The sequence below is a fragment of the Aeoliella sp. genome, from assembly GCF_965227375.1.
GTDB lineage: Bacteria > Planctomycetota > Planctomycetia > Pirellulales > Lacipirellulaceae > Aeoliella.
In genome coordinates, this window is the sequence record NZ_CBDDFX010000002.1 from 1,033,503 (window position 1) to 1,264,188 (window position 230,686).

At 61.4% G+C, this 230,686-nt stretch carries 187 protein-coding genes and 1 tRNA gene (1 of these 188 running past the window's edge); 94 read left to right on the top strand and 94 right to left on the bottom strand.

The features are described 5' to 3' along the window. Positions 1-101, top strand: the end of a protein-coding gene (gene purB, locus ACQK2L_RS17270; RefSeq protein WP_425398278.1) for an adenylosuccinate lyase. The gene continues 1,324 nt to the left of window position 1, outside the view; 101 of the gene's 1,425 nt are visible here — the last part of the coding sequence; its start codon lies beyond the left edge, outside the window; the stop codon is at positions 99-101. A gap of 63 nt (positions 102-164) precedes the next feature. Here the strand turns inward: purB and ACQK2L_RS17275 are convergent, their stop codons facing one another. From ACQK2L_RS17275 to flhA, 5 genes are all read right to left on the bottom strand, one after another. Then, on the bottom strand, positions 165-959 hold the full coding sequence (locus tag ACQK2L_RS17275) for a FliA/WhiG family RNA polymerase sigma factor (RefSeq protein WP_425398279.1): 795 nt from the start codon (positions 957-959) through the stop codon (positions 165-167). A gap of 101 nt (positions 960-1,060) precedes the next feature. Beyond that, the gene (locus ACQK2L_RS17280) at positions 1,061-1,297 is read right to left on the bottom strand and encodes a hypothetical protein (RefSeq protein ID WP_425398280.1); all 237 of its coding nucleotides are present in this window, start codon (positions 1,295-1,297) and stop codon (positions 1,061-1,063) included. Positions 1,298-1,577: 280 nt separating this feature from the next. After that, a complete protein-coding gene (locus ACQK2L_RS17285) occupies positions 1,578-2,180 on the bottom strand; it encodes a hypothetical protein (protein ID WP_425398281.1) in 603 nt (200 codons plus the stop codon). Positions 2,181-2,217: 37 nt separating this feature from the next. Next, positions 2,218-3,366, bottom strand: coding sequence for a flagellar biosynthesis protein FlhF (gene flhF / locus ACQK2L_RS17290; protein ID WP_425398282.1), 1,149 nt, complete (start codon positions 3,364-3,366; stop codon positions 2,218-2,220). 31 nt (positions 3,367-3,397) lie between these two features. After that, positions 3,398-5,506: a flagellar biosynthesis protein FlhA gene (flhA, locus tag ACQK2L_RS17295; RefSeq protein ID WP_425398283.1), complete on the bottom strand. Its 2,109-nt coding sequence runs from the start codon at positions 5,504-5,506 to the stop codon at positions 3,398-3,400. 269 nt (positions 5,507-5,775) lie between these two features. On the opposite strand from flhA, the gene mdh reads away from it, so the two are divergent. The 28 genes from mdh to flhB all read left to right on the top strand — a co-directional run bounded on the left by mdh (position 5,776) and on the right by flhB (position 33,230). Further along, entirely contained in the window at positions 5,776-6,720 is a 945-nt protein-coding gene (gene mdh, locus ACQK2L_RS17300; protein ID WP_425398284.1) for a malate dehydrogenase, read from the top strand. Between the two features lie 386 nt (positions 6,721-7,106). Beyond that, positions 7,107-7,850 (top strand): alpha/beta hydrolase, encoded by a 744-nt coding sequence (locus tag ACQK2L_RS17305; protein ID WP_425398285.1) that lies wholly within the window; start codon positions 7,107-7,109, stop codon positions 7,848-7,850. A gap of 175 nt (positions 7,851-8,025) precedes the next feature. Next, on the top strand, positions 8,026-10,479 hold the full coding sequence (locus ACQK2L_RS17310; RefSeq protein ID WP_425398286.1) for a tetratricopeptide repeat protein: 2,454 nt from the start codon (positions 8,026-8,028) through the stop codon (positions 10,477-10,479). Between the two features lie 38 nt (positions 10,480-10,517). After that, positions 10,518-11,009, top strand: coding sequence for a hypothetical protein (locus tag ACQK2L_RS17315; protein WP_425398287.1), 492 nt, complete (start codon positions 10,518-10,520; stop codon positions 11,007-11,009). 16 nt (positions 11,010-11,025) lie between these two features. After that, positions 11,026-11,931, top strand: a complete 906-nt coding sequence (locus ACQK2L_RS17320) for a sensor histidine kinase (RefSeq protein WP_425398288.1) — start codon at positions 11,026-11,028, stop codon at positions 11,929-11,931. Then, a complete protein-coding gene (locus ACQK2L_RS17325; RefSeq protein WP_425398289.1) occupies positions 11,928-13,316 on the top strand; it encodes a sigma-54-dependent transcriptional regulator in 1,389 nt (462 codons plus the stop codon). The genes ACQK2L_RS17320 and ACQK2L_RS17325 overlap by 4 nt, the downstream gene beginning before the upstream one ends. A gap of 235 nt (positions 13,317-13,551) precedes the next feature. Continuing rightward, positions 13,552-13,983 carry a flagellar basal body rod protein FlgB gene (gene flgB, locus ACQK2L_RS17330; protein ID WP_425398290.1) on the top strand — a complete coding sequence of 144 codons (432 nt, stop codon included), beginning with the start codon at positions 13,552-13,554 and terminating at the stop codon, positions 13,981-13,983. Between the two features lie 41 nt (positions 13,984-14,024). Further along, the gene (gene flgC / locus ACQK2L_RS17335; RefSeq protein WP_425398291.1) at positions 14,025-14,435 is read left to right on the top strand and encodes a flagellar basal body rod protein FlgC; all 411 of its coding nucleotides are present in this window, start codon (positions 14,025-14,027) and stop codon (positions 14,433-14,435) included. Between the two features lie 39 nt (positions 14,436-14,474). Beyond that, a complete protein-coding gene (gene fliE, locus ACQK2L_RS17340; RefSeq protein WP_425398292.1) occupies positions 14,475-14,774 on the top strand; it encodes a flagellar hook-basal body complex protein FliE in 300 nt (99 codons plus the stop codon). 73 nt (positions 14,775-14,847) lie between these two features. Then, positions 14,848-16,467, top strand: a complete 1,620-nt coding sequence (locus ACQK2L_RS17345) for a hypothetical protein (RefSeq protein ID WP_425398293.1) — start codon at positions 14,848-14,850, stop codon at positions 16,465-16,467. A gap of 53 nt (positions 16,468-16,520) precedes the next feature. Then, a complete protein-coding gene (locus ACQK2L_RS17350) occupies positions 16,521-17,738 on the top strand; it encodes a FliG C-terminal domain-containing protein (RefSeq protein ID WP_425398294.1) in 1,218 nt (405 codons plus the stop codon). 53 nt (positions 17,739-17,791) lie between these two features. Next, complete coding sequence (locus tag ACQK2L_RS17355; protein ID WP_425398295.1) at positions 17,792-18,463, top strand: FliH/SctL family protein; 672 nt, start codon at positions 17,792-17,794, stop codon at positions 18,461-18,463. 44 nt (positions 18,464-18,507) lie between these two features. Beyond that, positions 18,508-19,860, top strand: a complete 1,353-nt coding sequence (locus tag ACQK2L_RS17360; RefSeq protein ID WP_425398296.1) for a FliI/YscN family ATPase — start codon at positions 18,508-18,510, stop codon at positions 19,858-19,860. 16 nt (positions 19,861-19,876) lie between these two features. Next, on the top strand, positions 19,877-20,332 hold the full coding sequence (locus tag ACQK2L_RS17365; protein WP_425398297.1) for a flagellar FliJ family protein: 456 nt from the start codon (positions 19,877-19,879) through the stop codon (positions 20,330-20,332). A gap of 27 nt (positions 20,333-20,359) precedes the next feature. After that, the gene (locus tag ACQK2L_RS17370; protein ID WP_425398298.1) at positions 20,360-21,040 is read left to right on the top strand and encodes a hypothetical protein; all 681 of its coding nucleotides are present in this window, start codon (positions 20,360-20,362) and stop codon (positions 21,038-21,040) included. Positions 21,041-21,070: 30 nt separating this feature from the next. Continuing rightward, positions 21,071-22,618, top strand: coding sequence for a flagellar hook-length control protein FliK (locus ACQK2L_RS17375; RefSeq protein ID WP_425398299.1), 1,548 nt, complete (start codon positions 21,071-21,073; stop codon positions 22,616-22,618). A gap of 38 nt (positions 22,619-22,656) precedes the next feature. Next, a complete protein-coding gene (locus ACQK2L_RS17380) occupies positions 22,657-23,415 on the top strand; it encodes a flagellar hook assembly protein FlgD (RefSeq protein WP_425398300.1) in 759 nt (252 codons plus the stop codon). A gap of 74 nt (positions 23,416-23,489) precedes the next feature. Next, positions 23,490-25,934: a flagellar hook-basal body complex protein gene (locus ACQK2L_RS17385; protein WP_425398301.1), complete on the top strand. Its 2,445-nt coding sequence runs from the start codon at positions 23,490-23,492 to the stop codon at positions 25,932-25,934. 155 nt (positions 25,935-26,089) lie between these two features. Then, positions 26,090-26,296, top strand: a complete 207-nt coding sequence (locus tag ACQK2L_RS17390) for a flagellar FlbD family protein (protein WP_425398302.1) — start codon at positions 26,090-26,092, stop codon at positions 26,294-26,296. 32 nt (positions 26,297-26,328) lie between these two features. Continuing rightward, positions 26,329-27,096 carry a motility protein A gene (locus ACQK2L_RS17395; protein WP_425398303.1) on the top strand — a complete coding sequence of 256 codons (768 nt, stop codon included), beginning with the start codon at positions 26,329-26,331 and terminating at the stop codon, positions 27,094-27,096. A 67-nt stretch (positions 27,097-27,163) separates the two neighbouring features. After that, positions 27,164-27,883, top strand: coding sequence for an OmpA/MotB family protein (locus ACQK2L_RS17400; protein ID WP_425398304.1), 720 nt, complete (start codon positions 27,164-27,166; stop codon positions 27,881-27,883). A gap of 151 nt (positions 27,884-28,034) precedes the next feature. Next, positions 28,035-28,604, top strand: a complete 570-nt coding sequence (locus ACQK2L_RS17405) for a flagellar basal body-associated FliL family protein (protein WP_425398305.1) — start codon at positions 28,035-28,037, stop codon at positions 28,602-28,604. A gap of 46 nt (positions 28,605-28,650) precedes the next feature. After that, complete coding sequence (fliN, locus tag ACQK2L_RS17410; protein ID WP_425398306.1) at positions 28,651-29,364, top strand: flagellar motor switch protein FliN; 714 nt, start codon at positions 28,651-28,653, stop codon at positions 29,362-29,364. Positions 29,365-29,530: 166 nt separating this feature from the next. Further along, the gene (locus ACQK2L_RS17415) at positions 29,531-30,175 is read left to right on the top strand and encodes a FliO/MopB family protein (protein WP_425398307.1); all 645 of its coding nucleotides are present in this window, start codon (positions 29,531-29,533) and stop codon (positions 30,173-30,175) included. A 64-nt stretch (positions 30,176-30,239) separates the two neighbouring features. Continuing rightward, entirely contained in the window at positions 30,240-31,010 is a 771-nt protein-coding gene (fliP, locus tag ACQK2L_RS17420) for a flagellar type III secretion system pore protein FliP (RefSeq protein ID WP_425401103.1), read from the top strand. A gap of 15 nt (positions 31,011-31,025) precedes the next feature. Further along, positions 31,026-31,292, top strand: a complete 267-nt coding sequence (gene fliQ, locus ACQK2L_RS17425) for a flagellar biosynthesis protein FliQ (RefSeq protein WP_425398308.1) — start codon at positions 31,026-31,028, stop codon at positions 31,290-31,292. Positions 31,293-31,325: 33 nt separating this feature from the next. Then, positions 31,326-32,123 carry a flagellar biosynthetic protein FliR gene (locus ACQK2L_RS17430; RefSeq protein ID WP_425398309.1) on the top strand — a complete coding sequence of 266 codons (798 nt, stop codon included), beginning with the start codon at positions 31,326-31,328 and terminating at the stop codon, positions 32,121-32,123. Between the two features lie 18 nt (positions 32,124-32,141). Then, complete coding sequence (flhB, locus tag ACQK2L_RS17435; protein ID WP_425398310.1) at positions 32,142-33,230, top strand: flagellar biosynthesis protein FlhB; 1,089 nt, start codon at positions 32,142-32,144, stop codon at positions 33,228-33,230. Between the two features lie 441 nt (positions 33,231-33,671). Here the strand turns inward: flhB and ACQK2L_RS17440 are convergent, their stop codons facing one another. From ACQK2L_RS17440 to ACQK2L_RS17495, 12 genes are all read right to left on the bottom strand, one after another. Further along, positions 33,672-35,327 carry an efflux transporter outer membrane subunit gene (locus tag ACQK2L_RS17440; protein WP_425398311.1) on the bottom strand — a complete coding sequence of 552 codons (1,656 nt, stop codon included), beginning with the start codon at positions 35,325-35,327 and terminating at the stop codon, positions 33,672-33,674. A gap of 125 nt (positions 35,328-35,452) precedes the next feature. Next, positions 35,453-35,896 carry an ion channel gene (locus tag ACQK2L_RS17445; RefSeq protein ID WP_425398312.1) on the bottom strand — a complete coding sequence of 148 codons (444 nt, stop codon included), beginning with the start codon at positions 35,894-35,896 and terminating at the stop codon, positions 35,453-35,455. 36 nt (positions 35,897-35,932) lie between these two features. Then, a complete protein-coding gene (locus tag ACQK2L_RS17450) occupies positions 35,933-37,075 on the bottom strand; it encodes an HlyD family secretion protein (RefSeq protein WP_425398313.1) in 1,143 nt (380 codons plus the stop codon). A gap of 31 nt (positions 37,076-37,106) precedes the next feature. Continuing rightward, positions 37,107-37,472: a DUF3302 domain-containing protein gene (locus ACQK2L_RS17455; protein ID WP_425398314.1), complete on the bottom strand. Its 366-nt coding sequence runs from the start codon at positions 37,470-37,472 to the stop codon at positions 37,107-37,109. Positions 37,473-38,155: 683 nt separating this feature from the next. After that, the gene (locus tag ACQK2L_RS17460) at positions 38,156-38,647 is read right to left on the bottom strand and encodes an ExbD/TolR family protein (RefSeq protein ID WP_425398315.1); all 492 of its coding nucleotides are present in this window, start codon (positions 38,645-38,647) and stop codon (positions 38,156-38,158) included. A gap of 51 nt (positions 38,648-38,698) precedes the next feature. After that, entirely contained in the window at positions 38,699-39,175 is a 477-nt protein-coding gene (locus tag ACQK2L_RS17465) for an ExbD/TolR family protein (protein WP_425398316.1), read from the bottom strand. A gap of 52 nt (positions 39,176-39,227) precedes the next feature. Next, positions 39,228-40,070: a MotA/TolQ/ExbB proton channel family protein gene (locus ACQK2L_RS17470; protein WP_425398317.1), complete on the bottom strand. Its 843-nt coding sequence runs from the start codon at positions 40,068-40,070 to the stop codon at positions 39,228-39,230. 140 nt (positions 40,071-40,210) lie between these two features. Next, on the bottom strand, positions 40,211-41,269 hold the full coding sequence (locus ACQK2L_RS17475; RefSeq protein WP_425398318.1) for a tetratricopeptide repeat protein: 1,059 nt from the start codon (positions 41,267-41,269) through the stop codon (positions 40,211-40,213). A 63-nt stretch (positions 41,270-41,332) separates the two neighbouring features. Next, on the bottom strand, positions 41,333-44,368 hold the full coding sequence (locus ACQK2L_RS17480; protein ID WP_425398319.1) for a tetratricopeptide repeat protein: 3,036 nt from the start codon (positions 44,366-44,368) through the stop codon (positions 41,333-41,335). 305 nt (positions 44,369-44,673) lie between these two features. Then, positions 44,674-44,916 carry a hypothetical protein gene (locus ACQK2L_RS17485; RefSeq protein ID WP_425398320.1) on the bottom strand — a complete coding sequence of 81 codons (243 nt, stop codon included), beginning with the start codon at positions 44,914-44,916 and terminating at the stop codon, positions 44,674-44,676. A gap of 37 nt (positions 44,917-44,953) precedes the next feature. Continuing rightward, complete coding sequence (locus ACQK2L_RS17490; protein ID WP_425398321.1) at positions 44,954-45,199, bottom strand: hypothetical protein; 246 nt, start codon at positions 45,197-45,199, stop codon at positions 44,954-44,956. Positions 45,200-45,480: 281 nt separating this feature from the next. Then, entirely contained in the window at positions 45,481-45,981 is a 501-nt protein-coding gene (locus ACQK2L_RS17495; protein WP_425398322.1) for an RNA polymerase sigma factor, read from the bottom strand. A gap of 338 nt (positions 45,982-46,319) precedes the next feature. On the opposite strand from ACQK2L_RS17495, the gene ACQK2L_RS17500 reads away from it, so the two are divergent. From ACQK2L_RS17500 to ACQK2L_RS17520, 5 genes are all read left to right on the top strand, one after another. Then, entirely contained in the window at positions 46,320-47,234 is a 915-nt protein-coding gene (locus ACQK2L_RS17500; RefSeq protein WP_425398323.1) for a hypothetical protein, read from the top strand. Beyond that, positions 47,231-48,649 (top strand): hypothetical protein, encoded by a 1,419-nt coding sequence (locus ACQK2L_RS17505; protein WP_425398324.1) that lies wholly within the window; start codon positions 47,231-47,233, stop codon positions 48,647-48,649. Before ACQK2L_RS17500 ends, ACQK2L_RS17505 begins: the two co-directional genes overlap by 4 nt. Positions 48,650-48,729: 80 nt before the next feature. Beyond that, positions 48,730-49,896, top strand: a complete 1,167-nt coding sequence (locus ACQK2L_RS17510; RefSeq protein ID WP_425398325.1) for a sulfotransferase family protein — start codon at positions 48,730-48,732, stop codon at positions 49,894-49,896. Between the two features lie 417 nt (positions 49,897-50,313). Further along, the gene (locus ACQK2L_RS17515; protein ID WP_425398326.1) at positions 50,314-50,493 is read left to right on the top strand and encodes a hypothetical protein; all 180 of its coding nucleotides are present in this window, start codon (positions 50,314-50,316) and stop codon (positions 50,491-50,493) included. 31 nt (positions 50,494-50,524) lie between these two features. Beyond that, positions 50,525-51,241, top strand: a complete 717-nt coding sequence (locus tag ACQK2L_RS17520) for a hypothetical protein (RefSeq protein WP_425398327.1) — start codon at positions 50,525-50,527, stop codon at positions 51,239-51,241. A 25-nt stretch (positions 51,242-51,266) separates the two neighbouring features. Here ACQK2L_RS17520 and ACQK2L_RS17525 read toward each other — a convergent pair whose 3' ends face one another. The 3 genes from ACQK2L_RS17525 to xerD all read right to left on the bottom strand — a co-directional run bounded on the left by ACQK2L_RS17525 (position 51,267) and on the right by xerD (position 53,004). Further along, a complete protein-coding gene (locus ACQK2L_RS17525) occupies positions 51,267-51,485 on the bottom strand; it encodes a hypothetical protein (RefSeq protein ID WP_425398328.1) in 219 nt (72 codons plus the stop codon). An 83-nt stretch (positions 51,486-51,568) separates the two neighbouring features. Continuing rightward, entirely contained in the window at positions 51,569-52,045 is a 477-nt protein-coding gene (locus tag ACQK2L_RS17530) for a hypothetical protein (protein WP_425398329.1), read from the bottom strand. Between the two features lie 23 nt (positions 52,046-52,068). Then, positions 52,069-53,004, bottom strand: coding sequence for a site-specific tyrosine recombinase XerD (xerD, locus tag ACQK2L_RS17535; RefSeq protein ID WP_425398330.1), 936 nt, complete (start codon positions 53,002-53,004; stop codon positions 52,069-52,071). Between the two features lie 252 nt (positions 53,005-53,256). Between xerD and galE the strand changes: the two genes are divergently transcribed. The 4 genes from galE (at position 53,257) to ACQK2L_RS17555 (ending at position 57,464) form a co-directional block, all read left to right on the top strand. Continuing rightward, the gene (gene galE, locus ACQK2L_RS17540; protein ID WP_425398331.1) at positions 53,257-54,240 is read left to right on the top strand and encodes a UDP-glucose 4-epimerase GalE; all 984 of its coding nucleotides are present in this window, start codon (positions 53,257-53,259) and stop codon (positions 54,238-54,240) included. A 35-nt stretch (positions 54,241-54,275) separates the two neighbouring features. Continuing rightward, positions 54,276-54,758 (top strand): hypothetical protein, encoded by a 483-nt coding sequence (locus tag ACQK2L_RS17545; RefSeq protein WP_425398332.1) that lies wholly within the window; start codon positions 54,276-54,278, stop codon positions 54,756-54,758. Positions 54,759-54,947: 189 nt separating this feature from the next. Continuing rightward, positions 54,948-56,240 carry a 1-acyl-sn-glycerol-3-phosphate acyltransferase gene (locus tag ACQK2L_RS17550; protein ID WP_425398333.1) on the top strand — a complete coding sequence of 431 codons (1,293 nt, stop codon included), beginning with the start codon at positions 54,948-54,950 and terminating at the stop codon, positions 56,238-56,240. A gap of 186 nt (positions 56,241-56,426) precedes the next feature. Further along, on the top strand, positions 56,427-57,464 hold the full coding sequence (locus tag ACQK2L_RS17555; protein WP_425398334.1) for a 3'-5' exoribonuclease YhaM family protein: 1,038 nt from the start codon (positions 56,427-56,429) through the stop codon (positions 57,462-57,464). Positions 57,465-57,643: 179 nt separating this feature from the next. Here ACQK2L_RS17555 and ACQK2L_RS17560 read toward each other — a convergent pair whose 3' ends face one another. The 11 genes from ACQK2L_RS17560 to ACQK2L_RS17610 all read right to left on the bottom strand — a co-directional run bounded on the left by ACQK2L_RS17560 (position 57,644) and on the right by ACQK2L_RS17610 (position 76,400). After that, positions 57,644-58,402 carry a DUF4261 domain-containing protein gene (locus tag ACQK2L_RS17560; RefSeq protein ID WP_425398335.1) on the bottom strand — a complete coding sequence of 253 codons (759 nt, stop codon included), beginning with the start codon at positions 58,400-58,402 and terminating at the stop codon, positions 57,644-57,646. Next, the gene (gene prmC, locus ACQK2L_RS17565) at positions 58,399-59,304 is read right to left on the bottom strand and encodes a peptide chain release factor N(5)-glutamine methyltransferase (protein WP_425398336.1); all 906 of its coding nucleotides are present in this window, start codon (positions 59,302-59,304) and stop codon (positions 58,399-58,401) included. Before prmC ends, ACQK2L_RS17560 begins: the two co-directional genes overlap by 4 nt. Before the next feature lie 73 nt (positions 59,305-59,377). After that, a complete protein-coding gene (gene prfA / locus ACQK2L_RS17570; RefSeq protein ID WP_425398337.1) occupies positions 59,378-60,451 on the bottom strand; it encodes a peptide chain release factor 1 in 1,074 nt (357 codons plus the stop codon). A 93-nt stretch (positions 60,452-60,544) separates the two neighbouring features. Further along, positions 60,545-60,778: a 50S ribosomal protein L31 gene (gene rpmE / locus ACQK2L_RS17575; protein WP_425398338.1), complete on the bottom strand. Its 234-nt coding sequence runs from the start codon at positions 60,776-60,778 to the stop codon at positions 60,545-60,547. 906 nt (positions 60,779-61,684) lie between these two features. Continuing rightward, a complete protein-coding gene (locus ACQK2L_RS17580; protein WP_425398339.1) occupies positions 61,685-66,004 on the bottom strand; it encodes a beta strand repeat-containing protein in 4,320 nt (1,439 codons plus the stop codon). A gap of 512 nt (positions 66,005-66,516) precedes the next feature. Continuing rightward, a complete protein-coding gene (locus tag ACQK2L_RS17585; RefSeq protein ID WP_425398340.1) occupies positions 66,517-66,870 on the bottom strand; it encodes a hypothetical protein in 354 nt (117 codons plus the stop codon). Positions 66,871-66,965: 95 nt separating this feature from the next. Next, positions 66,966-67,622, bottom strand: coding sequence for an FMN-dependent NADH-azoreductase (locus ACQK2L_RS17590; protein WP_425398341.1), 657 nt, complete (start codon positions 67,620-67,622; stop codon positions 66,966-66,968). A 278-nt stretch (positions 67,623-67,900) separates the two neighbouring features. Continuing rightward, positions 67,901-71,749: a hypothetical protein gene (locus ACQK2L_RS17595; protein ID WP_425398342.1), complete on the bottom strand. Its 3,849-nt coding sequence runs from the start codon at positions 71,747-71,749 to the stop codon at positions 67,901-67,903. A gap of 30 nt (positions 71,750-71,779) precedes the next feature. Next, the gene (locus ACQK2L_RS17600) at positions 71,780-72,187 is read right to left on the bottom strand and encodes an ExbD/TolR family protein (protein ID WP_425398343.1); all 408 of its coding nucleotides are present in this window, start codon (positions 72,185-72,187) and stop codon (positions 71,780-71,782) included. 70 nt (positions 72,188-72,257) lie between these two features. Continuing rightward, positions 72,258-73,136: a MotA/TolQ/ExbB proton channel family protein gene (locus ACQK2L_RS17605; protein ID WP_425398344.1), complete on the bottom strand. Its 879-nt coding sequence runs from the start codon at positions 73,134-73,136 to the stop codon at positions 72,258-72,260. A 147-nt stretch (positions 73,137-73,283) separates the two neighbouring features. Further along, entirely contained in the window at positions 73,284-76,400 is a 3,117-nt protein-coding gene (locus ACQK2L_RS17610) for a tetratricopeptide repeat protein (protein ID WP_425398345.1), read from the bottom strand. A gap of 367 nt (positions 76,401-76,767) precedes the next feature. Here ACQK2L_RS17610 and ACQK2L_RS17615 point away from each other — a divergent pair, with 367 nt between their 5' ends. The 9 genes from ACQK2L_RS17615 (at position 76,768) to ACQK2L_RS17655 (ending at position 89,013) form a co-directional block, all read left to right on the top strand. Continuing rightward, positions 76,768-78,744 carry a PulJ/GspJ family protein gene (locus tag ACQK2L_RS17615; RefSeq protein WP_425398346.1) on the top strand — a complete coding sequence of 659 codons (1,977 nt, stop codon included), beginning with the start codon at positions 76,768-76,770 and terminating at the stop codon, positions 78,742-78,744. A gap of 114 nt (positions 78,745-78,858) precedes the next feature. Beyond that, a complete protein-coding gene (locus tag ACQK2L_RS17620) occupies positions 78,859-79,299 on the top strand; it encodes a hypothetical protein (protein WP_425398347.1) in 441 nt (146 codons plus the stop codon). Positions 79,300-79,357: 58 nt separating this feature from the next. Further along, complete coding sequence (locus ACQK2L_RS17625) at positions 79,358-80,629, top strand: 3-keto-disaccharide hydrolase (protein WP_425398348.1); 1,272 nt, start codon at positions 79,358-79,360, stop codon at positions 80,627-80,629. A gap of 256 nt (positions 80,630-80,885) precedes the next feature. Continuing rightward, entirely contained in the window at positions 80,886-82,100 is a 1,215-nt protein-coding gene (locus tag ACQK2L_RS17630) for an argininosuccinate synthase (protein WP_425398349.1), read from the top strand. 247 nt (positions 82,101-82,347) lie between these two features. Beyond that, positions 82,348-83,982: an ABC transporter permease subunit gene (locus ACQK2L_RS17635; RefSeq protein WP_425398350.1), complete on the top strand. Its 1,635-nt coding sequence runs from the start codon at positions 82,348-82,350 to the stop codon at positions 83,980-83,982. A 159-nt stretch (positions 83,983-84,141) separates the two neighbouring features. Continuing rightward, the gene (locus tag ACQK2L_RS17640; protein WP_425398351.1) at positions 84,142-85,398 is read left to right on the top strand and encodes an aspartate/ornithine carbamoyltransferase family protein; all 1,257 of its coding nucleotides are present in this window, start codon (positions 84,142-84,144) and stop codon (positions 85,396-85,398) included. Positions 85,399-85,401: 3 nt separating this feature from the next. After that, entirely contained in the window at positions 85,402-86,874 is a 1,473-nt protein-coding gene (locus ACQK2L_RS17645) for a leucine-rich repeat domain-containing protein (RefSeq protein ID WP_425398352.1), read from the top strand. Positions 86,875-87,010: 136 nt separating this feature from the next. Next, a complete protein-coding gene (locus tag ACQK2L_RS17650) occupies positions 87,011-88,342 on the top strand; it encodes an MFS transporter (RefSeq protein WP_425398353.1) in 1,332 nt (443 codons plus the stop codon). A gap of 32 nt (positions 88,343-88,374) precedes the next feature. Beyond that, complete coding sequence (locus ACQK2L_RS17655) at positions 88,375-89,013, top strand: NYN domain-containing protein (protein WP_425398354.1); 639 nt, start codon at positions 88,375-88,377, stop codon at positions 89,011-89,013. An 81-nt stretch (positions 89,014-89,094) separates the two neighbouring features. Here ACQK2L_RS17655 and ACQK2L_RS17660 read toward each other — a convergent pair whose 3' ends face one another. Further along, on the bottom strand, positions 89,095-92,127 hold the full coding sequence (locus tag ACQK2L_RS17660) for a hypothetical protein (RefSeq protein ID WP_425398355.1): 3,033 nt from the start codon (positions 92,125-92,127) through the stop codon (positions 89,095-89,097). A 387-nt stretch (positions 92,128-92,514) separates the two neighbouring features. On the opposite strand from ACQK2L_RS17660, the gene ACQK2L_RS17665 reads away from it, so the two are divergent. From ACQK2L_RS17665 to ACQK2L_RS17675, 3 genes are all read left to right on the top strand, one after another. Beyond that, entirely contained in the window at positions 92,515-92,790 is a 276-nt protein-coding gene (locus tag ACQK2L_RS17665) for a hypothetical protein (protein ID WP_425398356.1), read from the top strand. A gap of 205 nt (positions 92,791-92,995) precedes the next feature. Next, positions 92,996-93,760 carry a PEP-CTERM sorting domain-containing protein gene (locus ACQK2L_RS17670; protein ID WP_425398357.1) on the top strand — a complete coding sequence of 255 codons (765 nt, stop codon included), beginning with the start codon at positions 92,996-92,998 and terminating at the stop codon, positions 93,758-93,760. A 67-nt stretch (positions 93,761-93,827) separates the two neighbouring features. After that, on the top strand, positions 93,828-94,670 hold the full coding sequence (locus tag ACQK2L_RS17675; RefSeq protein ID WP_425398358.1) for an ATP-grasp domain-containing protein: 843 nt from the start codon (positions 93,828-93,830) through the stop codon (positions 94,668-94,670). 652 nt (positions 94,671-95,322) lie between these two features. Here the strand turns inward: ACQK2L_RS17675 and ACQK2L_RS17680 are convergent. The 10 genes from ACQK2L_RS17680 to ACQK2L_RS17725 form a co-directional block, all read right to left on the bottom strand. Continuing rightward, positions 95,323-96,150, bottom strand: a complete 828-nt coding sequence (locus tag ACQK2L_RS17680; RefSeq protein ID WP_425398359.1) for a hypothetical protein — start codon at positions 96,148-96,150, stop codon at positions 95,323-95,325. Positions 96,151-96,478: 328 nt separating this feature from the next. Beyond that, the gene (locus ACQK2L_RS17685; protein WP_425398360.1) at positions 96,479-97,303 is read right to left on the bottom strand and encodes a hypothetical protein; all 825 of its coding nucleotides are present in this window, start codon (positions 97,301-97,303) and stop codon (positions 96,479-96,481) included. A 2-nt stretch (positions 97,304-97,305) separates the two neighbouring features. Next, positions 97,306-98,517 (bottom strand): sensor histidine kinase, encoded by a 1,212-nt coding sequence (locus tag ACQK2L_RS17690; RefSeq protein ID WP_425398361.1) that lies wholly within the window; start codon positions 98,515-98,517, stop codon positions 97,306-97,308. A 39-nt stretch (positions 98,518-98,556) separates the two neighbouring features. Next, positions 98,557-99,138: a response regulator gene (locus ACQK2L_RS17695; protein ID WP_425398362.1), complete on the bottom strand. Its 582-nt coding sequence runs from the start codon at positions 99,136-99,138 to the stop codon at positions 98,557-98,559. Positions 99,139-99,622: 484 nt separating this feature from the next. Beyond that, positions 99,623-101,434: a glycerophosphodiester phosphodiesterase family protein gene (locus ACQK2L_RS17700; RefSeq protein ID WP_425398363.1), complete on the bottom strand. Its 1,812-nt coding sequence runs from the start codon at positions 101,432-101,434 to the stop codon at positions 99,623-99,625. Between the two features lie 41 nt (positions 101,435-101,475). Next, positions 101,476-102,600, bottom strand: a complete 1,125-nt coding sequence (locus ACQK2L_RS17705; protein ID WP_425398364.1) for a sialidase family protein — start codon at positions 102,598-102,600, stop codon at positions 101,476-101,478. 90 nt (positions 102,601-102,690) lie between these two features. After that, positions 102,691-102,948, bottom strand: coding sequence for a hypothetical protein (locus ACQK2L_RS17710; protein WP_425398365.1), 258 nt, complete (start codon positions 102,946-102,948; stop codon positions 102,691-102,693). 121 nt (positions 102,949-103,069) lie between these two features. Further along, on the bottom strand, positions 103,070-103,351 hold the full coding sequence (locus ACQK2L_RS17715) for a hypothetical protein (RefSeq protein ID WP_425398366.1): 282 nt from the start codon (positions 103,349-103,351) through the stop codon (positions 103,070-103,072). Positions 103,352-103,364: 13 nt separating this feature from the next. Next, positions 103,365-103,601 carry a hypothetical protein gene (locus ACQK2L_RS17720; RefSeq protein ID WP_425398367.1) on the bottom strand — a complete coding sequence of 79 codons (237 nt, stop codon included), beginning with the start codon at positions 103,599-103,601 and terminating at the stop codon, positions 103,365-103,367. A 56-nt stretch (positions 103,602-103,657) separates the two neighbouring features. Next, positions 103,658-103,731, bottom strand: a tRNA-Arg gene (locus ACQK2L_RS17725). A gap of 234 nt (positions 103,732-103,965) precedes the next feature. Between ACQK2L_RS17725 and ACQK2L_RS17730 the strand changes: the two genes are divergently transcribed. Next, complete coding sequence (locus tag ACQK2L_RS17730; protein WP_425398368.1) at positions 103,966-104,466, top strand: DUF420 domain-containing protein; 501 nt, start codon at positions 103,966-103,968, stop codon at positions 104,464-104,466. A gap of 623 nt (positions 104,467-105,089) precedes the next feature. Here ACQK2L_RS17730 and ACQK2L_RS17735 read toward each other — a convergent pair. Next, entirely contained in the window at positions 105,090-105,794 is a 705-nt protein-coding gene (locus tag ACQK2L_RS17735) for a hypothetical protein (protein ID WP_425398369.1), read from the bottom strand. Positions 105,795-106,647: 853 nt separating this feature from the next. Here ACQK2L_RS17735 and ACQK2L_RS17740 point away from each other — a divergent pair. After that, positions 106,648-109,038, top strand: a complete 2,391-nt coding sequence (locus tag ACQK2L_RS17740) for an autotransporter-associated beta strand repeat-containing protein (protein ID WP_425398370.1) — start codon at positions 106,648-106,650, stop codon at positions 109,036-109,038. Between the two features lie 162 nt (positions 109,039-109,200). On the opposite strand, the gene ACQK2L_RS17745 is transcribed toward ACQK2L_RS17740, so the two are convergent. Further along, the gene (locus ACQK2L_RS17745; protein ID WP_425398371.1) at positions 109,201-110,748 is read right to left on the bottom strand and encodes a 2-isopropylmalate synthase; all 1,548 of its coding nucleotides are present in this window, start codon (positions 110,746-110,748) and stop codon (positions 109,201-109,203) included. Positions 110,749-111,052: 304 nt separating this feature from the next. Next, positions 111,053-111,652 carry a hypothetical protein gene (locus ACQK2L_RS17750; protein WP_425398372.1) on the bottom strand — a complete coding sequence of 200 codons (600 nt, stop codon included), beginning with the start codon at positions 111,650-111,652 and terminating at the stop codon, positions 111,053-111,055. 215 nt (positions 111,653-111,867) lie between these two features. Here ACQK2L_RS17750 and ACQK2L_RS17755 point away from each other — a divergent pair, with 215 nt between their 5' ends. The 11 genes from ACQK2L_RS17755 (at position 111,868) to ACQK2L_RS17805 (ending at position 129,642) form a co-directional block, all read left to right on the top strand. Further along, entirely contained in the window at positions 111,868-114,237 is a 2,370-nt protein-coding gene (locus tag ACQK2L_RS17755; RefSeq protein WP_425398373.1) for a PQQ-binding-like beta-propeller repeat protein, read from the top strand. A gap of 75 nt (positions 114,238-114,312) precedes the next feature. Next, positions 114,313-115,323 (top strand): AAA family ATPase, encoded by a 1,011-nt coding sequence (locus tag ACQK2L_RS17760; protein ID WP_425398374.1) that lies wholly within the window; start codon positions 114,313-114,315, stop codon positions 115,321-115,323. Between the two features lie 377 nt (positions 115,324-115,700). Then, positions 115,701-116,171, top strand: coding sequence for a DUF6714 family protein (locus tag ACQK2L_RS17765; protein ID WP_425398375.1), 471 nt, complete (start codon positions 115,701-115,703; stop codon positions 116,169-116,171). A gap of 42 nt (positions 116,172-116,213) precedes the next feature. Continuing rightward, positions 116,214-117,119, top strand: coding sequence for a DUF58 domain-containing protein (locus ACQK2L_RS17770; RefSeq protein ID WP_425398376.1), 906 nt, complete (start codon positions 116,214-116,216; stop codon positions 117,117-117,119). 227 nt (positions 117,120-117,346) lie between these two features. After that, positions 117,347-119,620: a BatA domain-containing protein gene (locus tag ACQK2L_RS17775; protein WP_425398377.1), complete on the top strand. Its 2,274-nt coding sequence runs from the start codon at positions 117,347-117,349 to the stop codon at positions 119,618-119,620. After that, positions 119,617-121,926, top strand: a complete 2,310-nt coding sequence (locus ACQK2L_RS17780) for a VWA domain-containing protein (RefSeq protein ID WP_425398378.1) — start codon at positions 119,617-119,619, stop codon at positions 121,924-121,926. Before ACQK2L_RS17775 ends, ACQK2L_RS17780 begins: the two co-directional genes overlap by 4 nt. Before the next feature lie 44 nt (positions 121,927-121,970). Further along, positions 121,971-125,474: a hypothetical protein gene (locus ACQK2L_RS17785; RefSeq protein ID WP_425398379.1), complete on the top strand. Its 3,504-nt coding sequence runs from the start codon at positions 121,971-121,973 to the stop codon at positions 125,472-125,474. Positions 125,475-125,513: 39 nt separating this feature from the next. Beyond that, positions 125,514-126,314, top strand: coding sequence for a hypothetical protein (locus ACQK2L_RS17790; RefSeq protein WP_425398380.1), 801 nt, complete (start codon positions 125,514-125,516; stop codon positions 126,312-126,314). A gap of 50 nt (positions 126,315-126,364) precedes the next feature. After that, entirely contained in the window at positions 126,365-127,393 is a 1,029-nt protein-coding gene (locus tag ACQK2L_RS17795) for a prenyltransferase/squalene oxidase repeat-containing protein (protein WP_425398381.1), read from the top strand. After that, a complete protein-coding gene (locus tag ACQK2L_RS17800) occupies positions 127,390-128,589 on the top strand; it encodes an NPCBM/NEW2 domain-containing protein (RefSeq protein ID WP_425398382.1) in 1,200 nt (399 codons plus the stop codon). The genes ACQK2L_RS17795 and ACQK2L_RS17800 overlap by 4 nt, the downstream gene beginning before the upstream one ends. A gap of 111 nt (positions 128,590-128,700) precedes the next feature. Next, a complete protein-coding gene (locus tag ACQK2L_RS17805; protein WP_425398383.1) occupies positions 128,701-129,642 on the top strand; it encodes a hypothetical protein in 942 nt (313 codons plus the stop codon). Between the two features lie 72 nt (positions 129,643-129,714). Here the strand turns inward: ACQK2L_RS17805 and ACQK2L_RS17810 are convergent, their stop codons facing one another. Beyond that, positions 129,715-130,920 carry a 2,3-bisphosphoglycerate-independent phosphoglycerate mutase gene (locus ACQK2L_RS17810; protein WP_425398384.1) on the bottom strand — a complete coding sequence of 402 codons (1,206 nt, stop codon included), beginning with the start codon at positions 130,918-130,920 and terminating at the stop codon, positions 129,715-129,717. Between the two features lie 186 nt (positions 130,921-131,106). On the opposite strand from ACQK2L_RS17810, the gene ACQK2L_RS17815 reads away from it, so the two are divergent. Then, entirely contained in the window at positions 131,107-132,486 is a 1,380-nt protein-coding gene (locus ACQK2L_RS17815; protein WP_425398385.1) for a glucose-6-phosphate isomerase, read from the top strand. A 13-nt stretch (positions 132,487-132,499) separates the two neighbouring features. Here ACQK2L_RS17815 and ACQK2L_RS17820 read toward each other — a convergent pair whose 3' ends face one another. Continuing rightward, complete coding sequence (locus ACQK2L_RS17820; RefSeq protein ID WP_425398386.1) at positions 132,500-133,324, bottom strand: alpha/beta hydrolase; 825 nt, start codon at positions 133,322-133,324, stop codon at positions 132,500-132,502. 122 nt (positions 133,325-133,446) lie between these two features. Continuing rightward, on the bottom strand, positions 133,447-135,093 hold the full coding sequence (locus tag ACQK2L_RS17825) for a DUF6666 family protein (protein ID WP_425398387.1): 1,647 nt from the start codon (positions 135,091-135,093) through the stop codon (positions 133,447-133,449). A 432-nt stretch (positions 135,094-135,525) separates the two neighbouring features. On the opposite strand from ACQK2L_RS17825, the gene ade reads away from it, so the two are divergent. Next, positions 135,526-137,160, top strand: coding sequence for an adenine deaminase (gene ade, locus ACQK2L_RS17830; RefSeq protein WP_425398388.1), 1,635 nt, complete (start codon positions 135,526-135,528; stop codon positions 137,158-137,160). A 79-nt stretch (positions 137,161-137,239) separates the two neighbouring features. Then, positions 137,240-138,295: a serine/threonine-protein kinase gene (locus ACQK2L_RS17835; RefSeq protein ID WP_425398389.1), complete on the top strand. Its 1,056-nt coding sequence runs from the start codon at positions 137,240-137,242 to the stop codon at positions 138,293-138,295. A 15-nt stretch (positions 138,296-138,310) separates the two neighbouring features. Here ACQK2L_RS17835 and ACQK2L_RS17840 read toward each other — a convergent pair whose 3' ends face one another. Continuing rightward, on the bottom strand, positions 138,311-138,730 hold the full coding sequence (locus ACQK2L_RS17840) for a hypothetical protein (RefSeq protein WP_425398390.1): 420 nt from the start codon (positions 138,728-138,730) through the stop codon (positions 138,311-138,313). Between the two features lie 119 nt (positions 138,731-138,849). On the opposite strand from ACQK2L_RS17840, the gene hemB reads away from it, so the two are divergent. After that, complete coding sequence (hemB, locus tag ACQK2L_RS17845; RefSeq protein WP_425398391.1) at positions 138,850-139,872, top strand: porphobilinogen synthase; 1,023 nt, start codon at positions 138,850-138,852, stop codon at positions 139,870-139,872. A gap of 65 nt (positions 139,873-139,937) precedes the next feature. After that, positions 139,938-140,591, top strand: a complete 654-nt coding sequence (locus ACQK2L_RS17850) for a transposase (protein WP_425398392.1) — start codon at positions 139,938-139,940, stop codon at positions 140,589-140,591. A gap of 47 nt (positions 140,592-140,638) precedes the next feature. On the opposite strand, the gene ACQK2L_RS17855 is transcribed toward ACQK2L_RS17850, so the two are convergent. From ACQK2L_RS17855 to ACQK2L_RS17865, 3 genes are all read right to left on the bottom strand, one after another. After that, positions 140,639-141,556, bottom strand: a complete 918-nt coding sequence (locus ACQK2L_RS17855; protein ID WP_425398393.1) for a thiamine-phosphate kinase — start codon at positions 141,554-141,556, stop codon at positions 140,639-140,641. Positions 141,557-141,639: 83 nt separating this feature from the next. Then, on the bottom strand, positions 141,640-143,025 hold the full coding sequence (locus ACQK2L_RS17860) for a trypsin-like peptidase domain-containing protein (protein WP_425398394.1): 1,386 nt from the start codon (positions 143,023-143,025) through the stop codon (positions 141,640-141,642). A 143-nt stretch (positions 143,026-143,168) separates the two neighbouring features. Next, a complete protein-coding gene (locus ACQK2L_RS17865; RefSeq protein ID WP_425398395.1) occupies positions 143,169-143,819 on the bottom strand; it encodes a hypothetical protein in 651 nt (216 codons plus the stop codon). Between the two features lie 181 nt (positions 143,820-144,000). On the opposite strand from ACQK2L_RS17865, the gene ACQK2L_RS17870 reads away from it, so the two are divergent. The 6 genes from ACQK2L_RS17870 to ACQK2L_RS17895 all read left to right on the top strand — a co-directional run bounded on the left by ACQK2L_RS17870 (position 144,001) and on the right by ACQK2L_RS17895 (position 152,817). Next, entirely contained in the window at positions 144,001-145,029 is a 1,029-nt protein-coding gene (locus tag ACQK2L_RS17870; RefSeq protein ID WP_425398396.1) for a S1C family serine protease, read from the top strand. A gap of 294 nt (positions 145,030-145,323) precedes the next feature. Continuing rightward, on the top strand, positions 145,324-146,112 hold the full coding sequence (locus ACQK2L_RS17875; RefSeq protein WP_425398397.1) for a response regulator transcription factor: 789 nt from the start codon (positions 145,324-145,326) through the stop codon (positions 146,110-146,112). A gap of 210 nt (positions 146,113-146,322) precedes the next feature. Beyond that, positions 146,323-149,676: an autotransporter-associated beta strand repeat-containing protein gene (locus ACQK2L_RS17880; RefSeq protein ID WP_425398398.1), complete on the top strand. Its 3,354-nt coding sequence runs from the start codon at positions 146,323-146,325 to the stop codon at positions 149,674-149,676. Positions 149,677-149,815: 139 nt separating this feature from the next. Further along, positions 149,816-151,021, top strand: coding sequence for a carbohydrate porin (locus ACQK2L_RS17885; protein ID WP_425398399.1), 1,206 nt, complete (start codon positions 149,816-149,818; stop codon positions 151,019-151,021). Positions 151,022-151,188: 167 nt separating this feature from the next. Continuing rightward, the gene (locus tag ACQK2L_RS17890; RefSeq protein WP_425398400.1) at positions 151,189-151,587 is read left to right on the top strand and encodes an ACT domain-containing protein; all 399 of its coding nucleotides are present in this window, start codon (positions 151,189-151,191) and stop codon (positions 151,585-151,587) included. Between the two features lie 600 nt (positions 151,588-152,187). Further along, positions 152,188-152,817 carry a hypothetical protein gene (locus ACQK2L_RS17895; RefSeq protein ID WP_425398401.1) on the top strand — a complete coding sequence of 210 codons (630 nt, stop codon included), beginning with the start codon at positions 152,188-152,190 and terminating at the stop codon, positions 152,815-152,817. A gap of 58 nt (positions 152,818-152,875) precedes the next feature. Here ACQK2L_RS17895 and polX read toward each other — a convergent pair whose 3' ends face one another. The 3 genes from polX to ACQK2L_RS17910 are packed head-to-tail and all read right to left on the bottom strand — an operon-like array spanning position 152,876 to position 155,846. After that, the gene (gene polX, locus ACQK2L_RS17900; protein WP_425398402.1) at positions 152,876-154,606 is read right to left on the bottom strand and encodes a DNA polymerase/3'-5' exonuclease PolX; all 1,731 of its coding nucleotides are present in this window, start codon (positions 154,604-154,606) and stop codon (positions 152,876-152,878) included. Between the two features lie 18 nt (positions 154,607-154,624). Next, the gene (locus ACQK2L_RS17905; RefSeq protein WP_425398403.1) at positions 154,625-155,305 is read right to left on the bottom strand and encodes an HAD family hydrolase; all 681 of its coding nucleotides are present in this window, start codon (positions 155,303-155,305) and stop codon (positions 154,625-154,627) included. Between the two features lie 43 nt (positions 155,306-155,348). After that, positions 155,349-155,846, bottom strand: coding sequence for a peptide chain release factor-like protein (locus tag ACQK2L_RS17910; protein ID WP_425398404.1), 498 nt, complete (start codon positions 155,844-155,846; stop codon positions 155,349-155,351). 110 nt (positions 155,847-155,956) lie between these two features. Here ACQK2L_RS17910 and ACQK2L_RS17915 point away from each other — a divergent pair, with 110 nt between their 5' ends. The 3 genes from ACQK2L_RS17915 to ACQK2L_RS17925 all read left to right on the top strand — a co-directional run bounded on the left by ACQK2L_RS17915 (position 155,957) and on the right by ACQK2L_RS17925 (position 157,722). Continuing rightward, positions 155,957-156,535, top strand: a complete 579-nt coding sequence (locus tag ACQK2L_RS17915) for a PH domain-containing protein (protein ID WP_425398405.1) — start codon at positions 155,957-155,959, stop codon at positions 156,533-156,535. Continuing rightward, positions 156,532-156,975, top strand: coding sequence for a tRNA (adenosine(37)-N6)-threonylcarbamoyltransferase complex ATPase subunit type 1 TsaE (tsaE, locus tag ACQK2L_RS17920; protein WP_425398406.1), 444 nt, complete (start codon positions 156,532-156,534; stop codon positions 156,973-156,975). Before ACQK2L_RS17915 ends, tsaE begins: the two co-directional genes overlap by 4 nt. Before the next feature lie 150 nt (positions 156,976-157,125). Beyond that, the gene (locus ACQK2L_RS17925) at positions 157,126-157,722 is read left to right on the top strand and encodes a hypothetical protein (RefSeq protein WP_425398407.1); all 597 of its coding nucleotides are present in this window, start codon (positions 157,126-157,128) and stop codon (positions 157,720-157,722) included. A 97-nt stretch (positions 157,723-157,819) separates the two neighbouring features. Here ACQK2L_RS17925 and hslU read toward each other — a convergent pair whose 3' ends face one another. Together hslU and hslV are read right to left on the bottom strand one after the other, a co-directional pair. Next, a complete protein-coding gene (hslU, locus tag ACQK2L_RS17930) occupies positions 157,820-159,163 on the bottom strand; it encodes an ATP-dependent protease ATPase subunit HslU (RefSeq protein WP_425398408.1) in 1,344 nt (447 codons plus the stop codon). After that, positions 159,151-159,693 carry an ATP-dependent protease subunit HslV gene (gene hslV / locus ACQK2L_RS17935; protein WP_425398409.1) on the bottom strand — a complete coding sequence of 181 codons (543 nt, stop codon included), beginning with the start codon at positions 159,691-159,693 and terminating at the stop codon, positions 159,151-159,153. Before hslV ends, hslU begins: the two co-directional genes overlap by 13 nt. A 349-nt stretch (positions 159,694-160,042) precedes the next feature. Between hslV and ACQK2L_RS17940 the strand changes: the two genes are divergently transcribed. From ACQK2L_RS17940 to ACQK2L_RS17950, 3 genes are all read left to right on the top strand, one after another. Next, entirely contained in the window at positions 160,043-160,657 is a 615-nt protein-coding gene (locus ACQK2L_RS17940) for an isochorismatase family protein (protein ID WP_425398410.1), read from the top strand. A gap of 213 nt (positions 160,658-160,870) precedes the next feature. Next, positions 160,871-161,095, top strand: a complete 225-nt coding sequence (locus ACQK2L_RS17945) for a carbon storage regulator (protein WP_425398411.1) — start codon at positions 160,871-160,873, stop codon at positions 161,093-161,095. A 164-nt stretch (positions 161,096-161,259) separates the two neighbouring features. After that, positions 161,260-162,642: a carbohydrate porin gene (locus ACQK2L_RS17950; RefSeq protein ID WP_425398412.1), complete on the top strand. Its 1,383-nt coding sequence runs from the start codon at positions 161,260-161,262 to the stop codon at positions 162,640-162,642. Between the two features lie 97 nt (positions 162,643-162,739). Here the strand turns inward: ACQK2L_RS17950 and ACQK2L_RS17955 are convergent, their stop codons facing one another. From ACQK2L_RS17955 to ACQK2L_RS17965, 3 genes are all read right to left on the bottom strand, one after another. Beyond that, a complete protein-coding gene (locus ACQK2L_RS17955; protein ID WP_425398413.1) occupies positions 162,740-163,660 on the bottom strand; it encodes a hypothetical protein in 921 nt (306 codons plus the stop codon). A 57-nt stretch (positions 163,661-163,717) separates the two neighbouring features. Then, a complete protein-coding gene (gene murB / locus ACQK2L_RS17960; RefSeq protein ID WP_425398414.1) occupies positions 163,718-164,596 on the bottom strand; it encodes a UDP-N-acetylmuramate dehydrogenase in 879 nt (292 codons plus the stop codon). A gap of 174 nt (positions 164,597-164,770) precedes the next feature. After that, the gene (locus ACQK2L_RS17965; RefSeq protein ID WP_425398415.1) at positions 164,771-165,271 is read right to left on the bottom strand and encodes a tRNA (cytidine(34)-2'-O)-methyltransferase; all 501 of its coding nucleotides are present in this window, start codon (positions 165,269-165,271) and stop codon (positions 164,771-164,773) included. A 234-nt stretch (positions 165,272-165,505) separates the two neighbouring features. Here ACQK2L_RS17965 and ACQK2L_RS17970 point away from each other — a divergent pair, with 234 nt between their 5' ends. The 4 genes from ACQK2L_RS17970 to ACQK2L_RS17985 all read left to right on the top strand — a co-directional run bounded on the left by ACQK2L_RS17970 (position 165,506) and on the right by ACQK2L_RS17985 (position 168,994). Then, the gene (locus tag ACQK2L_RS17970; RefSeq protein WP_425398416.1) at positions 165,506-166,582 is read left to right on the top strand and encodes a Gfo/Idh/MocA family protein; all 1,077 of its coding nucleotides are present in this window, start codon (positions 165,506-165,508) and stop codon (positions 166,580-166,582) included. 106 nt (positions 166,583-166,688) lie between these two features. Continuing rightward, positions 166,689-167,627: a lysophospholipid acyltransferase family protein gene (locus ACQK2L_RS17975; RefSeq protein WP_425398417.1), complete on the top strand. Its 939-nt coding sequence runs from the start codon at positions 166,689-166,691 to the stop codon at positions 167,625-167,627. A gap of 51 nt (positions 167,628-167,678) precedes the next feature. Then, complete coding sequence (locus ACQK2L_RS17980; protein WP_425398418.1) at positions 167,679-167,993, top strand: Rieske (2Fe-2S) protein; 315 nt, start codon at positions 167,679-167,681, stop codon at positions 167,991-167,993. Between the two features lie 44 nt (positions 167,994-168,037). Further along, positions 168,038-168,994, top strand: coding sequence for a GNAT family N-acetyltransferase (locus tag ACQK2L_RS17985; protein WP_425398419.1), 957 nt, complete (start codon positions 168,038-168,040; stop codon positions 168,992-168,994). A gap of 24 nt (positions 168,995-169,018) precedes the next feature. Here the strand turns inward: ACQK2L_RS17985 and ACQK2L_RS17990 are convergent, their stop codons facing one another. Next, on the bottom strand, positions 169,019-169,294 hold the full coding sequence (locus ACQK2L_RS17990; protein ID WP_425398420.1) for a DNA-directed RNA polymerase subunit alpha C-terminal domain-containing protein: 276 nt from the start codon (positions 169,292-169,294) through the stop codon (positions 169,019-169,021). Between the two features lie 281 nt (positions 169,295-169,575). On the opposite strand from ACQK2L_RS17990, the gene ACQK2L_RS17995 reads away from it, so the two are divergent. Both ACQK2L_RS17995 and ACQK2L_RS18000 read left to right on the top strand, forming a co-directional pair. Then, complete coding sequence (locus tag ACQK2L_RS17995) at positions 169,576-171,858, top strand: ATP-dependent helicase (protein ID WP_425398421.1); 2,283 nt, start codon at positions 169,576-169,578, stop codon at positions 171,856-171,858. A gap of 64 nt (positions 171,859-171,922) precedes the next feature. Further along, entirely contained in the window at positions 171,923-173,101 is a 1,179-nt protein-coding gene (locus ACQK2L_RS18000; RefSeq protein ID WP_425398422.1) for a TIGR03032 family protein, read from the top strand. A gap of 22 nt (positions 173,102-173,123) precedes the next feature. On the opposite strand, the gene ACQK2L_RS18005 is transcribed toward ACQK2L_RS18000, so the two are convergent. Further along, entirely contained in the window at positions 173,124-174,380 is a 1,257-nt protein-coding gene (locus tag ACQK2L_RS18005) for a PQQ-binding-like beta-propeller repeat protein (RefSeq protein WP_425398423.1), read from the bottom strand. 83 nt (positions 174,381-174,463) lie between these two features. After that, positions 174,464-175,393, bottom strand: coding sequence for a YdjY domain-containing protein (locus ACQK2L_RS18010; RefSeq protein ID WP_425398424.1), 930 nt, complete (start codon positions 175,391-175,393; stop codon positions 174,464-174,466). A 274-nt stretch (positions 175,394-175,667) separates the two neighbouring features. On the opposite strand from ACQK2L_RS18010, the gene ACQK2L_RS18015 reads away from it, so the two are divergent. The 3 genes from ACQK2L_RS18015 to ispG all read left to right on the top strand — a co-directional run bounded on the left by ACQK2L_RS18015 (position 175,668) and on the right by ispG (position 179,437). Next, entirely contained in the window at positions 175,668-177,506 is a 1,839-nt protein-coding gene (locus ACQK2L_RS18015; RefSeq protein WP_425398425.1) for a hypothetical protein, read from the top strand. A gap of 4 nt (positions 177,507-177,510) precedes the next feature. Next, positions 177,511-178,209, top strand: coding sequence for a YggS family pyridoxal phosphate-dependent enzyme (locus tag ACQK2L_RS18020; protein ID WP_425398426.1), 699 nt, complete (start codon positions 177,511-177,513; stop codon positions 178,207-178,209). A gap of 85 nt (positions 178,210-178,294) precedes the next feature. Then, positions 178,295-179,437 carry a (E)-4-hydroxy-3-methylbut-2-enyl-diphosphate synthase gene (ispG, locus tag ACQK2L_RS18025; RefSeq protein ID WP_425398427.1) on the top strand — a complete coding sequence of 381 codons (1,143 nt, stop codon included), beginning with the start codon at positions 178,295-178,297 and terminating at the stop codon, positions 179,435-179,437. 57 nt (positions 179,438-179,494) lie between these two features. On the opposite strand, the gene ACQK2L_RS18030 is transcribed toward ispG, so the two are convergent. From ACQK2L_RS18030 to ACQK2L_RS18060, 7 genes are all read right to left on the bottom strand, one after another. Beyond that, entirely contained in the window at positions 179,495-180,283 is a 789-nt protein-coding gene (locus ACQK2L_RS18030; RefSeq protein WP_425398428.1) for a hypothetical protein, read from the bottom strand. Positions 180,284-180,637: 354 nt separating this feature from the next. Beyond that, positions 180,638-181,300 carry a hypothetical protein gene (locus tag ACQK2L_RS18035; RefSeq protein WP_425398429.1) on the bottom strand — a complete coding sequence of 221 codons (663 nt, stop codon included), beginning with the start codon at positions 181,298-181,300 and terminating at the stop codon, positions 180,638-180,640. After that, positions 181,293-181,751 (bottom strand): hypothetical protein, encoded by a 459-nt coding sequence (locus ACQK2L_RS18040; protein WP_425398430.1) that lies wholly within the window; start codon positions 181,749-181,751, stop codon positions 181,293-181,295. The genes ACQK2L_RS18035 and ACQK2L_RS18040 overlap by 8 nt, the downstream gene beginning before the upstream one ends. Beyond that, positions 181,748-183,103, bottom strand: coding sequence for a DUF3592 domain-containing protein (locus ACQK2L_RS18045; protein WP_425398431.1), 1,356 nt, complete (start codon positions 183,101-183,103; stop codon positions 181,748-181,750). The genes ACQK2L_RS18040 and ACQK2L_RS18045 overlap by 4 nt, the downstream gene beginning before the upstream one ends. A gap of 24 nt (positions 183,104-183,127) precedes the next feature. After that, the gene (locus tag ACQK2L_RS18050; RefSeq protein ID WP_425398432.1) at positions 183,128-184,363 is read right to left on the bottom strand and encodes an SAM-dependent methyltransferase; all 1,236 of its coding nucleotides are present in this window, start codon (positions 184,361-184,363) and stop codon (positions 183,128-183,130) included. 79 nt (positions 184,364-184,442) lie between these two features. After that, positions 184,443-185,483, bottom strand: a complete 1,041-nt coding sequence (locus tag ACQK2L_RS18055) for a DUF6268 family outer membrane beta-barrel protein (RefSeq protein ID WP_425398433.1) — start codon at positions 185,481-185,483, stop codon at positions 184,443-184,445. Between the two features lie 51 nt (positions 185,484-185,534). Further along, a complete protein-coding gene (locus tag ACQK2L_RS18060; RefSeq protein ID WP_425398434.1) occupies positions 185,535-186,812 on the bottom strand; it encodes a hypothetical protein in 1,278 nt (425 codons plus the stop codon). A 365-nt stretch (positions 186,813-187,177) separates the two neighbouring features. Here ACQK2L_RS18060 and ACQK2L_RS18065 point away from each other — a divergent pair, with 365 nt between their 5' ends. Beyond that, positions 187,178-189,487: a serine hydrolase gene (locus ACQK2L_RS18065; protein WP_425398435.1), complete on the top strand. Its 2,310-nt coding sequence runs from the start codon at positions 187,178-187,180 to the stop codon at positions 189,485-189,487. A gap of 1 nt (position 189,488) precedes the next feature. Here the strand turns inward: ACQK2L_RS18065 and sucD are convergent, their stop codons facing one another. The 17 genes from sucD to ACQK2L_RS18150 form a co-directional block, all read right to left on the bottom strand. Next, on the bottom strand, positions 189,489-190,370 hold the full coding sequence (gene sucD / locus ACQK2L_RS18070; RefSeq protein WP_425398436.1) for a succinate--CoA ligase subunit alpha: 882 nt from the start codon (positions 190,368-190,370) through the stop codon (positions 189,489-189,491). Between the two features lie 145 nt (positions 190,371-190,515). After that, positions 190,516-191,706 (bottom strand): ADP-forming succinate--CoA ligase subunit beta, encoded by a 1,191-nt coding sequence (gene sucC / locus ACQK2L_RS18075; protein ID WP_425398437.1) that lies wholly within the window; start codon positions 191,704-191,706, stop codon positions 190,516-190,518. A gap of 571 nt (positions 191,707-192,277) precedes the next feature. Next, positions 192,278-192,961, bottom strand: coding sequence for a class I SAM-dependent methyltransferase (locus tag ACQK2L_RS18080; protein ID WP_425398438.1), 684 nt, complete (start codon positions 192,959-192,961; stop codon positions 192,278-192,280). A 12-nt stretch (positions 192,962-192,973) separates the two neighbouring features. Then, complete coding sequence (locus ACQK2L_RS18085) at positions 192,974-194,785, bottom strand: arylsulfatase (RefSeq protein ID WP_425398439.1); 1,812 nt, start codon at positions 194,783-194,785, stop codon at positions 192,974-192,976. Positions 194,786-194,946: 161 nt separating this feature from the next. Next, positions 194,947-196,050 (bottom strand): S1C family serine protease, encoded by a 1,104-nt coding sequence (locus tag ACQK2L_RS18090; RefSeq protein ID WP_425398440.1) that lies wholly within the window; start codon positions 196,048-196,050, stop codon positions 194,947-194,949. Between the two features lie 32 nt (positions 196,051-196,082). Beyond that, positions 196,083-197,114: a S1C family serine protease gene (locus ACQK2L_RS18095; protein ID WP_425398441.1), complete on the bottom strand. Its 1,032-nt coding sequence runs from the start codon at positions 197,112-197,114 to the stop codon at positions 196,083-196,085. Next, positions 197,107-198,942 carry a S1C family serine protease gene (locus ACQK2L_RS18100; RefSeq protein WP_425398442.1) on the bottom strand — a complete coding sequence of 612 codons (1,836 nt, stop codon included), beginning with the start codon at positions 198,940-198,942 and terminating at the stop codon, positions 197,107-197,109. Before ACQK2L_RS18100 ends, ACQK2L_RS18095 begins: the two co-directional genes overlap by 8 nt. Beyond that, positions 198,939-200,186 carry an NPCBM/NEW2 domain-containing protein gene (locus tag ACQK2L_RS18105; RefSeq protein ID WP_425398443.1) on the bottom strand — a complete coding sequence of 416 codons (1,248 nt, stop codon included), beginning with the start codon at positions 200,184-200,186 and terminating at the stop codon, positions 198,939-198,941. Before ACQK2L_RS18105 ends, ACQK2L_RS18100 begins: the two co-directional genes overlap by 4 nt. Positions 200,187-200,252: 66 nt before the next feature. Further along, on the bottom strand, positions 200,253-201,326 hold the full coding sequence (locus ACQK2L_RS18110; protein WP_425398444.1) for a hypothetical protein: 1,074 nt from the start codon (positions 201,324-201,326) through the stop codon (positions 200,253-200,255). Positions 201,327-201,439: 113 nt separating this feature from the next. Beyond that, positions 201,440-203,068, bottom strand: a complete 1,629-nt coding sequence (locus ACQK2L_RS18115) for a hypothetical protein (protein ID WP_425398445.1) — start codon at positions 203,066-203,068, stop codon at positions 201,440-201,442. A gap of 77 nt (positions 203,069-203,145) precedes the next feature. Further along, complete coding sequence (locus ACQK2L_RS18120) at positions 203,146-205,422, bottom strand: hypothetical protein (protein WP_425398446.1); 2,277 nt, start codon at positions 205,420-205,422, stop codon at positions 203,146-203,148. A 23-nt stretch (positions 205,423-205,445) separates the two neighbouring features. Further along, positions 205,446-207,932 (bottom strand): hypothetical protein, encoded by a 2,487-nt coding sequence (locus ACQK2L_RS18125; RefSeq protein ID WP_425398447.1) that lies wholly within the window; start codon positions 207,930-207,932, stop codon positions 205,446-205,448. Between the two features lie 24 nt (positions 207,933-207,956). After that, entirely contained in the window at positions 207,957-210,170 is a 2,214-nt protein-coding gene (locus tag ACQK2L_RS18130) for a BatA domain-containing protein (protein WP_425398448.1), read from the bottom strand. A gap of 34 nt (positions 210,171-210,204) precedes the next feature. Then, positions 210,205-211,116 (bottom strand): DUF58 domain-containing protein, encoded by a 912-nt coding sequence (locus ACQK2L_RS18135; RefSeq protein WP_425398449.1) that lies wholly within the window; start codon positions 211,114-211,116, stop codon positions 210,205-210,207. Next, entirely contained in the window at positions 211,079-212,119 is a 1,041-nt protein-coding gene (locus ACQK2L_RS18140) for an AAA family ATPase (RefSeq protein ID WP_425398450.1), read from the bottom strand. The genes ACQK2L_RS18135 and ACQK2L_RS18140 overlap by 38 nt, the downstream gene beginning before the upstream one ends. Positions 212,120-212,162: 43 nt before the next feature. Continuing rightward, the gene (locus ACQK2L_RS18145) at positions 212,163-213,203 is read right to left on the bottom strand and encodes a prenyltransferase/squalene oxidase repeat-containing protein (protein WP_425398451.1); all 1,041 of its coding nucleotides are present in this window, start codon (positions 213,201-213,203) and stop codon (positions 212,163-212,165) included. 78 nt (positions 213,204-213,281) lie between these two features. Further along, a complete protein-coding gene (locus ACQK2L_RS18150) occupies positions 213,282-217,928 on the bottom strand; it encodes a PQQ-binding-like beta-propeller repeat protein (protein WP_425398452.1) in 4,647 nt (1,548 codons plus the stop codon). Between the two features lie 667 nt (positions 217,929-218,595). On the opposite strand from ACQK2L_RS18150, the gene ACQK2L_RS18155 reads away from it, so the two are divergent. Further along, complete coding sequence (locus tag ACQK2L_RS18155) at positions 218,596-218,925, top strand: HU family DNA-binding protein (protein ID WP_425398453.1); 330 nt, start codon at positions 218,596-218,598, stop codon at positions 218,923-218,925. Positions 218,926-218,979: 54 nt separating this feature from the next. Here the strand turns inward: ACQK2L_RS18155 and ACQK2L_RS18160 are convergent, their stop codons facing one another. From ACQK2L_RS18160 to ACQK2L_RS18170, 3 genes are all read right to left on the bottom strand, one after another. Beyond that, the gene (locus ACQK2L_RS18160) at positions 218,980-220,020 is read right to left on the bottom strand and encodes a dockerin type I domain-containing protein (RefSeq protein ID WP_425398454.1); all 1,041 of its coding nucleotides are present in this window, start codon (positions 220,018-220,020) and stop codon (positions 218,980-218,982) included. Positions 220,021-220,113: 93 nt separating this feature from the next. After that, on the bottom strand, positions 220,114-220,881 hold the full coding sequence (locus tag ACQK2L_RS18165) for a hypothetical protein (protein WP_425398455.1): 768 nt from the start codon (positions 220,879-220,881) through the stop codon (positions 220,114-220,116). A gap of 128 nt (positions 220,882-221,009) precedes the next feature. After that, positions 221,010-221,351, bottom strand: a complete 342-nt coding sequence (locus tag ACQK2L_RS18170) for a hypothetical protein (protein WP_425398456.1) — start codon at positions 221,349-221,351, stop codon at positions 221,010-221,012. 905 nt (positions 221,352-222,256) lie between these two features. Here ACQK2L_RS18170 and ACQK2L_RS18175 point away from each other — a divergent pair. The 3 genes from ACQK2L_RS18175 (at position 222,257) to ACQK2L_RS18185 (ending at position 225,899) form a co-directional block, all read left to right on the top strand. Continuing rightward, on the top strand, positions 222,257-224,563 hold the full coding sequence (locus ACQK2L_RS18175) for a hypothetical protein (protein WP_425398457.1): 2,307 nt from the start codon (positions 222,257-222,259) through the stop codon (positions 224,561-224,563). 291 nt (positions 224,564-224,854) lie between these two features. Next, positions 224,855-225,403, top strand: coding sequence for a hypothetical protein (locus ACQK2L_RS18180; RefSeq protein ID WP_425398458.1), 549 nt, complete (start codon positions 224,855-224,857; stop codon positions 225,401-225,403). Positions 225,404-225,422: 19 nt separating this feature from the next. Continuing rightward, on the top strand, positions 225,423-225,899 hold the full coding sequence (locus ACQK2L_RS18185) for a hypothetical protein (protein ID WP_425398459.1): 477 nt from the start codon (positions 225,423-225,425) through the stop codon (positions 225,897-225,899). A 23-nt stretch (positions 225,900-225,922) separates the two neighbouring features. On the opposite strand, the gene ACQK2L_RS18190 is transcribed toward ACQK2L_RS18185, so the two are convergent. The 4 genes from ACQK2L_RS18190 to nqrF all read right to left on the bottom strand — a co-directional run bounded on the left by ACQK2L_RS18190 (position 225,923) and on the right by nqrF (position 230,658). Next, the gene (locus tag ACQK2L_RS18190) at positions 225,923-226,642 is read right to left on the bottom strand and encodes a 3-keto-disaccharide hydrolase (RefSeq protein ID WP_425398460.1); all 720 of its coding nucleotides are present in this window, start codon (positions 226,640-226,642) and stop codon (positions 225,923-225,925) included. A 43-nt stretch (positions 226,643-226,685) separates the two neighbouring features. Continuing rightward, positions 226,686-227,549: a GGDEF domain-containing protein gene (locus ACQK2L_RS18195; protein WP_425398461.1), complete on the bottom strand. Its 864-nt coding sequence runs from the start codon at positions 227,547-227,549 to the stop codon at positions 226,686-226,688. 496 nt (positions 227,550-228,045) lie between these two features. Then, positions 228,046-229,401 carry an FAD:protein FMN transferase gene (locus ACQK2L_RS18200; RefSeq protein ID WP_425398462.1) on the bottom strand — a complete coding sequence of 452 codons (1,356 nt, stop codon included), beginning with the start codon at positions 229,399-229,401 and terminating at the stop codon, positions 228,046-228,048. A gap of 30 nt (positions 229,402-229,431) precedes the next feature. Then, positions 229,432-230,658, bottom strand: a complete 1,227-nt coding sequence (nqrF, locus tag ACQK2L_RS18205; RefSeq protein ID WP_425398463.1) for an NADH:ubiquinone reductase (Na(+)-transporting) subunit F — start codon at positions 230,656-230,658, stop codon at positions 229,432-229,434. Positions 230,659-230,686 lie beyond the last annotated feature (28 nt).

The following is a 230,686-nucleotide window of genomic DNA, read 5'->3' on the forward strand; positions in this document are numbered from 1 at the left end:
GCCGCGCGCCGCAGCAGGTCGACGCATTCCTGGCCGACGTGGTCGAACCAATCCGCCAGAAGTACGGGGCTGGCGCCGGCGTGGAAGAGCTGCGGGTGTAAACACAAAGAATGCCGCCACGCGATTCGCGTGGCGGCATTTTCGGTTTTGCGTTGTCTGGTGCTTTACGCAGTGGCGCCGAATTCAGGGCGGCGGCGGCCGAGTTGGCCTTGCAGACGGTTGACGATGGCGCTGTGCATCTGGCTCACGCGACTCTCAGAGAGGTCGAGCGTGGCGCCGATTTCCTTCATCGTCAGCTCTTCGTAGTAGTAGAGGATGATGATCAGGCGCTCGTTGCGGTTGAGGCCTTTGGTCACCAGTCGCATTAGGTCGGACTTCTGGATCCGCTTGGTGGGATCCTCGCCCTTCTTGTCTTCAAGAATGTCGATCTCGCGGACGTCCTTGTAGCTGTCAGTCTCGTACCACTTCTTGTTCAGGCTTACCAGGTTCACCGCGTTGGCGTCGGTGATGAGCTTTTCGAGTTCCTTGACGCTGATGCCCATCTGCTCGGCGAGTTCATTCTCGTTGGGCGAACGACCGAGGCGTGCTTCGAGTTGCTTGACCGCTTCGTTCAGCTTGCTGGCCTTGCTACGAACCAAGCGAGGAACCCAGTCCATGGTGCGGAGTTCGTCGAGCATCGCACCGCGAATACGTGGCACGCAGTAGGTTTCGAACTTCACGCCGCGGCTCATGTCGAACGCGTTGATAGCGTCCATCAGTCCGAACACGCCAGCCGAGATCAGATCGTCCAGGTCCACTCCATCTGGAAGTCGCGACCAAATGCGTTCGCCGTTGTACTTCACCAGCGGCAGGTAATTCTCCACCAAGCGATTTCGCAGCATCTTGTTGTCTGGGTCGGCTTTGAACTGCGTCCAGACCTCGGCGATTTCTTCCTTCGATGCGGTGGTCGTCGTGGCCATTCGATCCTCCGTGATTCCACTAACGCGCCACCTCGTGTGGCGCGTGACGGTTTAGGATATGAGATTGGGAGTTGGATAGTATTGGATGACTCGGCGTGGCTTTAGCTTGCCGGTGTTGATGAGTCGGCTTGCACTTGCGATTCGAACTGTTGCCGAACCGCTTGATCGACCGTGGTTTGGGCAATCGTGCCCAGCACAAAGCCGATCACGGCGAAGATTGCCATCGCGGCGATGGCCGAAAGCATGGTGCCCTCGACTCCACCGCTGGCGATCACGCCGCGTGCAAGGGTTACTGCCGCGGCCAGGTAGCCAAGTACACCAGCGTAGGCTCGACCCATGAATCCACCCTGAGGTGCCGTTAAAGTCCGTCCAATTGCGCCATCTTGTTCCACGCAAGCGCGAGATGGCTATGTCGGTGTTTATCGGCATGGGAGGAGTCGGAGTTGAGCCAATCTGCGAAGATCGTTCGTTATGCTTGCGCAGGTCTGGCATCATGGAGTTCGCACATCGGTGCGGCAGAGGAGTATCGTGAGCAAATATCGCTCGGTGAAAAGGAGCCTCGCGGTGAGGCACGTCGCGGAGCACCTAGTGTGCAAAAGCGACAGGGGCTTATAGCCATTATTGCTGGTGCGCTGCAATAGGACTGTGAAGATCGCTGGATGCTATCGGCGCCATCATCAACAACCGCTCGACGAGAGTAGCGATAGCATCAGGATTGCTCTCCGCTGCGCCGCGGAGAATAGTCCGCCCGGCAATGCTGCACAGCAGGAATCGCTGGCATGTCTGTGCGAGTCGTTCTGCTGCTTGTTCAGTGCCCTCTGGCTCTGTGCTGAGGACGACCAATTCCATCGGGGGCAGCGGTGTGTGTTGATGGGCAATCTTCAGCCGCTTGTAGCATTCGACCACCGACTCGTCGTCGCCATGCACCGCGACAATCAGTGCCGAAGCGCGATTCCAGTGTTCGTGGTCGTCGACCTGATAGTCGCCGACAACCTGCACCAGTCGCCAGTCTACCGAGTCAGGCGAGGTGTCGACATCGCCACTGGTGGCCAGGCGGAGGCCGCGGATTGTGCACACCTCGACGATCGCCGAGTGCAACTGCATCGCGTCGGGCGACTCGCTTGGCGCGTAGACCATCAGCAGCGGCGGACCGGTGGCGACAGTGGCTGCGTGCCGGACCGTGCGAACCAACTGACGGAGTTTGGTGGCCTGATCGTCCATCTTGTGGACCTCTTAAGGATGCCCCCACTGTAGATTCTTAGCAAACGGCCGCGGCGCCGAGCATCATGTCGGCCAACGTGCCAGAGTCGGCTACCGAAATGTCGTCCGGCACATTCTGGCCGGTCGTGATGTAGCTGACCGGTAGTGTGCAATCTCGCAGCAGCGTGAGCAAATGTCCGAGGCTCATCGCTTCGTCCAGTTTGGTCAATAGCAGCGAAGTGGCCCCCACCTGGGCGAACTGCCGGGCGGTGTTCACCAGACTCTTGCCTGCGGTAGTTGTGGAAAGCACCAGGTGCACTTCGTCGGCGTTGGCTTCGCCGAGCATCGATTTGAGTTCTTGAATCTGCACTTCGTCCTTGGGGCTGCGACCTGCGGTGTCGAGCAGCACGAGATCGAGCTCGGTCATGCGGGCCACGGCCTCGCGCATCTCACGGGGTGTGGCGACCACTTCCATGGGCAAATCGATGATGTCTGCGTAAGTCCGAAGTTGCTCGACCGCTGCCACGCGATAGGTGTCGACGGTGATCAGGCCGACGCGTTGCTTCTCGCGCAAGCGGTAGTTGGCCGCCAGCTTGGCAATAGTGGTAGTCTTGCCGACGCCGGTGGGTCCCACCAGCGCCACCAGACGTCGTGTGCCGGGTGTCAGTTGAATTGGACCCGACGTGGCAATCTGCCGTTCGATCAAGTCGCGTACCAACCGCCCTTTGCCGGACGTGGCGTGGTCGCCGCCTTCGGCCGTGAGTTGATCGATTAGCTGACGAGCGGTCGCTTCGTCGACATCGGCTTCAATCAGATCGGTGAACGCCTCGAACAAGCCGGGCGGCATCTCGCCGGTGCGAGGCTCGGATTGAGACGAACAAAGCTGCTCGACCATCGAATGCAGGCTGCCAATCTGGCTGGCCAATTCGGAATCCAAGTTGGCCCGATATTGCGCGCGAAAGTCGAGGTCTTCGTGTACCGCGGGAATTGCTTGCTGGGTGCGGGCGGGGGCTTCAACGGCGATGGCGGCTGGCGCCGGCTCGCCGGGCGTGGCAACTACCTCGACTTGTCGCCCCGCCACCAGTCGGCTCAAGAGGCCGCGGTTCACTTCGCGAGTCTGCACCACCGAAGCATCGTTGCCAAACTCACGCCGCACCAGCTCTAGCGCCTGTTGCAGTGTCTTCGCGCGAAACGATTTGAGTTCCATGTTTATCCCGGCCAGTGGAGTGAGGGATTGTCTAAGTTTGTTGTTGTGCCACGTCGGTTACCAATCCATGCGTCACGACGCTAGTGTCGCGAGTGATCTCGTTGAAGCTCAGTACGACCAGTTGCGGCAGGTGGCTTTCGGTCAGTTGCTTCACGGCTGCGCGAATCTGGGGGCTGACCAGCACGACGGGGGTGTGGTTCTCGGTGAGCAGCTTTTCGAGTTCTTGCTTGATCCGCAAGCAGGTGGCTTCCACCGCTTGAGGCGACATGCGGATGAAGAGTCCCCGCTCGTTGTGTTCGGAGCCCGCGCGGATGCGATCTTCCACGGCTGGATCGAGCGCCACGACGTGCAGTTGGTTTTCACTGTCGCGATAGCGGGTGCAAATCTGCCGCGCCAGCCGATGTCGCACGTACTCGGTGAGCAGAATGGGATCCTTCGTTCGCGGCGCGTAGTCGCCGAGTGTTTCGAGGATCAACGCCAGCTGGCGAATCGCAACCTGCTCGCGGAGCAACATCTGCAGAATCGTTTGCACCTCGGCCAGCGACATGGTGCTGGGGATCAGTTCGTCGACTACCGTGGGCGAAACATTCTTGAGTTCGTCGATCAGGTGCTTCGTGGCGTCGCGGGTGAGGATCTCGTCGGCGTGGCGGCGGCACACTTCCGTGAGGTGCGTCGCCAGCACGGCGGCCGGCTCCACCACCGTGTAACCATACAGTTCCGCCTGATCTTGCAGCCCGGGTTGAATCCAACGGGCGTCGGTGCCGAACGCGGGATCCTTGGTGTCGATGCCGTCGATCTTGCCCGAGGTCATGCCCGAGTCGATCGCCAGCAGCAGCCCCGGCTCGATGCTCGCCTGCTCGATCGGCATGTCGGCGATTTTGATGCGATAGTCGTTCTGTTCGAGTCGCATGTTGTCGCGAATGCGGACTTTGGGCATCACCAGCCCAATTTCGGACGCCACGTTGTTGCGTACACGCCCCACGCGGTCCAGCAAGTCGCCGCCGCGGTTGGGATCGGCCAGGCGGATCAGGCCGACGCCGAGTTCGATCTCCATGGGGTCGACCGCCAGGAAGTCCTCGACGCGTTCTTCCTTTTTCTCGACGGCCTTGGCCTCGGCCGCCTCTGCTTGCTTGACTTGTTGGGCTTTCTCGCGTTTGAAGAGCATCTGCGACATACCAAGGCAGGCCGCGCCGAGTCCCAGAAGCGGAATGCGTGGCAAGCTGGTAAACACCAGCACCGCCAGGAACCCTCCCGCCACGGCCATCGCCTGCGGGCGGGAGAAGAGTTGGTCAAGGAACTGCTGCGGCATGTTCGACTTCTGCGTGCTTCGCGTCACGAGCAAACCGGCCGCCAGCGAAATGAGGAACGCGGGCACCTGGCTTACCAGGCCGTCGCCAATCGTGAGTCGAGTGAACAGGCTACCGGCTTCGGACAGCGACATGTGAAGTTCCACCATGCCAATCACCAGACCGCCCACGATGTTGATCACCGTGATCACGATGCCGGCTATGGCATCGCCGCGGACGAACTTACTGGCACCGTCCATGGCTCCATAGAAGTCGGCCTGTTGGGTGATTTCCTCGCGGCGCTGTTGGGCTTCCTTCTCGTCGATGATGCCGGCGTTCAGGTCGGCGTCGATAGCCATCTGCTTGCCGGGCATACCGTCGAGCGCAAAACGAGCCGCAACTTCACTAATACGTGTGGCGCCTTTGGTGATCACCACAAACTGAATCACCACAATGATGATGAAGATAATCAGGCCCACGACGATCTTGCCATCGCCCGCCCCGCCAGCGACGAAGTCGGCGAACGCATTGATCACCCCACCGGCGGCTTCGAGTTTGTCGCTACCTGCGCGGGTGAGGATGAGTCGTGTGGTGGCCACATTGAGCACCAATCGCGCGAGCGTGGTGGCCAAGAGCAGCGATGGAAAGATACTGAAGTCGAGCGGTGTGCGGACGTAGATCGTCGTCAGCAGCACGATCACCGCCACGGTGATGTTGCCGGCTAGCAGTACGTCCATCAGCGCCGGCGGCAGGGGCACCATGATCACCAGCACGCTGGCGATGAACGCCAGCGGCAGAATGAGTTCCTGGCCGCGTCGAAGCCAGTTCGAGATGGAGGGGGAAACGGAAGCCATGTACGAATGAGGATGCCTGCGTGCACGCCGCGAAGGCGCGAAAAGCCACCAGTAAGGGCGGCAGACGTTAGTGAATCAGCAAACGCTTGTCCAGATCGGCCTTGCCGCAAGCGGTGTGCGATGCTGCACACGCAGCGCGCCAGCAATGCAACCCCCACCTGGAGGCTACTTGCGGGGTAAGCCACCGGCGCAGATACTCAACATGTAGGTCGGCAAGCAACCATTGCTAGCCAGCGGTTCGAGTTTCAGAGAGTTGGAGGACAGGGCATATGCGTCGGGCTAAGATCACGATTGTCGGAGCGGGTAATGTAGGCGCCACTTGTGCACATTGGTGCGCTGCAGCCGAACTGGGCGATATCGTATTGCTCGATATTCCGGGCGATTTCGCCGACATGCCCAAGGGAAAAGCCCTGGACCTGATGCAGTCGTCCCCCATTTTCGGGTTCGACTCCACTGTGATTGGCACCAACGACTACGCCGACACCGCAGGTAGCGACGTGGTGGTGATTACCGCGGGTTTGCCTCGCAAGCCGGGCATGAGCCGCGACGATCTGCTAGCTACGAATGCCAAGATCATGACGGCCGTTTGCGAAGAGGTCAAAACCACGAGTCCCGACGCAGTGATCATTGTGGTCAGCAACCCGCTAGACGCCATGGTGCAACGAGCCCTGCAAGTTACGGATTTCCCGCCGCAGCGCGTGATCGGTCAGGCGGGGGTGTTGGACACTGCACGTTACCGAACGTTCCTCGCCATGGAACTTGGCGTCAGCGTGGAAGACATCAGCGCCCTCTTGATGGGTGGCCACGGCGACACCATGGTGCCACTGCCGAGCTGCACCACGGTGGGCGGTATTCCGGTTACTCAACTGATCGACCCGGCGCGATTGGAAGAAATCGTCGACCGCACCCGCAAAGGCGGTGCCGAGATTGTCGGTCTGTTGAAAACTGGCAGCGCCTATTACGCACCAGCCGGCGCAACCGCGCAGATGGTCGAGGCAATTGTTCGCGACAAGAAGCGACTGATCCCATGTGCCGCCTACTGCGACAAAGAGTACGGCGTTGGTGGGTACTATGTGGGAGTTCCCGTCGTGTTGGGAACCGCTGGCGTTGAACGAATTGTGGAATTGAAATTGACAGATTCGGAGTCGGCCGCGTTCCAAAACAGTGTCGCCGCGGTTAAAGAGTTAGTCAGCGCCATGGCAAAACTGGTCTGATGTTTTTACCGCCAAATGGTCGAATTTGGCTGCTAGCATCGCCGTGTTCGAGGCGGCGTTGACATTCTGTAGGCAGTTCGATTAGAGTCATGTTCGTCGCGCAAGACTAGCTTGTGTAATCCTGATTCTTGCTCGATAAAGTAACTCTAAAATTGGCAGGCGGTTGGACTGAAACACCAGTGTCGTGGAGGACTGGACGAGAGGAAACGAATCCACTAGCAGCTAACCCATCCCGAGTATCGCTCGCAACCGCTTCCCCCAGCTGAACAACGGGGGAAGCATCGCTCCCCAATCTGCCCCAGTGGGAGCGGTCGTTGTTGGTGAGCGATCCCCACCCGTTGAACGCGTGTTGCTCATCCCTCTTAGCACCGTCGAGAATCTCTATCATGCATCGCCTTGCCGGCCACGCTGCAAGCAATCATCCCTGGAATAAGATTATCCCCACACCGCCCGAAGGTGGTTTCGGCACTGCGCTGAAAAAGCCTCGAGCGCGATCGGCGTTCGATGCTCCGATCTCCACGTTCTTGCCGCTCAACTACGAGGCGGGGTACTCCTATCCCTTGGTGGTTTGGTTGCACGAGACGGGTGGCAACGAGCGCCATCTGCCGCAGATCATGCAACACTTGAGCATGCAGAACTTCGTGGCGGTCGCTCCCCGCGGTTCGCACGAGTGCCACCACAACGCTCGTGGCTACCGTTGGGTTCAGCAGCCCTCGGCCATTTGCTCCGCGGATAATGCAGTTAGCGAAGCGGTGCAGTTGGCCCACGCTCAGTTCAACATCAACACCGACCGAATCTTCCTGGTTGGCCATGCCGAGGGAGGCACCATGGCCATGCGTTTGGCCATGCAGTCGCCAGAGCAATTTGCTGGCGTCGCGTCAATCAATGGATGCCTGCCGCGTCGGCATAGTGTTCTCCGCAATGTGAATCGTCTCCGTACCCTGCCCTTCTTTCTCGCTTCGGCACGCGAATTCGAGGGCTATCCAGAGCCGACGGTTTGCCACGACCTGCGAATGCTGCACTCCGCTGGTTGCGGTGTCTCGCTGCGGCAGTACCCAGGCGACGACGACCTGACAACCAGCATGCTGGCAGACGTGAATCGCTGGATCATGGATCAAGTTTGCGGCTAGAGCAGATCTAGCCGAACTCTATTGCTGCCAGCAGTCTCTTCATTTGCAACGCTAGCGTCCAGAGTTTGGATTGACGCTAGTGGCCCTGTCTTGTAGAAGCCGCGTGGACGAACCTGCGCAGTCGCTCGGCCTATCAGCTCGCGACTGCAGTTCCACCTGAGCCAAGGATGGCAACGTGGCAGACGAAGACACCACACCGAGTAACGACGAGGCGCCCGCTGAGCGTCCATCGCTCATTGCTCGAATAAACGCCTTGCGCGATTGGGCGAGCGCTAATCGCCTGCGCGCTGTAGGTGTTTCTGTGGGACTGCTCGCGCTGGTGGTTGCCACCGTTGCAACCTGGCTGTATTTGGCGGCGCTGACCGTTTCTTCTGGCACGCCCACGCTTCAGCAGGCGCTGGATGCCTACGATGCCGGCGAGTTCGAGGAAGCCCGTTTGCGCGTCGTTCGGATGACCGAATCAGGCGACTTGATGCCGGACGAATATGGAGGACCGCTGTTTGTGCTGGGCGCCGTGAAGGCTGCCGAGGCGGAGCAGCAGTGGTCGGCTGTGCTGCGGCAGACCCAGTTCATGATTGCTTCGAAGTACTTGCAGGAAGCCAAAGCCGTTGGGTTTCCAGAGGACCGCAAGAACGAGGGGAACACGCTGCTGGGACGCGCGTTGATCGAGAGTGGCGACAACCGAGCGGGGCTCGATGTGCTGGAGGGGGCGTTGCAGGTCGAGGGCGCCGACCAATCGCAACTGCACCTTACGCTGGCCTCTGCCTACGTGCTGGCCGACCCACCCGAATACAACAGTGCTCTGAATCACCTCGACACTGCGCTGGATGATGTGGAGCTGACCGGCGAACCGCGCGTCACGGCGCTACTGGCCCGAGTGAACGCTTTGGCCAAGCTCGCCCGATTCAACGAAGCGCGAGCCACGCTGCAGGCGATTCCCGCGGGCGACATGACTCCCAGCCAACTTGCGATTGCCGCCGGCCAGATCGATATCGACGAGTTGCGGCGTCAGTTGGGAGCGAACATAAATCCCGACTTCAAGCCAACGAAGCTTCTTGACGCAGTGCAAGCGAGCATCGAGAAGCTCAAGCGAATCTCGCCAGCCGACCCATACGCCGAGGAGGCCATGTACCTGTCCGGTGTGGCCTATGGTCATATTGGCGATACGAACAACGCAATCCGTCAGTTCGAGCGGGTGCGCAAGCTGTTCTCCTCCTCCCCTATTGGCATCGCAGCTTCCGTGGTGGAAGGCGACTTGTATCGCGAGCAGAAGCGGGATAACGCCCAAGCTCTCACCGCATATCGCCGCAGCCTGTCGGTGCTGGACGCACCCAGCGCCTATCGTAATCAGTACCTTCCGCTTCCAGAGCTTCGACAGCGGATGCTTGCCGCGCACAGCGACTTCTTGGCTCACGACGACTTCCCCGCCGCGATGACGCTGGTCGAGCAACTCGATGCGTTGCTTGGCAAGACCAAGCAGGTGGAACTGCTGGCCGAAACCAATGCCGAGTGGGGGCGACATCTGCTGCAAAAGGCCATGGAGGCCGGTGTCGAACCCGTCAAGCTCCGCCGCGAGGGTCGAGTCCGACTGCGCGAAGCGGGCATTGGCTACGAACAACTTGCCGAGCGTCACTTTGCAACCGAAGAGTACACCAACGCGGTGTGGAAGAGCGCCGAGTGTCATCTCGGGGGACAGAGCTACACCAGTGCGGTGCGGATGTTGAACGAGTACCTGCGAAACGAGCCCGTGCAGCGGAACGCTCAAGCCCTGCTGCGGCTGGGGCAGGCCCACTTGGCGCTCGGCGAACCAGCGGATGGCATTTTCGCATTGGAAGAGTGCATCGAGTTGCACCCCCAGGACGCCGCGGTGTTCCGTTCGCGACTGGATTGTGCCAAAGCCTATCGCGACGAAGGTAAAGCGCGCGAGGCGGAGCAGTTGCTATTGGCAAACCTGCACAGCAGCGGCCTCACACCCCAGAGTGAAGAGTGGCGCGACTCGCTCTTTGAGCTGGGTCGTTTGTTGCACGACGATGGGAAGTACGAGGAGGCCATCGACCGACTGGCAGAAGCCGTTGAACGCGATATCGACACTCGCAAGGCGCGACTGGCCAACTACTTGATTGCCGAGTCGTATCGTCGCGCGGCCGAAGGCCCACTGGCCGAGTTGGAAAAGGCAAAGACGGCCAACGAGCGCGAAAGCAGTACTCGCGAGGTCCAGCGTTATCTGACCGAAGCACTGTATCACTATGAGCAAGTGCGGGTCGAAATCGCCAACAGCAATACGGTTTCGCTTCTCGATCGAGCCATGCTCCGTAACTGCTATATGTTTAAGGGGTCGGTTCTGTTCGATCTGGGGCGTGTGGAACGCTCGCCGGAGCGATTCAAGGCCGCTATCGACGAATACTCCAACGTTTCGACGCTGTACCAAAACGAACCGTTCGTGCTGGAAACGTTTGTGCAAATTGCCAACTGCCAGCGGCGTCTGCAGGAACCGGTGAAAGCCCGGCTGAACATCGATCAGGCGTTGCAGCTGCTTGCCCAGTTGCCTCCGGATGCCGACTTCCTGGCCACAACGAACTTCACTCGCAGTCAATGGGAACTGATGCTGACCGAAATGCGGAAGTGGTAAGCCACTCCGATTGGCCGCAACCCAATTAAATACCAACTATGTCTTCCCTTGCCACCGACAACCTGGCTCAACTCATTCGCAAGAAGCACCGCGTGCTGATGCAGCTTCGCGACATTGGCTTGCGCCAGCAGCAGGCTGTTGCGGACAAGGCAACGTCCAACTTGCTGCAGTTGCTCGGCGCCAAACAGCACTTGATCGCCGCCCTGCAGATGGTGGAGCGAAGCTTGCGTCCGTACCAGGCGGAAGACCCCGAGTCGCGCGTCTGGCGGAGTGCCGAAGAACGCGCTGCGTGTGCTCAACAGCAGGCCGAGTGCCAGCAGCTGCTCGCCGAAGTCATGCAGCTGGAACGCGACCAGGAAGCCAAGATGATCGAACGCCGCGACGATGTGGCGGCCCAACTTCGCCGAGCCAACTCGGCCCATCAGGCGGTGGATGCGTACGCCCAGCACCGCGCACCTCATCAGCACACTGCCATTCCCAGTCCCCACGAGAACCTCTCTCCCCATTTGGATCTGACCGCTGGTAGCTGAGACACGATTGCCCATCATGACCAAACCTACGGACAACTCGAACCAGGATGCGACTCCGTTGCTGCGGTTGTACACCGAGCAAGACGCTGGAGAGTTGGCTGTCGATGCCGATCTGGAGACACTGCTCGATGCGTGGAACCAGGCGACGCAGAGGCTCGAAAAGACGCACGCCATGCTGCACGCCGAAGTGGCGCGGCTGAGCGACGAACTGGAACGCAAGAACCGAGAACTGGCACGCAAGAACCGACTGGCCGATCTGGGCCAGATGGCTTCGCACGTGGCCCATGAAGTAAAGAACAACCTGGTGCCCGTTACGCTAAACCTGAGTTTGCTTCGCCGCCGCCTGAAAGGCGATAGCGGGGCGCTCGACACCCTTTCCCAAGTCGAGGCAGGGTTTCAATCCCTGGATGCTACCGTGAACGATCTATTAAGCTTCACCGCCCATCGTCAGCCCCAGCCCAGCGACTTTATCGTGGGAGCCCTGGTTGAGGAAGTGATCGAGTCGATTGCCCCGCAACTCGAGGCGCAAGCCGTGGACGTCGACATCGACGTGCCACCCAACTCGGTGCTGAGCGGCGACCGCGAGATGATTCGGCGGGCGGTACTGAACCTGGTGCTCAACGCTTTGGACGCCATGCCCGACGGTGGCCAGCTAGTGGTTACCTCCTACGAAGGCCGCGAAGCGCTGGAACTCGAAATCGCCGATTCCGGTCCTGGCGTGCCTGAGCAGCATCGTCGCAAGTTGTTCGAGCCGTTCTTCACCACCAAAGGCACCGGCACCGGGCTGGGGCTGGCAATCGTCGAACACATCGCCCAGGCGCACGGCGGAACGGTTACCGTGACCAACTGTCCCGAAGGCGGCGCCGCATTCACGCTTCGGTTCCCACGGTTGGGACGCGGCACGTTGGGAGTGGCTGCATGAGCTCTGGTGAAATCACTTCTCGCATTCTGGTTGTCGACGACCACCCGCGCTCGCGCGAGTCGGTTGCCGCGGCGTTGCGCTCTTCGGGCTACGATGTCCACGCAGCGGCAAGCGCTGTGGAAGGACTCGCCCACCTGCGAAGTGCCGCCTGCGACATTGTGATCACCGACTTGCAGATGCCGGGCATGGACGGATTAGAGTTCATTCAAGAGATCGCACGACTGGGCCTACCGACCGAAGTGCTAATGATCACGGCCCACGCCAGCATCGCCACGGCGGTGGAAGCCATGCGGTACGGTGCCTTCGACTACTTGGAGAAGCCATTCGACATCGAACGGCTCGAGCAGGCGGTGGCCAGGGCATCTGCCCACCGAAACGTGAAAGCCAACCGCGAGGAATCAACCGGCGAGAACGAACGCACGATTGTCGGCAGCAGTCCGGCCATCGAAGCGCTCCGCAAGCAAGTCACGCTCGTTGGTCGCACCGAGGAGACGGTGCTGATCTGCGGCGAAAGCGGCACCGGCAAGGAGCTGGTCGCCCGCGCGCTACATGCTGCCAGCAGTCGTGGTGACAAGCCGATGGTCAGCCTGAATTGCCCCGTGCTTTCGGAGCAGTTGACCGAAAGCGAGCTGTTTGGGCATCGCCGTGGCGCGTTTACCGGCGCTGAAGCCGACCGCGTCGGGCGGTTCGAACTGGCGCAAGGCAGTACGCTGCTGCTGGACGAGATCACAGAAATCAACCTGGGGCTACAAGCCAAGCTGCTTCGCGTGTTGCAGGAACGAACCTTCGAACCAGTGGGCGCCAGCACGAGCATCGAGGCCGACGTGCGTGTGCTTGCTTCGACGAACCGCGATCTGCGCGGCGAAGTCGAGCGGGGGCACTTTCGCGAAGACTTGTTCTATCGGCTGAACGTAGTGCCCATCGAAGTGCCTCCGCTGCGCCATCGCCGTGAAGACGTGCCACAACTGGTCGAGCACTTCCTCGGGCAAGCCAACGATCGGCTGGGCGGACCTTGTCGTACCGTCGCTGCGGACGCTCTAGACGTGCTCGTTGAATACGACTGGCCGGGCAATGTTCGCGAGTTGCAGAACGTCGTGACACGCGCTTGCGTGCTAGCCGAGCGAGACACGATTGCCGCCTCGCTAATTCGACCCTGGTTGGGAGCGCCGGCGGTGAGTGATGCGTCACCCACCGGGACCGCTGCCCAGCAAGATGTCACTTTGGCGGAGATGGAGCGGCAGGTCATTCTGGCGACGCTCAAGCGTCACGAAGGGCACCGGGCACGCACGGCCGAGGCGCTGGGCATTGGATTGAGAACACTCAGCGGCAAGCTGCGAAGTTATGGAGTGGCGCCCCGGGAGAAGCAACTGCAAGACGTCGCTTAAAACAAGCTAGCGGCAGAAACTGCCGATTGGTGTCGGCACGAATTGCCGATGAGCTGCGGAAGCCGGGCAGGCTGGCAAACCACCTAAACGTTTGGCAAGAGAGATAAGACGCGGGATTCACTGAGGTCAAAAGACGTTGGGCAGGTCGCTGGACGTGCCTAGCGAACAAATGGCACGGCGGTTGCAAAACCGTGCGGACGAGCGGCGCGCGCCGTACAAACCACAAGGAAGATCGATGTTACCTTCGATGTTGAATCACACAACGCTGCCATTGCTAGAACAGGCGGTGAACTTCACCGAAGCTCGGCATGGTGTATTGGCAGGCAACATTGCGAATATCGACACTCCCGGCTACAAGACTCGGGACTTATCTCCGGAACTATTCCAAGAGAGCCTGAAACGAGCGCTGGAAAAGCGGGACGAACGCCCAGCGACCGAAGTCTCGCCTGGCGTTCTCGCACCACGCGAACGTGCCCGGCAGATAGACGCCTTCGCGGAAGTGAAGGAGTCGACCAAACACCTGCTGTACCACGACGAGAGCGACGTGAGCTTGGAATCGCAAGTCACCGAACTGGCAAAGAACCAAAGCGTGCATAATATGGCGGTCAGTTTGCTGACCCAACAATTCCGTTTGCTCGAAGCGGCCGTCACCGAACGGGTGGCCTAGATAGTTTTCCATTCGACCATAACTTAGTGAGACGTTAGAAAATGTTCAGCAGTTTCGATATCAGCACGAGTGGCCTGGTGGCACAGCGGATGCGGCTGAATGCCATCTCGTCGAATCTGGCCAACATGTCGACCACGCGAAACGAACTGGGCGAAGCGGTGCCGTACTCGCCTCGGTACGTGACGTTTCAAACCGACACCGAGATCCATTCACCCGGCGGCGGCGCTGGCGTGAAGGTCGGCAGCGTCGAGATCTCGAACAAACCACCCCAGATGAAGTACCAGCCCGGGCACCCCGACGCCGACAGCCGTGGCTACGTCGCCTATCCCAACGTCGACATGACATCGGAGATGGTCGACGCCATGCAAGCCACGCGAGCGTACGAGGCCAACGTCGGTGTGATTGAGATCACCAAGGACATGGGTCGCCAATCGCTACGTATCATCGCCTAGTGCTGACGCCACACGCACTCCCCCCTCCCCCATATCGCCATGAACAACATCAGCTCGATAACCACTGCCCCGTCGATGCCCCGCATGCCGACCGTCAAACCGACGGGCGGTGGCGACTCGTCGTCGTTCAAGGACATGCTGGTCAACTCTATCAAGGAGGTGAACAGCATGCAGACCGAGGCGGATCAGGCGGTCGAAGCCCTGTTCACTGGCGAAGACGTCAATCCGGCCGAGGTGCTGACCGCGGTGCAAAAAGCCGATTTGGCGTTCCGCCTGACGATGCAGATGAGAAACAAAGCGATGGATGTGTACCGAGAGATTCGCGATATCCGCATCTAACCAGCGAGTGAACCATACCAACGGGCTGAAATGAGTTCAGCTCCTGCCAACGACTCCACGGACGGAACCTGTTGTGAATACGTTTGCTGCCCAAATCCGAGACCTCTTCGAATCGATGACACCCGGTGCTCGGATCACCGCGGGATTGCTATTGGTGGTGGCGGTAGTGAGCCTCGGGTTCCTGTTTCAGTCGTCCGCGTCGGGGCCGGATGCCTACCTCTTCGGTGGGGCGATCTTCTCGCAGGACGAAATCAACCGCATGGAAGCCGCCATGGCCGAGGCCGGCTTGTCGGGTTGGGATACCGAGGGCAACCGCATTCGCGTGCCCAGAGACAAGCAAACGGAGTGCATCGCAGCGATCGCGAGCGCCGGCGCTCTGCCCGAGAACTTTTCGTCGATCATGGACGAGGCCCTCGCGCAGTCGGGTTCGATGGAACCACGCCGTAAGTGGGACTTTCGCGCGAACAATGCCCGCGAAAAGCAGTTGTCGCTGATCGTCTCCAAGATGGACTGGGTGCAAAGCGCGTCGGTGATGATCGACATTCAAGAGCGGCGCGGATTCAATCGCCGCAGCGACGCTTCGGCCAGTGTGTCGGTCACTCCCAAACCGGGTGAGATGATCGATCAGGTTCGCGTTCGCAACCTCCAGAAGCTAATCGCCGGCACGTTCGCCGATATGTCGGCCGACAACGTGCAGATCATCAGTTCCACCGGCGAGGTCGGATCGGAAAGCGAACCATGGTTCGACGATCCCTACTTGCGTGCACGGGAAGAAATACAAAAGAGTTACCGCGGCCGGCTGCTAACGATGCTTAGTTTCATCCCGGATGTCCGCGTGCAGGTCAGCGCCGACCTGGACAACAGGGCATCGAGCACCCTCACCAAAACGACTCCAGGTGAGCCGAAGACGCGAAGGATTTCCAACGAAAGGGAGACAGAGCAGTTCACGCAGAACGATTCTGGCGGTCGGCCGGGCCTGCCGGCACAGGGTCCGCAGCGCCGGGGCACCGACGAAGGGCTCGATCGCACCAATTCAAAGATGGTGGAACGCGAGAACTCAGTCGAAGACAATGAACTCGGATTCACGCATGAGGTGGAAGAGTCTGTTGGCTTCAAACCCAAGGAACTGTACGCCTCGATCGCGATTCCGCGCGACTACGTGATTGGTGTATGGCAGCAAAACAATCCAGAGAGCAATCCTGCAGACCTGACCGACACCGACATGAAGGCCATGGAAGGCGAAGTCAAGTTGAACGTCGAAAAGGTGGTGCAGAACATCCTGCCGCGTCTGTCGCTGGGCGAAGACGAGTACAAGCAGGTGGAAGTGATCTTCATCGATTCGATCAAACGTTCTCCGCCCCCGGCGCCAACGGTGGCCGACACCGCCATGGCCTGGACCGGACAGTACTGGGGAACCATTTCCATGATCGGCCTGGCTGGTGCGAGCCTGCTGCTCTTGCGTTCAGCTGTCCGGCCGGCCGCCCCCAGCGAAGCAGCGCCTTCGAGCATCGAGGTCGATTTCAGCGAGCAACAGCAAGCGGCTGCGGACAACGAAGAAGCGGAAGAACGCAAACGACCCAAGCTCCGCATCAAGAAAGGCGAGTCACTCAAAGAGGACCTGAGTGACATGGTCCGCGAAGACCCCGACGCCGCCGCCAACATCATTCGAGCCTGGATTAACAACGCTGGCTAAGCCCACCTCGCTACCACCAACAACACAGCCACTCCGCCCGATAGCAGTCTCCCATGACAAGTTCCCTTTCCCCTTCGTTGCGAAAAGCGGCCATCCTGCTCCGCAGTCTGGATGCAGAGTCGGCGACCGTGCTGCTTGCGCAGCTCTCGGACGACGAAGCGCGTGCAGTGCGCGAAGCGATGAAGAATCTGGGAGAACTCGATCCGCTGGAGCAAGAAGAGCTGCGGCATGAGCTGCGGAGCCCTGCCGCCGAGGTTGAAGACCACGACCACGGCGGGGTGGAGCTGGATTTCTCCACCGCGGTGACTCAACAAGAAGACATGGCGATGTTGCACGCGCGGGTTGCACCCGAACTCGTGGATCCCACGCCGGCGGTTACGAGACCGTTTGGTTGGATTGAAGGTGGCGACCTGCCTTCGCTAGCAGCGATTCTCGAGCGGGAGCATCTGTCGACCGTGGCGGTGGTGCTATCGCACTTGCCGCCCGAGCTTGCCAGCCAGGTATTGGATGCCTTGCCGATGAGCCGCCGGGCGGCCGCTTTGGAGCGGCTGGCCGATTTGGGAGAGTCGGACCGCGACTGCCTGGAGGTCATCGAACGGGAACTTGCCGAGTGGATCGCTACGCAAAAGGCAGAGAAGCAGCGACGTGCCGACCGGCTGCAGTCGATCCAAGCCATCCTGAGCCACTCGCCTGGCGCAACTTGCGCTTCGGTGCTGCAAGAGATCGCTCGGCACGATCAATCGCTGGCCGATGAGATCGGCCCGGTGCGTTCGGCCACTCGAGCCCGGCAGGCGATGAAGATGGTGGAACGTTCGCTGGGCGAACAAGCCGTGGGGCTGCGGAAGAGTCCGCCCTCGCTACTAGCCGCAGCCACGCGTCCGGTCGAGCCGCGCCGCGTGGAGACTCAACCTGCGCCGAAGCCCGTCGCCATCGAAAAGACTCCGCCGCCAACTCCACCAGCGCCCAAGCCGACGCCCGCGCCCAAGATCGACTATCCGTTTGAGCGAATCACCGAGTTGAATCAGCAGCAGCTGGCCGAGTTGTTTCGTCACTGCGATTCTGAAACCGTGGTCCTGGCGTTGGCTGGAGCTTCGGAGCTGGTGACCTGTCACATCGAGAGAATGCTGCCGAAAAGCGTCGTCAAGGAACTCAACCGAAGGATGCACAACCTGTCGTCTATCCGACTATCGGACCTTGGCAAGGCCCAGTCGCAATTGGCCGAAACGGCCGGGCGGTTGTTTGCCGATGCCCTTTTCCTACACGCCCATTGAGGCGACTTCGCTGCACTTTACACATCCGGTAAATCCCTAGCACTTCATCAACCTTGGCCACCATCATCAAACGCGGTTCGCAAGCGGAGCACCCCAGCAGCCCTGGTGTGTATCCGATTGCATTTAGCTTCGAAACACTCGAAGGTCGTGCCGACGAGTATCTCGAAAGCGTGCGCCGAGAGGCGGCGAAGATTGTTCAGCAGGCGCACACCGACGCCGAGAAAGTGCGGCGCGACGCCGAGAAGGCTGGCCGGGTGGCCGCAGAGCGGGCGGCCGAGCGGTTGCTCGACGAGAAGGTAAACTCGCAGATGCGGACCCTCAAGCCGGCGCTCGAAAGTGTTGCCCATCAACTGGCGGACGCGCGTGGCAAGTGGCTCAGCGAATGGGAGTCAGCGGCTGTGCACCTCGCCGCACGCATGGCGGAGCGCATCCTCCGGCACGAACTCGACAAAGAACCAATGGCACCGCTCGGCCTGATCAAGGAGTCGCTGGAACTGGCCTCCGGATGCGCGAACATCACGATTCACCTCAGTCCGCAGGACTGCAAGCACCTGGCCGCCGCGTCCAGCGAGATCGTCGATAGCCTCAAGCAACTCGCGCCTGCCAAGATCATGGCCGACGCGTCGGTTTCGCCGGGCGGCTGCATTGTGAAGACCGAGTTTGGCGAAATCGATCAACGCATCGAGTCGCAACTCGCCCGCCTCGAAGAGGAACTCACCAGCTAGACCGCACGCCTATGTATTTTTACTTGAACACTTTGGACCGCGCCTTGCCGACTCGTCTGGTTGGTAGCGTGATGGAAACCTCCGGCGGCACCGCCGCGGTGGCCGACTTTCCTGCACCCGTTGGGTCGGTGGTGGACATCGAGCGCAGCAGCGGTGGGAGGGTGCGTGCCGAAGTGATCGGGTTTCGCGAAAATCGTACGATCGTGTTTCCTTACGAAAGTCTGGTCGGGATTCGCCGCGGCGCGCAGGTTCGACTCGTCGCCACGTTGCGGCATTTGCGTATTGGCGATGCACTGCTGGGACGCGTGATCAACGCGCACGGACAGTGCGTCGACGGTCGTCCACAGCCGATGCTGACTGAACGAACCCTGGTGGAGCAGGATCCCCCACCGCCGGCCGAACGCCCCCGCATCGACGAGACATTCGCCACCGGCATTCGTGGCGTCGACAGCATGCTGCGTGTGGGACTCGGACAGCGAATGGGCGTATTCGCCGGACCGGGTGTGGGAAAAAGTGTGCTGCTCGGGATGCTCACTCGTTACACCGAAGCCGACGTGAACGTGATCGCGCTGGTCGGCGAACGTGGCCGTGAACTCAACGACTTTATCCAACGCGACCTTGGCCCTGAAGGCTTGGCCCGGAGCGTGATTGTCTGCGCGACGAGCAACGAACCGGCCGTATCGCGCGTGCAAGCTGCTCATACTGCCACGGCCATTGCCGAGCACTACCGCGACAAAGGCAAGAATGTCTTGCTGCTGGTTGACTCCGTCACTCGCTTTGCCACGGCGCTGCGCGAAATCGGCCTGGCCGCCGGCGAGCCGCCTGCGACGCGTGGTTTTCCTCCGTCGGTGTTCGCCACGCTGCCCAAGTTGGTCGAGCGTGCAGGCCGCAACCGCCATGGCAGCATCACCGCATTTTACTCCGTGTTGGTGGAAGGCGACGACCGAGCCGATCCCGTGGCCGACACCATGCAGGGTCTGCTCGACGGCCACCTGTGGCTTTCGCGAGAGTTGGCTTCCAGTGGTCACTACCCGGCCATCGACGTGCTGCAAAGCATCAGCCGACTGATGAATGACATTTCGACGCCGGAAGTGGTTGCTGCCGCCACGTCGATCCGCAAGCTGATGGCCATCTACCGTGACAACGAAGACTTGATCTCGGTGGGCGCCTACCGTCGCGGGACGAACAAGGCGATTGACGCGGCCATCGAGATGCGAGACGCGATTGCCGCGGTTCTCCAGCAAACACCCGACGAGGAATGCAGTTTGGAGAAGTCGACAGAGTTGTTGCTCGCCCTGGCGGCTCGCGCCCAGACGTTCCTGGCCGGTGCGGCGCAAGCTGGCCGTCAGCAGCAGCAAGCACCAGCAGCCCAACCACAACCACAAACAGCCGCCTGAACGTTAGCAACGAAACATGGCCAAGTACCGTTCCAACCTGACAGCGCTGCATCGCGTTCGATCGTTTGCGCGCGACGCGCAGCAAGCGCGGGTGGCCGACGCGGTGCGGGCGGAGGCCGCGGTGGACAAACAGGCCGATGCGGTTGCCGGCGAGATTGCTGCGGCGAAGGACCACCAGCGTGCGGTGCGGGCCGACGGCATAGATGTGCGACGGTTGCTCGAGAGTGAGCGGTACGAACTGGTGCTCAAAGCCCAAGCCGCTGCACTGGCACAGCAAAAAGAGGCGGTGGGCGTCGAGCTAGAGAAGCGTCGCGCGGCGTTGGCCGCCGCCGAACAGCAAGTGCGCGTGGTGGAGAAGATCGACGAGCGTCGGGAAGAGCAGTTCAACCGCGCCGAACAATTGCGTGAACAAAAGCTTCTGGACGAGATCGCCACCCAGCAATTCCTCCGCCAACGGCGGACCACACGTTAAGCATTCACACAGGACCTTACTGCGACCATGCGAAACCTATTTGCCATCGTTGGCTACGTTTCGACGGCCACCATGATTGCCATGGCTGTAGGGCTGCTATACCTGTGGAACGTGCACATGCTCTCCAACGAGAAGATGTTCCGCATTCTCGCTTTGATGCACGACATCGACATCGAAGCAATTGCCGAAGAAGAACAAGTGAACGACCTGGAAGTGCCGCCCGAGGAGACATCGTTGGAGGATATTGCGATGATCCGCGAGGTGAAGCTGCGAGATTACGAAGTGAAGCTGAACGCACTGAAAATTGGCACGCAGGAGTTTGAACGTAGTTTTCGCGACATCAATGAAGGGCGTCAGCGGTACGACCAGATGGCCAATGAATTGCAGCAGCGTCTGCAGCAGCAGAAGCAGTTGGCGTCGCAGGAAAATCTGGCAGCGGTTGTCAGTCAGTTGCAGTCGATTCGTCCCGCGGAGGCGAAGAAGCTGCTGCTGCAGTTTTTGGAAGAGCCCGATGGCGAACGCGACGTGATCATCCTGATGAAAAAGATGCAGCCCGGTCGACTACAGAAGATTTTGGCGCAGTTCAAGACCGAGGACGAACTCGAGCAGTATCACAAACTGTTGCAGTTGATGCTGGACGGTTTTCCCGAAGGACCGGAAATCGACAACATGCTCGAGCGTGTGCGAGTTCCCGAGAACGAAGAGTAATAACACGTTCGCTCCGCCGGAGCCCCAACCATGGCTACTACCCAAGTCAACTCGATCACGATCGTCGCCGCGCCGCCTGCCGCGAGCGCCAAGACGCCCGCCGCGCAGAGCAGCTTCATCGACACACTGCAGGTGGCAGTGCAGCATAGCGACGCACCCACTGCGCGACGCACGGAGGATGCGCCGAATACAGAACGAGAGGAACAGTCCGAGGACGACTCGACCGCCGTCGACTCCCGTCAGCACTCGTCGGACGACGACAACAAGACGCACAGTGCGGAGGCCTCGACGGACCGAGATAACGAGCCCGAATCTGCCGAGACGGATAGTGCGGAGACGGACGACACCGAACAGACCGGCACAGAAGACACGTTGGTGGTCTCTGCTGCCGCCGCCGAGCAGGTGGTGGTGCAAGAGGCGGTAGCAGAAGTGCTGGACGTGGAAGCGGCCAAAGTCGAAGAAACCGCTTCCGTGCCTGCAACCGAGGAAAGCGGCGGGCAGTCGTCCAACCCCGAGTCGCAGCCAAGTGCCCCAGAGTCCGCGGTGGGCGTCGAGGTGACGGAAGAAGTTGCCCCGTTGGTGACGGACGAGCAAGCGGTAGGCGTCGAGGAGCAAGAAGTCGTCGATCCCGTTGCGGACAACGCGCCTGAGACCAGCGATCAAGAAACGTCCGAAGCAGAAGTCAAACCGCAATCGCCCGAAGCCGGTAAGGCGGCGGACGCCAAAGAGGCAGTCTCCAGCGAGCAGGTCGAATCGCCGCACGAAGAACCAGCCGCCCCGCAGTCGACTGCCGACACGGCGGCCAAGGTCGCCGCGCCAGTGGACGAGAAACAGACGGCTGCGACCGACAACCAATCGAAACGCCCGAGCGGCGGCGAGAAGCGTGAGAAACGCAGCGAAGTAAAGCCCGTTGATGCCTCGAGTCCTCCGCCGCAGCTGGAGTTGGAGCTTGACCTCGAGCAGGAGGCGGATCCGGCGGCCGAGGTGGAGGCCGAGGTGAACCAAACGGAGGTGCGCGAGAAGCCCTCGCAGAATACGTCGAATTTCAATTCCATTCTCGAACGGGCGACGGGACCGTCGACGCGGCGTGGTAACGAAGTCGAAACAACGCAGGCGGCTGGTCCGCGGGTCGATCCGCAACGTTTCGTGGCGAGAGTCTCCCGGGCGTTCCAGGCTGCTGAGCAGCGTGGCGGTACGGTTCAGTTGCGATTGGCTCCGCCGGAACTCGGCGCGCTGCGCATCGAGTTGAACATGCAGAACGGCACACTGAACGCCAAGCTGGAGACCGAGACCGCTGCGGCGAAGAACGTACTGATGGACAACCTGCCGGCGTTGCGGGATAGATTGGCGGCGCAGGAGATTCGCGTCGACAAGTTTGAAGTCGACGTACGCGATCAAAACCAAGGCCAGCCCGACTGGCAGGCCCAGCAGGAACAACGCGACGCCCAGCAACACCAAGGTGGCCGGGCGGTTCACTCCACCACCACAACGGGGACGACGACAAGTAGCGAAGAAGCAGCGCCCGCCGACGGCGGTCCCTCCACCAACCACGATGGTCAATTCAGCGCGGTGGCCTAACAGCCGCCCGCCGAAGAACGCTTACGCAAGGATTCGCGATGAGCCAAATATCCGCCACCTCCAACTCGCCCACGAACGACAATGCGTTCGGCACGGCCAATACGTTGAACGACCTGGACCTCGATGCGTTCCTGAATCTGATGATTGCGGAACTGCAGAACCAGGATCCGCTGAACCCGTTGGAGAACGACGAGCTCCTGGCGCAGATTAGCCAGATTCGCGAAGTGGGCGCTACCGATCGCTTGACGGAGACACTCGACTCGGTACTGCTCGGCCAGAACATCGCCAGCGCCACGAACCTGATTGGCGCCGATGTCGTGGCGCTCGACGAAAACGGCGAGCGGGTCACCGGCAATGTCCGCCGCGTTTCGATCGATGGCGGGCAGCCCAAACTCGATTTGGCTGTGGGACCAGTGGCTGTCGCCGGCGATGAGGAAGGCAGCGTGGAAGAAGGCCAGTACACCTACGAAGTGGTGTGGGATGGCCCGGACGGCGCCGAGTTCAGCTTCGACGTGGACGTCGACACCGAAACGCTGGCCGACTTCAACGGCTCGATCCGAGTGGCCAACCTGCCCGAGACGACTGGCCAGAAACGTATCTACCGTACCGACAGCACCGGCACCGGAGAGCGACGCCTGGTGGGCACCGTCCAGAGTGGCACCACGTCGACCTTCACCGACTCGATGGCTTCTGACGAGCGCGGCGGTGTGATGAGCGGCCAGCCACAGAAGCTAGGCGTTGCCCGCCGGGTAACCGTGACCTTGAACAACGTGGCCCAAATCGAGCCGCCCACCTAGTAACCCCACGCACCAGCATCACCTACCCGCACTCTCACCAGCAAACAACTACCATTTGATAAGGATAGACGACCATGGGTCTTCAATCAGCACTAACCACCGCCTTGACGGGTCTACAGGCCGCCGAAACCACAATTGACGTGGTGGGCAACAACGTGGCCAACAGTAGCACGGTGGGCTTCAAGGAATCCGAAGCGGTGTTCGCCACCCAGTTCCTGCAAACTGTGAGTATCGGTGGTGCGCCGACGTCCAACTCCGGCGGTACGAACCCCCGCCAGATCGGCCTGGGTGTGAAGGTGGCCGCGATCACACCGAACTTCTCGCAGGGCACGATCGAGATCAGCTCCAACCCGCTGGACCTTGCTATCCAAGGCGACGGCTTTCTGATGGTCCAAAGTGGCACCGGCCGACTGTACACGCGGAACGGCCAGTTGCAGCTGAACGCCAATAACGAAATTGTCACCACGACCGGCCAGCGTGTGCTGGGGTATGGTGTGGACGACGAGTTTAACTTGGTTGAGTCCGGCGCACAGCCCCTGACTATTCCGCTCGGACAGCAACGTGTTGCCCAGGCAACAGAGAACGCGTTCTTTACCGGCGTGCTGAATCCGGCCGTTCAGGAGGGCACGCAACCGGAAGTCGTGGAGTCCGTGGTGCTTGGCGACGGATCGTACATCGTGCCGGACGACACCAATTTCAGCTCGGCCGATATCGTCGAGTCGACTATTCCCGCCGGCGCCACGACCAACGTTACGGGGGCTGGTACGGGTCCTGGTAATGTCGCGACCGGTACCGTTCGTTACCGCTGGACGTTCCGCGACGGCAATTTGCAGGAGAGCACTCCCTCGGCCGAGATCACTGCGGCAGCGGATGGTTCCGTCATCGACATCGAAAACCTTCCAGACGCGACCGGTATCTGGCAGGACCGTATACTCTATCGGACAGAACCAGACGGAAACACATTCTACCAAGTAGGATCCATGGGCGCTTCGGGTGCGACGTACAGTGACATCTCGGTGGATGGTGCGAATACCGGCAACCTGGAATTGGACGACGATCTCTTGGACGCGGGTTCGTATAACTACTACGTGACCTTCTATGATTCCTCTCCTGGCTTGGAACTCGAGACACAGCCAACTGGGAGGATCGGTCCGGTTTCGGTGACCGAAGTTACAGGCGGTCGTCTCCGACTCGACCTGGGCGACATCCCAGCTCCCACCGATGCTCGGTTTGACACGATCCGCATTTATCGGACAACCGAAGCCGGTAGCACCTACCACCTCGCAGGCGAAATCGCTGCTCCGGTGGGCGACCCACATACTACCTCCTTCATCGACACGACCACCAACACCGACCTGGCGAGCCAGCCGGAGCTCGACATCAATGGTCCGGTGGTCGGGTCGGGCACGCTGCTGACGGATGTTGTGGTGCGTGAGGGCGACACCATTACGCAACCATTCGAACTTGGACGCCTTTCTTTCTCTGCCGAGAAAGACGGTGTAACGCTCGAACCCAAGTTCCTCGACATCGAGGCGGACACCACGGTCGGCGAGTTGATGTTATTTATGCAGGACGCGATGGGACTCGACCAGTCCTCGTCCGACATCACCAATCCCTTCCCCAATCCACAAGCGGGGGTGACATTGGTCAATGGGCAGTTGGTGGTCACCAGTAACTACGGTGAGGAAAACGCCATCAGCATCCCATTGTCGGGATTGAAGCTTATCCCGACCGGCGAAGTAACGAGTCAGTCGGTGACGTTGAACTTCGGCTCCACTCAATCAGCCGACGGACCAGGTACGTCGACGGAGTTCGTGGTCTACGACAGCCTGGGTCTACCCCTTAGCGTGCGAGTGACCACGGTTCTAGAAACCAAGGAAGCCAACAGTACGACGTATCGATGGTACGCCACGAGTGCCGACAACGAGCCGAGCGATGGCCAGACGACCGTCATCGGCGATGGCTTGCTGGTCTTCGATCAGAATGGCGACTTGGATGCGAACACCAACGCCCAAATCAGCGTGCTTCGAAACGATACGGCGTCGGAGTCCCCCTTGGAAATCACGCTCGACTACTCAGCGGTAAAGTCGCTGGGCGAAGTTGACGCACTCGGCAACAACATCAGCTCGCTGAACGTTTCGAGCCAGGATGGTTTCCCACCAGGCGTGATGACCGACTTTATTATCTCGGAAGATGGATTGATCCAGGGCCAGTTCTCTAACGGTACCCAGCGTACCGTGGGGCAGTTGCTCATGGCGCGGTTTACGAACAATGCCGGTTTGCGACAGGTCGGCGACAGTTTGTTCGGCATCGGCGTTAACTCGGGCGAACCGATTGTCGGCAGGCCCGGCGAGGACGGTATCGGCACGCTGACCGCTGGTGCGGTCGAGCTGTCGAATACCGACATCGGGCAGAACCTGATCGAGTTGATCCTGGCGTCCACCCAGTATCGTGGCGGCGCGCGGGTGATCAGTGCTTCGCAGGAGCTGCTCGACGAACTGCTGGCGCTGCGGAGGTAATAACATTGGCCGCGGCCGCCAAAATGGGGCTAAATAACCGGTAATGCCCCAGCTGGAGTCGGCGACGCGCCCATTCGTGAGCTACGGTAGTCCAGAGGTACCAGACCGGCGCGGGGCCGGTTGTCCGGATTGGTCCGGTAAGGCAGAACACGACGATGATACAACTCACGAAGCTGAGCGGAGAGCCGTTTGTGCTCAACGCGGAGCTGATAAAGTACGTCGAGGCGCTGCCCGACACGTTTGTGACGCTCACTTCGGGCGATCACATTGTGGTGAAGGAATCGCTGGAAGAAGTGGTTCACCGCACGGTCGAGTATCACCAACACAAGCAACTCATACCTGCGGGTGCACGAGCCGTGTGAGGCTCTGAACCTGCTGGATTGGCACTGCAAGCATGGACATTGCATCCGTAGTCGGAGTGATCGTCGCATTCGCGCTGATTCTCGGCTCGATCATAATCGGCGGTGGCTCGTTTGCCGCCTTCTTCGACGCCCCCAGCGTGATGGTGGTGTTCGGGGGCGCCATTGCCGCAGCGCTGATCTGCTTTCCGCTATCCAACTTCCTCGGGGTCTTCTCAGTCACGATGAAGGTCTTCTTCTGGAAGGTCGAATCGGTAAGCGACGTGATCAAGCAGATCGTCAGCCTGGCCGAAGTCGCCCGGCGGGACGGCCTTTTGGCGCTAGAAAGCAAGATGTCGGAGATCGACAACGCGTTCATCACTCTGGGCGTACAGATGGCCGTCGACGGAACTCGTCCCGAGGTGATGGAGGACATCATGCGGACCGAGCTCGACGCAGTGGCCACCCGACACCGAGACGGAAAAGCCGTGTTGGATTGCATGGGGCGTTTCGCCCCCGCATTCGGCATGATCGGCACGCTGATGGGCCTGGTGATCATGCTGGGCGACATGAGCGATCCCTCGAAGATTGGCGCCGGCATGGCCGTGGCATTGCTGACGACCATGTACGGAGCTATCGCGGCCAATGTCGTGTTTCTTCCGTTTGCCGAAAAACTTGGATTCACCAATCGCCAGGAACTGATGATGATGGAAATCGTCATCCGCGGCATCATGGCCATCCAGTCGGGTGAAAACCCCCGAATTATCGAGCAGAAACTCAATACTTTCGTACCGCCCAAGCAGCGAACCGAAGAAGCCGCCTAGGCAGCAGCGACCTATGTTGCGGTCTTAAACCCTTCGACCAACGCAACGGCTAACAACTCTTTACATCATGCCCATTGAAGAAGAACCACCGCCCGGCGTAGCCGAATGGGTCGTTACGTTCGGCGACATGATGTCGCTGTTGCTAACGTTCTTCATTATGCTGGTGTCGATGAGCGAGCTGAAGGAAGAAGAGCGGTTTCAAGCCATGCTCGAGTCGATGCGGCGGCAGTTCGGGCACGACTCGGCGATGAGTGCGGTGTTGCCGGGGCAATCGCACGCCAACAGCAATCTCGCCTACATCGCTCCCAGTCAGTCGCGCTCGATGCGTAAGAACCTGCAGGACGGGGGCAACGACGTGCCCGCAGTGACTGGCGATCACAAACGCGTACAAACGGTGCGCCACGGTCGTAACTCGACCACCGGCGGAGTGATCTACTTCGACGAACTGTCGTCGGAGTTGACCGAAGAAGCCAAAAAGGCACTGCGGACCATTGCCCAGCAAGTGGCTGGCAAACCCCAGAAGCTGGAGGTCCGCGGGCATGCCTCCCGCCGTCCGGTGAACCAGGGCGAGAACGTCCGCGACCATTGGGACCTGGCATACAATCGCTGCTACAACGTGATGAACTACCTGATCGAACTGGGGATCGATCCGGCCCGCATCCGCCTGGGGTCGGCCGGGTCCAACGAACCTTCGGATCTGGGACTCGATCCGGAGGACCGCAAACGCAATGCACGGGTTGAAGTGCTGATATGGGACGAGCGGGTTGTGGCGCCCGATAAGGAGTAGTGCGATCTTGCGAAACGGGCCACTTCGGGCCAATTGCGACGTATATTTCTCTGTAGCAGTGCTTCGGCCAATCGCGATTTGACGGTGGCGGAGCAGCAGGATTTGGGCGTGAACGCTGCGCCCCCGTTCTCCGCAGAATTGCGTGGCAAGCATGGCAACTGACAAAGCAAATGGCGAAAAGTCCGGCAAGAAGATTGGCCTGCTAGGGTTGATCAAGGCGCTGGCGTTCATTTCGGTCATCGTGGTCGTGGAAGTTGTCGCCGCATCGGTGCTCATTCCTTCGGCCCAGGATGCCGAGATGTCCGCTCGCAAACTGGTCGCCGCCCGGGAAGGGGAATTGGAAGACGAGAATGCAGCCGCTGCTGAGCGAGCCAAGCAGGCGTCGCCACTAGCAGACAAGGAGACCCTGGAGGTCGACTTGGGGCGTTTCAACGTCACCCGCTATAACCCCGAGAACGACACCACGCTAATTGTGGATTTCGAGCTGTTTGGCGTCGTGCTAGCAGACGATCAAGGAAGCTTCGCAACGCACTTCGAGCGAAACAAGGTTCGCCTGCGGGAGCAGGTGATCATGACGCTGGGCAGTGCCGACTCGACGGAACTGACCGACGCCGAGTTGGGGTTGCTGAAACGACGGATTTTAGAGAAAACCAACCGCGCTCTTGGCAAGCCGCTGGTGCAAGAGGTGCTGTTCAGCAAGTTCAACTTCGTAGAACGTTGAACATGAGCTAGCTAGCAGCCTCGGCGATACTCGGGAAAGGACTCCCATGGCTGACGAAAACATCGGACAGGACGAAATCGAACGACTGCTGGCCCAGGCTCAGGAAGCGAGTGGCCAAGCGTCGAGTGAACCGCCGCCAGCGGACGAAGCGCCTGCGCCAGAGGAAACAGCGGCCACTCCGCCGCCTCCGCCCCCTCCTGCTGCCGAAGATCCCACGCCTGCGGCGCCTCCGATGAGTGCTACGCTCGATCAGGCAGAGTTGGATGCAATGCTCTCCGGCGCGGCCGCTGCGCCAACTCCGCCGCCAGCTAGTGCGGCGCCAAGCGTTACCCCGGTGGCCCACACGCCGACGGGCGACGGCTCGAGCAACGTCTCGCAGAACGATATCGAGCTGCTGCTGAACCAGGCGGAGCAAGCCATCGCTTCGATCGACACGCCAGTGGAATTGCCGCCAGGAGTGCAAGCTTTCCATTTGGACGACCTGGGCGGAAGCCCTGCCTCCAGCGAAGCAGCCACGTTGGAGTTGGTGCGCGACGTGCAGCTCGACCTGAAAATCGAGCTTGGCCGCACTCACATGCACTTGGAAGACGTGCTGCGACTCCGCCAGGGCGCGGTGGTGCCACTCGACAAGCTGGCGGGCGATCCGGTGGATCTGTACGTCAATGGTCGCATCATTGCTCGCGGCGAAGTGCTGGTGCTGAATGACAATTTCTGTGTTCGCGTTACCGAACTGATCGTCGGCGACAGCGCCTGCGCTTAACGCTCGGAGCCCGGTCTGCGGTGATGCTAGCAATCCGCGCACCGCGTGGCGGATGGGCAATCGCCCTGGCCCGCTGGGCCGCAGCTTTCTATAAGACTCCCTGCACATTTTGCCTTTGTGGAGTCTTATTTCGATGCCGCCAAGTTCATCCCCCCTGCCCTGGCTGATGCTGAGCCTCGCTCTGGCTTGCGGTCGATTCGCCATTGCCGAAACGCCTGCAGGTGCCGATGCGGTTGGCCCATCGTCGCGTGCTGCCGATCGCGATCCCTCCGCCTATCAGCCGGCCGCTCCGATGACCGCGGCCAACGAAGGTCGTCGGTTGCAGCTTGGCTCGAGTGCGGACCGCGCATCGAAGTCGACGCGCGCGGCCGGCGAGCGAGGAAACAACATGCTTCGCGACTGGGCGCGCGGATCGGGCGCTACCGCGGCGGCCGCCTTGGCGTTTGTCGTAGGGCTATTCATGCTGCTGGCATGGTTCGTAAAACGCGGCATGCCTAAGAGTTCGCAAGTGGTGCCGAGCGAAGCGATTCGCCTGCTGGGTCGCGTTCCGCTGGGCTCCCGCCAGTTTGGCCAACTGCTGCACCTGGGCAACAAGCTGGTGTTGGTGCACGTGACACAAGCCGGTGTGGAGAAGCTCGCGGAGATCGACGATCCGCAAGAGGTCGTGCGATTGCTGGCCATTTGCTCCAAGAATTCTTCCCAGGGCAGTCAAAAAGAGTTCGAGGATATCTTCGGCCAGTTCGCCAAAGAGAAAACCGAACCCGGCTTCCTGGAAGGCGAAATGCAGAGTGGAGGACGCCGCTATGCGTAGCCTGCTCGGCAAACTGTTGCTGGTTGCTGCGGTGTTGAGCTTGTCGAGCACGGCGTCGGTGGCCATGGCGCAAGGGTCGGTGGTCGATTCGTCGCTGTTCGAAGAGGTCGGCGGCCCCAGCGACTGGACCAAGCCGGAGCGGCTGACGTCCACGCTGCAGGTAATGCTGATGCTCACCGTGGTGAGCCTGGCGCCGGCCATCCTGCTGATGACCACCAGCTTTGTTCGCATCGTGGTGGTGCTGGGGCTGTTGAGGCAAGCCTTGGGCACGCAGCAATTGCCCCCCAGCCAAGTGATCACCTCCATCGCGCTGTTCGTCACGCTGCTGCTGATGATGCCCGTTTGGCAGCAAAGCTACGAGCATGGCATCAAGCCATATACCGACGGCGAGATCGGCATCGACGAGGCGTTCACGCGTAGCGTGGCGCCGATGCGAAAGTTCATGGCCCAGCAGATTGAGCGGACCGACAACCACGGCGACGTCGAGCTGTTTCTCAGCTACATGCCGAGCGAAGTCGATCCCGACACCGGCGAATTGTACGACAACTACGCCTACTACGACGTTCGCCCGGACGAACGCCCTGTGCCGCTGCAGGCGCTGCTGCCCGCGTTCATGCTGAGCGAACTGAAGACGGCGTTTCTGATTGGTTTTCAGATTTACTTGCCGTTTGTGATCCTCGATATCATTGTCGCTAGCGTTACCATTTCGATGGGCATGCTGATGTTGCCGCCCGTGCTGATTTCGCTGCCGTTCAAGCTGCTGCTGTTCGTGTTGGTGGACGGCTGGCGGCTGGTGATCGAAATGTTGCTGCAGAGTTTTCAAGCCTTCGTCTAACGCCGCGCTACCGCTATGGACCCACAAGACGCTGTTGACCTGGCACGCGAGGCGATGATCATCGCCCTGTTGGTGGCTGCGCCGGTTCTGGTGGCGGGCATGGCCGTTGGTTTGTTGATCGGCTTGATCCAGGCGCTCACCCAGATTCAAGAACAAACCGTGGCGTTTGTGCCGAAGCTAGCCGCCATGGTGCTGGTCATGGCGTGGACCCTGCCATGGCTGCTCGAGCGATTGATCGACTACAGCCAGCAACTGCTCACCGATATCCCGCTATACTTGTAAGCCGCCGCCCGCGGCGATTAGAGGACGCCCGCCATGGAATGGCTGGAAGCGATGCTGCTGACCAAGGTGGCAGTGTTCGCCCTGGTGCTGTGCCGCATCGGTGCGTTGGTCGCTACTGCGCCGCTTTTCAAACTCGAGACAGTGCCCGTCACCGTGCGAGGCCTGTTGGCAGTTACGCTTTCGATGCTGGTGATGCCGCTCTACGCTCACCTGAGCTATACCAGCCCTTGGAACTTGCTGGCGTTTGGCAGCCTGATGTTGAACGAAGTGCTGATCGGCGCCTTGTTGGGACTCGGCATGCAGATGCTCTTCACCGGCGTGCAGATCACGGGGCAAATCATTTCCCACATGTCGGGTATGTCGCTGGCGGAGATCTCCAGCCCCGAGTTCGATGGCAGCGCGACCGTATTCACGCAAATATTTCACTACACCACCATGGCGGTATTCGTCGCCCTGGGTGGCCATCGGATGGTAATGGCCGCGCTGCTCGACACCTTCGAATGGGCCCCGCCGGGACATGGCACGTTTGGCGACAGCTTCGCCCAAGTGATGGTTAACATCCTGCAGCAAAGCTTCGTGCTGGGAATCCGCGCAGCGGCGCCGGTGATGGTTGCCTTGTTCCTTTCCACGCTGCTGTTGGGGCTCATCAGTCGCACGTTGCCGCAGATCAACGTATTGGCGGTGGGCTTTGGACTCAACTCGATGCTCACCATCGGTGCGATCCTCGTCACCCTGGGCGGAGCCGCGTGGTTGTTCCAGGAACCGATTGTCGCCACGCTCGAAGAACTGCAGTCGACGGTTGTCCCGATATCCGCCGAGGCTGGTGGCTAAGCCAGGCCCCAAGAGTTCATGCCCGAACAATCCGGCGAGAAGACGTTTGACGCAACCCCGCATCGCAGGCAGCAAGCCCGCGAGAAAGGGCAAGTTGCGTACAGCCAGGACCTCGGTTCGGCCGCGCTGTTGCTGGTGGCGGCTGGTTTGCTCCGTGCGCTTGGTCCCGGCATCATCAACGCGTCGTCGGAACTGCTGTATCGCAACCTGGGCGAGGTCGGCACGCTGACCGGAGACGGTGCGGTGCTGACCGGCGAGGTGCAGAAGGTGCTCTCCGGCATCGGCTTCGCGCTGTTGCCGCTGATGATGCTCTTGATGCTGGCCGCCGCGGCGTCGAGCGTGTTTCAGATCGGTTTCCTGTTCGTCCCCGAGCGACTCGCCCCCGACTTTAGCCGCATCAGCCCACTGGCTGGCGTGAAACGGATCGTGTCGCTACAGGGTGTGATGCGACTGGGATTCGGACTGCTGAAGGTGCTGCTAGTGGTCGGTGTGGCTGGCGTTGCCATCTGGTTGCAGAGCGATGAGATCATGCTGGCCAGCGCGCTCTCGATTCCGCAGATCGCCACGCTGCTGGTGAACGTGACCGTCACCACGCTGCTGTGGGTGGGCGGGGCGCTGTTCATCCTGGCGCTGTTCGACTTCGCCTTCCAGAAATGGAAGCACGAACAAGACCTCAAGATGACCCACCAGGAAGTCAAAGAGGAAATGAAGAACCTGCAGGGCGATCCGCATGTCGTCGCCCGGCGCAAGCAGGTGCAGCGGCAGATGGTCATGAATCGTATGTCGGGCTCGGTACCGCAGGCCGACGTGGTGGTCACTAACCCCACGGAACTCGCCGTGGCCATCAAATACGAACATGGCGAAATGGCCGCGCCGGTCGTAGTCGCCAAAGGCGCGGGAACGCTGGCGCAACGCATCCGCCGCTTAGCGCTGGAACACAACATTCCGATCGTCGAACGCAAACCGCTGGCGCAGTTGCTGTACAAGGAAGTCGAGATCAACCACCCCGTGCCGGATAGCAGCTACGCGGCCGTAGCCGAAGTGCTGGCGTACGTCTACCAACTCAAGGGCAAGAAGATCCCCGGTGCCGACCGCCGCGCGGCTTGAGCTAGCGGGACACTGGCGAGCGGCGGGTGGAGCTCCTCGAAGCCATCTCCAACCGAGGGCCCTCCACTTGCAGCGAACGCGTGTCGCTATCGAGCGCATAGTTCATCGAACTCGGTTGTTGAAGCGGAATCGCGGTAACGTTGCAGCCGCACGACGGGGTGGATAGCGACCGATGTCGGCACCAGTATGGAGTGTAGCCACGAGGTCCACAGGTCGTATGAGGGGGCAACGGGCCACACACGCAAGGCAGCGGCTTTCGGCAATAGTTCGGGCAACACCAGCGACAAATACAGTCCGGAACGTCGTTGTTGCATAGCTTGGAAAACAGCGACTCATCGGCACGAGCAACATTCGCCGTAAGTGCGATGGCGAACAGATAGAGTAGCTTCCTTGCCATCGGGAATTCCTTGCTTCTGAGGGGGTAAAGTAGTACGAGCACTATCAGGTGGCGTCGCCAGCGGGTGGAACGACTTCGGCTGGTGCCGGCTCAATGATCTCCATTGGAGCGGCAGCAACATTGCCGGCCCCAAAGCGAATCTGCCACCCACCTCCCAGCGCCCGATAGATGTTGATCAGGCCCAAAGCGATATCGCCCTGAGAGGTCGCGTAGTTTTGCTGTTGCTGGACGAGGATGTCTTGCACGGTGAAAACACGATTGTACCCGATGGCACCTTGCTTGTACTGAATGGCCAGTAACTCCGCCGAACGTTCCGCAGCCGCCACGCTATCCTTCAGATGGAGTGTGGCATTGTGACTGTTCAGGAACTCCGTCACACCATCCTCCGCCTCGCGGTTGGCCCGCAGTACGGTGTCTTGGTACGCCAAGGCGGCTTTCTGTGTTCGTGCCTGATGGACACGGACATTGTTTTTCAGGCGACCGTAATTCAGTACATCCCAATTGATCGAGGGGGCGATCACACCCACGTTGCTGGCCGGGACAAACAGGCGGTCCAACTGCGCCGATTCATAACCGATATTGCCGTTGATACTCAAACTGGGGAACAGGTCGGCAACCGCCACACCGATCAGGGCACTTTGAGCTGCAACCTCTCGCTCCGCCCGGCGAACGTCCGGCCTTCGGCGAAGCAGTTCCGCGGGGACCCCCAGCGCGATGTTGGCTGGTGCGGTTGGAATGGGAGACTCGCCCAGTTGCGGTAATAGATCCGTGGCGGGCATTCCCAGCAGCACACATAGCTGATTGTTCTGTTTGCGCAGTGCGGCGTTCAACTGCGGAATCAGCGCTTCGGTGCGCGAAAGTACGAGCTTGGCCTGCTCCACATCGACTTGGGTTACCGCACCATTGTCGTACCTCGACTCGGCAATCTGCAAACTTCCGCGTTGAAGGTCAACACTCTGTCGGGCGTATTGGAGCTGTTGTTGCAATGTCCGAATGTTGACGTAAGTGCTCGCAACCTCAGCGACCAAGCTCGCCAACACGTCATCGTAGTTCTCGACCGACGCGTCCAAGTCCGCTTCGGCTGCTTCGATCGACCGTCGGAATCGTCCCCAGAAGTCGAGCTCCCAGGAAAGGTTTCCGGCGAGTGACCAGTCGTTGATGTTTCTCGAGAAGTTAGGCACCACGCCAGATAGATCGTTGGCCAGGTTGCCACTGAGTTGCCTGCGGGAGTATTGGGCATCGAGACTTTGTGCTTGCGGAAAGAGATTGCCAACGGCAATCCCCCGCTGGGCGCGCACCTCAAGCACCCGCATACCAGCTTCGCGAAGCGTGATGTTCTGGCGGTAGGCCGATTGCACCAGCTCGTTGAGAACGGGATCGTTAAACTGATTCCACCAGTCGGCCACGGAGGGATAGCCGTCGGTGACGCGCTGGTCGTCCGCGTCGATCCATTGCGGTGCCACGGGCGCCGCTGGTTCGCAGTACTCGGGGCCGACTTTGCAGCCGTGCCGCCACCAATCGGAGATCGAAGCGCCCGGTATCCCCGTACAACCGGTACAGTTTAACAACAAGCCCACAGCTAGCCCTGCCATGAGCTGCCGCAAACCGGTGGATGTATGCCGGGGTAATGTCACAAGACTCTCCCACTGCACGGGCGAATTGCACAGCCGCGAACCCTTCGAAGTACGTACATGGAGCATGGTACAGGTGGTTCATTGGGGATTATCGTAACAATCCCTATGGCCCTATGCACTGCTTGTGCAGATTGGAAGCGTTTTGCCGACCAGTGGGCCAGAGCATCAGGAGCAACCGGCACAGCTTACCATCAGTCGTTGCGCGGCAGTTTACGTCCCCACAACTCCTGCATGGCCAGAAAGGCGAACGATGCCGTCCAGGCGATCAGCACCAAGCCCGTGATTGCTTCGATAGCTGCCAAGGTGCGGAGCGTGCCTTGAGGGGCGATATCACCAAAACCGAGAGAGGTGTAGGCGAGCGCAGAAAAGTAGAAGTAGTCGCTCAACGATCCCTGGACATCCCCTGTTAAACTACCAAATTGTCCACTCTCAGCCATACGCCGCAAGGCGAGAGCAAAGAGCCAGATTTCCAGCAGATGACCCGCAATCGCTGCCGACATCGAGGTGCCCATTGCCAAGATGGGAAATCGTTGCATGCTGCGAACCATATGGCTGAGGCCGCGCACCAGCACGAGATGAATGGCAACAGTGAGGATTACCAAACCACCGGAAATAAGAACGACAATCGCCAGCATGTTAGTCCTTCGCGAAGTTAACTCCGTCCATCCCAGCTAGAAGGGCAGCGGATAGAGGAAGTTGCCCCAAGTGTAGCTGCGAATCTCAATGCGTCGGAGAATCGAGAAACTCTTGCCCTGGTCGGTGTAGATGGCCACCGCACCTTGCACGCCCGCGGCCAGATTGGGATCGGGGTCGTTGATGCGGATCTTCACGGGAAAGCGTCCCTTGGGAAGGGGAAAGTCGAATCTTGGCAATGATCCCGAGGGACGCATCTGTCCTTGACCTGAGGCTTTCCAAACCGCTTCGACGGTTCCTTCCACGATCTCCCCAGGGCGCGTATCGAGGGCGATCTCCACCGGCTGGCCCTCCTTCACGTACTTCAGGTGCTCCTGAAAAAAGGTCGCCAACACGTAGGGTTCGTCCTCGCAGATGAAACTCGCGATGGCGCCCACGCGCCGGTCGCCGACCACCAGACCAGGCTGCGCCTGCAAGTTGGTGATGTAGCCATCGGCGGGCGCGACGAGCGTGGTTTGATCGAGGTAGAACTCCTGCTCTTTCAATGCCGCCTTGGCTTCGGCGACGGCAGTGTTGACACCATTGATGTTCGACTCGAACTCGAGCTTGGCCTTCTGTTGATTGGCCAGGGCGGCATCTACGTCCGCTTCGGCAATGGCCAACTGGTCCTGCCATTGTTGCAGATTCTCCACGCTGGCGGCGCCCTCTTTCGACATCGCCTCGTAGCGTTTCACCTGACTTTCGGAGTACTTCTTGTTTGCATTCGCCTGCGTCACTTGTTGCGATACCGCGTCGAGGTTGGCTTTCAGTACGAGTACATGTTGCTCGGCCGCGGCCAACTGCGCTTGGGCATGTTCGACGCGGTATTCATAAACGCGTTTGTCGAACTGGAATATCGGCGTGCCCTTCTTGATATGAACGTCGGGTTCGACAAGCACTTCCATCAGCAGCGTCGGTTCGGGCAGTCGCGGCACCAACTGGATATTGTGCCGAATGACCCGCATGTCGTTGGATGCAGGCTGAAAGAAGCGCGGGGCGATTACGAATAACAACAAGAGGTGCAACCCGAACCAGAACGATATCACCGCCCACAGTGGGCTGAATTTCAGCCACTTGAGCTTGAAGAACATCAGCCACAAAAAGAAGCAGTAGCCAAACGTAATTAGCAGTCCGATAACCATCTGCCGGTACTCCCGATTGAAATCCTAAGGCTCAGTCCTGTGTTTGCGAATCGCCCTGTTGCGAATCCGCTTGTTTCGCCTTTGGCTTCTTGGTGCTCTCGGCTTGGAACTTTTCGGCCTGTTTCTTCAACACCTCGCTTTCTTCGGGTGGAAAGCGTCGAATGTCGACCACATCCGTTTCCTTGATGGCCCAGATCAGCGCTTGGATCCAGGGAACCACGCCAAGAAAGCCGAGCCAACCCATCATATTCACGGCATCCGCATCGGGATGATTCCGTTGTTTGGCAATACGCCCAGGAAGGCCAAGGAAGAACAGGACGACACCCATGAATCCCACCAGAATGAAGATGAGGGCGGAGAAAGTGACGTAATCGTAAAAACCAAGTGCCAGGACCATCGAAAATTCCCCTCCAATCGCTTAGGAACACAACGCGTTGCACCGATCGGCGCAAATCGAAGCTCCCATTGTACAGATAGCTGGTAATCCCGTCAGTCACAGCCAATTAGTTTTTCCGGTTGAGTGCATTCGACGTGGCGCATGGTCGAAGCCATCCTTCGAACGGACTCAGCGGCCACGATTCGAGCGAATTGAGGTCACGGATTCGCAGGTTTCATCTCGCTTTAACTTTCTAGCGCGCGGTGGTAGTTTTCTTACACGCGGCGCGTTACTGTGAGTTTGTCGACAACTCGTACCGCAAGCACATGCACCGTTTGTGGCGGTGCGTCTCTAGAGGATCTCGCCCAAACACACGCTACGAATACTCGCAGCGTCTTCCAGGTGAAAGAAGCCTACCGCCTTACGGCGATGGGAGCTTTGCCGATGGATGTCGCTTGGTGACATTTGGCTGTGGGCCGTCCACGCTCTGGAAGCAAATCGCCACGATTGGGGTTTTGCCCCAATGGGAAACATGCGGGGAACAATGTGGAGGGTTTTGTCGCACCCCCCGAATGGTTTTTCCGAGAAAACAAGGGTCTCCGCCACATGGGTGGGACCAAAACGATTGGGGTTTTGGGCCCATGAATCGATGTAGGGGACAAAACCCTGGGCACTACACCGGAGGTGCGAGTGCCCCCTAAGTCTTATTCCTGAGTGGGGGCGAAGCGGATTTTCTTGATGAGTTCCACTTTCTTGCCGTTCTTGATATAGCCGGAGATGGCCGTGATGGCATCGATGTCGTACTGGTACTTCAGGTCGAAGTCGCTCTCGAGCTCGACTTCTCGTTCGCTGGCGGTGCCGGGGCCGCCTTCGTCGTTGACCAGGCTGATGATGTGGCTGCGGAGTTCGTCGAACGGAGTGACACCACTTGCCCCGGTGAAGGGGACGTCGCCCAATTTCATCGATGCCAGGTTGCCATTCGCGTCAGCGGTCATCTTCAGCACCAGCGTCGGCGTTTCCGGCTCTCGCTGCGAAACATCCGTGGCCGGCGGCGGCATGCGTACGTTGAAGTCGCCTTCGGGCGTGACGATTTTGAACGTCATGATGAAGAACACCAGCAGCTGAAACACGATGTCGATCATCGGTGTCATCTGCAGCTCGATCTTGTCGTCGTGCTTGGTGTTGCGAATCTTCATGATTGGAAATTTATTAAGTAATCACATGCGGGCCGGGTCGCCCGAGGAGGTTTACTCTTTCTTACCGAAGCTATTGCCTTGAGACTGCTTGCCGCGGAACGCGAAAGTCTCGAACCGAGCCTGCTGCGCGGCATCCACCATCTCAAGAACCTTGCCATGTCGGGCGTTTTGGTCGGCGCGGATGATGACGGTCACGTCCTTAAGCTTGATATCGTCGCCTTGCGCCTCGATCAGCCGTGCCTGACGCATCAGGGCGATGCGAAGGTCCTCGATCGTCAGCAGGTCCGCGCTGCCTGCATTGAGGATGATCTCTTCGTCACCCGTCATTTGCAGTGTGATCGGCTTGTCGTAAGCGACTTCAGGTGGCTTGGCCAATTCGCTTTGAGGAAGGGTAACGCGTTGATCCTGATCGACGTCGGAGAAGTTAATGAGCACCATGAAGAACGCAATCAACTGGAACACCATGTCGATCATCGGCGTCATGTCGCCTTCGGCAACTTCCCTTCGCTTACTGCGGACGACTTTCATGGAGTACTCGCGGTCGCAACGTAGGCCGGTTCAAACTTCGGCGGATCGATTACTAAGCCTGGGGCGCCGCCTGCTTCTTGCCAGCGTTCTGGAACCGGCTCATCAGGCCTTCGCTGATGATGCCCACTTCCAGCACCAGGCGATCGATGCGGTTGCGGAGAATGTTGTAGGCGGCGATCGCCGGAATGGCCACGGCCAAGCCGATGAGCGTGGTGAACAACGCCGTCGAAATACCTTCGGCCAACTCGGCAGGAGTTGGTTGGATGCCGGTGGAGTTGGCGATGGTCTGGAACGAGTCGATCATACCGTGCACGGTACCGAACAATCCGACCATCGGACTGATGGTGCCGATGAGGGCCATGTAGCTGAGTCGGTGCTCGAGCTTCATCGATTCGTCCTCGCCGACCTCCTGCATGGCTTCGATGGCCTGGTCGTAGCCTTTGGATACCTTGCCCAAGCCGGCCGAAAGCACTTTGCCCAGGAACGACTCGTCGGAGCTAGCCAGTTCGTATGCTTCCTGGAACTGCTTGGCGTTCAGGTGCGCTTCGAAGCCTTCCAGCAATTCGGTTGGCATGATCGTCTCGCGGCGCGCTTGCAGCAGGTTCATCACGAACAAGGCCACCAGCGTGAACGACAACGCCAGGAAGATCAAACTGTAGCCCAGGCCGAGCGACTCATAAGCCCAGGCCAGGTAGCTCTTTTCATTGTTCGCGGCGGTCGTGGCTGTGTTGCCGCCGCCATCGTCAGCGGCTGGAGCGGCCGCTGCGTCGCCGTCGTCTTGTGCCAGTGTGGGTGTGCTCGATGCAGTCCAAACCACGAGGGCGAGGAGCATCACCAGCAGGCCAACGAACCCAGTCCGAGGCGAGCCCGCCCGATCGAAAGCGACACTATGCATCAAACGATTCCTCCACCCCGACGATATTGCAAAAGTTCCGAAAGATTATCCGCCCGCATTCCGCCTTTGCTTCATCCACCGGGGGGACATAAGGTTCCCAGTGTAACTAGGCCCCAGGGCCGTGGCAAAGGTTCTCTGCGTTACTGTAGTTGTTTCGCCCAGCGGCTGGCCGGGTACTGGTTGAGCAGCGTCTCGCGTGCGCGGCGAGCCTCGCCATCCTGCCCTACTGACTCCCACAGGGGGATGAGCTTGGCCAGCGCCTCGGCGTGCTCTTCGGCCACCCGCCCGTACAGCAAATCCGTATGAAGATAGGCATAAAGAGCCAGTTTCGGCTGACCCGACTGTACGTAGCAAGCTCCCAGGGCGTTGTAGGCTTTGGCGAGCAGTTGGTCGTTTTCGGGATCGGAGTCGCGAATCACTTGCTCCACCGCTTTGAGTCCACCATCCACGTTGCCAGTCGCCGCGCTGGCCACGGCCTTGCCCAACTCGGCGGCCAACCGCTGCTGCTTGCCGCCCGGGCTGTCGTCGTTGATTTTCAAGGCCGCGTCGAACCGGCCAAGCGCCTCGGCGTACTTGTCCTGGGCCAGCATCGTCTGGCCGACCAGCACTGCCGATCGCATGCGATACTCGGGCCAGGGCGCTTTGGAGAGCTTGACGTACATCGTCTCGGCCGCGTCGTACCTGCCCATCGTGGCGAGCAAGTCGCCCAGCAGTTCGGTGGCCTCGAGGAAGTGGTAGTTCTGGTCGTTCTTGGAAACAAACGCATTGAGCTGCGTCCCAGCAGCGCGGATGTCCTTGGATCCCAGCATGGCCATCTTGGCATTGCAGTACGCGGTGTAGTACTCCACGTCCTGCTTGATGAAATCGCTAGTAAGCGTGTTCTTGTTGATCGCCGACAACCGGCTGAGTGCGCTCTCGTACCCCGCGTTCGTGGCGTTGAGCCGCGCTTGAGTCAGCTCCGAGGGCTCGTTGCGGAAGATGATGCTGCGAATTTCGTTAACGGGGATGTCTTTCGATTCGCCACCCTTTTGTATGGTCACCGTCACAGGCGACATGCGTATGATCTCACCCGACTCCGATCCGCCGCCTATCACGCGAATGCGGTCTGTCGACTGCGACTGCGCCGTATTGCACAAGAGCGCAAGGCACACAACAAGCAGCGGACACAACAAGGCGTGGCGGTTCAGTCGGATCATCATTCGTATCGTGGGTCGGTTAGGGTCAGCAGGCGGAGTGCTGCGGTTCATCGTGTTCGTGGAGACTTAGTTATCTTCTTCCAGCAATTCTTTCAGGCCGGTGGTGGGCTCACCTCTGGCGCGCTGGATCGACTTCATCAGGTCGTCGTACTGCCCGCGAATCGGCGTATTGAGCAGGCCTGGTTGCGTTCGCACCATGTCGGCCACTTGCTTGCGAGCTCGTTTGAGCAATGCGGCCTTGTCCTCGCCTTTTTCCGCACGCAAGTAGGAGATCTTCGCGATGTTCAGCCAGGCTTCGTAGAACAATTCCCTGTATTGCTGACTCAAATTAGGCCTGGTGCGAGCGACACTCGAGGCCACCTTGGACAGGTAGTTCCATCCCCACACCACGTGCTTGCCTTTTTCGTTCAAGGGACCGCTGCCCATCATGGCCTCGTTGAATTTCGAAGCATCAGAAGTTTCCCCCCACTCCTGCAGCGTGTAAGCAGCGGCCGTTTGTGCGGCGATGGTCATCTCCTTCTCGGAGAGGATCGCCTCGAATTGCTTCATCGCTTCTTCGTACTTGCCGGCGTGGCGGAGAGTTTGCGCGTAGAGCAGCTTGACACCCAGCAGGCGACCGCCGGCGAGGCCCGAGTTCTCATCCGCCAAGATCTGCTTGAACGAGTCGGCCGCGCTACTGTAGTACTGCGCGCGGACATCCTTGGCCGATGCGTCTCCTTCCAGGCCTTCGGCCAGTCGATAGTAAGTCTGGGCGATCCACAGCCGGACCGTCGGGTCGCTGGAGCCGCGCTCGTTCAGCTTGTCGAGAAACGCCACGAACGCCTCGCTCACCCGCTTCGCTTCCTCGGTCTTGCCGGCCGCTTGCAGATCCTTGATCTGCTGCTGCAACTGCACTCCAAGTTGGAGGTAGACCTTGGTGAGTTTTTCCGGGTTGCCGTTGCCAACGGCCTTTTCCAACTCGGCCATCGAGGCCACGGCCTTGTCGGTATCCGGCGGAATGACCGACACGTAGGCGCGCAGTGCAGCTTTGTAGGCTTCGGCCGCATAGGCAGCCCGCGATGCAACCGGGTTGTTGGTCTTCGACAGGGCGATCGGCCCCTTCTTGGGATCTTCCAACAGCTGGATGGCTTGTTGGTACTCTCCAGCTTCCAGCCGCGCGAGCGTCAGGTACAGCGCCGAGGTCGCCAGCACGTCTGCCGACGCAGGGTCGGCCGCCACGGCGTCGAAACTTTCGGTGATCAGTTTAATTGCCCGCTCTCGCAGCGCGGCTCGGTCGACCGAGGTATCGTTCTCGGATGCCGCGCGAAGCTGCGCGCCCCACATCGCATTGGCAATGCGGGCTTGGAACACGGCGCGTTGGTCTTCCGGCAGTTGATTTACCAACTCGAGCGCGACATCGAATTCCCTATCGCGAATCGAGAAGTCGAGCAGAATGATGAACGCCCTCTCGCCCAGGGCCGCCTCGCCCCAACGGCGGGTGATGAAGCTCGCCAAGTCCTTCAGCTTGGTGGCCTCCGCCTTGCCGGCGTCGCTGCCTTGTTTGATCGCTTCGTTGAACAGCGACTGGTACGAGGCCAACGCCACCTGCGCCGCACCGGAAGCTTGCGGGTCCTCGGGATACCTGCGGGCGATGAACTCGGCCAGCACCGCCGAACGATGGAACTCCTCGTCCTGCCAGTAGAGCCAGCAAGTAAGCCAGCGGCGCTCGTTCAGCTTGGCGACCTCGGTGTCGTCGTCCACCAACGTGCCTGCGACGTCCAGATAATGAATGGCGTCCTGCTTGCCGGTGGCCGCTCGCTCTTCCAGGGCCGCCACCCCATCGGGGTTGTTCCTTTTGGCAGCCGGCAAGGTCTGCTGGGCCGCGTTCATCGATTGGATGGCGTCCTTGGCGGCCTGCATCGCCTCGTCGAAGGTCTTCACCCGCCGGCGGTCGTCCGCTTCGACGCCCTCGAACTCCGTGGCCAGTATCTGGCGCGCATCATTTTGAAACTTGCCGGGCAGCTTGGCTACCGCGGTGTAGTGGTCGAATGCCTCGGTCTTCAGCTTGCGCTTCTCGGTGTCCTTGGTTTCGGGGTCCGCAGCCTTGGCGCGCTTGGCCTCGGCGACGTAGTACGATAATTCCAGCCAGTCGGGCTGTCGCAACTCAGGCGGGCGAATGGTCGTCAGCCATTGGCCTTGCTTCTCCAGCAAGGCGTTGTAATCCTTGTCGGCCAGCAAGATCTCCGCCTGCAGTGCGAGGGCTTCGGTCACCTGGCTACGGAACACATCGGCCTCGGCGCCACGGACGATCACGTCCTCGAAGCAACCAGAGGCTTTTTTCATCTCGCCCATGCGAAGGTAGCACTCACCTTGCTTGACGCGGGCGGTGAATCCCACACCGTAGCCGTCGTACTTGTCGTACAGCGCCTGAAACTCATCGGCCGCTTGGGTGTACAGCTTCTTGGCATCGGCCGATTTGGCGTCGTATGTCTCGCCTTGGAAGAACAGCACCTCGGAGACCAGCCGACGTACGTTCGCCAGCCGCTCGCGCATCGCCCGCCGATCGGCGATCTCTTTGGCCTGTGTCTTCGGGTCGAGTTGCTTATCGTACTTGCCCAACTGCTCGACCAGAGACTTCTCGACATCCTGCAACAGTTTGCGGGCTTCGACGAATTTGTTGCGTGCTTGCTTCTTGATCTCGGCAGCGTCCGACGGCGGAGAGGCTTTCGCTTCCAGCGCTGCCAGATCGCGAGCGGCAATTTGCGTAAGCAGCCCGGCCAACTGCTGCTGGGCGTCGGCCGCGCCGGGAGTGTTGGCATTCGCCGCGGCGTAGGCGTCCAGTTCGGCCTTGATCTGAGCGGTGAGGCGATCCCGCTCCGCAGCGCTCGGCGTCACTTGCCACATGGAGAGCAAAGTGACTCCCCGCTCGTAGGAAATCCGCTTCTTGAAATCCTCGGAGACCAGGCGGCTGTCTTGTGCGTCGGTCAGGAAGTCGAGCGCGAGTTCGTAGTGACCGCGGGCTCGCATCGCGTCGAGGAACTTTGCTGTGTCGTCGGCAGCCTGCACCGTAGGCGAAAGGCTTAGCACCAGAATGGCCAGCAGCAACAACTTTCGATTCAACATCCCTCTCCTTCAGAGGCGATGGATTTTTCGGTTTGCGGCAGGTTGGACTCTGCCGCTGGGAAGGGCCGCTAGGAAGGGGTCGCACCCGGTTCCGCGCAGGTGGACGTTGCAAGGCACCACAGGCCCCTCGCGCGCTAGCCCCTCATGTTACCCGAAGCGGCCACAGCGTGGCCACCCAGTGGCGGGAAGAAATAGGGCCCGGCAAGGAAGAAACCTTGGCGATTGAGCAGCCTGTATGGCTGCCTGCTGAATTATACGCCGATGGACCCTGCGAGTATTGCGAGGTACTGATCACAGATAGCAAACTACAGGTCCAGCAGACCCAGGGACGCTACGCTGGTATCGTCCACTTCGTGGGATGTGGATATTGCGATGCAGTGCCCTTGCTCGGCGTGGGCGGTAGCCTGCTCGGCAGTGTCGCACCAGTACACGTTGCACAGGCAGACGCCGCACTGCCGGACCTTGGGGTCGGCGGTCTCCGCCAATTGGTCCCAGCGCAGCGGGCACTGGACACGGAATTTCCATCCGCAATTATGGATTTCGTCCATGCCTACACCTGGGAAGCGCTAGACGCACCCGGGGCCGCTAAGCCTGAGTGCCGTCGGCCAGTTGATCGACCAAGCTGTGCAGACGCTGCTCGAGCGCCTCGGGCATGACCGGAGACGAGCGGAGCACGTCGTCCAGCATCGGATCGGCGGGCAGCCCGAAACGCAGGCCTTCCTGGCCTTCTCGTCGCCCCGCTCCTCCGCCCGCTGATAGCGGTGCGTAGAGCGAATCGACATCGAAGCGTAACTTGCTGAAGGGGGTTTGTGAATTCGGTTGAGTAAACATGGTTTGACCGCTACGCGACCGTTGAGACCGTCCATCCATCTCTTCGGCTCCTCTGGGGGGCAAGGCGAACCGGGGGTGCTGGCGCACCGTAATCCGCACTTGCCGTCATCGTGGTATGTTCCCGCAATGCGCGGGGCCCCTGACACATTTTGAACCCGTTGCTGGCCGCTTGGGTTCAATCAATGGAGTGGATTGCCAACACTCCAATTATCAACGACTCGCACTAAAGTCGCTGGTTGATACGTCTCAGTGTTACCTCTGCCAGCAGACAAGCACACGGCTTATCGTTTGGCCTCGGCAAGGTAGTACTGACGAAGTCGTCCGCGGGCACGACTTACACGCGAGAGTACCGTGCCGAGCGGTATTCCCAAAGTGTTAGCCGCTTCTTGGTGGGTCAGTTCGCCGACCACCACGAGTAGCAAGGACTCGCGCAGGTCGTGTGGCAAACTATCTAAGGCGTGTTGCATCTCGTCGGTTAACTCCGAGGCCAATGGATCCACGCCATCCACCGGTACCTCGATCCCATGCTCCCCCGCTGGGTACGGCGTGCGGGCCTTGCGGCGCCACCCGTCGATTACACGGCGGCGGAGAATCGAGGCAAGCCAAGCCCGTTGGCTTCGTCCGCAATCAAACCGATCGCGGCTTCTCCAGGCACTACGCAGCGTCTCTTGCACCACGTCCTCAGCGTCATGCGAGTCGCCTACCATGCGGTAAGCCAATCGGTATAAAGCCGGGGCGTGGTCGGAAACCATACCGTGAAATTCGGCGCGCGTTAATGCCACCTTTGCCTCTCCTCTCAGCCTGTTCCGTGCTGTGTGGAGTACTCTGATCCGTGTCGCAATATAACACGAACCATCTCTGTTCCGCCAATATTTTCGTCGGCTACTGCGTAGACTATTCCCGCTGGCGGAAATTTTTCTGCCAATTTATCGGCCACCAGGTTTTCTTGTCGCAAGTTGTTGTGTGGCTTAGAATTAGAGTGACTTCTACGCGAGTCGGATCGTCCTCGATCCCGGAAACTTTGCCAAATCGTCAGTCGTACAGACATTGGCGTCCGCCGATCCGCCGGGCTCGGGGACGAGCCGGCTCGCTCAAGCATTCAACCGTTACGAATCTCTCCATGCCGCTCCGCTTCAATCAACCCAGACGCTCCAGCTCGCCCCGCTCTCGGGTGGCCGGCGTTCCGTTGCGGCTGGTTTCGATGGTCCTGGCGCTGGCGTTGGTGGCGTTGGTGATGTCGTCGCTCGAGCAGTCCCGCACCCAGGAGAAGCTGGCCCTGTTGTTTGGCGACGCCCGGCCAGTGGCTGAACTGCCCGAAGAAGCAGAAGAAGCGGAACGTCCCGCCTATCTTGCCGCGATCGATCGCGAGCGGCTCGAAGTGATCGAGGACAACAGCCCCTTCGGCGATGAGGAACAGGATGCCTGGTTCCACGTGATCGAAGTGGCCAGCGATGCCACCGACGAAGAGCTGCGGGCCGCGTCGGTGGGCGAGGTGGTGTTCAACCAGTTGGTGGGTCAGCCACGCGTCTATCGAGGACGGGTGATTTCGCTTACCGGCAACGTCCGCCGCATCGAGTCGATCAAGCCCGCCGAGAACGACCTGGGCATCGAGCAACTGAATCTCGTCTACATCCAACCCAACCGCGACGTGATGCGACCCTTCGCCATCTACTGCCAGGACCTGCCGGAAGGTTGGTCGGTGGGGGAAGAGTTTCCCGGCGACGGCCGTATTGAGTGTGACGCGGTCTTCTTCAAGATCAAGGTGTACGATCACGCGCGCGGCGTGGACCTGATGCCAGTGTTTGTGTCGCGGTCGTTTACTCCCGTTGACCCGCCGCCGCGATTGGTGAGCAGCCAGCCCTCAATGCCCGCCTGGCAACTCGTTGCCTGTGCTGCCGGGGTGGCCGCGGTCCTGGTGGCGTGGATCGTATGGCGAGGTGTCGAACCCCCGCGTCCGCAGCTTGGTCCCGATGCCCAAACGGTGGCCGACGAGCTGCACGCACTCGAAACGCCCGAGATCGACAACCCGTCATGACCGCACGCCACCTGACTGTTTTCGCAGCGCTACTCTGTTGGGCGGCCGCGGCAAATTCCGAGGAGTCACCCGAAACACCGCTCGCCAAGTCGCTGGCGCTCGCCTACTGGGACGAAAGCCGTTTCGCCGCGTTCGAGGACCGCGCGCCGCTGTCGGTGGACGAGCGCCGCGAGACCGAGCGGCTCGTCGCCCAGTTGGCCAACTTCGACCGCCGGGTGTTCTACGCCTCGCCCGGCACGCCGGTCACGACGCGCGAGCTACTGGTCTCGCCGGAGAAGTACCGCGGCAAGCCGGTTCGCTGGCAAGGCACGGCCACCCAGGTGATCGAGCCCACGCGCGAGATGCGCGAGATCACCGACGTGCAGCCCGCGCTTACCTGCCTGGCCCACGACGAGGGCAGCGAGTGCATGATCCTCACCCACAGCCTGCCCGAGCGGTGGCAGACGTTCGCGCTCGACGCCGAACCGATCGCCGTCGACGCGGTGTTCGTCAAGTTGGTCGAGACCGAAGGGGGCGACATCGTGCCGCTGCTGGCATCGCCGCACGTGGAGTGGCTGCCCGACGCGTGGCGACCTCCCGAAGTGAACTACGGCATGAGTGCCCTGGGCATCCTGGGCTTCGACGTGTCGCTGCTCGACTCGGTAGTGCACCGCGCGCCGTTGGTCCCCAGCGAAACGGCCGCCTTCTACCATTTGATGTCGAACCTCGACGACACGCCCGCCAACGAACTGGTCCACTGGGCTCAGCGCCAGCTGCCACGCTATCGCGACGCATGGAAAGAGTCCGGCCAGCAGGGCGACGACAAGCACCGCCGACTCGTCCGAGAGGTGCTGCGCCGGGCCGACGAGGGGCAGTACTCCGTGGCGCCGTTCTTCAACGCTCCCAGCGATCAGGTGGGGGAACTGGTAGTGTTCGACGGGGTGGTTCGCCGCGCCCTGCGGATCGACACCACTCGCGACCTCGACGCCACCGCCGCCGGCATCGACCACTACTACGAGCTGGCCCTGTTCACGAGCGACTCGCAGAATAATCCCATCATGTTCTGCGTGCTCGACCTGCCCAAAGGCATGACCGAGGGCGACAACATTCGCCAGCCGGTGCGGATAGCCGGGTTCTTCTTCAAAAACTGGCGGTACAGCGGTCAGTCGACCGATGGTTCGGGAGACGAAAAGCTGCGGTTCGCCCCGCTGTTTATCGGTCGCGGACCCCTGCGGTTGGTCGATCCTCCCACGCAACCCATCTGGGGATGGATTGCCGGGCTGGGGTTTATCGCGGTGATCTTGATGCTGTGGCTGCTTGGCTGGCGGCGGTCGCGGGGCGACCGAGCCTTCGCGGCCAGCACGCTCGCCCGCGTGAAGGAGCCCGTCGAGCCGATCGACCTCGACGATGCCCAGCTGCCCGGCGAATCCGAGTAGCGGCATCCGAGCGGTCCGGTAAAATGGACTTCGCCCCACTATCACCCAACCGAATTGCAAGCGTTCCAGCCACTCCCTGCATGCCGCCCAAAGAACCAGACAAGCCCCGCTACTCGGCCGACCCGACGCACAACTACGGGATTCTGACGCCGCGGTTCTGGCATGGCATGGGGTTGGGCACGTGGTTGTCACTACTTGCCACGCGGCAATGCCGGCTAACCCCACAGTCGATGCTCACTGCGGCCAGCATCACACCCATCTCGGCGATCAACTCGCTGATGGGCATGTGGACGAACTTCCTGTACGGCCGCAAGGTCCATCGCCAGGTGCTCTCCGAGCCGCCGCTGTTCGTGCTGGGGCACTGGCGCTCTGGCACCACGCTGCTGCACGAACTGTTAATCACCGACCCCGAGCACACCTTTCCGAATACGTACGAGTGCATGTCGCCGCTGCACCACTTGTCGACGCAGCGCTACACGGCGCCGCTCACCAAGTGGCTGCTGCCATCGAAGCGGCCGATGGACAACATCGAGGCCGGTTGGGACAAGCCGCAGGAGGATGAGTTCGCGCTGTGCAATTTGGGATTGCCTTCGCCATACCTCTGCTGGGCGTTCCCCCACAACGGCCCGGTCCACTCCGAGTACCTGGATTTGCGGCAAGTGCCCAAACGGGCCCGCCGCCGCTGGCAGGCGCGGTTAAAGCTGTTCGTCAAGTCGATCGCCGTGGCCCGCGACAAACGCATCGTGCTCAAAAGCCCGCCACACACCGCCCGCGTCCGCTGGCTGCTCGAGGTGTTCCCCCAGGCGAAGTTCGTGCACATCTCGCGCGACCCGCTGAAGCTGTACCCCTCGACGGTGCGGCTGTGGAAGTCGCTGGCCGATGTGCAAGGCCTGCAACCCGACCTGCCCGAGTACCCATGGATGGAAGAAGAGGTGCTGAAGAACCTGGTGGTCATGTACCAGGCGTACCGCGAAGATCGTGAGTTGATCCCGGCGGGCAACCTGTGCGAGATCCGCTACGAGAGCCTGGTAGCCGACCCCAAGGCCGAAATCGCTCGCATGTACGAAGAACTCAACCTGGGCGACTACGCCCGCATCGAACCGGGCGTCAACCAATACATGGAACGCACCCGCGACTACAAAACGAACCGCTTCGAACTACCCGCCGACGTGAAAGAGCGCGTGCGGGATCGGTGGGGGATCTATTTTGATATGTTCGAGTATGGGGAAGTGGGGAGCGGGCGGTAGGCGGTCGCAAATGATAAGAAGCAACAATGCCAACTTCTATAGAAACCGAATATGCAAACACGGACTTCGATCTGAAGTCGCAAGCGGCTTTCGGCACACTGCACAGCGAGCTACAACAGTCCTGTTGTGTATTGAGCTACGTGATAGGTGCTGACGAAAAGTGGCACGCGATCGTCGAGTCGGCGAGTACCTCGAGTTCAGCCGCAACCAATATCATAGAGATCATCGAAGCGCTAAAGGGGCTTTCGTCAGCGGCCAAGGCTGAACTCAACGCATGCTGCCTACGAGAGTTCAATATTGGCTTCCATTGTGGAGATTCTTGGGCATATGCCCATGCACTACCCGCCGATGTTGTGAGGGCTGTAGCAGATGCTGCATGCTCGATAGCGGTTACGCTTTATCCAATGCGAAACGCTGATGGGACACCAAAGGAGTAGTGAAGGACAGCTACTATGCGTCAACCAGTACATGGAGCGCACCCGCGACTACAAAACGAACCGCTTTGAACAACCAGCCGAAGTCGACGCCCGCGTGCAGGATCGGTGGGGGATCAGTTTTGACATGTTTGAGTATGGGGAAGTGGGGAGCGAGCGGTAGCTAGTCGAGAGGCTGAATGAGGGGGCGCAGCATGAGTTACGAACTAACGTGCCAGTGTGGACACCTGCTACGAGTTCGGCTTGGTCAAGCGGGTTCCCAAGTTGCATGCACTAGCTGCAAGGCGATGGTTGCGGTGCCAAGTGTGTCGCAACTCAAACGCATGGCTGGCAATAAGGCACCTTACCTCGCAGCCGTTGAGCGATTGTCGAAGGCACTGGCAGAGCACGCGGAGCCGTTCACCGGCGAATGCCAGTTCTGCAATTCGCAACCGGCCAGTTTGCAGCGTTTGGTTTGTCTTCACTACCTGGTCGCGCGACATGTTTCTGAACGCGAAGGACTTCAGCCCTCGGCCACTGGTATGGCACTGGTCGTAGGTTCGGCGAACGAGCAGTGGCACATTGTGCAATTCCCGCTGCTCTTCTGCGGCGACTGCCACAAGCAGGTCCAACAAGAATGGCGCCGCGCCAATTTCGGGTCATTCGCAAAGACTCTGGGCGCAATGGTGTTCTATGTACCACTTGTCGTACTACTGATAGTGCTGTCCCTGTTCATCCCGTTCGTCTCGATAGGTGTAGTTGTGCTCGTTGTCGTGATGGCCGTCCGTCATCGCACTCGCAAGAAGGTCTCGCCATTCATCCGAGAGATGCTCTCGCGACTACCATTAGTGGGTGATGTGATGGTAGGGTTGGATGAATTTGAAGTCGAAGTCGCTCCCGCCGCGCCGGTCGGGGCGATGAGAAACAGGTAGTGCGGAAGCTAAACTGCCATCGAACTCATCCCCGCAGGAAGAACCTCAACCATCTCGCATAGCCGAGCCGCTGCCACATTCCTTTTCGCTCGTCGGAATCGGCCTCCAACTCTGCCGCTGCCATCACCGCGGCCTCCGGGGCGGTGTTCTGTGTACCACACGCAACGCAATACTGCATTCCTTCGAGTAGCTCATCGCCACAACGACAGCACTTCCGCACGGGAGCTTGTTCGGGAGTTGCCATGGAATTCCTCGTGATCAACTGTGGGGTCTAAGGCTGGCTGTATTGTCACGTCGCCGTCACGTGTAATGCAATAGCACGATCGCCTAATAAGTCCGATCCACCCAGGCGATCAGCCCGGCAATCACGCCTGCGATCGTCGTGGCAGTCAGCAAGTTCCGCACGTTGAACCTCCAAGGTATCCAAGGCAACACGGCCAGCAGCGCGCAGGTGACCACCGGTACCCAGTGAGCGAGGTACAGCCTCGCAAAGTGGGGCCAGAACGCCAGGTTGAAGTGGGGTATCCGATTTGCCGCGCCGTATTTGGTGTGCGACGTCAGTTCGTGAGCGTGCCATTTGCCCCAAGAGTCGATCGGCCGGTCGTCGAAATAGACAACTATCCGCGCGTCGCCAGAGGAAACTTGGATGTGCTCCGAGGGCGGAAGCCAAACCCAGATTGAGTCGCTGTAGCCATAGCTCCGCACCCAGAAGAGCAGCAGCACGATACACAGAGTGGCCCAGAACACCGTGAACGGAATGCGAAGCTTCCGGCAGATCGCGATGAGTTTGGCGCGGCGGTTCATGGGTGCATGATACCACACCGCGTTCACCCCCGCGGATGAAACGCCTCGTGCACCTTCTTGAGCCGCGTGTGGTCCACGTGCGTGTAGAGCTGCGTGGTGGCGATGCTGGCGTGGCCGAGCATTTCTTGCACGTGTCTTAGGTCGGCGCCGCCGGCCAACAGGTGCGTGGCGAAGCTGTGTCGCAGCGAGTGGGGGCTGAGCGACGAACTCACGCCGGCGATCGCGGCGCACTTTTTCACCAGCTCCCAGATCCGTTCGCGGCGCAGCGGGCGGCCGCGGGAGGAGAGGAACAGCTCGGCAGGCTCGCTCGCCGCGCGTTTCGCCAGTTTGGGGCGTTCCTTTTCCAGGTAGTCGGCAATCACCTGGCAGGCTGGCTCGCCGAGCGGCACCATGCGCTGCTTGTCGCCTTTGCCATGGCAGCGGCAGAATCGCTCGGCGAGGTGCAAGTCTGCCAGTTTCACGGTGGCCAGCTCCGAGACTCGGCAGCCGGTGGCGTAGAGCATTTCGAGAATCGCCCGATCGCGCCGCCACAGCGGTTCGCCCTTGGGCGGGGCGGCGAGCAGCGCTTCGACTTCTCTTGGCGAGAGCACCGTGGGGATCTTCTGCCACAGCTTCTGCGCGGCCAGCAGGTCGGCCTGGTTTTCGGTGAGCACCCCTTCGAGTTGCAGGTACTTGAAGAACACTTTGAGCGACACCACGTGCCGACTGACGCTGGTGGGGGCGAGGCCTTGCTCGCGAAGCCACGCGGGGTAGCCGGCCAGCTCCGCCACGGTGAGTCCCGCAAGCCGCCGCCCGGCGAGCCACTTGATGAGCCGCTCCAGATCGCGCCCATACGCCTTCACCGTGTTCTCGGCCAGATGGCACTCGCTCCGCAAATACCGCAAGAAGGCCTCGCGGTGCTCGCGGACCTCGTTGGCGGTGCGTTCACGCCGCGGTTTGATGAGTTTCTTCTGGGCCATGCGGAGCGCCAAAGTGCTGGGTGTTTGGATACTTGTTTCTTATCGACGGATGCTGCGCGATCTCCGCAACCCTGGGCAGATTGCAGGGTTATTGGGTATCTTGGTGGCAGACTTGCGCGATTAGAGGAACTCTGCAAGCATCGAATTGCCGCAGAACGGTCCCCTCTGGAGCCGACGAGCTACGCTTCGTCGGAAGAACGTCACATCCGCAAGCTATTCAGGTAGCACAACGTTTGTTTCAAGAGAGTTTAGATGAAAGTTCTTGTTGTTGGTGGAGCGGGATACATTGGCAGCCACGCCGTGAGAGCGTTGGAAGACGTGGGGCACGAAGCGTGGGTGTTTGACAACCTGTATCAGGGCCACCGCGCGGCGGTGCCGGCTGAGCGGCTGATCGAGGGCGATCTGCTCAATCCCGCCGACTTGGCTACCGCGCTCGACAAGACCGGCGCCGAAGCGGTAATGCACTTTGCGGCCCTGGCGCTGGTGGGCGAGTCGGTCACCGATCCGGCCAAGTACTACCTGAACAACGTGGTCGGCGCGATCAATCTGCTCGAAGCGATGCGCGAGCGGGGCATCTGGCGGTTCGTGTTCAGCAGCACCTGCGCCACGTACGGCGTGCCGGACAAGGTGCCAATCGACGAGTCGGAGAAGCAACTGCCGATCAACCCTTACGGCGACACCAAGCTGGCCATCGAGAAGGCCTTGGATGCTTACTCCCACGCGTATGGCTTGGGCGTCGCGGCGCTGCGTTACTTCAACGCGGCCGGCTCGCACCACAGCGGCGAGATCGGCGAAGACCACGACCCCGAGTCGCACCTGATTCCGATCGTGCTGCAGGTGGCGCTAGGCCAGCGCGAGCACGTGACCATCTTCGGCGACGACTATCCCACGGCCGACGGAACTTGCATCCGCGACTACATCCATGTCGAGGACCTGTGCAGCGCCCACGTCGCAGCGCTCGAGCGACTGAAGCAAGGCGAGATGATGAAGCTCAACCTCGGCACGGGCAACGGCTTCAGCGTCAAACAAGTGATCGACGCCTGCCGCAAAGTAACCGGCCACGAGATCCCCGCGGTGATCGGCGAGCGCCGCTCCGGCGACCCGGCCGAACTGGTGGCCAACGCCAGCAAGGCGCTGGAAGTGCTCGACTGGAAAGCGAAGTACACCACGGTCGACCAGGTCGTGGAGTCCGCCTGGAAGTGGCATAAGGACCATCCGAACGGGTACGATGCCTGATACCAATTCACTCAATCCGATACGTCGACTGTTCCATGAACCTGAAACTGAATGGTTTTAGCGTTGACCAGCGAATTGAAACCCTGATGCGTCGAAAGGACTGGCCGGGAAGGCGAACGGACTACGCGTGGCTTAATCGGTTCCCGCCGCATCCGAATCGTGGCAAGCTTCCATTCGTGGAGTTCTGCTCAATCGATCACGCAAAGTTCGAAAACAGTGCAATGCAACAGGGACGCTTGCTTGATCTGGTTAAAGGTGGCGGTGCCCAACAGGTACTGAATGGAAAGCCTGACGCAGACTTCCCGCCAGGAGATTTCGACCCATGGCATGGGTACTTGATTGGATTCACGGAATACTGTGATTCAGGCATCTTCGTCGACCTGCGTCCTCCGGAACCGCGGATAATCTACGACAATCTCAATCCAGATGGAGCGATTCATGCGACATCCTTTGATTCAATTGATGAGTTCGTAGTATTTTACGAACTCGTTCATGGCCGTTCTGGAGAAGGCGGCTGAGTTTTCCCTCCCCGCACGGAATTCGGGTGCAACGCTTCCACAAATGGGGATAATAGCCGCAGCGAGGCTCGGCGATTCCTGGGTTTCATCGGTGTTATTCGCTGGCTAAAATCCAGTTCTCGGAAGTAGCAGCGCCAGACGAACGAACCCTAAATTCGCCAGCCCCGCCGCGTCCTTGGCGGATCCCTCATGCAGAACATCATTTTCGAAGAGCGCTACGAGTTCGTCCCGCCGGTTGATTCCGATTGGTGGGTCTTCTTCTTGCGTTTTCTGCTCAAAGGTTTTCTGCGGAAGCGGTACAACATCCACACGTACGACCTGCGGCACGTGGAGCGGATCAAGAAGTCGATCGACGAGGGGCACGCGGTGCTGATTGCTCCGAATCACGCGCGGATCTCCGATCCGATCGTCATGGGGCTGCTGACCGGTGAGATTGACTGTAACGTGATGACGATGGCCAGTTGGCACCTGTTCAAGGAGGGCTGGTACCAAACGTTCATCCTTCGGCGGCTGGGAGCGTTCAGCGTTTATCGCGAGGGGACCGATCGCCAGAGCGTCAATTGCGCGATCGACACGTTGGTCGAAGGGCGGAGGGCGCTGGTCATCTTTCCCGAAGGCGCCGTCTCGCGGCATTGCGACGTGCTGATGGACCTGATGGACGGGCCCGGCTTCATCGCTCGCCAAGCGTCCAAACGCCGTGAGAAAGAAGGCAAGAAGCCGGTGGTGGTCCATCCCGTGGCGATTCGCTACTCGTTCGATGGCGATCCCTACGCCGAAGTGGCGCCCGACCTCGAGCGGCTGGAGCGCAGCTTCTCGTGGGAACCGCAAACGCACCTCACGACCGCCAAGCGGCTGAAAAAGCTGGGCGAAGCGATGCTCGCGATCAAAGAGGTCGAGTACCTGGGCGGCGTCCGCCAGGGCGATCCCTACGAGCGAGTGGAACGCCTGGCGCTGGACCTGATTCTTGAACTCGAAGACAAGTGGGGCATCAAAGACCGCACGCCCGGCTTGGTTTCGCGAGTGAAGAACATCCGCGCGGCAATTCTCCCCGCCATGATCGAAGGCAAGGTGAGCGAGGCGGAACGCGCCGAACGCTGGCGCGACCTGGGCAAGTGTTACTACGCCCAGCAGATGGCCCACTACCCGCGCGACTACATGGTCAACGGCCCTAACCTGCCCGAGCGCGTGTTGGAGACCGTGCAGCGTTTGGAGGAAGACTACACCGACGTCGCTCCCAACCACGGCCCGCTGCATGTGACGGTCGACGTCGGCGAGCCGATACTGGTCGAAAGCAAACGAGACCGCAGCGCCAAGCAAGACCCCGCCATGGTTCAGGTGGGCGAGCAACTGCAAACGATGATTGACGCGCTGGTCGCCGAGCGAACCCCAGTCGCCGAGAAGCCGCCCGAACAGCCGAAACCGCCAGTGCCGATGGATGAGGCAGCCACCGTCGACGCGCACGCCCAACCGGCACGTAGTTAATCTGCATCGCTGCCGAACTACAAACGAAGTAGAACAGGAGGCAGCTACTTCACTGCACCAAGCACGCAATGGTTGCCCCCCTCTGTTATCTCAGTTGCCTCCGGTTCAAACTACACTGGTTCTTAGCCTTGCCTTGGCGAGCCGAACGTCGCAGCTCCGAGTTTCCTACCCAGAATCGCTTCCCTTATGTCCGACGCTATCGAAATCACCACCCTGCATGAGATGACGCCCGGTGAGTTGGGCGACTTTTTCGCGCTGCTGAGCGACAAACAAGTGTTGGCCACCAAAGATGGCAAGCCGTACTACCGGGTGACGTTTTGCGACGCGGGACGCGAGGTGAGCTTTCCCATCTGGAGCGACGGGACCCATGCCGCCGCGTGCCGCGATCAGTGGCAGGTGGGCGAGTTCTACAAGCTTCGCGCGGAGCTGCGCGACTCGAACTACGGAATGCAGCTCGAAATCCACCGCATCCGACCCGTCGAAGAAAACGACAAGCAGGACGGTTTCGACCCGCTGATGTGCGCGCCGCGCTCGCGGTTCGATCCCGAGGCGATGTACAAGGAGATGATGGAGACGGCGGAGGAGGCCATTGAAAACGAGGCGCTTCGCGAACTGGTCGTCGGCATCTACGAGTCGCACCGCGAAGAACTGTTGGTGCTGCCCGCCGCGCAGTTTAACCATCATTCCTACTTGAGTGGCTACCTGGAACACGTGCTTAACGTCACGCGCCACACACGGTTGTTGGTCGAGCAGTATCGCAACCTGTACGACGACGCCGACCCGCCAATCGACGTCGGCGTGGCCGTGGCCGGCGCAATGCTGCACGATATCGGTAAGCTCCGCGAACTCGCCACTGGCCCGGCGGGCGCGACTTATACGGCCTCCGGCACGCTGATTGGCCACATCCTGCAGGGGCGCGACATCCTCCGCGAAGCGGCCGCCGACTCGGAGATCGACGAGGACACCTTGTTGCGGCTCGAGCATATCATTGTCTCCCACCAAAGGCTGCCTGAGTGGGGATCGCCCAAACCGCCCATGACGCCGGAAGCGTTGATCGTGCACCACGCGGACGACCTGGACGCCAAGATCCAAATGATGGTCGCGGCGATCGCCGAAGATCCTGGCGATGGGGAGTTTACCTCCAAACGCAACGCGCTGCGGCAGCCGATCTACCGCGGGAAGAAAGAGACAAGTGACGAGGAAGACGAGTTGGACGAGTCATAGTTCGTTAACGTCGTGTCATTTCGAAGGGAGTCCAGCGACCGAGAAATCTGTTTTGCCGAGTCCTACAGCTTCGCACTTTGAGAGTTTTGAGATCCAAGCTCCAGAATTGGCAACGCTCATTGGATCGGCCACGTAGATTCCTCAGTCGGTGAGCCTCCTTTCGGAATGACACAACCGACCTACTCGAACTCAAACGCCAGCACCGGTTCGTCGCCGTCGAGAAATGTGGTGGTGTCGCGGGCGGTGACCTGGATCTCGTCGGGCAGGCCGATCACTTCGCCGTCTTTGATCACCGCGTCTTTCTCCAGCAGGTAGTGGGCCAGGTTGTAGGCGTGGTTCATCAGTTCCTGCGGCGGTCCGGCGAAGTGCGGAAGCTCGACCTCCCGCTTGCCGAACGCGGTCATGCCGGTCGTGTAGAGTCGCAAACCGCTTTGGTTGTTGGCTTCCACCTGGAAGTCGAGCCACAAGTGCAGCGGCAGGTCGTCGCGCGACATCTGCTGGGCCACGTCGCAGAACGCGCCGGGCTCATGCACCGCGCGGCTGCCGCCCCATTGAAGGCCCACGGCTCGCGAGTTGGGCAGTAGTGCAGCTACCAGGCGGGTGAGTTTCATGCTCTTGGCAATGCGGTCGCGGCTCTCGTCCACCAGCGCGACGATCAGGTGCGCCCGATGTGATCCAAGCCGCTCGGCCGCGTCGGGCCAGTACCACGCGCGGGCGGCGGGGCCGGCGAACTGGTCGGCCGGGATCGGCTTGTCGACCAGCGTGTAAGCCACCGTGGCGTCGCCCCACGAGAAGGTGACCATCGCGTCGGTGCGGCTCGAAAGTTCGAGCGCCGCGGTGTCGGGGTTGGCCGCATCGCACCGCGCCTGCACAGCCGCCGGATCGGGTAACTCGGCGGCGTCCAAGGCCACTAACGCTAGCCAGGTAGAGCTGTTCATGCGGTGCCCTCCCGCCGCGCCTGCACAATGCGGGCGTGGCCGTCGAGGTCCTTGAGCGTCTTAAGCAACTCAAGCGGTGAGTCGCTGACTAGCTGTTCCACCCGCGCGGCAATCATCGGGCTGATCTCCATCAGCAGGACGCCACCCGGCTTCAGTCGCGTGGCGGCTTCATCGATGAGTCGTTCGATGACCGTGGTACCGTCGGCCCCGCCGTCGAGCGCCAGCATCGGTTCGAACTCGCGTACCGACTTGTCCAGCTCCGCGAGTTCCGCGGTCGTAATGTATGGCGGGTTCGAAGCGATAAAGTCAAACGTTGCGCCGTCCACGGCCGCGAACAGGTCGCTTTCGAAAAACGCAACACGATCCGCCATGTTATGCTTTTCGGCGTTGCGTTGGGCAACCGCGAGAGCTTTGGGGCTGAGGTCGAGTGCGGTGACGTTGGCCGCCTTCAGGTTCTTCGCCACGCATACAGCGATGATGCCACTGCCGGTGCCGACGTCGGCGATCGCCAGCTCGTCCCCTGCCCTGCCCTGCTCTTTGGCGTGGTCCAACAATGCTACGACCAGCAGCTCCGTCTCTGGACGCGGGATCAGCACGTCGGGTGTGACTTCGAAGTCGAGCGAGTAGAACTCCCGCTTGCCCACCAGATAGGCCACCGGAGTGCCGGCCGCCCTCTGGCGAACCAACGCGCGGAACTTCTCCCGCAACTCTTCCGAGGCGGGCTCGTCGAACGCCGTGTAGAGCAAGATCCGCTGGCAACCGCGACAATGAGCCAGCAGCACTTCGGCCTCCAAGCGGGCCGACTCGACGCCGCGCTGCTGGAAGAAATCGGTCGTCCAGTTCAGCAGTCGGCCGATGGTCCAGGCGTCGGAATCAGGTTTTGCTTCTGCCGGCGTGGACATGGTTTAGGCGGAAGGCTATTGGCTATTAGCTATAGGCCAAGAGCTTACAGCCTATAGCTCACAGCTTATAGCCTTACTCAAGTCCTTCCATCGAGTCGCGGAGTTGCTGGCGGTCGTACTCGATCAGTGCGTCGGTCACTGGTTGCACGTCGCCGGCGATGATCTGGTCCAGCTTGTGGATGCTCAAACCGATGCGGTGATCGGTCAGGCGGTTCTGCGGGAAGTTGTAGGTGCGGATTCGTTGGCTGCGATCACCGGAGCCCACCAGGCTCTTTCGTTCGTCCGCCCGTTTCTTGGCTTCTTCCTGCTGACGGTGATCGTAGATGCGGCTCTTCAGCTCGCGCAATGCCTTGGCCAGGTTCTTGTGCTGGCTCTTCTCATCCTGGCACTGCACGACGATGCCGGTCTCGTGGTGCGTGAGCCGCACGGCCGACTCGGTCTTGTTTACGTGCTGACCGCCAGGGCCGCTGGCGCAGAATTTGTCGAGCCGATAGTCGTCCGGCTTGAGCTCCACTTCCACGTCTTCCGGCTCCGGCATCACGGCCACCGTCGCAGCCGAAGTATGCACGCGGCCTTGCGTTTCGGTCTCAGGCACGCGCTGCACGCGATGGCCGCCGCTCTCGTAGGCCAGTTCGCGATAGACGCCTTCGCCTTCGATGCCGAGGATGATGCGACTGAACCCGCCCAGCTCGGTGGCCGCGTGGTCCATGATCTCGATCTTCCACTTCTTCGTCTCCGCGTGGTGCTTGTACATCTCGTACAAGTCGCGGGCGAACAGCGCCGCCTCGTCGCCGCCAGTGCCGGCGCGGATTTCCATGATGCACCGCGTGCGGTTGGCGTCTTCGCCGCCGATGGTCAGACCCAGCAACTCGTCCCACAACTCCTCGCGCTCTTCGCGCAAGGTCTCGATCTCCGCCTCGGCCAGCTCCCGCATCTCGGGATCACCCGACTCGACCATCTCGCGGGCGTCGGAAATCTGGTCGACCAGTTCCTTGAACCGGCGGTACTTGCTGGCGAGTTTGGTGAGCCCGCCATGCTCGCGAGCGGTTTGGGCCAGGCGGTCGGAGTTGGAGAGGACTTCGGGGTCGACCAAGTCCTTTTCGAGTTGCTCGAATCGGGCGAGCTTCGTTTCCAGTAGTTCGCGCATCGTGGCGGCTTGGGAAGGAGTAGCTGAGAGGGTGAACCGATAACGCACCTAAGCCAGCGCGCACGAGGAGCGCCGGCAGCATCGGTTCGGTAGCTACTTCTTCTTCCCGCGAGTGAGGCTCGCGTAGCCCGCCTTCGAGAACTTGTTCTTGAACTTCTCGATACGACCGGCCGTGTCGACGAACTTCAGCTTGCCCGTGAAGAACGGATGGCAAGCGTTGCAGATGTCGACCTTCAACTCGGGACGAGTGCTGCGGGTGGTGAATGTGTTGCCGCAACCGCAATGCACCTGCGTATCGACGTAGTTGGGGTGAATGCCTTCTTTCATGGCGTTTGCGACTCCAGGGGTACAGCCGAAACTGTGGGTTTTATGCTTCCTCGCTCGCCGGGGCGGAGAGCGATCTACTTGTGGGGTGCATCCCCGCTGCGAATCCTCCACAGCAGGGAATCCCTGATTTTATCGGCCATAAGGGAGTTGGACAAGAGGCTCGGAGACAATCCAAAGGCGAGAAAACCAGCGAAAACGGCATCCTTCCGCCCCACATTCTCTTCACTCCCCCCGTCTCTGCCCCTCATCCCCATTTCACCCTCCCCCCGGGAGGGTCGCGGCCAGAGCCGCGGGGAGGGAACCACGGGGAGAGATATGCCATCCGTGAGCCGGCTCGTCCTCGAGCCCGGAGTTTCAAACCGAACTCGAGTTTTGTCCCACCTGGCCCAAAACGTCCAATTCCCGGTCTCCCTAAGTCGTTACCCACCAGCAGCTTACTGTTTTGCCCCACCCCGAGTAGTTCCCCGATTTCGAACCATGGGACCAAAACTCAACCCACGTCTGACCCTGTCTAGTGACACAAACCATTTCACAGTAGCGGGTTACGCAAATCACCCCGCGGGCCAGCCCACCGAGTTTTGTCCCTGGTGTGTTTAGGGGAGGGCAAAACCCGATAGTCGCCGTTCGCTCCGCCGAACGAGCGCGCGTACCGCCACCGTCAACTGCCGAGCAGCCCTCTTCATTAGAACCAATCAGAGGGGTGAATCTACGGCGATTTTTTTACATGGGCGATTTTTGGAGAAAGGGATGTCCAGCGACCGAATGGCGACAGCGACTTTGCTTTGGACTATCTGCTTGTCAACCGACGCGGGTTAGAGGGCGGGCAAATTGCGGGGTAGACCTCTGCGAGTTCTTCGCAAGCGCAACTCGCTGGTGTTGGTCCAGCCGCTGCGACAAAATCTCGGTCTATCTCATCCGCCTCCGGAATTCCTTGCGCGTTGCCACCATCAACGTAGTCAGGAGCAGGCAGATGCCGGTCGGCTCAGGCACCGCCGCTGCGAACGAAAGGGCGGGGAGGCCGCCGCCGAGGTTGTTACGCCAGACCGTATAGTCTGCCGCATTGACTCTGCCATCGTTGTTGCCGTCGGCGTCGAGGTTGGCCGTCGAACCGAAGCTCGCCCGCCAAACCGTGTAGTCGGCCTCGGTCACCGAACCGTCGGCGTTGTAGTCGCCGGGTAGGAACACGACCCCCGACAACTCGACTGTAATAGGCGCCAACGCCCCATCGAAGCCGCTGGCGTTGGTGCTACGCGAGGAGAGGGTGATCGTGTGCGAGAACACGCCGGGAGTGGTGTCACCGAGCGTCACGGTCAGCCCGTCGATCGAGTCGCCCGCCGCGAGGTTCGAGAAAGCCTCGAACCCGCTCAGGCCGAAGCCGCTGCTGCCGAGCATCCAACTGCCCGCCAGGTCATCGGCCGGAGCCGCGATCAGGTTCGTGAGTTCCAGTTCGGCAGAGAGGTCGCCCTGGCCGTTCCGCACTCCGCCCAGATCGAGTACGTAGGCGTCTGCGGTTGGCTCGGTGAGCACGCCGTCGCCGCTGGATTGGCTCAGCACCGCGTTAGCGAAGTTGTTGACTGTCGCGGTCACCGCGATCGACTGGCCCAGAAGCGCGGTTTGGCCGAGGGTGTTGACGCCCGCTCCGTCTGACGTGAATGCGATTTGCGCGGTGCCGTTGATGACGCCGGCCGTCGTGGCATCGATGCCGATCAACAGCCCGGTGTTGTCCGTCGATCCTGCGGCGAGGTTGTCGATCCCCGCGCCTGAAGTCACGACACCCGGCGAAGCCCCCGCGAAGGCGGCGTCGAGCCCCTCGCTGAACCCGTCGGCGGTCGCCTGGTTGCGAACGGCTACCGCTTCCGGTGTGACGACATCGCCGACGTGAACGATGCCGAAGTCGATCGGCGGCGTCGTTTCGATGGTTGGTTCGGCCAATCGGAAAGCGGTGGCGGTCACGGTCACGACTTGATCGGCCACGTTGTCGAAGTTATTCACAACCGCTAGCGTGCCCGACGCCGCGCCGGCGGTGCTTCCGGTCAAGGTGACGGTGAAGTCCCCCGACTGGCCCCCCGCGGCGATTGGCCCGAAGGTTTGGGCACCTCCCGCCAGGGCGATATGTGCGCTGGAGGCGAGGTCGGCCCCGTCTCCGCTGGTCTTCACCGCCCCGCGGAGCGCCGGCCCGCCGAGGCTGTTGTTGACGCGAAACGACGCGGTCGCCTCCTGCCCGGCACGCACGTCGCCAAAATCGATGTTCGGTGTGGCGGTAGCACCGCCGGTGACATCGCCGGTGAGGCTCTGTGTCTTGGCGACGCTGGAGTTGATGGGCCCGCTGCCGCTGACGCCCGCCCGCGGGTCGTAGGCGTTGCCCGTCCCGGCGTTCTCGTTCTGGTAATCGTCGTTGACCGCGACGGCGCGACTCCCCATAGTCAAACCGCCACCGCTGCGGAGCGTGAGCTGGCCCGCGGACGAATCCGACCCGGCCGACAGGTCAACGGTTGAACCGTCCGTCGCCTCGATGACGCCACCGCCCTCAACCCCGTTCGAGAACGCCAACGTGCCGCCCACCGCCCGCACCGATCCGGCGTTCGTCGGCCGCGGCGCGACCGTGCCGAAGCCTGTGATCGACCTGGTCGCTTGGTTGTCGAATGTCGCGGCGTTGAACACGCCGCCGCCCAACTCAACCTCGCCCCGGTTGGCGAAGCCCGCCGCGGCGGTGCTGAAATCGCGGCCGCCAAGGACGCGGAGAGCGGCGCCGGTGTCGTTCGTGGCGAGGTCGGCCAGGGCGTCGTTGCCGAAATGATCGATGATCGTCGAGCCGACTCCGTCAAGGCGGATCTCGGCCTGGTTGGTGTCGATGTCTGCTCCATAGAATCGGAGCAGACCACCATTCGCCGCCGCAAAGACGCCATTGGTGATGGTGTTGGTAGCTGAATCGAAGTTAGCCGGGCCGCTGTTGAGGTCGAGCACCTGGCCGGGTATGTCCGCAAGGACCACGCCGTTGTTGATGAAGGCGGGGTCGGTCCCGGAGATCTCGATCTCTCCGGCGCCGCGGATGGTATGACCGGCCGCGTTGGTCACCGTCTGGCTGCTGATCCGGATCTTTGAGTCGAAGAACTCCGTCATCACGAACTCGCCCGTCCCGGCCAAGACGGCGTCGCCCGTGAACGCCAAGACCTCGTCGACATTGGACACGTCGTCTCCTAGGAACCGGACCACGCCGTTGTTGGTCAGCGTGCCGACGACCCGATTCACACCGGTGTCGAGGGTGACCGTCGACCCGTCGTTGATCGTGACCGCGTCGAGGTTGGCGCCGTTAAGCAAGAGGGTCCCGTCGCCCGCCAGTTCCACAGTCGCGTTGGAGAGGTTTGAGTTGAAGGTCTCGATCACCCCCGACGAGTTGGTCTGGAGCGTCGAAGACGACCCGAACGTAATCGCGTTGACGTTGAGGAACCGGAGCGTCTCGCCGTCGGCGACATCGATCAGGCCATTGCTCGTGAAAGAATCGGTCGCCGTGCCGGCGCCATCGACGATCATGCCCCCCGCCTCAACCGACAACACCCCATCGTTGATGAACGCGGGGTCGGTCCCGGAAATCTCGATCTCGCCCGTGCCGCGGATGGTATGACCGGCCGCGTTGGTCACCGTCTGGCTGCCGATCCGAATCATTGAAACGAGGGTTTCTGTCATCACGACCTCGCCCGTCCCGGCCAAGACGGCGTCGCCCGTGAACGCCAATGCCTCGTCGGCGCCGGTTTGATCGTCTCCTAGGAACCGGACCACGCCGTTGTTGGTCAGCGTGCCGACGACCCGATTCACACCGGTGTCGAGGGTGACCGTTGACCCGTCGTTGATTGTGACCGCGTCGAGGTTGACGCCGGTAAGCAAGAACGTCCCGTCGCCGGTCAGTTCCACGGTTGCGTTGGAGAGCGTTGAGGCGAGCATCTCGATCACCCCCGACGAGTTGGTCTGGAGCACCGAAGTCGCCCCGAGCGTCAAAGTATCGACGTAGAGGAACCGGAGCGTCTCGCCGTCGGCGACATTGATCAGTCCGTTGTTCGTGAAAGACTCGGTTACCGTGCCTGCGCCATCGATGTCCATGCCTCCCGCTTCAACTGAGATCGTGCCATTGTTGATGAAGGTGGGCTCGGCGCCGGAGAACTCGAACTCGCCGGTTCCACGGATGGTGTGACCGGCCGCGTTGGTCACCGTTTGGCTGCTGATCTGGATCTTCGAATCGTTGGACTCCGTCATTACGACCTCGCCCGTCCCGGCCAGGACGGCGTCGCCCGTGAACGCCAAGACTTCGTCGGTGGTGCTTTCGCCCCCCTGGAACCGAACCATGCCGTTGTTGGTCAGCGTGCCGACGACCCGATTCACGTGAGTGTCGAGGGTGACCGTCGATCCGTCGTTGATCGTCACCTCGTCGAGGTTGGAGACGGCAAGCAAGAACGTCCCGTCGCCCGCCAGTTCCACGGTCGTGTTGGAGAGGGTTGAGGCGAGCAGCTCGATCACCCCCGACGAATTGGTCTGGAGCGTCGAAGACGGCCCGAACGCTAGATTGTCGACGTAGAAGAACTGGATCGTCTCGCCGTCGGCGACATCGATCAGGCCGTTGTTCGTGAAGGAATCGGCTACCGTGCCGCCGCCATTGACGATCATGCCCCCCGCCTCGACCGAGATCGCGCCTTCGTTGATGAAGGCGGGCTCGACGCCGTAGAGCTCGAACTTGCCGGTTCCGCGGATGGTGTGACCGGCCGCGTTGGTCACCGTCTGGCTGTGGTTGGGGTTGCTGAGCCGGATACTCGAATCGAAGTACTCTTTCATCACGATCTGGCCGCTGCCCGAGATGACGCTGTCACCAGCCGCGAAGCTAAGGACTTCGTCCGAGAAGCTGACAGCACCGAAGAACTCGAAGACGCCGCTGTTGGACAACCCACCGACGGTGAGCGTGCCGGGACTGAGCCCAAATACCCCCGTGACGTTCATCGACGCGGCTGCGCCGTTCGTTGTCGTGGCAACCCCGGAAATGCCGCCGCCAAAGCTGACGTGGTCGCCCCCACCCGGGAAGGATTCCGGGTCGTCCCTCGTCGTATTCAGCCAATTGCCAGGGTCGTGCCACGCTCCATTATCGGCCCCGTTTGTCCACACGAAATCGTCTGCCAGAGCCGTATGACCGAGGGCAGAAAAGAGGAGCAGTGAGACAATGCAAATGCGGGGCAATTCGGGCATGGTGAGTCTCCACAGCGGTCGATCGGGTTCGGAAGGGCCGCCTCGAACTAGAAGCGGACAAGCGGTTGGCTACAACTCTTGGCGTGGCCAGGAGTTTACCAGTTCGGTCGCCACCGTTCCACCAAGCGGAGTGGCAGGTTCGGGCTTAGATTTCGGGCCTAGATTGGGAGTACGCTTTTCGTATCGCGGCCCTTCCCGGCAAGCCTAACTCAGGTCCGGAATCGACCGAATCCAACTGCAGGCGGGTGCATCGACCTCGGCGCGGGTAGGAACTAGCCAAAGTCGCGTCGGTGGTGACCACTGGTCCATCAGGGGCACCGGAAGCCCCTTTCGAGTCTACGACGAGTGTGGCTCACCTCGGTCTGTTGGGCCCAAGCACGTAACACCTCTAGGCCGCAAGGTGGTCAGCCTAACGCGCAGGACGACGATTGTCGCAAGTCAGTCTAGCCATGGGTTGCGACCACATCAACTTTCTCGCTGCGTGAGAGGCTGTTTCCGCCTTTCGCGCACCATTATGCAGCGACATCGTCAAGCAACCGGATCGATGTGTGACGTTCAGCGAGTTTCCCAAAACGCTCTACCAGTACAGTGCTATTTTCGGCGGCATTCAATTCCTGCAGCAGATCTAAGAATACTTCGTGAGCTACATGACAACCCAGAGCCTCGCCGATCAATAAGAATTTGGCACCACTGAAGGCGATACCAACAGTTTCTAGCTGCATCACCAAACACGACCGAGTGGTGGAATGGCGATCCAAACTCCCGGGCGTCCGAGTCATATGCGACACGACTTCGATATAGCTTCCACGTTTGGATTCAAGGTGCTCGATCAGATTGTTGAGGTCATCGAGTAATTCGTTCTTCACTTTCTAGTTCCTCCCCGGCCGAGGTCCGTCCGACTTGGCCGGGGCCGAGTCTGAACGCCATACGAACGTTATCCACGAAATGTTGGACGCAACGGCTATAGAGTTTTGACCAGCTTTTCGACGAGAGTAACGACGCCACCTTGCGCTTCGTCAATGGATCTGCGATGGCGGTCATCGCCAAACTCTTGATATTCAATCCCGATGTGGTGAATGTCGTCGTCACCGCTAACGCCGAGATAGAAAGAGCAAGTCTTTATGTGAGGCACCAAGTGATTCATGTGCGCCCGTACTCCCCCAGCTTGAAATCCGAATTCACCCGATGAAGTGAGGATAACGAGTGTTTTGTTAGATAGAATCGGTTCAAGCGGAAAGTCTCCGCGGTCGAGATTGAAAGAAAAGGTCTTATTGACACGAATGACTTGGTCGAACCAAGCTTTCAGCGATGAAGGCATGCCATAATTGTACATCGGCGTACCAAGCAATATGATGTCAGCAGCCTCGAGCTCTGCAATAAGAGAATCCGAAAGCGTGAGCATTTTCGCCTGCTCTTCTGATCGTTCGGCAGGAGACGTGAAAGCGCAGGCAATCCATTCTTCGGTCACTGGTGGTGGCGGCTCTCTGCCAACGTCTCGTTCAAGGACTACATCTTCCGGACGGTGTTTCAACCAGTGACGTACGAAATGCGATGAGAGGCGCCGCGTAAGCGAGCGCTCACTTCGGGCGCTAGCGTTGAGTTTAAGGATTGTCGTCATGGGTCTTCGTCGGCTACCTGTTCATATGAAGGATCGTGAAAATAGGACGAATTCTTATGCGCTCTCGGGATACTTGCCGCGGCATCAAAGCGAGGCGATGCGACGGACTGCTTCGGCGGTATCGAGAGTCTCGCTGGCCAGCATGTGGTAGTTCGTCTTTGCCATCGTCCGAGCCCTTTTGCGGTCTGGGTTGCACTCCGGCGGATAGAAAGCGTCGCCGTATTCTCGCCTCCCCGGCCGTGGCCCGTCCGACCCCGATGGAGGGTGACGTAAGAAACTTACTTCCCCGTCATCTCATAAAGCGGCAAATGGCGGTAGCTCACTTCCAGCGACAGCAGGTTCAGGCACGTGACGTACATTCGCCCGGCGTGGTTGGCCCACATGTCGGGCACCGGTTTCTGAGGGTTCCAACTGCCGGCTAGCGGGCCTTCTTGCGTTTGGTGGTCGACCAGCAGCGGGTGCAGGTGCTCGTGCCACTGTTGCCAGTAGTCGCCGCCCATGTGGAACATCACCTGCGTCGCGTAGTACCAGTAGTAAGTATCCCGCTGCGGATTGCCAGGCGTGCCGACGGGCGCTTGGGCGAATTCGCCGGTTTGCGTGGGCAGGTTCTCGCGGAGGTGGTCCGCCCCGCGCTGCATGAGCTTCGACTCGCGGTTGGTGCCCAGGTAAAGCTGCATCAACATGCCGACCGAAGTCATCACGGTGCTCGGTTTGTTGTAATGCTGCATGCCCTCGCGGCGGCTGTTGAGGTAAGGGTTGTAGCAATAGAGTTCTTCACCGCCCGCGGTCTGGCGGCACTCTTCCACGAACTTTCGCACCCGGTCGTAGGTTCTCTTGTTCACACGCAGGCCGGCCAGTTCGCCGCTCCGCATGGCCATGACCTGCCAGCCGGTAACCGACAGGTCGCTGTTGAGGCCTTCGGTGTATCGCCAGCCGTTGTACTGCGGGTGCTGGGTGCGGGTGATGTAGTCGAGCGCCGCCTGCGCGGGAGCACGAAGTTCGGGGTCGCCAGTCATGCCATAGGCTTCGCACAAAGCGAGCGTGGCGATGCCGTGGCTGTAGAACCGCGTGGCGCGGGGGCCGGGCAGGTCGCGTTCGGGAAAGATGTCGCCCTCGGCCGATTGCTGCTCGACCAGGTAGTCGAGCCCGCGCTGCACCACGGCCTGGTACTTGTCGTCGTAGTGATCGTAACCGCCGCCCAGGAACGCCAGGAGCGCGAGCCCGGTGGCCGCGCTATCCGCCCGGATGCTGGGCATCTCGTCCTCGTCGACTGGCAGGTCGCCAAACTCGTTGAGCGACCAGCGGCCATCTTCCTGCTGCACACGGGCGAGGAACTCCAGGCCGAGTTCGATCGCCGCTTCAGTCTTAGGCCGCGGATCATCGGGATTGGTGATCGGCGCCGAGTCGATGCGGTCGCTCCGCGCAGCGAATGCCGGCGCCGGGTTGCGTTTGCGGCCCGGCGGGTTCAACTGCCCGCCTTCGTTAGGATTAGTGAACCGGCTGGGCGTCATCCGCAGCGCCGGAGTTTGCCGGCGGGCGATCCGCTGCGGGATGCCCGCTTCGAATGTTGGCTCACTCGCCAACCCGCCCGAGCCAACTTCCGCCGGCATGAGCGTGGCGCGTTTCGGCGCGACGTCCGAGGTGCTCGAGGTGGCCGGCGCGGGCGCGGTATTCGGTGCTTCGGTAAGATCGACAGACAGCGGAGTGACGAGCGCTACTGCAACGGGATCGAGCGTCGCGGCTGCCACGGCGGCGGGACTAGCAGCGGCGGCTATGCCGCGCGGCCCCTCTTGGCTGGTCGCTGCGGCGACGCTTGGTGCGCCGCGCGAGCCGCGGTCGTCACGCGTGCGGGCAATCGAACCACCTGGGCGTGGCGGTGGAGTTCCCACTTCGGTGGCCGAGGCTGGCGGGCCGACGCTTGGCGGGGTGGCTCCGCCGCCGGAAGTCGCTCCCGTGGGCGCGCGGGCTTGGGCCAGCCGCGGAACGTCCGTTTCGCTTGGTCGACCGCTAATGGCCGGGGCCGGTGCTCCGCCTGTTTGTTGTTGTTTGCCTGCCACGGCAGCCGCGGACGGGGCTGCACTAGCTGGCGCGGGCGCCGAGGCCACGCCGGTGGCCGATGGCGACATCGCCGCGTGCGATGGACGCCGCGGGCCGAGGCCGCTGTTGGATTCGGGAGAACGCATTGCCAGTCGGCCGCCACTCGAGCCGCGACCGCTGCCGCGCTCCGGCGTGATCTGCGGTGGTCCGGTGTCGAACTCGGCCTCGCCCTGCGCCGCGGTTACGTCGCCCAACGAGACGTTGGCAAACTGCCGATCGACGGCCGCGCTGCTGCTGGCGCTAATCGTGTCAGGCGTGGTCGAACCGGCCACTTCGGCATCCGGAACCGGCATCGCCACGAGCGTCGAGGTGGGACTCGCCGCGCCGGCCCTCGCCCGCGCGACGTCGGCCACTGGATTCGGCGCGAGCGCCGGGCCGCGCTCGGTTTGCGTGCTGCGTTTGCGATTCGCCGCCGCCGAGGCGAACGGCGCCGAGTAAGTCGGCGCGGCCGGCGCATCGTTCAGCGAGTTGAGCCCCGCTCCTTGCGTACCCGTGCCACCGCGCGAGTCGGCTAGCACTCTTGGTGCAGGACTGGAGGACGACTCGAGCGTCGTCTCACGCGGCACCGCGGCGACCATTGGATCGGGAGTGGTCTCGGAGTCCGCTAAAGCGGCTTCGGTGGGATTGCTGGTAGGTTTCGGTGTGGGCTGCGGAGTCTCCGCCACCAACGCCGACTCGCGTCGCCGCGTGGGCGTCTCGGTCGGCATGGCCGAGGCCAACTTTTGGGCTTCGGTCTGGACCGCTTCGGCCAGTGTTGGATTGGTCGATTGCTGTTTGCTTAGCGAGGCGGCCACGGGTTCCACCGGGCGTTCGGTGTCCGAGGCGGTGCGCGTCACCTCGGCGGGGCGCTGTGCTTCGGGCGTTCGGGAAATCGCTTCGGCCACGTTCACCGCCGTGCGGCGATCGAGCGGCGTTGGCGCGGCGGCCAGTGGCATCTCGGGTTCACGTGTGTCGCGTCGCGCTACCGCGGTGGGCGGCGCGTTGCGCTGTTGCTGCGGCTCGGGAACATCTTGCGGCGCGGCAGTTGGGGTCCGCGGGCGATCGAGCCGCGAAGGCTCCGCTGCTACGCGAGTGGTTTCGGGCGTGGTGACGCGCGGAGCCACTTCGGCCACCGCGGGTTCCGGTACTTCGGCGGGCGACAGCGGGCGACGTGGCGTCGGCGGAGTCTGCGCCACCTGCGGCGCGTTGGAACTCCGCCGCTGGGCGACGCGCGTCGGCGGTTGCGGCGAGACTTCTTGCGGCTCTTCGGGCGCTGGCGTTTCGCGTGGTTGGTTCTCGGCCTTCGCTAGCTTGGCAGCCGGCGCCGGTTCGGCCGCAGCGGCCGAAGCCACCTGCTTGGGCTTGGTGAGCGGCTGCGGTGCGGTGGTCGCCAGCGTGGCGGTCTCGCTCTGGCGGCTCCGCTCGCCGGGCGACTTGGCTCGGTGCGTCAGTGCGGTGCGAGGTCGGCGCTCGACCAACGACTGCGGCGCCTCGGTGCTGGCGAGTTCCGGCGGTTCGGGTGTGTCTTGTGGTTCGGTTTGCGGTGAGGCCTTCGCCTGGCTGGTTTGTGGCTGCTGTTGCTGTGCAAGTCGGTCGGTGGGCACCGGCTTTTCGACCACGGGCTCCTGTTCTTCGCTGGGACTCACCACATCCACCAGCTTCGGCACTTCCTCGGGCTCGACGACCTCTTGCTCGACCAACGCCACTTCGGGCTCGGTGAGCAAGAACGTCAAATGTGCAAACACGAGGAACAACGCCACCAGCGTGTGCAGCACCAAACTGGCTGCCACGCCAAGCCGCAGCCGCTTGGCCATCCACTTGCCGGGCGAGGCAGCCGCCCACGCCAGCGCGCCCCAAGTGGCCGCCATGCCGATAAGTCGCACCCAACCGTTGAACAGCAGCCGCGGATCGTCGAACCCGCCGAGCGACACGATCAGCACCGTCACCAGCAGCGCCCACACCCCCAGCACCCACTGCACGGTGCTGGTGCGGTCGTCGAACGCACTCGACGCCGGGCGTGGCAGCTTGCGGATGTGGCGTTTGGTAGGCATGGGGTGGCTGTCGGCCTCCTGCTTTCAGCTCTATTCGGTGGCGATCGTATAGTCGCGGATATTGGCCTGGTTGCAGGCATTCATCACCGTGACCAGGTGGCTGGTGCGCGACTCCTGGTCGGCGCGGATTTTCACCTTTTGCTTGCCGGGGTTGTTCTCGTACAGGCTCTTCAGCTTGTTTTCGAGGCTCGACGCGGAGTACTGCTTACCTTCCAGAAAGAACTCGCCCGTCGGCGTGATGGTGACGAAGATCTCTTTGCCCTGAAAGATCGTCGGCTCCGCGGCGCTCGCCTTGGGCAAGTTGACTGCCATGTCGCGCTCTTCCTCCTCGAACCGCGTGGTAACCAGGAAGAAAATCAGCAGCAGGAACACCACGTCGATCAACGGCGTGAGGCTCAGTGAGCTACCGGACAGGCCTTTTTTGATTTGAACTGGCATGGTGGGGGAAGGACCAATTTCGAAGGACCAACGACCATTAATTTGGTCGCGAAAGCTGGAAGAACGCCCACTAGCTTGTCGGATGCGAGGCCGCGCGGTGCGGGGCGTTGGCCACGTTGCCGTTGGCTGGTTCGGATTCCAGGCGTTGCTTGTCGAGTCGCAGTTTGCCTTCGTAACGTTCCACCTGCGGCAGCAACGAGGCGGCCAGGTTCTCTACTTGCCGCAGCAGTCGCAGGATGCGGCCTTCGAAAAAGTGGGCCAGCATCGCAGCGGGAATCGCTACGGCCAAGCCAGCGAACGTGGTAACCAGCGCGACATAGATGCCCTGAGCGAGGGCTTCGCCTTTGTTCGACGCGTCGGGCAGGTTGGCGGTGACGAAGAACGCCTGGATCATGCCCCACACGGTTCCGAGCAGGCCGAGCAGCGGAGTGACGGTCGCCGCCAGGTTCAACGTGCGAACGTTCGAGTACAACGCGTCGCTCTCCGCCTGGCAGGCGTTGGCCACGGTGGCTTCCACCTCGGCGTGCGGGCGGCCGACCTTCAGCAGCATCGCCCTCACGACCCTCGCGGCCGAGCTTGGGTACTTCTGGCAAAGCTTGTACGCCTGGCGGGGATCGAACACGCTCGACTCGGCCAACCGGCCCAGTTCGGTTACGAGACCCTCGGGCACAATGCGCGACTCACGCAGCCCCAACGCCCGTTCCACACCGATGGCGACCACCAGGATCGACATCAGCACGATGGGCGCCATCAGCCAGCCGCCCTTGATCAACAGATCGAACAACTGCACCGACGGCACGTCGCTCTTGGGGGCGGCTTCGGCCAGTTGGGCGTCGGTGGGCGCGGCGAGCACTGCGTCGGCGCGATCCTCCGAAGGACTTTCTTGAGCCCAACAGGGCGAGCTAACACAGCTCAAAAGTAAACCGATAGCGAGCAGGTAACATTTCATGACAGCAATGCAGCAGGAGGGAGGCCGTTGGGGGAGCCTTCCGCGGAGATCAACAAGACGTCCAGCGGATTGCACATAGCGGCCAGGTTGTGAGCCATCCAGCAGGGCTTTCTGGCGGTTTTTGTTTCGTGGGTAGGTGTCGGACGGTTAGTTGCCGAGCGTCGCCAGGCGTTTTTGGGCCAACTCCGCCTTCGCTTCTTTCGGGAATCGCTGCACTAGTTCTTGATACAGCTTCTTCGCTGCACTGCCGCGGTCCAACTGCTCCAGGCAGCGGGCGGCCTCGAACAGCGACTCGGCTTGCCAGTGGTGATAGGCCTCAGGAGCTTCGCGATCGCCGTATCCGTAGGCAACTTTGAAAAACGTTCGCACCGCCTGTTCGTACTCTTTGTTGCCGAACTCGATTTCGCCCAGCACGAAGCGCGCTCGGGCGCCGATGGGCGAGGTGTCGCGGTCGGCTACTTTTTCCAAGATCGGCTTCGCTTCGTCGGGCTTGCCGAGCTTCATGAGCGACCAACCTAGTTCGTAGGCGATTTCGCTCTGGCCGTCGTAGTCGGGATAGTCGGTGGATGCTGCTTTGAGCCAATCGGCCGATTCTTGCCATTTCTCCAGTTGTGCAGCCGCCTGGCCAGCGTGCAGCATACCCAATGGGGCCAGCGTAGCGGAACTCGGCTTCGCGTCTTTCGCTTTTCCGTAGGCAGCCAACGCCTGGTCGTATTGCTCGGCAGCGAAGCGGGCTTCGCCGATCATCCACTGGCCGTCGGGGGCCAAGGCACCGCTGGGGTGGGCTTTCAGCTGCTCGGCGAACGTGGCGGCCGCGGTCTCGCCGTCGCCCGACTTGTGCTGCGCCCAACCCGCCATGTGCAGGGCTTTTTCGTTCAGAGTGGCGTCGTTGGCAGCCTGTTTGGCGGCCGCCTGGAACTGGCCGGCCGCTTGCTGATAGTCTTCTGCTTCGTACGACAGCTCGGCGACGCGGAACATCGCGTCGGCAGCCAGCGGGCTATCGGGCAGTTGTTTGATCAGCTTGTGGAAAGCGCCGCGTGAATCCTCCTGCTGGCCCGACTCGCGGTACGCCCAGCCAAGTTCGTACCACGCGCGATCGCGATCGACGAACTCGCCCGGTGCTTCGGCGGCTTGTTTCAATAGCTTGATGGCCTCATCCCACTTTTTCTGTCCGGCTAGGCTGGTGCCCAGCGCCAAGGCGACGCGGGGCTCGCTGGTATCCATCTTCTGGAGCACGGCGGCGGCTTCGGCGTTTTTGCCCGACTGGGCGAGCGATGTGGATTGGCCAAGCCGCGCTTCGCCGGCCAGCGTGTGGTCGGGGTAGGCGTCGGCCAGCTTGCCAAATCGCGCGGCCGCGTCGTCGAATTCGCGCTGCTGCATCTGCAGCATCGCTGCGCGGTAGGCCGCGTAGGGCGCCAACGGATGCTGCGACGAGTCGGCCAGCACTTGGTCGTAGTCGGCCACGGCAGCTTTTGCGTTGCCGCCCGACTGCTGGGCCTCGCCCCTGCGGTAGTACGCCTGGGCGGCGAGTTGTGCGCTTGGCTGGCTGTCGATCAATGCGGTGAGCGCTGCAATGGCGCCGCTTTGGTCCCCGGTTGCAGTCAGCGATCGACCGAGGATCAACTTCGCCTCGGGCGACCAATCGCTTGGTGGGTTGGCTTCGGCCACCGCTCGTAGCGTTTTGGCCGCTGCGGCGGCATCGCCGGTGCGGAACAGCGCTCGGCCCAGCAGAAACGCGGCTTGCTGCCCGGTAGAACTCTTGGCGTCCACGGCCAAAGGCTGCAGCGTCGCGACCACGGCCGCTTCGTCGCCCGCGGTGCTTTGCGCCCACGCCAGTCGCACGGTCCAGTCGGGTTTTTGTTCGTCGGTGGCGGTCTTCAGCAGCTCGGCGAACGTGGCGGCCGCTTGCTGCGCCTCGCCCGATTGCAACTGCGCTTCGGCCAGCGTCAAACGGGCGTCGGGCACGAAGCTCGTATCGGCGTGTTTGTCTAAGATGCTCTGGGCCTGCTGTTTCGCGGTATCGAGCTCACCTAATTCCAGCGCCGTGGCGGCCGCCAGGTGGCGGGCTTCAGCCGCCAGTTCACCCTCGGCCGCATCGGCCGCGGTGATGTAGGCCGGCAGCGATGCGGCTCGTTGTGCGTCGATCGCGTACATCGCGTCGGCTTTGTCGAGCAACAGCTCGGCCGACTTTGTCTTGGTGAGCGCCGTGTCGGCGGCCTTCAGTGCTTCGGCGGGTTGCCCCGCTTGTAAGAGCGAGCGCGACCACCAGTGGGCGAGTTCCGCATCGTTCGGCGCGGCCGCGTAGGCCTTGGCCAACCGCTCGGCGGCCGCCGTGTAGTCGCCTGCCTGGTACAGCGCTTTGCCAGCCGAAGCAATATCGCCCAACTCTTCGTAAGCTTGCGCGGCGGCCGTGTAATCGCCTGCGTTGAACAGCGCGCTCACCCTCGCCTGGGCGGCGTAGTCGGCGTCCGGCGTGTTGGGATCGATGGTCGTAGCGTTGGCGTACTGCTGCGCGGCGGCCGCATGTTCACCAGCCGCCACCAACGCATCGCCCAGTCGAACCGACGCCTGGGCGGCGATGTCGTTGGGCGGATTGTCGCCGAGCAGGCTCTCGAGCGTCTTACGAGCGGCGTCCGTTTTGCCCAGCTCCGTTTGTGTCGCCCCCAACGCGAGTCGCACGCTTGGTTCGAGCTGACTCTTCTCATCGACATAGTCTTTGAGCCACTTGTTGTAGGCTTGTTCGGCCTCGGCCAGTTTGCCCAAGGCGTAAAGCGACTCGCCGCGATAGAAGTCGCTTTGCGAACCGAGTTTGCTTTCGGGGAACTGCTTGGCGAGCTGGTCGAAGGTGGTGACCGCCTGCTGGTAGAGTTTTGTGGACGCGTCGCCTTCGCTGCGCTGCGCCTGGTTGTACGCGGCCAGGCCCAGGTTGGTGAGCGTCGCCTCGGTGAGCTCATGCTTGGGGCTGGCCGCCAGGAACGCCTCGAACGACTTGATCGCCGCTGGATACTCGCCCAACTGGAATCGACACACGCCCGCGTAGTGCTGAGCGGCGGCCGCCAACGGATCTTTGGGATGATCGGCAGCGAGCTTCTCCCACTCCTTGGCGGCCACGTCGAATTCTTCCAGCTTCTGCCACCGCGCCGCCTGGTTGTACTGCTCGATAGCGTTCGGCGACGACGACTGCTGAGCGCCGGAATCGGTGGCCAACAGCAGGAACCACAGCAGAGCGAGGGGAACGCGAAGCACGACGGACGAATATTTCATGGCTCTCGCATCGGGAAGGGTGGGATCGGACGGGCTAGCCGAAGGTGGGATCGTTGGCGACTAGCGGCGGTGGTATGCCTCTACTTCGTAACGAATCCCCCAATTATCGCGGCCCACGCCGGATGTTCCAGGTGAGATCCGAAAATCGTCATCCAGACCGCCGGGGCGTGTTTTGCCGCATGCAGTGCTGCGATCGGCCTCAACTCTTTCTTGACAAACACGTTACGTCGGGTTGCAATAGAAGGAGGACAGGCCGCGCGGTCTAGGGGCTCAACGCCGCGTGGCCACAGAGGATCGAGGTATTCTGGTGACTTCAGCCAACTTTTCACACAAGCCTGCCCATTTTGCCAGCAGGCGAGCGCTCACGTTGTTGACTCGTCGAGCTCGGCATTCCGGTTTCACACTGATCGAAATGCTGGTCGCCATCAGCATCACGCTGGTGATGATGGCCACGGTGGTCGGTGTGTTCGCCACGGTGAGTTCCAGTGTCTCCAAACGCCGGGCGGCGGTCGAAGTGGGCAACCAACTCCGCCACGTGCGCAACGTGCTGCAACGCGACCTCGAAGGCATGACGTGCCCCGGCATCCCCTGGCAGAGACCCGAATCAGACGTCGGGTATTTTGAAATCGTCGAGGGATTGCACGCGGACTTCTTTCCGAGTGCGTTAACAGATGACGCGGCCGACTTGCCGCTTGCGTTTGAGATCGACCACGTTGCGTCGACGGTGCCTTCGAGTAACCTCGAGTTCACAAGAGCGAATCCCGATTGGGTCACCGATGGTGGCGGACTGGGCGACCACGACGACATCCTGGCATTTACGTCGCGGAACGAGCAAGATCCCTTCACTGGGCCAGCGCCGAGCGGCAACGTTGATCCTTCGAACAACAGCCCGAATGCATTCGAGAATTGGGGTTCCCAAACCATCACATCACCCGTTGCCGAAGTCATCTGGTACTGCGTCGAGAATCCGGCCGATACCAACACTGCGGATTCCGTCGATCCGCGAGACTACTTTGGCGAACCGGGCATGCGGGCCATCTATCGCCGCACGCTGCTGGTGGCGCCTTGGCTCGACTACCGGTTCAACGTCGATGCCACCGGCGCAAAGAGCCGACCGGGCGTATTGCGTATTATGTCCACCTTGAACGATCCGGTGGATGATGAAGTTCAGGCATTGGCCGCACTGATCGCCTTTCAGGAACGCTACGATATTTCCGCTCGTATCCAGTTCGACCCTACCATAGGCAATCAAGGCGGCGCGTGGACTATTGTGGCCAACACGCTTGCGGACCTCACCGATCGCAAGAATCGATACGAGCATCATGGTTATGTGTTCGATGCCAGTCGGGCATTCGGCTATCGCATGGTATCGGCCGGAGGCGATGCAACTAGTAATGTGCGGTTTGTGGTAGACCCGGAATATGGCAATCCGGCTGCCGGCGGAGCCGGAGCCAGGCCGTATGCAATAGCCAACGGAGCAGCCAACGCGGTAGGTGGCTATGAGCTGACGGCCCCTGGTACCGGGAATTTCGTTCGCCCCTTGGCGATACTCGAAGGAGGAGCCACCGCCAGGGCGATTGTGGACGAAAACGGCCAGATTGTTCACGTTACCACTGGCCTCGCTCCGCTAGGAGTCGTCGGCCCGAACCAAAGCCGGCGCGGCGCCGACCTCATGATAAGCGACGCTCTGGCGTTCGACGTGCAGGTGTTCGACCCCGATGCGCCGGTGTATGCACTGCTGCCAGATGGCACGCCGGTTCTAAATGGCAGCATTCCAGCGGCGAACGCCGATATCACGGCCGTTACCCCTGGCGACATCGGCTGGACGCAAGCCTTCACCATTGCGGACCCCTTCGTGGTGAGCAACGGAGCGTACGTCGACCTTGGCTATGGCGACTTGCACCGCGAGTTCCTGCGGCGCAACTCGACGAGCTTGGGAGTATCGCCAGGATTTACGTTCGCGGGATCCCGTTTTGGCGGAATGCCTCACCCCAAATCGCAACTTGGCGACCTTGGCTTCACGCGCACCTACGACACGTGGAACTTCGCCTACGAGCACGATGGAGTCAATCAGGACGGCGACGTCGACTCGGTTGGCAATCCCATCATCGACGAAGGGACGAACAACCTGGACGATCGCGATCCCAGTCTGGCAGGCGATCCCAACGTGGTCGACCATGCGGAGGACTATGCCCTGTTCGGCCCTGACGACATGGGCGAGCGCGAGACCTCGCCCCCCTACCCCGTCCCACTACGCGGCGTGCAGGTGAAGCTTCGCGTCTATGAACCCGACAGCCGCCAAATCCGCGAGGTGACCGTCCGCCAGCACTTGGTGCCTGAGTGAGGGGTGTGGATCGAGGGACTAGGTGCGAGGGAAAGACCGTTGACCTCAAGGATGACCGTCTCCACCCGTTTGCGCTTCCCTATCCCCTAGCCCCCGACCCCTAGACCCTCCCCCATGCACTTCATCCGACTTCGCGGTCCATGGCGATATGAGGTGCTGGAGCAGCTTGAGGGCGACGAGGCCTTGTCGCGCGAGGGGAAGCAGAAGCTGCCGGCCGACTGGTCGGAGGTGCTCGGTGTGGGGTTTCGCGGCACGGTCCGCTATCGCCGGACTTTTCACGAGCCCACGGGTCTGGAGTCGGGCCAGGAAGTGTGGCTTAGCATCGATCGTGTGACGAGCTCCGCCACGATCCAGCTGAACGAAAATCCGCTTCCTCCGTACGACTTCTCCGAAAACCCAGACACACCGTGGCGGCAGGAAGTCCGCGATTTGCTTTTGCCCACGTCGGAACTAATAATCGACGTTTCGCATCCTGCTGATGCGAAAGAGTCAGGGGGCCTCACTGGTTTGGTGCAACTCGAAATCCAAACCGTCCGTCCCCGCCCTGTCGACTGATTGCATAGTCTGGCAACGCACCCCCCTCCTGCCCTTTCCCACCCCCACAGGCCCTCCCATGCTTCGCACTGTCCTTGCTGCGATCGTTTTTCTTTCGTTCGCCGTCACCACTCAGGCCGCTGGCTTGCCCGACGCCAATAAATGGCAGCCGAAGTGGTTGTACTTCAAGGACGGCTATGAGGGGCGCGAGGACGCGCGGCGGGTGGCTACCTGGCTGGACAAGGAGATGTTGTCCAGTGGTTGGATTCAACTCGACAACGAGGCGCTCTTTGGTTGGAAAGCCACCAACAACAACAAGTGGACTGCCACCCGCGGGGGAGGTCTAACTTGTAAGACCGGCGAGCTCGGTTGGCTGATGACCACGACCCAGTGGGCCGACTTCGAACTGGTGGTCGACTACCGCTGCGTCGACCCCGATGCCAACAGTGGCGTGTTCATCCGCAGTGCCGCGGTGCCGACCAACCCGGCGGAGGATTGCTACGAAGTGAACATCGCCGCCCAACCGCACAACTTTCCCACCGGCAGCATCGCCGATCGCAAGCGGGGCGACTACGCGGAAGGCGAACTCGACAAGCTGGAGGCCGCCAGCGATAAGTTCCATCGCCTGCACATCATCGCCAACGGTCCGCATATCGAAGTGCTGCTCGATGGCCGAGCGCTCACCAACTTCAGGGACACCAGCGACAACCCATTGCTCACTGGGCACATTGGTTTGCAATTCAATCAAGGCGAAGTAATTTTCCGCCGTGTGCTGCTCAAGCCCCTGGGCGAAGTGCCCTTGTTCAACGGGCGCGATCTAGCTGGCTGGAAGACCGACCAGGCCCAGTCGGCGGAGATCTCGGTGACCGACAACGGTGAGATGCAGATCCTCGGCGGCAAAGGGCAAGCCGAATCCGAAGGCGAGTACGGCGACTTCGTCATGCAGTACGAGTGCAAGGTGAATGGCGATGGGGCGAACTCCGGCGTGTTCTTCCGCTCGATCCCCGGCGACATGATGAACGGCTACGAGTGCCAGATTCAAAACACTTATCTCGATGGCAATCGCGCGAAGCCCAAAGACTGCGGAACCGGCGGCATCTACCGCCGCGTGAACGCCCGCATGGTGAACGCCCAGGATCACGAGTGGTTCTACACGACTTTGAACGCCAATGGCCCACACATCGCCGCCTGGGTCAACGGGCTGCAGGTCACCGACTGGACCGACACCCGCGAGCCCGACGAGAACCCGCGCAAGGGCCTCCGCACCGCCCCCGGCACCTTCTGCCTGCAAGCACACGACCCGACGACGAACCTGCTGTTCCGGAACATGCGGATTGCGGAGCAGCCATAGTGGCCATTCGCGGTAGGATGGGTCAAGCGAGTCTCAGCTCGCGCGGACCCATCACGGTCGTCATTTGCCATTGCGCCGTGGTGGGTCCGCGTCGCTGTCGCTCCTTGACCCACCCTACGCCGGATTCCCCATCGAAATCCCCGCCGCTTGCTAATCCTCGCCCAGCGAACCACAATCGTGGGCGGTGCGTCATACGTATTGCGACGTCGCCTCGAAAGACAGCAGACATTCTCACGTTTGGCAGGATTGGAATCTCATGGCTAGTTGCGTGCTCGCATACTCGGGCGGATTGGATACTTCGGTCATTCTCGGTTGGCTGCAGGACGAGGGGTGGGACGTGCACTGCGTGTACGTCGACCTCGGCCAGCCCGGCGAGGACCGCGATGCCATGATCAAGAAGGCCAACGACTGCGGAGCGGCCTCAGCTCGCATCGTTGACGTGCAGGAAGAGCTGTGTCGCGATTACGCGTTCCCCGTTATGCAGTGGCAGGCCAAGTACGAAGGCATTTATCTCCTCGGCACCTCGATCGCCCGACCGTTGATCTCCAAGGCCATCCTCGAAGTGGCCCGCGAAGTCGGCGCGGAGGCCTACGCCCACGGCGCCACCGGCAAGGGGAACGACCAGTGCCGCTTCCAGCTGGCTGCCGAAGCCCTGGAGCCGGACATCAAGATCATCGCTCCTTGGCGGATCCAGAAGTTTCGCGACCTGTTCCCCGGCCGTACCGAGATGATCGAGTACTGTGAGAAGAAGGGCATTCCGGTCAAAGCCTCGAAGGCCAAGCCCTACAGCAGCGACGAAAATTGCTTGCACATCAGCTACGAGGCAGGCGATCTGGAAGATCCGGCCGTGAATGGCGTGTCGATTGTCGACTTCGGCATGGGCGTGAGTCCCCAAGATGCGCCGGACTCGACCGAAGAAGTAACCATCGGATTCGAGGCTGGTGTGCCGGTTTCTGTAAATGGCAAGAAACTTTCGGCGCTGGCGGTCGTCCAAACGATGAATGAGATCGCCGGCCGCAACGGCGTGGGCCGCATCGACATCATCGAAAACCGGTTTGTCGGCATGAAAAGCCGCGGCGTGTACGAAGCCCCCGGCATGACCGCCCTGTACGCTGCGCACCTGCAGATGGAGCAACTCACCTTGGACCGCGACCTGGTACACCTCCGCGACCGCCTCGCCCCCGAAGTGGCCGAAATGGTGTACTACGGATTCTGGTTCGTGCCGAAGATGGACGCTTTGATGGCCTTTATTAAGGAAGCCCAGCAGCCAGTGACCGGCGAGGTGACGCTCGGCTTGTACAAAGGCAACATCGAAATACATGGCCGCACCAGCCCGAATAGTCTGTACGATGCCGAAGTCGCCAGCATGGAAGGCGGCGGCAGCTACGACCAGGACGACGCGGAGGGATTTTTGAGACTGCAGGGCCTACCGAGCCGAGTGCTGGGGAAGGTCAGGCCGAGGGAATACTAGAGACGAAATGGCACGGCTCTCCTTTACCCTCCCTCCGGGAGGGTCGCGGCCAGAGCCGCGGGGAGGGTGCCCTTCGAAAACGCAATCCAGTTCCGTATAGATGTGAAGTGAGCACCAAATCCAAGAGTCACGGTCGTAAGTCAAAAGCGTCCTCGCCATTCACCCTCCCCGGACCAAATGCAGGTCCGACCCTCCCGGAGGGAGGGTGAATTGGGCAAACCCTCGCGCCTCGATCCTCTACTCGCACATGTATCTGACTCAAAACTCAGTCCTTCAGTACGAGCTGCTTAGCAATCTTCGCCTGTTTCGGGCGTTTGTGTTGTTGTTTGCTTACATCGCGCTGTTGGGCGGAGTAGTCTATTTGGCGTGGCCGCAGACCGAGACGCTCGACTTTGCTCAGCCTGAAGAAGCCAAGCGGCTGGTGAACCTATTCTTCTTCGGGCAGTACATGCTGGCGTCGCTGATGACGCCCAGTTTTGCCGCCGGGGCGATCACCGGTGAGAAGGAGCGGCAAAGCTACGAGATGCTGCTCGCCAGCCCGCTGAAGCCCGGCGCGATTGTGCTTGGCAAGCTGCTGGCCGCGCTCTGCCACTTGGCGATCTTGATGCTCTGCTCGCTGCCGATCGTGATGCTCTGCCTGCCGCTGGGCGGTGTGCACTACACCGAGGTGCTCAGTGCGTACGTGGCGATGATCTCGTCGGTCACGCTCTCCGGCATGATCTGCTTATGGGCCAGCAGCTTCTTCAGCCGCACTTCGGCGTCGCTGCTGGTCAGCTACTTAATGATCCTGCCGCTCGCGATGGTGGGCGTATTGATTTGGAATGGCCTCGGCACCCAAGGCACCGCGCGGGTGTTCTTTGCGATGACCATCGTGCCGGCGGTCTGCTTCACGCTGTCGGCCGTGTTCTGGTTCGCCACCACGCGTCGGCTCCTGCACCCGGCCGATTTTGGCAGCGGCGGCAAGGACGTGGTGGACCTCGATAACGAAGCCCGCGAGGCGGTTGGCCTGTACATCAAGCGCGACGAGTTTCCCGATCGGCTATTTGCTCCTCCCAAGCGAACCACGCTGCTGGAGGACAATTCGAACCCGATTTACGACAAGGAAATGCGGAGTGAGATCTTCAGCCAGGGCACGCTGATGCTGCGGTTGGTGATTCAGATCTCAATGCTGCTGGCGCTGCCGATCATGGCGGTTTGCTTGTACATCTTCCCGCAGTACGCTCCGTGGTACATCTGCTACGTGCTGCTGTTCAACGTGCTGGTCGGTCCCGTGTTCTCCGCGGGAAGCGTGTGCAACGAGCGCGAGCGCGAAACGCTCGACCTGCTGCTCACTACGCTCATCACTCCCTGGCAAATGCTGTGGGGCAAGCTGCTCAGCGGGTTGCGGGTTTCGAGCGTGCTGACCAGTTTCCTGATGTGGCCCGTACTCCTGGCGTGTTTGATGCCAGTGGGCTATTGGGCGAACATCGGTACGATGGCGGGCTACTTTTTGATCTTCGGCCTGACGTGCCTCACCACGGCCATGACCGCGCTGTTTTGCTCGACGATCTTTCAGAAGACCTCGCAGAGCCTGATGGCCAGCTACCTGGTGATTATCACGCTGTTCATCGCGCCGCTGGCCGCACGGTACTTCTCCGAGACCTTCTTCGCCGGCACGCAAGGCGCGGCGGTCACTCGCATGGCCAGCGTCACCAGCCCCTTCGCTGCTTCGTTCGCGTTGCCACTGGAGTTCGACACCGACGTGCGCAGCGACGACTCGATGACATCGGGGCAGGACCTCGACATCTTCTTTGGATATGTCGTCGTCACGCTACTCTACAACGGCGCGCTACTGGCCATCATCGTGTGGCTGTTCCAAGCCAGGTGGCGAGTAGCAGATTAGGTGCGATCGCGCCGCTGATCACCCTCAGGATGACAAAGGGGCATTGGGTACTTCGTCATTCGTCATTGCACCAATCCGGTTTCCGTGCCGGTTGACGCTCCCCACGGTCGTGTGCGATAACAGCCAAAGTGCAGCCCACACGTCCCCAAGGCCCGCGCGATGACCGCCATCATGCCGCCCGCCAGCAGCGATTCGCCCACTCCGCAGACTCAAGACGACCGCGACCTGTTGTTTTACGAAGGCCGACTCAATCGGCCGACGAAGGTCAAAACGCCCGAACTCGAGCGATCCGGCCGCCTGCGGCACGTGTTGTTTTCCGGGCAGTTTTCGGTCGACATGCTCGAAGAACTCGCCGGCGTGGCCGACGCGATTCGCAAGCTCTCGAAGCACCGTAGCGGGCAGGACTTTCTCATCAGCTTGCTGCACCACAAGCGGGCGATGCTGTACTTCACGCAGCCTTCGACGCGAACGTTCCTGTCGTTCATGGCGGCCTGCCAGATACTCGGCATCACTTGCAACGAGGTGCGCGACCCGCAGACTTCCAGCGAAACGAAGGGCGAGACGCGGTTCGACTCGATCCGCATGTTCAGCAGCTACTTCGACCTGATCATCATGCGGTCGCCCATCGCCCGGCTGGCCGAGAGCTGCGCTTACTTGATGAACGACCTAGAGCGATCCGGCAACCGCAGCGTGCCGATCGTCAACGCCGGCTCCGGCGCCGACCAGCACCCGACGCAGGCGCTGTTGGACATCTACACATTGCAGCGGACGTTCAACTTCAGTGGCCCGAACGACTCGGAGCACAACTCGCGGTTTGATGAACTTCGCCGCCTTCCCGGTTGCGAAAACTTGGCCAAAGGCCTCGCCGGCAAGACCTACGCTTTCTGCGGCGACATCGGCCGCGGTCGCACGGTCCGTTCGCTGGCGCTGTTATTGGCCGACTACCCCGATGTGCGGCTGGTGTTCATCGCGCCCGACCATCCAACGCTCGTGATGCGCGACGACCTCCGCCAGGCGCTGGCGGCGAAGAATGTGCGATTCTACGAGTTCGACTCGTTCGAGCAGTCGCTCGACGGCCGTCCCGTGATCGAGCAACTCGACGCGCTATACATGACCCGCATCCAACGCGAGCATGACACCGGCGACGACGCCGAACGCTACGCCGCGCTCGACTTCACGCGATACTGTCTGAATATGGATTTGGTGTCGAGAATGAAACCGTACGCCCCGATCCTGCACCCCTTCCCCCGCGACCAGCACTTCGGCGAGATCCCCCAGGAGATCGACAACGACCCCCGCGCCATGTACTTCCGCCAGGCCCGCAACGGCATGTGGGTCCGCGCGGCCCTCTTGGCGCACATCTTCGACGTCGACGGGCAGATACTTCGGTATTTTCACCGGGAGCTGGGGACGTAGGCAGTGAAGCTCCCCGCCAGCTTTGTCGAGTACGCGTTGTCCGGCGAGCTGGACGACGATGCGACGTACACGGTCGAGCGACTAATCGACCGCGTTCGATGGAAGTTCGAAGATGACTACTGGGAGAGGAAGTCTAGCAACGACGACCCTTGGGAGCAGGCGGGATACGTTCCGAGAATCGACCATAGGTTGGTCGGCCCAGCTGCGGAGGAACTTGAAAAACAGAATTGGGTGAACCTCCAGAAGTCGAATTCAAAGGAGCGGCCGATTCGCGACCTAGCGGTATTCCAGTTCTTACCACAGTTAGCCGAGCTGATACTGAGCGAAAACCAAATAGGCAATCTTGCGCCGCTCGCAAAATGCAGTGCGCTACGGCGACTTCATATTGCAGAGTGCCAACTGACAGATATCTCGAATCTGACACTCATAAAGTCGCTTGAGTCGCTCAACATTGCTCACAACCCGCTGACCAACCTGGCCGCACTTGAGCAGCTCCCTGCACTGCAGACACTGACGTTGTCGGTCGACCAGATACCTGCTTTTGAAGCACTCGACGAACTACCTTCGCTGCGCAGGCTGGAGTTTGCCTACGACGATGAGAAGCGGTTTGAGTCGTTCATGTCCTTTCCGAACATGCCCGAGCTGCGGGTGATCTGGGGAGCAGAGGTCGAGAGCCTGGAGGGGCTCGAACGTTTTGCAAAGCTTGATAATCTCACCAACTTTGGAGGCAGCTGCCCATCGCTCGAGCCGATCTCTAAACTCAAGCACCTGACTCACGTGAATATCCTGGGCTCAGACGTGTCCGACCTATGGCTGCTGACAGGCGTTACGGCGTTGCGTTCTTTCTCCTTGCATACGGACTGTGAGAGAATGGACCTAACGCCGCTCAAGTCGCTTCCCAAACTTCATGAAGTCTCCATTTTCTGCGCAGACGAGAAGCTCACCGAATCGGCCGCACTGGAGGCCACGCTGAGTAGTTGGGATGAGGAGTTCCTGGCCGCAGAGCCACGCTACACGCCAAGCAGCCGTCTAGAAATTGTTGACCAGAAAACGTTCGACTACTTCGACGCCCAAGCCAGGTACGGAGTGGGAGACGATGAGACCAATGAGCAGATGCTCTCCTCGGAACTGGAGTGGCTGGACGCGCGGCTTGAACAGGTATTCTCACATTTGGGCGAGGATGATTACATCATTCCCCACACATGGCCGGGAGGGCGGTCTCGCACCGTGGTGCTTTACAGCCCTCGGGCGATTGCTGCCTTTCCTACGCTAGTCACCTGCATTCAAGGAATCCTTGCCACAGCGAAGAACAACTGGATTATCTACTTTCAGTCCGACCGTTTCGAAGGCGGTGACGAAGAGTCGCCAGATTTCACGGTTTGGGTCTATCCCGACAAGTTACAGTGCGTCGAGGGAGAGGAATCGCTTGTCCGGAACCTCTTGGGGGCGGAATCAGAAGAGTCTCTGGACTCATGAGCTCTACTGCGCCGAATTCGGAATCTGCTAGCGGATAACCGGGCTGCACCTCCCGCGGGCTTTGGCGTAGAATGCACACCACAGGCACCCGCCCACCCCCCGCCCCACAGGCCCTGCTGGCCGCAAGAGTTTATCGATGTCGACTGCTGCTGCGTTGCGCGCCGGCGCAACCTATGAAAACGAAGACCCCCGCTACGCCTGGGTGATGCTGCCGCTGGCGATGATGATGCACATCGGCACTAGCCCTGGGCAGACGTTTGGTGTCACGGTTTTCAAGGAGCAGATTCGGCGGTCGCTCGAGCTGAGTGAAACCGAGTTGGCCACCGCCTACCTGGTGGCCAGCTTGCTGGCCGCGGTGCCGTTGATGATGATCGGGCGGCGAATGGATCGGCACGGGCTGCGGCGCGTGTCGCTGGTGCTCGTGACATTGGTCGGCCTGGCGTGCATCGCGGTGGCCAGCGCCACTGGTGTGTTGGCGCTGACCGTGGGTTTCTTCCTGCTCCGCACGTTTGGCCAAGGTGGCTTGTCGATGGCAGCCGGCAACACGCTCGGCATGTGGTTCCATCGCCGACTGGGACTCGCTTCGGGCATTGCCGGAGTCGGCATGTCGGGCGCGATCGCCGTGACGCCGATCGCCTACCTGCAGTTGATTGAGTGGCTGGGTTGGCGAACCGCTTATACGGTGATCGGGCTGGGAACGCTGGCCGTGTTGCTGCCCGTGCTCGGGTTGTTCTATCGCAATAGCCCCGCGCTCGACGACGAAGAGACGGTCGACGCTTCGAGTGGCCAGCACACCGTAACGAGCAGTCCGCGGGCGCCGAGTTTCACGCTCAGCGCCGCGATGCGAACGCCAGCCTACTGGATCGGCATCTTTTGCACCGTGCTGCTAGGCATGATCTGCACGGCGATCATCTTCAACTTGGTGACGATCTTCGAACTGCACGGCATGACAGCCACGGAGGCCGCTTCGATTTTCCCGATCATGGCCATCGCCATGGCCGCCATGCAGGTGAATGGAGGTCTGCTGGCCGATCGGGTGCCGCTGCGTTGGTTGCTGGCGATCGCGATGGCGAGCCTCGCCGGTGGAGTCGTGCTGATGGGCCAGGTCGACTCGATGTTCACTGCCCAATTGGCGGCCGGGATGATTGGCTGCAGCCAGGGGCTAATGATGGTGGCCGGCAACACGTTGTGGCCCCGTTTCTTCGGGCGGCGTCACCTCGGCAGCATTCGCAGTTCGGTCTGGACCGCCGCTGTGGCCGCCTGCAGCATTGGCCCGTTCATCATGGCGGCCAGCCTGCAGTACCTGGGCAGCTACGCCCCAGCGTTCTGGCTATTCGTGGGGCTGCTCACCACCGCCGCGCTGGCCGCGCCGATTGCCGGTAAGCCCCCCGTGTCGGCGATCCCAGTCGGCCCTATCGAATATCCCAAAGCGGCGAACGACAACGAGCCGCCTTCCAGCGTGAGGTAAACTCAATCGACCGCCGGTGCTACAATAGTCGGATGCGACTGTTGATCGATGGCTACAACCTGATGCACGCGACCTATTTGTTCGGCTCCGGCAACTCGGCCGGAACGCTGCACGGCGCGCGCGAAGCGATGCTGGCCTTCCTGGCGTCGGCCCTCTCGGCTGGCGAACGTCGCGGAACGACCATCGTGTTCGACGCGGCCGGCGCGCCGCCCGGTCTGCCGAAAACGGTGCACCACGATCACTTAACGATCCGCTACGCCCGCGAATATGCCGACGCCGACGCGCTGCTGGAAGAAATCATCGAACGGCACCGCGCGCCGCGCGGCTTGACCGTCGTCTCGAGCGATCACCGCGTGCAGCGCGCCGCGCGCCGTCGCGGCTGCAAGTACATCGATAGCGACGTGTGGTACCGCGAGTTGTCTACTCGTCGCGCTCACCGATCGAACCAGCAACCGCAAGGCAAGCCCCAACCCGGCGGCAGCGTCGACTATTGGGTCGAGCAATTTACCAATGCGGAAGCGGCCGACCTGGAAGCCGAACTCCGCGCGATCGAGTCGCCGAAGCTCAAACCGAAGACCACCAAACGCAAACCCCATGCTCCGCCGACAGCCGAAGGTTCGATCGAGAACCCGTTCCCACCGGGGTATGGGGAGGACTTGCTGGAAGAGTGATGGGTAGCTGCTGATGCCAGGCGGAGGACCAGCACACCGCTACGCGCGTTGCGTTGTCTCTAGCCCTAACATACCAAATACTCAGCTCGCTCGATTGACGTGCCAGGCGAAGATTGCGAAACCACAAAGCAATACCAGAGCGTCTGGCTCCGGAACGGCGAGGCGTTCGGCTGTGGAGGCGGGTGATAAGCTGGCACCGAAATTCGCTTTCCAAGTCAAATAGTGTGAATGGCCCACCACACCATTGTCCGCGGCGTTCAGCAGTGTGCCCTCCAACGCGCCCAGATTGTTCCGCCACACGGTGTAGTCGGCCAGGTTAACGATTCCGTCGTTGTTGTAATCGCCATCCAGTCCGCTCGTGGCGTACAGGGCGACGTCGTTTCCGTCGCCAGCCGAGTAGGTCACAAGTAACTCGATCCCATCGAACATCCCGACCAAAGCTCCCTCGTCGAGTCCAAGGAACGTGCCGCTCCGTTGACCATCCACTTCCAGCACATCGAACGTCATCCCGGGCGATAGTGTGAAGCTGTTGAGTAGCGAGACGCTTAGCATTCCCCCCAAGTCCACGTTGCCGTTGACGACGATGCGGTCGTACTCGGTGCCGGCCTGCAATCCACCGAGTTCGAGATCCAGTCCGGCGAGCCCGCCAAAGTGCAAGTCGCCTCCGAATGTCAGCTCGGCGGGACTGTTACCGGGGCGCAGGTCGCCTTCCAGAAGGACTTCGCCGGGGCCGCTAACGCCGCTCGCGCCGGTGAAGTCGCCTAGGAACACGACCGAGCTACCTGCACTGACTTGCAGCAAACCGTCGTTATGGAAATCGCCGTAAAAGGTTGTACTCGAATTGCCGGTGAGCACAACTTGTCCGGCGGGGAAGATTCCTGCCGCCTGATTGTCGATGTCGCCAAACACATCGGCGCCGCCATACGAAACGGCCAGCGCGCCTCGGTTGTTCAGCCCGCCGCCAAAACGGAGCGTGGCGTCCCGCGCGACGATCAGTGCCGAGGAACCTGTATGGTCGAGCTGATCGTCGCCCTTGAACTCCAATTCGCCGCCGATCACTTCCATGGCACCCGCATTGGCAGAGGAAGGTCCGTGCTCGATCACCAACCGTTCGCCCTCACTGACGCGAATTTCACCCGTGGAGGCAGCTTCGAACAATGGTGTCACGATTCGCCCCGAGCCACGCAGGACGCCATCGTTGTGAAACTCGCCAAGAGAGTCGATACGGGCGTTGTCGCCCCGTAGTTCGATTTCACCGCCAGCGTTGTTTTCGAAATCACCCGGCACGAAGGCTCGATGTACGGTTAGCAAGTTGTTGTTGTGGAGGGAATCTGTGAGCGTGAGGGTGGCCACGTCGACTTCTCCGTTGTTGGTCAAACTGTTGGCCGCCAACTCCCCTTCGCCACGCAGATAGCCGTTGTTCGTCGTGTTGCCCGTGTTAAAGTAGCCCTCCACTACGATGTCGGCATGGTTGGTCAGCGTGTCGGAGGCCAGCCGCGAAGTAGCGTCGACGTGGACCAGTCCATGATTGATGATCGTTCCAGTGGTGATGTCGTCGGGCTCGATGGTGCCGTGGTTATTAACCGAGGCCAGCAACCGACCTTCGCCGGCCAATACCCCTTTTTCGTGAATGGTGGCCACAGTGGCGTCGAGAACTACGCCGCTAAACATCCACAGCGTGGCGACTCCGTTGCCGCCTCCAAGTTCCAGTGCGGCCGTCACCGTATCGGATCGCGGACCATGGATGGTCGCGGCGCCGTCGGGGGCGATTACAGTGGGTACCACCGTTCGCGGCCTGGTACCGAACGACCAGTTTGCTTTGTCGTCCCACTCATCACCGGATCCCTCTTCGCCCCACTCGGTGCTTCCCAGACCGAGCCACTTGTGCTCCTGGATGGCGGCCACATTGGCTCGACCCCCGCCCCAGTTGCCAATGTTGAACACGACCGAACCATCCTCGATGCCCTGGCCGTAGCTGCCCATAGCCGCGACAGATTTGCCTTCGAGTGTATCGCTGTTCGCGAGCACGCGGATCAACTGCCCCTCGATGATGGTGAAAATGCCCTGCGAATCCGTTCCACTTGAATCCTGACCGAGAAATGAATATTCGTCTTGGTAGAAGCTCGTACCTTGAGCTTCGCCAAACGACTGTAATGTGCCGCTCGTCTCCGTGACCACGGTCGATTGGTCGGCAATCGTCATCAACTGGCCGTTCCACCATTTGTAGATGCCAAGTCGGTTGGGAAACGGGTCGCTGTCCAAACCGGCGACGAACACGACGCCGTCGTCGTATGTGGAGGCCGCCAGACGGCCGCCGACGTCGAAGCCGGGGAACCTCGCGCCGCCGCTATCAGGTATCTCTGTATTCGTGTCGGCGATGCGAACCAGCGATCCGTTGATCTCGGCGTAGATGCCTTGCTGTCCTCCCGAGCCTTCGCCGTAGAAGGCGATCGTATTACCGCCGATAGCCGGAGTCTGACTGAGGGATGTCTGTATGTACCGGCCGAACGCGGTGAAATCGCCGGTGCCGTCGGGAATGCTGGTCGTGGTTGACGCCACACGGCGAAGCGATCCGCCAAGCGTCGTGTAGACTCCTGAAACGCCTGCACCGACACCACGAAAAACGACGTTGCCATTTTCGATCCACGGATCACTCACATCGCTGAACGTGACTTGAGGAATTACGCCCGGGATGTTCGTATTGGTGTCTGCAATCGACTCGACTACCCCGTCGACAACCGTATAGACGCCGAGTACGCCAGTTGAGCTGACGCCTCTAAAGGCTACGTTAAACTCGGTGTCGAGCGAGGGACTGCCAAAATCGCTAAACGTGCCGGAGTCGTTCGGAACGCTAGTATCCTGATTGGCGAGCACTTCAAGCTCGCCAGCGCGATACGCGTAGATACCAACGTTTCCAACCCCCTCCCCTTGGAACACTACATTGCCCGCTCGCAACGAAGGAAGCGGCAGGTTGCTGAAGGTGGCTCCTTCGACCGCTCCGGGAATCTGCGTGTGATTCGTAGCGAACGGAATAAAGTCAAAGGGCTGACTTTTTGCATCGTGGTCCAAACTGAGAACCACCACCACTATTGGGAACAACGCGAAGCGAGTCATGGTACAGCCATCCTTCGAGAAAAGAGGATTGCAGCAACAACCGATCGGCTTCCCCACCACGTTCCGCCACGCAGTATATACCACAGGGCAGAAATTTGTCAGAAAATACGTCGTTTTTCGAGTTAGTCTGGGTGCGCCTGCAGTCGCATCGTACCGCTGGGAACCACCAGTCGAGGGGGGATTCCATGCAAGATGCGTTGCTGGCAGAGCCGTGCTCTCTTCGACCCGCGACAAAGAACCGGAAGCAGTTGAAGCGGCTTCCAACCTCGACTTTCTAGGCTCCTTTCGGTGAGGTAGTTGCGGGTCGAACGTGGACCTCTCATACTGAAGGCGCCAGCGCCGAAGGTACGGGCGCAATGTTTTTCTACTAGCAGAGGGTGAAGTTCGATGAAGACATTCGCACTGATTGCAGTATTGACTGGTGTGTTCTGGTTAGCCGGTAGCGAGGCCAACGCGCAATGTGGCTGTGCAACGTACTATGCACCCGCTTATCAGCCGCCAGTGGTGTATAGCCCGATGGCCGCCTACTACGCTCCGCCGGCCGTGTATGCCCCGGCGCCTGTGGTGGTTCCCACTACGTACTACACCACCCGCTACCGCCCGCGTCGCGCGGTGACTCGCGTGCACTACGGCTACGCTCCAGCGTACTACCCGGTTTGGTAGCTTGACTTGGCGAGTCAGGCAACTCGAAGTGTGGGTATTTCTGTTGGCGGCGGTGATATTGAGAGTGCTGTCGAAGTTCTCTCGCCGACGGGTTCACCCACCTTTGTCTTGTTGTGCAATGGCCTGACTAATCCCAAAAGCACCTACCTAGTGAGACGATAGACCCCTTCGCAAAGAAATGGCAGCTAGTGTTTAGGACTCCACGATGACCATATTCTACTTTCGACGATTTGCACTCGTTGCGGCTTGCTTTGCTCTCCTGTGGGTGCCGTCCGCCTTCGGTCGATCGTTCATCATCGATGACTTTGAAGATGGCCAGCCCTTCTCGCTCACGACGAATGAAGCCGATGGAATGCTCACATCGACTGCATCGGCCAGCGTTCCAGGCGGCGTGCGTCACATGATCATGCAATCCTCAATGAACCCAGAAAAGCAAGGTTCCGCCGATCTGTCGTTCACATCCGACGACGACGCCCTGGTGCTCAACGCTTTCAGTCCACCCAACAATGGGTTCATCATTGGATCGATGTACTACGGCAGCCCAATTCCAGACCAGGCGGAACTCAACTTGGACCTGAGCGACAAGGGAGATGCGTTCTACATCGACCTTGTCCAAGGGACACTCGATACGCATCGCTGGTCGGGCTTTTACATCATTGTTTCCGCCGACGGTGTTCGACCCAGATTTCCCGATGGAACTGGAACTAAAGACTTCCTGGTGCCCAGCGGTCACGGTCGGCACGAGATACCGTTTTCCTATTTCGGCAGTGGCTTCGATCCGACGGATGTAGACAGTCTACGATTCACTTTCTGGTCGGGCGAGGCACGGATCGATACACCACCTCTCCGGATCTTCGAAATAGGTGTTGTATCGAACGTCCCTGAGCCCAGCAGCGTGCTACTTGCCTTGCTGACGCTCACCGGGGCATGCATTGTGCGCCGACGTTGGCGTGCCTCTTTCGTTTCGTGACGCGGTTTCGTAGCCCTCAGCGATTCTCCACCCGTGGTGCAAGCATCGCCTGCGCCTAGAGTAACAAATGAACGTACATTGGCTAATTGACGCCGAGTTGTTCGGCCACTATCGGGATGACTTGGTCGAGGCCATTCGCGAAGTGGGGGACGAAGTCCAGCTGGTTCAAGCTCCGAGTCCGCCGTATCGATGGGACGATGTGGGATGTTCGTACCGAGAGACGTTTCCGGAGGACGCTTGTGTCGTCTCGCACGGGGACATCGAGCTGGTGACGCGTATCCATCGGGAGCAGCGATGGAAGCCCGGAGCGTTTTGCACGGTGGAGAACTTTCGCTGTTCCAGCTATCTGTGCCACTTTGGAAAGTACTGGGTCAACGCGGACTACATGATGCTTCCGTTCGGCGAACTGACTCGCCAGCGTCGCTTCTTGTTTGAGAAGATGGGAACCGAAGGCCGTCTGTTCATTCGGCCCGACTCTCCGCTCAAACTGTTCACCGGACAGATTGCGACCGAAGAGAACTTCGACGCGGACCTGGAGTTCATGGGCTTTTACGACTTCCCGCCGGAGTCGATGGTGGTCGTGAGTTCGCCGAAGACGATTGTCAACGAATGGCGATTCGTGGTGGCTGCGAAAACGGTCGTGGCGGGCTGCCTTTATCAGCGCGGCAGCGAGAAAGTACTCGAGCCCGACTACGACCCCGCCGCATTGCAACTGGCTTCCCAAATAGCGTCTTCCGGCTACGAACCCGACCCGGTTTGGATTGTCGACATCTGTGAAACCTCGGAGGGAGACTACCACATGCTCGAAATTGGCGGCTTCAGCTTCTCCGACCTGTATGCGTGCGACAAGAGGGAAGTCGTCGTCGCCGTTTCGCGGGTGGCGAAGCTTGTTTGGCAGGGCTGCTATTAACCCGACAACTCGTCCGGAATCCGTGAAAGGCAACGCATGGTCCATTCTTCGGCAGACGAATCTCGGGTTCCACCCGGTACAAGGTAACGAGTTAGGAATTCGTCACCACGCATCGGAAGAAGGTTCCATGCCCACGCGCTATCGTCAGAAAAGATGATTCCATCCGTTAGTTGCGCTAGGCAACCAGCTAACAGACCATAGCTAAGATTGATTATTCCAGGCTGCCCCGCAGACCGACGAAACACCCAGTAGTGGCCAACTTCTAGACACGTCGAGACAGCGTCTCTTAGGGCACTGAATCGATCCATTTGTAGGTATTCTGACCAGACCTCGCGAGTCACGTCGTCGACGTTATGATAGTAGGCATCGGTCCCCCCTAGCACTCCCGGAATCACAAACCAAGCGTACGATTCATCGCTGTTCCAGACCATCGGGGAATCAAGATCGCAGGGAATCAACTCATCTCCGTCGGACTCTCGCATTTCTATGTGCAGTTGGGCGGCAACATTCAGGCTTGCTAGTCGATTCGCAAGTTCTCCATTAGCCGACGTCAACAAATCGCGAATCGATGGGATAGGGATGCGACCTGGATAGACTTCAAATGTGGTGCTCATGTGGGATTGGCTTTTCCGAATGCCATCTGTCGCAGAACTCAATCCACCCGCTGCAAACTGAACTCCCCCGTCGCCCTAAGGTCGAGCTCGTACGTCGCGCCCTGTTCCATGCGGATCGATGGGGCCACGGCTTGGGTAGCTCGGATGCCTAGTTCGGCGGCCTTGTCGCGGTCGTTGGCGATCGTCCAGAAGTCGTCCCAGATCTTCTGTTCGAACTCGCTGGTCACCGAACCGCGGGCGTAGGAGTTGGGGCGGGAGCCGACTCTGTCGATCACGAAGCCTTCGCCGGGCTCCTGCTTCTCGCCGAAGATCCGCTCGAACAGGCAAATGGCCGTGCCGCGCTCGAGGTCGGCCTCTTCGATGTACTGGTCGTCGAACTTCACTACCAGGTACTCGACATAAATGCGGTCGCCTTCGATCGCAAAATCAGCCGGCTCGCCAACCTGCTGCCCGTCGTCGGAGACTTCGGTGAAGCGGACCTTGGTTGAGACTGCACCTTCGTCGTCGGTGGTTTGGTCGAGGACGTCGATCTTCGCCAAGCGTCGGCGGAGTTTCAGCAGCCGCACGGCGGTCTCCACGCGGTCGAGGTCCTCTTGCAGTTCGTCGATCTTCACGTCCCGCTCGGCGACGTCGTCCTTCAGTCCGGCAATGGCTTTGTCCTGCTCGGCGATGGTGGCCTTCGTTTCATTCAGATCGGAGATCACCGATTCGAGTTCACGCTCCTTGTCGGCCAACACCCGCCGCGGGGCGTCGTAGGCCTGGTACGCCTGAAAGCCGCCCAGCCCAAGCAGTCCCACCACCGCAGCCATGATGATCGTGCGGACGGTGGAGTTAAAGTGCGAGATGGCTTCGCCGGTTTTGCCCATGGCAGTGGAGTCTTGGTGTGAAAGTGGATTCCGGAAGACAGGATGCGTGTTAGTTTACCCGCAACAATGCTGGACCGCGACCTCGATAAGAGTGTTTAGATTTTAGCCACGGATGAACACGGACATAACAAGAGGAGAGAAGGTTGTCGCACATAAATATTGGGAACAGGAGGCAACAGAGGTAACGGAGCAACGATTCAACCTCTTCTCCGTTACCTCTGTTGTCTCCTGTTCGAAATGACTTTTGGCTAGGTCGCTTCAGCAATTTGTAATCCGTGTTTCATCCGTGGCCAATACTCAATCGCGACCAACGTCGGGCTTTGTCCTACTAGGCTTGTGCCAGTCGTTTGGCCAGTTCGCCCACGCGGGCCGATGCGTCCCAGCGGGCTTGTTTTTCGTTCCATAGGTCGCGCAGGCCGCTTTGTTTCTTGAACAGCATGCCCGCCAATACGCCTGTCTTGCCGGCGAGCGAGCGTTGGTGTTTCAGCGCGGCGGTTTCTTTCGACTGCTGCTCCTTGGGCGGCAGCAGCACCACCGCGGCTACCATCAGCGGCAGCCCCGCGGTGCCGCACGCCCGGGCGAGTGGCAGGCTCCAAGTGTCTTCGGCCAGCGGGGCGTTTTCTTGGTCGATCAGTTTGCCGTCTTGCAATTCGCCCGCATGCAGCACGCTGCCGCGGATCAAACCGCTGCCGGTGGGCGAGCCGCCGTCGATACGGAGGGAGTGCCCCTGGCCGTCGATCACTCGCGTGGCCATCACCACGGTAGCCGCGGCGATGTCTTGCTTCAGGCTCGTTGCTTCGGACAGCGTGACCGCAAACCGAGGGCGGTGGCCATCCATCATGGCGGTCACCAGGTGGGACGCGTCGAACGAATCGCCTTGCGGCCGCACGACCACCACCGGCTTGCCCGCCAGTCGACCGGCGCAGATGGCCAGTTGGTTGGCTTCGATGTTCCGTTTGTTGCCCATTTCGTCCGCGACCGCGTCGAACAGGAACTTGGTCTGGCAGAGAAACGTGATCGCTTGCGGCGCCTCGCCTGGCTGTTCGTCAGGCTGCTCTGCTTCGCCCACAAACTCCTGGGTAGCGGCTCGCTTGGCTTCGTCCACAACACGCGAAGTCGCCCACCGAACGCCTTGTTGCCAGAGCCAACGCACGGTTAGGACTCCTCGGTCGATAATGGCATTCGCACAGCGAATACGCTGCCAGCTGGACCAGTGCTTTCGAGCTTCACGTTGCCGCCGTGCAGAGTGACAATCCGCCAGCACTTCGACAGCCCAAAGCCCAGCCCCCGGCCCGCCTCGCGACCGCTGTAGAACGGATCGAACATATGCTGCCGAACCTCCTCGGCGATGCCCGGCCCTGTGTCGGCGACTCGCAGCACGGCTTGATTGGCTTCGCGCGCGACCGAAAGCGTTACTTGCCCGTCGTGGCCGATCGCGTCGAGCGAGTTCTGCACGAGCGCGGCGATGGCGACCATCATCTGTGTGGGATCGACCGCCGCGGTGAATGACTCGCTCGCTGGCTCGACGACTAGCTTGATGGCTTGTTCATCGGCGGTCGTTGTCAACTCGCCGGCGACCTTGTCGAGCAACTCGCCGAGATCCGTCGCTTCCAGTTCGAGCGCCGGCGGGCGGGCGAAGAGCATCAGGTCGGAGATCATCTCGTGCGCGCGTATCGCGTTGGCGTCGATCGAGGTGAGCATCCGCCGTCGCTTCGAGTAGGTTTCGTCGCGCAGCAGGGCTTGGGCTCGACCCGAGATGTTCGCTAGCGGATTGTTCACCTCGTGACTGGCGCCGTACGCGAGTTCCTTCATGGCGTCGAGCTTCGCCTGCTCGAGTTGCGTGTCGAAGTCGCTGGAAAGCTTCTCGAACCACGCCAGTCGCTGCACCAAGCGGGACAAACGCCACTCGATGCCAGCAGCGCAGCGGAGGTAGTCTTTGGTTGCTTCCCCAAGTCCAACCGGCCCACTGGCAACTTCGCGGTAGAACCCTGGCGAATCGAGCGCTGGCTCGCCGAACGGCACCGACTGCGCCGCGCGGGCGAGGATGCCGGCCGCTTGCTGGGCAAAGTCGCGCGCGGCGACTTCGTCCACGCGAGTGTAAGCCAGTGTGTGCGGCGCGGCGCTGGCAAGCCGGTGCGATAGGCCATTGGCCAGGTGTTCGGCTAGCTCCTCAACGGTCGCTGCTTCCACGGCCGGGCAGGCATTCGCCCAGCGGCACATCCATGGATCGACTAGCAGAGCGGCCGAGAGGATATCGACCGCACCATTCGGTTCCAGCAGCGCACTCTCCACCGCCACGGCCGAAGCATCCGCCACGGCGATGGGCGCGGCGCCCGAAGCAGAACATAGAGCGGGCAACCACAACATGAAACGACTATTCCGTTCGAGCGGTCACAAGCCGCGGCTTTAGCTAGCGGAGGCCGATTCAAGTTCCAGTAGCTGGCACACGCGAGCGGACAGGGCGTCGATGTCGAACGGCTTTTTCATGAAGTCGTTCGCGCCGGCGTCGCGGAGCTGCTGAATGCGGTCTTGCTCCACCATGCCCGAGATGCAGATGATCTTTACCTCATCCATCGACTTGTCGCTTCGCACCAACTGGCACACTTCCATGCCGTTGATGTCCGGCAGCATTACGTCGAGCACCACCAGGTCGGGGCCAAACTCCTTGATCATCATGCCCGCACCGAAGCCGTTGTTCACACTTCGCACGTCGAATCGTCCGTCGCGCTCAAAGTGGTCGACCAAGAGGTCTACCAGATCCTCGTCGTCGTCGACGATCAGGATCTTCCGCTTGCCACTATCGAGGGCGTCGGTCGGGATGCCGTTGTCCCGCATGAAGGCGTACAGTTGGTCGCGGGGGATGCGGCGGAAGCGGCTGCCGGGCACGCGGAAGCCTTTGAGTTGTCCCGAATCGAAGCAGCGGATGATGGTCTGCTGACTAACTTTGCATATCTTCGCGGCTTCGCCGGTTGTGAACACGGTTTTCATACGCTCAACCACCTCTCTCCTTAGTCATGTGAGCGGAACGACCTTCGCTTGCCAGCTTCATGTTGCCAGCATTCGCAATCGGTTTTCGTCCCTGTGTATTGCCGCAGCGACAAAGCCCCCTTAGCTCCTGTCTGCCGCAAAGTGCAAAAAGTTCACCTTTTGCACAATTCTACACGTCTCTGCAAACAGCAACATCCACCGCTTTCGCCGAGGTTGCCTGGTTTGCCAGACGTGAGCGGATTATATCGGGTGAGGCGGGCCCGTCAAGGCTGATTCACAATCCCTAAGTGTTTGTCAATAAATGACTTATGTGTAAATGCCTCTTTCGCCTGGGCAGACAAGTTTTTTTCACGGCCCGCCGGCAGCAAGTGGACGTTTGGGGGCACCGGGGAACAAACACAAATCGCCAAGGCTGGGGACGCTGAGTCGATTTCGCTCCGTGTTGTCTTCAATTCTCCGTTCATAACTCTCGCCAGCTACGCAACTACCATTCCGCTGCCAGCGATCGCAGCCACCGCTCGGGGAGCGACATCGCCGATCGCTCCAGCAGCACTTGTTCGGCCAGCGGGACGTCGTCGGTGATCACGTAGTCCACCCCGCGGCTGATCATTCGCTCGAGCGACTCTTGGTCGTTCAGAGTCCAGGCGGCAACTTGCTGATTGCGGAAGTGCGCCCTGGCGATGAAGCTGGTTGTCGCCAGGTCCATGCGCACCGCCAGCAGGTCGACGTCGACCGTCGTCAGGTCGCCCAGTTTCACAGCCGTGAGCAAACCAACTCGCCACTCGGGGCGTAGCTCGCGGATTTTGGCAACCATGTTCGCGTCGAGCGAGATGATGATCACCTCGTCGGCCATGTCGTGCTGCTCGACCAGTTCCACAACTCGCTCTTCCAGTTGCTGGTCGAATCCATACTGCTTCAATTCGATCACCACCCCTACCCTGCCCTTGCACAACTCGAGTACCGCATCGAGCGTGGTGACCTGCTCGCCATGGAATTTCGGCGCGAAGCTGCTGCCGATGTCCAACGCTTCGAGTTCTTCGAGCGTTGAGCTATGAATCTCAATCGGCGAACCGGCGATCCGCTTCATGTCGCGATCGTGCACCAAGGCCAGCCGCCCGTCGCTTGTTTCCTGCACGTCGATCTCCACCCACTGCGTGCGATCGAGGATCGCCTGACGCACGGCGGCCAGGGAGTTCTCCGGGCCGTGTGTGCCACCGCCGCGGTGGGCGATGATCTCGACGTCGTCCACCAGTTTCACTCCGGCCAGCGAAGCAGCGCCGATCAACCCGGCGACGCCCACCGCAACAAGCGCTGCAATCCCCAGCCGGAGCCGACTCCAAGTGAACCACTTCGAATCGTCAGGCGACTCTTCGGGGGGCGACTCGGCGATGGCCGCCGCGGACGACTCGTCGAGCTGCAGCCAGAGCTTCCATACGATCAAAGCGAAGCCGACGACCGTAATCAGGTGCACCACGAACGACAGCAGTAAATGCACGAGCGTCAGCACGCCCACCACCACGGCCAGCGCCGCGAGCGACTCGAATCGCCCGGCCAACCAGTGGCCAACCATCAAGTAGCCACCGAAGAGCGCGGCCGGTGCGAACACAACCAATGCCAGCCAGCCAAGTAGCCACCGACCGATCCGCCACTGCCGGCCGCTGGAGAGCTTTCGGCTTTCGTCAATCGACTCGCGCACGCCCATTCGTCGCACTACCAATAGTGGAACGCTCAGCACCCGCGCGGCGAACCACCAAGCTAGCATCACCGCAGCGACGAGCGAGATCGCACCGCCAAACGCGACCGCTACCCAAAACGCGGTAGGCTTTTCGGCCAGATAGAAATTGATATCGTGCCCAGTGAGCAGCCACCAGTACACCTGGCCGAGCGCCAACGCGTAGGGCAGCGCCAGCACCACGCCCGAGGCCATCAGCAGGGTGCCCAGCTTCACGGTGGTCCATGTGTCGGTCGCTGCGCCAGATATCGCCGAAGTAACGCGTGGCCGCCGGCCCGCAGCGCTGGCCCACAGGATGCGAAGCAGCACGGCCTGTTCGAGCACCAACGCCGCCAGCGCCAGTCCGCCGACGCACAACAGAGCGACGATGCCGATGGGGCTGACCACGAACTTCAGGATGTCTTCATCCGCCAGTACGGTCCGCCCGGAAGCCTCGACAAACGCACGAAACGCCAACGCAACGATCGGTGCGATGACCACCGCGGCCGCCAGCTTGAACAGGATGTCGGCCGCGACCAACGGTCGCCAGCACTTCCAAAAGGTATGAAACAGATCAGAGAGCATGAAGCATAGTTTAACCGAAGATCGAAGCAGCTACGCGACGTTTACTCAGCGATAGACTGGGTGTTAATGCCAAGTCGTGTGAAGTTAAGTCGCTCGTGGTAGTTGTTATCGCCTTGCTCGTACAGCAAGCCAACCACGCCGTCGGCCAGTTGAATCAATTCCGAGTAGCCCGCGTGCGTGTTGTTGATCGACGCGATGCGTCGCCACTGGGTGCCATCAGGGCTGTGCCACAGGGCCAGGTTCTTGCGGCCGGGACCTTCAGGAGCCGAGAGCAACAAGCCAGCGAGTTCGCACTCGCCCTTCGCTTCGATGGAGGCCAGCCCTGCTTTGATGGGCGCCATGTCGGCGTCGATCTCGGGCGCGAGATTCGCGTCGGTCCAAGTCGCTCCGTCGTCGCGGCTAAGGCTGAATGCGCGGTGGGGCTTACCGGCGTTGGTCCGCTGGGTCATGTACAGCTCGCCACTCGGAAGCCGGGCGATGGCGCTCTCGTTAATGCCGGCAATGGCGGCCGGAATGTGGGGGACGCCGCCGGCTTGCCACGTGGCGCCGCCATCGTCGCTGTACAGCACGCCCGCGCGGTACTCTTCGGCAACTCGAATCGTTCCGTTCACCCAAATCGGCGCGATCAAGCGGCCACTAGCCGCCTGCAAACCAGCCGCCGGTCCCGCCCCCAGACGCGTGATCTTGAAAGGAACATCGAGCGACTGGGCCACCGCGGTGATGTCGATCGGTTCGCTGAACTCGCCAGAACTGCGGTCGAGGTGAGCGACGAACATCTCGCGATTGTTGCGGCTGAACATCAGATGCAGCTTGCCATTGGATCGATCGACCATCGGCGTAGGTTGCCCCATGGTGTGGTCGCCGTCGTCGAACAGCAATTCGGTGGCCGACCAGGTCGCACCGCCGTCGGTGCTCTTGCGCATCACTAAGTCGATGTCGCCATGATCGCTCGACGAGTTCTTCCTCGCCTCGGCAAAGGCATAAAGTGTACCATCCGGCGTTTGAGCCATCGCGGGAATGCGGTAGGTGTGGTACCCGCCAACGCCGCCGACAAACAGGTCCTGCGAGTCGATGGCAACGTCCGCACTGCTCGTGGCGGCGGAGGTTGTGAAGATCGCCAGCGCAATCGTCGATAGCAATCGGGCAGCGAGTGGCAGGTGGCTCATCCGTCTTTCTCTTAGCGACAGGCACGTGTTGGACTCAGTCCCAGTAGAAGCTGCGGCCGATGGGATTGCAAGCGAAGCGAAAGTGCCGCGCTACTGTCGCTCCGCCTCGCGGGCAGCTTGCACCAACGTGGCGGGATCGTCAGCGTAGAACTCCACATAGCCGCACTCGCCACATATCCACGCCGACACGGTGCAGCTCTGCTGGCCTTTGAATAGCCAAGCAGTCGGGTTTCGCTCAACGCCAACCTGCATCTCATGCTGCACGCCGTAGTCGAAGTGGTCGATCGTCTTAGCGTCGCGAACGATCTCAGTCGAATTGCACTTGGGGCACTGGTCGGAGTGTTTCATGGTATCTGGTGGGAGGAGTTGCGTTGGAATTGTTGAGAGATTGTTCGCTGCAGAGACGCCTTTATTGGACCGCTTGTAGCTGCCGTCGCTAGACGGCGGATGTCTTGCCTAGCGAGTGCGATCAATCTGATTTGGCTCTATCTAACTTCAAGTGTTCAGCGACCAGATCCTGCATGCCTACAAGCCAAGCATAGGCTGTCTGCTCATCCTTCAGGTAGATGCATTTTGCAAGCTCCTGCCAAGGAAAGGGGCTGCTAACTAGTGCAAGATGAATGCCAGTCAACAATGCCTCTTGGTACTCGATTGCCATGCCATCGCAATAAGACGCTACAATTTCTCGCATGTCTGAGATGCCACAATCCACGCCGCATGCCACCCCTCCCCCGATGAACTGATGGAACATGTACTCTGGGTCTCTAAATCTTGGTATGTCGTGCCACGGCATCGCTGCAGTCCTTACAAAGTTGAAAAGGCGGTTGCTGAACACGGCTCCTTGGTTTCGGGTGGGACACCTGACCAGCTTTCTTGCCGAGCAGCGACTCGGCTGTTGGGATCGCGCTTCCCCAAAGTCCTTCGAACGGCGCGCCCATCGCATCGCCGACCGCGCTGCCGAAAATCGTGCCGAGGACTTGGGAGGTGGAAGGGTTACGCATAGAGAGGTCCGAATTCCACCGAACCCGGCTACCCGTGCGAGGAGGACGACGCGAAGTACCCCAGACTGGATTCGAACCAGTAACCTCTGCCTTCGGAGGGCAGCGCGCTATCCAGTTGCGCCACTGGGGCTGGTGAGGGCGTCGTTGTTTTCGGCGACTTATGTGGGACAATGCCCGGCCGCGGAAGGTTCGAGGAAGCGATCCCCGTGCCTCAACTATACTCGCGCGGGGCGGAATCTCGCAATTGGGCCCCCATCTGCCTGGGAGTGGATTGCCGTGGGTGGAGCGAACGTGGGGTTCGTCCCGCGGCCCGACTGGCCTAGAATCGGTGGACTTCGAGAGATCCCACTTGGTGGAGAGTAGCATGGAGTTTCCTGGCATCGATGGTTTCCTGGGCACGCGGGCGTCGCTGATGCTCGATGTGGTCTTTGTGGCCATGTTTGCCGTGATTCCGGTGATGGGCGTGAGCATCGCCATGGCCCGATACAAGCAGCGTTGGCAGTTGCATAAGACCATCCAGCTCACGCTAGCCACGGTGCTGCTGGTGGCCGTGGTGGCGTTTGAGGTCGACATGCAGTTCGTGACCGACTGGGAACTGCGAGCCGAACCGTCGCCGTACTTCACGATGGACCACAAGTGGTCCTCGCCGGTCGGCGTATCGCTGTTGATCCATTTATTCTTCGCCGTGCCGACGGCCTTCATTTGGGTCTACGTCGTTAGCGGCGCGGTGAACCGCTTCCCCCAGCCACCGACGCCCAGCGACTACAGCGCCCGCCACAAACTGTGGGGCCGCATCGCGGCGATCGAGATGACCATGACCGCGATCACCGGTTGGGTGTTCTACTACTTGGCCTTCGTGGCTTAACGCGAAAAGCTCGCGCAGCGAGCAACTAGCCGGAGAGCGACGTCTCTCCGGAACCAAGCGATCTCTACCAAATCGTTTTGGGCCAACTGTGGTTCTGGGCCAACTGGGGTTTTGGTCCAGTTCTACATCCATTGGCCCAAAACCCTGGGCGTATTGGTCCACCCCACTTCCAAGAACTCCTTGTTTTACAGTGTCTATCGATCGAGCGGTGGTCCAAAACCCACCACGTTTTTCCCCGCATGTTTCCCGCTGGCCCAAAACCCAGATAGTCGCGATCCGCTCCGCGAATCAGCGTCAGCATTGACACGACGCTCGTTTCTGTGAGCAGCGCTTCCGACGACGCGTAGGTCGTCGGCTATTGGACCTACGGCTCCGATATTACGGGACGCAGCCTCATTAGATCACACGACTGCGGCAGTTCAACCGCGACTTTTTTACACATCGGATTTTGTGCAAATGGGAGCCGAACGCACTGAGGTGATGTACTCCGACAGCAGTTCTCAGCCATTAGACGAAGTGCCTCAGAGGCAGGCTCACCGATTCGGGAGCCGCAGTTCAGTGAGGTGAGCGACTAGATGTAATGCGATGGAGTCGTGAAGGTTCCCGAGGCTCAATCGAACTCATCAGTGAGTGCTTGCTGAGGCGCGCAGGATCAACCACGGAACCCCTATTGCACTGAGCAAAACCAACGAAGCGGGCTCGGGAACGACTCTCACGGTCAACGAGTTTACGTTGTACCTAACCGAGCTCTGTAGACTAAAGGAGGTCAGGTTGGCGGCGATGTACTCCTGCGCCATCTGAAAATCGGCTTCGTTGGCGTAGTCTTCGCGAACGACCTTGAAGCCAAGGTCGGACTTGGTTGAAATCTGCACCAAAGCTGTTTCGAATTCCTCTGGGTCGATCTCGCTTGGCAACGATACCGAGTCGAAGACCGAATTGTCGTGACCCCTCAGCGACAAGAATGCGGCGTCGAGCAATGTCTCTGAAGATTTGCTGACCCGCACGATGAGTGGCGAAGATGGCAAATCGGGCACGAATTCGAGAGGAAACGCCAACTTCAAATTGACGGCAGCTTCAGCTCCGACCTCGTTGGAGATTGTCGGGAGTCCATCGAATCGAGAAATCGTCGCTATCAGCGAGTCTCGCGAAGAGATTCCTGTGGGGTAGTCGTAAACAATAAGGCTCTCTTCCGAGGAACTGCTAGTGACTGGTCCAAGCTCCGGCATGTTGAAAGACACCGTTGAAGCCAGCGAGCTGTAGTGTCCGCTTGTAGGGAATGGATGCACGCCCGTGGCCGCGGCCATAGGTTCATACAACAACTCGCCCATGATGGACGAATTCTCTTCGATCCAGGTATCCAGCCCAGAGTCGGGTCGGAAGGGCGAACTGGAGAATGGTACGGGTGGAAACGTGAATAGACTGGTTGGAGCCGGTGTGGAAATAGTTGCTCGCCCGAGCGTCAGCGATACCGATGACAGCGTGGTCGCCGCTCCAACGGTCGATGGTATCGGCCGCTCCCCGGTGAACTCGATGTACACCTGCTTGTCACTTGCTGCGTCCGCGAAGCTTGTAAGCACGAACCCAAGCGCAAGCAGGACAAGAAGCCAATTGGTAGATATGCTGCGGCCCCAAAATCCACTGCCTGGCGTCCAGTTGCTAGGATACATTGGCAATCCACCTCTTCTCATCAAGTTATTTACTCAACGGATCAACTGCTGCGTCCGCACTAGCTCATCTTACGAGAGTTTCCTAGAGGCTATTCCGCGGCTGATCGAAATGATGGCGTTTTCTCTCAATCTTCACATAGCGCGACACGGCTTACTATTTGGAACAAAGACATCAGTTCGCCGCTGACCAAGTATCGCAACCTGGACCTGGGGGCGGCGCACTGGGCCAAACGCTCTCGCCGGTCCGGGCTGAGGCGAAACTGCCCCAGCGTGACGCTCAGATATTTTCGGACCTCGGTGGACCGCTGCGCCTAAGACGCCTGGCCAATTTCCTGATGTTGGTCCAACCGCAGCCGCTCAAGGAAATAGGTTAACTTTGCTCACGTCGCCTGCGTCGATAGAGCCGGACCAGAACTGTCGGCGAGTTCGTCAAGAATCGGCCCATCGGCATCTCGATCTGATACAATCATGGCTCTGCCGAACACTGAGTCTACCGTCGAAAGGTTGCCATCAAATGATCCGCATCGCTATTTCCGCTGCGTGGCTGGCGTATCTTGTGGCGTTTTCCAGTGAGTCCTCGGCACAACGGGCGTATTTTTCACTGACAGGCGACATTGCCGCAGCAAACGGCCAGGTCGATTTCGGCGTGGACATCGCCCGCGACGTCAGCAAGCCGGAGTTTTTTCGCTTTGAGACCGATAGCTTCGCCGGCGGGCTAAACGCCGCGGGCGATGTGATCTCGTCGTCGGGGTTCGACTCGCAACTCGAATTGTTGCTCGGCGCTTCGTCGACCTTGGCGCTAAGCAACGAGATCGACGACGGTGGCTCCGGCGAACCTGACTTCGACGCCTTGATCTCATGGGACAATGTGCAAACGATTGGCGACCCGTTGCCCAACACGCTCGCGGCTGGCTTTCCCTATCGACTGGAACTGACCGGCGTCAACAACGACACCGGCTTCTGGGCGAACGAACTAGTGGGCCCGGCCGACGCGCTCCTGTTCACGGGCGCGACGGGGGTTGGTAGCGGTTCGGTCCGGTCGTTGAAGTTTGGCACAACCGGCGCCGGCGCCGCGCCCGCGACGTACGACCACTCTGTCGGCAGTGGCGACTTGACCCTCACGGAAGATCTCGTGGTGGCCAACACCGGCAGCGCAATCCTGAATCTCGATGGTGGAACGATCTCCGTCGGCGGCACCGCGACGATCAACGCGGGCGGCGTCGTCCACATCGCCGGCTCCGGAGCGCTCGACGCCCCGGGTGGCGTTCATGTGAATGGCGGTCAGATCGTGATGAACAACACCACCGGCCTGCAAAACGCCACGGTGATTCTCAACGATGATGACGGTCTGGACATCACGACTAACGCCGTTGATGCCACGCTGGGAGGTCTTGCTGGATCGGGCGGCCTCGACCTCGGCGGCCAAATCGTCACCACCGGCGCGGCCGGCGGCGACACCGCCTACAGCGGTGTGGTCACCGGGACCAACGCGTCGCGGCTGCGGCACAACGGCGCCGGTGTACTCACCATCTCCGGCGGTACAGAGGCCAATCCTTCGAACTTCGGCACGCTCAGCGCCGATGGCAGCATGGGCGGCCTGGTGGTTGATGGCGCCCGCATTGACCTCAGCAGCACTACGCTGGCGTTTGGTGGGAACACCGCCATTTCCGGTTTGGGCGGCGACATCACGCTGCAAGGCGGCGCCGACGTGCGGATGCCCTCCACGTCGATCGCTGGTACGCGGAGCTCCACGCTCACACTGAGCGGCGCCGGCACTACACTCACCGGCCATCGAATTCAGTGCTCCGCCACCGGAGCGCTCATCATCGAGCAGAGCGCCAGCCTGGAACTGAACAACACGATCGCCGTCGGCCTGTTTGGAGACGCGGCGACGACGTTCGACTTGGTGGTGCGGTCTGGCGGCAGCTTGACGGCGCCCCTCGTCGGCATCGGCGACGGCGACACGACGCGGGCCGACGCGGTCGTCACCGGCGCCGGTAGCCAGATGACAGTCGCCTCGCTCTTGTCGATCGGCGCCACGGGATCGACGGCCGACGGCGCGGCTGGAACGCTCACCGTTGAAGACGGCGCGATGGTTGAGGTGAACAACCTGTTGCGGCTGGATAACGACGTTAGCAGCCTGACCGTCAACGGCGGTACGGTGCGGGCCGGGCGACTGGATTCCGCCGTCGGAGTAACGCCGACGGTCAGTATCTCCGATCCCGCGGACGGCGCAGCGCTCACCGTCGGCGTCGCCAACAGGAGTTCAACCTTTCTCGGCGTGATTCAGGACGCCGCTGGCGGGCCGGGTTCACTCAAGAAGATTGGCACGGGGACGTTTACGCTCACCGGCGCCAACACTTACACGGGCGACACGATCGTGGACGCAGGAACGCTCCGAATCGACTCGGGATTCCTTGCGGACTCGAGCGACGTGCTGCTCGACGCCGCCGCGACGTTCGACCTCGACTTCGTCGGCACGGACCTCATCGACGAGTTCTTCCTCGATGGGATCTCCCGCCCCATCGGAACGCACGGCGCCATCGGCTCCGGCGCCGATTTCGAGTGGACGCAGATTACTGGAAGCGGCGTGCTGCAAGTATCGACCTTCGCCGGCCTCGCGGGAGACTACAACAACGACGGAGTTGTCAATCTGTCCGACTACACGGTGTGGCGCAACAACTTGGGTGCTGCACCGGGAACGTTGCCCAATGATATTGATGGCGACGTGATTGACACCGATCAGTATGCAACCTGGAGGGCGAATTTTGGGGCAACGCTGCCCACAGCTGCTATACAGTCTAAAGCTGTGGTTCCCGAGCCCAGTGCGCTCGCACTGATGGTAATTGGAGTTTTTCTGATTTACCGACCCAGTCTTGATCGCCCTTTTGCAAAGCTGTGCTGACACCGCATACCGGTACAAGGGATTGCTCTCGCTCAACATCGACTTCTGCAGATTGCCCCAGCCGTCAAGGCGCGGCGGTGAAAACGACCTCCGTAGATTGCCAGCTTGTGCAATACCAACGGTCACGACTCCGCGTTCTCCGTGCCCTCCGTGGCGAATCCATCAAACCGTATCCCGATAAACCATCTCCGTCGGCTCGCCCGACGTCAGCGCGATCCGGTTCACCGCGTTCAGGAACGCCAGGGTGCTGGCCTCTACGGTGTCGGTCGAGACGCCGCGGCCGCGGTAGACTCGGCCTTGGTACTCCAGTTCGACGGTCGACTCGCCTTGGGCGTCTTTGCCCTGGCTCACGCTGTGCACGCGGTAGTCGCGGACGGTTACCTGGGTGCCGATGATCTTCTCGATCACGCGGAACAAAGCATCGAGCGGGCCGTCGCCACCGAAGAACGTGTCGGTTTGCTCCTCGCCACCTTTGCTCAGCGTGACCGTGGCCGAGGGAATGCCCTCGCCTTCGAGCTTTAACTCGTACCGCACCAACTGCCACTGGTCGTCGGCCATGCTCACTCGCTTGTCGATCAGCGCGGCGATGTCCGAGTCGTACACTTCTTTCTTCTTGTCGGCCAGTTTCTTGAAGGCTTCGAACACCTCCTGCAGTTTCTCGCCTTCGAGGTGATAGCCGAGCGCCCTGGCGCGGTCGGCCAGCGCGGCGCGGCCGCTGTGTTTGCCCATCACCAGGTCGGTCTTCTGGAAGCCGACATCCTCGGGCCGCATGATCTCGTAGGTGGTCGGGTTCTTGAGCATGCCATCCTGGTGGATGCCCGACTCGTGGGCAAAGGCATTGCGACCGACGATCGCCTTGTTGCGCTGTACTTCCAGACCAGTGACGCTGGAGACCAAGCGACTGGTGGGCACCAGGCGGGTGGTGTCGATTCGTGTATCGTGGTCGAAGTAGTCGCTGCGGGTGCGGAGGGCCATGACGATCTCTTCCAGCGAGCAGTTACCCGCTCGCTCGCCGATGCCGTTGATGGTGCACTCTACCTGACCCGCGCCGTTCTCCACGGCGGCCAGGCTGTTGGCCACCGCGAGCCCGAGGTCGTTGTGGCAGTGGACGCTGATCACCGCTTGGTCGATGTTCGGCACGCGATTCACGAGGTCGCGAATCACTCCGCCCATGTGCGTCGGTGTGGCGTAGCCGACCGTGTCGGGGATGTTCACCGTCGTAGCGCCGGCAGCGATGGCCGCTTCGACCACCTTGCACAGAAAGTCCGACTCGGTCCGCGCGGCGTCTTCGGGACTGAACTCGATGTTCGACGTGTAGCCCTTCGCCCGCTCGACGCCCGCTACGGCGCGGCGGATGATTTCGTCCTTGTCCATCTTGAGCTTGAACTCGCGATGGATCGCGCTAGTGGCCAGGAACACGTGGATCCGCGGATCGTCGGCCTCTTTCACCGCCTCAGCCGCGCGGTCGATGTCCTTCTCGTTGCACCGCGCCAGACCGCACACGGTGGCTCCCTTCACCACGCGGGCGATGGCCTGCACCGCCTCGAAGTCGCCGGGCGAGGCGATCGGAAAACCGGCTTCGATCACGTCGACCTTCAGATCCACTAGCGCCTGAGCGACCTCCAACTTCTCGGCCAGATTCATGCTGGCGCCAGGAGATTGTTCGCCGTCGCGGAGCGTAGTGTCGAAGATAACGATGTTGCGTGACATGGAAGGGTTCGTGTTTTCTGAGGTTGGAAGGAAGCAGAAACGAAACAAAAAAACCCCAAGGCTGGGAAGCCTCAGGGTTTTGGGAAGTTGCAAACGTGAGAGATGCAGGAACCCTAAGGCGTGCGCGGGGCAAGCAATAGTAGAGCCAGGCTTAGAAGGGTTGCTGCAATCATGTCAGTAGGGTAGCTGACCAACCGAGGGCGGTCAAGGTTCGCTGGGAAAATGCTCGTAAAGGGCAACCCAACCGACAATATCCCTAGAAAAGCGCATCCACCGGCTTGCCCTTCGCGGCGGAACCACGCACCTATTTTCTCCGAAAAGGCCACCCATCGTAGGCCTTTACGAATTCGTAGACTTGAGGCTCCAGCCCTTCCTTCTCGGGATTGCGCTCGACATATCGAATCCGAGAGCGAACATCGGCTTCGGAGTAAAGAAAGACTGCGTATGGTCGTTCGGACCACACAGGATGACCGTCAGCGATATCGGCCATTTCGCGGAGGTCCATGCGAGCACGATCGGCCACTTGGCGCCACATCTCCGTGGCGTTGTCTCGATGTGCACGAAGAACCATGTGCATGTGATTCGATAGTATTGCGAGTGCCCACGCCGTGTAATTTCGTCTGTCGACGGTTGCTGCTACTGATTCGGCAAGCTTGCCGCGATGCTTATGACTGATCCAGAACTTATGGTGCGTGAGCAAAGATCCCGCAGATCGTTGGAACTGCTTCAACTCACTCCGCGACGGCTGCAATTGCTTTGGCTTGCGGCCTTGGTGAATCGGCCCCAGTGAGTCGAGTTTGGCATCGCGCATTTGCTCGCTACCACTGCCACGCGGATCGTTGGGAAGCCAATGACCATAGAGAGTCCAAATCAAATGATGTGCGACAATCGTGCGGCGGGACATGGTGAAAGTCTGAACAAGCGGTGGCGAGGTTTCAAGTATTTCGAGAACCTTCCCCAGGCCGCGAAGGGCAAGCCAATGGGGCAGTTTCCAGCAAACTCTGTATTGGCTGGCCGCCGTTGGCCCTAAATGCCCTATTCCCCCACGTAATTTCGCAGGGAACCATTATCTTCCCTCATGCATCTAACCTCACGACTGGCATTTGATATAATCCCCCCATGCACCGACTGCTACTACCGCTGTCGCTGGTACTCGCCTCGCAAGCCCTTGCTTTCGTGGAGTTGATGCCTGTGCCACAGGTCTCGACCACCGAGGCCAGGGTGTTGGCGGCCACGAGTAACGTGGAGCGGGAGCTCGCACAGATCGACGTGCTGGTCGAAGCGTCCGCCTGGGACGAAGCGGTCGATGCACTGCTGCGGCTGGCGGACGAGTCCTCTACCGAACTCTTGGCGGTAACCGACGACCAGTACGTGCCAGTTTCGACTGCCGCTGGAATGCGGATTGCGCGGTGGCCGGCCGCAGGCATGGCCGTCTATCGCCAGCGCGTTGACGCGGCGGCTCGCAGTCTCTACGAACGCGGCATTCGAGAGCGAAACCGCAAGCCGCTACTCGCGGTGGTCGACGACTACTTCGCCAGCAGTGTGGGCGATGACGCGCTGCTCGCCCTGGCCGACATGGCCCTCGAGGCGGGCCAGACCAACCTGGCGCGTGGGTACCTGCTACAACTCTCGGCCAGAACGCTCACACCCGATGGCCGCCCTTGGGGATTGGCGCTCGGGGGTGCGGACCTGAACGACGCCAAGGTGCGGCAGGCGGTGCAAAAGCAGGTCGCCGCGCCGACCACTTCACAAGCTTCGATACTCGTCTATCCCGATACCGACATTCCCGCCGCCGATATCCTCGCCCGATTGGCGATGGTGTCGATTCGCGAGCAGTCGTTCGATCGCGCTCAACGCGAACTGGCGGTGCTCGAAATCGCGTTTCCCAACGCCGAAGCAACCATCGGCGGCCGGCAAGCGAAGCTGGTCGACGCGGTTGCGGGGACGCTCGCTTCGGCACGCGAGTGGCCCGCGCCCACGCCGCTCAGCGCCTGGACCACCTACGGCGGCGACGCCACGCGCGGCGGAACCGCCGGGCCGCTGGGCGACCTGTCGCAAACCACATGGCGCCGCCGGTTGGTGCAAACGCCGATTCAGGTCGGACCGCAGCCGCAGATCTTTCTGGACCTCAACGGGCGACTGGTTCAGCCCACTGCCAGTCGGCCGCAGCCTCAATTCGTGTACCCATTGGTCTCTGGCCCAGCGGTAGCGATTGAGCAAGAGGGCAAATGGCTGGCCCTCGATCCGGCGACCGGCAAGCTGCTGTACGGCAAGGCCAACGACCCGCTGGCCATGCGGCGGAACGGCGACCGCGTGGTACGAGTCGAGAATCGCGACAACCCGATCCGCCGCCCGATGGGGGAGGCGCGAGCACAGATTCGCATTCAGGTGGGTGGCAACGCGCCCGTGGTGATTAAGCGCCGCGGTATTGAAGGCCGTGCCGTACTCGGCGCGAATGAACTTGCGGCACTGCAAGAAATTGGCATACGAAGGGGTGTAAGGACTTGGTCAGAGAGTTCGCCCACTCCCCTGGCGGCGATGTCTGGTTCGATGTTGTATCACGCCAAGTCCGACGGCCCGCAGCGTCAACGCCTGGAAGCGATCGACTTGGATGCCGAAGGAAAGCTGCGACTGGAAATCGGGTTGGGCGAGTCGAATCAGTTGAGCGGCCCTCCGGTAGTAACCGATCAGCACCTCTACCTTCCGCTGCGCGAAGCGGCGGCCGGCGGGCGGATCGAAATCGCCTGCTACGCTCGCAACACGGGTCGGCAGTTGTGGCAAGCGGCCGTGGCTTCGGTGGCCGCGGACGCATCGACTGCCGCCGATCTGCTGGTGATGGGCGAGGGTATGCTGTATCTCTCCACCGAAGGCGGAGTGATCGTCGCGGTGCGCGCTAGCGATGGTCGCGTGATGTGGGCGCGAACCTACGAGCGCAAAAACTCCACCAAGCCGAACGACCTGACTCAAGTCGCCAGCCGTTCGCACGGCGCGGCGATGCTCGCCGAGGGCGCACTCGTCTGCGCTCCGGCCGACTCGCCCACGATGTTCGCGCTCGATCCGGTGAGCGGTCGCACGTTGTGGACCAACGATCAGGCGTGGGACGTCGACCACCTGCTGGGCGCTGCCAGCGGGCGACTGATCGCCACGGGGCGGCAGTTGTGGATGATCGACCCGGTGACTGGCGAAACCCAATTCGTGTGGCCCGATAATAAAGCGGTCGACATCACCAGCAGCGGCCGCGGCTGCATCGCGGGCGACGAAATCTTCTGGCCCACCGAGCGGGCGATCTACGTGTTCGACAGCCGCACCGGCCAGCAGTCCCGCAATCCGATCGCATTGGATAAACTGGGTGGCGTCGGCGGTGCGAACCTCGTCCCCTGCGGCGACGGACTGCTAGTCGCCACCAAGAGCGAGCTGATTCTGCTGGGCGACAAACCCCCCGCCGAAGAAAAGCCAGAACCTAAACCCACCACACTCTCCCAGCGCTAAACTACCCGCCTACAAACTCACCTACTACCCTACTCACCCACTAACTTACTCACCTACTCCCTTACTAACCTCACTATGCTTGGCGAAAACGACCTCGACGATATTCGGCACCTCGGACAATGTTACGAGCGGCTTACCTCGGAACTCGGCAAAGTGATCGTCGGACAGCACGACGTGGTCGAGCAACTGCTGATCGCCATGTTCGCCCGCGGGCACTGCCTGCTGGTGGGCGTGCCGGGGTTGGCAAAGACGCTACTAATTCGCACGCTGGCCGACGCCTTGTCGCTGCGATTCAGCCGCGTGCAGTTCACGCCCGACCTGATGCCGGCCGACATTACCGGCACCGAGGTGATCCAAGAAGACAAAGCGACTGGCGCCCGCGAGTTCCGCTTCCTCGAAGGCCCGCTGTTTGCCAACATCGTGCTAGCGGACGAAATCAACCGCACACCGCCCAAGACGCAAGCCGCACTCTTGGAGGCGATGCAGGAAAAGCAGGTCACCGTCGGCGGCAAGCGCTACGCCCTGCCCGAGCCGTTCTTTGTGCTGGCCACGCAGAACCCGATCGAGCAGGAAGGCACCTACCCGCTGCCCGAGGCGCAGCTCGACCGATTCATGTTCATGGTGCAGGTCGACTACCCGGATGCCGATGAGGAACTGGCGATCGTCAAGCAAACCACGGCCGACTTCGAAGCCACCGTCACCGAAGCGCTCACCGCCGAGGAGATCCTGAAGCTCAGCCACGTGGTTCGCCGAGTGCCGATCGCCGACCACCTGGCCAAGTACGCGATCGCCATGGTCCGCAAGACCCGAGTCGCCCGCGGCACCGGCGACGATCTGGTAACCAAGTACGTCAGCTGGGGCGCCGGCCCACGCGCCAGCCAGTACCTGGTGCTGGCCGCCAAAGCCCGCGCCGCCCTCGCCGGCCGCCACTGCGTGGAGCGCGACGACCTGGAAGCGGTCGCCCGCCCGGTACTCCGCCACCGCTTGATCACGAACTTCAACGCCGAAGCCGATGGCATCACCGCTGACGACGTGGTCGACCATCTGGTGAAAACCACCAGCGTCGAAGCCGAATCGGCGGCTTAGGTTCGGGGTTTAACCACGGAGGGCACAGAGATCACGGGGCCTCAGGCGCAGCCGAACGGACACCCAATTCGTTTAAACAGGAGTAAACGGAGGAAACAGAGAGTACAAAGCCGCGCCCCGTGGTAATGCTAAAGATGGCCCGCGAATCCACGCGAAGTACGCGAATAGGAAGAGCATGGCATCGAAATCTTCCCCGAAGGGGAAACACATCGTAGCCCAGGGTCAGCGGAGGCGAGGTACGAGCCGAAGCGCCACCCTGGGAAATAGCAGAGCGACACGGCGGTCGAGGAGTAAATCTTCCATCCGTCGGTGTGTGACCGAGACCGCAATGGGCCGCGATTTCCTACGAACGTACGAAGGAGCAAAGGTATCGGTAAGTGAGTTCTGAAGAAGCCAAAGAATTGATCCAGCGGGCATTTGCCGACACGCCGCATCCTGGTAACGGGCGCGAGGATCTTGCTGTTGAAATCTACGATGACGAGGGAACCACGGAGCACTTCAGGTTCACGAAATGGGAAGATCACAGCGTTGAGCAATTGCGTCAGCACTGTTCATCACTGGGATTCTTCACTGGTCCAGCATTTCGCTACTTCCTACCTGCCTACATGATTGCCGAGCTCGATGACCCGAAGAGCGCCGACGTCATTGGAGAGTCCATTGAGTATTTCCTTACCGAGAAGCCAAGCCATAAGAAGAAGCGGCTTGCCGTGTCTGAACGAGGGGAACTGTTCAACCAAGACGAACGCCTGGCAATCGCCGCCTTCCTCGAAGTCATGTTCGACCGATACCCCAGCCAACGTACGATGTCGACCCTAGAAGCTTGGAACCAGTGGAGAGATGCCGAGTAACTCTCCGTGACCTCTGTGTCCTCCGTGGTTAGATCCCAACTAATGCCCACCGAAACCGTCAACTTCCTCGACCCCGCGGTCCTCGCCAAGCTCGAAGGCTTGCAGCTCCGCGCTGCGCGGATCGTCGAGGGGTACGTAAGCGGTTTGCATCGCAGTCCCTATCAAGGCTTCTCGGTCGAGTTTGCCGAGCATCGCGAGTACGTGCCGGGCGACGATTTGCGGTACGTCGACTGGAAGGTTTTTGGCAAGACCGACAAGGTTTATCTGAAGCAGTACGAGGAGGAGACGAACCTCATCTGCTACCTGGTGCTCGATACCAGCGAAAGCATGCAGTACCAGAGCGAGATGGCCGCGATGAGCAAGCTGGAGTACGCCCAGTGCGCGGCCGCTTCGCTCGCTTATTTGGTGATCCATCAGCAGGACAGCGTCGGCTTGGTGACGTTCGACGACGCGGTGCGGCAGTTGGTGCGGCCCAGCTCGAGCGCAACGCACCTCTCGCAGCTCATTGGGGTGATGGAACAGGTCGAACCGGTGCGTAAGACGCGTACCGGGCCGATCTTCCACGAACTGGCCGAGCGACTCACCCGTCGCGGCATTGTGTTCATCCTGTCCGACCTGTTCGACGACGCCGACGAGATGCTCGCTGGGCTGAAACATTTTCGCCATCGCCGGCACGACGTGGTGGTGCTGCACACGCTCGACCCGGCGGAGCTCGACTTCCCGTTCCAGCACGCCACGCTGTTTCACGGCATGGAAGAGCTGGGCGATCTGTTGGTCGAACCGGCCCAATTGCGGCGTGCGTACCAGGAAGAGATCAACCGCTTTACGGCCAAAGTGCGCGCCGGCTGCCTGGCCCAAGGCGCCGACTACGTGCAGGTCCGCACCGACATGCCACTCGACGCGGTGCTGACAACGTACCTGTCGCACCGCCGCCGCCGGGTTCGGTGATTAACCACAGAGAGCACAGAGAACACAGAAGTAAAGAGTGGAACGCGACAAAACCAAAAATGCAAATCGAATGTTCATGAATGTATTTACCCACGGATGCACACGGATGAAACACGGATACTCAGAGCTGGAAATCTCTGCGTTCCCAGGTCAATCCGTGTTGATCCGTGTGCATCCGTGGCTAATACCTAAGCTCGGCCACTCATCCCGGCTTTGCACCTCCTCCCGTGTCCTCCGTGTACTCCGTGGTTAATCAGATCCTCCCACCGCTGGCATTTGGATTCGGCAACCTTGCCATGCTTGGCTGGTTGGGGGCGGCGGCTGCGCCGATTTTGATTCACTTGTGGATGCGGCACACGCATCGCGATACGCGGTGGGCGGCGATGGAGTTCCTCCGCGAGGCGATCAAACGCAACGCGCGGCGGCTGAAACTGCAGCAGTGGTTGCTCTTAGCGGTGCGAACCTTGTTGCTGCTCCTGTTGGCTTTGGCTGCCGCAAAGCCCTACCTCAGCGGTTGGAACATCCTGACTGGCGGGCCGAAGGTGCATCGCATACTAGTGCTCGATGGCTCGATGTCGATGCAATACACGGCCGGCGATCAAAGCACGTTCGAGCGGGCCAAGCATCTGGCGGCCAAGACGCTCGAACAGGGCCGCCCGGGCGATGTTTATTCGCTGGTGTTGCTCTCCGATCCACCGCAAACCATCGTCGCTGGCCCAGTGGCGGACGCGCGGCGCGTGGAGGCTCAACTTGCTTCGCTCGAACCAACTTACGGGCCGGGCACGCTGGCCGATACGCTCACCACGATCGACACGCTGGTCTCCGAGGCATCCACGGCGCAACGCGACCTCGCCGCGCACGAAGTGCTGCTGTTTACCGACCTCACGACCGGCACCTGGAGCGGGGCGGCCGAAGGCACGGCGGCCGCTGAGCAGATCGACAAACTGGCCGAGCGGGCGAAGTTCACCGTGGTGGATGTCGGCGCGGTCGATCCTGCGAACGTGGCCGTGAGCGACCTGCGCATCGCCGGCACGCTGGCGACGACCGTCGAGCCGCTGCTGGTCGAGTGCGAGATCACCAACTACGGCCCGGCGGCTGTTTCGGATGTGGTGGTGCAATTGGTGGTCGGCGGCAGCAGCGTCGACGAACAGACCGTGTCGCTTCCCGCCGGTGGTCATACGACCGTGTCGTTCGACGCGCGTTTCACCCAACCTGGTTGGCAAGCGGTGGCCGTTCGCACCTCGGGCGACAACCTGGCGGCCGACGACGAAGCGTGGCTCGCCGTGGATGTTCGCCAACGCGTGCGGGCGCTGTTGGTCGAAGGGCAACCCGGCGCCGCGCGGTACCTGCGTCATGCCTTGGAACCCGGCGGCGGCACTTCGCCCATCGAGGCATCAGTGGTGCCCGAAGGCGCGCTGGTTGATACTCCTTTGGACGACTTCGACTGCATCTTCCTCTGCAACGTGGCGCGGCTGACCGGCAGCGAGGCAGAGTTGCTCCAACGCTACACCGAACAAGGCGGCACGCTGGTGTTCTTCTTGGGCGATCGCGTGCTGCCCGAAGCATACAACGAAGTGCTGGCCGGCGCGGCCCCGCCGCCGGAGCGAATCTCGAACCTCTTGTACGCCGGCGAGGCGCCGCAAGTACGACTGGCGCAAAACTCGGCCAGCGTTACGCCGGAGGATGCGACCAGCAGCTTGCTTCCCGTGTCGATCGGCCCGCTACGGTCTAACGACACCAGCGGCATCAACCCGCTCGACTATCGCCATCCCATCGCGGCGGCGTTCCGTGGCAGCGAGCGAGCCGGGCTGCTCTCGACGCCCGTGTCTCGCTACTTCGAACTCACACCCGATGAAAACGCCGAAGTGGCGCTCGCCTTGCCAAACGGTGATCCGCTGCTGGTGACCAGCGCCCGCGGCCGCGGGATGGTTGCCGTGGTAGCCACGTCGGCGACGCTCGACACGGTGGACGCAGCCACGTCGCAACCCTGGACCATGCTACCCGCCTGGCCGAGCTTCTTGCCGATTGTCCGTGAGCTCGTCGCCTATGGTATCGGCGAAAGTCGCGGGCATAACGAGCGGACCGTTGGAGAGTTGCTCGACGGATCGCTGCCGGCGAGTTGGGCGGAGAACATGATCCGCATTGCACGGCCCGGCGATCGCACCGATTCGGTGCCCGTCGAACGCACGCCTAGCGGCGCCCGGTGGAATTACGCTTCGAGCGACCGTCCTGGTGTGTTCTCCGTCGAAAGTGAGCAAGGCAGCAAGCCACTTGCCAAGGTGGCGGTGAACGTGCCGGCGAGCGAGAGCAACCTGGCGCGCGTCGATACAGCGGTGCTGCCGAGTGTGATGACGATTCACACCGCAGCGGCCGACCTCGACAGCGCGAGCGGCGACCTGGTGGCCGACACCACGTTGCACCGCGCGTTGTTGTACACGGTGCTCGCGTTATTGTTGATCGAGCCAATCATGGCGTGGGCATTCGCCGGGAGGGCCGCATGATGCTCCTGGCGCAAACCGATGCTGTGCACCAAACGCAGTGGCAACTCGAAACGCATTGGACCTGGGCGCCGTGGTTCACCGTGCTGTTCGTCGTGGCCGTGGTGCTAGGCGTGGCGTATCTGTACGCCCGCGAAACCTCGCCCGCGGGCCCCGTGTATCGCGGCCTGTTGGGCGTGTTGCGGCTGACGACCATCGCCCTGGTGCTGGTGATGCTGAGCGAACTACTGCTCTCCGCTACACGTAGCGGCTTGCCACGATTAGTCGTGTTGCTCGACACCTCCGCCAGCATGGGGCTCGATCAGCCGGGAGATCCGAGTAGTCGCGAGACCCGCTTGCAGGCCGCGCGGGCGTTGTTTTTGGCCAACAACGCCGAGTTGATCGAACAGTGGCAGGAGCAATACGTGGTGGAGTTTGCCACCGTGGCCGATGGCACCAAGCGCATCGACGCCGAAGGCACGCAGGAACTTGCCGACGCGCTCAAGAGTCTCAACACCGATGGCCCCGAGGCAGCCCAGTCGCGACTGGGCGACGCGGTCGCCTCGGCGATCGACGCACGTCAAGGCACATTGCCGGCGGCGGTGGTGATCGCCACCGACGGGCGAACCACGGCTGGGCGGTCGCTCGACGAAGTGCGCGAACTCGCGCGGCGGCGCGGCGTGCCGATCTACGCACTGGGCTACGGCGCCACCACGGCCCCGTCGGACGTGCGGGTCACCAACTTGCTGGCCGATCGCCGGGCGTTTGTCGACGACCTGGTGGCGATCGGCGTCACGCTCGAGACGACTTCGCTCGCCGATAGAACCATCAACGTGAAGGTACGCGACACCGCTACCGGGAACGTCGTCGCCGAGCAAGCGGTCGAAGTCACCAGCGACACGTTCTCCCATCCGCTGCAACTGGTCGTGAATCCCGACCAACAAGGCGAGACGACGTATTCCATCGAAGCAGATGTTGTCGAAGGCGAGCGCGACACCGACAACAATCGACTGACGCACGTGGTGGACGTTCGCGACGACCAGGTTCGCGTGCTGTTGGCCGCCGGCTATCCGAACTACGAGTTCCGCTATCTGAAGAACTTGCTCGACCGCGATTCGTCGTTCGAGCTGACCAGCTACTTGCAGGAAGCCGACCTCGACTACGCTTCGCAGGACGCCACGGCCGTGGCGACTTTGCCGGTGGACGAAAAGGCGCTCGATGAGTTCGATGTGCTGGTGCTCATCGACCTCAATCCACGATTGCTGCCGCCGCGATGGTGGCAGAACACCGAACGCCACGTGGCCGAACAGGGCGGCGGGCTCGTGCTGGTTGCCGGGCCGCGGCACTTCCCCTGGCAGTACACCAGCAACAGCCCTGTCGCCACGCTCTCGCCGGTGGAACTCCGTTCGGCGGGTCGCGCCGGCGGAATGTACGACGGCGGCTTCGACCTCGAACTTACCCCGCTGGGTCTCGACACGCCCGCCATGCAGCTCGGTGCGTCGCCGGCGGAGTCGGCCACCATTTGGCAACAGTTGCCACCGTTCTACTGGTACGCGGCCGCCGAGAACCTCAAACCTGCCGCCCGCGCGCTGGCGGTGCATCCCACGGCGCGCACTTCGGATGGCTCGCCGCTGCCGCTGGTGGCCACGCAGTACGTCGGTGCGGGGCGCGTGTTGTATCACGGTGTCGACTCCACCTGGCGTTGGCGGTTCCGCGTGGGCGATGTGTTCTTTGCTCGTTACTGGGGGCAGACGCTCCGTCAACTCGCGCGGACCAAGCTACTCGAAGGCAACGAAGAGGCCGAGATCCTGGGCGACCGCGAGCAGTACGACCTGGGCCAGCCGGTGCGACTTGGTTTGCGGCTCGATGGTAAGGAACTGGCGACGCTCGATCGGCAGATCGAGCTGTTGCTGATGACCGATGGTCAGCCCAATCGCCGCGTGCCGCTGAGCGCCAGTCGCATCTCCGCCGGGCAATTGCAGGCCACCGTGAGCGACCTTCCGCCGGGACACTATCGCGTGTCGGTAGCGGGCGGCGGGCTTGAGAAACTGCCCGCTGCGGGCGAGTTCACCGTGCTCGCCCCGCCCGGTGAGCTAGCCGACGAGACGATGAACCAGGCGGGACTCCAACAACTGGCCGAGGCGACCTACGGCCAGTTTTACACGGCAGAAACCGCCTCGCAGCTGGCCGGCGACCTGCCGATGGGCGACCGCGTGCCGCTGGAAGTAATGCCGCCGATAGAATTATGGAACCGCTGGTGGATGCTGGCGGCGATCACCGCGTGCCTGTCGACCGAATGGATTTTGCGTAAACGCCGCGCCATGCTGTAGCATGGGGTGATAGAAAACTTCGCCCTCCAACATTTCGCATTCGAATGCATCCCCTTCAACAACGTGTCAGCGAAGTACGCCGGTGGTGGAACCGCCGAGCGCTGGTCGAGGTTTGTTGCTGGGTGCTGGCCGCGGGCGTGGCGATCGTGCTGGCGTTGGGCCTGGTGGACTACTTTCTGCGAGTGACCGATCGCGGGCTGAGGGTGCTGATGTCCACGGCGCTGGTCTTGGCGATCGGTGCAGCCGTGGTGCGGCTTGTGCGTTGGTGGCGGCGCCAGGCGTGGAACGAAATGGGCGCGGCGCAGGCCTTGCAGCGAGCGTTTCCGCAACTGGGCGACCGCTTGGCCAGTTCGCTGGAGTTTCTCAAGCAGGAAGAAGACGACCCGGTGGCTGGCTCCGCGCCGCTGCGACGCGCGGTGGTGAGCGAGGCGACGTCGGAACTCGAGACGCTGCCCGCCGACAAGGTGGCTGAGCGACATGGCACCAAGCGAGCCGTTGCCGCCGCCGTGGCGGTGTTGCTGGTCGCCGTTGGTATTGCGGTGGCCGCGCCCGACGCGAGTCGCATTGCCGCGCAGCGCTTGTTCGGCCCTTGGAACAACGTCGAGTGGCCACGTGAGAACGATCTGGCGTTTGTCGATCCGCCCAGCCTGCTCGCGCGTGGCGACTCGTTCGAAGTCTCGCTGGTGGACCAGCGCGGAGGGCTGCCGACCGACGTGGCCATCGAATACCGCTATCAGGTCGACGGGCGCCGGCGGACGGAGCAAACGTGGATGCAGCGCGTCGGTAACACGATGGTCGCCCGGCGCGAGAACGTCCGGCGATCGTTCGAATACCGCGCGTTCGGCGGCGACCATCACACGATGCCGTGGACCGCGGTCGAAGTGGTAGACCGCCCCGCAATCGAGCAACTGGTGGTCACTGTGCATCCTCCTGAGTACAGCGGTCTCGCGCCGGGTGCGGCGAGCGCCAACTCGCGGGTGCTGTCGGGCTCGTCGATCGAACTGTCTGCCACCGGCACCGAAGCACTGTCGAAAGTCGAGTTGCAACTCGAGGACGGAGAGTCCATCCTTGTTGAAACGAGCGGCGCCGAGTCCGCCGATGTGCAACTGCCCATCGGCCGATGGACGCCGACCATCGATTCCGGCAATCGACTGCTGCGGGGCGAACTCAAGCTCACCGCCAAGAGTGGTTTGACGGGCGAGGTGGCTTTGCCGCCGCTGGAGCTGATCGCCGACCGGCCGCCAGAGGTGGCGTGGGCAGAGAAAAGCGACGACTTGTTCGTCGTACCCACCGCGCAAGTGCCGGTGGAGGCCAACGCCAGCGACGACGTGGCGATCGCGGGCGTGCAGCTAACGGCCACCTCGGTGCTGACCGCCGACGAGACGCCGAATTCGCCGCTCGAGGTACAACTGTTCGGGCCCGAAGAAACACCTCCCGTGCGTGAAGCGCTGTCGGCCGATGGGCAGCCGCTCGATGAGCGAACCGCCGCGTACACGCTCGACCTCGCGCCGCTCGAGCTCGCGCCGGGCAGTGTGCTGGAGGTTTCCGTCGCGGCCACCGACTTTGCGGGCCAGAGCGGCAGGACGCTCACTCCGTGGCGACTGAACATCATTACGCCGGCCGAACTCGATTCGCGGCTGGCCAACGACCAGGCCGAAATCCTTCGCTTGCTCGAACAGGCCCTGGCCGACGAGCGACTCGCACGCCAGCAAGCGACGGACGTTGCTGCCAGCGATCCGGCCGATCGCGCCGCACTCGATGGGCTGTTGAACACTCGACTCACGCAGCAGGGAGTGCGGCGAACTTTAACCGAAAAGAACGCCGGCGTGGTAGATCGCTGCGGCGCTTTGATCGATCGGTTAGCAATGAACCAGGTTTCGCACCCCGAGTTGGTCACGCAGCTCGAGCGGATTGTCGAAGTGGTTTCCGCGCTGGGTAAGGGGCCATTACCCAGGGCCGAGCAGCAACTCACCGGGCTCCGCAAGAACGTGGAATCGCTCGCGGGTCGCGAAGCATCGGCTGCCGAGGGACAGCAACTGGCGACCGACTTTGCCGCGCTCGACACGACGCAGCAGGAGATCATCACCGCTCTCGAGCAATTGATCGACGAAGCCAGTGCGTGGTCGGACACCGATCGCTTCATCCGCGAGCTCGCGCGGCTTGAGCAAGAAGAGCGCGAACTTCGCGACAGGTCGCTCGACGCGCTGCGGCGGAGTTTCGAGTCGCGCACCAATCGCGACGTCGCCCCACCCGACCAACAGGAGATTGATCGCCTGGCGGCCGCGCAAGCCGATTTGGCGCGGCGGTTCGACAAGATGACCCAAGCGATGAAGCAGATGGCCGCCAGCGACGCGGTCACGAGCGACCTGGCCGCTCGACTGAACGATGCGGTGGAAGCGGCCGAGTCGTCGAATCTCTCGGCGCAACTGTCTGATGCGTCGCGGGAGCTCGACCAGGAGCAGTTCGGCCGCGCTGCCGAGACGCAAGAGTCGGCCGCCGACGCACTGCGCGAACTGGTCGATCGGCTCCGCGACCGCGCCCCGACCGATCCTGGCGAGTTGGCCTCGCGGCTGCGCGATTTGCAGCAGCAGCTCAACGAGTTGGCCCAGCAGGCGGAGGATGCCCAGCAGCAAGCGAACGAAGCGGAGCAGAATCAGCAACGCGACGAACTGGCCAAGAAGCTCGACCAGCTGTCCCGCGAGCTGAATCGACTGACCGCACAAGCGGCCGGCCAGAGCGCGCAGAGCGCCAGCGCCAACGCGTCGCCCAAGCCGGGTGAGTCGAAGGATCAGTCGAAGCAGAATATGGATCAGGCGCAAAAGGACATCGAGCAGGCGCAGCGGGAACTCGCGCAGCGCATCGCCGAACTCGAAGGCGAGCGTCAGCAACGATTGCTCGAGCGTTTGGCTCAAGTGCTGGACGATCTCATTCCGCGGCAGCAACTTGCCTTGGAAGAGACATTGAAGCTGGATGTCGCGCGCGAAACGACGGGCGAGTTGGATGAAAGTCAAACTGCTATGGCTGGCAAGCTGGCAGAGTCCGAGACCAAGATCGCCAATGAGTTGGAAGAAGCGATGGCCGACGTCGAGAAGCGGGCCGTGTTCCAACTCGCGCTCGGCGGCGCGGCTGGCGACATGCGGCAGGCGGCTAGCGCGTTGGAATCGGCCGATTCGGGCCGGGTGACGCAGAACCTGGAACTCAACGCCCTGGCGCGGATGCGTCATGTGCTGGACATCCTCCGCGATCCCCCTCCCCCGCCTCCGGAGGGTGAACAGTCGCCCGGCGGTGGTGGCGGAGGAGGCGGAAGTCAGCCCCAACAGCCGCCGCTGATCGAGCTGGCGGAAGTAAAAATGCTACGCTGGTTGCAGGTGGAGCTGAACGGCCGCACCCGGCAATTTGAGGCCGATTTGGCCGATAACCCCAACACGGCGGCCGAAAAACGCGAGGCCGCCCGGCGATTGGCCGACCAGCAGCAGCAATTAGAGGAACTGGTCCGCGAAATGATGCGTCGTAATAATAGGAACATGCAGCGGCCGGTCGACCTATAATTCGGGCGATCACCATTCCCATCGCGAAAAGGAAACCCCATGCGATTAGGTGCCATACAACTTGTCGTCCCCGCCCTCGCGCTAGCCATTGGACTGGTTGGCGTGAGCGAATGTTCCATTGCCGCCCCGGCGCCTGCCAAGGCGAAGCCGCTGGAGGATTTGGGCGATTCGCTGTTGGACGACGCGATGCTGGGCGATCTGATCGACTCGGCGCGTGAGAAGAAGGACTCTGACAAGTCGGCCGACAAAGCAAAACCAAGCGCGACTCCTCGTTTGATGCCCGATGCCGACGAGCTTCGTCGTATGCTCGATCCTCCCAAGCAACCCGCGCCGACCGAAGGCGAAGACGTCGGCGAGTCGCCGCTGGTGCGCATCTCGGGACGCATGGCTGCGGCCAGCAAGATGATCGCCAATCAAAACCTGAGTGGCGAGACGCGCGAAGCCCAGGAAGAGATCGTCACGGAACTCGACAAGCTGATCGAGAAACTCAACAAGCAATGCCAGAGTTGCTCGGGCGGCGGGCAGTGCAACAAACCTGGCCAGCAGCAAACGCAAAGCTCCACTCCCAAGCCCGGTGGCGGCAAGCCTAGCGCCAGCCAGGCCAAGAGTTCCGGCGCCGCGCAGTCGCGCGTCTCGGCTGGTGGAGGTGGCGAAGCACAGCCGGGCGAGATGGCCGACAGCGAAGCCGTGAAGCAACTGTGGGGACAACTGCCCGAGCGGCTGCGTCAACAGTTGCTGCAATCCACGGCCGATGAGTTCCTGCCCAAGTACCGCGCGGAGTTGCAACAGTACTTCCGCCGTCTGGCCGAGGAACAAGGTTCCGACGCGCCAAGCGAATAACGGGCCCAGCGAACAACGGCCGTACGCTCGCCATAGTCAGGAGGCGCGGGATGAGAAGCACTCGAGGAATCTTAGTGCTGGCGCTGGCCATCGTTGCAAGCGGCGTCCACGCTCAACCGGTGGCGGACACCGAACAGTCGGCCGCCGAGATGATGCAGCCCGCCAGCAGCGCTATCGACAAGGGCTTGAGGTATCTCGCGTCGCAGCAAAACGAGGACGGTTCGTTTCGCTCGAGCAACATGGGCCGCAACCCGGCGGTGGTCGGGCTCAGCGGTATGGCCTTCCTGGCCAGCGGCAGCACGCCCGATCGTGGTCCCTACGGCAAGGAAGTGAGCCGCGCGGTCGACTACCTGATCGCCAACACCCGCCCTGATGGTTTCATCTCCCCCGCTGGCGGCCAAGGGCACGGGCCGATGTACGGGCATGGCTTCGCCACGCTGTTTCTGGGCGAAGTGTACGGCATGACTCCCCGTGACGACCTGCGCGATAGTCTTTCGCGCTCGGTGGAACTCATCGTGCGAACGCAGAATGCCGAAGGCGGCTGGCGATACAATCCCGTGCCGCAAGACGCCGACCTGTCGGTGACCATTTGCCAGATCATGGCTTTGCGCGCGGCTCGTAATGCGGGGCTACACGTGCCGAAGGCCACGATCGACAAGTGCGAAGAGTACGTCAAGAAGTGCCAGGAGCCCGACGGCGGCTTCAGCTACATGATCAACAACCGCGGCAGCATGTTCCCGCGCTCCGCGGCCGGTGTCGTGGCGCTCTACAGCGCTGGCGTGTACGAAGGTCCCGAGATCGAGCGCGGGCTGTTGTACCTCGATCGCCACTTGCCCAACGCGGCCAAGGCGGGGCGCGAGTCGCACTACTTCTACGGGCACTACTACGCCATCCAGGCCATGTGGCACGCGGGCGGCGACCGCTGGCAGCGATGGTACCCGGCGATTCGCGACACGCTGGTTCACTCGCAACGAGCCGACGGAGCGTGGCAGGATTCGGTGGGCCCCGAGTACGCCACGGCCATGTCGTGCATCATTCTGCAAATCCCCAACAACGCCCTGCCGATTTTCCAACGATGATTCGTTCGCCATTTGTGGGATTGCTGCTGGCTGCCGTGGTTTGTTCGGCTGCCTATGCTAATGAGCAGTCATTGCTGCTGTCCACTGGCGAGCAAACCAAAGGCCAAGCCATCGGCCTGAACGACGGCGCGCTGCAAATCACCAGCGACGGCGGCGACGAGCAAGAGTATGCGGCCGGACGATGGATCCGCTGGGGCCATCCCGCGACGCCTGCGGCCCGACCAGCAGCGTACTTCGGCCACCAGTCGGTGTTGGTTTCGAAGACCGATTGGACCGGCAAAGTGCCGATCATTATTAACGGCGACTCGGTGACGATCGCCACGACGTCGCTCGGCAAGGCAACTCTTTCACGCGACGACGTTCGCTGTCTGTTGTTTGCAGCCGCCAAAGAGCCCAAGTTGGCCGCGCGAATCCTCAAGCAATGTGCAACCACTGCGGACGACGATCGCGTGTGGCTGCTCGAAGGCGACCTGCTGACCGGCAAGATTGTTGACTTCGATGGCACGACACTGAACCTGGAGTTCAGCGGCCAGACGTTGCCGATGCTCGCCAACACGATTGCGGCCGTCGCGTTTGCCAAGCAGGCGCAGCCCACAGGCATTGAGGCCAAGTACCTCGTGGGACTCGAAGACGGATCGCTCGTCGAAGCCACCGACTGCACGCTTTCCAGCGATCACTTGTTGCTTCAGTCGACTGGCGAGTGGACGACCAAGTCGATCGACAAGCTGGTGTTCCTGCAGTCGCTCGCCGGTGGGGTGCAGTACCTGTCCGACTTGGACGCGGTCGACTTCAGCCATACTCCGTACTTCTCAGGCGAGTGGCCGCTCGGGCGTGATTGCAACCTCGAGGGCGGGCCGCTTCAATCGGCCGGCCAGCGGTACGCCAAAGGCCTGGCGATGCATTCCGCCGCCCGCGCGGTCTATCGCGTGCCCGAAGGAGTTTCGACGTTCGCAGCCGACGTGACGCTCGACGACTCGGTCGGCAAGTCGGGCAGCGTGGTGTTTCGCGTTTATCGCGTCACTGCCGCAGGGGCCGAACAAGCCTACGAGAGCGAAGTTGTCCGCGGCGGCGACGCGCCGCAAGCGGTCAGGGTGCCGCTCGAAGGGGTCGCTGCGGTGGTGTTGGTGGTCGACTACGCCGACTACGGCGACCAGCAAGACCACGCCAACTGGCTCGACGCCCGGTTCGTGCCTTGAAGGACCACATCGCTTGGACATTCTGCCAGCCCTTCCCCGAGTTGGCATTTGCGAGTCAGCTCCGGTAAACTGTTGAGAGCAAATCACTACGCCTATCAAGGATTCAGCGGCATGCAGCGGGCTTCATTCACTCCCAACCTCTTTCTCTGCATGTTGCTTGCTGGCTGTGTGGTGTTGTCGACCGGTTTGAACGCGAACGAACCTGCAGCCGACAAGCCGAGCCCCGAAACGACCAGCCCCGAACCTCTGCACTGGGGCGAGTTGCACAATGTGTTCCAGCACACCGAGCGAATCACCAGCGGCAGCGGGCCCGCGTCCGACGCCGACTTCGCCGAACTCGCCCGCCAGGGCGTGAAGATCGTGGTGAGCGTCGATGGGGCGAAGCCCAAGCTCGAACTCGCCAAGAAGCATGGTCTGCGGTACGTTCACATTCCTATTGGCTACGATGGCCTCGAACGCGAGGCACAACTTGCGCTCGGCCGTGTGGTCGACGATACCGAGGGCCCCATCTACATCCACTGCCATCACGGCAAACACCGCGGTCCCGCCGCCGCGGCGGTCGCCTGCATGTCGGACGGCGCGATCGACCACGCCGCGGCCGCGCATATTCTGGAGACTGCCGGCACCGGCGCGAACTACCGCGGGCTGTGGCGCGATGTGGCCCGCTACCAGCCCGCAAAGCCCGACGAGGAGCTTCCCGAGCTGGTCGAGACGGCCAAAGTGAACGACATGGTTCAAGCGATGGCTTCGATCGACGCGGCCATGGAGCACCTGCAGATGCTCTCGGCAAACGAGTGGAAGCCGCTCGACGAACATCCCGACCTGGCCGCGAAGCCCGAAGCGGTGATCCTATGGGAAGGCTTCCGCGAGTCGGCCCGCTTTGCAAACAAGGACGATAAGGAACTTCAGTCGATGCTCCGAGCATCGGTCGCCCAGGCCAATAAACTTCGCGCGCAGCTCGACGCGGGCGACCTGGAGGCCGCGGCCAAGCAGGTTGCCAGCCTCAAAGCCAGTTGTAAGCAATGCCACGTGAAGTATCGTGACAACAAGTAGCCATTGAGCGAAGTATTGAGAACTGGGGGCTCGCGGAGCTCGTCCCCAGCCACCCAGTTTTCTAGTGAGTTCTTAGGCTCCGAATTTACCCATCCGTCCGGCGTTGGCCAGGGCGAGCGACATCAGGTATTTGGCTTCGAACTGACCGAGGCCGCCTTTCAGGCATTCTGCCTCGCCGAACACTTCGCACGGGTCGGTGCGGCAGTTCTTGGCCCATAGCAGTGTCGGCACGGGGTGCCAACTGTGGTTGGCCAGCATCGCCGGAGTGGAGTGGTCGCCCGTGCAGATGAATACGTCGGGGCCTAGCTCCATGATCTTCGGCACGCACGCGTCGAGTTCTTCGGTTCGCTTGGTCTTCGCCTCGAAGTTGCCATCTTCGCCGGTCGAGTCGGTGTACTTGAAGTGGATGAAGAAGAAGTCGTACTTGTCCCAGCTCTCCTTCAGCACCTGCATCTGCTCGTCGAGCGTCTTCGCGTCGCCCACGATGTCCATGCCCACCAGACGGGCGAGGCCCTTGTACATCGGGTACACGGCAATCGCGGCGGCCTTCAGTCCGTACACTTCTTCGTAGCTCGGCAGCGACGGCTTCGCGGCGATGCCGCGTAGCGTGCAGCCGTTGGCCTTCGGTTGATCCTTCAAGAGTTCGAACGCTTGCTTCAAGAACTCTCGGCACACTTCGGCGGTCTTCTCACTGCCGGGCGTGTTGGCGGTTGGGGTGAGCGGCGGCACTCCGGTCGCTTGCGGATCGGTGTCGTCCACGTCGTCTTCGAGCCCCTCGCCACGCAGCACGATCACGAAGCGATGCTCTTTCACGGGCTCGACGAACACTTCGATACCGGGGATCGAAACCTCGCGGAGCATGATCGCCAAGGGAGTCGACTCCTCGGTCGGAATCCGTCCGGCCCGGCGGTCGCTGATCTTGCCCTCGGCGTCGAGCGTGCAGAAGTTCGCCCGAATTGCGACGTCGCCCGGTTGCAGTTCGAAGCCAATGCCGGTCGCTTCGAGCGCGCCGCGGCCGATGAGGTACTTGATCGGGTCGTAGCCGAACAGCCCCAAGTGGCCGGGGCCGCTGCCGGGGCTGATGCCGGGGAACACCGGGATGCTGCTGCCCAGCACGCCCTCTTTCGCCAGCTTGTCCAGGTTTGGCGTGGCCGCGGTTTCGAGTTCCGTCTTGCCGCCCGGCTGCTGCGGCAGGCCGCCCAGGCCGTCCCCCACCAAAAGCACAATCTTCGAGTCGTTCTTGGTGAACAGGTCGCGGGTCAGTTCGTGAATATCCATAGTGGGAGTCGGGGGTCAGGATTCAGGGGCGGGGATGGGTGGTTTTGAGACCCGGATTTTACCGCGCGGGTAGTGCACCGTCAGGGGTCGCGGCATACCACTTGTCAGGCGACGAAACTTCGCGACGATAGACAGCATCGACCCGCAGGCTTCCTGACCCCTGACCCCCAAATCCTGACCCCTCCTATGCTTAAATACAATCTCGACGGCACGCTCATTGGTTCTGGTGGTTTGGAAGCTGCCGACTTGGAAAAACTCGCCACGCCACTTACATCGGTTCGCGAGGAAGTGCTGGCCGATGCCGACCTGTGGGCCGCCGGCGGCGACGTGCCCGAGGCAAAACAACCCTTGGACGCCGGATTCCATTTGCTGCCCAATCGGCTGCTCGACGAGTTGGCCAGCGAGGGCGACGACAGCGAACTCGCCCGACTGCAGGCGACCGCCGACCAGATGACCGAGCTGGTCGATCGCGTGGTGGTGCTCGGCATCGGCGGTTCGTACATGGGTGCGCGGGCGTTGCTCGAGGCTTGCTGCCATCCGTACTACAACCAGGTTGCACCGACCCTGCGCAACGGCCGGCCGGAGATCTTCTTCGAGGGCAACAACGTCGACAACGACGCGGTGCAAGGACTGCTCGACCTGCTGGCCGGCGAGTCGGGCGACTGGGGCATCGTGGTCATCAGCAAAAGCGGCGGAACGCTGGAGACCGCCGCTGCGTTTCGCATTTTCTTGCGCGAACTCGAGCAATCGGTCGGCGAGGGCGATCTTGGCAAGTACGTGGTTCCGGTCACCGGATCGAGCGGCAAGCTGTTCGACCTGGCCACGGCGCTCGGCTGCAAGGAGCTGTTCCCCGTGCCCGACGGCGTCGGCGGCCGCTTCAGTGTGCTCTCGGCGGTCGGCCTACTGCCGGCGGCCATCATGGGGCTCGACATCGAAGCCTTGCTGCACGGGGCGGCCGAGATGAACGAGCACTTCGCCACCGCGCCGTTCGACAAGAACCTCGTGCTGCAGTACGTGGCCGCTGCTCACGCGATGGAAATCAAGCACGGCGCCGACATTCGCATCCTCTCCACTTGGGGCAAGCGGCTCGAAGCGGTGGGCCTATGGTACGACCAACTGCTGGCCGAGAGCATTGGCAAGCAAGAACAGGGCGCGATGCCGCTGACGATCGTCAACACCCGCGACCTGCACTCCCGCGGACAGCAGCATCAGGAAGGCAAACGCGACAAGTACATCACGAACCTGATCGTGGAGGAAGGAACCCGCGAGCCATTGGCCATCGGCGAGAGCGATCACAACCAGGATCAACTCAACGAACTGGCCAGCAAGACGCTGCCCGAAGTGCTGTCGGCCGCGATCGCCGGCACCAATAAGGCCTACCGCGACGACAACCGCGCCACGGCCGACCTGGTGCTGCCGAAGCTCGACGAGCAACACCTTGGCCAACTTTTGCAAATGCTGATGCTGGCCACCGTGGTCGAAGGCCGCCTGCTGGGCATCAACCCCTACGGCCAACCCGGCGTCGAGGCTTATAAGAAGAACATGAACGCCATCTTGCGCAGCTAGCGCGTTTTCAGAATTAGCGTTTCGTGTTCTGCGACACCGCGGGCAGGTGGTCGATAAACCGGTGCACGGTCAGCATGTAGTCGTATGGTGGCACCCAGTTGTGGCCAGCGCCGTCGATCGGCACGAACTGCTTTGGCTGATTCGCGGCTTCGAAGAGCGCTTGGCCGTGCGATTGTGGAATGACGTTATCATCGGATCCATGGGCGATCAGCACCGGCCCCTGGTACTCGGGAAGCCGCTCGAGCGATGGAAACTGTGTTTCGAGCTTGCCGCCAATGCCCGAGTGGGGCAGTTTCCAGTCGGCAAGCTGCGGCAAAGAGGTGAACGTGCTTTCGAGGATGAGCCCGCGGGCGCCATCGTCGGCCGCCAACTGGACCATCACCGCGCCGCCGAGAGAGCGCCCGTAGAGCACGACGTCCGTAGGGGCGACGCCCGCATGTTCGGCCAGCCAGTCTCTCGCTCGCCGCGCGTCTTCGACTAGTCCCACTTCGCTGGGCGAACCTTCACTCTGCCCGTAACCTTGGTAATCGAACACGAGCATCGAGACCTGCAGCTGCTTGGTCCAGACTCGAAGCATGCGGGCTCGATGCGACACGTTGCCAGCGTTGCCGTGGGCGAACAGAACCACCGCGCGAGGGTTTTCCACCGGGCAGTACCAACCGTGGAGCGTTGGAGCGCCAGGCGAGCGGATTTCGACGTCTTGATACTCCAGGCCTTCCGGAACCCTGGTGTAATCCAACTCCTTCCTGGGTTGGTAGATGACCTTTTGTTCCAGACCGTTCACCACCGACGTCGGAATCGCGACGCATCCGGTCAGGCTTGCCGACAAGGCGGCCATTCCCAGCTGTAACAGCAATCGTGTGCAGGGCTGGACCGGTTTCAACGTACTGCCCTTGTGGTAGAAGGTCGAACTCTTCGCGCGGCCTGGGCCGCGCGAAGAGCATCGACGTTATGCCTGCATCAGTCCACCACGATTAGGCTGCCGTTGTTCGCAACGTCGAACATCGGGCGGTAGGGGCGGTTGTTCCAGCACTTGGCTCGGCAACCGTAGTGCCACACCAGGTTCAGGCCGATGTTCCAGCCTTCATCGTGCGAGCCGGAGCCCTCGGAGCCGCCTTCGGCCACCAGGTAACGCCAGTTGCCTTCCAACGCCCAGGTGTCGGTGACCGGCAGTTGGAAATCGCTGCCGAGCACTGCGTTCGAGTCGCCCGTGAAGCCAGCGAAGGCACGGCAGTCGCCGCCCTGCCGGCCCAGGATGCGATAGTAGAACAGGTACTGGTTGGCAGCGTGGTAGGTTCGGTTGACGATGCGGTTTTCGTTCGTGTTGGCCGAGAACAGGAAGCCGAACTCGCGGCTGGTGCAGTTCTTGAAGCCGATCTTGCCACGCACCTGACCAAAATCGTGAGAGCCCTGACGCTCGTCGCGTAGCATGTCCCACACCACGCCGTACTGAAAACCGAGTCGATTGCGGTGGAACAAACCCGCGGTGACGAACTGTTGCGAGTGAGCGCCGTTGCTTTCGGAGTCGAAATCGCCGCTTAACTGGCTGTGCGTCGCTTGCCAACCAACCTGGTAACCGAGTCCTGGGTAGGGCAGCCATGCCATCTTGCCACCCAGGTTGAAACCTTCGTGGAAGCCGAAGTTGCCACGATCGCGGCCGGCGTCGAGCGGACCCTTGAAACCTTGCACACCGCCAAACACAGTGAATTCCTTCATCGGTGGAACCCACAGGATGGGCACGCAGCCGCGCTGTCCGCAACCGAACAAGGCTTCCGGCCAAGGCGGGCAGTCGTCGCAGCAGGTATCGCCGCAGCAAGGGTCGCTACAGCATGGATCGCAGCAGGCGTCGCCGCACGTGCAGCAACCATCGACGCAGTCGCCGCAGCATCCAGCGGCGCAGCCGGGCTCGCAGCACCCGGCGTTGCCGCACGGGACGCCACAAACTGGTTCGCAGCCGTAACCCACGCCGCATCCGGGTTCGCCCAGAAAGCAACCGCCAACGCAGCCGCAAGTCGGTTCGGGGCAGCCACAGCCGGCTTCGCCGTAGTACATCGAGCCCGACTGGCATTGGTCGCAGTCGCACATGGGGCCGCCCTGCATCATCATCGGGCCGCCGCCGTGCATCATTACCGATCCCGATTCGACGGGATTACCGCGATAGACTTCTTCGTATTGTTGTTTGGGTTGTGCCTCTGGTTCGGGCATCGCCTCGGCCCCGCCTTCTTCGTGTTGCACGCGGCGCACCGGTGCTGCGGCCATGCGGACACCGCGGCGAGCCGGATCGGGTCCAACCTGACGAGCGCCCATCTGACGGTCGATCGTTTCGTGTCGCGGAGCGACTTTCAGCGTCGTGAGCGGCTTGGCCGGTTCGGACTGCTGGAACGCTTGAGGCTGGCGGAAGGTCGGCTGCTTGGCAGGCAATTGGATTACTTCCACTTCCTGCTGCTGCGGCGCGCTCGCCACGCGCACGGGCGTTGCGGCTCGGCTTCTAGCCTTTTGTTGCGAGCTATGCACCCACTGAAGTTGCTGGGCGTGAGATGTGCTGAACACCAGGGCGGTGAAGACCGCTAGCGAGGTGGTCGCGATGCATTTCGGGAGGCGTTGCATCTGTCCAATCCTTTCGGGAGGCAATTCGAGGTCGTTGGGCTTCTCGCTGCTCAGGTAACAGCGGTCCGCCCGGGCCCCCCCAGGATTTCGTACCTGACAGATGGTATCGGCCACCCTACAACCGATACTTTCGGAAAAGTTTGGCTATTTTTCGCAGGCCTCCCGCTAGCACTGCTAGAGCTTCCCGGCGTTTGCGGGTAGGTTGTGCGGGACGCTAACTCGAGTGCTCGATTGAGCCACGGATGAACACGGATGAAACACGGATACTTGGTATTTGGAACGCGGGCTGATTGCGGTTTCGGTCGCGCTGTCCCAACGCTTCGCACCTTACGCGATTCAATCCGTGTCCATCTGTGTTCATCCGTGGCTGAACTCCCCACCGACGTGCTCGGAACCAACTAGACCATTCGCTTTTTGACATCACGGAACGACATGCCTGCCGTCATTGCCAACGTTGTAGATATCGCCAATCGTAAGATCACGCCTGCCGAAGTGGTGTGGGAGGATGGCCGCATTGCCAGCATCACGCCGGTCGAGGGCCAGCAGCCGAGCACTTATCTGCTGCCGGGCTTCATCGATGCCCATGTGCACATCGAGAGTTCGATGCTGGTGCCGACGGAGTTCGCCCGCACCGCGGTGCTGCACGGCACGGTGGCCACGGTGAGCGATCCGCACGAGATTGGCAACGTGCTGGGCACGGCCGGCGTGGAGTACATGCTCGAGAATGCCGCCCAGAGTCCGCTGAAGTTCTGCTTCGGCGCGCCCTCCTGCGTGCCGGCCACCACCTTCGAGACTGCGGGCGCGACGATCACGGTCGAGGAAGTCGAGAAGCTGCTAGCCGATCCGCGGATTGGATACCTGAGCGAGATGATGAACTTCCCCGGCATCCTCCACGGCGACCCCGACTGTTTGGCCAAGGTGGCCGCGGCCAAGAAGGTCGGCAAACCAGTCGACGGCCACGCCCCCGGCCTGCGAGGCGAGACGGCCGCCGCATACATCGCCGCCGGCATCACTACGGACCATGAGTGCTTCACCAAGGAGGAGGCAGTCGACAAGCTGGCGGCTGGCTGCAAGATTTCGATCCGTGAAGGCTCCGCGGCCCGCAATTTCGACGCGCTCTACACGCTCATCGGCGAGCATCCCGGCATGACCATGTTGTGCAGCGACGATAAGCATCCCGACGAATTGCTGCTGGGGCACATCAACGTGCTGGTCCGCCGCGCGGTCGCCGCGGGGATCGACCTGTTCGAGGTGCTCCGCGCGGCGTGCGTCACGCCGGTCGAACATTACTCGCTCGACGTCGGCCAACTCCGCGTCGGCGACCCGGCCGACTTCATCGAGGTCGACTCGCTCCAGGAGTTCAATGTCCAGCGGACCTGGATCAACGGCGAGTGCGTCGCCGATAATGGCTGCACTCCCCTGCCCCGCGTCGAGGTGCACGAGGCGAACCAGTTCGAGCCGCGCCACATCACGGCCGAGGAACTACGGGTTGAGGGCGGCAGTGCGAAGTCGCTACGAGTGATCGAAGCCATTGACGGTCAACTCGTCACCAACTGCTTGACCGAAGAGCCAAAAGTTGTCGATGGGCAAGTGGTTGCCGACACCGATCGCGACATTCTCAAGCTGGTCGTCGTGAACCGCTACAGCGCAGCGCCAGCAGCCGTGGCGTTTATCAAGAACTTCGGACTCACCAAGGGAGCGTTGGCGTCGAGCGTCGCGCACGATTCGCATAACGTGATTGCGGTGGGAACCTCCGACGAGGACATTGTGGCCGCGGTAAATCTGGTGATGGACAGCCGCGGCGGTCTGAGCGCGGCTTCGGTGGCCGACGGAGTGGCCGAGGTGCTGCCGCTGCCGGTCGCCGGGCTGATGGCAACGGGCACGTGTGAGGAAGTGGGTCACGCGTATGGCAAGCTCGATCGGTTGGTGAAGGAGTGGGGCTCGCCGCTGCGTGCTCCGTACATGACGCTGTCGTTCATGGCTCTATTGGTGATCCCCGCACTCAAGCTCAGCGACCTCGGGCTGTTCGATGGTGGCAAGTTCGAGTTCGTCGACCTGGTGGAGTGAAATTTGCGTACCGTGGCGGTCGGTGGTATTCTCCAGTCCCCCTCCCTTTCTTTGCCAGGCGGCATAAAGGCATTCACCAATGAGCGACGTTGTGCAATTCGTGGGCGACTACGAAGTGCTGGAGACGCTTGGATCAGGCGCGGCGGGGTCGGCCTACAAGGCGCGTAACCGCGAGACCGGCGATATGGTCGCCGTGAAGCTGATGCACGAGAGGATGGCGGGCCAGCCGGACATTCAGAACCGGTTTGTCCGCGAAGTCTCCGTGCTGCAGAAGCTCGATCACCCGAACGTGGTGCACTATGTCGATTGCGGCTTGGACGATGGCCGCATCTATCTGGCCATGGAGTGGTTGGAGTTCGGCTCGCTCGATTCGGTGCTCAACCGGAGAGGTTCGCTCCCCTGGCGCGAGGCGGTGGAAGTATCCATGCAAATCTGCGACGGGTTGGACCACGCCCATAGCAAAGGGGTGATCCATCGCGATCTGAAGCCGGCCAACTTGTTCCTGTCGAAGGATGGGTTGGTAAAGATCGGCGACTTCGGCCTCGCCCGCGACGCCGACTTGCACCGACTGACGATGAGCGGCAACACGGTCGGCTCGTGCCGATACATGGCGCCGGAACAGGTTCGCGGCGAAGAAGAACTGACCGGCGCGGTGGACGTTTACGCGCTGGGTTGCCTGTTGTACCGCATGCTCTCCGGCCGCGCACCGTTCGATGGGGCGACGATCATCGAGATCTTCGAAGCCCACCTCTATAACGACATTCCCGCGATCGACGGACCCCGCGGCGACCGCCCGCAGGCGCTCGACGATCTGGTCGCGCTACTTCTGACTAAGGACGTCACGCATCGCCCTGGGAAGGCGAGCGAGGTGCGCGATGCGCTGGCCGCGATTTTGGCGGGCGAGCAGGTGGCCGAGGAGTTCACTCCTGCCAAGCTACCGGAGCCGGAGGAGCAAGCGAACGCCGAACAAGGTGAGTCGGGCGAGGCACCCCCGCCGCAGAATTTGACGCAGCGGCTCGTAGAAGGAGCGGCGCAGACCGACACCAGCAAGACACCCAACATGCGCATCCTGCTGATTGTGGTCGGCTTGGTAGTGCTCGTCGGCGTAATCGTACTGCTCGCCCAGAACCGCTGACGGAGCGAGCTTTATTCATTTCTTCTCTTTAAGCTCGCGCGCTTTGACGCGCAACTCGTCGCTGGTCCAACCTTCGCGATCCGCGGCAGCCAGCAGTCGCCGCTGCTCCTGCGAATTGAGCCGCGCCACGGCCGCATGGGCCGACCACGAGAGGTTCGGCCGGCGGTTCTCGAACGGCACGCGTCGCGCCACCGAGGCGTAGCGGCTGAGCATTTCGGTCGACACCAGCCCTTCGCACATCTGCGAAAACGACTCGCCGAAACCGTCCTCGCCTGCATTGATCAAATCGCCAATCCACCACGGCCCCGCGCGTTGGCACCAGATGGCGAACTGCAGCGGGCCTTGCCAATCGTCGAGCGACGGCCGCCCGCTGATGCGGATGCCGGTGGAGAAAAAGTGAAACGGTCCGACGGATATTTTGGGGCGTTGAGTCATGCCAGCGTGGTTGGTGCGGAGATTCGATCTATTGCAAGTAGGTTCGCTGCTAGATTTTAGCGCTTCGCGTGAGGATAATGGAGGCCAGTTTTCATCCCGCCCGTTTACCGCTTGTTTTCATGTCCGATTCCCATTCGAACCCTGTCGGTCCCTGGGGCCAGTATCCCGCTACGCGACTGCGCCGCAACCGTCGCCACGATTGGTCCCGCCGGCTCGTAGCCGAAAGTTCGCTGTCGCCCAGCGACCTGATCTGGCCGCTGTTTATTCAGGAGGGCGAGAACACTGCCACGCCGATTCCCTCAATGCCGGGCGTCGAGCGGCTTTCGGTCGATCGGGCCGTCGAAGCGGTCGGCCGTGCGGTGGAGTTGAAGATTCCGGTCGTCGCGCTGTTCCCCGCCACGCCGACTGAACTGAAAACCGACGACGCCCGCGAAGCGGTAAACCCCGATAACCTGATGTGCCGCGCGATCCGCGCGGTGAAGCAAGCGCATGGCGACGCGATTGGCGTGCTGGCCGACGTGGCGCTCGATCCCTACTCGAGCCATGGGCAGGATGGCTTGGTGCGCGACGGTTACGTGGTGAACGACGAGACGATCGAAGTGCTGATCGAGCAGTCCAAAGTGCAAGCGGCCGCCGGCTGCGACATTATCGCTCCGTCGGACATGATGGACGGTCGCATCGGCGCAATCCGCAGCGGCTTGGACTCTGCAGGCTACGAGCATGTGCAACTGATGGCTTACGCGGCGAAGTACGCCTCGGCGTTCTATGGCCCGTTTCGCGACGCGGTCGGCTCGGCAGCGAACCTCGGCACCGGTGATAAACGCACCTATCAGATGGACCCGGCGAACACCGACGAGGCGATGCGCGAAGTGGCCCTTGACCTGGCCGAAGGGGCCGACATGGTGATGGTGAAGCCGGGCATGCCGTACCTGGACATCGTCGCGCGAGTGAAACAAACATTCGCCGCGCCCACGTTCGCCTACCAGGTTAGCGGCGAGTACGCCATGTTGTGCGCGGCCGCCGAACGTGGCTGGCTCGACCGCACCAAGGTGATGATGGAAAGCCTGCTGGCCTTCAAACGCGCCGGCGCGGATGGGATTCTGACGTACTTCGCGCTGGAAGCGGCGGAGAGACTCCGATAGTCGCGGTTCGCTCCGCGAACCAGCGTAAGACACTTGAGTGCAAACACTCCAAAGGGGGGAGTTGAATGCTCGGCCAAGTCTTCGACCCCAAGCAGGAACTACTCATCGGCGAGCAATGCCGACCTCACTGGGCTCAAAGCGGTACGATCGTCTTCGTCACCTTCCGGACGTTTGATTCCATTCCAAGCAAGGTGCTGGAGCGGTGGGAAGAAGAAAAACGGGAGTGGCTGGAGTTCCGAAATATTCGAGGAGATATTCACTGGAGTAAGGCAGTGGAACTCCTTTCTCCCGCAGATCGAGCCACCTTCGCCAAGCACTTCAATCGAATGCGCGAGGAGCTTCTCGACAACAGTCTGGGGCAATGTGTGCTGCGAAACCAAACGCTTGCGAGTGTTGTGGCCGACTCGCTGCTCCACTTCGACGGCGAACGATACCGCATGGGCGACTTCGTCATCATGCCGAACCATGTTCATCTGCTGTGCGCGTTTGGTTCCGCCGAGTCGATGCAAAAGCAGTTCAATTCCTGGCTGCACTTTACGGCTGTGCAGATCAACAAGCGGCTCGGAACGAGCGGGAAGTTCTGGCAGAGTGAGCCTTTCGATCACCTGGTGCGAAGTCCAGAGCAATACGAATACTTGCGCGACTATATTCGGGACAACCCTAAGAAGGCTCGCTTGCGGGAGGGAGAGTTTTTTTATCGGCGGTACGAAGCGGGATGATGACGGTTTGCTGGTGGGCGGGCACTCGTTCGCGGAGCGAACGGCGACTATCGGTGTTCGTAGCCTTCTGCTTTGAGCGGCGAAGTTGCGCCCGCGGCGTCGCGTTGCATCAATGTTTCACCGGCGACGATCTCGCCTACGTCGGTCAGGCCGCACTCGAGTGGCTGTTCGGCGAGTAGCCTAGTTGCAGTTGCCGGCGGCACGGCGAGTAGCAGTTCAAAATCTTCTCCGTCGCTCAAAGCGTGGGCGACGGGCGACTTGCCGGACTGCTGAGCCATTTCGTTTGCAGCTTGGCTGATGGGCAAGTTGGCGATGTCGACCACCGCGCCGACGTTGCTCGCCTGGATCATCCGCGACAGGTCGAGCGCCAGTCCGTCGCTCAGGTCCATCGCCGCGATTACTTCGTACTGAGCGGCCAGTTCGAGGGCTTCGGCTACGCGAGGCGTGAAGCTCAGGTGGTGGCCCTGCATACTTCCGCCGAGTGTTCCGCTGACCAAGAGTCGATCGCCTGCTTGCGCACCGCTGCGGAGCCATGCTTTGCCAAGCTCCGCCGTGCCGATGGCGGTAACGCTCACGACAAGTGGCCCGGTGGCAACGTTCGTGTCGCCGCCTACCACGGGGCATTGAGTCTGGCGGGCGAGCACCGTCATGCCGCTGGTGAGATCGCGCGCCAGCGTGGAGTTTGCCTCCGCCTTGGGCAGACTCAGCGACACCACTGCGGCCAAAGGCTCGGCGGCCATGGCGGCCAGGTCGCTGAGGTTCACCGCCAGCGCTTTGCGGCCGATCTGCTCGGGCGTATGGCGGCCGAGTTCGAAGTGGGCGCCGTCGATCAGCATGTCGGTGGTGACCACCAGTTGCCGATTGGCCGGCACGTTGAGCACGGCTGCGTCGTCGCCAATGCCGACGGTCACTGCGTCGCCAGTGGCGATTTGTTCGGTCAGCCAACGAACGAAGTCGAGTTCCACCGCGAGAGGTCCTGCCAGGGAGTGAGTTGCCTACTCAACTCATTGGCGCAGGTTTGCAGTGCGACTGCAAGTGGCGGTGTTCGCTACCGGCGGAGCGTGCTGCGCGACGTGGCAGAGGCGACGTTCACGTCGGTGTACAGCGTTTCGTCGTTGCGGACGATGTAGAACCGCACCTGGTTCATCCGCGGCAGGCTCGACTTGGTGAGGATGTAGTCCACGTCGTCCATCGAGGCGGTTTGCCACTTGTGCAGGCCGACCAGAATGTCGCCGGCGGTCAGGCCTTCCTTCTCGGCGGGGCTGTTGGGACGCACTTCGACGATGCGAAGCCCGCCGCGGTACTGCGACTTCTTGCCCGAGAAGGTGCTGGCCGGCTCGGGTTCGAGTTCCACGCCCAGCGTGTCCCACGAATCGGAGCGATCGGCCATCAGTCGACGGGTGCCACCACCGCCGCGACGCGAGCGAATCGACTCAGCCGCCAGGCGTAGTTCGGTCGATTCGCCACCGCGATCGACAACCACCGTCTGGGCGGTGTTGGTGCCCAGCAGCGCTCGCTCGACATCCAGGCGGCGCTCGGTCTTCACGTCGCCAACTCGCGTGATGACATCACCGGGGCGGAAGCCGTGATCGGCCGCGGGGCTGCCACTGGCCACGCGTTCCACCACCACTTGCTGCTTGGCGGCGTTGGTGCGAAGCGTCAAGCCGTGCCAGCGATTCTCCGTCTCTTCGACACTCACCAGCCGCGCGGCCACTTCCATCGCGGCGTCGATCGGAATGGCGAACCCAATGCCCTGGGCTCCGGCGCGGACGGCCACGTTCACGCCGATCATCTTTCCATCGACGTTCAACAGTGGTCCGCCGGAGTTGCCCGGGTTGATGCTGGCGTCGGTTTGAATCAGGTCGTCGTACGACTGCGTTTCGCTCACCTGCACGTCGCGGTGCAGTGCGGAGATGATGCCTACTGTCACGGTGTGTTCGTACCCAAACGCGTTGCCGACCGCCACTACCGACTCGGCCGGCATCAGGTCCGACGAGGTGCCAATTTCAATCACTGGCAACAAGTGCGAAGTCCGGACCCGAATAACCGCCAAGTCGGTTCGCGGGTCAAACGCCACGATCTTGGCGACGTACTTACGTCGATCGGCGAAGGTGACGTTGATTTGCTTCACGCCGTCGACGACGTGGTGGTTCGTGAGAATGTAACCGCGGGGGTCGATCACCACGCCGGTGCCCATGCCGTTTACCTGGCGGGTGCCGTCGTGCTTGGAACCGTTGGCCAGATCGGCCACCGTCTTCTGCCCCTGGATGTTCACGACCGAAGGGCTGGCCTTTTGCACCGCGCGGACTAGCGGTGTCAGGCGGTTGGGCGAGATTTCGTCGGCCGCGGCCATCGTGGCTGCCAAACAGCAGCAAGTCAGGGTGGCAAACGCGATTAGTCCGCCCCTCAGGCGGTCGTTGCAGGTGTCGGGCATGGTGGGCACTGGGGCGGAGGGGGCGAGCTTGCCAGGCAGGCGCGCCACCGTGTGACGGGTGGTTACGATTGCGGGTGCCTGCCCGAAACGAATGCTGGGCGTGCTTGGGTGTGATCGACCACTCGTTACGACCGGCTTAAAGCCTACAAGCTGGCGTCCGTAGACTCGCCCCAGTTTGACATCGGCAGCGGCTCCAGTGCTGGCGCTGCCGGAACCCCATATCCAGGCGGCTGCGGAGAGAACACCGGGCGTGCTGGCACCGGAAAGAATCGCGGCGGCGGACCCACCACCGGCGCGGGGCCCATCGTCGGGCACAGGCTCAACTCGCAACACGCTTGAGAAACCTCGGCTGGCGGCGCCTCGCAGTTGCCAGCATCCACCGTGGCCAATGCCGCGCTTTCCGCGGCGGGTGCCTCCACCACTTCAGCCGGCGCGGTGTTGCTCACCTTGCGAATCGGCGACTTGCGTTGGGCGGTGCGGCGGTCGGTGCTGCGGTGTTGGGCAACCTGTCGCTGCGGCCGGCGGCTGGCGCGGCGCGGCGGCAAGCTGTCCTTTTCATGGTCGGTTCCCAGCACCAGATCGCGAAAACCCTGCTGCAGGTCGACCAGCATCTGCTCGTCGGCGTGCACCTGCTGCTCGCATTTTGGGCAATGGCACTGCGGACCGGGGTTTAGGGCCGCGCAACCGCCCAGCGCGAAGATCGCCCCAGCGAGCACCATCGCGGCGAAACGGCGGATTGCAGTCTTGGCGAACAAGATTCGACCGATTTGAGCAACAAGGTAGAATGATAGCATGCAGCACCCGCACGCACGGGCCCACGGCATTCATCGGCCGCCGCGGCGTGGCAACTGTTGCATAACCGGCAAAAACGGCGCAAACACCCCAGAGTTACATCCGCGGGCACAACGACGTAGGCACCGGCGGCGAAATCTTCTAAGGTTCGCCGCCAATGAAAATCCCCGCATGGAGAACGTGGTGAGACATTTCATTCTTTTTGCGCAACGCGCGTTGCTCGCGGCTGTCTGCTTGGTGGTCGCACCTGCTGTGGCGGAGGACCAACCTGCGGACAAAACTCAGGTCGTGCAGGTCGCTCCCAGCGACCAGCAGCTCACCGATTGGGTGCATGACCTCGACGCGCGAAAGTTCGCCATTCGCGAGCAGGCGACCGACTCGTTGGTGACCGCCGGCGCGCCGGCCGTGCCCTACCTGGCCAAGGCCCTGCACGGACCGTCGCTCGAAGCTTCTCACCGCGCGGTGTGGGTGCTACAGCAACTGGCCGAGACGGGCGAGCAGCCGGTGCAACTTGCCGCGCTCGAGCTACTGGTAACCAGCAAACGCTTCCCCGCCGTGGTTCGCACGGCCGAGCTGGAGTTGGCCGAACTGTACGAAGAGATCTGCCGCACGAGCTTCGAGAAACTCGGCGGCGAGTTCACCGTGTCGTCCGAAGCCCGCACGCCGTACGACATCGGCGCGCAAGTGGAGCTGAACACCAACTGCGAATCGTGGACGGGCACCCGGCAAGACGTGCTCCAGCTTTGCAAGCTGCGGCACGTGGCGGTGCTGCGAATCGCTTCGCGCCTGGTGGACGACGAGATCGCCAAGTGCCTAGCGAAGATCGACGGACTCGAGGTGCTGGAGCTGATCGAAACGAAGGCCACGCTGCAAGTGGTCGCGCAGCTCAAAGAGCAACACCCCGAGCTGCGCGTGCGCCTGAAGAGCCGCGCCGCGCTGGGCATCGTGCTACTCGACGGCGGCGCGCCGACCGTCAGCTCCGTGCAACGCGACACGCCCGCCGAAAAGGCCGGCTTCAAAGCCGACGACGTGATCCTCTCCCTGGGCGGCCACAAAGTCGCCACGTTCGACGAACTCACCACCCGCATCGCCCAATACGACCCCGGCGACACAGTCACCATCCGCGTCCTGCGCGAAGAAGAAGAGCTGGACCTCACCGCCACGCTGGTCGAAGCGAATTGGCTGAATGAGAAGCCGCTGGGGGATCGGTGAGGTGTTGTCTCACTCCTGGCGATACGAGCGGCGTTCCAAGTACTCTAAAGCGACGCCGCGAACAACAACCTCCGTATGCCTTTCTCTTTCTCGCCAATGCTCACAGTGCTGCTAGCGCGCGGCCGGTGAAGACCCCGCTGCATTGTAGGTCGAGTCGCACTTGCCCTTCCGGGCGTTGCAACCTCCCTCGGTATCCGCTCACTCTCACACACCGTGGTGTGAATGGTTCGTGGGGTGGAAGCTGCAGATTGGTCGGAGTTGACGTCCGCCGATTGCGGCTTAAGCTTTATCGCTATGGAATTTTCACCTGTGGTATTCAACAAGCTAGTCCAACTGTGGGACGAATTGGAAGCGTTTCCGCCCAATGAGTCGTCAGCGGCAAACATTCACTTAATGAAGGCGCTCGCCGACTGGCTCAATGCGGACTACGCCTACTGGTGTGGCTTGCTGCGTGTGGCCGATGGCGAGTTAGCGGCCCGCGATCCACTCGGAGGGTGGCGTCTTCGAGTTCAGGAGCCTTACAGAATCCCCAACGTCTACCTGCAAAGGCAAGACGAGCTTCTCGAAAACCAGCACTTAACCGAAACGGTCGGTGCCGCATCGATCGCCATTATGCGCGAAGCGGGGACTTTTCGTATCCGGCTATTGCGCGAATTGGTCGACATCAGCGAGTACGAACAAACGGAGCATTTCAAAGAGTACCAGATGCCCTACGGTCTGACCGATCGAATCTATGTCGTCACGCCGTTAAACGAGGACACCGAGTCGTGCTATTGTTTTGAGGTTGCGGGTGATGGCAAGCGGTTCGACGCGGACCAGGCAAACATCATCGGCACAGCCTTGCGTAGTGTGCGCTGGTTTCAGCGAAGGCTGTTTCTCAGTCACGGTCTATTGGTGGGGGATGAAGTGCTGACGGAGACGGAGCGTTCGATCGTACTGCAGCTGTTGACTGACAAGACCGAGAAGGAAATCGCCGCGGAGATTGGTCGGGCTGTTTCGACTACTCACAACTACGTCACCGGTATCTATCGCAAGTTCGGTGTCAACAATCGGGCCGGGCTAATATCGATGTGGCTGGGATAGCGAGTACCGGCCGCCAGATAACCGCAAAACAGTCTATTTAGACTATCGCATTCTTCTGCCTGGCCATGGATAATCGGCCAATCTCTCCGCGGCGCCAGCCGCTCCTCGGCCGACTCAACTGGATCGGTCTATCGCATAGGAGCGTCTGCTGGTGGGGATCGCCGCATGCTTGCTGTACGCCGAATCGACTGCTTCTGGAGAAGACACTACATGCTGAGAATCCGCACCCATCGCCTAGCCATGCTGCTGACCGCCCGCCACCGGCAGCAGTTTCTGCGTTCCTTCGCTGGACCGCTGGTCCTTGCCGCCGGTTGCCTGGTGGCAGTCTCGTCCGCCCATGCGGACGAGTGGGCCATGGAAGTGGTTGATTCGGGATTGCCAGGCGAGTACTTCTTTCCCCACAACGCCCAATGGTATGACGAAGACGACTGGGCCGATCCCGACCCTGGTGATAGTCAGTTGTTTCCCGTCGCGTCGGACACCGTGTTGATTGCCCCCATCATGGTAAGCAATGCGCCGAACATCACGCTGAGCAGCGATGTCGAGGTACGGAACATAGCGATCGGCACCGAACGGCGCGCGGCGCTCAACAACAATGTGGTCGACATTATCGCCGATTTTTACGACTCGGGAAACGTCGAACTGAAAATCACTCCTGATCCTAACACCGGAACGGGTGGAAAACTCAGCATCCTCTCCAACGAGATCCACGACGCCGGCGGGCCAGGCATCGAGTATGGAAACGCCGACGTGTACTTCTACGACATGGAAACGATCGCCAAAGACGTGTTGGTGCAGCGGTCGGCCGACAACGAGAATGGACGGGCCACCCTTATCATCGATGGCGGAACAATCACCGCTACCAATAGCTTTAGACTGGAGCGAAGCCGACTGATCCTGCAAAACGGCGCGGCCGTCGCAGCCTACGGCACTGGATTGAATGTCGGCAACGGTAGCAGCATCGTCGTAGGTCCCGGTGGTGGGATCATCCTCGGCGACGTGGCGCTGAACGATTTCATTCAATTACAGGATGTCGATCCGTCTGACGATCGCGTGGAGACCTTCCTTGTCGGTTCGGTCAGCGGAGGTGGCGTGATCGATTTGGGCAATCGACACGACCTGGTCTTTAGTCAGAGCGGCGAAAACCCGGCCAATTCCGTTCTCACAGGCAATATCACCGGACCCGGGAGAATCTGGATCCGGGGTGCTCAGAACACGGTTGAAATCCTCGGTGGCAACTCTACGAGCGACGGATTGATTGTCGAACAGGGTGCCACACTGGTTGTCGGCGCGGCGAATCGACTTGGAACGCTAGGCAACCACTTTCTACAACTCTCGTCGGGTGGCACGTTGCAGGCCAGCAACGATTTGAGCGTCGCATTGCAGGTCTTTATCAACAATGGCGCCATCGACACCAATGGCCACGACATCGCTTATTCCGGACAATGGGATGGCCCCACCGACAGCGTATTGACCAAGAAGGGAGCCGGCACGTTGTCCGTCAACAACGACGCGGCTGACTACACGGGATCGATCGTAGTCGAGGCGGGCACGCTCGTCTCAGGCGCCGACTGGGATACATTTCACAATCGTACCGGCATCACCCTCCATGGCGCGGCGACGTTGCGGCTCGATGGCGACGAAAACTTTGGCGGTGTGAGCGGCGGCGGAACGGTCAATCCCAACGGCCACATTATGCGGGTTGGCTATTTCGATTCCGATCACGACTTCACCGGCGACGTCACGGGCAGTGGCCAGGTGCAGAAGTTTGGAGAGGGCGAGCACCGCTTCACCGGCGACAATCGCAACTTCACCGGCACGTGGGGCCTCTTCACGGGCACGCTTACCTTTGGCAATACGCCAAGCCTGCCCGCGGCGCTTCACGTGCCTTCGGACGGCACGCTACGCCTCGACCCCACTGGCCAGGCACAAATGCACTCCGGCTTCACCGGCCCAGGCCGTGTTCTGAAGACGGGCACAGGGCAAGGGGTGTTTCCGGAGGCCAATCCCAGCCTCACCGGTCACCTCGAAATCGCCGAGGGAGAATTCCGCTTCGACGCCGCTCCGAGCTTTGGCGAAATCAGCATTGGTGCGACCGGTACGCTCACCACGACGCTCAGTTCGTTGGTGCTCCCGCAAGAGATGGAGATCACCGGCAACGGGGCAACGATCAACACTGGCCTTGCCGATGTGTTTTTGATGGGCGATCTGAAAGGCGACAACAACCTGGTAATCGAAGGTTTCGGGAGTCTGTCCGACTTTGGCTCGTCGTCGACGTTCAGCGGCGACATTCACGTGAAGTCGGGCACGTTCGGCTACGGAACGTCTGGAATGCTGGCCGGCTCCACGCTAACGATTGACTCCGGTGCCTCGGTGCGGGGCACCACCGTCGGGGGCGGCTTCACGGTGGTCTACGATGTAGGCGAGTTGACCGGCGGCGGTACTTTGAACGTTGCAAATCAGCAAGAGTTCCAAATCGGCGGCAACAACTCCGCCAGTACCTTTGCCGGCAACTTCACCGGTACAGGAAACGTCAAGAAAGTAGGCGCCGGTTATCTCACACTGTCGGGCGACAGCGGCACTTTCGAAGGCCAGTTCCAACTCGCCGAGGGCTACCTCAGCCTTGCGGGGGTCAACCTGCCGAGTCTGCTTATCAAGAACGGTACGGAAGTCGAGGCGGAAGGAACCAACACGATCGGATTACTCTCAGGCGGCGGCAACTTGTTACTCAACAGCGCCGGCACGTTTCGCATCACTGGCGACAGTCCGGACTTTGCAGGCGATATCTCTGCCACCCTCGGCAAGCTGAATGTCGCTGGCACCGTGGCGGCCGATGACGTGACAGTCGCAGGCAGCGGCATTGTCACCGGTGACGGCCAACTCGACAGCACACTCTCCGTCCAATCCGGCGGAACCGTCAGTCCGGGGCTCACGCTTGGCCAGCTTACGGTCGCTGATTTGGAACTGCACGCCGGAGCAACTGCATTGATCGAACTCGGCGGCGCCGATGCGGGCCAATTCGATGTACTCAGCGTCGCCGAAGACGCTGCACTGGGTGGCATGTTAGACGTGCGGTTGGTGCTCAGCTACGCACCCACGCTCGGCGACACCTTACCGGTGCTCGAGGTTGGCGGAACCAGCTCCGGCCAATTTGACGGACTCGATCCTAACGCCGTGTTCTCGGTTGGCAGCAGCAGCTTTCAGATTAGCTACACCGGCGGCGACGGAAACGACGTCGTGCTAACGGCCGTGTCGGGCATTGCTGGCGATTACAACAACGATGGCGCCGTCAACATCGCCGACTACACCGTGTGGCGGAACAATCTTGGCGCCGCGGCCGGCACGCTGCTGAACGACATCGACGCAACAATGATCGGAACGGCGCAATACGAAACGTGGAAGGTCAATTTCGGGACCTCGCTACCACCATCAAGTGCTCTAGCCGGCACCGCCGTGCCTGAGCCAAGCTCCTGCGTGCTGTTAGCGTTGTTCGCCTTGGCGAGTGTAGCTCTGCGCGGGGCGAAACAACCTCCGCATTCGGGCGCATCTATTCCGTTGGGTTAATGTACCTGCGTCGCCCGTCCCCTGCCCCAATACTTCTCCTGGTGCGACAACGCGCCGCGGTCCGATACTAGCTACCATGCTGGCACCGCAGTGGCAAAGTTGTCGGCGCTTCGGCGGGGCGCCTGGGTGGGTGGTCGGCATGCTATCGATCACTGCGCTCGTGCTATGTCCGCTTTCTGCGGACGGACAGAACCGCGACGTCGACCCGCGGAGCGTGTTCGAGGAGCATCGCCCGCTGAGCTTTGCTAGCATTCGCACCTCGCACTTCGGCCGCGGGCCGCTCGACCGACTCTTGGAGTCCCCGTCTCGGTGGCTGATCGACGTGGAAAACAGCGGCGGCCCGGAGGTCATCGCGTACTACACGCAGATGTATCAGCCTGGCAGCCAAGGTGGGCCCGACAACTGGACCATCAACCAGGAACTCGACGCCTACGCGAAGTGGGATATCTGCCAGTCGCGATTGGGTACGGGCCGCGTGTACGCGTACTACTATCAAGTGCAGGACAACTTCACGCGCACCAACACGCAACAGTTCGCCGACGCGGCAGGTACGGTGTGGCTGCCGAACTACAACGACGCCGATGGCATGTTCAGTTCTTTGGACATGTTGGTGTGGGAGCAATCGTCTAGCGACCAGCGGTTCCAAGCGCTCATCGGTCAGTTGGACCCTGGCGTGCTGGTCGATCTGAATCACTACTCTGGCGACGACACGGGTTACTTCTTCTCCGAGCCGCTGGCCACGAACCCCGTTCGTGCGTTTCCTCTGGCGGGTCTGGGGCTAGCGCTCGACGGCGAGCTGACGGAGGGAGTCGAACTGGTCGGCATCATCAGCGACGCGACCGCCGACGGGCACTACCCGGACTTCCGCAGTCTGGGCGACGGCCGCTGGTTTTACGCGGGCCAACTGACGCTTCGGCCGGAGATTGGCGGCACGCGGGGATGGTATCGCGTAATGTACTACGGGATCGACGCGACCGAGACCGAACCTCGCGGACGCGGCTTGGCGCTCAGCTTCGATCAACCGCTCGGCGACGCTTATGGCGCGTTCTTCCGTTTCTCGCAAGCCGACGGGCGCCGCAGAGCGCTGCGGAAGTTCGTCAATTCCGGATTTGTGTGGCTCGCGCCCGGCGGGTGGGAGGACGACCGCGCGGGCATCGGTTTCATCTGGGGACAACCCACCGACCGCCGGCTCTCGGACCAGTACGGTCTGGAACTATTCTACCGCTGGCAAGCCACCGCCCGGATGGAGTTCTCCACCGACGTGCAATGGATCATCGACCCTGCCCTGACCAACGCCCGCGAGTCTCTCGCGGTGGGTGGGATGCGCGTTCGTTGGACGTTTTGAGGACCATTCAGGTACTCCCCGCGCCGATGACTTCGGCAAATTGGGATTCGGCCGAGCTGCTAGCTGGCTGTTCGGAGGATTCTCGCACCGATAGAATAACTAGCCATGGAAGCATAGAATCCGTCAGTCCGCCCGACTTGTGAACACACCATTCCCGGTTGAGAACAATGCCAAATCCAACGTTGCAGGAAGTTGTCGAGTCGAGTGAGACTTGGGTTCATCCCGGTCGTTACGCCTATCTGAAATGCGACGAAGCGCCGGTTGGTGACCACTTCTTGGTCTGTCGCGATGCCGACGAAGTGACCGTGATCACCGAGGAGTCGAAGATTGCGACCGTCAAGCATTCCGAGTCGAATGAGTGGTTCAAGCTAATCGAGTTTCGGGTGACGATGCCCTTTGTCACGAAAGGGTTTTTGGCAAAGATCGCCAACGCGGTCGCCTCGAAAGACTTAAACATCATGCTCTTTGCAACTTACTCGAAGGATTACGCGCTCGTCCGAGAAGAAACCGCTGACGTCGCCATCGAGGCTCTCCGCGAGGCTGGATTCCCAGTAACAGTCTTGTAGACGGAACTCCACTCCGCGCACGACTGGGCCGGCACGTTTCATAGCTGCTGACGCGTCACGCTCATCGAATCTCTGGAATCTCCGCCGTGTAAAAAAATCGCCGTAGATTCCGCTCCCCGATTTGATCTAATGGGAGAAGCTGCTTCGCAGTTGGCGGGCGCGGTATGCGCTGGCTGATAACTTGTCCCGTCTTAAGGAGTTTTGTCCTCCCGTAAACACACCAGGGACAAAACTCGGCGAACCTAACTGTGGAGCGGTTTTCGTAACTCGTTGTCGCGAAAGAAGTTGCGTCAGCGAGGGAGGTTTTTCGTGGGCGGGGTTTTGGTACCACCGCTGAAAATCGGGGAACAACTCGAAGGTGGGCGAAATCGTAAGCCGCTGGTGGGTAACGACTTAGAGGAACGGAGGTTTATGGGTTTTGGGCCAGTGGGACAAAACGATGTGCCCCGGGTTCTCCCCGCGGTTCGGTGTGTAGAAACAAGAGCAGCGGGTGTCCTGCTGCAATTTTCCTTGGCGGCGTCGATTTTTCTTGACACCACTAACTGTCGTAGTGATTATCGGTTTGCTTGCTGGGTCCCCTCAATCGAACTTGGAGCCGAGATGGTTAAGATAGACTTCCGATTGATTTGCGTCTTACCGCTTGTGGGCCTAATTGCTTCAACCGCGAGTGCGTCGGTTTATCAACTTTCTTCGGGCGCCGTCGAAGGATCTGGCTATAGCTTCTCGGGTTTCATTCAAACCGACGGGAGCATCACACGAACTGAAGATTCGGTTGACACCGGATGCTTGGAGGGGCAGTGCTTTGATAGTTGGGAAATCACGCTAAATACCCCGGACGACGACGACGGTATATCGACGCAGTTGCTTACGGAGTTGAATTCAACTTTCGAACTGACCGAACGCGCGTCATCTGGCGGCTTTGTTTCAGTAAGCACGGAATCAATTGTTCTCGGGTTCGGAAGCGATGCATCTTCCGTTTTCTCCCTTCTTGTCAATGGTAGCGATGAAAGGATTCAATTCATCGGTGCTAACCGTGGTACACCCAATCAAGGCATGATTCTCATCGATGACCCTTCTGAATCGCCGGCTTCGTTCCAGGCGGTCTATCCTGTGAGCAGCTCGGGGTTCTTTGCTTTCGCGCACGCGGGGTCGATACCCGAACCCACATCAGCCGCAATTGTCGCGGGCGCTGTCGCCGCTGCGGTACTCGCACGCCTCCGTCGGAGGTAGTTCAATCGGTAGGTTGCCCTGAGCGGGCCTCTCGGGCTCAGAGATTGGGCAAGAAACGCTAGCCGCGGCGCACTAACTTTTTCAGCTTTGCCCAATCGCGGGTGTTGGCTACGTCGCCGGCGGTGAGGCCGGCGCGGCGGGCTTGTTTGATTCCAAATCGCAATACGTCGAGGCCGCCGATGCTGTGGGCATCGCTGTTGATGACGATCGGGATGCCGAGCTGCTTGGCCCGCGCACAGTGCACGTCGTCGAGGTCGAGTCGCGCGGGGTTGGCGTTCAGCTCCAGCAGCTTGCCGTTCTCCACGGCCGCCTGCATCACCGCTTCGAGGTCGACCGCATAACGATCACGTTTGTTAATGAGACGCCCAGTAGGATGAGCCACGACCGACACCCACGGATTCTCCAGAGCGCCGATGATTCGCTCGGTGATCTGCTTGCGCTCCTGGTTCTGCCCGTAGTGCACGCTGGCGATCACCCAATCAGCCTCGGCGAGCACGTCGTCGGGCAGGTCCATGCCGCCTTTTTCGAGGATGTCGCACTCAATGCCTTTAAGCACCACAAAGTCGTCGAGTTCCTTGTTGACCAGGTCAACCTCGTCCCACTGCGTTCGCAAACGATCGGAGTCGAGTCCGCGGGCCATGGTGACGCGTTTGGAGTGATCGGTGATGGCGATATAACGCAGTCCGCGCTCCTGCGCGGCGGCGACCATTTCGCGGATGGTCTGCTTGCCGTCGCTGGCGGTGGTGTGCATGTGCAAGTCGCCCACCAGGTCGTCAACTTCGATCAGCTTGGGAATGTCTTTGGCCTTCTTGTAGGCAAACTCGCCGCGATTCTCGCGCAGCTCGGGCGGGTAGCATGGCAAGTCCATTTGTTTGTACACATCGGCTTCGGTCTTGCCGGCCAGGTACTCGTCTTCCTCGCCTTCGGCGACGCGAAACACGCCCCACTCGTTGATCTTCAGCCCGCGATCCTTCGCCATGCCGCGGAGCACGACGTTATGTTCCTTCGAACCGGTGAAGTACTGCAGCGCCGCGCCGAACGACTTGGTGGGCACAACCCGCAGGTCGACTTGCAGCCCCGAGGTGAGCCGCACCGACATCTTGGTGTCGCCGCGGACGATGGTGTCGGCCACGTCGGTGAACGCGCCGAAGTGATCCATCACCGCATCGATGTCGGTCGCGTCGACCAGGAAGTCGAGGTCGCCCACCGTTTCGCGGCCGCGGCGATAGCTGCCGGCGGGTTCGAGTTGCTTCACGGCTTTCGACTTCGACAAGTGCGCCAGCATCCGCTGCACCACTTCGTCGGCCGTAGCCCAGTAGATCCGCTCGCCCGCCCGCTCAGCCAAATCGATGCCGGCGAGGATGCCCTCTTCGGTCTTCGCGCCGAAGCCCTTGAGTTCGCGGACCTTGTGCTCTTCACACGCGGTCCGCAGGTCGGCCAGCGACTCGATGCCGAGTTCCTTATGGATCACGGCTGCCTTCTTGGGGCCGAGCCCGGGGATACGCAGCAGCGCCAGCACGCCCTCGGGCACTTGCTCGAGCAGTTCTTCGAGTTGCTGGAGCGTACCGGTCTGGACGAGCTTGGTGATCTTCTCGGCCAGGTCCTTGCCGATGCCGTCGAGCTTGGTGAGGTCCTCGCCGCGTTCGATGAGCGACTCGACCGAGTCGGGCAGGTCCTGCAGTCGCCGCGAAGCGTTCTGGTACGCGCGGACGCGGAACGGGTTGGCGCCTTGGAACTCGAGCAGCTCCGCCATCTTGTCGAACTGCGCGGCGATTTCGCGATTTTCCATCGCGTGGTGCTCCTGTGTTTACTCGGTGAGCCAATCGATGAGCGTTTGCGAATCTTCCAGCGTCTCGATGGCCAGGTCGGGTTCGGCGGCGCGAAGTTCTTCGATCGGCGTGAAGCCGGTCGGCACGGCGACCGCGTACGCGCCGATCGCCCGGGCGCAGGTGATGTCGTGCACTGTGTCGCCGATCACCGCCAGTCGCGAGTCGCCGTTGGGCGAGACGCCCATGTGCTGGCCGGCGGCTTCGACCGCCGAGCGGGCGATCTCGTCGCGGCTGGTGTGAGTGTCGCCGAAACCTCCAAACGCAAAGTGATGCCACAGCTGGTAGTGCGTGAGCTTGGCCTCCGCGCCGCGGATCACGTTGCCGGTGAGCAGGCCAATCTCCACTTCGTCGGCTTCGTCCAGCGTGGCAATCAGCGCTTCGACGCCCGGCAGCACGCGGCCTTCACTGGCGGCGAGCGACTCGGGCAACGCTTGGATGTAGGCGTCGTGGAAGCGTTGCCAGTTTTCTGGCGAAGGTTCCACGTCGTGCGCGGCGAGCAAGTCGAGCGTGATGGCGCGGTCGCTCCGCCCGGCGAAGGCGACGTTCTTGGAGATTTCGTCCACGCCGAACAGCTCGCGAAACACGCGGGCAAAGGCCTTCTGCCCTGCCCCGCCGCTGGCGATCAGCGTTCCGTCGATATCAAAGAAGCATACTTTCATAACACGATTGTAGGCCGCACGATGGCGATCGGTGAAGGTCCGTCTATTTCAGCGGCCGCAAACCCCTGGCGGATCGCTCGCGGTTCAATAGTTCCAGCGCCGCCGGCAGCTTGCGGACCAGGTTCACCAGTTGCGTGGCCGAGACCTGCAGCCGCTCGGCCGCTGCCGAGGTGTCGAAGTCGACCGCTTGCAAGTGGTCGAGCGCCTCGGCGAGCAGCGAGGGAAAGTCGGCGTGGGAGTCGCTTACCGCGATGCGACTCCCCGAACGGCGACTTTGCCAAAGTTCGCTCGGCCCGTCGGGCGAGGTGCGGACTTCCAGCGCCAGTCGCAACCGCAGTCGGGCGATCGCCTCCTGGCGGTTGGCCTGCTGGCTTCGCCGCTCGTTGGCTTCGGCCGAAATGCCGGTGGGCGTGTGCGTCACGATCACGGCCGTTTCCACCTTATTGCGATGTTGCCCGCCTGGGCCGGAGCGGCGAGTGGTGGCCGTGGTGCAGTCCTTCAGCAGCGTGGCTTCGTCGAGGCTCGCGGGGTGCATGGGCATGAGGTTTACTCTACTGGCCGGCCGAGTGGCTCGCTACGCCCCAGCGTGGCGGAGCGGGCCTGGTTGGGGTATCATTTGCGGTTGTAATCTTCACTCGAGGTCTCGAGGTCATGGACAAGACACCTGCTTCCGCCAGTCGCGAAACCACCATCATGGCCGTGTGGCCATCGGTCGCCACGTTCAAGCTGGGGCGGCTGCTGGGCCAACTTTATGCGTTCGGCCCGCGCGTCTCGCTGCTGGGTGTGCCGCTGCGGCCGGGTTGGTTGATCGCCTTGGCGGCGCTGCCGCTGTCGGTGCTGCTGTACGCGATGAAGATCGCCCCGCGGGTGCTGGTAGTGATCGGCCCGAGCAATCCCTTTTGCCGCCGCTACCGGCTGACCACCGAGCGCGTGCTGATCGAACACCCTTTCGACGCGCTCAGCAAGTCGCGGAGCGAGCGGGCAACGCAGGCGAGTGTGAAGCTGGACGAGTTCGATGCGATCGACAAAGACGACCAACCCGGCTACGACTGGTATCGCGCCGACGACCTGGTGTTTCGCCGCGAAGGCGAGGAAGTGCTAAGGCTCGCAGCCGTGCCGCACGCCGAAGCGTTTCGCCAAACGTGCCTCAAGGCTCGGCAAGGTCTCCTTGGCGTGCAAAAGTCGCGCGAGGCGACCACTCCACCGACAGTTGCTCAGGGCGAGGGATGAGCCAGTTCGAGTTCACTAGTCGCAGCCTGGCGGACACGGATCGACTGGGCCAGCAGATCGCCACGGTCGCGCAGCCGGGCGACGTGTTAGCGCTCGTAGGTACGTTGGGCGCCGGAAAGACCCGCTTGGTGCAAGCCATCGCCACGGCGCTGGGTAACTCCCCCGAAGCGGTGACCAGCCCGACCTTCGTGCTGGTGAACGAGTACACCGCGGGCCGCCTGGCGGTGTTTCACTTCGACGTGTATCGCTTGAAGGACGACGATGAGTTCCTGGAGCTGGGCGCCGAAGAGTACTTCGACCGCGACGGAATAACGCTCATCGAATGGGGCGACCGCGTCGAACACCTGCTGCCCGAGTGGGCGAGCGTGGTGACGATTGAACTCACCGACGCCGACGAGCGGCAAGTAGTGGTGATGGGCGACTTGGCCGCGCGACTTTAGACGGACTCGCCACGCCGAGAACATGTAGCCGGATTCGCAAGAATTCGGAGCATTTCTTGCAGATTTTGCCCAATGTTAGCTGCCCTCTTTGCACATACTTAATCCAGCAATTTTTGATCGGAGTTTCAGATACGAAGCGGAGCCTAGACGATGCAGCCTCGCAAAGAGAATCGCGACTACCTAAGGCGACTCCCTGCCGGCTACTATCAGGGGCACGCGTACGTCCACTGGTCGCTTACCATTCAGGGACGACGCCAAGGTTGGCTGAAGCCCATCTTCTACTACCGATTCCGAGAGCTGCTGACGCACACCGCGTTTCGATACCAAATCTGCTGCCCGATTTTCTGCTGTATGCCAGACCATTTTCACTTACTGTGGATTGGCTTCGCGGACGACTCGGACCAAAGAGTGGCAATGAGGTACTTCCGTCGGCAATTGAACGCCACGCTCAAAGCACTTGGGTTTGAATTGCAATCTCAAGGGCATGACCACGTGCTGACAGAAGAAGAGCGCGAGAGAGACGCTTTCGAGACAGTTGTTGAGTATATAGCTCGCAACCCCGAGCGAGCTGGTTTGGTAGAGGTCGACAAGTTCAATGTGTATCCCTACTCAAGTTGCCTATTGCCAGGATATCCAGAGATCAAGCCGTTCGTTGAAGATTACTGGCCAACGTTTTGGCGAGTCTACTCTCATTTGCGAGAGCATGGAGTGACACGCGGTCGGTCGAACGATGAGGAGGTTGGGTAAACTCTTGGTTGGGCGTCTGAATTCTTGCGAATCCAGCTACGATTGTGCGTTCTTGGACCTCCAAATTCTTGCGAATCCGGCTACGTGCAATACTCGCTTAGAGAATGAACTTACTCAGGTCCTCATCCGACGTTACTGCTTCCAATCGATCGCGGACGTAGGCGGCGTTGATTTGCACTTTGCCCATTTTCATGTCGGGGGCTTCGAAGCTTAGTTCTTCCAGCAGCCGTTCCATGATGGTGTAGAGTCGTCGGGCGCCGATGTTTTGCGTCGACTGGTTCACTTGGAACGCATAGTCGGCCAGCGTTTCGACGGCGTCGGGCATGAACTCGACAGTGACGCCTTCGGTGTTCATCAACGCGGCGTACTGCTTGGTGAGCGCGCTCTTCGGTTCGGTGAGTATGCGGACGAAGTCGTCCTTGGTCAGGTCATTCAACTCCACACGAATCGGGAACCGTCCTTGCAACTCCGGCATCAGCTCACTGGGCTTGGCGCGGTGGAACGCTCCGGCGGCGACGAACAGGATGTGGTCGGTGCGAACGTAGCCGTAGCGGGTTTGTACGGTGGTTCCCTCGACGATTGGCAACAGGTCGCGCTGCACGCCCTGCCGCGAGACATCCGCGCCGCGGCCGCCTTCGGTGGCGACGACCTTGTCGATCTCGTCGAGGAAGATGATGCCCATGTCCTCGGCGAGCTCGATCGCCTTGGCGTTCACGGTTTCCTGGTTGATCAGCGCTTCGCACTCCTGTTCGAACAGCACGCGGCGCGCTTCGGCCACGGTCATTTCGCGGCGCGATACGTTCTTCGGCAGGATCTTGTCGAGCATGCCCTGGAAGTCGAAGTCCATCTGGTCGCTGCCTGGGCCCATGCCGGGGATCATCATCGCTTGGGCTTTTTGCTCGACCTTGATCTCGACCGTGCGATTCTCCATCTCGCCGCCCGCCAGCATCGCCCGCATTTTTTCGCGGGTCCGCTCGTAGCGTTCGGGCGAGTTGTCCGAGTCGACGCCCACGTCGTAGCTGTGAGGAGCGGGCGCGAGCATGTCGAGCAGACGCTCTTCCACGCGCCGCTTGGCCTCTTCTTCGACTTTTGCCAGCTCCTCTTCGCGGACCAGCGAGATGGCGTTCTCCACCAGTTCGCGGACCATGCTTTCGACGTCGCGGCCGTAGTAGCCCACTTCGGTGTACTTGGTGGCTTCCACTTTGATGAACGGCGCACCGGTCAGCGTCGCCAGCCTGCGGGCGATTTCGGTCTTGCCGACGCCCGTGGGGCCCATCATCAGGATGTTCTTGGGCGCGACTTCTTTGCGCAGCTCTTCGTCGAGCTGCTGACGCCGCCAGCGGTTGCGAATGGCCACGGCCACCGCGCGCTTGGCGTCGGCCTGGCCGACGATGTGGCGATCGAGTTGTTCGACGATTTGGCGAGGGGTCAGGTCGTGCACGCGAGTTCCTCGATCACAATGTTGTGATTGGTGTAGACACAGATGTCGCCGGCGATCTCGAGGGCTTTGCGAACGATCTCGCCGGCCGACAGATCGGAGTGCTCGGCCAGTGCCCGAGCCGCCGACAGGGCGTAGTTGCCGCCCGAGCCGATGCCCAGGATGCCGTCGGTGGGCTGAATCACGTCGCCGGTGCCCGAGACCAACAGCGTGTCCTTGGCATCGGCCACGGCAATCAGCGCTTCGAGCCGCCGCAGCGCGCGGTCGGTGCGCCACTCCTTGGCCAGTTCGGTTGCCGCGCGAGGCATGTTGGCTGGGTAGTCTCGCAGCTTCTCTTCGAAGCGTTCCAAGAGCGCGAAGGCGTCGGCCGCAGCCCCGGCGAAGCCGGCCATCACTTTTCCATCCACCAGACGGCGAACCTTGCGAGCGTCGCCTTTCATCACGGTTTGGCCCAGGCTCACCTGGCCATCGCCGCCCATGGCGACCATGCCGTCCTTGCGCACGGTGAGAATGGTTGTGGAGCGGAACTTCATCGGCGGCATCTCCGGCGGCTTCGTAAGAAGGGCAATTTCCAACTATTGTCGCAGATCGAGCCGCTCAGGCCAGGGGTACGTGGTTACCGACTCCACTACGTCGATTTGGATTTCGCCGGCTGGGGCAGTTTCTTGGACTTGCACAGCACCCGTTTGTCGTTTGCCACGCGTGCGCACTTGGTGCAGAAGTACTTGGGGGCGTGGACCAACGCGGCCAAGTCCTTGGAGTGTTTAGCGAGGTCCGTTTTCGACCAGTCGCAGAGGGTTTTGGGCTCGGACAAAGTGGACTTTCAACAGAGCGGGGTGCTTGGCTGTGCCGGGCGTCGGCTAGCTGCTATTCTAAACAGCCATGACCCCGAATGAAGCAATAAACTCCGAAGGTGCCCTGCCCCGCAGTCCCGAACTGATGAACGCCAGCGACACTTTGCTGTGCCTGGTCGATCTGCAGGAGCGGCTGGTGCCGGTGATTCAGCACCACGAGCGGATTGTCTGGAACACCCGTCGACTGCTGGATGGCGCGAAGCTGCTGGGCGTGGAAGTCGTGGCCACGGAGCAGTATCCCGAAAAGTTGGGGCCCACCGTCGAGCCGCTCGCCAGCCGACTTACCTCGCCGGCGGCCAGTAAGCTCACGTTCAGTTCGGCCGGTTGCACGGACGTTTTCGCGCGGCAGATCGAGCAACTCGACTCCGGCGGTCGGCATCGCGTGTTGTTGGCCGGCATCGAAACACATGTGTGCGTTCTGCAGACAGCCTACGATCTGTTGGCTGCCGGGTTTCAGGTGTTGCTCGCGGTCGATGCGACGGGCACTCGCTTCTCGCTCGACTACGACATGGCACTGCGGCGACTCGATTCGGCCGGCGTGGTACTCACCACTACCGAGGCGGCGCTGTTCGAGTGGTGCGAAGTGTCGGGCACGCCGGAGTTCAAGCAGATCAGCCAACTCGTACGCGAATCAGCTCCCTAATCTGGAAGGCGAGTGAAGCTGGGCGAGCTGGGGTGCTGAAAGCTCGTGCAGCCGCTGCGGTTTTCCCGGCGTGGGGTACCTCAACCGCTTGCAATGCCAGCCTTGCGTGGGTAAGTTGCCCTGGAAGTAAGCAATTGCATCCTTCCGTGATTTGAGCCATTTTTTCGTTGCCTCGATAACTGCATCCCTTCACGCACCAGAAGGAACGACGGCGTGTTAGTGCTCTCTCGTAAAGCGGGTGAACGAATTCAGATCGGTCCGGACATTGCTATCACCGTGGTGAAGCTAAGTTCCGGCGGCGTGCGCTTGGGCATCGAAGCTCCGCCCGAGTTGGCCGTTGTGCGCGGCGAATTGGCCGACGAAATGCAGTCCCAAGTCGAAGCCGAGCAGTCGGTCGACGCGCTACGGATCTTCAATGGAGACGAGCAGGAAGCGTAAGGCTTCGTTCAGTCTATTGCCGACGATTGTCCATTGGTGCAACTAGCACAATCGCTACAGTCCCGCGCAAACATCTCCTCATGCGGCAATCCCCCGCGAAGCGACGATAGCAGATCTGGCGGTGTGCACCTTGCACGCTCTTTCGCAAGCACGGAGGGTTGGCGATGGAACGTTCGATCTTGGCTGGAGTTCGCGCTATAGGCGCGGCTTGCTTGGTGCTTCTTGCGCCGGTGACTTGGGGCCAGACGTGGGAAGATGTTCAACTCGCGTCCTGCTACTGCGACATGGCCCAGCCCGACTGCTGCGACTCGGCTGGTTGCTGCTCGAGTTGTTGCGACGGTTGCTTGTCGGATTGTGGCTACTGCTGCAGCTTCCCAATGTGCGACGAACTGATGTGCCGCCTGACGCCAATGATGAAGCAGATGGCCGACTGCGGCGTGATCTACGCCCCGGGACTCACGCAATTCTACCAAGGTGTCGCTAGCGGCGGGGTGGCTCAGGATTTCGAGTACGGCGGCAAGGTCGACCAGTTCCTTCTTCTCGACGCCGGCAAGCTCGGCCTGTGGGATGGGATGACCATGACACTGCACGCCGAAACCCGTTTCGGCGACGACGTGAATCAGGAAGCGGTGGTCTTCGCGCCGGTCAACACGGCCATGCTCTATCCCAAGTCGGGCGAGCACGATACCGCGATCACCAACCTGTCGTTTGCCCAGGCGATCTCCGACGACGTGCAGTTGACCTTCGGCAAGACCAACTTCATCGACTTCTTGCAACTGCTCTATCCGCAGACAGGTCGCGGTGTCGATGGGTTCATGAATGCTTCGCTGCTGCTGCCGGTGTCCATGGCTCGGGTCGCCCCGTTGTCGATGATGAACGTGGGCGCTCTGAAAATGCATGGCAAGCAGGTGCAGGGACTGATTGTGGTTTATGATACGAAGAACGTGGCGACCACCAGCGGACTGGACGACCTGTTCGACAACGGTGCAAACATCTTTGGTTACTGGCGGTTCTTCACCGAGCGCAACGGGCTGCCAGGGTCGCACGGGTTCGGTGGCATCTGGTCGACGGGCGAGTTTGTCGCGTTCGATCCTACCAGCTTTGTAATCATCCCCGACGAAGGACTAGTCGCCACGCCACAGGGCGGCGCCTACACGCTGGCCTACATCTACGAACAGACGCTGTGGATGGACTGCTGCAATCCCAAGCGCAACGTGGCGGTGTTGAGCCAATGGGGCATCGCCGACGAGGCCACCAGCCCCATCGGTTGGTCGGCCAACATCAGCCTCCAAGCCACCGGCTTCAACGACGCCCGACCGCACGATCGGTTTGGCATGGGTTACTTCCACACCGGCATCAGCAACGACCTGAAGAACCTGTTCAGCGGAGTACTGCCGCTACAGGACGTCGACGGCGTGGAGATCTTCTACAGCACCGCCATCGCCAAAGGAATGCACCTGACCGGCGACCTGCAAGTGATCGAACCAGCGGTAGTCGGCCTCGACACAGCCGTGGTGGCCGGATTGCGGCTGTCGGCCGGAATGTAAGGTGACATCGCAATCGTAGCCGGATTCGCAAGAATGCGGATGTCCTGGCTACGTTCCGAATTCTTGCGAATCCGGCTACGGGTGCGCGGCGCCGCGTTTACCGCACCACTTCGTCCGAATCGTCCTGCTTGGCGATCCGCTTTTCGATGTACAGCGAATCGCGGACGTCGATTGACTGGGGTGAGTTGAGAGAGTCGAGCGAGCCGTTTTGCTCGATCCAGCCAGTGAGCCGGGAGAGCTTCTCCTGGAAGGGACTCTCCCCGGGGGGATCGTAACCGGGAGCCGCGCCCCAGTGGATCACCGTGCCGTAGGTGGCACGGATGTCGTACGTGTAGTAGCGATTGGCGCGGAGGATTTCCGGATGGGGCGAGGGGACGATTTCCAGCAGGCTGAGCCGTTCCCAAACGCCGCCGAGTTGCGTCGCCAACGCGGCCGCACCACGCACCCGCGCGTCGCTCCACGCATCGCCTTCTTGTGGGCGCTCGTGGATGTCGGAGATTCTTGGCAGGTACGACTTGTGCACGTCGGTCAGGTTTCCGTCGGGCAGGCGGACCGCGTCGGTGTCGAGCAGCACCAGGTTGGTTTGTCCGGCAGCGGTCACTTCGGCTACCGCGATCGGCTGGCGGTACGACACGGTCATTTCAATGCGACCAGGTCCTGCCAGGACCACCTTTTCCACTTTACGGATCCAAGGGTGCAACTCGAACGCGTCGACAAGTCGCTGTTGGATCACTTCGGGCGGCTCGAGCAGCGAAAGCGAATCGGTGAGCCCCGCGTCGCGGAGCACCTGGGCTTTCACGTCGGCGCGGATCCACGTTGGCGTATCGGGCGTGATCTGCAGCACCGCGGCCGTGAGCTTGTACCTTGGCGACGAGGCGAGGCTCGCGTGCATCGAGTCCCACGCCTTGCGAGCCCCTACTCCGGCAGCAACCAGAACCACGGCCACCACCAGGAAGCGCATTCGCGGCGCAGTTCGCTTGGCATTTGGGTCCGTGTTGGTGTCGTCGCTGCTGGCCATCCCACATCCTTGAGGGCGAGCACAGAAAGAAGCATGGAGTACAAACCGAGGCGTTTGTTACCAGATTTCGAGCTGCGTTTCCAGCTCAACCCCAAGTCGCTCGGCCACGCGGCTGCGGATCTGGTCGATGAGCTTCAGGACGTGACTGCTCTTGGCGTCGTCGGCCACCACCACAAAGTTCGAGTGGCGACTGCTAAGCTCGGCCCCTTCGACGCTGGCGCCAGCAAGACCCGCCTGCTCGATGAGCATGCTAGCACTCATGCCGCGCGGGTTCTTGAACAAGCAAGCGGTCCGCTGATGCGACATCGGCTGGCCCGCTTTCTTGACGATCCACTGCTTCTGCATTCGCTTGGTGAGTTGCTCGGCGTCGTCCTGCTCGAGATCGAACGAGACATCCAGGATGGCCAGCTCGTCGAGGCTGCTTTCACGATAGGCAAACACCAACTCGTCCCGCTGCCGCTCGCAGACTTCGCCAGAGCGAGTGAGCACGGTAGCACTGCTGGCCCACTGCCCGACGTCGCCGCCACGGCTGCCCGCATTGCCATGCAGCGCTCCGCCCACGGTGCCAGGAATGCCGACCATCGGTTCGAGCCCGGCGAGGCCGGCGCGAACCGACTCGTTGATGACGTGCGCCAGTGAAGCTCCTCCGCCCGCTTTAAGCGTGGAACCGGAGACCGAGGTCTCGCCAAACGCCGGATCGGCGAGGCTGATGACCATGCCGCTGACGCCTTCCTCGCGCACCAGCAGGTTCGACCCGCCGCCGAGAAGCCGCGTGGCAATGCCTTCGGCGCCGCATCGCCCCACCAGCGCGATCAATTCGTCGACGCTGCGAGGCTCGGCAAAATACTCTGCCGGGCCGCCCAATCCCAGCCACGTCCGCCGGGCGAGCGGGTGGGAAGGTTTGATGATGCTTTCGAATTCGCTTGCAATAGCCATGTTGAGTGCTCTCCGTGTCTACCGCATCCTGATGGTTTAGGCCTTCGGAGTCAATCCAGACCTGACGGGCCTCGTTTTACCAATCCTAACCGCCTAGGTGCGTGCCGCACGGGCGTGTAGCGTCTGCGGCGGCGAATTTGCAGAAAATACACGCCACAATATCTGTAGTGTGCTCTAGTCGGGCAGCGGAACGTCCACACCGCCACGCTGCCACTGTCCGAGTGCCTCGTAGCAGGCGACCGCGACGCTGTTCGAGAGATTCAGGCTGCGGACTTCCGGGCGGCAGGCGATCCGCAGGCAGCGCTCGGGATCGGAGTTGCGGATTTCCTCGGGCAGCCCTTGCGACTCGCGGCCGAACACCAACACGTCGCCGGGCGTGAACTCCGCGTCGCCCAGCTTGCCGGTGGCGAACTTGGTGAAGTACCAGAATCGGCGATCGGCCAGTTCGCTGCGGAGCTGCTGCCAGTCGTCGACCACCTGCCAGTTGAGGTGCTGCCAATAGTCGAGCCCCGCGCGCCGCAGGTGGTAGTTGTCCACCTGAAAGCCGAGTGGCCGCACCAACCACAACTTGGCCCCCACCGCCACACACGTCCGCCCCACACTGCCGGTGTTGTAGGGAATCTCCGGCTGGTAGAGGACGATGTGCAGCAGCGGCTTGTAGGGTTCAGGTTCCATGGCTGGAGCTGTTCGAGGTTGCTTGTCCTCGCTCTCCCCCTTTTGCAGGGAGGGAAATCGGACGAGGCTCGTCTCGAAACACGGCGTGTTTGTGTGGGGTTTGGTTTCAGCGGCATCGGTATCCGTGTTTTCGGAACCGCCGTCGGTAGTGGACCGCTGGCTAGCCCCTTATAATACGCGGTTCGACGTGGTTTGCTATCGCCAACAACCCTTTTAACCCCCACCGGCAACAATATGGCTATCGGATTCGGAATGATTGGCTGCGGCATGATTAGCCGCTTTCACCACCGCGCGCTCGAAGACGTTCGCGGCGGAAAGTTGGTGGGATGTTACGACCGCAACCCCGATTCCGCTAAGCGGTTTGCCGACGAAGTAGGCATCACCGCGTATGAGACATTGGAAGAGATGCTGGCCGACGATGCAATCGACGCCGTGTCGATCGGCACCCCCAGCGGTGCGCACATGGAGCCCGCTGTCGAAGCTGCGAAGGCAGGCAAGCACGTGATCGTGGAGAAGCCGCTGGAGATTACGCTCAAGCGATGCGACGCGGTGATCAAGGCGTGCGAGAAGCACGGCGTGAAGCTCGCCACGATCTTCCCTTCGCGGTTCCACGACGCACCGAAGACCTTGAAGAAGGCCATCGACGGTGGACGCTTCGGCCGCGTGACGTTGGGCGACGCGTACATCAAGTGGTATCGCTCGCAAGAGTATTACGACAGCGGCGCCTGGCGCGGTACCTGGAAGCTCGACGGCGGCGGTGCGCTGATGAACCAGGCGATTCACACCGTGGACCTCTTGCAGTGGCTGATGGGCGACGTGACCGAGATCTGCGCGCTGACCGACACGCTGGCCCATGAGCGGATTGAAGTGGAAGACGTGGCCGTGGCGACGTTGCGGTTCGCCTCCGGCGCGCTGGGTGTGATCGAAGCCACCACGGCCGCCTATCCGGGCTACCTGAAGAAGGTGGAGATTCACGGCTCCACGGGCTCGGCTTCGATCGAGGAAGAAGACATCAAGTCGTGGGACTTCGCCAAGACGCGAGCCGCCGACAAGGCGATTCACGCGGCCATGGCCAAGCGTAAGAGCGGCGGCGGCGGCGCCAGCGACCCTTCGGCCATCGGCCATCATGGCCACGCGATGCAGTTTGCCGACTTTATCAAGGCCATCAACAAGGACGGCACGCCGATCGTCGATGGCCACGAAGGCCGCAAGGCGGTGGAGATCATTCTGGCGATCTACAAGTCAGCTCAAAGTGGCAAACCAGTGAAACTGCCACTGAAGAGCGACCCGGTGATGAAGGGGAAGAAGTAGCTAGCACCAAGGCCGGTGCAAACTGCCCTCCCCCGAATTGCGCCAATTTGCCAAACTACGACCCATTGCAAAGGACTGGCTGTTACTCGCGACAAAGGACTGCCGCGTGACGTTTCGCAACGCAAAGGACTACGCCGGCTACTTGGTGCTGCGCGTGCTGATCGCCTTCGTACAAGCCGTACCGCCGCGGCTGTGTGAGCGGATCGCCGATCTCTTGGCGCTGTTGTTCACCAAAGTGATTCCAGTGCGGCGGAAGGTGCTGGCGGAGAATCTCCGCATTGCATTCCCTCACGCCACCGACGAGCAGGTTCGCCGCACATCGCACGAGATGTGGCGGCACTTGTTCTTGATGGTCATGGAAATCGCGCACACGCCGCGCAAGGTGCATCGCACCAACTGGCGCGAGATGTTTGACGTGCCCGACTGCGAGACGATCATCCGCGTGATGTACACCACTCGGCCCAGCGTCGTGATCAGCGGTCACTACGGCAACTTCGAACTGGGTGGCTACTTGATGGGACTGTTTGGCTTTCCCACTCACACCGTGGCGCGGAAGCTCGACAACGCCTACGTCGATCGGTTCGTCAACGAGTTCCGCGGGCGGACCGGTCAACACATGCTGCCCAAGCATGGCAGCGGCGAGATGATCGAAGAGTTACTCTCCTCTGGTGGGGCGCTCACGTTGTTGGGCGATCAAGCCGCGGGGCACAAAGGTTGCTGGGTACCGTTCTTCGGCAAGCCAGCTTCCACGCACAAAGCGGTTGCGCTGTTTTCGTTGTCGTTCAAAGCTCCCACCATGGTGGTAGGAGTGCGGCGCAAGCGGCGAATGCTCCAGTACGACGTCGACGTGGCCGACGTGGTCGATCCAGCCGCCGAAGACTTCCCGCATGCCGGTGTCCAGCCGATGACGGAATGGTACACTGGTTGCTTGGAGCGACTGATCCGCACCGCGCCCGAGCAGTACTGGTGGATCCACAAACGCTGGAAAGGAAATCCTCCGGAGAAGGTGCTCAAGCGGCTCGCGCGGCGGGCGAAGGCGGCGTAGCGTGCAGTCGATTTGGCGTGACTTCCTGTGAGTACTGGACAGCCGATTCCTATGGGCGAGTGGATTGAAGTGGCGACGGTGGCCGATTGTCCACCAGGCTCGTGCATCGAGGCGGTGGTCGGCGAGTCGATCGTGGTGGTGGCCAACGTCGACGGCGACTATTTCGCTCTCGACGGCATTTGTGCCCATCAGGGCGGGCCGCTGGCGAGTGGGGAATTATCGGGGTGTGTGCTCACCTGCCCCTGGCACGGGTGGCAATACGACGTTCGCACCGGCAAACAACTGCTGAGCGAGTCGATCCGGCAGACCGCCTACCGTGTCCGCGAGTCGGGCGGTACCATACAGGTTGAACTGCCAAAACCGTAGAACTCGCCCGTTGGCCCAGCGCCGGCCCGTGGATCACTCGCCGCGTGTATTCATTCCGTCCGTTCCGCAATTCCGATCCTCCGCGCATTGCCCAGTTGTGGTCGTGCCAGCCTCCGCAACGCGGCTTGGCCCAGCCAGTGTCTGCAAGCGTGCTGGAGTTGTGCCTGTTTTCCAAGCAGTACTTCGACCCAAAGGGGTTCATCGTCGCCTACGACGGCGACCAACTGGTGGGCTTCGCCCACGCCGGGTTCGGACCGAATAACGAGTTCGACGACCTCGACACCAGCATGGGCACCACCCACATGGTGATGGTGCAGGAGGACCTGTGGTCCACCGACCTGGCCGACCAACTGCTCGAGCGGAGCGAGGCCTACCTCCGCGAGCGCGGTGCCAAGGTGCTGTACGGCGGCGGGATCAATCCGCTCAACGGGTTCTACCTGGGGTTGTACGGCGGCAGCGAGCTGCCCGGCATTTTGCTATCCGACACCAATCGGCGCGAGCTGCTGGCCCGCCACCAGTATCGCGAGCGAGGCCGTGTCGTGGTGCTGCAGCGCGACCTGGTTCGGTTTCGCCCGATGGTCAACCGCGAGCAACGCAAGGTGGCCCGCGAAGTGAACTTCGAGACGTTGTACTCGCCGGTGACGCACAACTGGTGGACCACCTCGGTATACGGCAGCCTCGAGCGGATTCAGTTCCTGCTCCGCCGCCGCAGGCAGGACAAGGTCGTGGCGAGCGCCACATTCTGGGATGTCGAACCACTGGCCAGCAGTTGGGGACTACGCGTGGCCGGGATGTTCGAGCTATGGGTCGACGACGAATGTCGCCGGCACGGTTACGGCACGTACCTTTTGAGCGAGGCGTTCAAGGAACTGCACAAGCGCGGCATTTCCATGATCGAGACGCAGACCATGCTCACCAACGCGCCGGCCATCGAGTTCTATAAAAAACTGGGCTTCGCGCCGATCGACCATGGTTTGGTCTATCGCCGCGAAGCCCGTTAGTTCGATAGCTGCCGCTGCGCGAGGCTACTTGGCCTGGCGTGGCATCTGGCGGCCGGGTCGAAAGAAGCCGTGCTTCTCGAGCGCGCCGTAAACTTCTTCGAGAGTCTTCTCGCCGAAGTTGGAGATCGAAAGCAAGTCGTCGCGGGTGCAGTTCAGCAAGTCATGCACCGTGAACACGCCTTTCTCTTCAAGGCAATTGGTGGTGCGGACCGCCAGGCCGATTTCAGCGGTGCTCATTTCGAGCCGGCTCTCCATCTCTTGACTGTCGGTTTCCGCACGATTCAGAGGAATGCGAGTCATAGCGGGGAATCCCTCCCTGGGTGAGTGAATTGCGGCAATTCAAACGCTGAAATGTCGCGGCACTCTGCAAGCGGCCGTTGCGGACACCAACGGGGGCGCGTCCCTGGCCCTTTGCAGTCATGAAGGCGGAAGTATAGCAGATTGTCGCTCGCCGGCGCGGCGGTTTGACGAAATTTTTCGACTTCCCTGCACCAACGCTAGCGGAGGTGCATGGAGCAAATGCAAGCAGACGCCTATAGTTAAACCAGCGAACTGAATCATCCCTGCCAACTCCAATTACCATGACCTCGCTGCTTGAAAATCTGAACGAAGCGCAGCGCGAAGCGGTGTTGCATGTCGATGGACCGCTGCTCATTCTCGCAGGTCCCGGCAGCGGAAAGACGCGGGTGGTGACGCACCGCGTTGCTCATTTGCTGGAGCAAGGTGTTCGCTCCCGGCAGGTTCTCGCGCTCACGTTCACCAACAAGGCCGCCAGCGAGATGCGCAACCGCATTCAGTCGCTGGTGCCGGGCGAGGCCGTGTGGGTAAGCACATTTCACCGCTTCGGCGCTCGGATGCTCCGCGAGCATGGCGAACTGGTGGGGCTGGCGCCGAACTTCACCATCTACGACACGTCCGACAGTCGGCAGGTGCTCAAGCGGGTGCTCGAGGCCGAGCGGATCCACGTGATGGGCTACTCGCCCGACCGCATCGCCGGGGCCATTAGCGCTGCCAAGAACAAGCTCATCACGGCCGACGACTACAAAGCCCGCCGCGACTCGCCGCTGTCGGAGATCGTCGCGCAGGTCTACCCGGCGTACCAGCAGCGGATGTTGCAGTCGGCGGCCGTGGACTTCGACGATTTGCTGATGCACGTCGCGTCGCTGCTATATCACAATCCGGAAGTCCGCGCACAACTCGACGACCGTTTTCGCTACGTGCTGGTCGACGAGTACCAGGACACCAACAAAGCGCAGTACGTGATTCTCAAGGCGTTGTCGGTCGATCATCCGAACCTGGCGGCCACTGGCGATCCCGATCAGTCGATCTATGGTTGGCGGGGAGCGGACATCACGAACATTTTGGAATTCGAACGCGACTTCCCCCAGGTCCACGTGGTGCGGCTCGAGCAGAACTATCGCAGTACCAAGAGCATCTTGCGTGTGGCCGATGAGTTGATCGCTCACAACACCCGGCGGAAGCAGAAGTCGCTGTTCACCGACAACGGCGAAGGTCGGCCGGTGCGCCTGATCGCGTATGCCGACCAGGATTTGGAAGCGGGCGGCATCGCCGAGGAGATTCGCGCCGCGATAGAAGGTGGCCAGCGTCGGGCGAGTGACTTCGCGGTGTTCTATCGCACCAACGCCCTCTCGCGATCGATGGAGCGAGCGCTCCGCGCCGCCGGTGTGCCGTACCAGATGGTTCGCGGACAGGAATTCTACGGCCGCAAGGAAATCAAGGACGTGCTTGCCTACTGCCAGTTGGCCAACAACTCGCACGACGACGTGGCGTTCGATCGATCGGTCAACTCACCCACGCGTGGTGTGGGCAAGAAGTCGATCGAGCGGCTAAACCTGCACGCGTACCGCTATGGCACGTCGTTGCTCGACGCCGCGCGGCAGGCCGATTCGATTGAAGGGATGACGAAGCGGGCGGCCAACTCGCTGTTGTCATATGTGAAGCTGATTGACGAAGTCGCCTCGTTGGCATCCGACTCGGTCGAGGCGGTGATCGGCACGGTGATCGAAAAGAGCGGCTACTCCAAGGCCCTGCGCGAAAGTGGCGACGAGGAGGACCAGTCGCGGCTGGAGAACATCGAGGAACTGTTGACCGACGCGCGCCAGTTCGATGAACAAAGCGAGGAGTTCGGCGATGGCGGCCTGGAAGCCTACCTCGAGCGTACGTGGCTGGTGAACGAGACCGACGACTGGGAAACCGAGGCCGACAAAGTCACGCTGATGACCCTGCACGCCACGAAGGGACTGGAGTTTCCCGTGGTGTACCTCATCGCCCTGGAGGACGGCATCCTGCCGCACGAACGTTCGCGGGACAACGCCGAAGGTTTGGAAGAAGAGCGGCGGCTGGCGTTTGTGGGCATCACGCGGGCCAAAGAACAACTGCAGATGAGTTACGTGCGGATGCGCGAGTATCGCGGGCAGCGGCGGATGGCCATTCCGAGCAGCTTCCTGATGGAAATGCCGCGCGAACAACTCGAAATGGTCGACGCCCGCAGCGACGATCTCGACTTCTATGCCGACGACTACGACACGTACGGAGTCGACGAGCAGTACGAGGAGCCATCGACCCAAATCGACGTGCCCAAATCTCCCGCGCCCAAATTACCGGTTGCCGCCGGATTGACGACCGCAGCGCAGCTTGCCGGCGGCAAGTCGACCAAGCACTCCAAGGTTTCACCCGATGTGTTCTCTCTGGGCATGACGGTCGTGCACCCGGAGTTTGGTCCTGGGAAGATCACCGCGCTCGGCGGTTCCGGCTCGGCGCGGAAGGCAACCGTGCAGTTCGCCGCCGCTGGCGAACGGCGATTCGTGTTGGTGCACAGCCAACTGCGGCCCGCTCAGGGTTGATGACCCGCGAGTTGCATTCGCGTTGGTCTGGAAATCTGCTCATCCAGCGTGTCTATTGGATTCCATGAGCGACACGCCCGCCACGCCAGACGATGCAGCGCCGATCGATCCGACGGGCGATCCAGCGGAAGATCCGTTGCGCAGTGTTCATACCACGACGCTGCCGGAGGTGCTGGGGCAGATTGGCGCCTCGGTGCTGGTTACCACCTATCAAGCTGGCAAGCTGGTGGTGTTGCGAAACGACGGGGGCGTACTCAACACGCACTTTCGCAACCTCATGAAGCCGATGGGGCTGGCGGTCGACGGAGGGCGACTGGCGGTGGGCTGTAGTGTCGACGTGTGGGAGTTCCACAACGTGCCGGCCGTGTGTGCAAAGCTGGACGAGTCGGAAGAGTATCCCACCGGCGGCGCGAAGCACGATGCCTGCTACTTGCCGCGGCGGAGTCATTGCACCGGCGACGTGCAGATCCACGAAATGGCGTGGGTGAATGGCGAGAGCCTTCCCACACAGCGAAGCAGAAAGGAATTGTTGTTCGTCAACACCGCCTTCAGTTGCCTGGCGGTGCGGAGCGACGAGAACAGTTTTGAGCCGGTGTGGCGGCCGAAGTTCATCGAGCACCTCTCACCCGGTGATGCATGCCATCTGAATGGCCTGGCGGTGCGCGATGGGCGCGTCCGCTACGTAACCGCGCTGGGCGAGACCACCCAGCCCGGCGGTTGGCGCGAGAACAAACGCAACGGCGGCGTTCTGATCGACTTGGATTCGGGCGAGACTATCGCCCGTGGACTTTCGATGCCGCACTCGCCGCGTTGGTACAACGGCCGGCTGTGGCTGTTGGAAAGCGGCGAAGGAACGCTCGGCACCGTGGACCCAGCGACTGGCAAGTACGAAGCGGTCGCCCAGTTCCCCGGCTTTACGCGGGGATTGAGTTTCTACGGACCACTCGCGTTCGTCGGCTTGTCGCAGGTTCGCGAGTCGGCCGTGTTCAGTGGCATACCGCTCGTCGAACGCTTGAAGCAGGCCGAAGAACGCACCTGCGGTATGTGGGTCGTCAACATCGAGACCGGACAGACCATCGCCTTCTGCAAGTTCGAAGCAGGCGTGCAGGAGATCTTCGCCGTCGAGGTGCTGCCGGGAATCCGATTCCCCGACCTAGTGAACCACGACGCCGAACTGATCGGTCGTTCGTATGTGCTGGGCGACGCCGCGCTGGCCGAAGTGCCTGCCGACTTACGAAAGTGACTTTTTGCGACGCGAGTCGGCGTTACTCCGCCTTCACGTTGAACGCGAAGAACAACTCCTGGTCGCGCAGGTAGAGCTTGCCGTTGGCAATCACCGGATGGCACCAGATGCCGCCCTTGGGATTGCGAAACTCAGTTTGCGGACTCAGGGTGAAGCGGCCGTGCTCCTGCCAGCCTTCGGTGGTGGCATCCAGCAGCACGACTTCGCCCGACTTCTCGGCCAGGCAGTAGAGCATTCCGTCGGCGTAGCCGATCGAGCCTTTGCCTAGTTTTCCTTTTTCGCTCCACTCCCGCTTACCGTCGCGCAGTCGTTGGCAGGTCCAACCGCCGCCATCGGAATAGCCGTACAAGTTGTTGTCGAGCAGCACGATGCCGTCGTGTTTGCTCTTGATCACCTTGTTGTCGTAAACGGTGGTGGGATCAGTTCCGGTGGAACCTAACTCGATCAATCGGCAGCCTACCCCGTAGCCGCTGGAGATGTAAACCTGATTGCCCTGAGTCAACGGAGTGGGAATCACCGCCACGCGGCCCGGCCAATCGTCCTGTTGCCAGAGTACCTCGCCGCTGGCCGGGTCAAGGCCGAAGATTCTCTTCTCCAGCAGTTGAATGTACTGTTGACGATCGGAGGGAGCCGCTTTGACGACCGAGCTGTACTGCGCGCCGTCGGTTACGCCTTCGCTTTGCCACTTGATGGAGCCGGTCATCTTGTCGAGCGCGGCGACCGAGCCTTGTGGACCGCCCGGGGTGCAGATGACCACGTCGCCGTCGACTAGCGGAGATTCAGCGTAACCCCAAGTCGGAATGCTGCCGCCCATGTCCTGCATCTTGGCTCGCCAGAGTTCCTTGCCATCCGATACCTGGCAGCAAATGAGCGTGCCAGTGGCGGCCATGGCGTACACACGGTCGCCGTCGACCGTGGGAGTGCTCCGCGGGCCATCGCCCCAGCCGTTGTCGAAGTCTTCGCCAATCAGGGCGGCCCAAAGCTGCTTGCCCTGGTCGTTCTCGTCGAGCGCCATGAGGTAGGTTTCTCCATCCACGGATCCGAGAATGAAGATCTTCCCATCGGCAATCGAAGGACCGGCGTAGCCGAAGCCGACCGTGCGGACCATCCAAGCCAGCTCGGGACCGTCTTCGGGCCACTCTTTCAACAGGCCGGTTTCTTTGGTGAGGCCGTCACGGTTCGGGCCCATCCACTGCGGCCAGTCGTACTCGCCTGCGTTTGCGGTGGGGACCAAGAGGGCGAACACTACGAGCGCAAAACAAGTGCGAGTATGCAGCATGGAAACGTTTCCTGGTTGAGGCGGGAGAGGTAGGTGGGATAACGTGGCCAGATGATACCAAAAAAACGCCCCCAAGTCGCCTGTTATTCGGCTTCAGGCTTGTCCGACTCGGTTTTCTCGGCTTCGTCGTCCTCTAGCACCGGCTTGAAGGCCAACCGCACGGGCCAGCCGAGCGGCGGGATTTTCTCGGTCCAGGCCTCGTACAACAGGCCCGTATTGTCGCTGGTGAGCTTGGCCGGTACGTCGAGCATGGCGGTGCTGAAGTTGGCCACGCACACGAGGTCGCCATCGTCGGCCAGGTAGCCGCCAGTGCCGAGTTCCTCGTTCTTCCAAAACCCGCTGCCGGCAAATACCCATGGCAGTTCCATCGGCTTCTTGGTTCGGGCGTCGCGAATCCAGTCTTGGGCGCGGGCCTTGTGTTGCTTGCCCTCTTTGTCCTTCCATATCACTTCGATATTGATTTTAGTGCCGGTGGGTGGCTTGTATTTGGGGGCGAATTCTACAGGGCTGCCGATCTCCGCACCCACGGCCAGCAAACCCGCGTGCAGCACGAACGCTTCGCTCTCGACCGACACGATCGACTCGTGCTCCTTGGTGTTGGGCGGGCAGGCGAACATCTCCAACTGCCCCTTGCGCAGGGAGATGCGACCGTCCACATAGACGACGTTCTTCTCGCGATCGATCCAGGCGCGACCATTCTTCGCCAGCAGAGTTCCGTTCTTGGGTGGCGGTAGGTGCTCGACTTTGCGCGCTTCCTTTTCTCGCTGGCGGCGGGTCTCGTAATCTTCCTCTTCCGCCACGGCCTCAGCGGGCTTGGTCTTCAGTGCCTGGTCGAGGGCGTCGCCTTTGTCGGTGTCGTCGGATTTCTCGCTCGATGCACCAGCGGCTGGCGTTTCGTCGGCCCGTACTGTAGGAGTGAACCACAGCCCGATGGCTGCCAGGGCGATGGCCAAATACGCGGCTCGCTGGCTAGCAGACATGGATGGCTTGCGGTAGGATGCTAGCGTTCGCATTTTCGGAGCCCTGTGTTTGTATGGGGGTGCGGTTTGCGGGCGAAACTAGTGCATTGTCAAACGAATCTTTTCGGATAGTGATCTCGACAACCGCCTGAAAATATCGGTGACGTTTTGCGATCGCTATCTGAAAAGTCCGGCTTGACAAGATACTGGGACGTGTGACGTCGAATGGCTTGATTCTCTCACCAGGCATTGTATCAGGGAAGTGATGTCGACAACGACCGCAGTTCCGCGTGATTCTCACGCCGATGATAACGGATTTTTCCACGGAATGAACGACCTCGAGTTTGCACGCCAGCTCGAACAGTGGCACGAAGGGAAACTTTGGCACGACGAAGCCCCTAAGCCGCTCCGCAAGGGCTGGGCCGAACTCGAGATGGCCGCCGCTTGGAAGCGATGGACCGACCATCTCGACAGCCGCAAAGTCGAGGAGTACTTCGACGACTACGGCTCGAAGATCGACCCCATGAGTTGGGGCCTGCCCGCGGATGATTCCCCACTGGGCCAAGTGGACACTTGGCGGAAGGAATTGCAGCGCGGACTGAAGAAAGCAACCAAGTCGGAGCCGTCGGCACAGGTCGAATCGCTCTTGGCCGAGTTGGTGCACGAACTGGAGAACGGCTCGCCAAGTCTCCCGGTTGCCCTGAAGGCCTTGGTGGTCGCTTATCTTCTGCCGCAGATCGCCTCTTGCATAAGTTGCTCGGCGTGGTGGCGCGTGGTCACCGCTTTCAAGGATCTGGCCGAAGAAGTCCAAAAGGCGACCACCGATGTGCTCGAAGCCGAGACCACGACCGTGTCGGTGCTGCTTGGTGGTGAGTTGCCACTAGTGCTGAGCGTGCTGCTGCCGGAACTTTCTCCGACGCGATCGCTGCGCTCGGCCGCGCGGAAGTCGTTGGGCGAGGGACTGCTGGCCGCTACCGACGGAGAAGGCCTGGTCGACGCGGCGCTGTTGCCGGTGTTGTCGATCCTGTTTTCGAGTTGGACCCGCGCCAGGGCGATTGGCGAACTACTGAAGAAGGGCTGCTGGTCTTCTTCGGCCGACACACAATACGAATGGGTGGTGCGCCAAGTGATCGGCTTGCAGCGCACCGATGGCACGCCGATGCTTAGCAGCACTCCACTGGTTGCCTGGCCAGCGGGCGTGCTCGATACCGCGCTCGATCTGGCTGGCGACGACCAAGACGACACCGCCGCCGCGGCACGTATTGGCAAGCGACTGCTGACAATCGACACCGAGTTCGACGAAGACGACCTGCCCGATCCGAGCGTCGAGTCGGAATGGTCGATGCTGGCCGTGCTGGCCAACGGTTGGGACAAGAAGTCCTCGCGCGTGCTGGTGGACTACTCCCGCCCCGAGATGCAGATCGAAGTCGAAGCGGACGGGCGGACCCTGCTTTCCGGCGGCTGGGGCATGGAAACCTCCTACGCCGGCAAGTTGCTCGAGCCAACGGATGAGTGGGAGCAACAGTGCTGGTACAGCGACGACGAGTGTGACTACCTCGATTTGATCATCGAGCTTTCCAGCGGCGTGCGGATCGAGCGGCAGATCTTCCTGGGCAAGGAAGATGGATTCCTGCTGACCCACGACATCCTGCATGGCCCCTCCAGTCCATCTGGCGAGTGGCGGCACGTTACTTGGTTGCCGCTGGCGAGTGGAGTGAAGTTCGTTCCGGAGAAGAACACCCGCGACGGTGTCTTGGCCAACGGCAACGGTCCTCGGGCCACGGTGCTACCACTAGCGCTGGCCGAGTGGCGCAACGAACCACGGTTCGGCGAGCTGACCAGCAACGAAGGCAAGCTGGAACTCGCGCAGCAATCGCGCGGGGCGCGGCTCAGTTGTCCCTTGTGGATCGATCTGAATGCCCGCCGCACCAGCAAGCCGCGCACGTGGCGGAAACTGACCGTCGCCGCGTCGCTGGAAGTGGCCCCCAGCGACGTGGCGGTGGGCTACCGCGCTCAGATTGGCGACTCGCAGTGGTTGGCCTATCGCTCGCTCGCCGCCCCGGCCAATCGAACCGTGTTGGGCCAGAACACAGCGGCCGAAATGATGATTGGCCGGTTCCATCGCACTGGCGAGTTTGAAGAACTGCTGGCCGTCGACCCCGCTTAAGGCAATGCAGGCGATTCGCGACAATCTGGCGCGCACGCGCGATCGCATGGTCGCTGCCGCCGAGCGTGCCGGTCGCGATCCGAGCGAGATTTTGCTGGTGGGCGTGTCGAAATACGTCTCGGCGGCCCTGTCGGCCGAGTTGGTCGGCGCCGGTTGTGTCGACCTGGGCGAAAGTCGGCCTCAGCAACTGTGGGACAAGGCGGCCACCGCCGAGTTCCAGTCGATCGACGTCCGCTGGCACATGATTGGCCACTTGCAGCGCAACAAGGTGGCCAGAACGGTGCCGCTGGTTTCGCTCATCCACAGTGTCGACAGCCCACGGCTCATCAAGGCGATCGACGACGCGGCGCGCGAGATTGGCAAGCGGCAAGCCATGCTGCTGGAGGTGAATTGCTCGGGCGATGTCGAGAAGCATGGCTTCACCGAGGACGAGATTCGCGAATTCCTCCCGCAGCTAGCCGAATTCGAGTCGGTCGAAGTGCAAGGTTTGATGACCATGGCCGCGGGCAGTCGCGATCTGGCCGAGGCCGCGGCGAACTTCGCAACTTTGCGTAACCTGCGCGACGAGCTTGCCCCGTTGGCGCCGCCGGGCGTTGTGCTGGCGGAACTGTCGATGGGGATGACCGCCGATTTCGAGGTGGCCATCGCCGAAGGGGCGACGATCGTCCGCGTTGGCTCGGCGTTATGGGAAGGTGTCGAGTGACGCCTGGTTGGGTAGAATAGACCGATCGAGCACCCACCCACCCGCAGTCCCCTGCCCTTTCCCGCCCAACGGGCGACAAGTCTCCATGGTTCAAATCGAGCGAAACCCCACCCGCAGTGTCCGCATCGGCACGGTGACCATCGGCGCCGAGCACCCGATTGCCGTGCAGAGCATGACCGCCACGCAGACGCAGGACATCGACGCCACGGTGGCTCAGGTGCTCGACCTGGAGCGGGCCGGCGCGGATGTGGTTCGCATCGCGGTCGATAGCAGCAAAGACGCCGCGGCCATCGCGGAGATTCGCCAGCAGACTCAAGCGAACCTGGCAATCGACTTGCAGGAGAACTACCGCCTGGCGGAGAAGGTCGCTCCGCATGTGGAGAAGCTACGCTACAACCCGGGCCATCTTTACCACCACGAGCGCGAGAAGCCGTGGCGCGAAAAGGTGGCGTACATCGCCCAAGTGGCGAAGGACAACGACTGTGCGATTCGCATCGGTGTGAACTGCGGCAGCGTCGATCCCGACAAACGCGACAAGTACCCAGCCGATAATTCCATCTCGCCCATGATCGAAAGCGCGGTGGAGCATTGCCAGACGCTCGACGACTTGGGCTTCACGCGGTACTGCGTTTCGCTGAAGGACTCCGATCCGCAGAAGGTGATCGAAGTCAATACTCGGTTCGCCGCCGAGCGTCCCGACGTACCACTGCACTTAGGCGTAACCGAAGCCGGTTTGCCGCCCGATGGGGTGATCAAGACCCGCATTGCCTTCGAGCAACTGGTGAGTCGCGGCATCGGCGATACGATTCGCGTCTCGCTCACCGTGCCGAACGATCGCAAGCACGAAGAGATCGAGGCCGGACGGGCAATCCTCGAAGACATTCGCCAGGGGCGTGTGCGATCGGTGGTGGACTACGGGCTGCAAACGCTCAACATCATCAGTTGTCCCAGTTGCAGCCGCGTGGAGAACGAGGCGTTCGTCGAGTTGGCGCAGGACGTCAAGCAGATGAGCCAGTACGCGGCCGACCACGCCATCACCATCGCCGTGATGGGCTGCCGGGTGAATGGCCCAGGCGAGACCGACGACGCCGATCTGGGGCTATGGTGCGGCCCGAACTACGTGAACCTGAAAAAGGGCGAAGAGACGCTCGGCCAGTACCCTTACGACGCGATCCTGCCGCGCTTGAAGCAGGAACTGGATCAACTGATCGCCCAGAAGGCGCAATAAAAAACCGGGCCACGAGCGTTCGCTCGCAGCCCGGTTCTCGTGAGTTCTACGGGCGACCTAGTGGCCCGCCGACCAACCAATCGTCTTCTTCTTGGGCTTGGCCGAGCTGACGTTGGTGATCTTGGCCGGTTGCTTGTACACGGCGGTCCAAACTGGCGCGGTTGGACGCTTGGTGACCTTGTCGTTGCTGTTGGGGTCCAACAGCAGCGGCGGCGACAGGTCCAGTGCTTGGGACTCGTTGCCACTCTCAGTGGCGGGAGTGGGATCGAGGCGATCCGTTTCGCGGTACGTCTGAGGCGGCGCCGAGTTGTTCAGCGAAGGTGCGGGATCCGACGAAGACGACGAGTCCTCGTAGTACGAGCTGGTGTTGCAGGTCGGGCAACTCGAAGACGCGGGTGCGTCGTAGCTCGACTGCACCACGCCACATGAGCTGCACGAATTGCAAGTGCTGCAGGTGCCACAAGTGCTGCAGCCGCCGCAGGTCGTGCATCCACAGGCCGGCTGCATGATTACCGGGCGGTACGTGGTTTGGGCACAGCAGCAAGGCGAAGTGCCGCAGGTGTTGCAGCATGTCGAGCCGTACGACGCCGAGTAAGTCGGAGCATACGACGCGTACGAGTACGTGGGGGCGTAGCCCACCGCATAGGCCGAAGCGGGCGCGGTGCCGAACACGCGGCGTCCCATGCGCCCAAAGTATTTGCCCAGGTACCAGCCGTCGTTGTAGGTGTTGTACACCACTGGCGAGTACGTCACTTGTGGCACAGCACATGTGGAGCACTGTGCATTGGCGTCAGTGGCCACCAGGCCGATCGTAGCCAAAGTGGCACAAGCGATTGCGAATTTCATTTTTGATGCTTTCATCGGAAGACTCGTTAGCAAGAGACGATTCACCCACCCCCATCTAACTCCGATCCGCGCTGGGACGCAACGGTCTCATCAGTCGAAGTCGGAAATTGGAAGCAACTTACTCTTGGGTAGACCTTGAGGGTTAGCCAAAGTCTGCTTGTGCGAGCGGGCGCACTGCGCACCTGTGCTCAACACTTCAGTGTACTCTAACCACCAGGGGGTAGCTGGGCATGTTGACAAGAAACCACACACACGGTGACCTGTGGCGTAAAGTATTCACCCCCCACGAGTTGCAGCGGTCCGAAATCCCCGCGAGCCGCGCCGTGCCAGCAGCGGACAACTGGTATTTCAGTCTCACGTCGCTGTTTGTTCGCACTTGGATACGCGAAAATCGCGACGCTTGTTCGCAACATCGGCGGTCCGTTTGCGATGTTCGTGCAGATCGTACAGCCTGTCGAACATTTGACGCATGTCGCGGTTGCATGCATTGAAGGCAACTAGCGCATCGTGCTTCGTTACCTGGGTGTCCGCACCACTGGTCACTTGCTCGAACACCGCCACGGCTGAGGGTTCGTCGGGCGAAATCTCCAGCAGCGTGGGCAACCGGAACGGGCGGTGCGTGGTCACCAGCAGCCCTGCACCACTACGCCAGCAGTGCCAGCGAACTAGCAGGCGCTCGAGCGTATGGAGTTGCTCAAACCCATCCACGACCAACAACGCGCTTTGATCCAGACGGGTTGGCAGCAATCGCGCGAGAGAGGGTTTGCGGTCGCTGTGCAAGGCGACTTCGACCCACCGCCAACCGAGCCGCGTGGCTTCACGCTCGAGGGCGCGGAGCAGAGTCGACTTGCCAACTCCGTGCGGCCCGACGATCTGGCCTCGCCAGCCTTGACTGGCCAGCTTCGAGGCGAGTTGTGATGGTGCGTTGCCATCGGTGGCCACGTACGAGGTGCCCAATGGTCCAAGCCAGCAAGTGGCGAACGGATTCGACTCGCGGGTTGGAATGCCACTAACCAAGGGGATCCTCCTCATCCACCTCGTCCGCAGGCACCAGCTTCGGTGGGCGCGCGGGAGCCACTTCGCCAAGCTTCAAGGGAACCTCGAGCACCTGCTGACGTCCGCGGCTCATGAACAACCGAAGTCGCGCACACCAGCAGACTTTCACGATCAGTCCGTCGTAGCTCAGCGGCTGCTCAGGCAGCAGCGTGCGAAATTCCCGCCGCCTTGCAAGTTCCACTCCGTCGGGCCCTTCGGTCGTGTAGCGTTTGAAGTAATGAACGCCAAAGTCCTCTTCTCCCTTGCCCGCGGTGTACCACAACACGGAAAGCTCTGCCGACTTCACTTCTTCGGCGTGTTCCACATGCACGACAAAGCTCCCCTTCAGCACATCGCCCGGCGCGAAGGGATTATCCACCTGCTCGATTCGCAGGTCGGCCAGCGGGGATTGGTTGGTGGAGACCGCTCTCATGCCAACGACTCCTGGTCCGCGGTTTCGCTGGCGGCAATCAGGCTCTCGCCTCCCCGCTTCTTGGCAGGCTGAACAAGCAGGCCGAACTGGCGGTACATCTCCTGGCGGCGATTCGTCTCGCCGCGGACCAGCAGCATCCAGCGGATTTGATTGTGGGGGCTGCGGAAGGAGTGCATTGCCGTGGCGGGAATCGTGAACGTCATCTCGGTCTCGAACGGCTGGCTTGCTTCCACACGCAGGCCGCGCCACTTGCGCAGTTCTTGTCGATAGACCACCTCGACCGAGGTTCGCGAATCGGTCCCCTGTTGGTAGCTGGCCGATTCTTCGCAAACCAATTCCACCAGCAGCGTGCGGAGTTGCATATTGCCGGTCTGCATCAGGTAGGCCTGGTACTCGCCGCCCAACGCCAGCGGATGCGAAGAGATCTCGACGTGCGACTGGCCGATGCCGCGACGATTCCAGAATTCGCGTATCAGATGGAACGCAAGCCACACGCCCACCAGACCCAGCACCACGACCAAACCGAGCGCCAGCCACGGCGACTCGTTGTTCAGATATTGCAGCGAGGCAACGTACACAAAGAAAGCCAGCAGCATGTTCCAAATGGCGCAGACCATCATCAGCCCTGCCATCCGCCATCCTGCTGTCCCCACTGCCGGCAGCCGGTGGGCGTAACGAATGCCGGGGCTTTCGTCTTCTCGCAATCCTGTGGGCAAGGTCTTCGATGCATCGGGAGTGTCACGCAGCGGGTCGAGCCGCATCGCTTTGACAGTGACCAGGCTGCGCCGCTCAGCCGAAGTGGCTACTTGCATCAGCGAGGCGACGATGCCAAAGATGCCAACTGCCAGCAGCGAAGCAGGAATCAGCGTAACCGGCCACACCCACCAACGGATCGAGCGTCGCAGGACGAGTTGCGAGGGATCGTCGGGGTTATACCAACAAGCTAGCTCGTTGCCCTTCCGATAGGGCTCGGCCATTTGTTCGGCATCTTCTCGCGTGGGAGAGAACTGACCCACGGTCCGTTCGATCCATACCGGATCGCCTTCGGAACCATCGTCCAGTACACGAGCGGCTTGAACCTGGATGCCGTACTCACCGACGCTCAGCGGCGTGTCGTACTCGTTGATCCGCATGTCGGTCACCACGCACATGCCGGCCTCAAAGCCGTCGGCTGGTGGGCGCGACTCCAGCCAATCGGGCCATAGCACCTGAAAGATGTGCAATGCCAGAGTCACGGTTCCCACTACCACGAGCGACACGCTCAAGAACAGCTCGCTCCAATACCCCACGCTCCGCATGCCGGTGCTGCGGCCGCCGCGCTTCTTCGGGAATAGTGGGTTACGCCAAGGCATGGGTGGGGGACGTGCAAGGAGCGATTAGCGGAAATGATGGGGCGGCGCCATCCGCGTCGGTGCGTCGTAGCGAAGTTCTCGCGTGTCGGGACTGTCCTCGGCTTCCGGGCCTTCCGGTTCTTCGCGTTTGGTCGGGCGGCGGCGCGAACGTTTCATCCGGCGCTGGCTTCGGCTGTGCAAGGCCACCAGGCACAACTCGTGGCGATTGTGGACCAGTTGACGCAGCCGGACGTCGCGGAAACCCCACGACCGCACACGCTCGATGTACTGCTTCAAACACTTGGGGCTCGCCACGTTCCAGTCGGCCAGCTTCAAGGTCAGCACCAGACCTCGCAGCGATGTGGAGGGATGAGCGACAACGTCCTCGGCCGCATCCAACGTGTACTGCGGCGCGACGTTCAAGTCGGCGGCCAGCCATTTTGCGGGAGCGAACTCCACACGGCGGACGTCTGCCGAGCGTTTGCGCAGGTGCGTGAAGCGCGGATGGCTGGCGACCGGCTCTTCGACTTCCGCCGGGTCGACACCAATCACTTCGAAGCCGCGCTCGAGCAATGCCTGACTTGCCCCGCCGGGAGCGCAGCCGAGCTCCACCCACACGTCGCCCCGCACCGCAGGTAGCGCCGACCATTTGAGCGCCTCTTCCATCTTCAGGTACGCCCGCGAGACCATGTCGCTCGGCGCGGCAACCGGCAGCATTCCGCCCGGCCAGCGTTCGGTTCGCGAACTGGCGCGATGCCAACCGATGTACCACTCGTCGGGCTCCACCAGCACCACATCCAATACCACCGCGCCCGCTGGTGCGACGGTCGTTTCGAGCATCGAAATCCGATCGGTGACTTCCCCCTCCCGCGCGGCTTGCACCAAAGCAGCCTTGGCCTCTTCGGCCAGCGGCGTGACCGATGGCTCAAAGCCCGCTTCGCCTGGCAGTTGTGTGTCGCGTTGCCAAACGTGCAGGCAGACAACTTCCTGGGCGTCGAGCAGTCGCCGCACCGCTTCGATCTGCCAAACTTCGGCCGCGGCCAAGGCCAGGGAGTCGATCTTCACCCGACCCAGCGAGACCGAACGTGTCCTGGCGAACGTGGGTAGCGCTCCGTCTAGCGCGGCGCCGGCGGAGTGCAGGCTCTTGAAGCTCACAAAACCGGGCCGCGAAAAAGCGAGCCGCCACTCGCTTCGCCGCGCGGCAATCTCGCTCTTGAGCGGTTGCTCAGCGCCGGGCTGGCAAGTGCAGAACACAAACGTGGTGGGCAGCGGGACGGGCATGGTCTGGTGGTCGGCCGATAGGTGGCAAAGCGGATCCCACCTATTCTACACCACCGGTCCCCGACCGTCGCCGGGCCAATCAGTACGTAAACGCGGCCCGCAGGAACATCGTGTCATCGATGCCCATGTCGTGGCCGATTGAGTCGTACTCCAACTCGCGGGCGAACACGTAACCCACTTCCCAGCGTCGGCTGATACCGCCGATTTGCTTCCGTTCGGTGCCAAAGATCACCCGCAGGTCGCTGTAGCTCAACGTATCGGGGCTGCCATCGGCTCGCTCGACGGCCCACACACCGCCACCGAGGTCGCCCTGGATGTAGAACCAACGCTCGTCGTAGCCAGGAGGTCCGTGACACCAAGTCCGCCAAGCCACCTTGGGCTGCGGCAGGACGACGTCGATCCGAAGGTCGTCGGTCCAGTACAAGTAGCCGGCAGCCGGCACCACCGAAAGGCCGGCCCGGTTCAGGTACGCCACGCCCACGATCCACTTGCTGTTGGGCGAGGCCTCGTAGATTCCCAAGGCCAAACCCGACACGCGGAACGCGTCGCTGGCCTCGAAGCTATGGTCGTCGAAGTAGTTGCCCAGCGTGATCGCTCCATTAAACACCCAGCGGTCGGCGATGCGACGAACGTGGTTGAATGTCACCTCCGCATTGTGCAGCCGCGACGGCACGTCGATGAAGTCCGGGCCGTCGATAAACCGAACCGCATAGCGTGGCGTAATGGTCAGTGGCTGGTGGCGTTTGGGGAATGGCAGCGCTGTGACGATGCTCGTCTCGATCGTCGAGACGCCGATCGAGTCGCTTTCGAACCTTGGCATCCAGGCGAACGATAGGTTGGCCTTCTGGAAGAAACCTGGCCGCGCACCGGGCGGGATCAAGTTGCCCAGGTCTTGCTGGGCGGGCGAAGGTTCAGGGTAGGTGTACAAGGCGTCTTCGGGCAGGCCCGGCGCGTCGACCAGCACCACTTCGTCCGGCGCCGCGTTCATCCAGGGATCGGTCGGGCACGGCTCCACGTACACGGGAGCGATCTCCCCCTGGTACTGCTGCGGAGCGTACTGCGCGCGTGCAGGTGCCACCAACATCAGGCACAGCGACAACAAGCAGGACGCAGTTTTCATGGGGCGGTTGGAAGGAGGAGGAGTGGTGCAGGACCTACGCGGACCAGCAGCCTAGAAGTCGAGGCCCGCTCGGAGCATCACCGAGTCGTCCGGCTTGAATTCGGGTGGGTCGCCACTGTTGAACAAGATCTCGCGATCGAACACGTAACCAATTTCGAAATGGCCGCGAACCATGGTGGGAGTTTCGAACTCCAGACCCAGGATCGCCCGCAGGTCGTTGTAGTCGATGCGGTCGCTGAGCCCCACGCGGTCGACGGTCCAGGATCCGCCGCCGTATTCGCCAGCGACGTACCACCACCAATCGGTGTTGCCGACCGATCGGAAGCGGCGACGAATCTTCGGGTTGGGGAACACCAGGTACAGATCCCAATCTTGGTTCGGCCGCCAGTGAAGACCACCAGCGGGCAGCAGCTTCACCCGCAAGCGGTCGAGGTACACGACGCCCACCAGGATGTCCATTTGCGGTGTAATCGAGATCACACCCAGGCCGCGGCCCAGGATGCGAACCGAGTCGCTGTTCATTGTATTGAAGTCGGTCCACACGCCGGTGCGAACACCGAGCTCGGCGCCGAACCACTCGAAGGGACGGGGGTACCACGAAAAGTCGAGGTAGGCATCGTACACCTGACCGGGCAGGTCGGGCCCGCGGGGCATGGCGGTTGGATCGCCCAACGGGCCTTCAAAGAAGTCCACCGCGAAGCCAGGCGTGATCAGCAGCGGCGTGTCGATGTTGTGCATCACGGGAATGCCGAACGTAGCGGCCAGCTCAATGCGGCTGATGCCGAACTTGCCGGGGCTATTGCTGCCAGCAATCCAGGTGTACTCCGTGCCGATTCGCTGCAAGAACTTCTGGAACCGCACCAAGCTTCCGTCGGCGCCTTGATAGCCGTAGGTGCCCTGCTGCCAATCGTACGGCAAGCCATTGGAGTAGATGCTTTGCGATTGCGGCGCTCCGGCAGCGGGGTAACCGCCTTGGGGGGCTGGATAGGCTTGCCAGGCGTTGGGCGCCGGCTGTTGGGGAAACCCGCCCGGCGCTGCTTGAGGTGTGTAGCTGTACGGAACGCTCGATGGCGGTGCGGTCATGGTGCCGCTGACCGACGGATTGGCGTACGAATCGAACGCCGGCGGAGGGCCAATCGGTGCGGTGCCATACGAGGGTGCCAAGCTGGGGGCGGACATCGTTGGCGAAGGGCTGGCGAACGTGGACTGCGGGGGAAAGGCTTGCCCTTGAACCGGCGTGGCAGGTATCTGCACGTACTGCGCCAGCGAAACTGGTACGCCCAGCATCGCCCATCCGAGTCCCAAAAATGCTATCGCCTGCAATCGCACGGCCACTATCCTCCCGCGGTTTGTCCAGCATTGGGGAATACAAACCCCCGCGTTGAGGGTCAAGATCGACCTGGTACGCTGCTAGCGTGCCTGAATGCGACTCCCAACCTCCGACCATCGCCTGCCTGGGCTCTTGCGCAAAAACTACCTTCACTTGTGCCGAATTCACACAGTCGCCAAGTTGAATCGCATCCTTGTGCGCGAAACAGTTGCGAGCGGTCAACGGGGCAGCTAGGTTGGCAACTTACCGCCCCGAACTTCATGCTATCGGTTTGACTCGCCATGAGGAGACTCTCGTGCTTCAGCGATTTTCCAACAGGTTGTTTCTTGTTTGCCTTCCAAGTCTCTGCGCGGCAGCGATAACCATGTCTACCGCCCAGTGCAAGCCGGTCGATCCGGCCTACGCGGATGTGTTTGCCCGCATCGATCAGGTGGTTGATCGCGAACTGCCGCAGAAGCAAATCCCGTCGCTCTCCATTTGCCTGGTCGACGACGGGAAGATCGTCGGCTCGCGGGCGTACGGCATCGCCGACCTGGCGGGCACCAAGCCGGTGGACGACAAGACGATGTACCGCGTTGGTTCGGTGTCGAAGCTGTTTACCGATCTGGCGGTGATGCAATTGGTGGCGGCCGGCAAGATCGACCTCGACGCACCGGTGCAAAAGTACCTGCCCGACTTCCAGCCGGAGAATCCCTACGACGTTCCGATCACGCTGCGGCAGTTGATGTCGCATCAGTCGGGCCTCGTGCGCGAGCCGCCGGTGGGCAACTACTTCGACGGCACCGAGCCAACCTTGGCCGAGACGGTCGCCTCGCTGAACGATACCAAACTGATCTACAAGCCGGGCGAGCGGACCAAGTACTCCAACGCGGCGATCTCCGTCGTTGGTTTGGTTGTCGAGAAGGTGGGCGGCCAGTCGTATAACGACTACATGCGCCAGAACATTCTCGAGCCAATGCAGATGACCAACAGCTCGATGCTGTACGAAGGCAACGCCAAGGAGCAACTGGCCGAAGCGCTGATGTGGACCCACCACGCCGCCCCGTTCAAGGCACCGGTGTTCGAACTCGGCACCGCGCCGGCGGGCAACTTGTACGCCACGGTGGACGACCTGGGCAACTTCCTGCTCACCATCTTTGCTGGTGGGAGCTATCAAGGTAAGCAGGTGCTTCCTGCCGAGACCATGGCCACCATGCTGGGCGGCAACAAGGCGGCCGGCGAGGACGATCCGCTGTTCGGCATTGGCTTCAAGCTCGGCAAGATCGATGGTCACCCCACGTTCGGGCATGGCGGAGCCGTGTATGGCTTCTCCACTCAGTTCAGCGGGCTGCCGGAGGACAAGATTGGCGTCGCGGTGGCTTCGGCGCTCGACTGTTCGAACGGCTTCACCACGCGCCTGGGCGACTACGCCACGCGGCTGTTGCTCGCCAAACGTGCCGGCGAGGAGCTTCCCGAGTGGGAGTTTAGCGAAGCGGTGAAAGACCCCAAGCAGTACGTCGGCGAGTACAAGTCGGACGACGAGAAGCTGGAGATCGAGGAGTTCGGCGGCCGGTTGTTCGTCCGGCAGGGCTTCCTGCGAAACGAACTTCGCCAGGCGCCGGACCACCTGGTGGTCGACGACGTGCGAGCTTACGGAACCAAGTACAAGATCGACCCCGAGGCCGGCACCATCGCGGCGCTTGGCAAAACCTGGAACCGCCTGCCCGACGAGTGCCCACCCGGCGCGCCGGAGAAGTGGAAGGGGCTGATTGGCGAGTACGGCTTCGATCATAACACCATGTACATCTATGAGCAGGACGGTCAGCTTTGGTCGCAGATTGAGTGGCTGTTCCTCTACCCGCTGACCGAAGTGGACGAGAACACGTTTGCCTTCCCCAAAGTCGGCGGCATGTACGAAAGTGAGTACATCGTCTTCAAGCGAGACGAAAACGGTCAGGCCACGGAGGCCAACGCGGCCAACATCGTGCTCCAGCGGCGCCCGGTGGGCGACGTGGGCGACGTGTTCACCATCGATCCAGTCCGCCCGGTGGACGAACTCCGCCAGCTTGCCTTGGCCGCCAAGCCGCCTGCCGAGACTCGTCCCACGCGCACTGCCGACCTCGCGGCGCTCACTTCTTACGACGACGGCATCAAGCTCGACATCCGCTACGCGACGAATCGTAACTTCATGCAAACTCCGTTCTACACCTCGGCCCACGCGTTCATGCAACGCCCTGCGGCCGAAGCGGTCGCTCGGGTGCAGAAGAAGCTCGACGCCCAGGGCTACGGCCTTCTGATCCACGATGGCTACCGCCCGTGGTATGTGACCAAGATGTTCTGGGATGGCTCGCCGGTGCAGTACCACGACTTCGTGGCCGACCCCGAACAAGGCTCCCGCCACAATCGTGGTTGTGCGGTCGACTTGACGCTGTACGACAAAAAGACCGGCGAGCCGATCGAGATGGTTGCCTCGTACGACGAGTTCTCACCGCGTTCGTTCCCGCTCTACCCAGGTGGCGACAGCCGCCAGCGTTGGTTCCGGAAGCTGTTGCGCGAGAGCATGGAAGCCGAAGGCTTCACTATCTACGAGTTCGAGTGGTGGCACTTTGACTACAAGGACTGGAAGGAGTACCCGATCGGCAATCAGACGTTCGAGCAACTCCTGGCCGAGCCCAAGGCCGCCGCGGTACGATAGGTTACTTCTTCTCGATCGCTCGCTTCAGCGCAGTGCCCATGTCGGCGGGACTCTCGGCGACTTCGATGCCTGCTGCGGTCAGTGCGGCGATCTTGTCTTCGGCGGTGCCTTTGCCACCGGAGATAATCGCGCCGGCGTGGCCCATACGCTTGCCGGGAGGTGCCGTGCGGCCGGCGATGAACGCGGCGACCGGCTTGGTGACGTGCTCCTTCACGTAGGCAGCGGCTTCTTCTTCAGCGGTACCGCCGATTTCGCCCATCATCATGATTGCTTCGGTCTTGCCGTCGGCCTGGTACATCTTCAACAGGTCGATGAAGCTCGTGCCGACGATCGGGTCGCCACCCAGTCCGACGCACGTGCTCTGACCGAGATTCAGGTTAGTGAGCTGCCACACGGCTTCGTAGGTCAACGTGCCGCTACGGCTCATCACGCCCACGGGGCCGGGCGTGTGGATGTAGCCTGGCATGATGCCCATCTTGCACTCGCCCGGCGTGATCACGCCGGGGCAGTTGGGGCCGACCAAGTGTACGTCGGGATATTCGGTCGCGAGCTGCTTGTACACGCGAGCCATGTCGAGCACGGGCACGCCTTCGGTGATGGCGATGATCACCTTGATGCCAGCGTCGGCCGCCTCCAGGATGGCGTCGGCCGTGAACGGCGGCGGTACGAAGATCATCGTGGCGCTCGCGCCTTCCTGCTCCACCGCCTCGGCCACCGTGTCGAACACCGGCCGATCGAGCGCCGTGGAGCCGCCTTTGCCCGGAGTGACGCCGGCGACGAGCTGCGTGCCATACTCGATGCAGTTCCTGGAGTGGAATTCTCCCGCCTTGCCAGTAATGCCCTGGCAAACCACGCGTGTGTCTTTGTTGATCAGAATGCTCATCGTGATTCCTGAGTTGGGTTTACCACGGAGGATTGGAGTTCTCTGATGGGTCCGCGCGAGCTTAGACTCGCTTGACCCATCCTACGAACTAACCACAAGCTTTTTGTGATCTCCGTGTACTCGTTGATCTCTATGATTTGGGTTTTCAAGCGGCGCCGGCGGCAGCGACGACTTTCTTGGCCGCGTCGGTCAGGCCTTCGGCGCTGATGATGTCGACGTCGCTCTCGGCTAGCATCTTGCGACCTTCTTCCACTTCGGTTCCTTCCAGGCGGACCACCAGCGGAACGTTGAAGCCGACTGTCTTGTAAGCTTCGAGCACCGCACTGGCGATCGTGGTGCACTGCATGATGCCGCCGAAGATGTTCACCAGCACCGCTTTTACGTTCTTGTCGCTCAGCAGGATGCGGAACGCCTCGGTCACCTGCTCGGTCTTGGCGCCGCCGCCGACGTCCAGGAAGTTGGCTGGCTGGCCGCCGTGCAGTTTGATCAGGTCCATGGTGCTCATCGCCAGGCCGGCCCCGTTCACCAGGCAGCCGATGTTGCCCTCGAGCTGCACGTAGCTCAAACCGGCTTCGCCGGCTCGCAGTTCGTTGGGGTCCTCTTCGCTGGTGTCGCGAAGTTCCGCTACCTTCGGATGGCGGTACATGGCGTTGTCGTCGAAGTTGATCTTGCCATCCAACGCCATTAAATCGCCGCTGCCGGTCACGACCAGCGGGTTGATTTCGGCCAAACTGCAATCCAACTCGACGAACAGTTTGCAGATCGCGCGGAACATCTTGTCGGCGCTGCGAACGCTCGCTCCGGTGAGACCCAGCTTCTGAGCCAGCACTCGCGACTGGTACGGCATCAATCCGCGGTCGGGATCGTAGGCCGCTTTGTAGATCAGTTCGGGTGTCTTTTCGGCCACCTCTTCGATGTTCATGCCGCCCTCGGTGCTGACCATCAGCACCGGCGAAGCACTCGCGCGGTCGACCACGATGCCGAGATAAAGCTCGCGGGCGATGTCGCAACCTTCTTCCACGTACACGCGGCGGACGGTTTGTCCCTCGGCCCCGGTTTGGATGGTGACCAATGGCTCGCCCAGCATGGCCGCGGCCGCCTTTTGGGCGTCCTCGGCGCTTTTGACCAGCTCGACGCCGTGTTGCTCGGGGTTGGTTTTGATGGTCCCCTTGCCACGGCCGCCGGCGTGAATCTGGGCTTTCACCACCGCGAGTGGCCCTCCCAGTTCCTTGAAGGCGGCGGCCGCCTCTTCAGGCGTACCGGCGACAATTCCACGTGGCGCGGCGATGCCGGCATCGCGGAACAACTCTTTTGCTTGATATTCGTGAATTTTCATCGCTCGCCCGTCCTCTTTGGAGCAAGAACAATAACTGGCCAAGCGTGGAGTATAGGCCTCGCGCCGCTCACTCTCAATGGGCGGCTACGCACACGCCAGGCCCTCCAGGGTTGACAAATCGCGTATCTCAAGAGTTGGATCCCGTGTTGTGCATTTCCAATGCCAAGTTCACCATCGTTTCGACTCCGTCGAAGCCTCCAACTCGTTGAACAAATCGTGAAGTTCCCCGTCGACGGTTGAGGTGGGTTTTGGTCCCACATTCGATCCATTGGCCCAAAACCCCAGACGCATTGGTCCCTCTGAATTCGAAACCTATCGATAATTACTGAGTCAAACGGAATAACAGCGGACCAAAAACCTCGACGTTGTTCCCCGCACGTGATTTGTAGTTGTCCCAAAACCTGTGTTGGGCGAGCGAGTCCAGCGGCGCGCACCGTGGAGAACAGCGCCGCGCGGCGGCGCACCACGGACAGAAAGTGAGTGCAGAATTCAACTCTATTATTGGACCAAATCAGCGCGAGATTTCAACCGCGGTTCTTTTACACACTCGCTTTTGCTGCGCTGCCGTCGGCTACTTCGATTCATCCACTTCGTAGTACGAGCGAACACCTGGCTGCCCGGTATAGTTGGGACCGACTTGATCGTCGGCGCCGAGGAAGCGAAGACCGAATGCAAGGCGCTGCGTGCCGACGATGCGGAGGACTTTCGTCCGCCGGTTGTAGTCGATGCCCGCGCGGCGAAACTCGGCCGCAGCGCGACTTGTCGCGATTTTGGAGTCGGGCGATGCAATATCAGCCAGGTCGAGATTCGCCAGTAGAACCCCATCGGGCGTGAGCAGGCTGGCCATCTGGGAGATCAGGCCCAACTTGTCGCCAATGTAGTGCAGGCCATGCACGCAGGTGATCAGGCTGAACTCTCCATCGGCATCCCAGGCTTGTGCCGAAGATTCAACGAATTGCACGGCGGTCCGTTCTCGCATTCGCGGAGGATGAAGGTCCACCCCAGTAATGCTCACTCGATCGAGCACCGCCTGGGCTTCGAGCAACTTGGCCGCTTCCAACAGGGCACGGCCTTCGCCACAGCACAGGTCCAGCCAGCTCGCCTTGCCGTGCTGGTCGACTTGCCTACCAAGCAGTTGAATGAGCTCCTCGCGGAGCTCCTTCTCGTAGCTGTTCACGCCCTGCAGACCGCGGCCGCGATTCATGGCCGCGTTGGCGACTACTTCCGATTGCAGCAGTTGCTGTTCGTCGAGCATCGACTCTCCCGTCTACTCCTCTACTCGCTCGACATTAGCGTAGAACGCGCCGGCGATTTCCTTGCCTTCCGGATCGGTGAGCCACGTTTGCAACGAAGTGGGCCCGGCGGGCAGCTTGACTTGAAACTCGATGGCCGCAGCGCTCGGGTCGGCCGTTTGCTCCAGTTCCGTCTCGCCGATGCGGATCTTGCCGTGAGCAATGTTCCACGCCGGGCCAGGCGCCATGACGCCGTCTTCCAGCTTGGTCGGCTTCACTGCGTCGCCCAGCGCCAGGCCCGACTCGCGCGGGAAGCGGCTGATGGCGATGCGGTAGGTGCCCGGCTGAGCGACGTCTAGGTGCCACACTCCGTTCTTGTGAACGCCGCGGCGAATTTGACCCTGCTGGTCGACAAACACGTCGAGCCACTCGGCGGCCGCCAGGCGAGTTGGGTTCTCCTGGTCGCTGCCGATGATGATCCGTTGAGGCTCGGCCACGATGGGCTTCACCCCCGCCCACCACTCGTCGAGCTTGCTACGCAGCTTCTCGACGATTTCAGGATGCTCGGCCGCAACGTCGTGATCCTGGTGCGGGTCGTTCGAAAGGTCGTACAGCCACCGGTCTTCGACCAGCCGCCAGTGTTGCCACATGACGACCGCTCCCTCGCGCTGTGGAATCGCCGGGTTGCCGTCGGTGTAAGTGACTTTGAACTGCGGCATGCGGCTGTAGTTGATCACCAGCACGCGGTCGTCGACTTGTTGGTCGTCCTGCAGCACCGGAGCGAGGCTCATGCCGTCCATCGGTTGCTCGGGAGCTTCGACGCCGGTCAACTCCACCAGCGTCGGCAGCAGGTCCTGCACTTGCGTCAGCCCATCCACTTCGCGCGGCTCGCCCAGTTCGCCATCGGGCCAGCGAATGAAGCATGGCACGCGATGCCCACCTTCCCACACGGTGGTTTTGCCGCCCCGCATGCCGGCGTTGTAGTACAACGGGCCGAAGGTGCTGCCGTTGTCGGTCAGGAACACGACGATCGTGTTGTCCCGCAGCCCGCTGTCGACGAGAAACTGCTCGAGTTTGCCCATGTTCTCATCAATGTTCGCGCCCATCGCCAGGTACGAAATGAGCCGCTTGCGCTGCTGAGGGTTGAGCTTGTCGAATATCTCCTTGTTCGCTTTCAAGGCTTCGCGGGCTGGGCCGCGGTATTTCTCTGGCACATAGAACGGTCCATGGGCCGAGTTCAGCGGCAGGTAGGTGAAGAACGGAGCACCGTCGGCCTGCTTCATCCACTCGATCGCTTCGTCGAAGAAAATGTCGGTGCAGTAGCCTTCGTGCCGCTTTTGCTCGCCGTTGCGGAAGTACATGTCTGCGAAGTAATCGTTCTCCCAATAGTCAGACATGCTGCCGATGTACGACGAGCGGAACCACAGCGTCTCGTCGAAGCCGCGGTCCTGCGGGCGGTAAGGGTAGTTGTCGCCCAGGTGCCACTTGCCAAACATGCCAGTGCGGTAGCCGGCTGCCTGGAACACGTCGGCCATCGTGTCGAGGTCGGCCCTCATCAGCGCCCGACCGCTGCTCACATTGCAGGCGGCGTTGCGAAACGCGTCGACTCCGGTAAGCAGTTGGCTGCGCGTCGGCGTGCACATCGGGGCGACGTGAAAGTCGGAGAAACTCACGCTCTGGCTCGCCAGTTTGTCGATGTGGGGCGTCTCGGCCACCGGGTTGCCATGACAACTAAACTCGCCGTACCCCTGGTCGTCGGTCATCACCACAATGACGTTCGGGCGTTCGCTCGAGGCATGCAGGATCGCAGCAGGCAGAAGCAGCAGCAACGTGGCACACAGACGCATATCGAAACCTCCAACAGATGGAATGCAAAGCGGGAGGTTGAAGTATAAAACAACCGCGGCAGAAACTCGATCAGCGCAAAGCAAGATAGATCGATTCGTGGATCGATAGAAATCCCTACAGACTACGATTGGGCGCAGCGGGCCAGTCGCGATACGCTTACCTACTCGTCCGACTCTTCTTCGGAGTCGTCTTCACCTTCTTCGGCTTCCGATTCTGCGGCGTCTTCTTCCGCTTTCGCTGCCTTGGCCGCTTCTTGAATCTCGGCGATGGTGGTGAGAGTCAGCGTGGCGGTTGCTGTCTCGTCGCCGCGCTGGTAGGTCACTTCGATCGTGTCGCCAGCGTAGTGCGGCTTCGCTGCCGCCTGCATTTGAACTTGCGTGGCGACCGGAATGCCATCGATGGCTGTGATCACGTCGTCCGCTTCGAGGCCAGCCTTCTCGGCGGGACCCTTGGGAGAGACACTGGCGACCTTGGCGGGCGTTTCGCGGGCCACGCCATCGGCCAGGCTCACGCCCATGTAGCCGAGTTGGAGGTCCTCGCCCGCCTTTAGCCGCTCGTAGGCCAACATCCACTCGGCGAGCGGCGCGGCGAAGCCAATGCCCGAGTCGTACCAATCGACTCCAGCGATGGACTTTTCGGACGATGGCGACATCGGGGCGATGATGCCCAGCACGCGGCCTTCGATGTCGACCAGCGGCCCACCATAGTTAGCCGCCGACACGGACGCGTCGGTCTGCATCGCACGACCTTGAATCCGCCTGAGCGCGCTGAGCATGCCGACTGAGACGTTGGGGCGGTCGACGCGGTAGGTGCGGCCCAGGGCGATGGCCCATTGTCCTACGCGATAGCTATCGGCGGGAGCCACTTCCACGGTGGGCAGGTCTTCCGCGCCGGTCAGTTTCAACAGCACCAGCTTGCGACTGAAGTCGTGGGCAACGATCTCCGTGGGAAACTGCCGCCCGTCGGGCAAGAGCGCCACGACGGTGGCCGGAGCGGGGTCGAATCGATAGCGACTGGTCACCACGTATCCGTCGGCCGACAGGATCACGCCGGTGGAAGGTCCGCTGGCCAACGTGACGTCGTCCACGCGATCGGCCCCACCGATGATCTGAAGCTGCACCACCGACGGGCTCACGCGGTCGATCGCCGCGCGGATCGCTTGTTGCTCAAGCTGCTCCACCGACTGAGCCATCGCCCCACCGGCCACCACCAGGGCGGCCAGAGATTGCAGAACTCGCAAGAGCTTCATGGGTGAGCACATCATCTGGGTCGTTGTCCAAAGTACAAAACGAATCACTACGGCATCGCCATCGGCACCAGTTCCACTTCGACCAGCATATTGCCGCGCAGCACCGTGAGCCGGATGGGTTGGTCGCCGGGTAATTGCATCAGCGCTTTCTCGACGTCGATGTGGGTGCCGGTTCGCATGCCGGCCAGGGCGATGATCAAGTCGTCGGGCATCAAATCGGCCGAGGCGGCCGGCGAGCCCGGCAGTACCGCGTCGATGTACGGCGGGGTCCGCGCCACGACGCTCGGCACCAGGCGGAAGCCGAGGCTGGCGAACGTCGCTGGATTCTCAGGCAACTGATCCGCTTCGGCGATGGCCGAACCGAGGTCCCCGCGGAGGATGCGATTGACGCTCTGGCCGACGCGCTCCCACGGCAGTGCGTAGTTCAGCCACGAGCCGGTCAGTTCACTCTTGAGTTCCTTGCCCAACATGCCGAGCGGCTGCCCGGTGGTGTCGAGCAACACTCCGCCCGGTGCTCCAGGGTTGTTGGTGGCCGCGTCCACGATGTACACGTCGCCGCGAAAGCGGCTGCTGAACGCCCCGCGTCGCGCTTCGAGCGGTGCGATCACCGACAGCACGCCGTGCAGAACGCTCACCGGCTCGTCGCCAGTGGCGACGTTGTACAGATTCGAGAACGCGAGCACGCGCATCCCCTCGTACGGCATCTGTTCGGCCGTGAGGTCGAAGTAGGGAAAGTCGGCCTCGTCGGTGTCGAGCTTCAAGACCGCGACGTCCAGCAGCGGATCGACTCCTACGACCGATGCTTCGAGCCGCTGCCCGGTCGAGAGCAGCACGGTCACCGTGTCGTCGTCGAGCACCAAGCTGGCGACCGTCGCGATGTGGCCTTCGGCCGATACCAGCACGCCCGACTGATAGGCTTCGAGCTGTCGCAGGCCGCCGACCCCGTAGATTTTGACCGATCGCTCCTGCGCGTAGCGGTTCACTTCGGCAAACGAGCCGAGCCCTTCGGCCCGCTGCCCAAACGCGGGGAGGCTGAAGCACGCAGCGCCGAGGATCGCGAGGAGAAGATACCTATTCATCGCTCTTCTCCTCCTTGACTTCCTCTTTGTCTTTGTCGTCCTTCGCTTCTTCGGTCTCCGACTTTTCTTTGTCCGCCGCGGCGTTGCTGTAGCTTTCGACACCGAACTCCAGGTAGGCGTTGTCGCCGAAGCGGACGATCCAACGACGCGGCAACTCCAATCCTTCCCAATTCTGGAACTGTCCGAAACGAATCAGACAGGGGTCGCGGTCGTCGGACGTGAAGTGCTCCATGCCGACCAGGTTGCCCGACTGAGTGTCGAAATAAAACTGCGTGGTGTAGCCCTCGTCCTCCGCCATCAGGCAGTCGTGCAATTGCAGCCCCGCGCCGAACGGCAGTTGGCCGTAGTAGTACAACTCGTCGAACCCTTCGCGGCCCTGGTGAAGCAGCTTGTGCCACTGATGCACCGCGGCGAGCAGGCCTCCCGAACCGGGTGGGCCGTCGCCGGCCGTGTCGAGCGAGTCGAACTTGGCGAAGAACTGCCCGCGGACCGAACGCATGCTCGCCTCGGTGCCTGAGTTTTCGATGCGAACTTCGTGTTTCAACGAGTCGCTGCCGGCGATCACCAGGTGCGGCACCGACTCCAGAGCTTTCCACTGGCCACACCGCTCGAACAAGCGATCTTGCTGTTGCAGGTTGAAGTAGTAGTTGGCGAAGCCGCTTCGTTTGGTGTATCGCTTCTCGACTTCCGGCGGCAACTTGGGTTTTTCGGCAGCGCCGGGAAGCTGTGGGAGTTGGATCCTCGGCCGCGGCTGCTCGTCGCCCTCGCCCTCTTCTTCATCTTCGTCCTTGGGGCCGGGCGGTTGAATTTGCGGCGGCTTCTGTGCTTCTTCTTCGATCAGCGATTCGAGCTCGCCTTCGTGGTGCAGCGAAGCGAGTCGCACATTGGCTTCGAAAATCTGGCCGTCGCGAACGAACTCCACCGGCACGCGCCAGTTGGCCGGATAGATGCCAAGCGCGTTCTTCAGCACGTTGGCGCTGGTGACGTCGCGGCCCGCGAAGCTGCTCAGGTAGTCGCCATACCGCAGTCCGCGGCGGTAGGCGTCGCTCTCTTCCAGCAGGTCGTCCACGGCCACTCGACCGTCGCCAGCGGAGGCCACTGTCGCGCCGAGCGTCGCGTGATCGACCACGCGGCCGGCTTTCAGATGGCTGAGGAAGTGTTTGATCTGATTAATCGAGATCGCATAGCCCACGCCCACATTCACGCGGCCCCGCTTCTCGAACGAGCCCCGCCCGTTAATGCCAATCAGTCGCCCCTCGGCGTCCCACAGCGGCCCGCCGGAGTTGCCGGGGTTGATCGACGCGTCGGTCTGCAGGCAGTCGGCGTACTCGAGCAGCGTGCCGGACGGGTATTGGTAGCGATGCGTGCCGGAGAGGATGCCGAACGTGACGGTCGGGTGGTAGTCTTCGGCCAGCAGGAATGGATTGCCGGAGACGATCACCTGGTCGCCAATCTGCGCGGCGTCGCTGTCGCCCATTTCGGCGGGCGGGAAGTCTTCGCGGCCCAAGAGCTTGATCAGCGCCACGTCGCCAGGCGGATCGAGTCCCACCAGCACCGCGTCGTACAACTGGCCATTGTTCAGTCCGCACTTCATCGCCGGCCCGCAGGGTGCGGTGACGTGGAAGTTGGTGAGCGCGTACCCGTCGGGCGAGATGATCACCGCCGAGCCGCCCCCCTGCCCTTTGCTGTCGAACACCGCGACCGTGGACCGCGCGATCTTTTCGACCACGGCGACGCGCGCGGCTTCGGCGTCCAGCACTTCCGGCGGGACCTCGGCCATGGAGGCCGACGCCAGCAGCGCCAGGGTCAGGAACCATGCATGCTTCATTTTACAAACCTCGCTCCACCGAGATGGAGGATGTCGCCCACGCCGCTCGCCCAGGGAGGGCTAGCGGATCGAACCACCAACGTGAGCTGCCGGACACCCGACATATTGCATTCTAGCTCGACGGGCGCGCCATCTCCACGCAAAGTCTCTGTGGCCAGCGTTTTGCCATCGCCCAGCACGCTCAGTTCCACTTGGGCCGTGTCTCGTGAACGTGGATCGATGCCGACGATCGCCCGGAATGTGGTGAAATCCCTCGGTACGCGGTAACCGGCCTCGGTGCCGCCGCGAATCGCCAGGCCTTTGGCGAACGTGCGAATGCCGTCGAGCCCGGAACTGCTGGCCTCGTCGGCCGAAAGGCTCTCTGCCGGGTACGCCAGCGTGAGCTCGGTTTCATAGAATCCGCGATCCAGCGCGATGTGGCCCATCAGTGGTGCAACGTTCGAACCGTTGGGAGGATTCCAATCGTCTTGCACCGGGTCGAGGTCGCTCAGGTACTGCACTCGGGCGAGCGAGTAGTCGACTGCTGCTACCGCCGACATCGGCAATGCGACTGCGCCGAGCGAAGGGCTCTGGACTTGCAGTTGCTCGCCTTCGAGCGATGCGGACTTGATTGGCAAACGGAACCCCGGCCCGGCGACGACCGCTTCGGGGGGCTTGGCTCCGTTGTCCTCGCGGCGGAAGTAAATGATGCCGAACACCTTGGCGCGATTCACGCCGATCACCTCGCCGTCGAGGTCGAACTCCACCGCTTGGTCGGTCACGTCGCCGAGGGTGCCTTCGACAAAGTTCAAATTTGCCGCGCCCGGCTTGCGGATCACGATCAGGTCGCCCGCCGGGTCGCTCCCCAACAGGTCTCGCCAGTCTTTCTGGAGCGTTGGCACGCTGGCGTCGAGCGGCATCATGCGAACCGCCCGCACCGAAGCGAGCGGCGCTTGGAATCCACGAGACTGCACTGAGGCAACAGGGCTTCCTGCAATCGAGCATTCCGCGCTGGTGGAGGTGAAGCCGGTCATGGCGAGTCGACCGCCGTCGGTCAGCAGCACCTCGCCCGGCGGCAGCGCCTCGGACTTTGGTTTGGCGATCGCGTCGACTCGCAGGATGCTGTCCAGCGAGATTTCGGTCGGGTCGCCGTCGGGGTTGGACAATTGCACGTGGCGCTCGTTCCACGCCTGTACGTCGCCGGTCAATTCGCGCTGCTGCAAATCAGTAACGCGAACTTGCACCGCCGAGGCGACGGCAATCAAGGTTAGAACGAGCAGTGAATGCAAGGCAATCCAGCGTGGTGCAGGGGAACGGCGGGGGGCGACTGGCTACGGCTGCGACTCTTCGCGCTCGTCGGTGGCTAGCCGCTTGAGATACTCTTCCATCAAGTCGCGGTAGTGCCCCGGGAAATCGCGGCCAATCTGCTGCATCACCCGCTCACGCTCGCGTGGCGGCATGTTGCCCCAGCCCGAGCCGTCGCCAATCTCCTTGACGTCGACTTTGCCATCGCCCTTCAGCGGCGCAGGCTGGCTATCTTCCATGGGAGTGCCCGATGGCGGACCGCCCGCTTGTTGCTGCTGTTGTTGCTGCTGGGCCTGCTGTTCGAGATTCTCGATCACCTTGTCGAGCGAGGCGAGAATGCCGCGTTCCACTTCCTGCGTCTTTTCGTCGGCTTCCGAAAGGCTCAGGCGGCGCTCGACGTCCGACATCCGTCGCGCGATGTGATCGAGCGAGTCCTCTTCCACCTTGGCAATGTCCGCTCGCATCAACCGCGCGATCTGCGCGAACCGTTCGGGCATTTCCTGTTCGGCGTCCAGCAGCGTGGCGAGCGATTGTTTGGCTTCATCGATCCGCACGAGCTGATGTTCGGCCACGGCGCGGTAGAACAGCAGCGAAGCTGGGTCGTACACGTCGACCGGTTTCAGACCTTCCAGCACCGCCAGCGCTTGTTCGTAGTACTGTTGCTGCGCAAGCGCGCGGCCCACGTACAGCCGTACATTGCTGCGCATCCAATAGGGAACTTCGGCCGAGTCGAGCCATTCGAGCTGCATGGCATCCAGCGGCGACTGGCGGCAAGCTTCGATGGTGTCGGCTGTCTCTGTGGACGACAACGCCACGGCGCTCATCACGGCTTCCAGGCGATCGCCGGAGGTAAACAAGCGATCCAACTCGGGGCGGGCGGCCGCTTCTCGGTCGGTGGCCTCCTGCGGCGTGGCCGACGACTCGACCATCCACTCCACGATGTTCGCCTCGACGCTCTCGGCAGTGGGCGTCGACCATTTAGTGATCGCATCGGCAGTGGTTTGCTCCTCCGCTGCAGAGAGACGGGGAGCGGCGGCGGCGAGTATCAGCCAGGCGACACTCGCACCTAAACAGAACGGCACGAAAGATGACTTTTGCACGTCAGCGGGCCTCGGGTTGTGAGCGGACGCCTGTTTCGCTGCTACTATAGTATCGACAATTCCAGCGGTTCGGACAACGCGTATGCTGCGCAGGAAGGCGAAAAGTGGATATTTCACTGGTTTGCCTGCGTATCAAGGTCATGCGTCGCCTGGAAAATTCGCTCCTGACGCTCGGCTAGCTTCGCCAACTCGCCTTCCAATTCTGCAGGGTCGACCTGGGGATTGTCGGCGAGCGAGCCAAGATCCTGCGTCCGTTTGTAGACGCGAGCTTGCAGCGTTCTGATCATTTTCAATTCGGCAATCATGGTCACCAACCGCGACTCGCCGGCGCCACCGCCACCTCCACCACCGGGGGGCGGAGGGTTGCCTTGTTGCGCCAGTTCGTCGCGGGCTTGTTCCAAGGCTTCGATCATGTCCTTCAAGCCGGCAATGATGTCGAGTTCCACCGTCTGAGTGATCGGGCCGACGTCGGCAGTGGCCAGGCGCGCGGCGGTCGAACGCATGTCTTCAGCGATCTGCTCGGTGGTCTCAGGGAAAGCGACCGAGGTGCCGTCCTCACGCAACAGCGTCAACGCCTTCTCGGCGTCGCGCACCAGTTCCGACTCACGACGCGAAAGACGGATCGACTGCAGCATTCGGTTGCGCGGCGTGCCGTCGGCCGAAGCCGCGGCGATCTCCATCGTGTCGTCGTAGATGCTCTCCTGCTTGGCTAGCATGTCGCGGAACCGCGCGACCAGTTTGGCTAGCAGGCGTTCCATTTCTTCTTCGCGCAGTTGACGCAAAATGCGCTCCAGCTCCGCCCGGGCGGCTTCGAGTTCGCGCTGTGCGTCGCGTTGATCTTCCTTGGCGCCGCGTTGCTCGGCCTCGCGAAGCTTCTTTTCGGCCTCCTCCATCTTCTGTCGAGCACGCTCGACGCTCTGGGCGGCTTTCTTGATCGGGTCGGCGTTCTGCTGCTCTCCCTGCTCGCCTTCGCTTGGTTGGCCTTCACTTGGCTGACCCTCGCTAGGTTGACCTTCACTTGGTTGACCTTCACTTGGTTGACCCTCACTAGGTTGCCCTTCACTGGGCTGGCCTTCGCTGGGTTTACTCTCACTCGATTGGCCTTCCGACGATTCGCCTTCTTTCGCTTCCGCTTGGCTGGGACTTCCCGATTGGCTTTCGCTACCTTCTTCGAGCGCCTGCTGCACTTCGCCAGCCGAGTCGTTTACGTCGCCCTGCTTGTCGGCCAGTCGCTCGGTATCGGCTCCCTCTTCATTCTGGTTGCGGAGCGAGCGTTGCTGGCGGATGAGTTTGTTGATCTCTCGGATTTGCGCTTTGAGGAACTTCTTCATCGCCTCGCGCTCGCTATCGCCCGGGTCTTCGAGCAACACTTGCAGCAGCAGTTCCAACTCGGCTTGCAATGCTGTTTGATCTTTCGCCGCAGCCGACAGTCGTTCGGTCTCCAGCAGCGTGACGATCGCCTCGAATCGCTCGGCGATGCCTTGCTCGCGGCTGGCCTTGATCGCGCGGCGCAACTGTTCGGCCCGTTCCGGTTCGCTGTTGTTAGCCAGTTCGGCCAAGCGGGCGGCCACGGCTTCCAATCGTTCGAAGCGGCTGGCCAGTCGCTGCTGCTCGAGGCTCAGACCCGAAGGAGCCGAAGTCGTTTCGGCATCCTGAGCGTAGGCCGCTCCGCTCAGCGAGAGCGCGAGTCCCAGCAGCAGACAAACGGCTGCTGAGTAGCCGAGATTGCTTCGATGGATCATGTCCTTGTTCTCCATAGCCGGATGAGTAATGCCTGGCCGCGGGCGCCTGCTGTCCTAATTCTTTATAGCGTTTCGACTCAGTCCAAGAGCAAATCTTTCAGATCGCTCTTCTGCTGATCCTTGGTTTTGGTGTTAATTTGCTCTTGTTGGCGAATGATTTCACGCAGCATCGCGACGATTTCGTTGTAGTTTTCCAAACCCTTCATCTCGCGCAGGAGCGTTTCGACTTCGACAATCGCCTGCTGCATTTCTTGCTTCGCCGCGGTGGTCGACGCGCCGGTAGCGACCGCGGCAATCTTGTCGGCCACGCTCGCCATGCGCTCTTCACCCAACTTTCGCAGCGGAGCGGCAATCCGATTCCCGATGCGATCGGACATCTCGCTGTTGTCGATACGGTTGTTAAACAGTTGAGCGTGAATGTCCTCGAACCCCGACGCCACGCCCAGCACTTCGTCGGCAATCTGTCGGGCCGATTCGGCGCTGCGAACCGCTTCGCGGGCGAGCCGACCGGTGTCCGCGGGCTCCTCGGATGTTTCCTCGGCCGTTTCGGCAGCCGCGTCGGGCTCCGCAAGAGTGTCCACGACCAATAGATCATCGTCGTTTTCGACGGACGCACTGCCCTCGAGCGCCTGTTGGTCGAGTTTCTCGACCGCGTCGTACAGTAGCAGCAGTTTGTCCGCCACGGACTCGAAGGTCTGTCGCAGGTTCTGCTCGCTGCTGGCAAGGCGGGACAGCAGGTCTTCTTCGGTGACGATCTCGAACGACAAACTCCGCGCGGCGGTCGCGCGCGATTCGTCGGCCAGGTTGAACTTGTCTTTGGCGCTCGGCGTGATGGTCACCTTGCCGCCGGGCGTGAAGGCGTACTGCGGATCGTCGGGATGCGTCTCGGTGAGTTGCGCGAGGTCGACCGTGGCGAGGGAGATCACGTTGTTGCGATTGCCGGACGGAAGCTTCACTTCCATCCGCGGCAGTTGGGCCTCGCCGTGTTGGATGTCGAGCCACACCGAGTCGACCGCGTAGTCGTCGGTGATGTCGAGTTGGATCGGCAACTGCGCGCGATTGGTAACCGCCATGCCAATCCCTTCGCGCGAGGCGAGCACTTGCGGCTTCTCATCCAGTCGCGAGGCCAGCGTGACGCGGAACGGTTCGGCGCTGGCGATGCCGTCCTTGTCGAGCAGTTCGACTTCCAGGTCGACATCGTGGCGGCCGAGTGTCAGTTGCGACTTGAAATCGTCCGTCGCTTCGTTGGACAGTTGGGGCTCGTCGTCGTCCTGCACCACGCGCCGCCAGCGTACCTCGGCCAGCGGCTTGTTCGCTTTGCCAACCGCGGTGATCACGGTTCCTTCAGGCAGCTCCACTCGGGGGCCGGCGGCCACCGTGCGATCGGCGCGATCGAGGTAGTCGGGGTAATCGCATTCGAAGGCGAGTTGCGTCACTTTGGGGCGTTCGACCACTTCGAGTCGCAATCGACGCACGCGATCGTCGCCGCCGCGGATGTCGAACTCGACGTTCCCTGCGATCCGTTCGAACAGGTACTCGTACCGCTGGTTCTCGTCACGTCCCGGCACGGCGTCGCCGATACGAATCAAGTCGTCGCGGCCCCTTCGTCCTTCGTCCCAGCGGTAACGAATGGTCACTCGGTCGGGGGCTTCCAGGCCATCGGCGAGCGAGGCGAGCACCACCACGGGCACGTCGGAGTTGCGGGCCACTTTGCGAACCCAGCCGCCCTGCCCGTCCGGCTCGAAGCCTTCGACCGTTAGTCCCACGGTCCGCGGCCAATCTTCCGGCGACAGGGCCAGTCGCTGCGTGTAAGTGTCCCACACGCGCGGCATGCCCACTGCCAGGGCGATCACGGAGATGGCCAGCGCGCCGACCAGCAAGGCGAAGCGATTGATTCGCAGCTGGTTCAGCAGGTCCTCGGTGTCGAGATTCCTGGCCGCGTCGGCCGCTGCGCGAATGGTTCGAGCTGCCAGCTCAGGATGCACGTCGGCGTGGCCTTCGCTGTTGTGCAGATCGACCGCCACGCTGAGGGCGTCTTGTAGCTCGGGATGTTTGCGCTCCACGAGCAGCGCCAGGCTGCGGTCGGACAGCGCGACCATCCAGCGGCGGAGACCCCACCAGACGAGAATGCTGAGAACGCACACCACCAGCACGACGTGCACCCCCATGCGCACCTGAGGTGGCGGCTCGAACATCCAATCAAGCACCAACCCGCCCCAAAACACCGCGCCCACCAGCACCAACGCCAGCAACACCGCTTCGGCCCACACGTACGTGCGGATGCGATGCCGCACGTTGCTCAGCAGGCCGCTGACCGCTTGGTAGTCGAGAGTGGGTTGCGTGGGTGCGGACATTCGGAGTTGGTTGAGGGAGAGAATCAGGCGAGGTAACTAAGGCGGCGGATGATCCATTCGAGCGTCAGTGCGCCGGCCACTACAGCGAGCAGCCAGAACGATTGATCGCGGGCGAAATCCTTGTCGATCGAACCAATGACACGTTTGCTCCGCGATTGGCTCGGCGTGGCGGCTACCAGGTTGGGCAAGGCGTCGCTGCCGGCCAGGGCCAGTTGTGCGGTGGGGTAATAAAAGCCTCCCGTCTGGTCGGCGAGGCTCTCCAGCAGTTTAGCGTCCCGCGTGGTTTGGCCCACTTCCAGTTGCGGGGTCGTGACGCGGATCGATCGGCTTAGCTCGTCGTTGGAGTCGGGCACGGCTAGCGAAAGCCGATAGGTGCCCGGTAGTACGACGCGGAACTCGCCCGCGAAGTTCCCCGCCCGAGCCTCGTCGGCGGCCAGCGTCAGCCGGTCGCTCCGCCCTCCGGGCATTTCGATGTCCACGGTCACGCTGTCGGCCACCAAGGGTTCCATCTGCAGGTCGCTCAGCATCACCCGCACCGGCACGGTCGCGCCGAGTTCGTAGCGGTCTTGCGAAACCAGCAACTTGCCGCGGGGCGAACCCTGCAGCAGGCGCGCCTGGCTGGTGTGGCGAAGCATCGAGGTCCACAGCCGATCGTTGTGGCCAATGTCGAGTTTGCGCAGACGCCACAACTCGCCGCTACCGATGAACAGCACCTGGCCCGCCCCGTAGTAGTGGCTCACCAGGTAGGCGGGGCCGTTTTCGTCGTCGTTCAGATCGCTGGCGAAAGCGTACACCGTGGCGCCCGGTTTGGGGCCGTTGTGGTCCAGCACGCTGTACACGCCCTCGAATTCGTCCCAGGCCAAACCACTGTCGCCGGAGTTGTCGCCCAACCACAAGAACTCAGCCTCTTGGCCTTCGCGAGAAAACTTCAACGGCCGCGGTGTGTCGCGATTCTCGTCGTCGCTTCGCAGGCCGAACAGTTGCTCGGGCATGCTCACCGGGTAGAGGCCGCGGATGGTGCGCATGCGGCTGTCGACGCCCCAACGCGGCGTGTTCACGCGACCGGGGATCACAATCAACCCGCCCGCCTGTTGCGCGACCCATTGTTCGAGCCAGCGAACTTGCTCGGCGGAGAGCTGCGACCAATCGGGATCGAACGCCACGATGGCGTCGTACTTCGAGAGTTGTTCGGCCGTGGTGGGGAACTCGTTGAGAATCTCGTTGGCGTCTTGCGAAATGCCAGGAGGGCCGCTGGCCAAGAGCACGTCGACCACGAAGCTGGCGTCGCGCATCAGTTGGTTGCGCAGGAAGCGATAGTCGCGCGTCGGTCCACCGGCAAACAGCAACACGCGCGTCTGACGATCGATCACCGCCACTTCCGCTTGCTGAGCGTTATCGTCGATCATCGCTTCGCGCGGCGCCGGCATCGCGCGGACTTCGTAAATGTACTCGCCCGGCTCCGGCGGATCGGTTTCAATCCGCACGGTCTCCAGCGCATCGCTGCCGGCGATGGGTAGCGTGCGCGATTCAACCAACTCCCAATCGCCCGGCGCGGCTTCTTCGGTGCTGCCGGTGTTCACGCGGCGCGAGAGCTGCAGTTCAATTTGCTGCCCGGCCAGGTCCTGCGCGTGAACGATTGCTTGCAGCGTGAGCTTATCGCCCGGGTAGGCCCTCTCGGGAGCGATCAGTTCGCGAACCACAATGTTGGCCGGTGCGACAGTTGGTCCGAACCCGACCGCGTGCACCTTCACCTTGGCGTCGGCAGCCGCTTCGGCCGCTGCGGCGATCTCGAGGCCGCGGTTCTGCCCGCCATCGGTGAGCACGATGATGCCAGCCAGCGGCAAGCCCTGGTATCGTTCGAGCGTTGCAGCAATCGCATCGCCCAAACGAGTCTCGTGGCCTTCGGGTGTCATCTGATCGGCCAGTTTTTCGTAGTCGAACGGCTCAGGTTGCTCGTCTTCGTTGTTGTTGGCCGCTTCCTCTTCGGAGGCCACTTCCTGCGGCAAGTAAGCCAGCGGGCGCGTCGACTCGCCAAGCGACACGACGTCCACGTCGTGGGCTTTGCTTAAATCCTCGAGCAGCGGCGACTGGGTGAGCAGCGCTTGCACCTTCTCCGATCGCGTGGCCTTGTCGCTGGAGGTCGGTTCGGCGTCGGGCAGGTCCATGCTCAGGCTAGTATCGGCGAGCACCGCAATGCGCGACGGCTCGACCACGCGCGAGCTGCTGCGTTTCTCCAGCCCCAGGAAGAACGCCACGAGCCCGGCGATGGCGATGGTTCGCAACAGCGCGAGCACCACGGCTTTGGTTGCCGAGATGGTCTGCGCTTCGCGGCGGTACACCGACCACACGTAGCCCAACAGCACGATCAGCCCCAACACCAGCGCCGGCGCCACCCACCAGGCGTCGCTCAGCGATTCCAGTCGCGCAAACTCATAGACCGCGTCGCTCGCCACTTCGGTGGCGGCCAGCGGCATGGTGAGCTGCGTCGGGCTGAAGGAAAGGGAGAACATCAAGTGTTGGGAATGCCTATTGGTCTATTCGTGGAAACTACAAACGTAGGCCAAAGCTTGCTCGGCCACGAGCGCCAGGACGAGCGTTGCGAGCAGGATTTCGGTCCAACTCGACTCGCTGGGGTTCGCCTCAGTCGAAAGCTCGTCGGCGTAACGCAGCGCGAACTCGTCGCCGGCGAACTTCTGCCGCAGCGTGGTGTCGGCCGCGAGCGCCAAGTTGCCTTCGCCGCCAGCGGGATTCACGGCCGCGTAGCGATCCTCGGTGCCGCCAGAATTGCGATCGAGTTGCACACGATACAAGCCGGCGCGCTCGATTGGTTCGGAGGCGATCACTAGTTGCTCGGTCGCCGGATCGCCTGAGAGCGTCGCCTGGTAGGGACTGCCGCGACCGACGCGTTGTATGGAGCCGGAGCCCGCGAACATCGCGCGATCGGCCGGCATGCGAAGCACGTCGCCCACGGTCAGCACTTCGTCTGCCGCAGCGCCGTACGCCAGGTAGCCGAACAGTTCGTTGGTCAGCACCACAAACGCCGGGTTGGGGCCGAAGTTCGACCAACTGCCGAGCGTTCCCTCGTCGGGCGAAACCTTCGTGAGTTGCATCACCACTTTGCCGTCGCCGTAAGGCTTCTCGAGCACCAGCGGTGTTCCGTTGGCCAGCGAAGCGATGGTCTTTACGTCGTCGGTCTTCTCGCTCCGCCAGTCGCGCTTGAGCGAGTAGTAGTAGTTCACCCGCATCAGGCCGAGCATGCTGTTGCGTTGGCCGCGGAACACGCTGAACGCGGGATGATCGGTCACAAGGATGTCGGGCGCGGGGTTGTCTTCGTCGTCGGTCTCGGGGATCCACTGCGTTGGCAGATCGGGCGGCGCGGGTATCAGGCCTTCGCCAGCGGCGAAGCCGGCGCCGGCGTAGTAGTCGCGGCGGATCGACTCGCCGAGCGTCACCAACAGTCCGCCACCCGCTTCGACGAACGCCGAAAGCTGCGCGAGTTGATCGTCTTTGAGTCGCGGCACGTCCAGCAGCGCCACGGCCGCGTACTGCGAGAGGTCGCCCGCTTCGGAAAAGTCGCTGGCCTTCACCACGACCGGTTCCCAACCGCTCTTCACTGGCCCGCCGGGCGCGAGCGCGGTGCCGACGTAGTACGACTCCCAGCCGTTGGGCGAGCCAGCCACCAGCAGCACCTTTTGAGCTTCTGGAACGTACGTGGCGTACACGCGGCGGTTGTCGAGTTCCACCGCATCGGCGTCGATCGTCGCGGCCACCCAGTGCGCGCCGCCGCCAACAAAGGTGACGCGGAAGCGGCGATCGACCGTCTCGCCCGCCGGGATGTCGCCCACAGGGACCGAGACCAAGGGGCTGCCGTCTTGTTCGAGTTCGACCACCACTTCGCGGGCGGTTGAGGTGCCGTAGTTCTCCACCGCCAGTCGCATCCACATCTCCACGCCGGCCGCTCGCACGCCCGACTCAGGCGCGAGGTCCACCAGCGCCAGGTTGTCGTGTGGCTGGCGTACGGTGCGGACGAATTGCAACTGCGCGGCTTTCTGTTTGAGCGCGTCGACGGCTTCCTGGATGGCGTCGATTTCATCGACGTTGCGTTGCCGGAAGTCGGACACCACGTGCACTACCAGGTCCTGGTCGGACGGTTGCAGGTCGGCAAGTTCCACCGCGCGACGCAGCGCCGGCAGCAGGCCGACCGCGGTGTCGGTCGCCTGAGCGGTCTCCATTCGCGAGAGGAACTCCTGCCGCGACTTGTCGTCGAGCGCCTGGCGGAAGATGCCGGGTCGGGGGTCTTCGCCGCCCTGTTCTGCTTCGGAGAATCGTAATACGCTCACCACGCTGGCGGTCGACTGATCGGCAGCCGCCTGGGCAATGTCGCCCACCGCGCCGAGGCCTTCCTTCCAAGCGGACGTCTCCGCCCAGCGATCGGTGGTCGAGTAGCTATCGTCCAGCACCACCAAATGGTGCACGGGGCGGTTTAGCAGTTGGCCGATCCACCCGCTTCGCGCGGTCGGTCGGGCGAGCATCACTACCAGCAGGGCGATCGCTGCGGTGCGCAACAGCAGCAGTAACAGCTCCTGCAGGCTGATCCACGTCTTGCTCCGCTCCTGGCTCTCGAGCAGAAACTGCATCGCCGCCCACGGCACGCGTCGTTGTCGGCGCAGGTTCAGCAGATGGATCACGAGCGGCAAAGCCACCAATGGCAATCCAAACCAGAACACCGAGGGATACAAAAACGACACGTCAGTCAGGCGGGCGAGTGGGGAGGCGGGCGGGTTAAATCTTGGCGCGTTGCGAAAGCGCGCGGCGGGCGATAATCGCAGTGAGCGCGGCGTCCAAGGCGTCGCTGGTGCGGATCAACGAGTAGTCCACCGCGTTGGCCGCACACGCTTTGCGCACGCGGGTGAGGAAACGCTCGAGCGCCTCCAGGTAGCCTTTGCGGAGCGCGCGAGGATTGCAGTCGACGATGTCATCGACTTCCATCCCTTCGAACCGCACCGGGCCGCGGAACGTGAAATCGAGTTCCTCATCGTCCATCACATGCAGCACCACCACGTCGTGCCCCATGCGACGCAGCGTCTGCAGGCCTTTGATCAACTGGTCGGTGTCGCACAAGAGATCCGAAATCAAGACGACCATACCTTTGCGCGGATTGGCCTTCGCCACGTGCGCCAGCACGCTGTCGATGTTGGTCTTGTCACGCGGTTCGATCGACTCCAACGCCCTGGCGATGCGCGTCAGGTGGCTCCGCTGAGTGCGGAGGGGCACCTCGTGGCGGATCTGGTCGTCGAACACGGTGACGCCCACCGAGTCGCTTTGCTTGAGTAGCAAATAAGCGAACGCGGCCGCGGCGGTCGACGCGTAGTCGTGCTTGGTCATGTCGGCCGAGCCGAAGTTCATGCTCGCCGAACCGTCGACCACCAACGTGCAGCGCAGGTTGGTGTCTTCCTCGTACCGCTTGATGTACAGGCGGTCCTGCTTGCCCCACACCTTCCAGTCGATGTGGCGCAGGTCGTCGCCTTTGGAGTACTCGCGGTGTTCGCGGAACTCGACCGACTGCCCGAAATACGGGCTGCGGTGCATACCGGATAGCAGACCTTCGACAATGTACCGCGCCCGCAACTCGAGGCGGCCGATGCGACGGACGACCTCAGGAAGCAAAGACTTTTTGGAAGCGGGGGTCACCACTGAGTTGGTCCTCGCGGGCGGGTAGGTTGTCCATTAATCGTTGCACCACGTCGTCGGGCGTAATTCCTTCGCTCTCGGCGGTGTAGTTCACCAGCAAGCGATGTCGCAGTACCGGCGCGGCGAGCGCTTGGATGTCCTCCAGCGCCACGTGCGGCCTGCCCATCATCAAGCTCCGCCCTTTAGCCCCCATCAACAAGTACTGCACCGCTCGCGGCCCCGCACCCCAGGAGAGATTCTCCACCGCGTACGGATCGGCTTCCGGTTCTCCGATGCGAGTCGATCGCACCAGGGCCACCGCGTAGCGAATCAAGTGTTCGCTCACCGGCACCAAGCGCACCATGTGCTGAATCTCCAGCACCTCTTCGGGCGCGAGCACCGGTTGGATCTGGAAGTCCTGCACGCTGGTCGTGCGGCGGGCGATCTCCACTTCGTCTTCCACCGACGGATAGCGGACCATCACCTTGAGCATGAAGCGGTCCTGCTGCGCTTCGGGCAGCGGGTAAGTGCCTTCCTGCTCGATGGGGTTCTGCGTGGCGAGCACGAAGAACGGATCGCCAATCTGATGCCGCACCATGCCGACCGACACTTGGCGTTCCTGCATCGCTTCGAGCAAGGCAGCCTGCGTCTTGGGCGGAGTGCGGTTGATTTCGTCGGCCAGAATCACGTGGGCAAAGATCGGTCCGCCCAGGAATCGCATCTCGCGCTGCCCGGTCGACTTGTTCTCTTCGATGATGTCGGTGCCGATGATGTCGGCGGGCATCAAGTCGGGGGTGAACTGAATGCGGTTGAACGTCAAGTTCAACGACTTGGCCAACGTGCTGATCAGCAGTGTCTTCGCCAGTCCCGGCACACCCTCCAGCAGGCAATGGCCGCGGCAAAACAGGGTGATCAACAATTGGTCGATCACTTCCTGCTGGCCGACGATCACTTGGGAGAGTTGCTGGCGAATGCGGTCGGCAGCGGCGTTGAGCCGATCGACGGCGGAGGTTTCTTGTTCTTGCATGCTTCGCGAGTGGCTGAGTGTGAAGGAGTGCAGACCCGACGGATTAGCGTTGATAGATCGGCAAGGCTGCGTTGTCGAGTTGCAAGATGATCAAGTTGAGGGAAGTGGTGTAGACCCGCCCAATGTAACCTTGGTCCCAGACGACACCTTTGCCGCTTTCCAGGGTGACGGGCTTCGCTTCGCGGAGCAGCTTGGCGTACGTGGTGGTGCGATAGTCCTGCCAGGTTTCGCCCGCTTCGCGGTACTGCACTTGCGAGTAGTAAAAGTGGGCATAGTGCCAGTGGCCGTAGTTGTTTTGTCGCCCGCCGCCCAAGTGTTGTTCGCAATACTGGAGCATGCGGGGCACGTAGTCGTCGTCGTACTCGCCCGCGTTGAACAGGCAAGCCACCGCGGCGGCGGTAATGGCCGGTCGGCCGCCCCCGCCTTTGCTGCTGTACTGCACGCCGCCGTCGCGGAGGGTGCAGTCTTTAATGTACTTGACTGCACGGTCGATGACCTCTTTAGGCACCGGAATTCCAGCATTTCGGCAGCTCCGCAGGCCTTGTACCTGGGTAATGGTGGTCGAACCCTCGTCAAAACCGTTGCCATCCTTCGCACTCACGTAGCCCCAGCCCCCCGCGTCGGTCTGGGCCTGGCCGGTGAAACGGACCGCCTTGGTGAGCACATTCACCAGTTCTTCGCGCCGCTGCGCGTCTTCTTCTTCGCCCAGCACCTGCGACAAAAACAGCATCGCGAAGCCGTGCCCATAGGTGTAGCGGTCGTCCCGCAAGGGATCGCCGATCAGTCCGTTGGGTCGGCTCTGGCTCACCAGGTAGTCGACCGCGCGGCTAATGTTATCGGCGTAGCGGCCCTCGGTGGTGGTGGAGCCTTCGCACAACATGGCGATCCCCGCCAGCGAGGTCATCGCCGCCGGGTAGCGGCCCTGGGCGGTCCAGTGGCCGAGTCGCTGCTGGCGCGACGCCAGCCAATCGAGGCCCTGAGTCACCACACGATCGACTTCGGGCTCGCTCTGAGCGGCCATCGCAGGTCCGGCCACTACCAACAGCGCAAACGCCACGGCCAGCGAATTCCGTCGGGCAACCATTCTGGCATCTCCGTATACGAGGACCGTACTTGCGCCTGGGGTTGTGGTACTGCCGACGGATGGAGCGTTTGACGCGTGTCAATCGTCGTCGTCGATGGGGGGTTCCGGGCTGAGTGATCCTCCAGACCACTTCCTTAGTATACCAAATAAACCACCACCGGGTCCTTTGGTTACGCCTTCGACGTCCGCCAGGGCCACGGGTTCCGGGGGTCTGGGGGCATCGGTGAAGCGTAAAGTGACCAAGGTGTGCCTCAAATCGATGCTCACCGTGGGCTCCGCGGCGTGATCGATGAGCATGGTCCAGGGGGCCGTATCGGGGTCGCGGAGTTCGTCTTCGCGGATCAAGCTGCGACCGGTCCTTTTGTCCAGCACCAGCAACCGCGTATTCCCGCCCTGGTTGCCGCCCTGCCGTGTTTCTTGCCGGCTGATGAATACCAGTGCCGGCGACGCAGTGGGTTGCATCCGCCACAATCCCTGCCCCCGTACGCTCGCCGGGCGACTCCAGCGAGGCTCGCCAGTCGCCGCGTCGAGTGCGTAGACGTGCCCTGTGATAATGGGAGCACTATCGAGCGCCTGATTTCCGGAGGTGTTGTGTTGGGCTGAACTGCGCGTGTTGGTGGCCACGAACAGTGTGTCGTCCGACGGCAACAGGTGAATCGTTTCCAGTTGGCGTTCGGCCTCGAGTTTCACTGCGAACTGTACCTTTCCGGTCGTGGCATCCACAGCTTCGAGTTCGCCAGTGGGTTCCATCACCACCACCAGATTATCGGAGACCACCGGCTGGGTGGCGGATCCACTATAGCTGCGCTCGGCGAGCACCGTTCCGTCCAGCACGTCCACCATGCGAACCAAGCGGCGGCCGGCGCGAAGCTGAGTGACCACAACGCTGCGGCCGTGCGTGAGGATGGTCTTGCCTTCGGGGTTCTGCCACTCTCCCTGTGTCGAGCCATCGATCATCGAGAGCACCACGCCGGTGGCCTCGCCGTCGGCCTTGAGGAACAGGAACTCCGAGTCGCCAAATGCTGCCCCGTCGGTCGGCATGTCGCGACGCTCCCACAACAGCTCGCCGTCGACGGTGCCGTAGCAACACAACTGATCTTCGTTGCGAAGCACCACTCCCCGCGGCGTGCCCGAACAAAACTCGCCGGTTGGTCCTTCGGAATCGCCCTTTGTGGGGACCGAGCGAATGACCGTGCGGCCGCCGATCTGCACTGCGCGGAGGGTGCGGCGGTTGCTGCGCGAACTCGCCGGGCTGCTCCACAGCAACGGTCCTTCTTCCAACTCGCCTTGGCGCAGGTCGACCACCGCTACCTGGTCGCCGGCGCCCAGCACGGCGAAGTGGCCAAACCGCACGCAGTTGAGTTCCGAGTTGGTGTTCGAATTCTGTAGCGCGACGAACTGCATTTGGATGCCGTGCGTCACCTCGCCGAACTGGTTCCAGGCGAACAGTTGGTTTTGGTTGCCGTACGACAACGCCAGGGTGACGGGTCCGTTGGTCGGCAGCCCGCACGAGCGCGGCTCCACCAGCAGGCGTCCGTAATTTCTGGAGCGAATGCTGCGATTGATGGTCCGGGTGGCCGTGCTGGGCACCCGACCTGTTTCGACCGCGGTTTCTACCTTCCCATCCGGCCAGGTGCTTCGCGATTGGTAGTGCTGCTCCAAGGCGTCGCTCGACTCCAACCCCGGCACCAAAGCGGCAACTTGGGCGTGTATTTCGCTCATCGAGACGTCCGGCGAGTCTTCAGCGGATTGCAATAGTAGCAATTCGGCTTCGGCGAAACGCTGAGCCACAACATACTCGTCGGCCAACTGCAGACTTGCCGCCCGGCCGGCGGGGATTCCGCCAAAGTACCGTACCAATCGCGCGAGGTCGCTGGTGGAGTGATCTGTCTGAGCCTCTTCCAGCCACCGGTCGACGTCGTCCGCGATGGTCTTTCGCAGCGGCTCGTCGGCCAAGTTCCAAATCTGGTTCAGCCGCGCGGCGAACCACCGTTCGGACTGCACGCGATGGCCATCGGCGCGATCGAGCATTGCTTCGGGGTCGATCAGATAGATCTCGCGAGCGTACTCGTACGCGACCTCTGGATCGGACGACGCCAGCGATCCCTCGACGTTGAATCGATACAGCTGAAGTCGCTGGCGGGTGTCGGTCGACAGCGATGCCAATAGGTCGCTGTGCTCTCGATACCGCGGGTAGTCTTTGCGGAGTCCGGTTACCAGCGCCATGGTAAGACGCATCTTTACCAAGGAGTCTTCGGAATCCATCTGGTAGGCTTCCAACAGCAATCGTATCGCTTCGTCGAGATCGCCGTCGCCCCAGGCGAGTTCGCCTTGAATACGCAACGTGTTTGCGTTCGACACGCCGTTCTGTTCATTCTGCGCCAGTTGCTCTCGCAAGAGAGTCATCTGGTCGAATCGGGTGAGCGAAGTCGCCGATTGGGAGACCAATGCACCGCGGTGATAGACCAGGTTGCCCACCGACTCGCCTTCGCGCAGCGCCAGCACGCGTTCGAACTTGCCGCTCGCCAGATTCACCACCCCCACCTGGTTGCCAGACAGTGGCAACATCAGGGCGTCTTCGGTCAGCACTCCCAGTCCGGCCACCGTCAGGTCGCTTGGCAAGTCGATGCGCGAGTCGCTGTTGGTTTTCCCGGTCTTCAGGTCGATCAGGCTGATATAGTCACCGGCCACCGCAATCGCGTGGTTGCGCGTGATGCCGGCAAGATAGTCGTAGTCGCCGCGCTCGATCGCCCAACGCTTCTCTCCCGTCTGCGTGTCCAGGCAGTACAACTGATTGCACTCGGGGGCGGTCACCAGCAGTGAGTCGCCGTTGGCGATCACACGATTGCGCTGCCAGCGAGTCGCCAGCGTTGGCTGGTAAGCGCCAAACTGCTGCTGCCAGCCCGACGTGGTTCGTGTTGCGAGGTCTTCGTCGACTTCAAAGCGAAAGGCCCATTCCAAAGATCGCTTGACCGGGTCCACCGCCACAACGCTGCCCGCGCCAGTGGGACAAAGCACCAGCCCGCCCGCGTACGACGGCGTCGCGCCGGCGAGTCGTCGGCCAATGTCGAACACGACACTTCGTTCGAGGTTCGCCAGCGGCTGCTTCCACAGCAGCCTGCCCGTCTCCGAATCGAGTTGCAGTAAGTGGATCGAGTTGGCGAACTCGGCCAGCACGCACAGCGTGTCGCCCACCGCGATCGGAGCCCCCAGGAAGAAGCAGCCCGAAAGCTCCTCGTTGCTCTCGCCATTGATCTCCCACAGGCGCTTGCCCTCGGTTCGCAGGTCGTACGCAGTGAGCGTATTGCCCGGCTCTTCGTAATCATTGCCGTTTCGACGCAATAGCTGCAGTCGGAACCGCATGTTGCTCCGCAGTTTGATGCTTTCGAGGTTGCGGATGGCGTACACACGGTCGCCATCGCTACTCAACGCGCCGTACACGGAGTCGACCCACAGCCGCTGCTCCAATGCCTCCAGGGCGACGCCTTGGTCTCCCTCGCCACCGATTGGCAAGTTGAAGGTGCCGGTGTCCTCGGCAACCGACTCGCCCCGCGTCTCCCACACGCGCCGCCCCGTGTTGAAGTCGACCGCCACCAGGTTGCTGGGCGTACGAACAATCACGTAGTTGCCCACTGCGATGGGACTGGCAACCAGGCCCCAACTCACTCCGCGGCGATGTTGCCACTTCAAGCGAGCCTCGAGTCGTTGGGCGACGTGGAATTCCTTCACGGTCCGCGCGTCCCAGGTTGGCCACACATGCGGCGCGCCGCCGGCCGTGTAGACCGGATTCCGCGCCGGATCGCGACCCTCTACCAGCCAGGCGTCGTCTTGAGATCGCTGCAGCGCCACGATGGCCTGCGAGAGTCTTGTGAGCCACTGCTTGAGGTTGCTGTTGCCGGTTAGCTGCGCCACTTCGGCGCGGAGGGTTGGCGATTGGAGATTGGTGAGCCGCGCCGAAGCCTCTTCGTACGACGCCTGGTTTCCGGAAGCCGCGTGACAGACCACCAGTCGCACCGCGAGCAACGCTTCGTATTTGGCCGCGGCCTTGGGCCACGTTTGTAGCTCTTCGTACAGCGAGGCCGCCAGCGCATAGCGACCAGCGTCCATCTCGGCCTGAGCGAGTAGCAGCATCGCTTCGCCGGCCGCTTCGGTCACCGGGTAGCGCTGCGCGACGTGCGCGATTTGGGCGAGCGAACCGAGCTGCCTTGCGGTGGACAGTTCGCGTTGCGCTCGGACACCTTGATCTAACTCTAACGCCGCCACACCGTCGGCGGGCAGGCTGGCTAGGAGTTGCTTGGCGGCCGATTTCAAGCTCGTGGCAACTTTGCTGGACTCTCTGCGGTGCGCGAGTTCGAACGTGTCTTCTTTCGCTTCGAGCACGCGATCCACCAACGGCAGCCCTTCGCTATACCGTCCCGACTCGAACAACTGCCGCGCCTGGTCCAAGTCCTGCGCCAGTCGCCGATCGGTTGGCAGATGGGCCGAGTAGTACAGCGAATGCAGGTCGCTCGCCTCCTCCGGCGCCTGCTCGGCACCGGGCGGCAATCCCGGTTGTGCGGAACAATTCGGTTGCCAGGCGGACAGACCCCATGTCACCAGCGCAGCGATAGCCCACCGAGTAATCAGCAAGCGGGCGGGAGCATGCAAGGTGAATAGCGGGATCAAGGGTGGCCGGCGATGCAAGCGGACTTTGCGATGTCCAGAAAGGTGGCTGCGGGCAATCATCCTTTACTCCCCGTCTCGCCTGAGGGTTGTGGAGGTAGGCAGTTGCCATCCCTCGGCTCCATCATACCGGCGGAGTAAGGATTCGGCGACTTCCTTGCTCGCCAAGTTGAACCCTGGTTACAACCTGGCGGACCGATCCTGCGCACGTTTGGGCCGTTTGACCCGGGGCCGAGCTTAGTAATCTCGCTATTTTTCCACAAGCGGTTTCCCCGCATGCCCGCTGAATTGCGGAAGCACCTAGTTCCCCAAACCAGGAAGGCCTACCTGCAGCTCCAGTTGGAGCTGGGGAGCGTGTTTTGCCGTGGAAGGGGCTCAGAGGAAATCCGGAATATTTTCCCCAAGTCGTTTGATCCCAGTGATTTGCAACCTAGATTCTGTAGCAGGCCTCCGCTCCCAGCGAGGTCAGCCATCCCCTCTGCGGGAGGGGTGAGTTTCAGGTTTCCCGGTGCATTGGCGCGTCGGAAACTGGCCGTCGTTCGTGCGATTTGACGAGGTGGGAACGAGGCGGAACGCTGCAAGACCCTTATTTTGTCGAGGTTTTTGGTCCATTCCGCACTTGTATTTTTCCCCCACCAGCGCTCTAATCAGCACGTTCGTTAACGGAGGACGATCCTACTCGACCCTTCCAGCCCTGTATTTCAGACTTTTTTCCGGAGGAACAAGACCCATGGCGAAAGCCGCTCCCAAGCCGCCAACAAAGACGGAAGTCTTCGCGAACATTGCCGAGAAGACCGATCTGACCAAGCGTCAAGTCGCTGCCGTGTTTGAGGCTCTTAGCGAAGAGATTGAAAAGTCCCTGGTTGGCCGTAGCGCCCCCAAGACTTTCACTCTCCACGGGCTGTGCAAGATTGTTGTGCAACACAAGCCTGCCAAGCCTGCTCGCAAGAATGTTCCCAACCCCTTCCGTCCAGGCGAGACCATGGACGTTGCCGCCAAGCCGGCGAAGAACGTCGTGAAGATTCGTCCGCTCAAGCGACTGAAGGACATGGTTGGTTAGTCGACCATCCTTTGGTGTAACTCAGCTACTGAGTGACCCAGCAAGGCGCGGTTATCAAAAGGGCCGGTTTGCCAGGTTTGGCATTCCGGCCCTTTTTGCTTTCCATACGCAAGCTACCAGCGCCAGCACCACCAGCGTTCCCGCGGCCGGTTCGGGGATCGCCGCTTCGCCGACCGCACTGCTTGCTACGACTTGTCCCAAGTTGCTTTTCCAAACCGTGTAGTCGCCCGAGTCGATGCGTTGGTTGCCGTTGCCGTCGGCCGCTAACTGCGAGGTGCTGCCCAGCGAGTTGCGCCATAGTGTGTAGTCTGCCAGGTTCACACGGCCGTCACCGTTGTAGTCGCCTAACTCCGTGGGATTCGGCGCGGTGTCGAGTATGGAGGAGTACGCTTCACGAAAGTTCATACTCCCTTCGCCCCGGTCGGTGATGGAGCCAAACTCGAACTTGTTCGGGTGAGTCGGGGCTTCGGGTACGCCGGTCCACGAGTGCACCAGTTGGTTGTCGAACAGGAACGAAACCGTCTGCGTGCCAGGCGCCATGCGCAACTCGTAGTCGTGATAGCCGGTTGCCGACGCTGGTAGGTTAAAGTCGGTGGTCGCATCGAGTCCGGTGCGGATCGAGGCTACCAGCGTGCTTCCGTTCTTATCGATGGCTACCTCGTAGTAGCGGCTTTCGAACGTAACCGCCAGGCCTTGGCTGGCCATGCCCTGCCCCATCTCCACCAACTGGGCCGTGGCTTGCAGGTTCCAACCGTTGGCGCGTGCTTGCTCGGTGTAGCTGGCAGGCAGGAAGAAGAAGTAGTGCGGCTCGATGCCCGTGATGCCCGGGTTGTGGATTTGCCACGCGGTCACTCCTCCGCCTGCTGAGCCGGTGACACTCGAAACGTATCCGTCGATCGGCTGAGGTGGTTCCAAGTACGAAGGGTCGTACCATCCCCACAGCGAAGGCGACCACGCCACGGACGAGTTGCCGGCGAAGTACTCCGCCAGCGGAATCGGCGCGGCTGCCACCGGCACGGAGGTCCAACCCGCCAGACACAACAAACAACAACCTGCCCACATCGTGGGCAGGTTGGTCGAACTTCTCTGGTTCATACTTCTCGCGGCCCTGCGATCCGTGGTTTCGGTTGATTACGGTGCTCGCCCGACACCGTACGGCGTCGGGAGGTTTGGGCCGCGAATGGTAGTTCATTGCGACGCAAGTGCATACATCGATCCGCCCAAGGCGGCAGCTTTCGCTTCGTACTTCAGACCCAGCACGAAACGATGGCAACCCATGTAGTGCTGGTATTGCTCAGCATCGAGCTCCAGATTCGAACGTACTTGCCGCAGGTTGCCGGCGAGTCGCTCGCAGGCCTCTTCGATCCGATCAGCAATATAACCGGTATCCGACGCGCCCGTCTCTGCTAGCTCGATAAAAAGCTTCTCCAATACATAAGTATCGGCCGCAAAGCTCTCGTGCTGCAGCGCGGCGGGCCAGGCGATCTCGCCGGTCGAGCGATTGAGCTGCATTGGCGACAGGCGATATTCGGCATGCCGCTCCGGCAGCTTGGCCACTTGCAGCTGGCTTGCCAGCAGTTGGTTTTCCATCTTCATCCGCCGCTGCTCCTGCCGCTCGGCCGCTACCAATTGCCGCCGCGCTTGGGCGGCCTCCATGTTGGTGACTCGCAACTGGATCTCCCGAGCGCGAGCTTCGGCCAGCAGGATGCGGGCCTGAGCGTGCGATATCTGCCCGTTGTAGTAGGCCTGCATCACCGAAGCGGTGCCGCGTAGCACCCCTTCCTGCAGCGTCGAAGCGTGGTGCTGGATGGCATTGGGCGGGCCGATCGGATAGCTGGCCGAAGTGTGCGTGGCCGCTGGTCCGTAGGGCGAGCTGTTGTAGTCGGCAATCTGTCCCCAAGCGGTCAGCCCGGGAAGCATGGCAACGGCCGTAAGCATGGCGAATGTGCGTGTCATCGTTTCGTTCCGCGTAATGGTTGGGGTGGGCATTCAGGCCGATTTGGCCGTCTCACCCTTCCAAGCGGAGCCACCCCAAGCATCGGGCAGCAATTTCTGGAAGATTCTCTTCGCTGCTTCGAAAAACGCTAGAAATCGTGGGGCAAATCGAATGACTCGCCCCGCAGATCGTCCCGCCATACGTCCAAGGCGTTGTGGATTCGCTCGCGGAACAAGGTCCGCTGGGCGGCGACCATCTTCCGCTGCGCGTAGATGAATGGCCAGAACAGCGGAATCACGGCAAACAACGCCTGAACACACCCAAACGCCTGCAGCGAGGCCTCCATTGCCTTGTATTCGGAGATGGCGTTGCGGATGTAAAGCGACTTCGCTTTACGCACTTCCTCCTCAGGAAGCCCGGAAAGGCCCGCCAAGAACAGCTGCATGCCCTCTGGAGAGAGCGAACTCGTCGGATCATGGTGGCGATTCATAAAAGTCACTTCGGTTGAGGGGCGACGTTATCGGCCCCGATCTGCTAACGTCCTTCACCCCGCCTGAAGGGGGTACTCAGCCAATCCGCAGAGTTTTGCCGCAGTTCTGCGACAAAACCCCTGCGACATAACTCCCTGCGACAAAACCCTAAGTCGTTGATTCCAAACGCCTTACGAAGCCCGTTTAGGTTTAGTCGCAGGCTTGCGTCGCTCCAAAATCACAACCCCTGCGACAAAACCCCAATAGTGGCCGTTTGCTCCGCAAACGAGCGCCAGCATCACCACCACGCCGCGACAAATCGATCCACCGCGACAAAACCCCGGGGAGCCGGAAGCGCCTGGAGCGTACTTCCACGCCCTACTCAATGACGAGAACGTAGAACACTCCGCACCCCGCATTTTCCCCTAACGAGTGTAAGATTCCAACCAGCACCAGCGAAGAAACGCACTAAAACCGATCGAGCGATAGGACCCCTAGATCGCACCCAAGGGTCCGTACAAGTCGCCGTGAACGTTCGACGAAGCTAGCACGCAGGATGCTCAGCATTCAGGAAAGTGGAAGATTGCGTCAAAAGTGATTGACAGAGAATCTTACAATCTTGACAATACCGCTCGACATAGCCACTCCTCTGGACTTTCACTCCGATGTTCAGTTCGCCACCTTTCGACTCTTGGCGTTTCTCCGCCTTGATGAGTTCTCTTAGCTTCGGCTAAGCGAGTCTCCTTATAGGTCATTCTTACTAAGCACTTGTCAAGGCTCGTGGTCTCCGGACACCCGCCATCTCGGTGCGCTGCGGTCTCTTCCCTGTGTGAACGGTGGTTGCACCGGCGGGGGGCTGGCGGTTCGAGCCTTCTCACTGCGTTGGGGCGTGCTGTATTGCCAACAACAGAAATGCGAACTAGCAATGTCAAAACCAAACATCCCTCTGATCCACAGCTTGGTGTTCGTCGTTTCTGCGTCGATAACGCTGATGTCGAATTCGGCATCCGCCGAACTCATCAGCTACTACTTTCGCCTCCACAACGCAGACGTACTGGGATTCGCTACGTACGAAATCCCTCCTGCTGGTAGTCAGGTTCTTGTGACCACCAACACCTATCGCACCGTTGCCTACCCACTAGATGCGTTCTCCTTTGTTTGGAATGGCGTGCAGTACATCTCCGGAGAATCCAGCGAGCTTCCTTACATTGCAGTCCGCGATGGTTTTGCCTCCGTGTCGTTCAGTTGGGATGACGTTCGCATGGACGCAATCACGAAGTCCGGGGCAGGAGTAGAGATAGACGCTGCGCTCGTATTCGAAGGCATTGATGGTCAGAACACGACACTGACAAGCAATGCACTGCCCGCCGACTTGACCACTTGGCCACACCTGGGCGGACCTCTCTTTCGAGCGTACCTGGGCAACACCCGCGTCTTGTTCGATCTCAACGCTGAATTTGGATTCCTAACGGACCTGTCCAGCGACATAGCCGACGACGACTTTGTGTGGGTCGGAGGCAGCGGGCAGTTCGACAACGCTGGTGCATGGTCAAAGGGCAAAGTGCCAAGCGTGTTTGATAGAGCAATGTTCTCACTCGCACAGGGAGGCGGAGCAGCCGAACAAATCACCCTGACCAGGCAGGCTGTGGTGAGAGAGATTGGTTTCTTAGGCGATCGCGAGCTTCGCTTCGATCTTGGTGGCCACAGTCTCTCCGTGGGTTCAGAAATCGTGCTTGGCGACAGCCAGGGGGAGCATCAAAGTATGGCCTTTGAAGACGGTACAGTGAGTGCATTTCGGTTCATCGTGGGGCGAAGAGGCTCTGCAGAACTGTTTGTAGGAGAAGGCGCGACACTCAGAGACCCACTGGTCATTGCCGAGCGACAAGGCTCCAAAGGCGAAGTGACCCTTTCCGGCAGTACCGCAAGGTGGGAGGTGGAGTACCACCTGAAGCCCGTAGTTGTCGGCGGGGAGGGTATGGGTAGGCTATCCATACTCGATGGATCCGAGTTTAGCATGCGGTTTGGTTTGGACCCCGATACAATCATCGCCGAAAGCCCGGGGTCCGTTGGCGACGTGCTTGTGGACGGACTTGATTCTCGATTGACGGTCGACGGCGACTTGGAGGTCGGCGCCGCAGGGCGTGGTACGCTGAAAGTAAGCAACGGTGCAAGAGTTGGTGGAGCGTCGTTTGACATCTCTCCGGTATCGCTTCTTGCCATAGGCGGAACCAAGTTTGCCTCGGAAATGGCGGAGGGGAAGGTCGAGGTAGAGGGGGGTGGCTCGACCATCATCGCCGGTGAACTTGTTGTAGGCGACCATGGGAGGGCATCCCTGTCCATTACCGATGGCGGCTTCGTAGAAGCACGGTCCCTAACCATGGCTCGTTGGCCCTCGGCCGACGGTACTATCCTCGTCAGCGGCCCCGGCTCGAAACTGCACGTCGACTCGCTCTTTCCAGTCAGTATTGGCGCAGCGGGGCACGCCAGTTTGTCCGTGCAGAATGGTGCAGAGGTCGTGACCCGTGGCGCTGCTAGAGTTGCTCGTACTTTTGGCGAAGGCGAACCAACGACGGTCACAGTGGACAACGCCTCGTGGGTATCAGGTGCGCCGACGCTCTCTGGATTCCACGGGGAAATCGCGTTGCGGGAGAATTCGTTGCTGATCGTGCAAAACGCTGGCGACGTAACGACTGGGAGGCTCAGCGCCGATCTCAACGCCCATATCCGGCTGGACGATGGTCACCTTCAAGTCGAGACGCTCGAACTAGGCGAGTTTGGGACGCTCTCGGGCAACGGGACCATTCGTGGCGACACCGTGGTCGACGGAGTCATTTCTCCCGGCAATTCGCCTGGCAAGCTGTCGTTTGAGGGAGATTTCATGCAATTAGCTACAAGCATACTGCGAATCGAGTTGGGACGTGGTGTCGCGGGTGTCGATTACGACCTCATTGAGGTTGCCGGGATTGCGACACTTGGTGGCACGCTCGAAATCGTCGTATTGCCCGGCTTCGAGCCTCAGTTGGTGGACCGTTTCGACTTCTTCGCTGCCTCCGAAGTGCACGGCGTGTTCGATCAGGTCAGATTCAGAGGTGGTTCTGCTCTGCTTACCTATGGCGACACCGGTATCATGCTGTCGAACGTTGTCTACACCGGTGTTCCAGAACCTCGTTCCATCGTGCTTCTTTTGGGCCTTTTGCTCGCGGGCTGGAAGTGCAGGAGTCGTGTGGCATAGCCAGAAGTTGGCACTCTTGCTTGTTTTCACAAGCAGTCGGTAGATTTGGCCAAGGTTCCACGTCCCACAGCGAAGGAATCAATCGTGGTCCGCTGGTTGAACGCGGAGGCATCTCGCGACGCAAATCTAGCGTGCAAGCGGAAACGTCGCGAGGTCTTGCGGGGCTAATCATATGTCGGACAGGGAACATCGCGCGGCTAAACAGTCCAAGAACGCTCGCTATCCAGCGAACTTAGCGGTAAGGTGTACTTCCAGCACCCTCACCGCACGCACGTTCCGCCCCGCAGAGCAATGAGCTTATCCAATGAAATTCAACGACTCGACGAGCTACGCCGTAGCGGCGCGCTCTCGCACGAGGAGTTCGAACTCGCCAAGCAGCGCGTGTTGCATGGCGATACCGACTACCAATCGTCGTCGCACTTGGAAGAGATCCAGATGCAAAACGCCGTGACCCAACTCGATCGCGAGTGGGAGTTGGAGCGCGAAAACTACATGGTTGCCAACAAGTACGGAGTGCGGCGCATGCCTACCAAGGCGGGGAGCGCCTTCGGCGGACTGATGCTGGCAGGCTTCGGCGTGTTCTGGACCATCATGGCTGCCGGCATCGCCGGCGGCGCGCCGGGCGGCATTGGGTTCGTCTTTCCGTTGTTTGGTGTGCTGTTCATCGTCTTCGGAGTCGGCGCCAGCATTCATGCATTCAGCAAGGCCGACGCTTACAACAAAGCGCAGCGCCGTTACCGCCGCCGACGCCAAGACCTGCTAGGCAACGTTTCGGATTGGTCGCAAGATGGCCCACGCGACGAGCCCTTTGACGAACCTTACGACGAGTGGCAGCGTTAGCAAACAAGGAGAACATCGAATGGACGCCCCCGAATTCTCCGCGGCCCAGGTTGTCAAATACGATCTGCAGATCGCCATCGACTCGGCTTGCGATCGGGTCTGGACCGCGCTGGTCGAGCAGACTAACGACTGGTGGCCGGCCGATTCGCGTGTGCTGGGCGAGTCGTCCGTCGTAACGCTCACCGCCCAGGCGGGAGGTGGATTGATTGAGCAAGTCGATGGCGCCGACAGCCTGCTGTGGGGCACCGTGCAGATGTGCCAGCCCAAGCAGCATACCCTGTACCTCATTCTGCATACAGCGCACGACTGGGGCGGTCCGATGGTGAGCACCATGAAGATCGCCGTAGAAGCGAGTGGCGACGATCGCTGCCTGCTGAAAGTGACGGATGCGATCGTCGGGCGTGTCTCCGAGATAGGTGTCCAGCAATTGCAGCAGGGCTGGACGGACATATTCGCCGGCGGATTAAAGAAGTTCGTCGAGACCAACGCGAGTTGATGCTGCGAAGTCATCGCGAGTCGTTACTCGCTCTCTCCGCCATTTTCTATCTGGCGGATCTCGATGTTGCGAAACCACACTTTGTTGCCGTGATCTTGGATCATGATCCGGCCTTTGGGGTTCTGGAAGATGTCTTCGATGGGGCCGAACTTCGTCTTCTCGATCCGCTTCAACCAATCGTCGGTGTCGGTCTCCACGTCGAGCACTTTCTCGCCGTTCAGCCAGTGCTCTAAGTGCGTGCCGACGGCCACAATGCGAGCGGTATTGAACTCGCCGGCCGGTTTTACTTTCTTGTCCTTCGCTGGCGCCTGGAGCAAGTAGATGGATGCCGCGCTGGTGTCGTCGGACGTTTCGCGAGCGTCGTCCCAGATCTGGTACTCGTACCCCAGCCACCCGGGCCGACCGTACACACCTTTGTCATAGTGCGCCATGCGATACTTGATGCCGCTGTTGCCGCGGCGTGCGATCTTCCACTCGAAGCGGAGTTCAAAATCGCCGTACTCCTTCTCGGTGTAGATGCTGCCCCCTCTAGCGTTGCGAACCAGCATGCCGTCTACGACCTGCCAACCTTTGGTCACAGGTTTGCCATCGGCCGTGGTCCAGCCTTTGAGCGACTCGCCGTCGAACAGCGATTCAAACTCGCTGGTGGTGGCGGATTCCGCGCCCCACGTCGAGGATGCAAAGCATAGCGAGGCAAGGATCGCGAGCCGTACAGCGCGCGGGTAGCTATAAGTCGAGAGCATGGTATACCCGTGGCGGTTAGATAGGTGGGAGCGCCAAAGCTCGTCACTCAGAGGTAACTTCGCCGGCGTGTTGCTTCTCAGCATACATGCGCCGATCCGCCGCGTTAATAAGGTCGGCCATAGAAGCCCAACCTTCGCTCGACAGCGCCGCCCCGATGCTGGCGGAAACCTGGAGTTGGTCCCCTTCGTGCTGAATCACCTCGGCGGCCGCCCGGCGGAGGCGTTGGAGCACCGGCTGCAGCTCGTCGCGATGCTCAATGCCGTTGACCAGCACCACGAACTCGTCCCCCCCATAACGGGCGATCAGGTCGCGTTCGCGAATCGCCCCAGCCAGCCTAGCAGCCACCTCGGCCAGCACCCGGTCGCCAGCGGGGTGCCCCCACTGGTCGTTTACCTGTTTGAAGCCATCGAGGTCCAGAAATAATAGGGCGAAAGGCGAAGCCGAACTCGGCGACTGCGAGAATTGCCGCAGGCGGGCCTGGATGGCCCCCCGGCCGGGGAGTCCGGTGAGCGGATCCCGCTGATGGCTCTCGTCCTGCATGCCTGGAAGCGAAACCATGGGTCGCGGTGCCATGGCCAGCACGGCCACCAGCCGCTGCCCTTCCGCTTCGTAGGGGTGAAGCACCAAGGGGGTCTCGAACACGTCCTCGTCGCCCTTTCCCCATCGCAGCGAATGGCGGACTGGAACGTTCGAGAGCCCTTTGACGATCTCCTTAAGCTGTTGATGCAAAAGGACTTGCGAGTCGTCTCTCAGCAGCGACGCCAGTTGTTGTAGCGACTCGACCAGGTTCCCCCAAGCGGCGTTCTGCCACACGCATTCGCCCGAATCGTGCGCGAACACCGCGCATGCGTCGCTCACGTCGTCTAGCAACGCGAGGGCGGTTTCACCGGGCAAGGAGGGCAACATTGAAGACGGGGTGGTTTAAAGTTGTGGGGTAATTCGCTTGAATTTGAGGAGTGGGGTGAATATGCGGAATATTCCAACTGGATAATCGACAGGCCCGCCGATAGACAGCTTGCCACGGATTCAGTCGCAATCACTCAAAAATATTTCCCAGCCGACGCCAGTCCAATCTTCGCGCTTCTCCTACAGTTTACCGCAGGATTCCATTCAGAGTGCGGTCGGCTGAGGACTTTGCCACTAACCGAACTTGGTGAGACGAGGTGTTTTCCGTTTCTGAGCCAAAGAACCAGCATCCTAGATGCCGTCGCTCGTCGAGTGACACAGCCGAATCCACACTTACCAACTCGTTGCGCCCCGTGGAAGAATTTCAGCATGCCGCGATGTGCGAGCGGTCGATCGGAATGGATCGATTCTGTCGGTGCTGTGCGTTGAGCCGCTCCCGACGCAACCTCGCCCACGGAGCGCGAACATTACACGCTACATCTACCTGTAGTGCGCTCTAGGAAGCTTCCACCGGCTCGCGTTGCTCTGGATTGCCGGTGCAGGTGGGCGAGGGATTGCTGCACAGCTCGCAGGCGGTCTTTCCGTCGCTGCCCTGCAGGTTGGAGATGCCGCCGCAGGTGCCTTTGATACGGCGGTTGCTCACAATCACCCCGATCGCCATGCCGGTGATCGCGAGCACGAAGACGACGATAGTGATTACCAAATACGTGAGCATGTTGCCTTTCTCTGGTTCTTGGGCGGTGGTGGTGGGTGACTTGGGAGCGGCTTGGGGTTCGAACGACGTGTCGAGCTTCTTCCAAGCGGGAGTCACTTGCTCGCGGAATCCCTGCTCGGTTCGCTCGACAAAAATGGCCGCGATGTTGTGGTCGGTAGCCCAGGCGTAGCCCTTCTCGGGGCCCATCACGGACAGCGCGGTGGCCAAGGCGTCGGCTTCCATGCACGTGGGGCAGCGAACCGACACCGTGGCCAGATTGTGCGTCACCGGGCGGCTGGTCGCGGGGTCGATGGTGTGCGAATACCGCTGCCCTTTGGTCTTGAAGTAGTTCCGATAGTCGCCCGACGTGGCGATGGCGTCGCCATTGGTGATCTCGACGACGTGGCTGATCATGCGGGCGTTGGAGTTGGGTCGTTCGATGCCGATCCGCCACGGATCGCCCGACGTCTTGACTCCAAGCGTACGAATCTCGCCCCCAATTTCGACCATGACGTAGTTCGATTGGGCTGCATCGTACAGCATCTCAGCCACCGCGTCCGCGGCGTAGCCCTTGGCGATGGCTGAGAGGTCGAGATACACGTCTGCCTGCGACTTGCGCAGGGCCGGCGGATCGAGCCTCGCCTCCACCTTCGCGTATCCCATCCTCGCTTTGGCGGCTGCAATATCGTCCTCGGACGGAGGTTCTTTGCGACGACCATCCGGACCAAATCCCCACAGGTTCACCAGAGGGCCAACGGTGGGATCAAACTGCCCATCGGTTCGCTTCGCCGTATCGAGCGCCGAGGCTACGACCTTCGCCGTTTCTTCGCTCACGGTGAACCAGTCGGTAGACTCCGAACTGTTGAAACGTGAGAGCTCCGACTCTGGATCGTACGTCGACATCCGCTTGTTGATTTCGACCAGCCGCTCGTCGATGAAGCCCTGCACCATGCCTTCTGACACATCGTGAGCGTTGTAATCGACGGTCGCGTGCCAGGTCGTACCCATGGTGCGACCAGAGAGCTTCGCTTCGCCTACCGCATAGTCCGCATGCGACGTACCAGCGAAGGTGAGTACTGCCACGGCGCAGAGGCTGCCGATACGCAGCAGTGTCAGCAAGCGCAAGTTTGCAGCAAGACTCGGCATGACATTGGTCATTGGGAATTTGGCATTGGTTATTTACCAATGCTATCCGCCGAAGTCGTCGAAGGCGATGTTTTCCTTTTCGACGCCCAGATCGTCCAGCATTTTGAACACGGCCGCGTTCATCATGGGAGGGCCACAAATGTAGTACTCGATGTCTTCGGGGGCCGGGTGCGTGCTCAGATAGTTGTCCAACAGCACCTGGTGAATGAAGCCAGTGTAGCCGTCCCAGTTGTCCTCGGGCAGCGGTTCGCTCAACGCGATATTGAACTTGAAGTTGGGGAAGTTCTTCTCGATCTCGCGGAAGTGATCGACATAGAACAACTCGCGGCTGCTACGGCCACCGTACCAGTAGGAGACTTTGCGGTTGGTCTTGCGTTCCTTGAACAATTCGAAGATGTGACTTCGCAGCGGAGCCATGCCGGCACCGCCGCCGATGTAGACCATCTCGGCGTCGGTGTCCTTGATGAAGAACTCGCCGTAAGGGCCGCTGATCGTGACCTTGTCGCCGGGTTTCTTGGAGAAGATGTACGACGACATCTTTCCGGGCGGCACGTTCGGCAACCGCGGCGGTGGGCTGGCGACGCGGACGTTGAGCATGATGATGCCCTTCTCGCCTGGGTAGTTGGCCATCGAGTAGGCTCGCACCACTTCCTCGTCGACCTTCGAGACGTACTGCCAGACGTTGTACTTGTCCCAGTCTTCGCGGAACCGCTCTTCGATGTCGAAGTCCTTGTAATTCACCTCGTGCGGCGGGCACTCGATCTGGATATAACCGCCCGGCTTGAAGTTCACCTGCTCGCCCTCGGGCAGTTTGAGCTTGAACTCCTTGATGAAGGTTGCCACGTTGTGGTTCGAGATGACCTCGCACTCCCACTTCTTGGTGTCGAACGCCTCGGGCGGGACCTCGACTTTCATGTCCTGCTTCACGGCCACCTGGCACGATAGTCGGCAGCCTTCGCGGGCTTCTTTCTTGGTGATGTGCGTCGCCTCGGTGGGCAGGATCTCGCCGCCCCCTTCGAGCACCTTCACTTCGCACTGGGCACAGGTGCCACCGCCACCGCAGGCGCTGGAGACAAAGATGCCTTCGTTAGCGAGCGCGCCCAACAGCTTGCCACCGGCCGGAACCTGGATGGTTTTCTGCTCGTTGATCACAATCTCCACGTTGCCCGAGGCCACCAGCTGGCTTTTGGCGAAGAGAATCAGCAGCACCAATACCAGCACCACACCGGTGAACATGGCGACGCCGTAAACGATGGTCATAGGATCCATGGCGGATACCTCTTTGTAGAACGGAATT

Coding starts and splice junctions, on each gene's coding strand:
- ACQK2L_RS17275 (WP_425398279.1), bottom strand. CDS start 959: ATGGCCACGACGACCACCGCATCGAAGGAAGAAATCGCCGAGGTCTGG.
- ACQK2L_RS17280 (WP_425398280.1), bottom strand. CDS start 1,297: ATGGGTCGAGCCTACGCTGGTGTACTTGGCTACCTGGCCGCGGCAGTA.
- ACQK2L_RS17285 (WP_425398281.1), bottom strand. CDS start 2,180: ATGGACGATCAGGCCACCAAACTCCGTCAGTTGGTTCGCACGGTCCGG.
- flhF (WP_425398282.1), bottom strand. CDS start 3,366: ATGGAACTCAAATCGTTTCGCGCGAAGACACTGCAACAGGCGCTAGAG.
- flhA (WP_425398283.1), bottom strand. CDS start 5,506: ATGGCTTCCGTTTCCCCCTCCATCTCGAACTGGCTTCGACGCGGCCAG.
- mdh (WP_425398284.1), top strand. CDS start 5,776: ATGCGTCGGGCTAAGATCACGATTGTCGGAGCGGGTAATGTAGGCGCC.
- ACQK2L_RS17305 (WP_425398285.1), top strand. CDS start 7,107: ATGCATCGCCTTGCCGGCCACGCTGCAAGCAATCATCCCTGGAATAAG.
- ACQK2L_RS17315 (WP_425398287.1), top strand. CDS start 10,518: ATGTCTTCCCTTGCCACCGACAACCTGGCTCAACTCATTCGCAAGAAG.
- ACQK2L_RS17320 (WP_425398288.1), top strand. CDS start 11,026: ATGACCAAACCTACGGACAACTCGAACCAGGATGCGACTCCGTTGCTG.
- ACQK2L_RS17325 (WP_425398289.1), top strand. CDS start 11,928: ATGAGCTCTGGTGAAATCACTTCTCGCATTCTGGTTGTCGACGACCAC.
- flgB (WP_425398290.1), top strand. CDS start 13,552: ATGTTACCTTCGATGTTGAATCACACAACGCTGCCATTGCTAGAACAG.
- flgC (WP_425398291.1), top strand. CDS start 14,025: ATGTTCAGCAGTTTCGATATCAGCACGAGTGGCCTGGTGGCACAGCGG.
- fliE (WP_425398292.1), top strand. CDS start 14,475: ATGAACAACATCAGCTCGATAACCACTGCCCCGTCGATGCCCCGCATG.
- ACQK2L_RS17350 (WP_425398294.1), top strand. CDS start 16,521: ATGACAAGTTCCCTTTCCCCTTCGTTGCGAAAAGCGGCCATCCTGCTC.
- ACQK2L_RS17365 (WP_425398297.1), top strand. CDS start 19,877: ATGGCCAAGTACCGTTCCAACCTGACAGCGCTGCATCGCGTTCGATCG.
- ACQK2L_RS17370 (WP_425398298.1), top strand. CDS start 20,360: ATGCGAAACCTATTTGCCATCGTTGGCTACGTTTCGACGGCCACCATG.
- ACQK2L_RS17375 (WP_425398299.1), top strand. CDS start 21,071: ATGGCTACTACCCAAGTCAACTCGATCACGATCGTCGCCGCGCCGCCT.
- ACQK2L_RS17380 (WP_425398300.1), top strand. CDS start 22,657: ATGAGCCAAATATCCGCCACCTCCAACTCGCCCACGAACGACAATGCG.
- ACQK2L_RS17385 (WP_425398301.1), top strand. CDS start 23,490: ATGGGTCTTCAATCAGCACTAACCACCGCCTTGACGGGTCTACAGGCC.
- ACQK2L_RS17390 (WP_425398302.1), top strand. CDS start 26,090: ATGATACAACTCACGAAGCTGAGCGGAGAGCCGTTTGTGCTCAACGCG.
- ACQK2L_RS17395 (WP_425398303.1), top strand. CDS start 26,329: ATGGACATTGCATCCGTAGTCGGAGTGATCGTCGCATTCGCGCTGATT.
- ACQK2L_RS17400 (WP_425398304.1), top strand. CDS start 27,164: ATGCCCATTGAAGAAGAACCACCGCCCGGCGTAGCCGAATGGGTCGTT.
- ACQK2L_RS17405 (WP_425398305.1), top strand. CDS start 28,035: ATGGCAACTGACAAAGCAAATGGCGAAAAGTCCGGCAAGAAGATTGGC.
- fliN (WP_425398306.1), top strand. CDS start 28,651: ATGGCTGACGAAAACATCGGACAGGACGAAATCGAACGACTGCTGGCC.
- ACQK2L_RS17415 (WP_425398307.1), top strand. CDS start 29,531: ATGCTGAGCCTCGCTCTGGCTTGCGGTCGATTCGCCATTGCCGAAACG.
- fliP (WP_425401103.1), top strand. CDS start 30,240: ATGGCGCAAGGGTCGGTGGTCGATTCGTCGCTGTTCGAAGAGGTCGGC.
- fliQ (WP_425398308.1), top strand. CDS start 31,026: ATGGACCCACAAGACGCTGTTGACCTGGCACGCGAGGCGATGATCATC.
- ACQK2L_RS17430 (WP_425398309.1), top strand. CDS start 31,326: ATGGAATGGCTGGAAGCGATGCTGCTGACCAAGGTGGCAGTGTTCGCC.
- flhB (WP_425398310.1), top strand. CDS start 32,142: ATGCCCGAACAATCCGGCGAGAAGACGTTTGACGCAACCCCGCATCGC.
- ACQK2L_RS17440 (WP_425398311.1), bottom strand. CDS start 35,327: ATGCTCCATGTACGTACTTCGAAGGGTTCGCGGCTGTGCAATTCGCCC.
- ACQK2L_RS17445 (WP_425398312.1), bottom strand. CDS start 35,896: ATGCTGGCGATTGTCGTTCTTATTTCCGGTGGTTTGGTAATCCTCACT.
- ACQK2L_RS17450 (WP_425398313.1), bottom strand. CDS start 37,075: ATGGTTATCGGACTGCTAATTACGTTTGGCTACTGCTTCTTTTTGTGG.
- ACQK2L_RS17455 (WP_425398314.1), bottom strand. CDS start 37,472: ATGGTCCTGGCACTTGGTTTTTACGATTACGTCACTTTCTCCGCCCTC.
- ACQK2L_RS17460 (WP_425398315.1), bottom strand. CDS start 38,647: ATGAAGATTCGCAACACCAAGCACGACGACAAGATCGAGCTGCAGATG.
- ACQK2L_RS17465 (WP_425398316.1), bottom strand. CDS start 39,175: ATGAAAGTCGTCCGCAGTAAGCGAAGGGAAGTTGCCGAAGGCGACATG.
- ACQK2L_RS17470 (WP_425398317.1), bottom strand. CDS start 40,070: ATGCATAGTGTCGCTTTCGATCGGGCGGGCTCGCCTCGGACTGGGTTC.
- ACQK2L_RS17475 (WP_425398318.1), bottom strand. CDS start 41,269: ATGATGATCCGACTGAACCGCCACGCCTTGTTGTGTCCGCTGCTTGTT.
- ACQK2L_RS17480 (WP_425398319.1), bottom strand. CDS start 44,368: ATGTTGAATCGAAAGTTGTTGCTGCTGGCCATTCTGGTGCTAAGCCTT.
- ACQK2L_RS17485 (WP_425398320.1), bottom strand. CDS start 44,916: ATGGACGAAATCCATAATTGCGGATGGAAATTCCGTGTCCAGTGCCCG.
- ACQK2L_RS17490 (WP_425398321.1), bottom strand. CDS start 45,199: ATGTTTACTCAACCGAATTCACAAACCCCCTTCAGCAAGTTACGCTTC.
- ACQK2L_RS17500 (WP_425398323.1), top strand. CDS start 46,320: ATGCCGCTCCGCTTCAATCAACCCAGACGCTCCAGCTCGCCCCGCTCT.
- ACQK2L_RS17505 (WP_425398324.1), top strand. CDS start 47,231: ATGACCGCACGCCACCTGACTGTTTTCGCAGCGCTACTCTGTTGGGCG.
- ACQK2L_RS17510 (WP_425398325.1), top strand. CDS start 48,730: ATGCCGCCCAAAGAACCAGACAAGCCCCGCTACTCGGCCGACCCGACG.
- ACQK2L_RS17515 (WP_425398326.1), top strand. CDS start 50,314: ATGGGACACCAAAGGAGTAGTGAAGGACAGCTACTATGCGTCAACCAG.
- ACQK2L_RS17520 (WP_425398327.1), top strand. CDS start 50,525: ATGAGTTACGAACTAACGTGCCAGTGTGGACACCTGCTACGAGTTCGG.
- ACQK2L_RS17525 (WP_425398328.1), bottom strand. CDS start 51,485: ATGGCAACTCCCGAACAAGCTCCCGTGCGGAAGTGCTGTCGTTGTGGC.
- ACQK2L_RS17530 (WP_425398329.1), bottom strand. CDS start 52,045: ATGAACCGCCGCGCCAAACTCATCGCGATCTGCCGGAAGCTTCGCATT.
- xerD (WP_425398330.1), bottom strand. CDS start 53,004: ATGGCCCAGAAGAAACTCATCAAACCGCGGCGTGAACGCACCGCCAAC.
- galE (WP_425398331.1), top strand. CDS start 53,257: ATGAAAGTTCTTGTTGTTGGTGGAGCGGGATACATTGGCAGCCACGCC.
- ACQK2L_RS17545 (WP_425398332.1), top strand. CDS start 54,276: ATGAACCTGAAACTGAATGGTTTTAGCGTTGACCAGCGAATTGAAACC.
- ACQK2L_RS17550 (WP_425398333.1), top strand. CDS start 54,948: ATGCAGAACATCATTTTCGAAGAGCGCTACGAGTTCGTCCCGCCGGTT.
- ACQK2L_RS17555 (WP_425398334.1), top strand. CDS start 56,427: ATGTCCGACGCTATCGAAATCACCACCCTGCATGAGATGACGCCCGGT.
- ACQK2L_RS17560 (WP_425398335.1), bottom strand. CDS start 58,402: ATGAACAGCTCTACCTGGCTAGCGTTAGTGGCCTTGGACGCCGCCGAG.
- prmC (WP_425398336.1), bottom strand. CDS start 59,304: ATGTCCACGCCGGCAGAAGCAAAACCTGATTCCGACGCCTGGACCATC.
- prfA (WP_425398337.1), bottom strand. CDS start 60,451: ATGCGCGAACTACTGGAAACGAAGCTCGCCCGATTCGAGCAACTCGAA.
- rpmE (WP_425398338.1), bottom strand. CDS start 60,778: ATGAAAGAAGGCATTCACCCCAACTACGTCGATACGCAGGTGCATTGC.
- ACQK2L_RS17580 (WP_425398339.1), bottom strand. CDS start 66,004: ATGCCCGAATTGCCCCGCATTTGCATTGTCTCACTGCTCCTCTTTTCT.
- ACQK2L_RS17590 (WP_425398341.1), bottom strand. CDS start 67,622: ATGACGACAATCCTTAAACTCAACGCTAGCGCCCGAAGTGAGCGCTCG.
- ACQK2L_RS17595 (WP_425398342.1), bottom strand. CDS start 71,749: ATGCCTACCAAACGCCACATCCGCAAGCTGCCACGCCCGGCGTCGAGT.
- ACQK2L_RS17600 (WP_425398343.1), bottom strand. CDS start 72,187: ATGCCAGTTCAAATCAAAAAAGGCCTGTCCGGTAGCTCACTGAGCCTC.
- ACQK2L_RS17605 (WP_425398344.1), bottom strand. CDS start 73,136: ATGAAATGTTACCTGCTCGCTATCGGTTTACTTTTGAGCTGTGTTAGC.
- ACQK2L_RS17610 (WP_425398345.1), bottom strand. CDS start 76,400: ATGAAATATTCGTCCGTCGTGCTTCGCGTTCCCCTCGCTCTGCTGTGG.
- ACQK2L_RS17620 (WP_425398347.1), top strand. CDS start 78,859: ATGCACTTCATCCGACTTCGCGGTCCATGGCGATATGAGGTGCTGGAG.
- ACQK2L_RS17625 (WP_425398348.1), top strand. CDS start 79,358: ATGCTTCGCACTGTCCTTGCTGCGATCGTTTTTCTTTCGTTCGCCGTC.
- ACQK2L_RS17630 (WP_425398349.1), top strand. CDS start 80,886: ATGGCTAGTTGCGTGCTCGCATACTCGGGCGGATTGGATACTTCGGTC.
- ACQK2L_RS17635 (WP_425398350.1), top strand. CDS start 82,348: ATGTATCTGACTCAAAACTCAGTCCTTCAGTACGAGCTGCTTAGCAAT.
- ACQK2L_RS17640 (WP_425398351.1), top strand. CDS start 84,142: ATGACCGCCATCATGCCGCCCGCCAGCAGCGATTCGCCCACTCCGCAG.
- ACQK2L_RS17650 (WP_425398353.1), top strand. CDS start 87,011: ATGTCGACTGCTGCTGCGTTGCGCGCCGGCGCAACCTATGAAAACGAA.
- ACQK2L_RS17655 (WP_425398354.1), top strand. CDS start 88,375: ATGCGACTGTTGATCGATGGCTACAACCTGATGCACGCGACCTATTTG.
- ACQK2L_RS17660 (WP_425398355.1), bottom strand. CDS start 92,127: ATGACTCGCTTCGCGTTGTTCCCAATAGTGGTGGTGGTTCTCAGTTTG.
- ACQK2L_RS17665 (WP_425398356.1), top strand. CDS start 92,515: ATGAAGACATTCGCACTGATTGCAGTATTGACTGGTGTGTTCTGGTTA.
- ACQK2L_RS17670 (WP_425398357.1), top strand. CDS start 92,996: ATGACCATATTCTACTTTCGACGATTTGCACTCGTTGCGGCTTGCTTT.
- ACQK2L_RS17675 (WP_425398358.1), top strand. CDS start 93,828: ATGAACGTACATTGGCTAATTGACGCCGAGTTGTTCGGCCACTATCGG.
- ACQK2L_RS17680 (WP_425398359.1), bottom strand. CDS start 96,150: ATGGGCAAAACCGGCGAAGCCATCTCGCACTTTAACTCCACCGTCCGC.
- ACQK2L_RS17690 (WP_425398361.1), bottom strand. CDS start 98,517: ATGTTGTGGTTGCCCGCTCTATGTTCTGCTTCGGGCGCCGCGCCCATC.
- ACQK2L_RS17695 (WP_425398362.1), bottom strand. CDS start 99,138: ATGAAAACCGTGTTCACAACCGGCGAAGCCGCGAAGATATGCAAAGTT.
- ACQK2L_RS17700 (WP_425398363.1), bottom strand. CDS start 101,434: ATGCTCTCTGATCTGTTTCATACCTTTTGGAAGTGCTGGCGACCGTTG.
- ACQK2L_RS17705 (WP_425398364.1), bottom strand. CDS start 102,600: ATGAGCCACCTGCCACTCGCTGCCCGATTGCTATCGACGATTGCGCTG.
- ACQK2L_RS17710 (WP_425398365.1), bottom strand. CDS start 102,948: ATGAAACACTCCGACCAGTGCCCCAAGTGCAATTCGACTGAGATCGTT.
- ACQK2L_RS17715 (WP_425398366.1), bottom strand. CDS start 103,351: ATGTTCCATCAGTTCATCGGGGGAGGGGTGGCATGCGGCGTGGATTGT.
- ACQK2L_RS17720 (WP_425398367.1), bottom strand. CDS start 103,601: ATGCGTAACCCTTCCACCTCCCAAGTCCTCGGCACGATTTTCGGCAGC.
- ACQK2L_RS17730 (WP_425398368.1), top strand. CDS start 103,966: ATGGAGTTTCCTGGCATCGATGGTTTCCTGGGCACGCGGGCGTCGCTG.
- ACQK2L_RS17735 (WP_425398369.1), bottom strand. CDS start 105,794: ATGGGCGAGTTGTTGTATGAACCTATGGCCGCGGCCACGGGCGTGCAT.
- ACQK2L_RS17740 (WP_425398370.1), top strand. CDS start 106,648: ATGATCCGCATCGCTATTTCCGCTGCGTGGCTGGCGTATCTTGTGGCG.
- ACQK2L_RS17745 (WP_425398371.1), bottom strand. CDS start 110,748: ATGTCACGCAACATCGTTATCTTCGACACTACGCTCCGCGACGGCGAA.
- ACQK2L_RS17750 (WP_425398372.1), bottom strand. CDS start 111,652: ATGTCCCGCCGCACGATTGTCGCACATCATTTGATTTGGACTCTCTAT.
- ACQK2L_RS17755 (WP_425398373.1), top strand. CDS start 111,868: ATGCACCGACTGCTACTACCGCTGTCGCTGGTACTCGCCTCGCAAGCC.
- ACQK2L_RS17760 (WP_425398374.1), top strand. CDS start 114,313: ATGCTTGGCGAAAACGACCTCGACGATATTCGGCACCTCGGACAATGT.
- ACQK2L_RS17770 (WP_425398376.1), top strand. CDS start 116,214: ATGCCCACCGAAACCGTCAACTTCCTCGACCCCGCGGTCCTCGCCAAG.
- ACQK2L_RS17780 (WP_425398378.1), top strand. CDS start 119,617: ATGATGCTCCTGGCGCAAACCGATGCTGTGCACCAAACGCAGTGGCAA.
- ACQK2L_RS17785 (WP_425398379.1), top strand. CDS start 121,971: ATGCATCCCCTTCAACAACGTGTCAGCGAAGTACGCCGGTGGTGGAAC.
- ACQK2L_RS17790 (WP_425398380.1), top strand. CDS start 125,514: ATGCGATTAGGTGCCATACAACTTGTCGTCCCCGCCCTCGCGCTAGCC.
- ACQK2L_RS17795 (WP_425398381.1), top strand. CDS start 126,365: ATGAGAAGCACTCGAGGAATCTTAGTGCTGGCGCTGGCCATCGTTGCA.
- ACQK2L_RS17800 (WP_425398382.1), top strand. CDS start 127,390: ATGATTCGTTCGCCATTTGTGGGATTGCTGCTGGCTGCCGTGGTTTGT.
- ACQK2L_RS17805 (WP_425398383.1), top strand. CDS start 128,701: ATGCAGCGGGCTTCATTCACTCCCAACCTCTTTCTCTGCATGTTGCTT.
- ACQK2L_RS17810 (WP_425398384.1), bottom strand. CDS start 130,920: ATGGATATTCACGAACTGACCCGCGACCTGTTCACCAAGAACGACTCG.
- ACQK2L_RS17815 (WP_425398385.1), top strand. CDS start 131,107: ATGCTTAAATACAATCTCGACGGCACGCTCATTGGTTCTGGTGGTTTG.
- ACQK2L_RS17820 (WP_425398386.1), bottom strand. CDS start 133,324: ATGGCCGCCTTGTCGGCAAGCCTGACCGGATGCGTCGCGATTCCGACG.
- ACQK2L_RS17825 (WP_425398387.1), bottom strand. CDS start 135,093: ATGCAACGCCTCCCGAAATGCATCGCGACCACCTCGCTAGCGGTCTTC.
- ade (WP_425398388.1), top strand. CDS start 135,526: ATGCCTGCCGTCATTGCCAACGTTGTAGATATCGCCAATCGTAAGATC.
- ACQK2L_RS17835 (WP_425398389.1), top strand. CDS start 137,240: ATGAGCGACGTTGTGCAATTCGTGGGCGACTACGAAGTGCTGGAGACG.
- ACQK2L_RS17840 (WP_425398390.1), bottom strand. CDS start 138,730: ATGACTCAACGCCCCAAAATATCCGTCGGACCGTTTCACTTTTTCTCC.
- hemB (WP_425398391.1), top strand. CDS start 138,850: ATGTCCGATTCCCATTCGAACCCTGTCGGTCCCTGGGGCCAGTATCCC.
- ACQK2L_RS17850 (WP_425398392.1), top strand. CDS start 139,938: ATGCTCGGCCAAGTCTTCGACCCCAAGCAGGAACTACTCATCGGCGAG.
- ACQK2L_RS17860 (WP_425398394.1), bottom strand. CDS start 143,025: ATGCCCGACACCTGCAACGACCGCCTGAGGGGCGGACTAATCGCGTTT.
- ACQK2L_RS17865 (WP_425398395.1), bottom strand. CDS start 143,819: ATGCTATCATTCTACCTTGTTGCTCAAATCGGTCGAATCTTGTTCGCC.
- ACQK2L_RS17875 (WP_425398397.1), top strand. CDS start 145,324: ATGGAATTTTCACCTGTGGTATTCAACAAGCTAGTCCAACTGTGGGAC.
- ACQK2L_RS17880 (WP_425398398.1), top strand. CDS start 146,323: ATGCTGAGAATCCGCACCCATCGCCTAGCCATGCTGCTGACCGCCCGC.
- ACQK2L_RS17885 (WP_425398399.1), top strand. CDS start 149,816: ATGCTATCGATCACTGCGCTCGTGCTATGTCCGCTTTCTGCGGACGGA.
- ACQK2L_RS17890 (WP_425398400.1), top strand. CDS start 151,189: ATGCCAAATCCAACGTTGCAGGAAGTTGTCGAGTCGAGTGAGACTTGG.
- ACQK2L_RS17895 (WP_425398401.1), top strand. CDS start 152,188: ATGGTTAAGATAGACTTCCGATTGATTTGCGTCTTACCGCTTGTGGGC.
- polX (WP_425398402.1), bottom strand. CDS start 154,606: ATGGAAAATCGCGAAATCGCCGCGCAGTTCGACAAGATGGCGGAGCTG.
- ACQK2L_RS17905 (WP_425398403.1), bottom strand. CDS start 155,305: ATGAAAGTATGCTTCTTTGATATCGACGGAACGCTGATCGCCAGCGGC.
- ACQK2L_RS17910 (WP_425398404.1), bottom strand. CDS start 155,846: ATGCCCATGCACCCCGCGAGCCTCGACGAAGCCACGCTGCTGAAGGAC.
- ACQK2L_RS17915 (WP_425398405.1), top strand. CDS start 155,957: ATGGACAAGACACCTGCTTCCGCCAGTCGCGAAACCACCATCATGGCC.
- tsaE (WP_425398406.1), top strand. CDS start 156,532: ATGAGCCAGTTCGAGTTCACTAGTCGCAGCCTGGCGGACACGGATCGA.
- ACQK2L_RS17925 (WP_425398407.1), top strand. CDS start 157,126: ATGCAGCCTCGCAAAGAGAATCGCGACTACCTAAGGCGACTCCCTGCC.
- hslV (WP_425398409.1), bottom strand. CDS start 159,693: ATGAAGTTCCGCTCCACAACCATTCTCACCGTGCGCAAGGACGGCATG.
- ACQK2L_RS17940 (WP_425398410.1), top strand. CDS start 160,043: ATGACCCCGAATGAAGCAATAAACTCCGAAGGTGCCCTGCCCCGCAGT.
- ACQK2L_RS17950 (WP_425398412.1), top strand. CDS start 161,260: ATGGAACGTTCGATCTTGGCTGGAGTTCGCGCTATAGGCGCGGCTTGC.
- ACQK2L_RS17955 (WP_425398413.1), bottom strand. CDS start 163,660: ATGGCCAGCAGCGACGACACCAACACGGACCCAAATGCCAAGCGAACT.
- murB (WP_425398414.1), bottom strand. CDS start 164,596: ATGGCTATTGCAAGCGAATTCGAAAGCATCATCAAACCTTCCCACCCG.
- ACQK2L_RS17965 (WP_425398415.1), bottom strand. CDS start 165,271: ATGGAACCTGAACCCTACAAGCCGCTGCTGCACATCGTCCTCTACCAG.
- ACQK2L_RS17970 (WP_425398416.1), top strand. CDS start 165,506: ATGGCTATCGGATTCGGAATGATTGGCTGCGGCATGATTAGCCGCTTT.
- ACQK2L_RS17980 (WP_425398418.1), top strand. CDS start 167,679: ATGGGCGAGTGGATTGAAGTGGCGACGGTGGCCGATTGTCCACCAGGC.
- ACQK2L_RS17990 (WP_425398420.1), bottom strand. CDS start 169,294: ATGACTCGCATTCCTCTGAATCGTGCGGAAACCGACAGTCAAGAGATG.
- ACQK2L_RS17995 (WP_425398421.1), top strand. CDS start 169,576: ATGACCTCGCTGCTTGAAAATCTGAACGAAGCGCAGCGCGAAGCGGTG.
- ACQK2L_RS18000 (WP_425398422.1), top strand. CDS start 171,923: ATGAGCGACACGCCCGCCACGCCAGACGATGCAGCGCCGATCGATCCG.
- ACQK2L_RS18005 (WP_425398423.1), bottom strand. CDS start 174,380: ATGCTGCATACTCGCACTTGTTTTGCGCTCGTAGTGTTCGCCCTCTTG.
- ACQK2L_RS18010 (WP_425398424.1), bottom strand. CDS start 175,393: ATGCGAACGCTAGCATCCTACCGCAAGCCATCCATGTCTGCTAGCCAG.
- ACQK2L_RS18015 (WP_425398425.1), top strand. CDS start 175,668: ATGAACGACCTCGAGTTTGCACGCCAGCTCGAACAGTGGCACGAAGGG.
- ACQK2L_RS18020 (WP_425398426.1), top strand. CDS start 177,511: ATGCAGGCGATTCGCGACAATCTGGCGCGCACGCGCGATCGCATGGTC.
- ispG (WP_425398427.1), top strand. CDS start 178,295: ATGGTTCAAATCGAGCGAAACCCCACCCGCAGTGTCCGCATCGGCACG.
- ACQK2L_RS18030 (WP_425398428.1), bottom strand. CDS start 180,283: ATGAAATTCGCAATCGCTTGTGCCACTTTGGCTACGATCGGCCTGGTG.
- ACQK2L_RS18040 (WP_425398430.1), bottom strand. CDS start 181,751: ATGAGAGCGGTCTCCACCAACCAATCCCCGCTGGCCGACCTGCGAATC.
- ACQK2L_RS18045 (WP_425398431.1), bottom strand. CDS start 183,103: ATGCCTTGGCGTAACCCACTATTCCCGAAGAAGCGCGGCGGCCGCAGC.
- ACQK2L_RS18050 (WP_425398432.1), bottom strand. CDS start 184,363: ATGCCCGTCCCGCTGCCCACCACGTTTGTGTTCTGCACTTGCCAGCCC.
- ACQK2L_RS18055 (WP_425398433.1), bottom strand. CDS start 185,483: ATGAAAACTGCGTCCTGCTTGTTGTCGCTGTGCCTGATGTTGGTGGCA.
- ACQK2L_RS18065 (WP_425398435.1), top strand. CDS start 187,178: ATGTCTACCGCCCAGTGCAAGCCGGTCGATCCGGCCTACGCGGATGTG.
- sucD (WP_425398436.1), bottom strand. CDS start 190,370: ATGAGCATTCTGATCAACAAAGACACACGCGTGGTTTGCCAGGGCATT.
- sucC (WP_425398437.1), bottom strand. CDS start 191,706: ATGAAAATTCACGAATATCAAGCAAAAGAGTTGTTCCGCGATGCCGGC.
- ACQK2L_RS18080 (WP_425398438.1), bottom strand. CDS start 192,961: ATGCTCGACGAACAGCAACTGCTGCAATCGGAAGTAGTCGCCAACGCG.
- ACQK2L_RS18085 (WP_425398439.1), bottom strand. CDS start 194,785: ATGCGTCTGTGTGCCACGTTGCTGCTGCTTCTGCCTGCTGCGATCCTG.
- ACQK2L_RS18090 (WP_425398440.1), bottom strand. CDS start 196,050: ATGATGTGCTCACCCATGAAGCTCTTGCGAGTTCTGCAATCTCTGGCC.
- ACQK2L_RS18095 (WP_425398441.1), bottom strand. CDS start 197,114: ATGAATAGGTATCTTCTCCTCGCGATCCTCGGCGCTGCGTGCTTCAGC.
- ACQK2L_RS18100 (WP_425398442.1), bottom strand. CDS start 198,942: ATGAAGCATGCATGGTTCCTGACCCTGGCGCTGCTGGCGTCGGCCTCC.
- ACQK2L_RS18115 (WP_425398445.1), bottom strand. CDS start 203,068: ATGATCCATCGAAGCAATCTCGGCTACTCAGCAGCCGTTTGTCTGCTG.
- ACQK2L_RS18120 (WP_425398446.1), bottom strand. CDS start 205,422: ATGTCCGCACCCACGCAACCCACTCTCGACTACCAAGCGGTCAGCGGC.
- ACQK2L_RS18125 (WP_425398447.1), bottom strand. CDS start 207,932: ATGTTCTCCCTTTCCTTCAGCCCGACGCAGCTCACCATGCCGCTGGCC.
- ACQK2L_RS18140 (WP_425398450.1), bottom strand. CDS start 212,119: ATGCAAGAACAAGAAACCTCCGCCGTCGATCGGCTCAACGCCGCTGCC.
- ACQK2L_RS18145 (WP_425398451.1), bottom strand. CDS start 213,203: ATGGTTGCCCGACGGAATTCGCTGGCCGTGGCGTTTGCGCTGTTGGTA.
- ACQK2L_RS18150 (WP_425398452.1), bottom strand. CDS start 217,928: ATGATTGCCCGCAGCCACCTTTCTGGACATCGCAAAGTCCGCTTGCAT.
- ACQK2L_RS18155 (WP_425398453.1), top strand. CDS start 218,596: ATGGCGAAAGCCGCTCCCAAGCCGCCAACAAAGACGGAAGTCTTCGCG.
- ACQK2L_RS18160 (WP_425398454.1), bottom strand. CDS start 220,020: ATGAACCAGAGAAGTTCGACCAACCTGCCCACGATGTGGGCAGGTTGT.
- ACQK2L_RS18165 (WP_425398455.1), bottom strand. CDS start 220,881: ATGACACGCACATTCGCCATGCTTACGGCCGTTGCCATGCTTCCCGGG.
- ACQK2L_RS18170 (WP_425398456.1), bottom strand. CDS start 221,351: ATGAATCGCCACCATGATCCGACGAGTTCGCTCTCTCCAGAGGGCATG.
- ACQK2L_RS18175 (WP_425398457.1), top strand. CDS start 222,257: ATGTCAAAACCAAACATCCCTCTGATCCACAGCTTGGTGTTCGTCGTT.
- ACQK2L_RS18180 (WP_425398458.1), top strand. CDS start 224,855: ATGAGCTTATCCAATGAAATTCAACGACTCGACGAGCTACGCCGTAGC.
- ACQK2L_RS18185 (WP_425398459.1), top strand. CDS start 225,423: ATGGACGCCCCCGAATTCTCCGCGGCCCAGGTTGTCAAATACGATCTG.
- ACQK2L_RS18190 (WP_425398460.1), bottom strand. CDS start 226,642: ATGCTCTCGACTTATAGCTACCCGCGCGCTGTACGGCTCGCGATCCTT.
- ACQK2L_RS18195 (WP_425398461.1), bottom strand. CDS start 227,549: ATGTTGCCCTCCTTGCCCGGTGAAACCGCCCTCGCGTTGCTAGACGAC.
- ACQK2L_RS18200 (WP_425398462.1), bottom strand. CDS start 229,401: ATGACCAATGTCATGCCGAGTCTTGCTGCAAACTTGCGCTTGCTGACA.
- nqrF (WP_425398463.1), bottom strand. CDS start 230,658: ATGGATCCTATGACCATCGTTTACGGCGTCGCCATGTTCACCGGTGTG.